General features: G+C 70.1%; 235 protein-coding genes, 4 tRNA genes and 4 pseudogenes (2 of these 243 running past the window's edge). 132 read left to right on the forward strand and 111 right to left on the reverse strand.

The window, feature by feature from the left end; all coding sequences use genetic code 11:
• From OG371_RS16975 to OG371_RS17020, 10 genes are all read left to right on the forward strand, one after another.
• A protein-coding gene (locus OG371_RS16975; protein WP_329070328.1) for a nucleotide kinase domain-containing protein crosses the window boundary here: on the forward strand, window positions 1-458 show its final stretch. 589 nt of this gene lie to the left of the window's left edge; 458 of the gene's 1,047 nt are visible here — the last part of the coding sequence; its start codon lies off the left edge, out of view; it ends in the stop codon at window positions 456-458.
• Between the two features lie 100 nt (window positions 459-558).
• Window positions 559-1,077, forward strand: a complete 519-nt coding sequence (locus OG371_RS16980) for a hypothetical protein (protein WP_329073119.1) — start codon at window positions 559-561, stop codon at window positions 1,075-1,077.
• A 43-nt stretch (window positions 1,078-1,120) separates the two neighbouring features.
• On the forward strand, window positions 1,121-1,531 hold the full coding sequence (locus OG371_RS16985) for an acyl carrier protein (protein WP_329070330.1): 411 nt from the start codon (window positions 1,121-1,123) through the stop codon (window positions 1,529-1,531).
• Window positions 1,528-2,406 (forward strand): hypothetical protein, encoded by an 879-nt coding sequence (locus OG371_RS16990; RefSeq protein WP_329070332.1) that lies wholly within the window; start codon window positions 1,528-1,530, stop codon window positions 2,404-2,406. Before OG371_RS16985 ends, OG371_RS16990 begins: the two co-directional genes overlap by 4 nt.
• The gene (gene acpS, locus OG371_RS16995; RefSeq protein WP_329070333.1) at window positions 2,406-2,804 is read left to right on the forward strand and encodes a holo-ACP synthase; all 399 of its coding nucleotides are present in this window, start codon (window positions 2,406-2,408) and stop codon (window positions 2,802-2,804) included. The genes OG371_RS16990 and acpS overlap by 1 nt, the downstream gene beginning before the upstream one ends.
• Window positions 2,788-3,237 (forward strand): helix-turn-helix transcriptional regulator, encoded by a 450-nt coding sequence (locus OG371_RS17000; protein ID WP_329070336.1) that lies wholly within the window; start codon window positions 2,788-2,790, stop codon window positions 3,235-3,237. Before acpS ends, OG371_RS17000 begins: the two co-directional genes overlap by 17 nt.
• Window positions 3,234-4,574, forward strand: coding sequence for an ImmA/IrrE family metallo-endopeptidase (locus OG371_RS17005; RefSeq protein ID WP_329070338.1), 1,341 nt, complete (start codon window positions 3,234-3,236; stop codon window positions 4,572-4,574). Before OG371_RS17000 ends, OG371_RS17005 begins: the two co-directional genes overlap by 4 nt.
• Window positions 4,571-5,314, forward strand: coding sequence for a C1 family peptidase (locus OG371_RS17010; RefSeq protein ID WP_329070340.1), 744 nt, complete (start codon window positions 4,571-4,573; stop codon window positions 5,312-5,314). The genes OG371_RS17005 and OG371_RS17010 overlap by 4 nt, the downstream gene beginning before the upstream one ends.
• Entirely contained in the window at window positions 5,311-6,192 is an 882-nt protein-coding gene (locus OG371_RS17015; protein ID WP_329070343.1) for a nucleoside triphosphate pyrophosphohydrolase family protein, read from the forward strand. The genes OG371_RS17010 and OG371_RS17015 overlap by 4 nt, the downstream gene beginning before the upstream one ends.
• Before the next feature lie 26 nt (window positions 6,193-6,218).
• Window positions 6,219-6,395 carry a hypothetical protein gene (locus tag OG371_RS17020; RefSeq protein WP_329070345.1) on the forward strand — a complete coding sequence of 59 codons (177 nt, stop codon included), beginning with the start codon at window positions 6,219-6,221 and terminating at the stop codon, window positions 6,393-6,395.
• Between the two features lie 442 nt (window positions 6,396-6,837).
• Here OG371_RS17020 and OG371_RS17025 read toward each other — a convergent pair whose 3' ends face one another.
• Window positions 6,838-8,157, reverse strand: a complete 1,320-nt coding sequence (locus tag OG371_RS17025; protein ID WP_329073122.1) for an MFS transporter — start codon at window positions 8,155-8,157, stop codon at window positions 6,838-6,840.
• A 237-nt stretch (window positions 8,158-8,394) separates the two neighbouring features.
• Window positions 8,395-9,252 carry an LLM class flavin-dependent oxidoreductase gene (locus OG371_RS17030; protein WP_329070347.1) on the reverse strand — a complete coding sequence of 286 codons (858 nt, stop codon included), beginning with the start codon at window positions 9,250-9,252 and terminating at the stop codon, window positions 8,395-8,397.
• Window positions 9,253-10,146: 894 nt separating this feature from the next.
• Between OG371_RS17030 and OG371_RS17035 the strand changes: the two genes are divergently transcribed.
• The 6 genes from OG371_RS17035 to OG371_RS17060 all read left to right on the forward strand — a co-directional run bounded on the left by OG371_RS17035 (window position 10,147) and on the right by OG371_RS17060 (window position 17,442).
• Window positions 10,147-10,302: a hypothetical protein gene (locus tag OG371_RS17035; protein ID WP_329070349.1), complete on the forward strand. Its 156-nt coding sequence runs from the start codon at window positions 10,147-10,149 to the stop codon at window positions 10,300-10,302.
• Window positions 10,303-10,395: 93 nt separating this feature from the next.
• Entirely contained in the window at window positions 10,396-12,558 is a 2,163-nt protein-coding gene (locus tag OG371_RS17040) for a YcaO-like family protein (protein WP_329070351.1), read from the forward strand.
• 10 nt (window positions 12,559-12,568) lie between these two features.
• Window positions 12,569-13,174, forward strand: coding sequence for an NADPH-dependent FMN reductase (locus tag OG371_RS17045; RefSeq protein ID WP_329070353.1), 606 nt, complete (start codon window positions 12,569-12,571; stop codon window positions 13,172-13,174).
• Window positions 13,171-13,992 (forward strand): class I SAM-dependent methyltransferase, encoded by an 822-nt coding sequence (locus tag OG371_RS17050; RefSeq protein ID WP_329070355.1) that lies wholly within the window; start codon window positions 13,171-13,173, stop codon window positions 13,990-13,992. The genes OG371_RS17045 and OG371_RS17050 overlap by 4 nt, the downstream gene beginning before the upstream one ends.
• A gap of 193 nt (window positions 13,993-14,185) precedes the next feature.
• The gene (locus OG371_RS17055) at window positions 14,186-16,270 is read left to right on the forward strand and encodes a S9 family peptidase (RefSeq protein WP_329070360.1); all 2,085 of its coding nucleotides are present in this window, start codon (window positions 14,186-14,188) and stop codon (window positions 16,268-16,270) included.
• The gene (locus OG371_RS17060; protein ID WP_329070361.1) at window positions 16,207-17,442 is read left to right on the forward strand and encodes an amidohydrolase family protein; all 1,236 of its coding nucleotides are present in this window, start codon (window positions 16,207-16,209) and stop codon (window positions 17,440-17,442) included. The genes OG371_RS17055 and OG371_RS17060 overlap by 64 nt, the downstream gene beginning before the upstream one ends.
• Here OG371_RS17060 and OG371_RS17065 read toward each other — a convergent pair.
• The 5 genes from OG371_RS17065 to OG371_RS17085 all read right to left on the reverse strand — a co-directional run bounded on the left by OG371_RS17065 (window position 17,412) and on the right by OG371_RS17085 (window position 20,803).
• Window positions 17,412-17,801, reverse strand: coding sequence for a hypothetical protein (locus OG371_RS17065; RefSeq protein ID WP_329070363.1), 390 nt, complete (start codon window positions 17,799-17,801; stop codon window positions 17,412-17,414). The two genes, OG371_RS17060 and OG371_RS17065, sit on opposite strands and share 31 nt — an antisense overlap.
• A gap of 166 nt (window positions 17,802-17,967) precedes the next feature.
• A complete protein-coding gene (locus OG371_RS17070; protein WP_329070367.1) occupies window positions 17,968-19,137 on the reverse strand; it encodes a hypothetical protein in 1,170 nt (389 codons plus the stop codon).
• Window positions 19,134-19,856 carry a helix-turn-helix domain-containing protein gene (locus tag OG371_RS17075; protein WP_329070369.1) on the reverse strand — a complete coding sequence of 241 codons (723 nt, stop codon included), beginning with the start codon at window positions 19,854-19,856 and terminating at the stop codon, window positions 19,134-19,136. The genes OG371_RS17070 and OG371_RS17075 overlap by 4 nt, the downstream gene beginning before the upstream one ends.
• A complete protein-coding gene (locus OG371_RS17080; protein ID WP_329070371.1) occupies window positions 19,853-20,140 on the reverse strand; it encodes a hypothetical protein in 288 nt (95 codons plus the stop codon). The genes OG371_RS17075 and OG371_RS17080 overlap by 4 nt, the downstream gene beginning before the upstream one ends.
• Window positions 20,141-20,425: 285 nt before the next feature.
• Window positions 20,426-20,803 (reverse strand): VOC family protein, encoded by a 378-nt coding sequence (locus OG371_RS17085; RefSeq protein WP_329070373.1) that lies wholly within the window; start codon window positions 20,801-20,803, stop codon window positions 20,426-20,428.
• Window positions 20,804-21,230: 427 nt separating this feature from the next.
• Between OG371_RS17085 and OG371_RS17090 the strand changes: the two genes are divergently transcribed.
• Window positions 21,231-22,055, forward strand: coding sequence for a MerR family transcriptional regulator (locus tag OG371_RS17090; protein WP_329070375.1), 825 nt, complete (start codon window positions 21,231-21,233; stop codon window positions 22,053-22,055).
• Between the two features lie 13 nt (window positions 22,056-22,068).
• Window positions 22,069-22,602 (forward strand): glycosyltransferase family 2 protein, encoded by a 534-nt coding sequence (locus OG371_RS17095; RefSeq protein WP_329070377.1) that lies wholly within the window; start codon window positions 22,069-22,071, stop codon window positions 22,600-22,602.
• Here OG371_RS17095 and OG371_RS17100 read toward each other — a convergent pair.
• A pseudogene (locus OG371_RS17100) lies at window positions 22,586-22,678 on the reverse strand (DUF1737 domain-containing protein); the annotation flags it as partial. The gene OG371_RS17095 and the pseudogene OG371_RS17100 overlap by 17 nt on opposite strands.
• 129 nt (window positions 22,679-22,807) lie before the next feature.
• Between OG371_RS17100 and OG371_RS17105 the strand changes: the two are divergent.
• Window positions 22,808-22,999, forward strand: a complete 192-nt coding sequence (locus OG371_RS17105; protein WP_329070378.1) for a hypothetical protein — start codon at window positions 22,808-22,810, stop codon at window positions 22,997-22,999.
• 81 nt (window positions 23,000-23,080) lie between these two features.
• Here OG371_RS17105 and OG371_RS17110 read toward each other — a convergent pair whose 3' ends face one another.
• Complete coding sequence (locus OG371_RS17110; protein ID WP_329070380.1) at window positions 23,081-23,302, reverse strand: type VII secretion protein EccB; 222 nt, start codon at window positions 23,300-23,302, stop codon at window positions 23,081-23,083.
• Between the two features lie 101 nt (window positions 23,303-23,403).
• On the opposite strand from OG371_RS17110, the gene OG371_RS17115 reads away from it, so the two are divergent.
• Window positions 23,404-23,580 (forward strand): hypothetical protein, encoded by a 177-nt coding sequence (locus tag OG371_RS17115; protein WP_329070382.1) that lies wholly within the window; start codon window positions 23,404-23,406, stop codon window positions 23,578-23,580.
• Between the two features lie 4 nt (window positions 23,581-23,584).
• Here OG371_RS17115 and OG371_RS17120 read toward each other — a convergent pair whose 3' ends face one another.
• Both OG371_RS17120 and OG371_RS17125 read right to left on the reverse strand, forming a co-directional pair.
• Window positions 23,585-24,358: a nitroreductase/quinone reductase family protein gene (locus tag OG371_RS17120; RefSeq protein WP_329070384.1), complete on the reverse strand. Its 774-nt coding sequence runs from the start codon at window positions 24,356-24,358 to the stop codon at window positions 23,585-23,587.
• Between the two features lie 246 nt (window positions 24,359-24,604).
• Entirely contained in the window at window positions 24,605-25,297 is a 693-nt protein-coding gene (locus OG371_RS17125) for a TetR/AcrR family transcriptional regulator (RefSeq protein WP_329070387.1), read from the reverse strand.
• 98 nt (window positions 25,298-25,395) lie between these two features.
• Here OG371_RS17125 and OG371_RS17130 point away from each other — a divergent pair, with 98 nt between their 5' ends.
• The 3 genes from OG371_RS17130 (at window position 25,396) to hypF (ending at window position 30,989) form a co-directional block, all read left to right on the forward strand.
• A complete protein-coding gene (locus OG371_RS17130; protein ID WP_329070389.1) occupies window positions 25,396-26,838 on the forward strand; it encodes an MFS transporter in 1,443 nt (480 codons plus the stop codon).
• Window positions 26,835-28,214, forward strand: coding sequence for a serine hydrolase domain-containing protein (locus OG371_RS17135; RefSeq protein WP_329070392.1), 1,380 nt, complete (start codon window positions 26,835-26,837; stop codon window positions 28,212-28,214). Before OG371_RS17130 ends, OG371_RS17135 begins: the two co-directional genes overlap by 4 nt.
• Before the next feature lie 279 nt (window positions 28,215-28,493).
• Window positions 28,494-30,989, forward strand: coding sequence for a carbamoyltransferase HypF (hypF, locus tag OG371_RS17140; RefSeq protein ID WP_329070394.1), 2,496 nt, complete (start codon window positions 28,494-28,496; stop codon window positions 30,987-30,989).
• On the opposite strand, the gene hypB is transcribed toward hypF, so the two are convergent.
• The 17 genes from hypB to OG371_RS17220 all read right to left on the reverse strand — a co-directional run bounded on the left by hypB (window position 30,913) and on the right by OG371_RS17220 (window position 44,023).
• Entirely contained in the window at window positions 30,913-31,632 is a 720-nt protein-coding gene (hypB, locus tag OG371_RS17145) for a hydrogenase nickel incorporation protein HypB (protein WP_329070397.1), read from the reverse strand. The genes hypF and hypB overlap by 77 nt on opposite strands.
• A 1-nt stretch (window position 31,633) precedes the next feature.
• A complete protein-coding gene (locus OG371_RS17150) occupies window positions 31,634-31,963 on the reverse strand; it encodes a hydrogenase maturation nickel metallochaperone HypA/HybF (protein WP_329070399.1) in 330 nt (109 codons plus the stop codon).
• Window positions 31,963-33,039 (reverse strand): hydrogenase expression/formation protein HypE, encoded by a 1,077-nt coding sequence (hypE, locus tag OG371_RS17155; protein ID WP_329070400.1) that lies wholly within the window; start codon window positions 33,037-33,039, stop codon window positions 31,963-31,965. Before hypE ends, OG371_RS17150 begins: the two co-directional genes overlap by 1 nt.
• Complete coding sequence (gene hypD / locus OG371_RS17160) at window positions 33,036-34,265, reverse strand: hydrogenase formation protein HypD (RefSeq protein WP_329070402.1); 1,230 nt, start codon at window positions 34,263-34,265, stop codon at window positions 33,036-33,038. Before hypD ends, hypE begins: the two co-directional genes overlap by 4 nt.
• 10 nt (window positions 34,266-34,275) lie before the next feature.
• The gene (locus tag OG371_RS17165; RefSeq protein WP_091621771.1) at window positions 34,276-34,548 is read right to left on the reverse strand and encodes a HypC/HybG/HupF family hydrogenase formation chaperone; all 273 of its coding nucleotides are present in this window, start codon (window positions 34,546-34,548) and stop codon (window positions 34,276-34,278) included.
• 2 nt (window positions 34,549-34,550) lie between these two features.
• Window positions 34,551-34,658: a DUF6893 family small protein gene (locus OG371_RS47420; protein ID WP_425425336.1), complete on the reverse strand. Its 108-nt coding sequence runs from the start codon at window positions 34,656-34,658 to the stop codon at window positions 34,551-34,553.
• A gap of 1 nt (window position 34,659) precedes the next feature.
• The gene (locus OG371_RS17170; RefSeq protein ID WP_329070405.1) at window positions 34,660-35,157 is read right to left on the reverse strand and encodes a hydrogenase maturation protease; all 498 of its coding nucleotides are present in this window, start codon (window positions 35,155-35,157) and stop codon (window positions 34,660-34,662) included.
• 14 nt (window positions 35,158-35,171) lie between these two features.
• The gene (locus OG371_RS17175; RefSeq protein ID WP_329070407.1) at window positions 35,172-36,476 is read right to left on the reverse strand and encodes a hypothetical protein; all 1,305 of its coding nucleotides are present in this window, start codon (window positions 36,474-36,476) and stop codon (window positions 35,172-35,174) included.
• Entirely contained in the window at window positions 36,473-37,111 is a 639-nt protein-coding gene (locus OG371_RS17180) for a DUF6084 family protein (protein ID WP_329070409.1), read from the reverse strand. Before OG371_RS17180 ends, OG371_RS17175 begins: the two co-directional genes overlap by 4 nt.
• Complete coding sequence (locus tag OG371_RS17185) at window positions 37,104-37,721, reverse strand: DUF5947 family protein (protein WP_329070410.1); 618 nt, start codon at window positions 37,719-37,721, stop codon at window positions 37,104-37,106. Before OG371_RS17185 ends, OG371_RS17180 begins: the two co-directional genes overlap by 8 nt.
• Complete coding sequence (locus OG371_RS17190; RefSeq protein WP_329070411.1) at window positions 37,718-38,299, reverse strand: NifU family protein; 582 nt, start codon at window positions 38,297-38,299, stop codon at window positions 37,718-37,720. The genes OG371_RS17185 and OG371_RS17190 overlap by 4 nt, the downstream gene beginning before the upstream one ends.
• A 2-nt stretch (window positions 38,300-38,301) precedes the next feature.
• Window positions 38,302-40,098: a nickel-dependent hydrogenase large subunit gene (locus OG371_RS17195; RefSeq protein ID WP_329070412.1), complete on the reverse strand. Its 1,797-nt coding sequence runs from the start codon at window positions 40,096-40,098 to the stop codon at window positions 38,302-38,304.
• 13 nt (window positions 40,099-40,111) lie between these two features.
• Entirely contained in the window at window positions 40,112-41,161 is a 1,050-nt protein-coding gene (locus OG371_RS17200; RefSeq protein WP_329070414.1) for a hydrogenase expression protein HypE, read from the reverse strand.
• Window positions 41,158-41,844 (reverse strand): D-sedoheptulose-7-phosphate isomerase, encoded by a 687-nt coding sequence (locus OG371_RS17205; RefSeq protein ID WP_329070416.1) that lies wholly within the window; start codon window positions 41,842-41,844, stop codon window positions 41,158-41,160. The genes OG371_RS17200 and OG371_RS17205 overlap by 4 nt, the downstream gene beginning before the upstream one ends.
• Window positions 41,845-41,849: 5 nt before the next feature.
• Window positions 41,850-42,050, reverse strand: coding sequence for a HypC/HybG/HupF family hydrogenase formation chaperone (locus OG371_RS17210; RefSeq protein ID WP_329073124.1), 201 nt, complete (start codon window positions 42,048-42,050; stop codon window positions 41,850-41,852).
• Between the two features lie 50 nt (window positions 42,051-42,100).
• On the reverse strand, window positions 42,101-42,721 hold the full coding sequence (locus OG371_RS17215) for a D-sedoheptulose-7-phosphate isomerase (protein ID WP_329070418.1): 621 nt from the start codon (window positions 42,719-42,721) through the stop codon (window positions 42,101-42,103).
• A gap of 234 nt (window positions 42,722-42,955) precedes the next feature.
• Window positions 42,956-44,023, reverse strand: a complete 1,068-nt coding sequence (locus tag OG371_RS17220) for an SEL1-like repeat protein (RefSeq protein ID WP_329070421.1) — start codon at window positions 44,021-44,023, stop codon at window positions 42,956-42,958.
• 275 nt (window positions 44,024-44,298) lie between these two features.
• On the opposite strand from OG371_RS17220, the gene OG371_RS17225 reads away from it, so the two are divergent.
• From OG371_RS17225 to OG371_RS17235, 3 genes are all read left to right on the forward strand, one after another.
• Entirely contained in the window at window positions 44,299-44,958 is a 660-nt protein-coding gene (locus OG371_RS17225; protein ID WP_329073126.1) for an HNH endonuclease family protein, read from the forward strand.
• Window positions 44,959-44,967: 9 nt separating this feature from the next.
• Window positions 44,968-45,621 carry an alpha/beta fold hydrolase gene (locus OG371_RS17230; protein WP_329070422.1) on the forward strand — a complete coding sequence of 218 codons (654 nt, stop codon included), beginning with the start codon at window positions 44,968-44,970 and terminating at the stop codon, window positions 45,619-45,621.
• A gap of 168 nt (window positions 45,622-45,789) precedes the next feature.
• Window positions 45,790-46,548 (forward strand): 3D domain-containing protein, encoded by a 759-nt coding sequence (locus OG371_RS17235; protein ID WP_329070424.1) that lies wholly within the window; start codon window positions 45,790-45,792, stop codon window positions 46,546-46,548.
• Window positions 46,549-46,609: 61 nt separating this feature from the next.
• Here OG371_RS17235 and OG371_RS17240 read toward each other — a convergent pair whose 3' ends face one another.
• The 5 genes from OG371_RS17240 to OG371_RS17260 all read right to left on the reverse strand — a co-directional run bounded on the left by OG371_RS17240 (window position 46,610) and on the right by OG371_RS17260 (window position 49,961).
• Window positions 46,610-47,245 carry a nitroreductase family protein gene (locus OG371_RS17240; protein WP_329070426.1) on the reverse strand — a complete coding sequence of 212 codons (636 nt, stop codon included), beginning with the start codon at window positions 47,243-47,245 and terminating at the stop codon, window positions 46,610-46,612.
• Window positions 47,246-47,249: 4 nt separating this feature from the next.
• On the reverse strand, window positions 47,250-48,230 hold the full coding sequence (locus tag OG371_RS17245; RefSeq protein ID WP_329070428.1) for an aldo/keto reductase: 981 nt from the start codon (window positions 48,228-48,230) through the stop codon (window positions 47,250-47,252).
• Between the two features lie 49 nt (window positions 48,231-48,279).
• Window positions 48,280-48,699, reverse strand: coding sequence for an ATP-binding protein (locus OG371_RS17250; protein ID WP_329070430.1), 420 nt, complete (start codon window positions 48,697-48,699; stop codon window positions 48,280-48,282).
• Window positions 48,700-48,771: 72 nt separating this feature from the next.
• Entirely contained in the window at window positions 48,772-49,548 is a 777-nt protein-coding gene (locus OG371_RS17255) for a SigB/SigF/SigG family RNA polymerase sigma factor (RefSeq protein ID WP_329070432.1), read from the reverse strand.
• On the reverse strand, window positions 49,545-49,961 hold the full coding sequence (locus tag OG371_RS17260) for an anti-sigma factor (protein WP_329070434.1): 417 nt from the start codon (window positions 49,959-49,961) through the stop codon (window positions 49,545-49,547). Before OG371_RS17260 ends, OG371_RS17255 begins: the two co-directional genes overlap by 4 nt.
• 155 nt (window positions 49,962-50,116) lie before the next feature.
• Between OG371_RS17260 and OG371_RS17265 the strand changes: the two genes are divergently transcribed.
• The 3 genes from OG371_RS17265 to OG371_RS17275 all read left to right on the forward strand — a co-directional run bounded on the left by OG371_RS17265 (window position 50,117) and on the right by OG371_RS17275 (window position 51,893).
• The gene (locus OG371_RS17265) at window positions 50,117-50,425 is read left to right on the forward strand and encodes a WhiB family transcriptional regulator (protein WP_091621823.1); all 309 of its coding nucleotides are present in this window, start codon (window positions 50,117-50,119) and stop codon (window positions 50,423-50,425) included.
• A gap of 269 nt (window positions 50,426-50,694) precedes the next feature.
• The gene (locus tag OG371_RS17270) at window positions 50,695-51,048 is read left to right on the forward strand and encodes an STAS domain-containing protein (RefSeq protein WP_329070437.1); all 354 of its coding nucleotides are present in this window, start codon (window positions 50,695-50,697) and stop codon (window positions 51,046-51,048) included.
• Between the two features lie 59 nt (window positions 51,049-51,107).
• Window positions 51,108-51,893 carry a metal-dependent hydrolase gene (locus OG371_RS17275; RefSeq protein WP_329073127.1) on the forward strand — a complete coding sequence of 262 codons (786 nt, stop codon included), beginning with the start codon at window positions 51,108-51,110 and terminating at the stop codon, window positions 51,891-51,893.
• Here OG371_RS17275 and OG371_RS17280 read toward each other — a convergent pair.
• Window positions 51,859-52,662 (reverse strand): nuclear transport factor 2 family protein, encoded by an 804-nt coding sequence (locus OG371_RS17280; protein WP_329070440.1) that lies wholly within the window; start codon window positions 52,660-52,662, stop codon window positions 51,859-51,861. The genes OG371_RS17275 and OG371_RS17280 overlap by 35 nt on opposite strands.
• Window positions 52,663-52,766: 104 nt before the next feature.
• Between OG371_RS17280 and OG371_RS17285 the strand changes: the two genes are divergently transcribed.
• Window positions 52,767-53,312 (forward strand): TetR/AcrR family transcriptional regulator, encoded by a 546-nt coding sequence (locus tag OG371_RS17285; RefSeq protein WP_329070442.1) that lies wholly within the window; start codon window positions 52,767-52,769, stop codon window positions 53,310-53,312.
• Here OG371_RS17285 and OG371_RS17290 read toward each other — a convergent pair.
• Complete coding sequence (locus tag OG371_RS17290; protein ID WP_329070443.1) at window positions 53,309-54,550, reverse strand: MFS transporter; 1,242 nt, start codon at window positions 54,548-54,550, stop codon at window positions 53,309-53,311. The two genes, OG371_RS17285 and OG371_RS17290, sit on opposite strands and share 4 nt — an antisense overlap.
• Before the next feature lie 141 nt (window positions 54,551-54,691).
• On the opposite strand from OG371_RS17290, the gene OG371_RS17295 reads away from it, so the two are divergent.
• Entirely contained in the window at window positions 54,692-55,069 is a 378-nt protein-coding gene (locus OG371_RS17295) for a hypothetical protein (RefSeq protein ID WP_329070445.1), read from the forward strand.
• A 141-nt stretch (window positions 55,070-55,210) separates the two neighbouring features.
• On the opposite strand, the gene OG371_RS17300 is transcribed toward OG371_RS17295, so the two are convergent.
• Complete coding sequence (locus OG371_RS17300; protein WP_329070446.1) at window positions 55,211-56,848, reverse strand: ABC transporter permease; 1,638 nt, start codon at window positions 56,846-56,848, stop codon at window positions 55,211-55,213.
• Window positions 56,845-57,747 carry an ABC transporter ATP-binding protein gene (locus tag OG371_RS17305; protein ID WP_329070447.1) on the reverse strand — a complete coding sequence of 301 codons (903 nt, stop codon included), beginning with the start codon at window positions 57,745-57,747 and terminating at the stop codon, window positions 56,845-56,847. The genes OG371_RS17300 and OG371_RS17305 overlap by 4 nt, the downstream gene beginning before the upstream one ends.
• 94 nt (window positions 57,748-57,841) lie before the next feature.
• On the opposite strand from OG371_RS17305, the gene OG371_RS17310 reads away from it, so the two are divergent.
• The 6 genes from OG371_RS17310 to OG371_RS17335 all read left to right on the forward strand — a co-directional run bounded on the left by OG371_RS17310 (window position 57,842) and on the right by OG371_RS17335 (window position 63,920).
• Window positions 57,842-58,327, forward strand: a complete 486-nt coding sequence (locus OG371_RS17310) for a GbsR/MarR family transcriptional regulator (RefSeq protein ID WP_329070449.1) — start codon at window positions 57,842-57,844, stop codon at window positions 58,325-58,327.
• A 605-nt stretch (window positions 58,328-58,932) separates the two neighbouring features.
• Window positions 58,933-59,601, forward strand: a complete 669-nt coding sequence (locus tag OG371_RS17315) for an SGNH/GDSL hydrolase family protein (protein WP_329070451.1) — start codon at window positions 58,933-58,935, stop codon at window positions 59,599-59,601.
• A 118-nt stretch (window positions 59,602-59,719) separates the two neighbouring features.
• A complete protein-coding gene (locus tag OG371_RS17320) occupies window positions 59,720-59,869 on the forward strand; it encodes a hypothetical protein (protein ID WP_329070453.1) in 150 nt (49 codons plus the stop codon).
• 295 nt (window positions 59,870-60,164) lie between these two features.
• The gene (locus OG371_RS17325; protein ID WP_091621845.1) at window positions 60,165-60,770 is read left to right on the forward strand and encodes an RNA polymerase sigma factor; all 606 of its coding nucleotides are present in this window, start codon (window positions 60,165-60,167) and stop codon (window positions 60,768-60,770) included.
• A complete protein-coding gene (locus OG371_RS17330) occupies window positions 60,767-61,249 on the forward strand; it encodes a carboxypeptidase regulatory-like domain-containing protein (RefSeq protein ID WP_329070455.1) in 483 nt (160 codons plus the stop codon). The genes OG371_RS17325 and OG371_RS17330 overlap by 4 nt, the downstream gene beginning before the upstream one ends.
• Window positions 61,250-61,355: 106 nt before the next feature.
• Complete coding sequence (locus OG371_RS17335; RefSeq protein WP_442876119.1) at window positions 61,356-63,920, forward strand: CHAT domain-containing protein; 2,565 nt, start codon at window positions 61,356-61,358, stop codon at window positions 63,918-63,920.
• Window positions 63,921-64,218: 298 nt separating this feature from the next.
• On the opposite strand, the gene OG371_RS17340 is transcribed toward OG371_RS17335, so the two are convergent.
• Both OG371_RS17340 and OG371_RS17345 read right to left on the reverse strand, forming a co-directional pair.
• Entirely contained in the window at window positions 64,219-64,971 is a 753-nt protein-coding gene (locus OG371_RS17340) for a polysaccharide deacetylase family protein (RefSeq protein WP_329070458.1), read from the reverse strand.
• A gap of 81 nt (window positions 64,972-65,052) precedes the next feature.
• The gene (locus tag OG371_RS17345; protein WP_329070460.1) at window positions 65,053-65,505 is read right to left on the reverse strand and encodes an SRPBCC family protein; all 453 of its coding nucleotides are present in this window, start codon (window positions 65,503-65,505) and stop codon (window positions 65,053-65,055) included.
• Between the two features lie 74 nt (window positions 65,506-65,579).
• Between OG371_RS17345 and OG371_RS17350 the strand changes: the two genes are divergently transcribed.
• Window positions 65,580-67,541: an FUSC family protein gene (locus OG371_RS17350; RefSeq protein ID WP_329070461.1), complete on the forward strand. Its 1,962-nt coding sequence runs from the start codon at window positions 65,580-65,582 to the stop codon at window positions 67,539-67,541.
• Between the two features lie 53 nt (window positions 67,542-67,594).
• On the opposite strand, the gene OG371_RS17355 is transcribed toward OG371_RS17350, so the two are convergent.
• The 4 genes from OG371_RS17355 to OG371_RS17370 form a co-directional block, all read right to left on the reverse strand.
• On the reverse strand, window positions 67,595-67,828 hold the full coding sequence (locus tag OG371_RS17355; RefSeq protein ID WP_329070462.1) for an antitoxin: 234 nt from the start codon (window positions 67,826-67,828) through the stop codon (window positions 67,595-67,597).
• Window positions 67,829-67,906: 78 nt separating this feature from the next.
• Window positions 67,907-68,884, reverse strand: a complete 978-nt coding sequence (locus tag OG371_RS17360) for a prephenate dehydrogenase (RefSeq protein ID WP_329070464.1) — start codon at window positions 68,882-68,884, stop codon at window positions 67,907-67,909.
• A gap of 22 nt (window positions 68,885-68,906) precedes the next feature.
• Window positions 68,907-70,928: an NADPH-dependent 2,4-dienoyl-CoA reductase gene (locus tag OG371_RS17365; RefSeq protein WP_329070466.1), complete on the reverse strand. Its 2,022-nt coding sequence runs from the start codon at window positions 70,926-70,928 to the stop codon at window positions 68,907-68,909.
• Window positions 70,925-71,488, reverse strand: coding sequence for a PadR family transcriptional regulator (locus OG371_RS17370; RefSeq protein ID WP_329070469.1), 564 nt, complete (start codon window positions 71,486-71,488; stop codon window positions 70,925-70,927). The genes OG371_RS17365 and OG371_RS17370 overlap by 4 nt, the downstream gene beginning before the upstream one ends.
• A 113-nt stretch (window positions 71,489-71,601) precedes the next feature.
• On the opposite strand from OG371_RS17370, the gene OG371_RS17375 reads away from it, so the two are divergent.
• A complete protein-coding gene (locus tag OG371_RS17375) occupies window positions 71,602-72,531 on the forward strand; it encodes a patatin-like phospholipase family protein (RefSeq protein ID WP_329070470.1) in 930 nt (309 codons plus the stop codon).
• A 4-nt stretch (window positions 72,532-72,535) separates the two neighbouring features.
• Here OG371_RS17375 and OG371_RS17380 read toward each other — a convergent pair whose 3' ends face one another.
• From OG371_RS17380 to OG371_RS17390, 3 genes are all read right to left on the reverse strand, one after another.
• The gene (locus tag OG371_RS17380; RefSeq protein ID WP_329070472.1) at window positions 72,536-73,009 is read right to left on the reverse strand and encodes a hypothetical protein; all 474 of its coding nucleotides are present in this window, start codon (window positions 73,007-73,009) and stop codon (window positions 72,536-72,538) included.
• Between the two features lie 91 nt (window positions 73,010-73,100).
• Complete coding sequence (locus OG371_RS17385; protein WP_329070474.1) at window positions 73,101-73,949, reverse strand: SAM-dependent methyltransferase; 849 nt, start codon at window positions 73,947-73,949, stop codon at window positions 73,101-73,103.
• A 58-nt stretch (window positions 73,950-74,007) separates the two neighbouring features.
• Entirely contained in the window at window positions 74,008-74,481 is a 474-nt protein-coding gene (locus OG371_RS17390) for a MarR family winged helix-turn-helix transcriptional regulator (protein ID WP_329070476.1), read from the reverse strand.
• A 155-nt stretch (window positions 74,482-74,636) separates the two neighbouring features.
• Between OG371_RS17390 and OG371_RS17395 the strand changes: the two genes are divergently transcribed.
• Both OG371_RS17395 and OG371_RS17400 read left to right on the forward strand, forming a co-directional pair.
• Window positions 74,637-75,599, forward strand: coding sequence for an alpha/beta hydrolase (locus tag OG371_RS17395; RefSeq protein WP_329070478.1), 963 nt, complete (start codon window positions 74,637-74,639; stop codon window positions 75,597-75,599).
• Between the two features lie 129 nt (window positions 75,600-75,728).
• Window positions 75,729-76,940 (forward strand): alpha/beta hydrolase, encoded by a 1,212-nt coding sequence (locus OG371_RS17400; RefSeq protein WP_329070480.1) that lies wholly within the window; start codon window positions 75,729-75,731, stop codon window positions 76,938-76,940.
• A 2-nt stretch (window positions 76,941-76,942) separates the two neighbouring features.
• Here the strand turns inward: OG371_RS17400 and OG371_RS17405 are convergent, their stop codons facing one another.
• A complete protein-coding gene (locus OG371_RS17405) occupies window positions 76,943-77,800 on the reverse strand; it encodes a hypothetical protein (RefSeq protein ID WP_329070482.1) in 858 nt (285 codons plus the stop codon).
• Between the two features lie 180 nt (window positions 77,801-77,980).
• Here OG371_RS17405 and OG371_RS17410 point away from each other — a divergent pair, with 180 nt between their 5' ends.
• Entirely contained in the window at window positions 77,981-78,577 is a 597-nt protein-coding gene (locus OG371_RS17410) for a DUF4383 domain-containing protein (RefSeq protein ID WP_329070484.1), read from the forward strand.
• 205 nt (window positions 78,578-78,782) lie between these two features.
• Window positions 78,783-79,706, forward strand: a complete 924-nt coding sequence (locus OG371_RS17415) for a hypothetical protein (protein WP_329070486.1) — start codon at window positions 78,783-78,785, stop codon at window positions 79,704-79,706.
• 427 nt (window positions 79,707-80,133) lie between these two features.
• Here the strand turns inward: OG371_RS17415 and OG371_RS17420 are convergent.
• Window positions 80,134-81,321 (reverse strand): annotated as a pseudogene (locus tag OG371_RS17420) (class-II fumarase/aspartase family protein); the annotation flags it as partial.
• A gap of 246 nt (window positions 81,322-81,567) precedes the next feature.
• Window positions 81,568-81,741: pseudogene (locus tag OG371_RS47425) on the reverse strand (3-carboxy-cis,cis-muconate cycloisomerase); the annotation flags it as partial.
• Between the two features lie 59 nt (window positions 81,742-81,800).
• Between OG371_RS47425 and OG371_RS17425 the strand changes: the two are divergent.
• A complete protein-coding gene (locus OG371_RS17425) occupies window positions 81,801-82,073 on the forward strand; it encodes a hypothetical protein (protein ID WP_329070490.1) in 273 nt (90 codons plus the stop codon).
• A 180-nt stretch (window positions 82,074-82,253) separates the two neighbouring features.
• Here OG371_RS17425 and OG371_RS17430 read toward each other — a convergent pair whose 3' ends face one another.
• Window positions 82,254-82,793, reverse strand: coding sequence for a DinB family protein (locus OG371_RS17430; protein ID WP_329070492.1), 540 nt, complete (start codon window positions 82,791-82,793; stop codon window positions 82,254-82,256).
• Between the two features lie 221 nt (window positions 82,794-83,014).
• Between OG371_RS17430 and OG371_RS17435 the strand changes: the two genes are divergently transcribed.
• The 3 genes from OG371_RS17435 to OG371_RS17445 all read left to right on the forward strand — a co-directional run bounded on the left by OG371_RS17435 (window position 83,015) and on the right by OG371_RS17445 (window position 84,892).
• Complete coding sequence (locus tag OG371_RS17435) at window positions 83,015-83,743, forward strand: hypothetical protein (RefSeq protein ID WP_329070494.1); 729 nt, start codon at window positions 83,015-83,017, stop codon at window positions 83,741-83,743.
• 17 nt (window positions 83,744-83,760) lie between these two features.
• On the forward strand, window positions 83,761-84,531 hold the full coding sequence (locus tag OG371_RS17440) for an alpha/beta hydrolase family protein (RefSeq protein ID WP_329070496.1): 771 nt from the start codon (window positions 83,761-83,763) through the stop codon (window positions 84,529-84,531).
• Between the two features lie 103 nt (window positions 84,532-84,634).
• Window positions 84,635-84,892 (forward strand): DUF2695 domain-containing protein, encoded by a 258-nt coding sequence (locus OG371_RS17445; RefSeq protein WP_329070498.1) that lies wholly within the window; start codon window positions 84,635-84,637, stop codon window positions 84,890-84,892.
• Window positions 84,893-84,894: 2 nt separating this feature from the next.
• Here the strand turns inward: OG371_RS17445 and OG371_RS17450 are convergent, their stop codons facing one another.
• A complete protein-coding gene (locus tag OG371_RS17450; protein WP_329070501.1) occupies window positions 84,895-86,610 on the reverse strand; it encodes an ABC transporter ATP-binding protein in 1,716 nt (571 codons plus the stop codon).
• An 88-nt stretch (window positions 86,611-86,698) separates the two neighbouring features.
• Window positions 86,699-88,333, reverse strand: coding sequence for an ABC transporter ATP-binding protein (locus tag OG371_RS17455; protein WP_329070503.1), 1,635 nt, complete (start codon window positions 88,331-88,333; stop codon window positions 86,699-86,701).
• A gap of 51 nt (window positions 88,334-88,384) precedes the next feature.
• On the opposite strand from OG371_RS17455, the gene OG371_RS17460 reads away from it, so the two are divergent.
• The gene (locus OG371_RS17460) at window positions 88,385-88,693 is read left to right on the forward strand and encodes a hypothetical protein (RefSeq protein ID WP_329070505.1); all 309 of its coding nucleotides are present in this window, start codon (window positions 88,385-88,387) and stop codon (window positions 88,691-88,693) included.
• 414 nt (window positions 88,694-89,107) lie between these two features.
• Here OG371_RS17460 and OG371_RS17465 read toward each other — a convergent pair whose 3' ends face one another.
• Both OG371_RS17465 and lanKC read right to left on the reverse strand, forming a co-directional pair.
• Window positions 89,108-89,251, reverse strand: a complete 144-nt coding sequence (locus tag OG371_RS17465; protein ID WP_091629618.1) for a SapB/AmfS family lanthipeptide — start codon at window positions 89,249-89,251, stop codon at window positions 89,108-89,110.
• A gap of 28 nt (window positions 89,252-89,279) precedes the next feature.
• Window positions 89,280-91,838 carry a class III lanthionine synthetase LanKC gene (gene lanKC, locus OG371_RS17470; protein WP_329070509.1) on the reverse strand — a complete coding sequence of 853 codons (2,559 nt, stop codon included), beginning with the start codon at window positions 91,836-91,838 and terminating at the stop codon, window positions 89,280-89,282.
• Between the two features lie 437 nt (window positions 91,839-92,275).
• Here lanKC and OG371_RS17475 point away from each other — a divergent pair, with 437 nt between their 5' ends.
• The 3 genes from OG371_RS17475 to OG371_RS17485 all read left to right on the forward strand — a co-directional run bounded on the left by OG371_RS17475 (window position 92,276) and on the right by OG371_RS17485 (window position 93,968).
• A complete protein-coding gene (locus OG371_RS17475) occupies window positions 92,276-92,641 on the forward strand; it encodes a hypothetical protein (RefSeq protein WP_329070511.1) in 366 nt (121 codons plus the stop codon).
• Window positions 92,625-93,038, forward strand: a complete 414-nt coding sequence (locus OG371_RS17480) for a hypothetical protein (protein WP_329070513.1) — start codon at window positions 92,625-92,627, stop codon at window positions 93,036-93,038. Before OG371_RS17475 ends, OG371_RS17480 begins: the two co-directional genes overlap by 17 nt.
• A gap of 546 nt (window positions 93,039-93,584) precedes the next feature.
• Entirely contained in the window at window positions 93,585-93,968 is a 384-nt protein-coding gene (locus OG371_RS17485; RefSeq protein ID WP_329070515.1) for a DUF427 domain-containing protein, read from the forward strand.
• Window positions 93,969-94,625: 657 nt separating this feature from the next.
• Here the strand turns inward: OG371_RS17485 and OG371_RS17490 are convergent.
• Entirely contained in the window at window positions 94,626-95,123 is a 498-nt protein-coding gene (locus OG371_RS17490; RefSeq protein WP_329070517.1) for a hypothetical protein, read from the reverse strand.
• 519 nt (window positions 95,124-95,642) lie between these two features.
• Between OG371_RS17490 and OG371_RS17495 the strand changes: the two genes are divergently transcribed.
• Entirely contained in the window at window positions 95,643-96,965 is a 1,323-nt protein-coding gene (locus tag OG371_RS17495) for an alpha/beta hydrolase (RefSeq protein WP_329070519.1), read from the forward strand.
• A gap of 194 nt (window positions 96,966-97,159) precedes the next feature.
• Window positions 97,160-98,050, forward strand: a complete 891-nt coding sequence (locus tag OG371_RS17500) for a hypothetical protein (protein ID WP_329070521.1) — start codon at window positions 97,160-97,162, stop codon at window positions 98,048-98,050.
• 81 nt (window positions 98,051-98,131) lie between these two features.
• On the opposite strand, the gene OG371_RS17505 is transcribed toward OG371_RS17500, so the two are convergent.
• From OG371_RS17505 to OG371_RS17540, 8 genes are all read right to left on the reverse strand, one after another.
• Window positions 98,132-98,470, reverse strand: coding sequence for a VOC family protein (locus OG371_RS17505; RefSeq protein WP_329070523.1), 339 nt, complete (start codon window positions 98,468-98,470; stop codon window positions 98,132-98,134).
• A gap of 78 nt (window positions 98,471-98,548) precedes the next feature.
• A complete protein-coding gene (locus tag OG371_RS17510; RefSeq protein WP_329070525.1) occupies window positions 98,549-99,421 on the reverse strand; it encodes a hypothetical protein in 873 nt (290 codons plus the stop codon).
• Window positions 99,418-100,653 carry an RNA polymerase sigma factor gene (locus OG371_RS17515; protein WP_329070527.1) on the reverse strand — a complete coding sequence of 412 codons (1,236 nt, stop codon included), beginning with the start codon at window positions 100,651-100,653 and terminating at the stop codon, window positions 99,418-99,420. The genes OG371_RS17510 and OG371_RS17515 overlap by 4 nt, the downstream gene beginning before the upstream one ends.
• Complete coding sequence (locus tag OG371_RS17520) at window positions 100,650-101,024, reverse strand: YciI family protein (RefSeq protein WP_329070529.1); 375 nt, start codon at window positions 101,022-101,024, stop codon at window positions 100,650-100,652. The genes OG371_RS17515 and OG371_RS17520 overlap by 4 nt, the downstream gene beginning before the upstream one ends.
• A 213-nt stretch (window positions 101,025-101,237) precedes the next feature.
• Window positions 101,238-102,089, reverse strand: coding sequence for an SAM-dependent methyltransferase (locus OG371_RS17525; RefSeq protein WP_329070531.1), 852 nt, complete (start codon window positions 102,087-102,089; stop codon window positions 101,238-101,240).
• 261 nt (window positions 102,090-102,350) lie between these two features.
• Window positions 102,351-102,426 (reverse strand) — tRNA-Lys (locus tag OG371_RS17530).
• 234 nt (window positions 102,427-102,660) lie between these two features.
• A complete protein-coding gene (locus OG371_RS17535) occupies window positions 102,661-102,948 on the reverse strand; it encodes a hypothetical protein (RefSeq protein WP_329070533.1) in 288 nt (95 codons plus the stop codon).
• Window positions 102,945-107,648: an RHS repeat-associated core domain-containing protein gene (locus tag OG371_RS17540; RefSeq protein ID WP_329070535.1), complete on the reverse strand. Its 4,704-nt coding sequence runs from the start codon at window positions 107,646-107,648 to the stop codon at window positions 102,945-102,947. Before OG371_RS17540 ends, OG371_RS17535 begins: the two co-directional genes overlap by 4 nt.
• A 216-nt stretch (window positions 107,649-107,864) precedes the next feature.
• On the opposite strand from OG371_RS17540, the gene OG371_RS17545 reads away from it, so the two are divergent.
• Complete coding sequence (locus OG371_RS17545) at window positions 107,865-108,302, forward strand: contact-dependent growth inhibition system immunity protein (RefSeq protein WP_329070537.1); 438 nt, start codon at window positions 107,865-107,867, stop codon at window positions 108,300-108,302.
• A gap of 183 nt (window positions 108,303-108,485) precedes the next feature.
• Here OG371_RS17545 and OG371_RS17550 read toward each other — a convergent pair whose 3' ends face one another.
• A complete protein-coding gene (locus OG371_RS17550; RefSeq protein ID WP_329070539.1) occupies window positions 108,486-109,127 on the reverse strand; it encodes an NAD(P)-dependent oxidoreductase in 642 nt (213 codons plus the stop codon).
• 38 nt (window positions 109,128-109,165) lie between these two features.
• Between OG371_RS17550 and OG371_RS17555 the strand changes: the two genes are divergently transcribed.
• The 3 genes from OG371_RS17555 (at window position 109,166) to OG371_RS17565 (ending at window position 111,221) form a co-directional block, all read left to right on the forward strand.
• Window positions 109,166-109,645: a MarR family winged helix-turn-helix transcriptional regulator gene (locus tag OG371_RS17555; protein ID WP_329070541.1), complete on the forward strand. Its 480-nt coding sequence runs from the start codon at window positions 109,166-109,168 to the stop codon at window positions 109,643-109,645.
• A gap of 53 nt (window positions 109,646-109,698) precedes the next feature.
• A complete protein-coding gene (locus tag OG371_RS17560) occupies window positions 109,699-110,187 on the forward strand; it encodes a MarR family winged helix-turn-helix transcriptional regulator (RefSeq protein WP_329070542.1) in 489 nt (162 codons plus the stop codon).
• A gap of 146 nt (window positions 110,188-110,333) precedes the next feature.
• Complete coding sequence (locus OG371_RS17565) at window positions 110,334-111,221, forward strand: alpha/beta fold hydrolase (protein WP_329070544.1); 888 nt, start codon at window positions 110,334-110,336, stop codon at window positions 111,219-111,221.
• Between the two features lie 21 nt (window positions 111,222-111,242).
• Here OG371_RS17565 and nshR read toward each other — a convergent pair whose 3' ends face one another.
• A complete protein-coding gene (nshR, locus tag OG371_RS17570; protein ID WP_329070546.1) occupies window positions 111,243-112,049 on the reverse strand; it encodes an NshR/TsnR family 23S rRNA methyltransferase in 807 nt (268 codons plus the stop codon).
• Window positions 112,050-112,232: 183 nt separating this feature from the next.
• Between nshR and OG371_RS17575 the strand changes: the two genes are divergently transcribed.
• Genes OG371_RS17575 through OG371_RS17600 form a run of 6 tightly spaced genes read left to right on the forward strand, consistent with a single transcriptional unit; the run spans window position 112,233 to window position 114,593 of the window.
• A complete protein-coding gene (locus OG371_RS17575; protein WP_329070548.1) occupies window positions 112,233-112,706 on the forward strand; it encodes an Asp23/Gls24 family envelope stress response protein in 474 nt (157 codons plus the stop codon).
• The gene (locus tag OG371_RS17580; RefSeq protein ID WP_329070550.1) at window positions 112,703-112,999 is read left to right on the forward strand and encodes a hypothetical protein; all 297 of its coding nucleotides are present in this window, start codon (window positions 112,703-112,705) and stop codon (window positions 112,997-112,999) included. Before OG371_RS17575 ends, OG371_RS17580 begins: the two co-directional genes overlap by 4 nt.
• Window positions 112,996-113,172 (forward strand): hypothetical protein, encoded by a 177-nt coding sequence (locus OG371_RS17585; protein WP_091629582.1) that lies wholly within the window; start codon window positions 112,996-112,998, stop codon window positions 113,170-113,172. The genes OG371_RS17580 and OG371_RS17585 overlap by 4 nt, the downstream gene beginning before the upstream one ends.
• A gap of 4 nt (window positions 113,173-113,176) precedes the next feature.
• Window positions 113,177-113,497 (forward strand): Asp23/Gls24 family envelope stress response protein, encoded by a 321-nt coding sequence (locus OG371_RS17590; RefSeq protein ID WP_329070552.1) that lies wholly within the window; start codon window positions 113,177-113,179, stop codon window positions 113,495-113,497.
• Entirely contained in the window at window positions 113,494-114,021 is a 528-nt protein-coding gene (locus tag OG371_RS17595) for a DUF6286 domain-containing protein (protein WP_329070554.1), read from the forward strand. Before OG371_RS17590 ends, OG371_RS17595 begins: the two co-directional genes overlap by 4 nt.
• On the forward strand, window positions 114,018-114,593 hold the full coding sequence (locus tag OG371_RS17600) for an alkaline shock response membrane anchor protein AmaP (RefSeq protein WP_329070558.1): 576 nt from the start codon (window positions 114,018-114,020) through the stop codon (window positions 114,591-114,593). Before OG371_RS17595 ends, OG371_RS17600 begins: the two co-directional genes overlap by 4 nt.
• Window positions 114,594-114,598: 5 nt before the next feature.
• Here the strand turns inward: OG371_RS17600 and OG371_RS17605 are convergent, their stop codons facing one another.
• Window positions 114,599-114,853, reverse strand: a complete 255-nt coding sequence (locus tag OG371_RS17605) for a hypothetical protein (RefSeq protein WP_329070560.1) — start codon at window positions 114,851-114,853, stop codon at window positions 114,599-114,601.
• 186 nt (window positions 114,854-115,039) lie between these two features.
• Here OG371_RS17605 and OG371_RS17610 point away from each other — a divergent pair, with 186 nt between their 5' ends.
• The 6 genes from OG371_RS17610 (at window position 115,040) to OG371_RS17635 (ending at window position 120,294) form a co-directional block, all read left to right on the forward strand.
• Window positions 115,040-115,711, forward strand: coding sequence for a fasciclin domain-containing protein (locus tag OG371_RS17610; protein WP_329070562.1), 672 nt, complete (start codon window positions 115,040-115,042; stop codon window positions 115,709-115,711).
• Window positions 115,712-116,114: 403 nt separating this feature from the next.
• On the forward strand, window positions 116,115-117,542 hold the full coding sequence (locus OG371_RS17615; RefSeq protein ID WP_329070564.1) for a sensor histidine kinase: 1,428 nt from the start codon (window positions 116,115-116,117) through the stop codon (window positions 117,540-117,542).
• A gap of 86 nt (window positions 117,543-117,628) precedes the next feature.
• Window positions 117,629-118,045, forward strand: coding sequence for a roadblock/LC7 domain-containing protein (locus OG371_RS17620; protein ID WP_329073131.1), 417 nt, complete (start codon window positions 117,629-117,631; stop codon window positions 118,043-118,045).
• On the forward strand, window positions 118,042-118,401 hold the full coding sequence (locus tag OG371_RS17625) for a DUF742 domain-containing protein (protein ID WP_329070566.1): 360 nt from the start codon (window positions 118,042-118,044) through the stop codon (window positions 118,399-118,401). Before OG371_RS17620 ends, OG371_RS17625 begins: the two co-directional genes overlap by 4 nt.
• Before the next feature lie 52 nt (window positions 118,402-118,453).
• Window positions 118,454-118,990: a GTP-binding protein gene (locus tag OG371_RS17630; RefSeq protein ID WP_329073134.1), complete on the forward strand. Its 537-nt coding sequence runs from the start codon at window positions 118,454-118,456 to the stop codon at window positions 118,988-118,990.
• 38 nt (window positions 118,991-119,028) lie between these two features.
• Window positions 119,029-120,294 (forward strand): cytochrome P450, encoded by a 1,266-nt coding sequence (locus OG371_RS17635; RefSeq protein ID WP_329073136.1) that lies wholly within the window; start codon window positions 119,029-119,031, stop codon window positions 120,292-120,294.
• On the opposite strand, the gene OG371_RS17640 is transcribed toward OG371_RS17635, so the two are convergent.
• Window positions 120,281-121,495 carry a cytochrome P450 gene (locus tag OG371_RS17640; protein ID WP_329070568.1) on the reverse strand — a complete coding sequence of 405 codons (1,215 nt, stop codon included), beginning with the start codon at window positions 121,493-121,495 and terminating at the stop codon, window positions 120,281-120,283. The two genes, OG371_RS17635 and OG371_RS17640, sit on opposite strands and share 14 nt — an antisense overlap.
• A gap of 284 nt (window positions 121,496-121,779) precedes the next feature.
• Between OG371_RS17640 and OG371_RS17645 the strand changes: the two genes are divergently transcribed.
• Entirely contained in the window at window positions 121,780-122,802 is a 1,023-nt protein-coding gene (locus tag OG371_RS17645; protein ID WP_329070571.1) for a hypothetical protein, read from the forward strand.
• Here OG371_RS17645 and OG371_RS17650 read toward each other — a convergent pair.
• A complete protein-coding gene (locus OG371_RS17650) occupies window positions 122,783-123,205 on the reverse strand; it encodes an acyl-CoA thioesterase (protein WP_329070573.1) in 423 nt (140 codons plus the stop codon). The genes OG371_RS17645 and OG371_RS17650 overlap by 20 nt on opposite strands.
• Window positions 123,202-124,482 (reverse strand): hydroxyacid-oxoacid transhydrogenase, encoded by a 1,281-nt coding sequence (locus OG371_RS17655; RefSeq protein WP_329070575.1) that lies wholly within the window; start codon window positions 124,480-124,482, stop codon window positions 123,202-123,204. The genes OG371_RS17650 and OG371_RS17655 overlap by 4 nt, the downstream gene beginning before the upstream one ends.
• 117 nt (window positions 124,483-124,599) lie before the next feature.
• Between OG371_RS17655 and OG371_RS17660 the strand changes: the two genes are divergently transcribed.
• From OG371_RS17660 to OG371_RS17700, 9 genes are all read left to right on the forward strand, one after another.
• Window positions 124,600-126,264: a thiamine pyrophosphate-dependent enzyme gene (locus OG371_RS17660; RefSeq protein ID WP_329073138.1), complete on the forward strand. Its 1,665-nt coding sequence runs from the start codon at window positions 124,600-124,602 to the stop codon at window positions 126,262-126,264.
• A 168-nt stretch (window positions 126,265-126,432) separates the two neighbouring features.
• Window positions 126,433-126,675 (forward strand): hypothetical protein, encoded by a 243-nt coding sequence (locus OG371_RS17665; RefSeq protein WP_329070577.1) that lies wholly within the window; start codon window positions 126,433-126,435, stop codon window positions 126,673-126,675.
• A 1,084-nt stretch (window positions 126,676-127,759) separates the two neighbouring features.
• Window positions 127,760-127,963 (forward strand): cold-shock protein, encoded by a 204-nt coding sequence (locus OG371_RS17670; RefSeq protein WP_091618246.1) that lies wholly within the window; start codon window positions 127,760-127,762, stop codon window positions 127,961-127,963.
• Between the two features lie 173 nt (window positions 127,964-128,136).
• On the forward strand, window positions 128,137-128,361 hold the full coding sequence (locus tag OG371_RS17675; protein WP_329070580.1) for a heavy-metal-associated domain-containing protein: 225 nt from the start codon (window positions 128,137-128,139) through the stop codon (window positions 128,359-128,361).
• A gap of 156 nt (window positions 128,362-128,517) precedes the next feature.
• Window positions 128,518-129,558: an ATP-NAD kinase family protein gene (locus OG371_RS17680; RefSeq protein WP_329070582.1), complete on the forward strand. Its 1,041-nt coding sequence runs from the start codon at window positions 128,518-128,520 to the stop codon at window positions 129,556-129,558.
• A 105-nt stretch (window positions 129,559-129,663) separates the two neighbouring features.
• Window positions 129,664-130,887 (forward strand): GAF domain-containing protein, encoded by a 1,224-nt coding sequence (locus OG371_RS17685; RefSeq protein WP_329070584.1) that lies wholly within the window; start codon window positions 129,664-129,666, stop codon window positions 130,885-130,887.
• Between the two features lie 105 nt (window positions 130,888-130,992).
• Entirely contained in the window at window positions 130,993-132,399 is a 1,407-nt protein-coding gene (locus OG371_RS17690; protein WP_329070586.1) for a hypothetical protein, read from the forward strand.
• Complete coding sequence (locus OG371_RS17695) at window positions 132,396-133,367, forward strand: glutamate ABC transporter substrate-binding protein (protein ID WP_329070587.1); 972 nt, start codon at window positions 132,396-132,398, stop codon at window positions 133,365-133,367. Before OG371_RS17690 ends, OG371_RS17695 begins: the two co-directional genes overlap by 4 nt.
• A gap of 1,412 nt (window positions 133,368-134,779) precedes the next feature.
• Window positions 134,780-137,119, forward strand: a complete 2,340-nt coding sequence (locus OG371_RS17700) for a serine/threonine-protein kinase (RefSeq protein ID WP_329073140.1) — start codon at window positions 134,780-134,782, stop codon at window positions 137,117-137,119.
• A 63-nt stretch (window positions 137,120-137,182) separates the two neighbouring features.
• Here the strand turns inward: OG371_RS17700 and OG371_RS17705 are convergent, their stop codons facing one another.
• Window positions 137,183-137,776 (reverse strand): PaaI family thioesterase, encoded by a 594-nt coding sequence (locus tag OG371_RS17705; protein ID WP_329070589.1) that lies wholly within the window; start codon window positions 137,774-137,776, stop codon window positions 137,183-137,185.
• Window positions 137,777-138,051: 275 nt separating this feature from the next.
• Between OG371_RS17705 and OG371_RS17710 the strand changes: the two genes are divergently transcribed.
• A complete protein-coding gene (locus tag OG371_RS17710; protein WP_329070592.1) occupies window positions 138,052-139,338 on the forward strand; it encodes an MFS transporter in 1,287 nt (428 codons plus the stop codon).
• Between the two features lie 393 nt (window positions 139,339-139,731).
• On the opposite strand, the gene OG371_RS17715 is transcribed toward OG371_RS17710, so the two are convergent.
• The 4 genes from OG371_RS17715 to OG371_RS17730 form a co-directional block, all read right to left on the reverse strand.
• On the reverse strand, window positions 139,732-140,211 hold the full coding sequence (locus OG371_RS17715; RefSeq protein WP_329070594.1) for a hypothetical protein: 480 nt from the start codon (window positions 140,209-140,211) through the stop codon (window positions 139,732-139,734).
• Between the two features lie 4 nt (window positions 140,212-140,215).
• Window positions 140,216-140,767 carry a SigE family RNA polymerase sigma factor gene (locus tag OG371_RS17720; protein ID WP_329070596.1) on the reverse strand — a complete coding sequence of 184 codons (552 nt, stop codon included), beginning with the start codon at window positions 140,765-140,767 and terminating at the stop codon, window positions 140,216-140,218.
• Window positions 140,768-140,774: 7 nt separating this feature from the next.
• Window positions 140,775-141,083 carry a hypothetical protein gene (locus OG371_RS17725; protein WP_329070598.1) on the reverse strand — a complete coding sequence of 103 codons (309 nt, stop codon included), beginning with the start codon at window positions 141,081-141,083 and terminating at the stop codon, window positions 140,775-140,777.
• Between the two features lie 168 nt (window positions 141,084-141,251).
• Window positions 141,252-142,457 carry a L,D-transpeptidase gene (locus tag OG371_RS17730; RefSeq protein WP_329070600.1) on the reverse strand — a complete coding sequence of 402 codons (1,206 nt, stop codon included), beginning with the start codon at window positions 142,455-142,457 and terminating at the stop codon, window positions 141,252-141,254.
• Window positions 142,458-142,915: 458 nt separating this feature from the next.
• Between OG371_RS17730 and OG371_RS17735 the strand changes: the two genes are divergently transcribed.
• Window positions 142,916-143,119, forward strand: a complete 204-nt coding sequence (locus OG371_RS17735; RefSeq protein ID WP_003097368.1) for a cold-shock protein — start codon at window positions 142,916-142,918, stop codon at window positions 143,117-143,119.
• A gap of 416 nt (window positions 143,120-143,535) precedes the next feature.
• On the opposite strand, the gene OG371_RS17740 is transcribed toward OG371_RS17735, so the two are convergent.
• The gene (locus OG371_RS17740) at window positions 143,536-143,964 is read right to left on the reverse strand and encodes a hypothetical protein (RefSeq protein ID WP_329070602.1); all 429 of its coding nucleotides are present in this window, start codon (window positions 143,962-143,964) and stop codon (window positions 143,536-143,538) included.
• A 488-nt stretch (window positions 143,965-144,452) separates the two neighbouring features.
• Between OG371_RS17740 and OG371_RS17745 the strand changes: the two genes are divergently transcribed.
• The 5 genes from OG371_RS17745 (at window position 144,453) to OG371_RS17765 (ending at window position 145,876) form a co-directional block, all read left to right on the forward strand.
• The gene (locus OG371_RS17745; RefSeq protein WP_329070604.1) at window positions 144,453-144,704 is read left to right on the forward strand and encodes a hypothetical protein; all 252 of its coding nucleotides are present in this window, start codon (window positions 144,453-144,455) and stop codon (window positions 144,702-144,704) included.
• Between the two features lie 307 nt (window positions 144,705-145,011).
• Window positions 145,012-145,084, forward strand: a tRNA-Glu gene (locus OG371_RS17750).
• 31 nt (window positions 145,085-145,115) lie between these two features.
• Window positions 145,116-145,189, forward strand: a tRNA-Asp gene (locus OG371_RS17755).
• 31 nt (window positions 145,190-145,220) lie between these two features.
• Window positions 145,221-145,294, forward strand: a tRNA-Phe gene (locus OG371_RS17760).
• A 144-nt stretch (window positions 145,295-145,438) separates the two neighbouring features.
• A complete protein-coding gene (locus OG371_RS17765; RefSeq protein WP_329070606.1) occupies window positions 145,439-145,876 on the forward strand; it encodes a hypothetical protein in 438 nt (145 codons plus the stop codon).
• A 1-nt stretch (window position 145,877) separates the two neighbouring features.
• On the opposite strand, the gene OG371_RS17770 is transcribed toward OG371_RS17765, so the two are convergent.
• Complete coding sequence (locus OG371_RS17770) at window positions 145,878-146,228, reverse strand: 4-fold beta flower protein (RefSeq protein ID WP_329070607.1); 351 nt, start codon at window positions 146,226-146,228, stop codon at window positions 145,878-145,880.
• Window positions 146,229-146,351: 123 nt separating this feature from the next.
• On the opposite strand from OG371_RS17770, the gene OG371_RS17775 reads away from it, so the two are divergent.
• The gene (locus OG371_RS17775; protein WP_329070609.1) at window positions 146,352-147,179 is read left to right on the forward strand and encodes an arylamine N-acetyltransferase family protein; all 828 of its coding nucleotides are present in this window, start codon (window positions 146,352-146,354) and stop codon (window positions 147,177-147,179) included.
• A gap of 8 nt (window positions 147,180-147,187) precedes the next feature.
• On the opposite strand, the gene OG371_RS17780 is transcribed toward OG371_RS17775, so the two are convergent.
• Both OG371_RS17780 and OG371_RS17785 read right to left on the reverse strand, forming a co-directional pair.
• Window positions 147,188-149,938, reverse strand: a complete 2,751-nt coding sequence (locus tag OG371_RS17780; protein WP_329070611.1) for a sensor domain-containing protein — start codon at window positions 149,936-149,938, stop codon at window positions 147,188-147,190.
• A gap of 120 nt (window positions 149,939-150,058) precedes the next feature.
• The gene (locus OG371_RS17785) at window positions 150,059-150,811 is read right to left on the reverse strand and encodes a rhomboid-like protein (protein ID WP_329070613.1); all 753 of its coding nucleotides are present in this window, start codon (window positions 150,809-150,811) and stop codon (window positions 150,059-150,061) included.
• 147 nt (window positions 150,812-150,958) lie between these two features.
• On the opposite strand from OG371_RS17785, the gene OG371_RS17790 reads away from it, so the two are divergent.
• On the forward strand, window positions 150,959-151,510 hold the full coding sequence (locus OG371_RS17790) for a hypothetical protein (RefSeq protein ID WP_329070615.1): 552 nt from the start codon (window positions 150,959-150,961) through the stop codon (window positions 151,508-151,510).
• A gap of 6 nt (window positions 151,511-151,516) precedes the next feature.
• Here the strand turns inward: OG371_RS17790 and OG371_RS17795 are convergent, their stop codons facing one another.
• Window positions 151,517-152,866 (reverse strand): nucleobase:cation symporter-2 family protein, encoded by a 1,350-nt coding sequence (locus OG371_RS17795; RefSeq protein ID WP_329070617.1) that lies wholly within the window; start codon window positions 152,864-152,866, stop codon window positions 151,517-151,519.
• A 145-nt stretch (window positions 152,867-153,011) separates the two neighbouring features.
• Between OG371_RS17795 and OG371_RS17800 the strand changes: the two genes are divergently transcribed.
• The 6 genes from OG371_RS17800 (at window position 153,012) to OG371_RS17825 (ending at window position 158,887) form a co-directional block, all read left to right on the forward strand.
• The gene (locus OG371_RS17800; protein ID WP_329070619.1) at window positions 153,012-154,133 is read left to right on the forward strand and encodes a 5-methyltetrahydropteroyltriglutamate--homocysteine S-methyltransferase; all 1,122 of its coding nucleotides are present in this window, start codon (window positions 153,012-153,014) and stop codon (window positions 154,131-154,133) included.
• Complete coding sequence (locus OG371_RS17805; protein ID WP_329070621.1) at window positions 154,130-154,483, forward strand: NIPSNAP family protein; 354 nt, start codon at window positions 154,130-154,132, stop codon at window positions 154,481-154,483. Before OG371_RS17800 ends, OG371_RS17805 begins: the two co-directional genes overlap by 4 nt.
• Before the next feature lie 48 nt (window positions 154,484-154,531).
• Complete coding sequence (locus OG371_RS17810) at window positions 154,532-155,329, forward strand: IclR family transcriptional regulator (protein WP_329070623.1); 798 nt, start codon at window positions 154,532-154,534, stop codon at window positions 155,327-155,329.
• A 276-nt stretch (window positions 155,330-155,605) separates the two neighbouring features.
• Window positions 155,606-156,847, forward strand: a complete 1,242-nt coding sequence (locus OG371_RS17815; protein ID WP_329070624.1) for an NAD(P)/FAD-dependent oxidoreductase — start codon at window positions 155,606-155,608, stop codon at window positions 156,845-156,847.
• Between the two features lie 23 nt (window positions 156,848-156,870).
• Window positions 156,871-158,043: a 4-hydroxybenzoate 3-monooxygenase gene (locus OG371_RS17820; protein ID WP_329070626.1), complete on the forward strand. Its 1,173-nt coding sequence runs from the start codon at window positions 156,871-156,873 to the stop codon at window positions 158,041-158,043.
• Window positions 158,044-158,155: 112 nt separating this feature from the next.
• Window positions 158,156-158,887: a Clp protease N-terminal domain-containing protein gene (locus tag OG371_RS17825; RefSeq protein WP_329070628.1), complete on the forward strand. Its 732-nt coding sequence runs from the start codon at window positions 158,156-158,158 to the stop codon at window positions 158,885-158,887.
• Between the two features lie 54 nt (window positions 158,888-158,941).
• Here OG371_RS17825 and gndA read toward each other — a convergent pair whose 3' ends face one another.
• Window positions 158,942-160,381: an NADP-dependent phosphogluconate dehydrogenase gene (gndA, locus tag OG371_RS17830; protein WP_329070630.1), complete on the reverse strand. Its 1,440-nt coding sequence runs from the start codon at window positions 160,379-160,381 to the stop codon at window positions 158,942-158,944.
• Window positions 160,382-160,487: 106 nt separating this feature from the next.
• On the reverse strand, window positions 160,488-161,405 hold the full coding sequence (locus OG371_RS17835; RefSeq protein WP_329070632.1) for an MBL fold metallo-hydrolase: 918 nt from the start codon (window positions 161,403-161,405) through the stop codon (window positions 160,488-160,490).
• Window positions 161,406-161,651: 246 nt separating this feature from the next.
• Between OG371_RS17835 and OG371_RS17840 the strand changes: the two genes are divergently transcribed.
• Window positions 161,652-162,506, forward strand: coding sequence for a helix-turn-helix domain-containing protein (locus tag OG371_RS17840; protein WP_091618280.1), 855 nt, complete (start codon window positions 161,652-161,654; stop codon window positions 162,504-162,506).
• A gap of 256 nt (window positions 162,507-162,762) precedes the next feature.
• Window positions 162,763-163,620, forward strand: coding sequence for an SAM-dependent methyltransferase (locus OG371_RS17845; RefSeq protein ID WP_329070634.1), 858 nt, complete (start codon window positions 162,763-162,765; stop codon window positions 163,618-163,620).
• Between the two features lie 61 nt (window positions 163,621-163,681).
• On the opposite strand, the gene OG371_RS17850 is transcribed toward OG371_RS17845, so the two are convergent.
• Both OG371_RS17850 and OG371_RS17855 read right to left on the reverse strand, forming a co-directional pair.
• Complete coding sequence (locus tag OG371_RS17850) at window positions 163,682-163,936, reverse strand: hypothetical protein (RefSeq protein ID WP_091618282.1); 255 nt, start codon at window positions 163,934-163,936, stop codon at window positions 163,682-163,684.
• A 4-nt stretch (window positions 163,937-163,940) separates the two neighbouring features.
• On the reverse strand, window positions 163,941-164,192 hold the full coding sequence (locus OG371_RS17855; RefSeq protein WP_329070636.1) for a hypothetical protein: 252 nt from the start codon (window positions 164,190-164,192) through the stop codon (window positions 163,941-163,943).
• A gap of 268 nt (window positions 164,193-164,460) precedes the next feature.
• On the opposite strand from OG371_RS17855, the gene OG371_RS17860 reads away from it, so the two are divergent.
• Window positions 164,461-164,721: a DUF397 domain-containing protein gene (locus OG371_RS17860; protein WP_329070638.1), complete on the forward strand. Its 261-nt coding sequence runs from the start codon at window positions 164,461-164,463 to the stop codon at window positions 164,719-164,721.
• Window positions 164,722-164,876: 155 nt separating this feature from the next.
• Here the strand turns inward: OG371_RS17860 and OG371_RS17865 are convergent, their stop codons facing one another.
• The 5 genes from OG371_RS17865 to OG371_RS17885 form a co-directional block, all read right to left on the reverse strand.
• Window positions 164,877-165,428 carry a hypothetical protein gene (locus OG371_RS17865; RefSeq protein WP_329070640.1) on the reverse strand — a complete coding sequence of 184 codons (552 nt, stop codon included), beginning with the start codon at window positions 165,426-165,428 and terminating at the stop codon, window positions 164,877-164,879.
• Entirely contained in the window at window positions 165,421-166,587 is a 1,167-nt protein-coding gene (locus tag OG371_RS17870) for a hypothetical protein (protein ID WP_329070642.1), read from the reverse strand. The genes OG371_RS17865 and OG371_RS17870 overlap by 8 nt, the downstream gene beginning before the upstream one ends.
• A 13-nt stretch (window positions 166,588-166,600) precedes the next feature.
• On the reverse strand, window positions 166,601-167,032 hold the full coding sequence (locus OG371_RS17875; protein ID WP_329070643.1) for a FixH family protein: 432 nt from the start codon (window positions 167,030-167,032) through the stop codon (window positions 166,601-166,603).
• The gene (locus OG371_RS17880; protein ID WP_329070645.1) at window positions 167,029-168,468 is read right to left on the reverse strand and encodes a hypothetical protein; all 1,440 of its coding nucleotides are present in this window, start codon (window positions 168,466-168,468) and stop codon (window positions 167,029-167,031) included. The genes OG371_RS17875 and OG371_RS17880 overlap by 4 nt, the downstream gene beginning before the upstream one ends.
• A 193-nt stretch (window positions 168,469-168,661) precedes the next feature.
• Window positions 168,662-169,519: an alpha/beta fold hydrolase gene (locus OG371_RS17885; protein ID WP_329070647.1), complete on the reverse strand. Its 858-nt coding sequence runs from the start codon at window positions 169,517-169,519 to the stop codon at window positions 168,662-168,664.
• A 55-nt stretch (window positions 169,520-169,574) separates the two neighbouring features.
• Here OG371_RS17885 and OG371_RS17890 point away from each other — a divergent pair, with 55 nt between their 5' ends.
• A complete protein-coding gene (locus tag OG371_RS17890; protein ID WP_329070649.1) occupies window positions 169,575-170,120 on the forward strand; it encodes a CGNR zinc finger domain-containing protein in 546 nt (181 codons plus the stop codon).
• On the opposite strand, the gene OG371_RS17895 is transcribed toward OG371_RS17890, so the two are convergent.
• The 4 genes from OG371_RS17895 to OG371_RS17910 form a co-directional block, all read right to left on the reverse strand.
• Window positions 170,102-170,947: an oxygenase MpaB family protein gene (locus OG371_RS17895; RefSeq protein WP_329070651.1), complete on the reverse strand. Its 846-nt coding sequence runs from the start codon at window positions 170,945-170,947 to the stop codon at window positions 170,102-170,104. The two genes, OG371_RS17890 and OG371_RS17895, sit on opposite strands and share 19 nt — an antisense overlap.
• A gap of 1 nt (window position 170,948) precedes the next feature.
• Entirely contained in the window at window positions 170,949-171,527 is a 579-nt protein-coding gene (locus OG371_RS17900) for a TetR/AcrR family transcriptional regulator (RefSeq protein ID WP_329070652.1), read from the reverse strand.
• Window positions 171,494-172,876, reverse strand: coding sequence for an amidase (locus tag OG371_RS17905; RefSeq protein ID WP_329070654.1), 1,383 nt, complete (start codon window positions 172,874-172,876; stop codon window positions 171,494-171,496). The genes OG371_RS17900 and OG371_RS17905 overlap by 34 nt, the downstream gene beginning before the upstream one ends.
• A gap of 62 nt (window positions 172,877-172,938) precedes the next feature.
• Window positions 172,939-174,051: an FAD-dependent oxidoreductase gene (locus OG371_RS17910; RefSeq protein WP_329070655.1), complete on the reverse strand. Its 1,113-nt coding sequence runs from the start codon at window positions 174,049-174,051 to the stop codon at window positions 172,939-172,941.
• A gap of 179 nt (window positions 174,052-174,230) precedes the next feature.
• Between OG371_RS17910 and OG371_RS17915 the strand changes: the two genes are divergently transcribed.
• Entirely contained in the window at window positions 174,231-175,259 is a 1,029-nt protein-coding gene (locus OG371_RS17915; protein WP_329070657.1) for a D-cysteine desulfhydrase family protein, read from the forward strand.
• 2 nt (window positions 175,260-175,261) lie between these two features.
• On the opposite strand, the gene OG371_RS17920 is transcribed toward OG371_RS17915, so the two are convergent.
• Window positions 175,262-175,954, reverse strand: coding sequence for a DUF998 domain-containing protein (locus OG371_RS17920; protein ID WP_329070659.1), 693 nt, complete (start codon window positions 175,952-175,954; stop codon window positions 175,262-175,264).
• Between the two features lie 52 nt (window positions 175,955-176,006).
• Window positions 176,007-176,786, reverse strand: coding sequence for a hypothetical protein (locus tag OG371_RS17925; RefSeq protein WP_329070661.1), 780 nt, complete (start codon window positions 176,784-176,786; stop codon window positions 176,007-176,009).
• A 139-nt stretch (window positions 176,787-176,925) separates the two neighbouring features.
• Between OG371_RS17925 and OG371_RS17930 the strand changes: the two genes are divergently transcribed.
• Window positions 176,926-177,135, forward strand: a complete 210-nt coding sequence (locus OG371_RS17930; RefSeq protein WP_329070663.1) for an ECF-type sigma factor — start codon at window positions 176,926-176,928, stop codon at window positions 177,133-177,135.
• Complete coding sequence (locus OG371_RS17935; protein ID WP_329070664.1) at window positions 177,135-177,677, forward strand: Clp protease N-terminal domain-containing protein; 543 nt, start codon at window positions 177,135-177,137, stop codon at window positions 177,675-177,677. Before OG371_RS17930 ends, OG371_RS17935 begins: the two co-directional genes overlap by 1 nt.
• On the opposite strand, the gene yczE is transcribed toward OG371_RS17935, so the two are convergent.
• Window positions 177,659-178,315: a membrane protein YczE gene (yczE, locus tag OG371_RS17940; RefSeq protein WP_329070666.1), complete on the reverse strand. Its 657-nt coding sequence runs from the start codon at window positions 178,313-178,315 to the stop codon at window positions 177,659-177,661. The genes OG371_RS17935 and yczE overlap by 19 nt on opposite strands.
• A 61-nt stretch (window positions 178,316-178,376) precedes the next feature.
• Here yczE and yczR point away from each other — a divergent pair, with 61 nt between their 5' ends.
• Entirely contained in the window at window positions 178,377-179,822 is a 1,446-nt protein-coding gene (gene yczR, locus OG371_RS17945; protein WP_329070668.1) for a MocR-like transcription factor YczR, read from the forward strand.
• A 463-nt stretch (window positions 179,823-180,285) separates the two neighbouring features.
• On the opposite strand, the gene OG371_RS17950 is transcribed toward yczR, so the two are convergent.
• A complete protein-coding gene (locus OG371_RS17950; protein ID WP_329070670.1) occupies window positions 180,286-181,086 on the reverse strand; it encodes a hypothetical protein in 801 nt (266 codons plus the stop codon).
• A 13-nt stretch (window positions 181,087-181,099) separates the two neighbouring features.
• Between OG371_RS17950 and OG371_RS17955 the strand changes: the two genes are divergently transcribed.
• On the forward strand, window positions 181,100-182,026 hold the full coding sequence (locus OG371_RS17955; protein ID WP_329070672.1) for a hypothetical protein: 927 nt from the start codon (window positions 181,100-181,102) through the stop codon (window positions 182,024-182,026).
• A 335-nt stretch (window positions 182,027-182,361) separates the two neighbouring features.
• On the opposite strand, the gene OG371_RS17960 is transcribed toward OG371_RS17955, so the two are convergent.
• Complete coding sequence (locus tag OG371_RS17960; RefSeq protein WP_329070674.1) at window positions 182,362-183,528, reverse strand: pyridoxal phosphate-dependent aminotransferase; 1,167 nt, start codon at window positions 183,526-183,528, stop codon at window positions 182,362-182,364.
• A gap of 29 nt (window positions 183,529-183,557) precedes the next feature.
• Here OG371_RS17960 and OG371_RS17965 point away from each other — a divergent pair, with 29 nt between their 5' ends.
• Entirely contained in the window at window positions 183,558-184,856 is a 1,299-nt protein-coding gene (locus tag OG371_RS17965) for a DUF445 domain-containing protein (RefSeq protein ID WP_329070676.1), read from the forward strand.
• A 276-nt stretch (window positions 184,857-185,132) separates the two neighbouring features.
• Here OG371_RS17965 and OG371_RS17970 read toward each other — a convergent pair whose 3' ends face one another.
• A complete protein-coding gene (locus tag OG371_RS17970) occupies window positions 185,133-185,747 on the reverse strand; it encodes a CGNR zinc finger domain-containing protein (protein WP_442876120.1) in 615 nt (204 codons plus the stop codon).
• 93 nt (window positions 185,748-185,840) lie between these two features.
• Here OG371_RS17970 and OG371_RS17975 point away from each other — a divergent pair, with 93 nt between their 5' ends.
• Genes OG371_RS17975 through OG371_RS17985 form a run of 3 tightly spaced genes read left to right on the forward strand, consistent with a single transcriptional unit; the run spans window position 185,841 to window position 187,288 of the window.
• Complete coding sequence (locus OG371_RS17975) at window positions 185,841-186,203, forward strand: VOC family protein (RefSeq protein ID WP_329070679.1); 363 nt, start codon at window positions 185,841-185,843, stop codon at window positions 186,201-186,203.
• A 33-nt stretch (window positions 186,204-186,236) separates the two neighbouring features.
• Complete coding sequence (locus OG371_RS17980) at window positions 186,237-186,611, forward strand: TFIIB-type zinc ribbon-containing protein (RefSeq protein ID WP_329070681.1); 375 nt, start codon at window positions 186,237-186,239, stop codon at window positions 186,609-186,611.
• 8 nt (window positions 186,612-186,619) lie between these two features.
• On the forward strand, window positions 186,620-187,288 hold the full coding sequence (locus tag OG371_RS17985) for an AAA family ATPase (RefSeq protein WP_329070683.1): 669 nt from the start codon (window positions 186,620-186,622) through the stop codon (window positions 187,286-187,288).
• Here the strand turns inward: OG371_RS17985 and OG371_RS17990 are convergent.
• The gene (locus tag OG371_RS17990) at window positions 187,215-188,387 is read right to left on the reverse strand and encodes a methyltransferase domain-containing protein (RefSeq protein WP_329070685.1); all 1,173 of its coding nucleotides are present in this window, start codon (window positions 188,385-188,387) and stop codon (window positions 187,215-187,217) included. The two genes, OG371_RS17985 and OG371_RS17990, sit on opposite strands and share 74 nt — an antisense overlap.
• A gap of 141 nt (window positions 188,388-188,528) precedes the next feature.
• Here OG371_RS17990 and OG371_RS17995 point away from each other — a divergent pair, with 141 nt between their 5' ends.
• The 6 genes from OG371_RS17995 to OG371_RS18020 all read left to right on the forward strand — a co-directional run bounded on the left by OG371_RS17995 (window position 188,529) and on the right by OG371_RS18020 (window position 193,018).
• The gene (locus OG371_RS17995; protein WP_329073144.1) at window positions 188,529-188,939 is read left to right on the forward strand and encodes a helix-turn-helix domain-containing protein; all 411 of its coding nucleotides are present in this window, start codon (window positions 188,529-188,531) and stop codon (window positions 188,937-188,939) included.
• Window positions 188,936-189,625 (forward strand): hypothetical protein, encoded by a 690-nt coding sequence (locus OG371_RS18000; protein WP_329070687.1) that lies wholly within the window; start codon window positions 188,936-188,938, stop codon window positions 189,623-189,625. The genes OG371_RS17995 and OG371_RS18000 overlap by 4 nt, the downstream gene beginning before the upstream one ends.
• Before the next feature lie 84 nt (window positions 189,626-189,709).
• Window positions 189,710-190,003 (forward strand): DUF2516 family protein, encoded by a 294-nt coding sequence (locus OG371_RS18005; RefSeq protein WP_329070689.1) that lies wholly within the window; start codon window positions 189,710-189,712, stop codon window positions 190,001-190,003.
• A 17-nt stretch (window positions 190,004-190,020) separates the two neighbouring features.
• Window positions 190,021-190,566, forward strand: coding sequence for a YbaK/EbsC family protein (locus tag OG371_RS18010; protein ID WP_329070691.1), 546 nt, complete (start codon window positions 190,021-190,023; stop codon window positions 190,564-190,566).
• Entirely contained in the window at window positions 190,563-191,570 is a 1,008-nt protein-coding gene (locus OG371_RS18015) for an ornithine cyclodeaminase family protein (RefSeq protein ID WP_329070694.1), read from the forward strand. The genes OG371_RS18010 and OG371_RS18015 overlap by 4 nt, the downstream gene beginning before the upstream one ends.
• A complete protein-coding gene (locus OG371_RS18020; RefSeq protein WP_329070696.1) occupies window positions 191,567-193,018 on the forward strand; it encodes an aromatic amino acid lyase in 1,452 nt (483 codons plus the stop codon). The genes OG371_RS18015 and OG371_RS18020 overlap by 4 nt, the downstream gene beginning before the upstream one ends.
• 59 nt (window positions 193,019-193,077) lie before the next feature.
• Here OG371_RS18020 and OG371_RS18025 read toward each other — a convergent pair whose 3' ends face one another.
• On the reverse strand, window positions 193,078-193,791 hold the full coding sequence (locus OG371_RS18025) for an ABC transporter permease (protein WP_329070698.1): 714 nt from the start codon (window positions 193,789-193,791) through the stop codon (window positions 193,078-193,080).
• Window positions 193,788-194,486: an ABC transporter permease gene (locus OG371_RS18030; protein WP_329070700.1), complete on the reverse strand. Its 699-nt coding sequence runs from the start codon at window positions 194,484-194,486 to the stop codon at window positions 193,788-193,790. Before OG371_RS18030 ends, OG371_RS18025 begins: the two co-directional genes overlap by 4 nt.
• A gap of 137 nt (window positions 194,487-194,623) precedes the next feature.
• Between OG371_RS18030 and OG371_RS18035 the strand changes: the two genes are divergently transcribed.
• The 3 genes from OG371_RS18035 (at window position 194,624) to OG371_RS18045 (ending at window position 197,216) form a co-directional block, all read left to right on the forward strand.
• Window positions 194,624-195,550 (forward strand): ABC transporter substrate-binding protein, encoded by a 927-nt coding sequence (locus OG371_RS18035; RefSeq protein WP_329070702.1) that lies wholly within the window; start codon window positions 194,624-194,626, stop codon window positions 195,548-195,550.
• A 107-nt stretch (window positions 195,551-195,657) separates the two neighbouring features.
• Window positions 195,658-196,092: an SRPBCC family protein gene (locus tag OG371_RS18040; protein WP_329070704.1), complete on the forward strand. Its 435-nt coding sequence runs from the start codon at window positions 195,658-195,660 to the stop codon at window positions 196,090-196,092.
• A gap of 113 nt (window positions 196,093-196,205) precedes the next feature.
• Window positions 196,206-197,216: an NADP-dependent oxidoreductase gene (locus OG371_RS18045; RefSeq protein ID WP_329070706.1), complete on the forward strand. Its 1,011-nt coding sequence runs from the start codon at window positions 196,206-196,208 to the stop codon at window positions 197,214-197,216.
• Between the two features lie 11 nt (window positions 197,217-197,227).
• Here the strand turns inward: OG371_RS18045 and OG371_RS18050 are convergent, their stop codons facing one another.
• Genes OG371_RS18050 through OG371_RS18060 form a run of 3 tightly spaced genes read right to left on the reverse strand, consistent with a single transcriptional unit; the run spans window position 197,228 to window position 199,170 of the window.
• Entirely contained in the window at window positions 197,228-197,875 is a 648-nt protein-coding gene (locus OG371_RS18050; protein ID WP_329070708.1) for a haloacid dehalogenase type II, read from the reverse strand.
• Between the two features lie 19 nt (window positions 197,876-197,894).
• Window positions 197,895-198,515 carry a pyridoxamine 5'-phosphate oxidase family protein gene (locus OG371_RS18055; RefSeq protein ID WP_329070710.1) on the reverse strand — a complete coding sequence of 207 codons (621 nt, stop codon included), beginning with the start codon at window positions 198,513-198,515 and terminating at the stop codon, window positions 197,895-197,897.
• Window positions 198,516-198,558: 43 nt separating this feature from the next.
• Complete coding sequence (locus OG371_RS18060) at window positions 198,559-199,170, reverse strand: TetR/AcrR family transcriptional regulator (protein WP_329070712.1); 612 nt, start codon at window positions 199,168-199,170, stop codon at window positions 198,559-198,561.
• A gap of 118 nt (window positions 199,171-199,288) precedes the next feature.
• Here OG371_RS18060 and OG371_RS18065 point away from each other — a divergent pair, with 118 nt between their 5' ends.
• Window positions 199,289-200,338 carry an NAD(P)-dependent alcohol dehydrogenase gene (locus OG371_RS18065; RefSeq protein WP_329070714.1) on the forward strand — a complete coding sequence of 350 codons (1,050 nt, stop codon included), beginning with the start codon at window positions 199,289-199,291 and terminating at the stop codon, window positions 200,336-200,338.
• 64 nt (window positions 200,339-200,402) lie between these two features.
• Here the strand turns inward: OG371_RS18065 and purU are convergent, their stop codons facing one another.
• The 3 genes and pseudogenes from purU to OG371_RS18080 form a co-directional block, all read right to left on the reverse strand.
• A complete protein-coding gene (gene purU, locus OG371_RS18070) occupies window positions 200,403-201,284 on the reverse strand; it encodes a formyltetrahydrofolate deformylase (protein ID WP_329070716.1) in 882 nt (293 codons plus the stop codon).
• Between the two features lie 15 nt (window positions 201,285-201,299).
• Window positions 201,300-201,899 (reverse strand): annotated as a pseudogene (locus OG371_RS18075) (maleylpyruvate isomerase family mycothiol-dependent enzyme); the annotation flags it as partial.
• Window positions 201,814-202,614: a DedA family protein gene (locus tag OG371_RS18080; RefSeq protein WP_329070719.1), complete on the reverse strand. Its 801-nt coding sequence runs from the start codon at window positions 202,612-202,614 to the stop codon at window positions 201,814-201,816. The gene OG371_RS18080 and the pseudogene OG371_RS18075, both read right to left, overlap by 86 nt.
• Window positions 202,615-203,054: 440 nt before the next feature.
• Between OG371_RS18080 and OG371_RS18085 the strand changes: the two genes are divergently transcribed.
• A complete protein-coding gene (locus OG371_RS18085; RefSeq protein WP_329070721.1) occupies window positions 203,055-203,894 on the forward strand; it encodes a trimeric intracellular cation channel family protein in 840 nt (279 codons plus the stop codon).
• Here the strand turns inward: OG371_RS18085 and OG371_RS18090 are convergent, their stop codons facing one another.
• Together OG371_RS18090 and OG371_RS18095 are read right to left on the reverse strand one after the other, a co-directional pair.
• Entirely contained in the window at window positions 203,895-204,695 is an 801-nt protein-coding gene (locus tag OG371_RS18090; protein ID WP_329070723.1) for a class I SAM-dependent methyltransferase, read from the reverse strand.
• Window positions 204,674-205,174, reverse strand: coding sequence for a DUF2505 domain-containing protein (locus OG371_RS18095; RefSeq protein WP_329070724.1), 501 nt, complete (start codon window positions 205,172-205,174; stop codon window positions 204,674-204,676). The genes OG371_RS18090 and OG371_RS18095 overlap by 22 nt, the downstream gene beginning before the upstream one ends.
• A gap of 89 nt (window positions 205,175-205,263) precedes the next feature.
• On the opposite strand from OG371_RS18095, the gene OG371_RS18100 reads away from it, so the two are divergent.
• The 7 genes from OG371_RS18100 (at window position 205,264) to OG371_RS18130 (ending at window position 212,512) form a co-directional block, all read left to right on the forward strand.
• Window positions 205,264-206,325 carry a UDP-N-acetylmuramate dehydrogenase gene (locus tag OG371_RS18100; RefSeq protein WP_329070727.1) on the forward strand — a complete coding sequence of 354 codons (1,062 nt, stop codon included), beginning with the start codon at window positions 205,264-205,266 and terminating at the stop codon, window positions 206,323-206,325.
• 188 nt (window positions 206,326-206,513) lie between these two features.
• A complete protein-coding gene (locus OG371_RS18105; RefSeq protein WP_329070729.1) occupies window positions 206,514-207,695 on the forward strand; it encodes a L,D-transpeptidase in 1,182 nt (393 codons plus the stop codon).
• 3 nt (window positions 207,696-207,698) lie between these two features.
• Window positions 207,699-208,520: an alpha/beta fold hydrolase gene (locus OG371_RS18110; RefSeq protein WP_329070731.1), complete on the forward strand. Its 822-nt coding sequence runs from the start codon at window positions 207,699-207,701 to the stop codon at window positions 208,518-208,520.
• 30 nt (window positions 208,521-208,550) lie between these two features.
• Window positions 208,551-209,855, forward strand: coding sequence for a D-inositol-3-phosphate glycosyltransferase (gene mshA / locus OG371_RS18115; RefSeq protein WP_329070733.1), 1,305 nt, complete (start codon window positions 208,551-208,553; stop codon window positions 209,853-209,855).
• Window positions 209,852-210,364: a YbjN domain-containing protein gene (locus OG371_RS18120; RefSeq protein ID WP_329070736.1), complete on the forward strand. Its 513-nt coding sequence runs from the start codon at window positions 209,852-209,854 to the stop codon at window positions 210,362-210,364. The genes mshA and OG371_RS18120 overlap by 4 nt, the downstream gene beginning before the upstream one ends.
• 66 nt (window positions 210,365-210,430) lie before the next feature.
• Window positions 210,431-211,333: a DUF4349 domain-containing protein gene (locus OG371_RS18125; protein WP_329070738.1), complete on the forward strand. Its 903-nt coding sequence runs from the start codon at window positions 210,431-210,433 to the stop codon at window positions 211,331-211,333.
• Window positions 211,334-211,762: 429 nt separating this feature from the next.
• Complete coding sequence (locus OG371_RS18130) at window positions 211,763-212,512, forward strand: phosphoglyceromutase (RefSeq protein WP_315654017.1); 750 nt, start codon at window positions 211,763-211,765, stop codon at window positions 212,510-212,512.
• Window positions 212,513-212,572: 60 nt separating this feature from the next.
• On the opposite strand, the gene OG371_RS18135 is transcribed toward OG371_RS18130, so the two are convergent.
• The gene (locus OG371_RS18135) at window positions 212,573-213,556 is read right to left on the reverse strand and encodes a hypothetical protein (RefSeq protein ID WP_329070741.1); all 984 of its coding nucleotides are present in this window, start codon (window positions 213,554-213,556) and stop codon (window positions 212,573-212,575) included.
• Window positions 213,557-213,657: 101 nt separating this feature from the next.
• Window positions 213,658-214,296 carry a DNA-binding response regulator gene (locus tag OG371_RS18140; protein WP_329070743.1) on the reverse strand — a complete coding sequence of 213 codons (639 nt, stop codon included), beginning with the start codon at window positions 214,294-214,296 and terminating at the stop codon, window positions 213,658-213,660.
• A 109-nt stretch (window positions 214,297-214,405) separates the two neighbouring features.
• Here OG371_RS18140 and OG371_RS18145 point away from each other — a divergent pair, with 109 nt between their 5' ends.
• From OG371_RS18145 to OG371_RS18175, 7 genes are all read left to right on the forward strand, one after another.
• Entirely contained in the window at window positions 214,406-215,281 is an 876-nt protein-coding gene (locus OG371_RS18145) for an oxidoreductase (protein ID WP_329070744.1), read from the forward strand.
• 137 nt (window positions 215,282-215,418) lie between these two features.
• The gene (locus OG371_RS18150) at window positions 215,419-216,684 is read left to right on the forward strand and encodes a sensor histidine kinase (protein ID WP_329070746.1); all 1,266 of its coding nucleotides are present in this window, start codon (window positions 215,419-215,421) and stop codon (window positions 216,682-216,684) included.
• Window positions 216,681-217,370 carry a response regulator transcription factor gene (locus tag OG371_RS18155; protein WP_091618351.1) on the forward strand — a complete coding sequence of 230 codons (690 nt, stop codon included), beginning with the start codon at window positions 216,681-216,683 and terminating at the stop codon, window positions 217,368-217,370. Before OG371_RS18150 ends, OG371_RS18155 begins: the two co-directional genes overlap by 4 nt.
• 160 nt (window positions 217,371-217,530) lie before the next feature.
• Window positions 217,531-218,514 (forward strand): Ppx/GppA phosphatase family protein, encoded by a 984-nt coding sequence (locus OG371_RS18160; protein ID WP_329070748.1) that lies wholly within the window; start codon window positions 217,531-217,533, stop codon window positions 218,512-218,514.
• Between the two features lie 151 nt (window positions 218,515-218,665).
• Complete coding sequence (locus tag OG371_RS18165) at window positions 218,666-220,516, forward strand: hypothetical protein (protein ID WP_329070750.1); 1,851 nt, start codon at window positions 218,666-218,668, stop codon at window positions 220,514-220,516.
• 104 nt (window positions 220,517-220,620) lie between these two features.
• A complete protein-coding gene (locus tag OG371_RS18170; RefSeq protein WP_329070753.1) occupies window positions 220,621-221,436 on the forward strand; it encodes a sugar phosphate isomerase/epimerase family protein in 816 nt (271 codons plus the stop codon).
• A 171-nt stretch (window positions 221,437-221,607) separates the two neighbouring features.
• Window positions 221,608-222,191: the 5' portion of a thioesterase family protein gene (locus OG371_RS18175; RefSeq protein ID WP_329070755.1), read on the forward strand. The gene runs 247 nt beyond the window's last position; only the first 584 of its 831 coding nucleotides appear in the window; it begins with the start codon at window positions 221,608-221,610; its stop codon lies off the right edge, out of view.

A 222,191-nucleotide genomic window follows, 5' to 3' on the forward strand; every position in this document is an offset into this window, starting at 1 on the left:
CCGACGGCGGGTCGCTACGGACCGCGTTCGAGCTCCTGCAGTCCTTCCCGGCGATGGGAAACTTCCTCGGCTACCAGTTCGCGATCGATCTGAACTACTCCGCGGTCTTCGACTTCGACGAGATGGAGTTCGTGGTTCCCGGGCCGGGCGCCCGCGATGGCATCCGCAAGTGCTTCGGTCCGGCCTCGGACGGCATCGAAGCCGACATCATCAGCTACATGGCCGATCACCAGCAGGAGCAGTTCGAGCGCTTGGGTCTCGCCTTCGCAGGCTTGTTCGGCCGCCCGCTGCAGCTGGTGGACTGTCAGAACCTCTTTTGCGAAGTGGACAAGTATGCCCGCGTGGCTCATCCTGAAATTGCGGGTCACAGCGGTCGCAGCCGGATCAAGCAGCTCTTCGAACCGGTACGCGAACCGGTCGGAGCGTGGTTCCCGCCGAAGTGGGGCCTGCGGACCTGACCCTGACGGTGGCAGCGGGGAGAACAAATGACACCGCGCTTGCGCCCCGGATGCCTCGTGGTCCTGGAAGGGCTGGATCGCAGCGGTAAAGTCCACGCAGATCCAGCGACTTCGCGCCCAGAACTGGGCTGATCCGCGCCCGACCTTCGCACATATGCCCTCTGGCTTCACGACGCTGACGGAGCGCATCTACCACGTCACCGAACAGGATCAGATCACATCACCGCTGGCGCGCCAGCTGTTGCACATGGCTTGCCACGCGGAGAACATCGCCACGTTGGTCGACGCGCGCCGGCAAAACGGCGTGGTGCTGGACCGTTGGTGGTGGTCGACCGTCGCCTACGGCTGGTACGGCGGGAGCCTCGCGGAGTCGGGTATCAGCGAGGCAGTCTTCTTCGAGATGATCGACGCGATCTGGTCCGGGCAACCTGCCGACATCGTCTTCCTCTTCGCCACGCCGTACGAGCGAGACGAACTCAACCGGGGCTCGGTTCGCGAGGGCTACGCGCGGCTTGTCGAGCGCCACGGCCCGATCACCGTGGAGGTCCCTCGCGGCACTCCGGAAGAAACGACGGACTTCCTGATGTCACGGCTCGGAGACTTCGGGCTCGTCGAGTGACGGAGACCTTGACTTCGATGTCAGGTTATCCGACACTCGTGTCATGGTAGAGAACGTGATGGACACCTCCGGTGCTCCGCTGTTCTTCCCGTCGCCAGGCGCGGTTTCCCCCGCGCCGGACGTCGTCGATCCTCAGCCGAGCACCATCGATCTGGACCCGATCGCCCTCCAATCGATGACCCGGGACGAACTCCGTGAGGAAATCCTTCGCATGCTGGCGTGCCTTCGGCGGCAATCGGTGCAGGAGATAGCCACGGGCACTCAGCACACCGACGGCACTTTGGCGCTCGACAGCATGACTGCGGTCTGGGTGATTTCAAGGGTCGGCACAGCCTTCGGCCGGCATCTCGTCCGGCTCTCGGAAGTCGAGGACGAGAGCCTGCGCAGTGTCGGCACTGTAGCCACCCTGATCCGGCAGGCCATCGCCCCGGTTGCAGCTGCGGGCGCGGCATGAGCGACTTCGTCGAACCCGCCGACAATATCGGCGAAGCATGGCTACGCACACTGGAGCTGGTCCACTTGGAGGGCGGACGGCGGACGAACGTGCTTACCACGGTGGCGGAGCCGCTGTCCGCCGAGCCTGCTGCCATCCGCGCGGCGATCGACAAGGCCCTGGTGCCTGGCAAACGCCGGGGAACCAGTGTGCAACGGGCTGAGACGGTCGCCAACACGATCTTCCCGCACGACCTCTACCGCGACACCGGTCTGGTCTGGTCACCGGACCTGGACGTGGGCCAGTCCGAGGTGCTGGACACTGCCGCTAACGACCTCTACGAGGCGTACAGCGAGATGCTGGGCCTGTTGCGCACCGCGAACGGCAATCCGAGAGGGACCTACTTCGGCCGCATGATCAGCTGGCCTGGCAAGGAAGCCGGAGGGGTCAATCAGCTGGCGGCCCGGGTGAAGTACTTGCGCAGCCAGCGACGGAAGGGGAACCGGAGCTACAACCTGTCCGATATCGCCATCGGCGGTGAGGCGGAGCTGTCGGCAATCAAGCGTCTCGAGCTAGACGACGTGGGGGTTCAGGTCTACGCCGCCGACGACACCCGGCAACGCGGCTTCCCGTGTCTCGTGCACATCGACTTGACGCTGCTCGATGGCAGGCTGAGCATGGTCGCTGTCTACCGCCACCAGTACCTGATCACCAAGGCCTACGGGAACATGCTCGGCTTGGCCAGGCTCCTGGCTTTTCTGGCCCAGCAAACCGGCTTCGAGGTCGGCGAGCTCGCGGTGCTGGCCACGCTGGCCGACAGCGAGGAGACGTTCGCCGGCGGCAAGCGCGGAGTTGCCGCCCTGATCGCTTCGGCCCGCTCCGAGGGCGCGGCGTGATGACTGCGATACTGCTCCGGACCGGGGTCGACATGGTCGACGTGGAACGGCTGAAGCGGATGATCGAGCTGTCCGGGACCGAGTTCCTGGAAAGTTCGTGGACCGCCGCGGAGCGTGAGTACTGCGCTGACCGCCCTGAACGGCTGGCGACGCGGTGGGCGGCGAAAGAGGCCACGATGAAGGCGCTCAACCGGGGCATCGGCCGAGTCGGTCTTCTGGACGTCGAGGTCGCCGCCGCCGAAGGGCAGATGCCCACGCTGCTGCTGCACGGTCCCGCCGAAGAACGAGCCCTCGAACTGCAGCTCGACACCTGGTCGGTTTCACTCACCCACGAGGACCGCTGGGCCCTCGCCTTCGTTGTCGGAGCAGGAAACGGACCCCATGGACAACACCAGTGATGCACGGGCCGGCAGCGGCGCCGGCCAAGAGCCGACCGAGCAGGAGGTCGTCGGAAAGCAGCTGCGGATCGGGAGGGAGACCTTGGGACTGACCCAGGACGACGTCGCCGGAGTCCTCGGCATCCCCCGCACGAGCGTCGTCGCGATGGAAGGTGGCCGCCGCAACGTGACGGCTCTGGAGCTGCGGCGGCTAGCGCGGCTGTACCGCCGGAGCGTGCAGTGGCTGCTCGGCGAGGAAGAAGCAGCTGCCGAGGTCGACTCGGCGCTGTACCGTGCCACCTCGGAACTTTCCGAAGGAGACAAGGAGCAGGTGCTGCGCTTCGCGCAGTTCCTTGCCACCACGGACGGTCCCCCGTCGGGCACCGGACGCCGGCAGCCGCCGCCCTCATTCGCGCAGGGATCGCGCCCAGGCTCAGGGACGCCAGCACCATGATGGCCCCGTCACCGGGAGTCGGCCGCCGGAGGCGGGCCCTGCAGGCAGCCGCGAGCCTGCTCAAAGAACTGGACGTCGACGAAGACCGCCCGGTGGACGTTTTCGCGGCGATTGGCCGGCTCGACTTGTGGCTGGTCTTCCAGCCGTTTGAGTCGTTGCTGGGGGTGATGCTGCCGGAGGGCGGGATCATGCTTACCACCGAACGGCCACCGACGATCCAGCGCTTCACTGCAGCCCACGAAATCGCCCATTGGGTACTCGACCACAACCCCACGGCGTTCGACACCGAGGTCGACGTGCTCGGATCCGGCAGCCTCGAAAGGGAACGGCTCGCACAACTGTTCGGGTCTTACTTCATGATGCCGCCGTCGCTGGTTTACGGCACTGCGAGCCGGTACGGGGTAAGTTCCGGCAGACCACCGAACCCAGTCGAGGCTTATCTGATGGCTCGTGACATGGGAGTGAGCTACGAAGCCGCCGTACGACAGTTCAGCAACCTTCGGCTCATCGGGGGCCATGTCCGGGAAGCTTTGCTGAATGTGGCCCCGCTGCAGATCAAGAGCCAGCTCGCCCACGGGCACCGGCCTCGTGACGGGCGAGCGGACGTCTGGCCGGTCGACGAACGGGCGATGCACCACAGCGTCGCCGTGACGGTTGACGACGAGATCATCATTGGGCTCCCAGAGAATCGCTCGACCGGTTTCCGCTGGCTGGACGAGGCCGCGAACTCACGCCGCGCGATCGTCCGAGCCCGTCCCGCACCACCGCCATTTGCGGGCCCGAGGACCCCACCCGTGATCGCGACGGGTGAGCTCCGCTCGCGACGAACGGCTGCCGACGTGAACGCCGCGCTGTCCTTGTTGCCGCCAGCGCCGCGGCCAGGCATGGACGAGCTGGCGGCCGACTCGGATACCGACGAACTGGTGGTCGTCTTCGACTACCACCAGGCGGATGGTGACGACCGCGACGCCCTCCAGGCCGCACGGGACCGCCGCGTCGTCGCCGGTCGCGTTCCCGCGCCGTCCGCTGCGAACGACCACCCGGCCGCCTTGGCGGCAGAAGACGAGGCGGCGCAGCCCCCGGAGGACCCAGCACCGCGGATTGGTGCCACCGGGCGACGCTGGCTTGCCCTGCAGGCGAAAACAGAAGGTCACTTCACGTACGTGCTGCGCTACGCGGCACCGTACGATCCCGCCGGCTCACCGGCCGCCACGTTCACGGTGGAGGCCACTGTCGAACCGCGACCGGCGGTCGTGAACCGCCGCCGCCTGCTACAGGTGGATCTTCCCGGCCTCGACGGCGACGATCCGGCTGCACGGAACGAGCCGGACCGGTGACGGCGACCTCGGCGGCCGGTCACGGCCCCGCCGCACGAGCCGCGCGCCTCGCCGCGTCACTGGCGCGTCCCGACGTCGATCTTCGCGGGTCGCTGGACCCTGTCGTCATCACTCAGGGCGCACGTCCCCTCTGCGTGGCTTTCGCCGTCTCCGGTGGCCACGAAGCCGCACGGTCGCGAGACGGCTCGGCTCTCGAGCCCCGTGCTCCGGAAGCGATCTGGTGGGCCTGCACCGAGCGACGCCAGACAGGCAATGCCGGCATGCTGTTGGCCGACGCGGGCGCCGTTGTGGCCGACCTCGGGCAACCCACTCTCGCGGACTGGCCCTACAACCCCTGCTTGGGTACCGGTACCGAGGCGCCGCCGTCGGCCGCGGGCGCGCCCCCCTGGCCCAAGGCCGTCGTCCGCGGACTGCCGCTCGCGCACGACGGGGTCGAGGATCCGCTCGAGAACGCACTCGCGACGGGTATCCCGGTCGTCCTCGTCGTCGAGGTGACCGAGCAGTTCGCGGTCCCCGACGAGGGCGGTCACGTCGAGACACCCGACCTCCGTGTTCCTGTGGGCGGCTACCACGCCGTCTTGTGCGTCGGCGCGGCGACCGATCCCTGGCGCGGACGGCGGCTGCTCATCAGAAACAGCTGGGGCGATCACTGGGGCCTCGGCGGCTACTGCTGGCTGCCGATGGCCTACCTGGTCGCCTTTGTGCCGCAAGCTGCGGTGGTCGAGATGGGAGTGCGATGAACCTGGCCGACTACGAGCGAGCCGTTGCCGAAACCGACATCCTCGCGCCCGACGACCTGGTGCTTCCCATGCTTGGCTTGGCAGGAGAGGTCGGCAGCCTGGTAGCCGAATACAAGAAGCGCCAGCGCGACCACACCGGCTATCGGGCGTTCCCCGAAGAAGTACGCGAAGAGTTGGGGGACTTATTCTGGTACGCCACGGCGTTAGCCCGACGCTGCGGCCTTTCCCTTGAAGAGATTCTCGAAGACAACGTCCGGAAATCTCAGGAAAGGTTCCTCCGCCCGGATACACCTCCTCCGCACTCACTATTTGACGAACTCCTCCCAGAACACGAGTGCTTGCCGCGCCTGCTCGATGTGACTTTCACCGAAACGCTCGCGCACGATCGTGGCACCAAGCCGGTCCCTGTTGTGCGGATTCACCGAGGCGCCAGTGGTATCGGTGACCCTCTCGACGATAACAGTGACGATGACGATGACTACCGGTATCACGACGTGTTTCACCTCGCCTATATGGCCGTGCTCGGCTGGTCACCGGTGATGCGCAGTCTCTTGCGAGTCAAGCGCAGTACGGATCGCGATATCGACAGGGTCCAGGACGGCGGCCGTGCGATCGCCGTTGAGGAGGGCGTAAGCGCGTACGTATTTTCTGCCGCCCGCGCGCACAGTTACTTCCACACCAGCGCAATGGTCCCTGCGCAGATCGTCAAGGCTTGCCGTGCGATGACATCGCATCTTGAAGTGTCGAGGAGATCTGCTCAAGACTGGGAGTATGCAATTCTTTCCGGTTACCGAGCATTTCATAGTTTGGTTGAGAACCACGGAGGTACGGTTCATATAGACCTAAATGATCGAAGCCTGTCTTACAGGCGGACTTGATCCGTCAAGGTGACAGCCGGGGTCCTGTGGCGACCGGCGCCATGCCGCTCGATAACGGTCGTCGTGTAGAGGAAGGTGAATCTTGTGGGGGAAGGCGCGAGGCCATCTGGCAGGGCGAGCGGTCGCGGGCCCTGGGCTCCATCCGCCAGGCGCTCGACGCCTTAAGCGGCGGCCGGGCGCCGCAGCGCTACGCCGCGCTGTGAAACTACCTTGTGTACTGCATCGCGCACCGGCTGGCCCAGCAGACTGGCGACCTCACCCTCGGCGCCGCAGCAACGAAGTTCTACGGCGCTGCCCGCGCGGCCGGACGTGGAACGACCTGGCTGTCGAACCTCGCTGCGCCCGCCGAGAGAGGCACCAAATCGGCCGAACCCGCACTCGATCCACTCGACGAGCAGGCGATGAGCGGCGTGCTAGCCAACGCTGCTCGCATGGCCCGACCCTCGGTGTCGAAACCGAGGTCCAGCAAGCGCGTGCCGCGCTGCTGGGCAAGCCGCACAAACCCTACGAGGCCGCCCTGGGCCTGAGCGGTCCTGTAGCGACAAACCTGGACGCGCCGCCGCGGGATCGACTCGATCATCGGTGATGGCTGTCTCCGTCGCGCTGGGCCGGCGGCTCCACAAACTCACCACATGACGCAAGTTCTCAGCAATGATCAACATCCGATTCGATCCGTACATGCCAGAGCCTCCTGTACAGGGCCATCGACAAGATGCCAAAGATGATGAGGAGTGCAAAGGACCAGCTCAGGGCGATGGTCGGCGATAACGCGAGCGACCGGGTGAGGGAGTAGGTCCCGCCGCCGACGAAGCTGGCGACTGCGGTGGCAGACGTCTCCGAGAACGCGACTGCAGTGGCCACTGGGAACACCCTGTCGGAGGGCAACTCGTCCATGGCGGAAGCCGAGTACCTGGGATATGCGATCCCCATCCCCACCCCCGCGACGAACCAGCCGCCGATCAGGGCGACCAGTGCCGTGGTGCCACCTATGGTTGTTTGCGTAAGCAACGCAATAACCAGGCCGAGAGTAACGAGTACTAGACCAACAACTTCGGGCTTCCAAAGCCATCGATCCGCGAGCTCGGGCTTGAACCCGGTAAGCGACCACGCGAGCAGACCAGCTCCGACGGCGATGGTTCCGGCCACTATGCCGTGACCGAGCCCAGTGATCGCGGCGAGTGAGATGATGCCGGCGCCTCCGAAATAGCACAGACAGAGAAGGTGTAGCAGTACGACTTTGCCGAAGCGCGCCCGTTCTCGTCCAATTTGGATGCGAAGGATCCGCATGCTCGCGACTATGGAAAGGAGGCAGCCGCTCGCCAACAAGGCGATACCAACACGGCCTTTAGGCACGGTAGCGAGAGTTGCCAGGACAAGTCCACCCAACAAGGCGGTAGCCCAGGTGAGCGATGGACGCGTCGCCGTGCTGCGCTTCCATGGAACCAGACCGATCTGCTTCCCAATGAGAACACGACCGATAAGAACCAATATCGCCGGCCAGACCAGGGCGGCTCGCCAGCCAAATGCGATAGTGAACGCCGCGTTGACAACCGGTCCGATCACTGAGGGCAAGAGCCACATTATCGCGAACAGGCCGTAGACGCGGGTGCGCTCTTTGTCCTCAAACAATCCACCAAGGATAGATAGTCCGAACCCGGCGAGCATACCTCCGGCGAGGCCGCGAACAACGGTTCCGACGAGAATCATCGGCATCACAACGGCTCCGACTGCCAAGGCAGAACCAAGAACGTAGAGCATGGTCGCCACACTCAAAAGAGTAATAGGTCGAAGTCTGGAAAACGGGGCTGGGCCGATCGCCAGTACAAGTATCTGAGCGAATGATCCCGCAGCGAGTGTGGCTCCATACAAGCTCGTGCCATGCAAGTCCGCTGCGGCGATCGGAAGCACCGATGAGTAAGCGATGCTCTGAACAGCCCCGCCGAACTCGGTAAAAAGGAGAGCCATCAGCAGCAAACCACGGCGACCTGAGAAAATGACACGCAATCTCGTAGAAGATTCGACGACGGTTCGCCTCCCTTCTGTATCCAATCCATCACTCCAGCGATCGAGTGGTCGCTGGGTCGGCGACCGCCGCTGTCAGCCCGGACAGATACAGCCCAACCCAGTAGAACCTAAGCCATAGGGCTCGACCGAGCCAGCATGGCCCGCAGTCGCACCATGACCACCAGATCATCCGGCATCCTATAATGCATCGGCGATCCTGTCTATTTGATCCACGTTGCGACCCCAGCAGTAGCACATGACCTCGTCGACACCAAGATCTGCGTATTGTCCGATAGCCGTCCGGAGGCCCTGTGGAGTTGTGATCATGTATTCGACAATTCGGTCAGCTTCGCCCGTGTAATCATAATAATTCGTCAAGGTAGCTCGTGCGTCCTCGACGACATCCTCGCAGCCTAGAGCGACATAGCAATGGGCCACGACTCGCGGAGCGTCAGGACGGCCGGCCTCGCGCCAGTATCCGAGAAGTTCCTTGAGTAAGAAGCCAACATACTTCGGCGGGCCGGCTGCCAGATAGCCAGCACCCCATCGGGCGATTCGTGCAAGTGCAGGCGGATGAAAGGCGCCGAAAAGGATCTCGGGACCATTTGGGCAAGTAGGTTGTGGCCCGATGGGGCCGGTGTGCCCATCATAAGCCTCCCCGTTCCAAATGCGACGCATCTCAGCCACTTGCTCGTCGAGGCGTCGGCCACGCGTATGGCGGTCGATACCGACGACACGGTAGTCGTCGTATCGTATACCTCGATAGTTGCCGACGCCCAAGCCGAGAACGAACCGGCCGCCGGACATGCGGTCGAGACTTGCCACTTGTTTTGCCAGCAGTACTGTATTTCGCAGAGGTGCCAGCAGAACCTCGGTCTGCAGCCGGATTCGCGTTGTGGCGCCAGCAAGTGTTGCGAGGGTGATGAGGGGGTCGGGGTTGTGGAAGACCACGCGATCGAGTGCGCCCAGAGTTGAGAATGGTCCAGCTTCGGCGCGCCGCGCCCAGTCGATGAGCGATAGCGGGTCGTGTGGTGGCAAGCCGAGTCCCACCTTCATGGAAGCCTCCAAGGAGCGTAGGTAAATCGATATTAGGGTTAAGGAACTTCCATATTTGCTTTCATGGTGCGATTCGACATCCCGTAAGGTGCAGCGATACTGCGCGCGGGAAAAACGCCGACTCCGATCAGTAGGACTTATTCGTCCCCCAACACGCCGCAAGTCATTCGAAATACTAGACCGAATTTCTTCGAGTTCAACGGTTTCGACGGTTCGGACCGACGCAAGGACATCTCGCTACGACACCCGCAGTTTCAAGGAAGCAGTCTTCCTGCTCGACGGGAGTATCTAGAATCTATGGATTCAAATAAAATGACTGCCCCCTCCCCGGACCAACCCGAGCCATGATCCTCACACGCAACGACGATCCACCATCCCCCAACCGGGTGGTTCCAAAGGAGGGTGCTGGCACGAAGCGCAACCGTGGTCCTCGTTTCACTGTGCGTGCGAACGTTGGGCGTACACGCAGGTAGTCACGCCGCGAACTGTGGAAGGCGCACTCGTTTTATCTGATTTCGCCCGAAATCGTGGTCACCCACATCACTTAACCGCCGGCAACCCCGAGCTGAGTTAGACCGGTCGATCGCAGTAGGTCCGACGTTGATCATCGGCCGCGGTCATGCAATCCGGATCCTCGCTTGTCGCATGGCGAGTTCCTTCGATCTGCTGGCTCCGATCACCCCGACTTCTGCGTTTTTCGTAGATTTATTCTCTGCTAGTCGACTTACGATGCTCCGTCTTCAGTGGACGGAAACCCGATTGGCTGTTGACACGCCGGAACTCTTCAGGTTCAACTAGACATTGCGCCATTCAGAGGCGAGTACCAACCAGCTGGCGCCACGGTCTGACGCGCTATCAATTGCGGTATTTCGCGACGAGTTGGAGGAGTACGCCATGTCAGGTGAGGCGTTACGTGATGTCGGAGAGCACCTGGACACCCTTCTTGAAAGCTGGGGTCCGGACCTGGAGCAGGATGACCTGGGTCGCGTGACGATCCCAGGCAACAACAACATGGTCGCCCCGGTGCAGTTCCAGTGGGCCACCGAGTAGTGCGCTGATGAGTGATCCGGTTGTGTGTGCGCCTTCAGTTCGTGCGCACACACAACCGGCTATTTTTGACGTCGATTTGGGGGTTCTTAAGCGATGCGAGCTGTGGATGTTGCGGTGTTCCGTCACCTGCGGGACCACTCTCTGATTTCTGTGAGGGGGAGGCAGATCAACCTGCCGATCCAGGCCGAATCGATTGCTGGCACACTTAGCGGTCGCCACGTGATCCCCACACCTACTTTAGATGGTGAAGCTGCGGCCGCCGACAATGTCGTGAACAGACTTGGCCAGCTATTATCGAGAGCGCAGACAGCAACCTGTTCCGCGTCGGACGTGTCCGTGCTGATAGACGGTAGCTTATCCGACCTACTTGGGCCGTCCGTGGTGCAGGAGCAGTTCGCCGCCATTGGCGCTAAAGAGTTCGCATCGACGACTCAGCCTCACAGCGAACTCTCGGCTGATCTGCTAGTCACGCTGACCGATTCGTTCGACTATGAACGGTTCTGCCAGTGGGAGGATCTCGCGTCCGCGCGGGGCATTCCTTGGGCGCCTTGGTACCTCACTGAGCGAGGAGCGGCGTTCGGTCCGTACTTCGAACCCGGTTCAAGTCCCGGAACACGAGATCTGGTCGGCCGCTGGATCACGGCAGCGAAGGAGGAGTCGCGTGCTCGTGCAATGGCACGGCGGCCGGTGTTCTCGACGTGGCTCGACAGGTCGCGCGGCTCATTAATGTGGCTGTTAGCGACGTTCATAGCAGACTTGTCCGCCTGGCTATACGGCGACGGCGGCGCGGGTAGATGGCACCATGTGACGGCGGACGCCGAGAGCTTGGCGGTTCAGCGGCATCCAGTGTTGCCGCTACCGCAGGCGGAGCGGGATCTGGATGTCAGCGGCAGTCCACTGAACGTGCGTGACGTGGTTTCCCGCAGCACAGGGATCGTGGTCGGCCTCCGGCCCATCACCCTCAGCCCGAGCATGCCAACCGGAATCACGTACGTCGAGAGCCAGACGGCCGACATGTCCCGCCTCGAACCATGGTCGTCGAACATCTACAACGCCGGCAGTTCATGGGACGACCCCGGCCACGCTGAGCAAGGCGCGATCGGCGAGGCGATTGAGAGATACTGCGGCAATTTCGTCGACGAGTCCCGGTTGGTTCGTGCCAGCTACCGTGAGCTGTGCCGTCGCGGCGTACGGGCGGTGGACCCTCGCTCGCTGGCGTTATTTTCTAACCGCCAATACCAGACACCCGGCTTCCCGTTCGTTGAGTTCGGCAGCGACGTCACCACCAGCTGGACGCTAGGCCGATCGCTGGTCACAGAAGAGGACGTGTTCGTACCGGCGTCGCTGGTGTATGTGAACTGGAACACCGGCCGGTCGATCTTCGACCCGCCGACCAATCCCGCGTACTACCCGGGCATCGCGGCCGGTACAAGTCTCGACGACGCATTGTCCAACGCTCTCGAAGAGGTCGTGGAGCGGGACGCCTCCACAGTGTGGTGGCTAAGTGGTGCACGGATGGCGACGACCGGCGGGCCGCTCATCGACTCCCTGACTTCCAGGGTCCCCGCGGGATCGAGCATATCGACTGAGGTGATCCCGATCCCGAATGCCGCAGGGTTCCCTGTCATGGCGGGCGTGGTTACCGATCCTGACAGCAGCCTGTGCACCTTGGGCCTAGCTTGTCGATCGACTCCAGAGGAAGCCGCGAAGAAGGCATTACTGGAGGCATTCGGACTGCTGGAGTCTGCTCTGGACATGCAGCGCCTGGACGGAGGTTTCTGGCAGGCGTACGAGTCGAGCGGTGCGGGGATTCAGGCCGTTAAGCCGATCAGGTCGGACCGCCGCTATCTGGACAGCTACCGGCAAGACTTTCGTGACGTCACCGACCTGTTCTGCCAGCTGCAGGTCCAACTCGACCCACGTGCGTGTGAGATCGTCTCGCAGCGCTGGGACACTGACTCGCAGGTTGACTGGGACAAACTGCCACGGATGCCTGATCGATCGACGGCCCGGTACGTGGACTCGCTTGCCGAGGTTGGTTTCGAACCGATCTGGGTCGACCTGACGACCATCGACGCACGTGCGGCTGGATGGCACGCGGTGCGTGTGCTGGCACCGGGGTTGGTCCCCAATTTTCCCACCGCGTTCGCGCCGCTGGGAGGTGGGCGTGTACTCGCGGAGCCTGCTCGCTTGGGTTGGGCCGACCAGGTCAACGACGAGGCCTCCGTGTGGCGTTTTCCGATGCCCTATGCGTGACATCGAGAGGATGAACAGAGAGAAGAACCAGATGACATCCCGTCTACTTGCGATTGGCGGTAGCCTCGCCGCCCGATCGCTAACTTCTGCCCTGCTACAGCAGGCATGTGCGATCGCGGAAGAGTTTGGCGCCAGTACTGAGTGCCTCGCGGTAACCCGGCTCCAACTCGACATGTTTGCACCCGACACCACGACGGCGTCTGATCCAAGGGTGGCTCGGCTATTGTCCGCGGTCTCAGCCGCCGACGTAGTTTTCCTCGCGAGCCCGCTTTACGGTGGCACACCGTCCGGAGCGGTTAAGAACATCCTCGACACGCTGCACCTCGGTAAGGACGGGTCCATCGGTCCGTTGAGCCGGAAACGGTGTGCGGTCGCGACCGTCGGAGGCGGTGCGCTCAACGGTTCGTACTCCTTCCAGCGGGGTGGCACGGGAACGTTGGATATTGCCTGCAAGAACCTCGGCGCGTGGGTCGATCCCCGCCACCTGGAGTTCAGTGAGTTGCACTTCGACACCGATAGCAATTTGCACGACGCGGTGTCCCGCGACCAGCTGCGTAGCGGCGTGCGAAGGCTGCTCGCAGTTACCCTGGCTCGCGCTGAGGTGGTATCACGATGACCGATTTTGTGGACGTCCATGCGGACAACGCGGCTGCGTGGAACCAGACGAGCGACTGGTACCGCGACAAGATTGCTGGAGCTCTACCAGGACTACGCTTCGGTGGTGTGACTCTGCACCCGGTCGAAACCCAGTTGTTGAAGTCGCTCGGCGACATGAGCACTTGGTGCGACCGTGCGATCCATCTGCAGTGCGCGGCCGGGCTCGACAGCGTCTCCCTCGCCAACTTCGGCGCTCAATCAGTCCTGGGCATCGACATCGCCGACGAACTCGTCGATCTCGCTACCTCTCTGGCAGCCCAACTTGGCAAACCAGTCACCTTCCGGTGTTCCGACGTGCTCGACCCGCCAGCCGGGCTGGCCGGGACCGCCGATCTCGTCTATACCGGGAAGGGCGCGGTCCACTGGATGTTCGACATCAAGCGGTGGGGGCAGGTCGTCGCCCGCCTGCTGCGACCCGGCGGATGGTTCATGCTCTTCGACTTCCACCCGATGATGTGGTTGTTCCGGGGCAGTGACACAGAGATGACCCCAAGCGGGGTCAGCTACTTCGCACCAGTGATCTCCTATCGCGAATGGCCGGAACAGCACGTCGGCGCCCTCGTTCTGCCACCGTCGGAAGTGAAGGTCAAGAAGCTCCGGCCATGGCCGCCGAGCGCGGTCATCCAGAGCCTCCTCGATGCCGGCCTGGACTTGAAGTCTTTCGGCGAATACCCGGACACGATCAACGCTGCCAGCACGGCCTATCCACAGTGGCAGCCCGAAAACCGGAGGAAGGTCGCCACAATGTATTCCGTCCTGGCCAGAAAGCCCGAGTGATGCCCGGAACCGCGGACGGGTGTGGCATAGCTACTCATTGCGTGCGACGGAGGCTGTCAGTGGCGTCGTGTCGACGGTGACTTCACCAACCTGCTGGCGCGCACAAGTCGGAGGTCCGGTCTTCTGTGGCCCGCAGTTGCCCAACTACCGCAGATACTGCGCATGTTCGTAGCAGACGAGACCAGGAGTATTGATGAGAAATACGCTCCCCCTCGCACTTGCCGCACCGACTATTCGAAGCCGCCACGGTGACCACGTCGTCGACGAATACGCATGGATGGCTGGCGGTGGTTCTGACCTAATAGCGCATCTGTCCGCCGAGAACGACTACGCCGACGGCGAGACATCTGACCAGGCTCCTTTGGTTCAGGACATTTACGACGAAATCGCAGCGCGAACAAAGCAGACGGACCTCACCGTTCCCAGCCTCAACGATAAATGGTGGTATTATACGCGGATCGTAGAAGGGTTACAGCACCCGATATATTGCCGTTTTCCTCGATACGGGGACGAACAGCTCCCCGACATCTCACTGCCCGGTGAACAGGTCCTGCTCGACGGCAACGACTTGGCTGGCAAGGACGATGTGTTCGCTGTCGGCGCGTTCCGCGTCAGTGCGGACGAGAAGCTCTTGGCGTACTCGTTAGATGGGACAGGCGATGAGCGCTTCGTCTTACGGGTAAAGGACCTTCGGTCAGGTGAGTTGCTCGACGACGTCATCACAGGCGCCTACTACACTTGTGCATGGTCGCTCGACGCGAAGTACCTTTTCTATGTGACCGTGGATGCCGCCAATCGCCCCCACCAGGTCATGCGACACGAGCTGGGCACACCAGTGTGCAACGACGCGCTGGTGTTCCAGGAAGATGACTCCCGATTCTGGGTGACTGTGGTGCTCACCCGCAGCAAGCGGTTCCTGTGTATCCGAACCTCGAGCGCGACGACCAGCGAAGTGTGGCTACTGGACGCGGGTGACCCGACGGCGGCACCACAGGTCTTCCGACGTCGGGAACCGGGCGTCTACTACACCGTTGAGCACCAGTTTGGGCCCTCTGGTGCCGACAGGCTATTGGTTCTGCACAATAAGGACGCGGCCAACTTCGAGCTCTCTGTGGGCACGGCTGATAACGGTCCGTGGACTCCCGTCATCCCACATGACTCGGATACGCGACTGTCGTGGGTCATTGCCTTCGCGGACAATTTGGTTGTCTACTACCGCCGTGGCCTTGTAACTGGCCTGCGCGTGATCGATGAAGCCGGGGCCCATGAGATCGCATTTCCCGACGACGTGTACACCCTCGCTCCGGCGTCGAATCCACGCTACGACACGCAGCAATTCCGGCTGACGTACTCGTCGCCCATCACACCCGACAGTGTCTACAGCTATGACATGGCCGAACGACGGTTGTCTTTGCTCCGTCGACGTCCGGTACAGAACGGACCTGATGGCTCTCCCTACCGCTCGGAGGACTACCGGGTGGTTCGAGAGTGGGCTGTGGCCGAAGACGGTACCAAAATCCCCATCACCATCGTGTCGCGTGCTGACCTTCCTATCGACGGCTCGGCTGGCTGCGTGCTTTACGGCTACGGAAGCTACGAACGCCCCGTGGACATGGGGTTCTCGATCTACCGTCTGTCGCTACTCGACAGGGGTATCTGCTATGCCGTCGCTCATGTGCGCGGTGGTGGCGACATGGGCAAGGCCTGGCACGAAGCTGCGCGCAGGCTGACGAAGAAGACGTCCTTTTCAGACTATGTCGCGTGCGCACAGCACCTGGTTGCCAGAAGGTGGACTTCCTCGTCAACGTTGATCGCCCGGGGCAGTTCGGCTGGAGGATTGCTGGTTGGCGCAGCAGTCACAATGGCGCCAGAAGCCTTCGGCGGTGTGATCGCACGTGTCCCCTTCGTCGACCCGCTGACCGCAATGCTCGACGACAGCGCACCGTTGACCGCGACCGAACGGGACGAATGGGGAGACCCAATACAATTGCCCGAAGTCTACGCGTACATGAAGTCCTACTCGCCCTACGAGAATGTCCGGGCAATGCGGTATCCACCGATCCTCGCAATCACAAGCCTGAACGACACCCGCGTGCGGTGCCACGAGGCCGCCAAGTGGATCGCCAGGCTGAGGGCTCGGGCATACGGCGGTCCGTTCCTGCTGAAGACAGAACTGAAGGCCGGCCACCGAGGTCGCAGCGGACGTTACGACGCTTGGCGTACGGAAGCGCTCGTCCTTGCCTGGGTGGTCACCACTACTCGCGCGGCAAGAAAGTGATCATCAGAGGTGCCGAAGTCTTCAACGGGGAGCGTTGGCTGGGAGCCGCAGAAATCGTTGTCGAGAACGGCATCGTGCAAGGCTCGTGCGCCGGTACTCAAGGCGACATCATCCGGATGGACGGCATGATCGTGATACCCGGTCTCATCGACGCGCACATCCATCTCTTCCCGGGGTTCTTGTCCCGGCTTCCGAGATTCGGTGTGACGAGTGTGGTGGACATGTTCGCCACACCGAATCTGATTGACTCCTTGTCCGCCGAGCGTTCAGAATTCACGGCCGACTATATCAGCGCGGGAATAGGCGCCACCGCGCCCGGAGGACATCCGGTCCAGTTGGTTGGCCAAGGGCTCTACAAAGACTTCCCAGTACTGGCACGAACTGACAACGTAACCGACTTCGTCGCCCAGCGCAAGGCAGAGGGAAGCGGGTTCATCAAGGTATTTCTAGAAAAGGGCGAACTCGCCGGCAAATGTCTTCCGAGTCTGGACGTCGCGACGGTTCGGGCGCTATGTCGGGCTGCGCACGACGTCGGCCTGCTCGTGGTAGCGCATGCCGTGACCGTGGACGCAGCTCTTGCCGCCATAGACGGCGGTATCGACGGACTCGCCCATGCGGTTGTTCCGGACCGTAATCCCGACCATTTGATCGATCGTATGCTAGCCGAAGACGTATTCATGGTATCAACCTTAGTGGCCCTCGGATCGACTCTAGGCTATGATCATACGAGCCTTTTTCGCGAGTCGCTTCCGATTAGTCGAGGGTGGCGATCTCACCTAGCCAAGCCGGCGGGGCGAAGGCTGGAATCAATTTTGTGGGAGAATACCAGAAAGTTCATGACTTCGGCCATCGCGCGAGGCGTCCGGGTCTTGCCAGGAACTGACGCTGCGTTTCCAGGTGTTGCACCCGGAGCGAGCATGCATGCAGAACTCGCTCTCCTTCAGGATTGCGGGCTTTCGCCGGTCGATGCCATTTGTGCGGCGACCGCGGAAGCCGCCGCAGTGTTCAAGCTCGACCGAGCCGGACTCATCGAACCGGGATATCCAGCAACAATGCTATTTCTCACCAGTGATCCACGGAACGACGTTCGGGCAACCCAGGACATCGGCGCAATCATGCTGAACGGTCATTTGAAATCATTTCAGAAGTCTATCTCCGACGGTGAAACGTAGCCCCGCGCAGTCGAGGAGAACAGTCGGCGGTCCTCGGTCATCGCCACCGCGGCAACCTCGTTGGACTCCGGCTCAGTGAACAGCGACTGGGCAGCGGCCTCCGTCCCAACGGGTTCGTCGAGCAGGCTCAGTGGCTCGGGAAGCCGGTCCGGATCTGCTCGCTCGGCCTCGCCAGGATCGGCGCGGCCACGTTGTAGCTCGGACAGATCCGCCAGGCCTCGGGAGGTGGTTACACCCGTCTTCGGTGTGTTCCCAGTTGGACAGCTCGGCGTATCGGTCAGCCAGTCGGTGGCAGCGCCCCAGCAGGTGTCGTCGGCCGCGAGGAAGTCTCCGGCGCGGAACGGGCCGACATTGATCATGTTGTACACGCGAATCGCGGCTCGGTGTCTGTATTGGCCAGCGCTGCGGCTTATGACACCCGACGCTGCCGGCCTTCCACAGTTAGTAGTCCGATGTTGGCCGTACAGGCGGGAGTTCGCGTCGACCACAGCCACGCTGGAGGTGCGGCCGTGGTCGACGGGTTCTCTATCTGCGCTGGTCGTTTGTACTGGGTTCGGCCAATGACCGGCAGGGTTTGCTGGTCGTTGTTGTTTGGCTGTTGGCGAGGAGTGCGAATCCGGAGATGGTCATGAGGCCGTCGAGGACGAGTGGGCCGACGGCGGCGCCGAGGGTGTCGTATCCCCAGGCGAGGAGGAGGCCGTGGAGGTGCATGTAGCTGATGAGGGCGGAGCCGAGGGTGACGGTGCCGGCGCCTCCGTAGCGGGCGAGGTTCCAGTGCCAGGTGTGTGGCCAGCGGACGCGGGAGAGGATTTCGACGGAGAGCAGGAGTCCGATGGGCCAGACTGCGGCGCCGATTTGGGGGGCGAGGCCGGGGGTCCAGTCGGGTGGTGTGTTGGTGGGTGGGAGCCAGGTGTGCAGGACGTTGGCGGCGATGGACATGACGGAGCCGAAGGCGAATCCGGCCCAGGCCACCACTCGGCCGCCGCCAGTCGTGACCGGTTCGCCAGCGCTGGCGCCATCGGCTGGTGAGCTGGCGGCGTTGGCGGTTGCGGTGGCGATGAGGGCTGGCGAGGCCGGCTGGCTGGTGCCAGCTGGCGGATTGGCGCTGGCGGGTGGGTGGTCGGCGCCGACGACGGACAACGGAGCAGGGGCAGGGCTGGTGATCGCTGGTGGCGTGCTGGCGCCAGTCCGGCTGGTGCTGCTGGCGTCGCCAGTGTCCGTGGAGCTGCCTGCTGATCCCTGGCGAGCGCCAGCTGGTGTGCGGCTGTGGCCTGGTTCGACAGCGTGATGATGAGGCGAAACGCCAGCGCTGGCGGTGCTGGTGGCTGGGCCTGGCGGTGGGCTGGCGAACTGGTGGCCTGGCGAGGGCTCTGCCGCCGGAGCACCAGCGGGATGGTTCAGGTCGCCAACGTTCTGGTGGGGGCTGGCGGCAGCCAGGGTCTGGTCGCCAGGGTGGATGTGGCGGCTGGTGGCTGTGGTGAGTCCCGCGGCTGGTGGCGCCTGGCGGTTCCTGTCGCTGGTGATGTGCTCGTCGTTGATCTTCTGCAATGCGGTTTTGATCGCGTGGTCGGTGGCCCCGGTGAGTTTCTGCAATGCCGGGCGTCCGGGTGGTCGGCGACCTTCGCGCTGGGCTTCGTCGAACTCTTGGCGGATCCGGGGGACCAGGTCGGCGTGGTTGGTGGCGGTGATGGTCATCGGCCCCTCGGCTCCAGGTCGAGTTGCGGGGTGTTCGCCGCGATCTCGGTGGGGTGGCACCGGGGGCAGCGCCGGACCTGGCCGGTCCCCGGGATGGCGACGAGGCGGGTGCTGATACCACGGTCGCCGGGACGGGCGTCGCACTGGCCGCAGGGTGGCGGCGGGGGAGCGCTGAGGGTGGTCGGGGTCGCGTGTGCGCGGGCGGCTGTGCGCGTGCGCGGGGGACGGTTCTTGGAAGGTTCAAGGATGGTTCGGGGGCACGCTCTGCCCCCCGCTGGGTCGTTCCCTGCCCCCCGTGGACCCGTTGGTTGCCCCCCGTCCTGCTCGGCGAGGGGCAGGCTCTGCCGGGCGCTGGGGTCGTTGCCACTCGAGTTATCCCCAGATGAAGCGGAGTTGTCCACAGCGAAGGGAAGGGTGGGCATGGCGAGGTCGTAGCCGTTGGGGCGGCGGTCGGCTCGGCGTACGTAGGCGGCGACGATGCCGGGGTCGGAAGCCCGGATGAGGCCGAGTTCCTCCAGCCCGCGCAGGGCGTAGCGGACGGAACGTTCCGAGAGGCGGGTGTAGCGGGCCAGCGTGCTCAGAGCGGGGAAGGCGTTGCGTCCGTCGGGATCGGCGTGGTTGGCCAGGCCTACGAGCACGACGGTCAGGCTGGAGGCGTCTCGCCGGTCGGCGGGGATCGGTGCGGTGTTGAGCACCCAGTGGATGGCTTCGATGCTCATGCCGGCCTCCGTGGGGACAGGTCGGCCATGAGGTCGGCGAGCGCGGTGTCGACCTGTGAGAGCGTCGCGATGGTCAACGTCGTGGCAGCGGACTCGGCCGGATCCTGGGCAGGCCTTTCGTTGCCGTGACTGACCGTAGCGTTCGGGAGGGCTGGGTCGACGCTTGAACGGGAGCGTCGGTCGCTGGCGTGAACGGTGTCGTATTCGCGGTTAATGGTGAGGCAATAGCGATGGTCGACGTCCGTCGTAACGGGGTAGTCGGACTGGCTTCGCACGGTGGTCATGGGGCTCCAACCTGTGCCCACGTCTCACACACGTCTCACGGACGGGGTGGACGGGGGCGGACAGGGGGTCCTGACCAGGGACTACGACCAGCCGAAACGCACTGCCCGGACGCTCCTGGACGATCCTCATTCGACTACGGATCAGAAGGTCAGGGGTTCGAATCCCTTCGGGCGCACGTCTGGTTGAGACAGCAGTACCAAGAAGCCCTCCTGCTTGCAGGAGGGCTTCTTGCTGTCCGGCCACAGAGTCAATGCCGTGCCCGGCAACCGTTGCCTGCCAACGGACTACGCGGCCTGGAAGGTGAGCAGGTCGAACTCGTTGCCCTCCGGGTCGGCGAAGGTGGTCCAGCGGGCGCCGGGGACCTTGACCTCGTTGAGGGACTTGGCGCCGAGGCCGTTGAGGCGCTCGACCTCCTCCTCGTAGTGCTCGGTGACCAGGTCGAGGTGGAGCCGGTTCTTCGCCGCCTTGGCCTCGGGGACGTTCTGGAAGAACAGCCGCGGGCCGCTCGCCGGGTCGGTGGGTTCCAGCTGCGCGTTCTCGGCGGTCGCGCCCGGGCTGACCGGGCGGCCGAGGGCCTGGCCCCAGAAGCCGGCCAGCGCGGCGGGATCGGCGCAGTCGATGGTCAGGGCCATGAGGGTTACCGCGGGGGCGATTGCGTTCATGATGGTTCCTTCGGCGAATTCATTGATGGGCGGTCATTGTTTTGGTTTGGCAGCTATTCGGATAACCAGGTGAGCAGATCGAAGGCGTTGCCCTCGGGATCGGCGAACGTGGTGTAGCGGGCTCCGGGAACCTTGATCTCCTCGAGCGGCTTGGCGACCACGAAGCCGCCGGGGCTTTGCCGGGACTGGCCGGGCGGCCGAGGACCTTGCCCCAGAAGTCCGCCAGCGCGGCGGGGTCGACGCAGTCGAAGTTCAGTGCCACGAAGCCCAGGCTGACGGAAGGGGCCGGTGCGTTCATGAGGGTTTCCTTCCGGTGGAGGCGGCCGTCTTGGCCGGCTGAGACCACCGTGGGCCGTGTCCTTGGGGGAGGGTCAACACCGGCGCTCGGCCTGGACCCTCCCCTGGGGGGAGAGTCCATACTGGCCACATGCCTGCCGCATTGACCATTGGTGATTTCTCGCGCGCCACGCAGTTGAGCGTGAAGACGCTGCGCCACTATCACCGCGTCGGGCTGCTGGAGCCGGCCGATGTCGACGCGGGCACGGGGTATCGGCGGTACACCACCGAACAGATCCCGACGGCCCAGGTCATCCGGCGGTTCCGGGATCTGGACATGCCGCTGGACCACATTCACGCCGTGCTGGAGGCCCCCGATCTGCGCAAGCGGAACGAGCTGATCTCCGCGCACCTGGTGAGCCTGGAGCAAACCCTGGCTCAGACGCAGTCCGCGGTGGCTTCGTTACGCGACCTGCTCGCCCACCCGTCGACCATCGCGCCGGTCAGTCACCGCCGGGTGGACGCGACGATGACGGCGGCGGTCACCGCGGTGATCACCATGGGCGACCTCGTGCCCTGGTACCTGGGCGCTCTCGGCGAACTGCACGCCACGCTCGAGGCCCGCGGCATCCGCCCGTCCGGCCCGACTGGCGGGATCTACGCCGGGGAGCTGTTCAGCGACGAGCGTGGGCAGGCCACCGTTTTCGTCCCGACGGCGACCGAGATCCCGCGGCTGGGCCGGGTCGAGCCGGTGGTCGTGCCGGCCGCCGAGCTCGCGGTCGTCGAGCATGCCGGGTCGCTTGCCGACGTCGATCGGGCGTACGGGACGCTGGCCGAGTACGTGGCCAGCCACGAGCTGCGGCTGGACGGACCCATCCGGGAGTATTACCTCGTCGGCCGTCAGGACACCGCCGACGAGAACGGGTGGCGGACCGAGGTCAGCTGGCCCATTTTCAGCACCGGGGCGGCCGCGTAAAGGGGGAAGGTCAATGGTTCTCGACAAGCCTCGGCGCCGTACGGTTGCCGCCGAGGGGCTCAAGACATTGTCCGTGGTCATTCCCGCATACAACGAAGAACGGACCATCGCCCAGGCCGTCCGGGCGGCGCGGCAGGGTTTGACCGGGCTCAACATCGACGGAGAAGTCCTTGTCAGCGCCAGTGGTTGCACCGACCGCACGGCGGAAGTCGCGCAGGAGGCGGGCGCGAGCGTTGTCGTCGCGGAGCGCGGTAAAGGGGCGGCGATCACTCAAGGGACAAAAGCCGCCGACGGCGATGTCATTTGCCTGATGGACGCCGATCTCGAGTACTACGGCGAAGTCCCGCTGGTCGAATTGCTCGCCGGGCCGATCTTCCAGGGAATCGCGGACGCGACCATCGCCAATCTCTACTGGCGGCCGATTTACCCCGACCATTGGCTGAACGGGTTTTTCGCGCCACTGGCCGGATTGCTGTTCCCCGCTCGCCGTCGAAGGTCAGCGCCGGGCCTTCGTGCAACCGGTAGCCCAGCGCGATCGCCTCGCTGACCCGGTGGCAGAACGTCGCGTCATCGGGGCCGGTCAGGGCTCGATAGACCGGCAGTCCGTCCGGGGGTGCGCTCATGCTGCCATCCTCTCAGCCGGGCCCTGACGCGGAAACTTTTGGGCAGCCTGGCGTTTCCGCGCTTTCCGCGCGGGACGAGGACTCGTTAACGTCGGGAAACAACCAGCTGATTTCTTGAAGGGATTTTCCATGCGTTTCCGCGTTGCCCGGTCCGCTGCCGTCCTCGCCGGGGCGGCTGCGCTGCTCACCGCCATGCCCGCCGCCGCGGCCGTCGGCACCGACGGCTGGAGCGGCGTCCAGGGGACGCAGCCTGTTGCCGCTCCAGCCGGCAATGACAGCTGGAGCGGCACCAGCTGTACTGACTGCGGATGGGGCTACTGAGCCGGTCTCACCATTGGCCCAGCCACCATTGGCGCAGCGTTGAAGCGTGGTCCAGACCTGGACCCTGCGGCACGCGGGCCATCAGCCCGGCCTGGATCCGCACCGGGGCAAGGCCGCTGTAACCGAGTGAACCGAGCACGTCCAGCCGTCACGCAGCACCTGGCCGGGCCCGGGCAGCGCGTCCGGTGCGTCCTGGATGCCGATCCGCGGCCCGCGGGGGACGCCGATCAGGGATTTCGCCGAGACCGGCGTCGTCGCCGCGTGGCTGCCGAGGGCGAGCAGCGCGGACGCGTAGTTCGTCACCGGGGCGCCCGCCGCGGTCACACTGGAGCTGGCCGAGCCCGCCCCACGGCAACCAGGTCACGCTCGGCTGGAGCAGCAGCTCCGACAGCGTCGATTACGCGGTGATCGTCGCTCCCGAGGGCGAGCCGAATCGCGCGATTCTCGCCCAGCGTCTGCACACGCTGACCGTCCCGGTCGATCCGCTGCGCCGGTACTGCTTCGAGGTGCAGGCCACCGACAGCCAGAGCGTGTACAAGAGCGCACCCCAGCCGATCCGCGGCGCGACCTGCCACCGTTAGGGCGTCAGCCAGGCGGGGCATCCGCGATCGCGTTGAGGGCGGTCACCACGGTGCGTTCCTCGTGGGCGAAGTGCGCGTCCAGTTCGGCGGCCAGGCGGTCCAGCTCGGCGACGTCGACGGCCGTCCGCAGCTCACGCTGGATGCGCGCGACGGTCGTGTGCTGCGCTGTGAGTTCGGCCAATTCCGTTGTGAGAGATGGGAAACGCTCGGCGAGCATCGGGAAGGTGGCGGCGTCCTCACCGCCGTGGTGACGCTCCAGTGCGGTGCAGAAACCGGCGCAATGGGCGCGCAGGTCCGGTGGCGAAAGCGTCACCTCACCGTCGATGGCTTGGGCGCGCAGGGAAATCAGCTCGTCGCGCAGCCAGCGGTGGACCTCGACGAGCCAGTCGCCCATGCCTTTCACCCGGTCGAGCCGGTGCAGGACGACCACGGGAATCACGCGAGTGGTCTTCGCTTGGTACTCGGCGTACCCGGGTGCGGCTTCGACGACACGCGCGAAGAGGCTGTCGCGTTCCGGGGCCGGTGGGATGCCCGCGTACGCGTCGTACGTGGTCCTGCCGGTTTCTACCGTGACACGCGGATTGCTGCGAATGTTGTGGTACCAATTCGGATTCCGCGACGCTCCGGCCGCCGACGCGACGACCACGCCGGTCCCGTCGAATTCGAGGTAGCCGAGCAGACTTTCCCTTCGTAGCCCCGTTTTCGCGCCGGTGGTGGTGAGTACCGCGAGGCGTGGCATCCGCTCGGGATTCTCGCGAAAAGTGGTGATGAGATCCATGTGGTCCTTTCCCTGCTGTTTCACAGGAGGTGGGAACCACGGAAGACGAACAGACGAAAGCCCCGCAGGCTGCCTACGTGGAGGAGGGCGCGCTGAAACCCGGGAAACCCTGGGGTGACAACGATTGCGGGAAATCCGGGAATCCGGACTCCGTGGTGGCCGAGTAGCCGGTACCTCCATGCGTAGGCCCATCCGGGGCGCACGGCGAAATTAGCACGGAATCCGGAAGGCAGGCAAGAAGCGCGGTCAGGGCCGGTGTGCGAGACCGTCGAGGATGCGGTTCAGGCCGTAGGTGAAGTTGTCCTCGCGGGTGCTGTCCGGAGTGTCATACGCCCGCTCCAGCAGGGCGCGCATGCGCGGGTACGGCTCGGCGGCGGCCAGCGCGGCCGGGCGGAGCTCGGCGATCCAGTCGGCCTCCGCCCGGCCGCTGCGGGCAAGCGTGGTCAGCCACGCGGCTTCGGCGGTGCTCACGCCGATCACGTACGCGACCACGGCGCTGACAGCCTGGTCCGCGTCCACCAGCGTGAAGCCGTCGTCCTCCAGGGCGGCCAGCAGGCTTTCGTTGAGCCGCATGACATTCGGGCCCAGGTACGACAGCCCGACCTGGCCCAGCACCGACGCCATCCAGGGGTGGCGCAGGATCATCGCCCGCACGCTGTGGGCAGCGGCCGTCAGCGAGCCGCGCCAGCTTTCGGCGGCCGGGTTCTCCAGCTCGCCGTACACCTCGTCGACGACCAGCTCGATGAGCTCGTCCTTGTTCGCCACGTGGCGGTACAGCGAGGTCGCGCCGGCGCCGAGGCGGGTGCCGAGATTGCGCATGCTCAGCGTGTCGAGCCCGTCGGCATCCAGCAGGCGGATGGCCTCCGTGACGATCTGCGCCCTGGTCAGCGCCGGTTGTTCCTTGCCTCGCCGCGGGCGGGTCCAGACGGATTCAGCCATGGCCCCACCATAGCGCACGGCGTACGCACTTGACGAACAGTCCACCCGCATGAGTACAGTGTTCGCAACAACGGAACACTGTGCGCAAGGAGACGAAGATGACGGCGACGTTGAGCGAGCCGGGAGCCGCGGTCCAGCGGAATCCCCGCCGCTGGCTGATCCTGGTGGTGCTCTGCCTCAGCACGCTGGTGCTGGTGATCGACAACATGGCGCTGACGGTCGCGGTGCCGAAGCTGACCGAGGACCTCGGCGCCACCGCGCAGGACACGCAGTGGATCCTCGACTCCTACCTGCTGGTTTTCGCGGGGCTGCTGCTCACCTCCGGCAGCCTCGCCGACCGGTTCGGGCGGCGTCGGGTGATGATCATCGGGCTCGCGCTGTTCGGCTGCGCGTCGCTGGTGGCGACGCTCGCGTCCAGCCCCGGTGAACTGGTCGCCGCGCGGGTGGTGATGGGCGTCGGCGGCGCGCTGATCATGCCGAGCACGCTGTCGATCCTGATCACGGTGTTCGACGAGGAAGAGCGTCGCAAGGCGATGGCCGCTTGGAGCGCGGTCGCGATGGTGGGCTTCGTCGGCGGGCCGGTGCTGGGCGGGGTGCTGATCGCGTGGTTCTGGTGGGGCGCGGTCTTTCTGATCAACGTGCCGATCGCGGTGCTCGCCATCGTCGCGGCCGTGGTGCTGATGCCGGAGTCGAAAGGCCCGTGGCGCAAGGCCGATCCGCTGGGCGCGGTGCTCTCGGCCGTCGGGATGACGGCGCTGGTGTGGATGATCATCGAGCTGCCGCACGGTTCGGCCGGTTCGACGCTCGGCGCGCTCGCGGTGGCCGTGCTGGCGCTGGGCGGGTTCGTGGTGTGGGAGCTGCGGACGCCGTCGCCGATGGTGCCGCTCGGCCTGTTCCGGGCCCGCAACTTCACCGGCGGCTCCCTGTCGCTCACGCTGGTCCAGGTCGGAAACGGTGGCCTGCTGCTGGTGTTCACGCAGTTCCTGCAGTTCGTCCTCGGCTACTCGCCGACGCAGGCCGGCCTGGCGTTCCTGCCGATGGCCGTCTCTTCGCTGCTGTTCAACACCCTCGGCGCGACGCTGGGGCAGAAGTTCGGCAACCGGGTGCTGACGGTCTTCGGGCTGCTGATCGCGGCGGGCGGGTTCGGCTTGCTGGCGACGGCGTCGTCGAGCTTCCTGGTGGTGGGCCTCGGTTTGTTCGTGCTCGGCGCCGGCGGCGGCCTGGCGATGCCAGCCGCGATCGCCGCACTGATGGGGACGGTGCCGGAGGAGCACGCGGGCGTCGGGTCCGCGCTCAACGACACCATCCAGCAGCTGGGCGCCGCCCTCGGCGTCGCGGCGCTCGGCAGCGTCCTGTCGAGCCGGTTCCGTTCCGCCATGCCGGACGCCACCCCGCTGGCCGACGCGGTCCGGGTGCCGGCGCTGGCGGACACCGCACGCTCCGCGTTCACCTCGGCGATGTCGACGACGTTCCTGGTGAGCGCGGTCGGCGTGGTCGTCGCTGCGGTGGTCGCCGCAGTGGTACTGAAGGACAAGCGATGAACTTCTCCGTTACGCAGTGGCAGAAGCGGCTCGACGACCTGCGCGTCGCGCACCACGTTCCCGGAGCCTCGTTGGCGGTGCTGGCCGACGGCGAGATCCACGAGCTGGCGAGCGGGCTGCTGCACCGTGGCACCGGCGTCGAGGCGACGACGGACTCGGTGTTCCAGGTCGGGTCCGTCACCAAGATCCACACGGCGACGCTGGTGATGCGGCTCGTCGACACCGGCGAGCTGGACCTCGACGCGCGGGTGGTCGACGTGCTGCCGGGCTTCGAGACCGCCGACCCCGCGGCCACCGGCCGGATCACCGTGCGGCAGCTGCTGTCCCACACGAGCGGCCTGACCTGCGACTTCACCCACGACACCGGCCGCGGTGACGACTGCCTGGCGCGTTACGTCGAAGCCGCCGCGGGCGTGGCCCTCGACTGTCCACCCGGGACGGCCATCTCCTACAGCAGCGTGGGCTACAACGTGCTCGGCCGGATCGTCGAGGTGCTCACCGGCAAGACCTGGGACGAAGCGGTGCGGGACCTGCTCTGCGCGCCGCTCGGCCTGACGCACACGGTCACGCTGCCGGAGGACGTGCTCGCCTTCCGTGCGTCGATGGGGCACCTGGGCGAGCCGGGCGAGTGGCCGGACCCGGCGCCGTCGTGGAACCCGCTGCCGCGCTCGTCCGCGCCCTACGGCGGACAGCTTTGCGCCACGGCCGCGGACCTCGTCCGCCTGGCGCGCCTGCACCTCGACGGTGGTGTGGCGCCGGACGGAACGCGGCTGCTCAGCGCATCCACCGTCGCGGCGATGCAGCAGCGTGAGACGCACACGCCGGACCATTGGACGGTCTCCTCCGACGGCTGGGGCCTGGGCTGGACGTTGTACGACTGGGGCGGAATCGGCGGTTTCGGTCACGACGGCGCGACGATCGGCCACTACGCCTACTTGCGCGTCGTGCCGGCGGCCGGTGTTGTGGTGGCGCTGCTGACAAACGGCGGCGACGCGCGCCACCTGTACGAGTCCCTGGTCGGCGAACTGCTGTCCACGCTGGCGGGCGTCGAGCTGCCGCCACCGTTCGCGCCGCCGACTGTTCCCTCCACTGTGGACATTGGTGCCATCGCGGGCCGGTACCGGCGAGAGGGCGTCGCGATCACGGTGGAGGGGCGAGCGGGGGTGCCGTGGCTGCGGTACGAGTTCGTTGACGGCATGGCCGGCCTGGCACCGGCGATCGAGGCCGAGCTGGTCCCGGTATCGGATACGGTCTTCGCGGCCCGCGTCGCCGGGCCCTTCAGCGGCGATTGGATGCCGGTGGTGTTCGCGACGCTGAGCACGGGGACTCCGTGTGTCTACATCGGACTGCGGGCCGCGCCGAGGGTCTCGGGGTGATTCGGGTGCGGCTGGGGTTTGGGCGTTGGTGTGGTTCGGGTGGTTTTTGGGGGCGTCTTGACCACCGTTCGGCACGGCGGTTGTCCTGGTTGGGGGCGGTCGGGGCGGCAGGAGCGAACGCGACAACTGGGCCTGGCCGGGTGGCAGCGGCGGCTGTCAGCGCAGGTAAGGCGGTGGCCCCGGGCCGGTCGCGACGGGTGGACCGGTCCGGGCAGTCAGCGGGTCAGCCGTTTGTGCTGGTCGCTTCCGCTCTGGTCGGCCGAGGCGCAGACTGGCCTGATGGACCGGCGGGTGCGGGTCGCGGTGCGGGTGGGCGGGGTGGTGCAGGGGGTGGGGTTCCGGCCCTTCGCCCACGGCCTCGCCCGGCGCCTGCGACTGTCCGGCTTCGTCGGCAACGACGCGGCCGGCGTGTTCGCCGAGGTGCAGGGGCCACCGGCCGACGTCGACGCGTTTGTCCTCGCACTTCGTGAAGAGGCGCCACCGCTGGCGGTGGTCGACTACGTGCGGGTAACCCCGATGACGCTGGCCGACGACGTGCAGGCGCCTTGGAGCGAGGCGGCCAGCGGTGCGTGGATAACCCCGAGCGAGGCGGCCAGCGGTGCGCGGACGACTCCGCCGACAGCGGTGCCCGGCGATGCAGAGGTGCCTCCGCGCAACGCAGTGACACCACACAACCCCGCCAATCACCCAGCCGTCGGCTACCCACCCGCCACGGTCGGCGAGCCGGTTTTCAGCATCGTTGCGAGCCCAGCGGGCGGGGAAGTCGCGACGCTCGTCTCGGCGGACAGCGCGACCTGCGCCGACTGCCTTGCCGAACTACGTGACCCCAGCGACCGCCGGTACCGGTACCCGTTCATCAACTGCACGAACTGCGGGCCGCGCTTCACGATTGTGCGCGGGGTGCCGTATGACCGGCCGTTCACGACCATGGCCGGGTTTCCGATGTGCGCCGACTGCCGACGGGAGTACGAAGACCCTGGCGACCGGCGGTTCCACGCACAGCCGGTGTGCTGCCCCGTGTGCGGGCCGAAGCTGTGGTTCCATGAAGCACGCCATGACGCACGCCACGAAGCACGACAAGAACCAAGCCGGGAAACAGCCAGGACAACCCCACTTAAGTCCACTGTGGACGCGCTGCGGGCGGGCGCGATAGTAGCAATCAAGGGCCTAGGCGGATACCACCTTGCGGTAGACGCGGAAAACGAAACTGCCGTCGCCGCCCTGCGGGGGCGGAAGCACCGGGAAGACAAACCGTTTGCAGTCATGGTCCCCGATCTCGCGGCCGCCCGGAAGACTGCGGAGCTGGGCGAAATCGGCGAACAGCTGCTGACCAGCCGCCGTAGCCCGATCGTGTTACTGCCGCGCGTCGCGAATGGTCCCCTCGCGACGTCGGTCGCACCGGGGAACCGGCGGATCGGCCTCCTGCTGCCCTACACGCCGCTGCATCACCTCCTGCTCGGCGACCTCGGCGGCCCGATCGTGCTGACCAGCGCGAACGTCTCCGACGAGCCCATCGTCTACCGCGACGAGGACGCGCTCAGCCGCCTCAAGAACATCGCCGACGCCTTCCTCGTCCACGACCGCGCCATCCACACCCGCACCGACGACTCCGTGGTCCGGCCCGTCCGCGGGCGCGTGCAGCTGCAGCGACGGTCGCGCGGGTACGCGCCCGAACCCGTCACGCTCCACCGAAAATTCCCAAGGCACGTGCTGGGCTGCGGCGCCGAGCTGAAAAACACCTTCTGCCTGGCGAAAGACGACCACGCGTTCGTCTCGCATCACATCGGCGACCTCGAGAACTACGAGACGCTCAAGTCCTACACCGAGGGCATCCGGCATTGGCGGGAGCTGTTCGACGTCACCCCGGCCGTCGTCGCGCACGATCTGCATCCCGAGTACCTGTCCACGAAGTACGCGCTCGAGCTCGAAGGCATCGAGCACGTCGGCGTCCAGCATCACCACGCGCACATCGCTTCGTGCCTGGCGGACAACGGCGAGGATGGCCCGGTCCTCGGCGTCGCCTTCGACGGCACGGGTTACGGCACCGACGGCACGATCTGGGGCGGCGAGTTCCTGCTCGCGGACCTGGCCGGGTTCCAGCGCGTCGGCCACCTTCAGACCGCGCCGATGCCGGGCGGCGCCGCGGCTGTCCGCGAGCCGTGGCGCATGGCGGCAGCCCACCTCGACGCCGCCGGCCTCACCGCGGAAGACCTCAGAACCAGGCACGAAGAACACTGGGACGACGTCGTAAAAATGGCCCGCAGCGGGCTGAACTCACCGCTGACCTCCAGCGCGGGCAGGCTCTTCGACGCCGTCGCCGCCCTGCTCGGCGTGCGCGACAGCGTGAACTACGAGGGCCAGGCCGCCGTGGAGCTGGAGCAGCTGGCCGACCCCGAAGAACGCGGCACCTACCCCGTCGGCATCGACCGGAACCAAGTGTCCACAGTAGACCTAATCGGCGCCGTGGCAGAAGACCAGAAAAACCACATCCCCAAACAGATCATCGCCGCGAGGTTCCACAACAGCATCGCCGACGTCGTCGCCCGCCTCTGCGAGCAGCTCCAGGTAGCCGAAACCGTAGCCCTCTCCGGTGGCGTCTTCCAAAACGCCCTGCTCCTCGACCGGACCACAGAATTCCTGCACGACAAGGGTTTCCGGGTACTCACCCACTCCCGGGTGCCGGCGAACGACGGCGGGATCAGCTTAGGGCAGGTCGCAGTGGCAGCCGCGCGCGAAGCCACGAGTACCACGAGTCCAGCCCGTCGCCCCGGGTAGCGCTCAGCTCCAGCACGCGCGCCGCGCGGTTGACGTGCCCCAGATCGTGCCTGAACTCCGCGACGTCGAAATCCACGTACGGCAGCAAATCGACCTTGTTCAGCAGCACCAGATCCGTTGACGCGAACATGTGCGGGTACTTCAGCGGTTTGCCCGGCCCTTCGGTGACGGACAGGATCACCACCCGCGCGGCCTCGCCGAGGTCGAACAGCGCCGGGCAGACCAGGTTGCCGACGTTCTCCACGAACAGCACCGACCCGGGCACGACGGCGAGCGTGTCCAACGCGCTGTCCAGCATCGTCGCGTCGAGGTGGCAGCCGGCGCCGGTGTTGATCTGCACCACGGGCGCGCCGGTCGCCTCGATCCGCGACGCGTCCAGCTGCGTCTCCTGGTCGCCCTCCACCACCGCGAACGGCAGTTCGTCGCCCAGCGCGCGCACGGTGCGTTCCAGCAGGGTGGTCTTGCCGGCGCCGGGTGAGCTCATCAGGTTGATCGCGAACACGTCCTGGTCACGCAGCCGTCGCCGGGTGTGCCCGGCGAGGTGGTCGTTTTTCGCCAGCACGTCCTGTTCCAGCACCACGGTGTGGCTGTGCCCCTCGTGGTGGACGACCGCGTCGTCCGAACAGCCGCAGGTCTCGCACATGTCAGGCCACCTCCACGGACTTGATGCGCAGCTGGCGCCCGGCCAGCACTTCGACATCCGCGCTGCCGCAGGGGCAGAGCAGGATCGGGTAGTCGATGCCGAACTCACGGCCGCAGTCCCGGCACGCGGCGCGGCCCGGCGGCTCGTCGATCTCCAGCGCCGCGCCCTCCAGCGCCGTGCCCAGGCAGAGCACGTCGAAGCAGAAGCGGACGCTGTCCGGCACCACGCCGGACAGCCGCCCGATTTCCAGCCGTACGCTCCGCACCTCGACGTCACCGAGCCGCGATACTACCGCGTCGACAACGCTCTGGGTGATCGACATCTCGTGCACTAGCAGATCCTCGGCAGCGGGTCGCCCACCAGCATGTCGACGATCCGCGTGCCGCCGAACGCCGTGTTCAGCAGCACCAGCCCGGGCGGGTCGTCGGCGACCCGCCCGATCACCGCGGCGTCCGCGCCCAAGGGGTGCGAACGCAGCGCCGCCAACGCGTCCGAAGCCTGGGCGCCGTCGACGATCACCACGATCCGGCCCTCGCAGGCGACGTACAGCGGGTCGATGCCGAGCAGCTCCGACGCGCCGCGGACCTCGGTGCGGACCGGGATCGCGTTCTCGTCGATCACCACCGCCACTTCGGCCGCGCGCGCCACCTCGTTGAGGATCGTCGCGACGCCGCCGCGGGTCGCGTCCCGCATCGCGCGCACCCCCGGCACCGACGCCAGCAGCCCGGCCACCAGCTCGTGCACCGGTGCGGTGTCCGACTCCAGGTCGGCGTCGATGTCCAGTTCGCCGCGCGCCAGCATGATGGTGACGCCGTGGTCGCCGATCGGGCCGGAGACCAGCACCGCGTCGCCCGGCTTCACCGTGGCGACGCCCAGCCCTGAGCGGATGGACACGCCGACGCCGGCAGTGTTGATGTACACGCCGTCGGCCTTCCCGCGCTGCACCACCTTCGTGTCGCCGGTGACGATCTGCACGTCCGCCGCCAGCGCCGCCGACCGCATCGATTCGACGATCTTCAGCAGGTCCTCGACGGGGAAGCCCTCCTCGAGGATGAAGCCCGCGGTCAGGTACAGCGGCCGCGCGCCGGAGACGGCGAGGTCGTTCACCGTGCCGTTCACGGCCAGGTCGCCGATGTCGCCGCCGGGGAAGAACAGCGGCGACACCACGTACGAGTCCGTGGTCAGGGCCAGCTTCGCCCCGCCGATGGTGAGCGCGGCGGCGTCCTCCATCGGCTCCAGCAGCGGATTGCGGAACGCGTCGAGGAACACCGCCTCGATCAACGTGTGCGTCGCCTTTCCGCCGGAGCCGTGCGACAGCGTGATGCGCTCCTCGCGGACCTTCGCGCGCCTTCGCCGGGCACGCTCGATCCGGTCGAGAACCTGCTGCTCGCGTTCCGTGGTAGTCATGCTGTGCCCTTCGCCACTGATCCGACGTCAGCTACGGCGGAAACGGGTTCCTGTGAGCGGTCCGGCTGCAGCCCGTGTCCGCCTACTTCCGGTCGGATCAGTGCCGAGCTCGCCTCCCGCACCCGCTTACGGCTGAACCGGCCGAAGTTGTAGTACGCGGCGCAGGCGCCCTCCGGCGAGACCATGCAGGTGCCGATCGGCGTCTCCGGGGTGCACGCGGTGCCGAAAACCTTGCACTCCCACGGTTTCAGCACGCCCTTGAGCACCTCGCCGCACTGGCACGCCTTCGGGTCGGCGACCCGGACGCCGGGCACCTCGAAGATCCGCTCGGCGTCGAAGGCCGCGTACTTCTCGCGCACCCGCATCGCCGAGTGCGTGATGAAGCCGAGCCCGCGCCATTCGAAGAACGGCCGCAGCTCCATCACCTCGTTGATCGCCTTGAGCGCCACCTGGTTCCCGTCCCACGGCACCACGCGCGAGTACTGGTTCTCGACTTCGGAGCGCCGCTCGGACAGCTGCACCATCAGCATGTAGATGGACTGCAGGATGTCCAGCGGCTCGAACCCGGCCACCACCACGGGCTTGCCGTAGTCGCGTGCGATGAACTCGTACGGCCGGCAGCCGATCACCGTGGACACGTGGCCCGGGCCGATGAAGCCGTCGAGCCGCAGGTCGGGCGAGTCGAGGATGGCCTTGATCGCCGGGATGATGGTCACGTGGTTGGCGAACACGGAGAAGTTCTCCAGGCCCTCGGCCGCCGCGCGCAGCAGCGTCATCGCGGTGGACGGGGTGGTCGTCTCGAACCCGATGGCCATGAACACCACCCGCAGGTCCGGGTTCTGCCGCGCGATCTTCAGCGAGTCCAGCGGCGAGTAGACCATCCGGATGTTGGTGCCCTCGGCGTTGGAGTCGAAGAAGTTCCCGCCGGAGCCGGGCACCCGCATCATGTCGCCGAACGAGGTCATCAGCACCCCGGGCTGACGCGCGATGTGGATGGCGTCGTCGATCCGGCCCATCGGGATCACGCACACCGGGCAGCCGGGGCCGTGCACCAGCTGCACGCTCTCGGGCAGGTAGTCCTCCAGGCCGTGTTTGTAGATGGTGTGCGTGTGCCCGCCGCACACCTCCATGAACTTGTACTCGCGCCCGGGCTCACACAGCGCGGTGATCTTCGCGGACAGCGCGCGCGCCTTGTCCGCGTCCCGGAACTCGTCGACGAAACGCATCAGCTGGCTCCTATTCGATCCGCGATTCGAGCAACGCGGCGATCTCGTCCTCGTAGGCCTTCCCGATGCTCTCCAGGAACTCCATGGCCGCGGCGGCCTCAGCCTCGTCTATTTTGGACAGTGCGAAGCCGACGTGGATCAGGATCCACTCGCCCGGCACCGGCGGGTCGTCGGTGAGCAGGCCGATGTTGATCGTCCGCTTCACCCCACTGACCGAGACTTTCGCGAGGTCCGGCCGCTCCTCGCTGATCTCGATGATCTCGCCCGGAATCCCGAGGCACACGGCTACATCCGGCTCATCTCGAGGTACCGCCGCACGTCCGGCTCGACCAGCCGGGCGAACCAGGCCGCCCCGCCCACCAGCACGAGCAACAGCAGGAAACGCTTGAACATCTCAGACCTCCGTCTTCTGTCCGTCCGGCAGCCGTGAGGCGGTGCCCCACGCCAGTTCCGCCACCGCGCGCACCGCCGCCGGCACGGCCGCCTGTACTTCCTCGGAAAGCCCGATCCCGGGCTCCACGCTTCCCGGCTCGCAGCCGACGATCAGCACCCGCCCGGCGTCGCCGCCGAGCAGCCGCAGCAGCCGGAACACGGCCTCGGGCTGCATCCCGTGCGCGTCGATCGACGGCGCCTTCGTCAGGTCGTCCACGTCCGCTTCGATCAGCGACAGCGTGCCGGGCGGCTGGCCGTGCGGCGTCGCGTCGAGCAGGATCGTGGTGTCGTAGCCGCCGAGCAGGTCGTACGCCAGGTGCATGCCGGCGATGCCGTAGTCGGCGATCTGCACCCAGTCCGGCAGCTCGGTGTGCTCCAGCCGCGTGATCACCTCGACGCCGAACCCGTCGTCGCCGAGGAAGATGTTGCCGATGCCGGCCACCAGTACACTGGGTCTCATAACGGATCCAGGTCTCATAACGGCTCCAGCTCGTCGGGGGAGAAGTAGCGGAACCGGCCGTGCGCGTTCTGCAGCTCCGCGGCGGGGTCGGCGTCCACGGTCACGGCCACGTGCGTTGATCCGTCCACATCGGACAGCACGGCGCGCACGGTGGCGACCAGGCCGGTGAGGAACATGTCCTGCGCGTCGCTGCCGCGCAGGTTCGGCCGCAGCCGCACGCGTGAACCGGCCGCGACGCGCGTTCCGGCGACGATCACGCTGTCGGTCTCCGGCGAGACGGACGCGTCCGCGCCGGGATCCCACCAGGGCACTTCAGGCTCCCCGGTCACCGAACGCAGGTAGCGGACGGTGCCGTGCAGCCGGTCGAGCAGCTCCTGCGGCATGTCGTCGACCCGGTCCACGATCGACGCCGCCCGCGGGTCGGTGGCCCTGACCTCGCGTTTTTCGTCGTCGGTGAGGGCCATCGTGCGCAGGGTGAGGATCTCGTCGATCTCGGTGCCGTCGAACAGCTCGCCCGCGCTCTCAGCGGCGATCGCCGGGTCGTCGTACAGGATGATCGGCGAGGCCAGCATCACCGGGCTCTGGGTGGTGCTCCCGATCAGCACCGGCCAGACGCGCTCGTTCACGCAGGCCTCGACGGCCGGCTTCGCCCACTCCGGCGGGTCGAGCATCGACAGGAAGTGCCCGGAGTCGACCGAAAGGATCAGGTGCGCGGCCAGCAACGCGTGCCGCAGCGCCGTCTCCCGGGTCGGGTCCGCGGCGGTCCACGGGCTGGTGTTGCGCAGGTCCAGCCGCAGCCGGACGCCGCCGAACGGGCCGTCGAGCGAGTCGAGCCGCGCGGTCAGCACCCCGGTCAGCTCCTGCGAACGCCGGACCAGCGAGCAGCCGTCGCCGACGTCCTCCGACTCCTCCCAGCCCGGCACGGCGAACGGCGTCTCGACGGGCTGGGCGAGCAATTCAGCGGCGGGCAGCACGAAGTCGACCTCACGCTCCACGGCCTCGTCCCAGGTCGTGTACTCGGTGCCGGCGGCGGTCATCGTCGCGACGAACTCCTCGCCGTCGTGCGCCAATCGTTGCTGCGCCTGAAGAAACCGCAGCTTGACGTGCAGCGCCGTGTGCGAGCGCGGTTCCAGCAGGCACTCGGTGCGCGAGGTCGCGTACTCGCCGCGCGCGTCGTCGGCGTAGGACGGCGGCATCAGCACACCCCACTGCCAGCGCACGCGGTTCTTGCCCGCCGACGCGCGGTACGGGTAGAGCAGGTAGCCCTCGTACAGCACCGCGTCGCCGACCGCGCGGGCCTGGTCCCCGACCGCGGTCACGGCGGATCACCGGCCGAGCCGAGCAGCTTCTCCATCGCCGCGTCCCAGGTCGGGATCGCGTGGCGCGCCTTGTACTTGAGCAGTTCGTCGAGGGTGTCCCGGTGCAGCTTGATCCACGCGACCTGCGGGAAGTACCGGTCCATCAGCTCGTCCCACGCGGTGATCGGCATCCGGACCTCGGCCTCGACGTGCCACGGCACCGGCTCGACCCAGAACCCGGGCCCGCCCTTGCCGAACACGGTGCCGCTGAACAGCAGCACGAGCGGGACCACGCCGTCGGCCAGCGCGTGGAAGTACTTGCCCGCGGCCACTTCCAGGTCGTAACTGCACGGCACCTCGAGCACGAACTCGGTGCTGCCGGTGAACCCCGGCACCACCGCGGAGACGGCGGCGAACTGGAACGGCTTGAGCGTCTCGCCCCAGCGCGACGGGTCGCCGAACAGGTCGGTCAGCAGCTCGGACTCCCCGTCGGAGTACCGCCGCCGCTGCGGCTCGATCCGCAGCTGTATCCGCAGCACCAGCGCGTACACCGGTTGCGCGGTCAGCTCGGTGACCCGCATGGTGAACGCCAGCGTCGGCGAGGCCGCGTACTTCAACGGCTGCACGTCCACGCAGTCGAAGGTGAGTTCAGCCATCGGCCACGACCTCGCTGCGCTCGCGCAGGTCCGCGAAGAACCCGTCGATCGCCTCGTGGGCCGCGCTGCCGCCGTCGAAGCCGCGCCAGTGCAGCCGGACCAGGCCGACCAGCTCGTAACAGGCGTCGATCGGCACCAGGAAGCACTCGTAGCCGAAGTCGTTTTTGCTGATCAGCAACGCCTCGACGTCGGGCGCGATCGAGGCGAACGCCGGTTGCGTATCGAGCAGCTCGGTCCAGGTGTCCAATGGCAGCAAGGATTCCGTCGCGCCGGCCGGGCTCGGGTAGAACGCGACGGTGCGCCCCTGCACCGAGTTGTGGAACAGGAACGCCATCCGCACCGGCACCCCCGCCGACTCCCACAGCGTCGAGCCCGCCGGGAAGCGCGGCGCGTGCAGGTACCGCGTCGGCACCGCGCGATGCCGCTTGCCGCCCGCGCCGGTGTGCGTGAACAGCAGGTAGCAGCCCCGGCAGGTGCACATGATCGCCCTCGACTCGAGGTCGATCACGTGCCCGTGGCCGGCCCCGACCGGTTCCGTGCACAGCTCGCACCGCTCGCCGGGCGCGGGCCGGACGGCGGGCTCGAGGAACCGGCGCAGGCCGCCCGTCATGCCTGCTCCACCGGGACCGGGCACTCCAGTGCTTCGAGCGGCAGCAGCGGCCGTCCGCCCGGGCCGGTCTGCACGGGTGCGGCGCCCTCGGGCACAACCCCCTCGACGACGACGTCGGAGATCTCCGGCGCCGCCTCGCGGACCACCCGCTCGATGGCGTACTTCGCGGTGACGGTCGAGGACGGGCAGCCGTCGCACGTCCCCATCAGTTGCAGCTGGAGCACTCCTTCGCCGGTGATGCCGACGATGTCGACGTCGCCGGCGTGCGAGCCGAGGTACGGCCGCACCTTGTCGAGCGCTTCGGTGACGCGCTCCAGCGTCGTTTTCGGGTGCAGGTCGTGCAGGACCAGCAGACCGCGCACGTGCTCGTCGTCGGCGAGGCGCCCGAGCAGCGCCTCACCGCCGTCGGACTCGCGCACCACGGCCAGCACCCGCTCCAGGCCGGCGCCGTAGAACTCGAGCAGCGTGTGGACGAGGTCCTCGGCCAGGTCGACGGTCGGCTGGTCCGCCCGCTCGGCCAGCTCGCCCAGCAGCGCCTCGATGCGTTCGCCGACCTGGCCGACGTCGGAGCCCGCCATGGTCAGAGCACCTCTCCGCCGAACGCGTGCGGGGTGTGGATGCGCTCCAGCGTCTTGCCCTTGCCGGTGTACATGTGCACGCCGCAGGGCAGGCACGGGTCGAAGCTGCGGACCGCGCGCATGATGTCGATGCCCTTGAAGTTCTCCTGCGTGTTCTCCTCGAAGATCGGCGTGTTCTGCACGGCGTCCTCGTACGGGCCGGGGGTGCCGAAGGAGTCGCGGACGCTGCCGTTCCAGGGCGTCGGCGGGTACGGGTGGTAGTTCGCGATCTTGCCGCCCTTGATCACCATGTGGTGCGACAGCACGCCGCGCACGGCCTCGGTGAACCCGCACGAGACGCCCTCGTCGGGCACCTTGAACGGCTCCCAGGTCTTGGTGTTGCCACCGCGGACCTCGGCCAGCGCGCGTTCGGCGAAGTGCAGGGCGATCGCGGCGGAGTAGGCCTGGAAGTACGTGCGCGCCCGGTTGCGCTCCAGCGCGTTGCTCCACTTCGGGATCTTCCACTCGAAGCTGACCTCGGGCTTCAACGCCGTGCGCGGCAGGTTGATCACCACGCTGTGCCCGGTGGACTTCACGTAATCGGTGTCGACCAGGCCGGCCAGCGCCGTGGTCCACAGCCGCGCGAGCGGGCCGCCGCCGGTGTCCAGCGCCAGGTGGTCCTTGCCGTCGAACCAGCGCGGCGACATCGTCCACGAGTACTTGTCGTCGAAGTCGCGCTTCTGCGGCCGCGGGATGGTGTGCTGGTTCCACGGGTGCCGCGAGTCGACCGGGTTGCCGAGCGGGTCGTGCGTGACGAACTTCTCCATGCCCTCCCAGTCCTCGTAGAAGGACGAGCCGAGCAGGATCCGGATGCCGAGGTTGATGTCGAGCAGGCTGGTGGTGACCAGCTTGCCGTCCACCACCACCCCGGGCGTGACGAACATCTTGCGGCCCCAGGCCTCCATGTTCTCGTAGGTGAAGTCGCAGTACTCCGGGTTGTTCAGGCTGCCCCAGCAGCCGAGCAGGATGCGGCGGCGGCCGACCTCCTCGTAGCCGGGCAGGGCCTCGTAGAAGAAGTCGAACAGGTCGTCGTGCATCGGCAGGCAGCGCTTCATGAACTCGACGTAGCGCATGAGCCGGGACAGGTAGTCGGTGAACAGCTGCACCGTCGCGATGGTCCCGACGCCGCCGGGGTACAAAGTGGACGGATGCACGTGCCTGCCCTCCATCAGGCAGAACATCTCCCGGGTGGAGCGGCTGACCTGCAGCGCCTCCCGGTAGAACTCGCCTTCCAGCGGGTTCAGCGAGCGCATGATGTCGCCGATGGTGCGGTAGCCGTGCTGCTCGGCGTGCGGCGATTCGGTGCGGTTGGCCAGTTCCAGCACGCCGGGGTTGGTCTCGCCGACCATCTTCTCGCAGTAGTCGACGCCGACCAGGTTCTCCTGGAAGATGTTGTGGTCGAACATGTACTCGGCGGACTCGCCGAGGTTGATGATCCACTCGCCGAGGTGCGGCGGGCGCACCCCGTAGGCCATGTTCTGGTTGTAGACCGAGCAGGTGGCGTGGTTGTCGCCGCAGATGCCGCAGATGCGGCTGGTGATGAAGTGCGCGTCGCGCGGGTCCTTGCCCTTCATGAAGATGCTGTAGCCGCGGAAGACCGAGGACGTGCTGTGGCACTCCACGACCTTCTTCTGCGCCCAGTCGATCTTCGTGTAGATGCCGAGGCTGCCGACGATGCGCGTGATCGGGTCCCAGGCCATCTCGACGAGCTCGGTCTTGCCCTTGGTGCTGACGCTCTTGCCGCTTTCCGTCTGTGTCATGTCCCCAGTCCCTTCAGCGCCAAGAGGAGCGGTAGCCGGTCTCGAGCTGCTTGCCCTTGTGCCGCCACTTCGGCTCCAGGTCGACCTTGCGCTCGGTGATCTTGCGCAGCCGCCGGATCACCGAGCCGTACGCGCCGCTGGCCAGCGAGGACACGTGCGCGCCCGGCGGCTCGTCCATGAACGGCATGAACTTGTCCGGGAAGCCCGGCATGGTGCAGCCGATGCAGATGCCGCCGACGTTCGGGCAGCCGCCCACGCCGTTGATCCAGCCGCGCTTGGGCACGTTGCACTTCACCACCGGGCCCCAGCAGCCCAGCTTGACCAGGCACTTCGGCGAGTCGTAGGTGTCGGCGAACTGGCCCTGCTCGTAGTACCCGGCTCGATCGCACCCCTCGTGCACGGTCGCGCCGAAGAGCCACTGTGGACGGAGGTGGTCGTCCAGCGGGATCATCGGGGCCTGGCCCGCCGCCTGGTAGAGCAGGTAGGTCAGGGTTTCGGAGAAGTTGTCCGGGTGCGTCGGGCAGCCCGGGATGCAGACGATCGGGATGCCGGCGCCGGACTTCCAGTCCCAGCCCAGGTAATCGGGCACGCCCATGGCGCCGGTCGGGTTGCCCTCCATGGCGTGGATGCCGCCGTACGCCGCGCAGGTGCCGGCCGCGACGACCGCGAGGGCCTTGGGCGTCAACCGGTCCAGCCACTCGCTGGTGGTCATCGGCTGGCCGGTCTCCGGGTTGTTGCCGAAGCCGCACCAGTAGCCCTCGGACTTGATCGCCTCGTTCGGGATCGAGCCCTCGATGACCAGCACAAACGGTTCCAGCTCACCACGATCGGCCTTGTAGAACCATTCGATGAAGGTGTCCGCGCCCTTGTCCGGCCCGCACTCGAAGTCGATCAGCGGCCAGTGGACCGCGATCTTCGGCAGGCCGGGCAGCGCGCCGAGGACGATCTCCTCGATGCTGGGCTGCGTGGCCGCGGTCAGCGCGACGGAATCGCCGTCGCACGACAGTCCGGCGTTGATCCACAGGATGTGGATGGGTTTCTCTTCTTCCTGGGTATGCGTCACGGCTGTTGCCCCTGGAGGTCGTCGAGCGCGCCGAGGGTCAGCTCCCACAGCGCGTGGTAAAGGGTGGTCTGGGCTTCCTGGATGCGGTGCACCGAAGGCGAAGGCACGACGAAGAGGTGGTCGATGCTGTCGAGCTCGGCCATCCGGCCGCCGTCGTAACCGGCGATGCCGACGGTGACCAGGCCGCGGCGGGCGGCCTCGTCGAACGCGGCCAGCAGGTTCGCGGAGTTCCCGCTGGTGGACAGGCCGATCGCGATGTCGCCGGCGCGGCCGAACGCGGCGACCTGCCGGGCGAACACGACGTCGAACCCGATGTCGTTGCTCAGCGCGGTCACCACGGCGATGTCGTTGGTCAGGCCGAACGCGGGCAGTGGCCGCGCGTCCCCGGCCGGGGAGAGGAACAGGCTGGCGAGGTCCTGCGCGTCGGTGGAGCTGCCGCCGTTGCCGAACGCCAGCAGCCGGCCGCCGCGGGCGAATGCCCGGGCCAGGTCGCGGGCACAGGCGTAGAGCCGCTCGCCGTCCGATTCGAGCACGCTCGCGCGCAGCTCGATGATCTCGCGAGTCTTGTCTACTGTGGACTGACGGACCTGGGTGAGCACGGCCTCGACGTCACTGGCACCCGAGTACAGGAACGGGTACAGCTCCTCGAGACCACTGGCGCCCACGGGATCGCCCCGTGTCATGGCGCTCATCTCCTAGCGGACTGGGGTTTCTCCAGACGTGCGATGGCTTCGCCGGCGTGTACCAGGATTCGATCGCCGACACCGGCCGAAACCAGTGCCACGCTCACCTCTTCCCGGCCCGAGCCGGTATCCACGACTGCGAACCCGAGGTCCAGGAGTTCGACTACGGTCACTTCGACCGCGGTGTCCGAACACGTGATGCACACCCCGTCGTGACAGGCGGGGGCGGCTGGTCCTCTGTCGGCGCCATCGGCGTTCACGACGCCACCTCCGGTGCGAGCACGCCGGGGTGTTCGAAGAAGACGTGCACCAGCTCCCACAGGATGTGGTAGGTCGTCACGTGCACTTCCTTGACCACCAGCGGATCGGCCGACCGCGCGACGAGCACGTGGTCCAGCCCGGGGGTGGCGGCGATGGCCCCGCCGTCGCCGCCGGTCAGCGCGATGGTCAGCAGGCCGAGGTCGCGGGCGGTTTCGAGGCCGCGGCGGACGTTCTCGCACCCGCCGTCGGCGGAGATGCCGAGCGCGATGTCCGCGGGCTCGGCCAGGAACCGGATCTGGTGCGCGAAGACCTCGGCCAGCCCGACGCGGTTGGCCACGCCGGTGAGCGTGGCGACGTCGGCGGTCAGCGAGATCGCGGGCAGCGCCCGCTTGCCGACGATCACCGGGTGCACGAACTCCACGGCCACGTGCTGCGCGTCGGTGCTGGGCCCGCCGTTGCCGAAGACCACCAGCTTCCCGCCGCGGTGGAAGCGCAGGGCCATCCCGTGGCACGCGTCCGCCACGGCGCCGGCCTGTTCGGCCAGATCGTGTACGGGGGCGACGCGGCGTTCGAACAACGCCGCGACGGCGTCCGCGCTCTTCGGAGACCACGACATCGCGGCTCTTCCCTGTGCGCTCAGTGGTGGGAGCAAGGCCTCTAGAGTAGATCTGTGAAGTGAGTCACACAATAGGATCACTTGATAGATCGGGACGGCCACCCTCGGTGTCGGGCGACGCGGCGGCGCGGATGATCTTTTCCTTGCCTGGTCAGGGGAATCCACAGCGTGGTTGCCGACCGGTGCGCCGGCCGTCCGGAACTTTGCACCGAGTGGGGGACAGCCGCGGCGGTCTCAGGCCCGGTCGCGTCCGTCCTGGCTCGCCTCGGCGCGGGCCTCCTGGGCGCGGGCGACCCAGGTCTCGGCCTCGTTGACGGAGCCGCGGCCGTGCAGCATCCGGGCCAGGCTGAGCATGCCCTGCACGTCACCGGTTTCCGCCGCGGCGCGGAAGAACTTCTCGGCCTGCGCGAGGTCGTCGCGCGCCTCGGCGAGGTGCCCGAGGTTCGTCATCGCCGGGACGCTGCCGTGCTGGGCCGCCTTGCGGTACCAGGCCGCGGCCTCACCCTCGTCGCCGCGGCTGCGGGCCAGCACGCCGAGGTTCGTCATCGCCGCGGTGTCACCGGCTTCCGCCGCGTCGAGGTACCAGGCTTCGGCTTCGTCGACGTCGCCGCGACGGTGCAGCAGCAGTCCCAGCCGGACGGTCGCCTCGACGTTGCCGCCCGTCGCGCCCTGGCGGTACCAGGCTTCCGCTTCCTTGACGCGGCTGAGGCGCTCCGCCTGACGGCCGAGCAGGCAGGTGCCCGCGAGGTCACCCGCCTCGACGGCTTCACGCCACCAGCGCGCGGCCTCGCTGTGGCGTCCTTGCCCGCGCAGCACGAGGCCGAGGTCGAGCATCGCGGCGGTGTTGCCCGTGCTCGCCGCGCGGCGGCACCAGTCCTCGGCTTCGTCGGGGCGGCCGCGTTCGGCGAGCAAATGGCCGAGCGCGGCCATCGCCTCGGCGTCCTCGGTCTCGGCGGCCTCGCGCAGCCAGTACTCGGCGTCCCTGAGCCGGCCGCGGCGTTCGTAGGAACGGCCCAGCCCGACCATTCCGTGCGGGTCACCGGCCAGCGCGGCTTCGTGGTACCAGCGTTCGGCCTCCTCGTGGGCGCCCCGGTCGGCGAGCAGGTGGGCCAGCGCGGTCATCGCGACGCGGTCGCCGCCGAGGGCCGCCCGGCGGTACCAGGACTCGGCTTCGGCCAGCTCGCCGCGCTCGCGCAGGGCGGCGGCGACGCGGCTCATGGCGACCACGTTCCCGCCCTCGGCGGCCTTCAGTTGCAGGTAGTCGTCGACCCGCGTGTTCCACTTCCGTAGCCGCCCGGACATCGGCGACGCTCCCTTCGCGCTGGGTCCCCACCCCGTAGTCGCTCGGCGCCCGGTTTGCGTGACACGTGGCCCCGGACACGTTCGCCCCGCGGCCGGGAGTTTCTGCGCGGATGCCGCCACGGAGCCCGGCATACTGTGCCATCCGTTACCAATCCGACTACAGCTACGGCGGAAACGGGTTCCTTCAAGCGGATCGGCTGTAGCCCGTGTCCGCCTACTTCCGGTCGGATTGGTACCGCCGCTTCCGCCCCAGTCGAGAGGACACCTCGCGCGCCATGGCCCGGAAAGTCCCCACCCAGCGGATCCTGTTGCTCGTCGTGGTTCTCGCCGTCGCGATCGCGGGTTTCTGGTACGCCGGAAGGGGTGTCGACGCGGAGCCTTCCTCGCCGCCGCCCGTGAGTGCCGGCGACGCGGCGAAACAGTTGGGGGAGCTGAAGATCGCCGACCGCGGCTCGATGACCGGCTACTCCCGTGAGAAATTCCCGCACTGGGACAACCAGGGGCACAACTGCAACACCCGCGAGCTGGTCCTCAAACGCGACGGCAAGGACATCAAGGCGGGCGCCGACTGCAACCCGACGGCCGGCACCTGGTTCAGCGTCTACGACGGACAGACCTGGACCAAGCCCGGCGACGTCGACATCGACCACATGGTCCCGCTCGGCCAGGCCTGGGCCAGCGGCGCCCGCGACTGGCCGCAGGACAAGCGCGAGCAGTTCGCGAACGACCTCACGCGCCCGCAGCTGTTCGCCGTCACGGACAACCTGAACCAGCAGAAGAGCGACAAGGCCCCGGACGAGTGGAAGCCGCCGCTGGTCTCGTTCTGGTGCACCTACGCGACGGACTGGATCACGGTGAAGCACTACTACGCGCTCACGGTGACCGCCGGGGAGAAAACCGCGCTGACGGACATGCTGCGGCGCTGTCCCGCCTAAGCTGGCCCGATGGCGACATTCGTGCTGATCCACGGAGGCGGCGGCAGTGGCTGGGACTGGCATCTGGTCGGTGCCGAGCTACGGCGGCGGGGGCACGACGTCGTCGCGCCGGATCTGCCGATCGAGGACCCCGCGGCGAAGCTGGCCGACTTCCGGGACGCCGTGGTGTCCGCGGTCGGGGAGCGCACGGATGTGGTGGTGGCCGGGCATTCCTACGGCGGCTTCACCGCGCCGCTGGTGGCCGACCGGCTGAACGCGCGGCTGCTCGTTTTCGTCGCCGGCATGGTGCCCGCGCCGGGGGAGACGCCCGGGCAGTGGTGGAAGAACTCCGGTTACACCTCGCCGGCCGAGAAGCTGAGCGTCGTCGAGCAGTACCTCGCCGACGTGCCGGCCGAGCTGGCGGAGGAGAACGTCGCCCGCGGGCGGGACCAGCGCAGCGCCGAGTGGGACGATCCCTGGCCGCTCGCCGCGTGGCCCGGCATCCCCACGAAGGTGCTGCTCTGCCGCGAAGACCGGCTCTTCCCGCCGGACCTGCAGCGGCACGTCGCGAAGGAGCGCCTGGGGATCACGGCGGACGAGATCAGCGGCTCCCACATGGTCCTGCTGAGCCGTCCGGTGGAACTGGCCGAACGGCTCGAGGGCTACCTCGACAGCCTGCAGTAACACCGAGCCGGGCCCCTCGCCGCCCTGCGGTGACACCGAGCTGGCCTGAGGTAACACCGCAGCCGCCAAATGGTCTAGACCGATTGACGGCCCGGGTCCGGCCTGCCTACCGTCGAGTCCCGCCGCGAGTTTCCTCCACCCCGGTGTCCCCCTGGAGGTTTCCCCGTCATGCCCGCGAAATCCCTTTTCCGAGTTTTCGGCGCCGTCGCGCTCACGCTCGGCGCGCTCGTCACCGTGCCCGTCGCCACGGCGCAGGCCGCCGATCTCCCGGCGTGCCAGCACTTCTACACCGGACCGATCCCCGTCCGCCCCATCACCGGCGGCCACGGGCCCGGCCCGCTCGTCGACCCGGTGGACGTGAGCGGACGGCTGCCCGCGCCCACCGGCGTGAGCGGCGGGCTGGGCGCGGACGGCAAGGTCACCTTCACCTTCGCCCGCGTGCCCGGAGCCGTCGCCTATCGCGCGTTCCGCAACGGCCAGGCGCTGCAATGGATCAGCGATTGGGGCCAGGCGAGCTTCCTGGTCACCGACGCCAGCCCGTGCCAGAACGCGAACTACCAGCTCTACGCGATGACCGCGGAGGACAACAGCCCCGGCTCGCTCGGCCAGATCTCCACGGCCTACCGCGTGAACGGCTCGAACCAGCTCGCGCCGTACGCCATGGCCAAGGGCACCACGCTGAACTACAAGGTCACCTCGTACAACGACGTCGCCCAGACCGCGCTCGGCTACAACGCCGGGCCCGGCTTCTGCGCCGTCGACGCGCGCAACATCCCTTGGGGGACAAGGTTTTTCGTCCCCGGTTACGGGCACTGCTACGCGGCCGACATCGGCAGCTGGATCAAGGACGACATCGTCGACGTGTGGCTGCCCGGCTCGCAGGCCAACGACTGGGGCGTGCAGGGCCTGACCCTGACCGTCGAGTGATGCCCTGAAGGCCACCTTCAGGGACCTGCATGCCCTCATGGTGGCCTTCAGAGCGGGTTGATCACCACCGGTCGACGTGCAGGACCTCCGAAAGGGGGCGGCGCGCGGCCGGGGAGAAGGTGTCGCCGGTGTAGTACGCCGTGGGGATCAGCGCGGCCTGGTGGACGTCGTCCGGCAGGCCGAGGATCTCCGCGGCCTCCCGCTCGTAGTTCAGGTGCAGCGTGGTCCACGCGGTGCCGAGCCCGAGCGAGCGCGCGGCCAGCATGTAGCTCCACGCCGCGGGCAGCAGCGACGCCCACATCCCGGCCTGGTTGCCCTCCGGCAGCTTCGCCGACCCGGTTTTCAGGCACGGGATCAGCAACGCCGGCACCTCGCCCATGTGGTCGGCGAGGTACTCGATGCTGCCGCCGGTGCGCTGCTGCACCGGGGCGCGCGTCGGGTCGTCGGCGAACAGCTTGCCCGCGAAGCCCGAAGACGCCATGTACGCGTACGTCGCGCGCCGGTACAGCTCGCCGATGGCCGCGCGCTGATCGGCGTCGGTGACCACGATCCACTGCCATTCCTGGCGGTTCGAGCCGCTCGGCGCCTGCAGCGCGATGGTCAGCGCCCGCTCGATCAGCTCCATCGGCACCGGCCGCTCGAGGTCGAGCCGCTTGCGGACGGTGCGGGTGGTGGTCAGCAGTTCTTCAGGGGTCACCGGTTCACCACTTGTCGTGCACGAGGGGGCGGATCAGTTCTTCGTAGGTCGCGCGCACGCCGGCGGCGGCCTCCTCCGGCAGCGGCGGCAGCCCGCCCGCGACGGTGTTGCCGCGCGCCTGCTCGGGATTGCGCGCGCCCGGGATGACCACGCTGACGCCCAGCTGGTCGAGGATCCAGCGCAGCGCGAACTGCGCGAACGTCTGCCCTTCCGGCACCAGCCCGCGCAGCCGTTCCACGGCCTCCAGCCCGACGTCGAACGGGACGCCCGAGAACGTCTCGCCGACGTCGAACGCCTCGCCGTGGCGGTTGAAGGTGCGGTGGTCGTCGTTGCCGAAAGTGGTGTTCGCGGTGTAGCGGCCGGACAGCAGGCCCGAGGCGAGCGGCACCCGCGCGATGATCCCGGCGCCGGCGGCCACGGCGGCGGGCAGCACGCGCTCCAGCGGCTTGAGCCGCAGGCAGTTCAGGATGATCTGGACCGACGCCACGTTCGGCCGGGCGAGCGCGGCCAGCGCCTCGTCACAGGTCTCGACGCTGACGCCGTACGCCTTGATCCGGCCCTCGTCGACCAGCTCGTCCAGCGCGTCGTAAACCGCGTTCGAGGAGTACACCGGCGTCGGCGGGCAGTGCAGCTGGACCAGGTCGAGGGTGTCCATGCCGAGGTTGCGGCGGGATCGGTCGTTCCACTCGCGGAAGTTCTTCGCGACGTAGTTCTCCGGCACCTGCTCGAGCCGCCGGCCCATCTTGGTGGCCACGAACACGCTGTCGCCGCGTTCCGCCCGGAACCGGCCGACCAGCGTCTCGCTGCGGCCGTCGCCGTAGACGTCGGCGGTGTCGAAGAACGTCACGCCCTCGTCGGCGGCCGCGTGCAGCACGGCCATCGCGTCGGCTTCGTCCACGGCGCCCCAGTCGGCGCCCAGCTGCCAGCAGCCCAGCCCCACGGCGGAAACCTCACGCCCGAGCCGGCCGATCTTGCGCGTCTCCATGGCGGCGATCCTAGGCCGACCGTCCCGCTCGCTCAGGCGGCGCTGCCACTCACAAGCTGGGGATGGCGAACGTCGCCCACACGTACTTGCCGCCGTCGCAGGCCTCGTAGCCCCACATCCGCGACAGCGCGTGCACCAGCTGCAGGCCACGGCTGCGCGCGGCCGCCGGTGACGGCTCCTTCAGGTGCGGCACCTCGGTGCCCGCGTCGAACACGGACACCACCAGCTCCCCGTCCGTGAAGCGCAGTTCGAGGCGCTCCGGCCGCTCGCCGTGCTCGAACGCGTTGGTCACCAGCTCGGACGTCGCCAGCAGCACATCGTCCCGCGAGATCTCGTCCACCCCGAGGTCTGTGAGCGCTTCGCGGACCATGCCGCGGGCGATGGCGGGCGCGGTGATGTCGTCCGGGAGCGCCAGGCGCACGGTGATGGGTGCCGCTGTGGCCCGCGTCCGCATCCTCGACATCGTCATGGGCGTCCACACCTCCCGACCTGTCCGTCAGTTTCTCGCACCGGCTAACTACCCAGCCGGGTGGCCGTCGAATCAAGTGCCTTCGGTGATGTCAGTCTCGACCAATCCCGTCCGCAGTTTTTTAAGTGTCGCCGCCAGCAAACGCGAGACCTGCATCTGCGAAACACCCACCCGGCGGGCGATGTCCGACTGGCTCATCCCCGAGCCGAAGCGCAGCGCGACGATCTTGCGCTCCCGCTCCGGCAGGCTCTCCAGCATCGGCCGCAGCGCCTCCCGCAGCTCCGCCTGCCCGAGGTTCGAGTCCGGCGCGCCGAAGCGCGTGTGGGCCGAGTTCTCCAGCAGGTTGTCCAGCGAGGCGCCGTACCGGCCCTGCCCGGCGCGCAGGCCCTCGTAGACGTCCTCCATCGGCACGCCGAGGTGGTGCGCGATCTCACTCGGGCGCGGCGCGCGCGAGAGCCGCACGGTCAGCTCCTCGCGGGCGGCCGAGATGTTCGCGTTCAGCTCCTTGAGCCGCCGCGGCACCCGCACCGACCAGCTGTTGTCGCGGAAGTGGTGGCGCAGCTCGCCGGAGATCGTCGGCACGGCGAACGCCAGGAAGTCGGTGCCCTGCGAGGGGTCGTACCGGTCGACGGCGTGGATCAGCCCGACGGTCGCGATCTGCACGAGGTCGTCCATCGCCTCGTCGCGGTTGCGGAACTTCCGGGCCAGGTTGCGCGCCAGCTCCAGGTGCTCGCGCACCAGCTGGTCCCTGATCTCCTCACGGCGCGGCGAGCCGTCCGGCAGCCCGGCCAGCTCGTCGAACAGCGACGCCACATCGGTGGACCCGTCGCCTTCGGCGGGGTTCGTCACGAGCGGGCCGCCTCGCTCTCCCGCACGAGCTGGACCCGGGAGAGGTAACCGCCGTCGACCGGTGTCACGGTGCGCCGGGCCGAGGTGGCCAGCGCGGTGAGCAGCTGCCAGGACAGACCGGTCTCGTCCGCGTGGTCCGCGGCGTCGGACAGCACCGAGACAGTGACCTCGATGCGCCCCTCGATCCACGAGAACACACAGGTCAGCTTCCCGTCGGCGGCCGACGGGAGCAGCATCGAGCACGCTTCGTCCACCGCCATCCGCAGGTCCTCGACCGCGTCCAGGTCGAAGTCCTGCCGCATCGCGATGTCGGCCACGATGGTGCGCAGGGTGGGCACCACGTGCGGAATCGCCGCCGTCCGGACCTCGATGAGCTGGGCGTCTTCCCGATCGAGCGGGGCGTTCTCCTCCACGTGCTTGTCCTCTCTCCGGCTCGTTATGGCCGTGTCCTCCTGCTGCCCGGCGACGAGATGCCCGGGGTGTGAGCAAACCAAACCCGCGTTTGATTCGCGCGACCGGCGGGCATGTAGCGGTCGGAGAAGCTGATCCCGGGGAAAGTGGGGACGAGATGGCTGACGTGAGCCGGCTGCCCAACGTGGTGTCGGAAGAGTGGGAGTGGCAGCTGCAAGGGTCCTGCCGCGGCGCGGACAGCAGCCTCTTCTTCCACACCGACAACGAGCGCGGGTCCGCCCGTGAGCGGCGCGAATCGCGGGCGAAGGCGATCTGCCAGACCTGCCCCGTGCTGGCGCAGTGCCGCCGGCACGCGATGACCGTCCAGGAGCCGTACGGCATCTGGGGCGGCCTCGGCGAGATCGAGCGCCGCGAGCTGTTCCTCCGGCAGCGCCGCGCGAAGCGCAAGACCGTCTCCACGCACTGAATCCCCCCAAGAAACGCCCGCTTCCCGCGTGCCGGTCCGGCACGCGGGAAGACGTGTGTCAGGGCCTTCCGGAGTCACGGATGCCGCCGTCCGGCGCTTGACGCCAGCCCCGCGCGTACCGGTCCACGGGACAGGTGGCGGCCGTCGCGGGCACGTCCGCAGGCTGGGTTAGGGTTGGGTTTCCAGATGCCTGGAACCGTGACACGGTTGCCGCTTGAGACAACAGGCGCGTACCGGCGCAGCAGCAGCGCCTGACTAGGAGAAACTGCATGCCCGCAGCCGACCAGAACGCCACCCCGCCCGGGTTCGGCATCACGCTGGACACCGGGGCCACCGAGCCGAGGGTGGTGGTGACCGGGGAGCTTGACCTGCTCACCAGCCCGCAGCTGCAGGAGGCCTTGGCCGGGCTGATCGCGGACAAGAGCTCGTTGCGCGTGGTGGCCGATCTGACCGGGGTCACCTTCTTCGACTCCTCGGCACTGAACGTGGTCCTGCACGCCCAGCGGCAGGCCCGTGAGCAGGACGTCGAGCTCGCGGTGGTGCCCAGTTCCGCGGTGAGCCGCGTCATCGAACTCACGGGCGTGGCCGAACACCTGAGCGTGTCGGAGGAGCCTCCGGCCTGATCCCCGATACGGTCGCCCGGACTTGAATTCCGGCGTCGACCTGGGGGATGAGCAGGATGATGGGGCGCACACACGCCCTGACCGGCTGGTGTGCGGGCCTGGCCCTCGCACCAGCCGTCGGAGCGGCCTCGGTGCACCAGGCGGTGGTCTTCGGGGCCACCACGGCCGGGTTCGCCCTGCTGCCGGACCTCGACCACCCCGGCGCCAGCGCGTCACGCATCTTCGGCTGGCTGACCGGCGCGCTCTCCTGGCTCCTGCGCCGCGTCTCGGCTTCGGTGTACGCGCTGACCAAGGGCCCGCGCGACGAGAAGGTCACCGGCAAGCACCGCCATCTTTCGCACACCGTGCTGTTCGCCGCGGGCCTCGGCGCCGCGACGGCGGCAGGCACGGCGGCCGGCGGTCCGTGGGCCGTGTTCGGGGTGGTGGTCTTCGGGCTCCTGCTGGCCGAGGGCGCGCTGGGCGACTGGCTGCTGCCGGTGAGCGGCGCGGCCGTGGCGTGGTGGTACTTCACCGCGCCGCCGGACCACGCCGCTCAGCTCCAGCAGATCTCCGGCTGGCTGGGCTTCGCCGTCGCCGCCGGGTGTTTTGTGCACTGCCTCGGCGACTCGCTCACCGAGGCAGGCTGCCCGTTCCTCTTCCCGCTCCCGATCGCCGGCGAGACCTGGTACGAGATCCGCCTCCCGAAGCCGATGCGCATCCGCACCGGCAAGAAGGTCGAGACCCGGCTGGTCTTCCCGGTGTTCGTGCTGGTGGGCGTCCTGCTGGTACCCGGCGTGTGGCAATGGACGACCGCCACGGCCGAGCGGCTGTTCAGCCCGCCGGCGTCCCAGTCCGCGACGCGGTGAACCGGGCGATCCGCTCGGCTGCCGCGGCGGTGTCCGAGTAGTCGCGGGAGTACACGATCTTGCCGTCGCGGACGGTCACCACCATGGCGTACGTCGAGGTGAACGGTTCGCCGTCGAACTCGCCGAGCAGGTCGAACTCGGCCACCAGCACCTCGGGGTCGGCGGTTTCGTGCACCACGACGTTCTCGGCCTTGGTCATCCGCCGCAGCTGCCCGGCCGCGCGGAAGCGCTCGCGCAGCTCCTCACGGCCGTGGGTCAGCCGAGGCACGCCCGCGGGGGTGAACGGCAGCTCGATCACCACGTCCTCGGCGTAGAGGTCGGCCAGGTCGTCCCAGCGGTTTTCGACTGAGGCGTCAAGAAAGCGCTGGAAAACGGTCTTCGCGCCGATCATGGTTTTCGCGGCGCCGGTGTTGGGGAAGTCGCGGTACACGGTGACTTCCCCGTCCCGGACGGTCAGCAGCCCGACCGAGGACGGGAAGCGGTAATCCTCGCCGGTGTGCGGGTTCCGGCCTTCGGCGACGAGTTCGACGATGAAGCCGTCGGCGCTGTCGCGGGTGGTGACCTGTACTTTCTCCAGGCCGAGGGCGCGGGCCCGCTCGCCCCCGGCGGCCAGCGCGGCGAGGATCGCGGCGCGGCCTTCGACGCGGTGGCCGAGGAAGGGGAGTTCGTAGACGGCGTCGGCGGCGAAGACGTCGGCCATCGGCGCGACGTCGAGGGCGGCCATGCCTTGGGCGACAAGCTGCGAGATTTCGGACACGGTCCGGGTCATCGGGAGTTCTCCAGGGAAGAATGAGGTTTAATCGGAACGGTGCACCCGCTTCCGACAATACGGAGTGAGCGTTCCGTTTGTCAATCAGATCGAGGAGGACACCCGTGACCAAGCCAGTGCTGCGCGCCGACGCGCGCCGGAACCGGGCCCGGGTGCTGGCCGCCGCCGAGGAGGCCTTCGCGGCCGACGGGCTGGCCGTCCCGCTCGACGACATCGCCCGCCTCGCCGGGGTCGGCGCGGGCACCGTCTACCGGCATTTCCCCAGCAAGGAAGCGCTGTTCCAGGCTGTGGTCGTGGAGCGGCTGGAGCAGTTCGCCGCCGAAGCGCGCGAGCTGGCGGACGCCGAAAACCCGGGTGAGGCGTTTTTCGACTACTTCACGCGGGTGATCAAGCAGGCCTCGCTCAACCGCGCGATCTGCGAGGCGCTCGGCGAGACCGGCGGCTCGGCGTACAAGGCCGAGGCGGGCACCGAGTTCCGCGCGAACCTGGCCGCGCTGCTGGAACGCGCGCAGGCCGTCGGCGCCGTCCGCAAGGACATCGACGGCGAGGACCTGCGGGCGCTGATCGTGGGCGCGCTGGCCGTCGAGCGCTACTCGCCGGACAGCCGGCACCTGGTGCGGGTGCTGGTGGACGGGCTGCGCTGCGTCTAGACCGGCAGGTCCCGGTGCCTCCGCAACGGTGAGGCCAGCAGGATCGCCGAAGCGGCCAGCGCCCCGACTCCCGCCACCAGCAACGTGGTCCGCATGCCCGCGGCCTCGGCGACCAGCCCGCCGATCAGGCTGCCGACCGGCGCGACGCCGAAGATCAGCGTCTGCGAAACCGAGCCGACCCGCCCGAGCAGCCGCCGCGGCGTGACGGCCTGGCGGAAGCTCAGGCAGAACACGTTCATCGTGATGATCCCGAAGCCGGAGCCGAAGCCTCCGGCGAAGTACCAAAGCAGCCCCCAGCCCGGCCCGGTCAGGCCGAAGAGCGGGAGCGAACCGCCGTAGAGCACCGTCGCCGCGAGCAGGACCCGCGCGCCGCCGAACCGCTCGCCGAGCCGGCGCGCGGTGAAGCCGGCCAGGATCGCGCCGGTGAGCGTGGTGCTGCTGAGCAGTCCGATCGCGCCTGGCGAAAGGCCGATCTCCCGGCTGAGGAACACCACCGAGATCGCCATCTGCATGGACTGGAACAGGCTGGACACGGCGCCGTGGACGGTGATCGCGAGCAGGATCCGGTTGCCCGCCACGGCTTTCAGGCCTTCGGCGATCTCACGGCGCAGGTGCCGTCCGGCCGGTTCCGGGCGCACGTCGGGAGTCCGGATCCGGCGCAGCCACAGCGCGGACCACAGGTAGGACAGGGCGTCCACGGCCATCGCGCCCGCGCTGCCGGCGAACTGCACCACCACGCCGCCGATGCCCGGCCCCGTGACGGCGGCGACCGACATGTTCGTCTGCAGGTACGCGTTGGCCTCCGGGAGCCGGCCGGGCTCGACCAGGTGGGGCACGTACGTCTGGTGCGCGACGTTGAAGAACACACCCAGCACTCCGGCCAGCAGGACCACGGCGAACAGCTGCCCGAGTGTCAGCACCCCGAACAGCGCAGCGACCGGGATCGAGCCGAACAGCGCGGCCCGGCCGAGGTCGGCGGCGATCAGCACCGGCCGGTGCCGCATCCGGTCGCACCACGCGCCGACCTGGAGCCCCAGCAGCAGGAACGGCAGCGTCGCGAACGTGCGCAGCAGCGACACCTCCAGCACGGACGCGGACAACGTCGTCGCCGCGAGCAGCGGGACCGCGAGGAAGTCGATCCGGCTGCCGACCTGGCTCAGCGCGTCGGCGAGCCAGAGCCTCCGGAAGTCGGGAACCCGCAACACGCCGCCCTTGGCGGCCACCCCATGTTCAGCCACTCCCGCACCTTGGCAGAGCTGCTAGCCGACTCGCAACAAACTTGCGTAGGTTGGACTCAACTTGCACGGTCCGTAACGGCGCATAAGATCAACGCGACTAGTCCTCGTACCTGCACTTCGCACGGCGAGGGAGGTGCCGCGTTGTCGAAAACGGTTCCGACCTGGGGTGCGGTCGTCGTGACCGGGCTGGCCGGGTTCGCGGCCGGCCTGCTGGTTTCCGCGCTCCTCGTCGCCGGCAACACCCCGCGTCCAGCCCAGTCTTCGGACAACACTCCGTCCGTTACGTCCACTTCGCCGCCCGCGCAACCGATCACGGTCACCGTCACCGGCCCCGCGCCGCCGCCGGTCACCGTCACCAGCCAGCTCCCGCCGGATCCGCCGAGCACCACCACGGCCACGGTCTCGGTCACCCAGCCGCCGCCGGCCCCGATCTCCGGCCCGCCCACCTCACTCGGCCCGTCCTCGGCGTTCATGCCGGGCTACATCTCGTCGCGGTCGTGCTGCGCAGTTCGTTACTAACCCGACTACAGCTACGGCGGAACGGGTCCCTTCAAGCGGATCGGCTGCAGCTCGTGTCCGCCTACTTCCGGTCGGATTAGTAACATGAACTCGGCCGGTCACCACGGTGTGTGGTGACCGGCCGAGTCGTTTGCCCGGGGGCTAGCCGACGTCGCGACGGCGCCAGCCGGCCAGGCCCGCGGCGAGCGCCGCGGCGGCGACCACCAGCAGCCAGACCAGCGGCGTCGCGGTGAACTCCTGGCCCGGCAGCTTCGGCGGGTGCTGGAACGGCGAGACGTCCAGCACCGCCTGCGGCGCGTTCACCACCGGCCCGAACAGGCTGATCAGCAGCGCCAGCGCGCCCACCGCCCAGGACGCGCCGGTGAACTTCGGGAGCAGCCCGAAGATCAGCGTCGACAGCCCGACCACCACCCACGCGGCGGGCACCTGCACGAGGACCGCCAGCAGCATGTGCCCGACCGAGCCGCCGACGTCGCCGCCGCGCAGGCCGTTCGCCAGGCCCAGCAGAAGACCGCCGACCAGCACCAGCAGCGCGGTGCCGAGGAAGGCGAACACCAGGTGGCTCGCGGCCCAGCGCAGCCGGCCGACCCGCGTCGCGAGCAGCGGCTCCAGCCGGATGGCCGTCTCCTCGGTGCGCATCCGCAGCGTCGCCTGGATGCCGTAGAGCGAGGCCAGCATGGCGAACAGGCCGACCATCGTGCTGAGGAAGGCGTCGACGATCGCGCTGGTGCCGCCGAGCCGCGCGAAGATCTCCTTCGTCTGCTCGGTCCCGCCGACCAGCCTGCCGATCCCGCTGGCGATCGAGCCGAAGACCGCGCCGCCGACGGCCAGGCCGATCACCCAGCCGAACAGCGGGCCGCGCTGCAGCCGCCAGGCCAGCGCGAACGGCGAGCGCAGCGACGGCGCGGCTTGCGCCGGGCCGGGCCGCGGCGGGATCAGGCCGACGCCGAAGTCGCGGCGCGGCAGCAGGGCGTAGCCCACGGCGCCGATCACCAGCGTCGCCGCGACCGGCAGCACGAGCACCCACCAGCGTTCGCCCGCGAACGGCCGCAGCTGCTGCGGCCAGCCGAGAGGCGAGAGCCAGGAAAGCCAGTGCGCGTCCGACGTCGAGTCGCCCGCCCCGCGTAGCAGGAAGGCGACGCCGACCACGGCCGTCCCGATGCCGTTCGCGGTGCGCGAGTACTCGGCCAGCTGCGCGGCGACGGCCGCGACGGCCGTGAACACCAGGCCCGCCAACGCGATTCCGGCGCCGAAGGCCAGCGCGCCCGCGGCCGGTTGCTTCGCGCCGATCAGCGTGACCACCTGGACCACGCCGATCAGCAGGCTCGCCCCGGCCGAGACGACGACCGCCGAGGTCAGCGCCGCGTACCGGCCGACCACAGTGGACGCGAGCAGCTCGGCGCGGCCGGAGTCCTCCTCCGCGCGGGTGTGCCGGGTGACGGTGAAGACCGCCATCAGCCCGATCAGCAGCGCGAGCAGCCCGCCCATCCGCCAGGCGATGAACCCGCCCGCGGTGCCGAGGTCGAACGCCGGGCCGTAGAGCAGCGCGAACGACGGGTTCGCGACGGCGCCGGCGGCGAGCGCGGCCCGGCTCGCGGCCGTCGGGTAGAACTGGGCGTAGGTGCCCACGGTGCTCGCCGGCACGATGCTGAGCAGGACGATCCAGATCGGCAGGATCACGCGGTCGCGCCGCAGCGCGAGGCGGGTGAGGTGCCAGGTGCCGACCAGCGAGTGGGCGCGGGTGACCGGCTTGTCTGTGCTGACGAGGGTGGCGGTCACTTTCCCGCCTCTTCGGTCTTTTCGGCGTAGTGGCGCAGGAAGAGCTCCTCGAGCGTCGGCGGCTGGCTCACCAGGCTGCGCACGCCGACGCTCGTGAGCTGGCGCAGCGCGTCGTCCAGCGAGCGCGTTTCGACGTCGAAGCGGACGCGGTTGCCCTCGACCTTGAGGTCGTGCACATCGGCCAGCTTCGCCAGCCCGTTCGGCGGCCCGGCCAGCTCCGCGATGATGGACGTGCGGGTGAGGTGGCGCAGCTCGGCGAGCGTGCCGGACTCGACGGTGCGGCCGTTGCGGATGATGCTCACCTTGTCGCACAAGGCTTCCACCTCGGCGAGGATGTGGCTCGACAGCAGCACGGTGCGGCCCTGCGCGCGCTCTTCCTGGATGGCCTCCTGGAAGATGGCCTCCATCAACGGGTCGAGGCCCGAGGTCGGCTCGTCGAGCAACAGAAGGTCCACATTGGACGCCAGCGCGGCGACGATGGCGACCTTCTGCCGGTTGCCCTTCGAGTAGGTGCGGCCCTTCTTGCGCGGGTCGAGGTCGAACCGTTCGATGAGGTCCTTGCGGCGGCGCTGGTCGAGCCCGCCGCGCAGGCGGCCGAGCAGGTCGATCACCTCGCCGCCGGAGAGGTTGGGCCAGAGGCTGACGTCGCCGGGTACGTAGGCCAGCCGGCGGTGCAGGCTCGCGGCGTCCTGCCACGGGTCGCCGTCGAGCAGCCGGACCTCGCCGGCGTCGGCGTGCAGCAGTCCGAGCAGAACGCGGACGGTGGTGGATTTCCCGGAGCCGTTCGGGCCGAGGAAACCGTGTACTTCCCCCACGGGAACCTGAAGATCGAGGCCGTCCAGGGCCTGCGTCCGGCCGAACGACTTGCGCAGGCCGACGATGGAGATGGCGTTTCCCATGCTCCGGAAGCTACACTCATTTCATGAAGTTGTGAAGTTAAGAAAATGTGTGGACAGAGTGATCTTGCCTGGGGCGATACGAGAGGATGGTCGGATGACGACGCCTGAGCCGAACCGTGACGAGGACGCCGTCCGGCGGTACGTCGAAAGCCTGGGCCTGGTCCTGTCTCAGATCGGCATGCAGCGCATGGCCGCCCGCGTCTTCGCGGCCCTGATGACCACCGACGAGGGCCAGCTGACCGCATCCGACCTGGCCGCCCAGCTGTCGGTGTCGCCGGCGGCGATCTCCGGCGCGGTCCGCTACCTGGAACAGGTCGGCCTGGTGACGAAGGTCCGCGAACCAGGCGAGCGCCGCGACCACTACCGCCTGTACGACGACCTCTGGTACGCGACTTTCCTCAAGCGCGACCGCTTCCTCCTGATGTGGCGCGACGCCGCGGAGGAAGGCATCGGCGCCCTCGGCGCGGACACTCCTGCGGGCAAGCGCCTGGCTGAGATGCAGGACTTCCTTTCGTTTGCCCTGAAGGAGATCACCGGGCTTTACGACCGGTGGCATGCTGAGCGCCAGAAGGAAAACTAGGCCCTTCCGCCTTCGCCTGGCGCCTCCTCCTTCATCTGGCGCCTTCGCCTTCGTCTCCGTGTGGCGCCTTCGCCTTCGTCTGCGTCTGGCGCTGACGGCACCTCGGCTCGGCGCCTGGGCTCGGCGCCTGGGCTGGACGACATTCAGCTCAGACCCTGCGGCATCCGACGCCTTCCTCCGGACGACGGCTGGGTTCGTCCGGCTTGTCCGCTGAACGTTGCCTGGCGCTTCGCGCAGGCCGGGTTCACTGAACCTTGCCCGGCGCTTCACGCTGGGCGGATTCGCTGGTCCTTGGTCGGGTTCCGCCCGACGCTGCCCCGGCCCCCCGGCCCCCGGCCTCGCCCGCCTTGCCTCCCCCGTCTTCTTCGGGCCCGCCCCGCCCCCGCCTGCCAACCTGACCAAGCTTCGGTCACCTCCAGAAGTCTCTCGCACCCACAGTCGGCGGCGGCGCGAAAACCGTCCGTGCGAGGCCGTTTATCCACAATCGACCACTCCTGTGGACAACTCCGCCTGACCACCCGGAACCGTCCGGCCCCGCGGCTAGGGTCGATCACATAGCACTCCTTCCGTTTCTCCTGGCCGCGCCGCTGCTGGTGGTGCAGGCGGTGCGGGTCCGGCGCAGCACGCCCCGGCTGCCCGGCGCCGCCGGTCCCGTCGAGGGCGTTGTCGGGGATGGCGCTGTCCTTCGGCTTGCCGTGCTTGGCGAGTCCACGGTGGACGGAGTCGGCGCGGCGACCCACGACGAGGCGCTCACCGGGCAGCTTGCGCGGCAGCTGGCCGCGCGGCTCGGTCGTCAGGTGCAGTGGCAGGCAATCGGGCGCACGGGCGCGAACGCGCGAGTCGTCAGCCAGGACCTCGTGCCCCGGCTGAAACCCGCCGACCTCCTCGTGGTCGTCCTCGGCGTCAACGACACCATCGAGCTGCACTCCGCCACCCGGTTCCGGCGCGACCTCCTCAACGTCGTCGTCGAGGCGCGCCGGCGGATCGGGCCGGTGCCCGTGCTCGTGGCCGGGGTGCCGCCGATGGCGCGGTTCCCCTCATTGCCGCGGCCGTTGCGAGACGTGCTCGCCGCGCGCTCGGAAGCACTGGATCGCGCGGCGGCCGAGCTGCCGGGGGTCGCCTACGCCGCGATGGACCCGGCGCTGCTGCACGAGGGGACCTTCGCCGCCGACCGGTTCCACCCCGGGCCGGTGGGCTACCGGGACTGGGCCGAATCGCTCCTAAAGGTCGCGGAGTGTTTACCGACGGTCACAGATCGTCGGCATCCGTACTAACGCGCCACCCATCTGACCAGCGATTTCGAAAAGTTTCAGGAAAAACGTTCCTCTCCGTGTATCTGGGTGCACCCTGAATGCGTCTTATGGAGTAGCCGAGGGACAAGGGGAAAGCACGATGCCTACCGAGACGAACGAAGAGATCAAGCCGATCACCACCGTTCCGCCGGTCACCACTGGCACGGCGCCGCACCTGGCCGGGGGGACCGGGGCCGACCCGGACGGCAACCACGAGCCCATGGACGAGCCCGCGAAGGCCGCGAAGTAGCTCTGGGGAAGGAAGACGGGCGGTGTCCGGGAGCCGAGGGGGCTGCCGGACGCCGTCTGCCGGGTGGACTCGGGGGAGGACCCATCCGGCCGGGCCCGCGGGGGGCGGGCTCGAAGCAGTGGGAGGGGACGTCGGCCGGCGCGGGATCACTCGCGCCGGCCGGTGGAAACAGCCGAAACTATCGATACAGGTAAGCGACCAGATGTATCTCAGCGCGACCTGCACGCTCTTTCCCCCTGAAGGAGCTGCGACACCACCGATGACGTCAAGAGACTTCCGCCGCGAGACAGATACGGTGACCGACGTGCAAACCACCGAGGTAGACCCGCCATGGGAAGGCCTGACCGGCGCCGAGCTGCACGCTGCCTGCATGGAGGCGGCCCGAGCCGGTGACCGGCAGGCGATGGCGAAACTCGTCGACGAGCTGACACCGCTCGTCTGGCACGTCGCACGCGCGAACGGCCTCGACCGCCAGGTCGCCGAAGACGTCGTGCAGACCGTGTGGCTCGCGCTGTTCAGCCAGCTGGACAAGCTGCGGGACCCGCGCGCGCTGGCCGCGTGGCTGATCACCACCACCCGCCGCGAGGCGACCCACCCGTTCGGCCGCCGGATCCAGCCGGTGCCGCTGAGCGACGAGGTCGCGGAGAACCTGCCGAGCACCCAACCCGCACCCGAGGAGGAAGCGATCCGCGCCGACCGCGACCGTCGTGTCTGGCGCGCCTTCCTCCGGTTGCCCACCCGCTGTCAGGAGTTGCTCCGGCTGACCGTGCTGGCCGGACGCGCCGAGTACCGCGCGGTCGCCGAAGCCATGCGCATGCCACGTGGCAGCGTCGGACCCACCAGGGGTCGTTGCCTCGACTCGATGCGCGATCTCCTCGCAGGTGAAGGGGGCGACCGATGAACGACATCGGTACGCCGGGAGGAGGCAGAGCGATGCCGGACGATGAAACCCTGCTCGCGGACATCGATCGTTTCCTCGACGAGCTGGACCCGCCACCGGAAGACCTGGTGCAGCGGGTCCAATTCGCGCTGGAACTCGAGAACCTGGACGTCGAGGTCGCGCGCTGGGAGCGGCTCGACGAGCTGGCCGGCGTTCGCAGCACGGCCACGGGCACGATCACCTTCACCGTCAGCGACCTGACGGTGATGATCAACCTGACCAAGATCGGCAAGACGCACCGGATCGACGGCTGGCTGGTGCCCGCCGGCGAGTACGAGGTGGAGGTGCGCGTGGCCGACCAGGGCACGTTCGCCACCGTCGCGGACGAGGGCGGCCGGTTCGTGCTGGAGGGCGTTCCGCAGGGTACGACGCAGATCCTGGTTCACCTGGGGGAGGGCCCGCGCCGCCGGACGGTGGTGACTCCGACGGTTGTGCTCTAGCACGGTTGTGCTCCGGAAGCCGGAGAACCCGGACGGGCGTTATGGTGCGCGACGGGGGTGTGCTCCCATAGAGCGCGTGCCCGCGCCGCTACCCGTTCTCGACCGTGTGACTGCTGCGGCGAGCGATCTTTACGCGCGAGGCCGTGCGGCCGCTTCCGATCAACGTCCGGCTGAAGCGGTGCGGCTGCTCAAGCAGTCGCTGCCGCTGATCGCACGGATCGCCGAGCCCGGGCCCGAGCTGCTGGAGCTGCACACCCGCGTGCTGATCAGCCTGGCCGCGGCCGAGGCCGAGGTGACCTCGACCGACGCCGGGCTGGCGCACCTGGACGCCGCCGAAACCGCCCGGCTGCGGCTGCCCGCGGGACGGCTCCGGGGTGAGCTGCGGCTGATCGTCATCATCCAGCAAGGCGTCATCCTCATGCGGGCCGGGCGATTCCGGGAGTCGCTCGCCGCTTACGACACCGTGCTGCCGGGCGTCGAGGCCGAATTCCAGGACAACGGGTTCATCCTGGTCTCGGTGCTCAACAACCGGGCGCTGGTGCACATGGCGATGAACAACCCGGACGCCGCGCAGGCCGACCTGAACCACGCGCTCGCGCTGGCCGTCGAGCGCGGCCACCCCCGGCTCGAGGGCAAGACCCGGCAGAACCTGGGGGACCACGCGCAGCTCGTCGGCGATGTCCCGCAAGCACTGTCCAGTTACGAGCAGGCGGCCCGCATCCTGACCACCGAGTCGCCCGGCTCGCTGCCCCTGATCCGGCTCGACCAGGCCCGCGCGCTGCTCACCGCCGGCCTCGGCGAGGAGGCGGCGCGCCACCTCGACGAAGCGCTGCCTGCGTTGCGGGACAACGGATCCGGCCAGCACATCGCCGAGGCCGAGGTCGCCCGCGCGGCCGCCGCGCTGCTCGAAGGCGACTTCGCGCTGGCCCGGAAGTTCGCCTCCGACGCGCGCCGCCGCTTCCTGCGCCGTGGCAACCGGACGTGGGCCGAGATCGCGGGCCTCGCCCGGCTGCGCGCCGACGTCCACAAGATCCTCTCCGCTGACGGCGGGAAGTCGTCGCCGCGGCTGCCCCGGGAACTGGTGTCGCTGGCGGAACGGCTGGCCGACCTCGGCCTGCGCGACGAGGCCGCGGTGGCGCGCTTGCTGGCCGTCCGATTGCTGCTGCGGCGCGACGAAGTCGACGAGGCGGTCGCCGTGCTCGCCCGCGTGCCGAAGCCGCGCGCGACGACGCCGATCGACCACCGGATGCTGCTCCGGCTGTGCCGCGCCGAGCTCGCCGTGGCCACGGACCGGCCGCGCTCGGCGTTGGCGCAGGCCCGCGCCGGACTGCGTGAGCTGGGCATGATCCGCGACCGGATGGGCGGGCTCGACCTGGTCTGCGGCACCGCCGTGCACGGCGAGGAGCTGGGCCGGCTCGCGATGCGGCTGGTGCTGCGGCGCGCGCGTCGCAACGCCGCGGGCGCCCGTCGCATGTTCGCCTGGCTGGAGCGAACGCGCGCGCAGGTGTACCGGTACGAGCCGCTTCCGGTGATCGAGGATCCGGCGCTGGCCCGGAACATCAACGAGATGCGGCACATCCAGCGCATGATCCAGCGCGCCCGGCTCGAGGGCGAGCCCGTGAAAGCGCTGGAGCAGCGCTATACCCACCTTCAGCAGGAGGCGAGCCGGCTCGGCTGGTACACGAGCCAGTGGGGCCGCCCGCGCCCGGTCGCGACGCCCGACGAGGTCGTGGCCCAGCTCGGCGAACGCGTGCTGGTCAGCCTCGTGCCCTACAACGGCCAGCTCTACTCGGTGGTCGTCGACCGCGGCACGTTCCGGCTGCTCAAGCTCGGCCCGCTGGCCGACATCGTCGAGACGGCGACCCAGCTGCACGCGGACCTCGACGCCCTCGCGCCCGACCTGCTGCCGCCGCCGCTGGCCGAGGCGGTGGGCGCGTCCGCGCGCGTCCGGGCGGACAAGCTGGACCGGCTGATCTCCGCGTCACTGGTCAAGACGCTGGACGACCGCGAGCTCGTGATCGTCCCCATTGGACAGTTGTACGCGCTGCCGTGGGGCGCGCTGCCTTCGCTGCGGGGACGCGCGGTGTCGATCGCGCCCTCGGCGACCGCGTGGATCACGGCCAAGCGCCGGACCACGGCGGGCCCGGTGCTGCTGGCCGGCGGGCCGGGGGTGCCGGGCTCCGTCGGCGAGGTGAGCAAGCTGCGCTCGGTTTACCCGGACGCGCGGCTGGTCGACGGCGCCGACGCCACCAGCGAAGCCGTGCTCGCCGCCCTCGACGGCACCCGCCTGGCCCACCTCGTCGCGCACGGCGCGCACGAGCCCGCGAACGCCCTGTTCTCCCGCCTGGAACTCGTCGACGGCCCGCTGTTCGCCCACGAGACCTCGCGGCTGACCCGGCCGCCGGAGAGCGTGGTGCTCGCCGCCTGCGAACTCGCGATGAGCCACATCCGCCCAGGTGAGGAGGCCCTCGGCTTCGCGGGCACGCTCCTGGCGGGCGGCTCGCGCACGGTGATCGGCGCCGTCGCGCGGGTCGGCGACCGCGCGGCCGCCGACACGATGGCCGACCTGCACCGCCGCCTCGCCGACGGCACGCCCCCCGCACTCGCCCTGGCCGAAGCCATCGCCATCGACCCGCTACGACGACCCTTCGTCTGCCTCGGCGCGGGTTGATCGGGCCCCACGATCCGGGCGACCGGCCGTGCTCGCGATCGGCCTGGACGGCGGGCCACCGCACCGGATCGCTCGTGCGTTGCGGCAGATCGCACCTGATCGCCGTGCGCCGCGGCGGACCGCACTACGCAGCGGCAGGCATCACCGCGCCTCAGCGGAGGCGAACTGCACATCGGTGGACCACAGCGCGGACCGCGCCGCATGGGATTGCGCCGCGCCGGACCGCGTCGCGCTGCCGCACTCCGGCGTGGATCGTGCCGAGGCAGGCCGCGTCGCGGCGCAGTGTGGCAGACCGAGTTCAGCCGAGGAAGTCGGCGAGCGGGACCGGGGTCAGGCCGTCCTTCTTGGCTCGGGCGAGGAAGGCCTCGTAGTCCTCTTTGAAGGTCTTGCGGAAGTGCATCAGGACGATGTCGCCGGGGCGGAGCTTGTCGCCGGTCTGGAATTGGACCTGGCCGTCGTTGACGGCGGCGGACCAGAGGACCACGACGCGCATGCCGCACAGGGCCGCGGCCTGCAGGGTGGTCTGGTCGTAGTTGCCGAACGGCGGGCGGAAGAGCGTGGGGCGGACGCCCAGCTCGGTCTTGAAGTCGTCGGCGTCCTCGCAGATTTCCTTCTGCTGGAAGGCGAGCGGCTTGCCCTTGAGGTTCGGGTGGTTGACCGTGTGGTCGCCGAGCACCGCGCCGGTGGTGTCCAAAATGGACTTGAAGTACGCCTCGTGCCCCTTGACGTACCGCTGGTTCAGGAACAGCACCGGGTGCCCGCCGGAGCGCTGGATCTCGTCGAGCGCGGACGGGTCCTTCACCGCGCCGTCGTCCATCGTGATGAAGACGTACGGCTTGTCCGTGGTGATGCGGCGGACCACGCCGACCTTGCCGTCCACGATGGCCGGCGCTTTCGCTTGCACGGTCCCGAACGGGTAGGGCCCGCCGGGGGCCGGCGTGGGGGCCGCGCCCGCCGCGGGGTTCGGCTGGGTCGGCGGCGCGGGCGGTGCCGAACAGCCGGACAGGGCCAAAAGGCCCACCGCCGCCACAATCAGACAACGCCGTACCATGCCGAATCCCCTCCCATAGAACACTTTCGGGGGACGTCCGGAACCCATTCGGGTTGTGCGGTGTGGCTCAGCGCACCCTGCTCAACGCCCGTTCTCGGCCGCTTTGACCAGTTGTGTCGCGAGCATCCCGATCAAGCCGTTCAGCGTGGCGCGCGCGATCGGGCCGGTGCCCGCCAGCGACTCGGTGAACGCGCCGGTCCAGCGCAGGTCGGTGCCGCCCGCGGCGTTCGGGGTCAGGAGCACCTCCGCGCGGTAGTCCTTGAACGGCGCCGGTCCGGCCAAGGTGTAGACGTGCCGGCGGTCCAGCTCGTACTCCAAGGTCTCCTCGCGCACCAGCAACGGCCACAGCCCGAGTTCGCGGATCGCGCCGACGCCGCCCGTGCCGTCGGCGCCGAGGCTGACCCAGCGGGACTGGACGATCAGCGGACGGGCCCAGGTCGACCAGAGTGAGCCATCGCTCTCCAGCCGGAACAGCGCGGCCGGCGGGGCCTTGCTCACCCGATTGACCTCGAACGAAAAGCGGCGACCCGGCATCAACGACCTCCAGTGACGGCTTGTTGACCGAAAGATAATTAAGCGCTCCGATCAGCGTAGGTCAAGATGGGTGCGTGACGCGCCCAGACTTCGCCGCACCCCACTGGCTGGTCCAGCTCCTGCGCCCGAAACCGGTGCCCGTCCCGTGGAACATGGTGGCCCGCGCGGTGATCGCACTGGCGACACCGCTGGCCGTCGCGTACGCGGCCGGGGACATCGCCGTCGGCGCGCTGATCTCGACGGGCGCCCTGCCGGCGGTGCTGTCCGAGGCCTCGGGCCCGTACCGCTACCGCGCCCGCCGGCTGGGCGGCGCGACGCTCGCGGCCGCCGCGGGATACCTGGTCGGGCTGCTGACCGGAGGCTCGCCGGCCTGGTCGATCCCGGCGGTCGTGCTGGTCGCGGCCGTCTCGGCGCTGATCAGCGCGGCCGGCAGCAACGCTTCGGTGGCGGCGCTGCAGATGTTCGTCTTCTGCGTGCTCGGCACCGCCCAGCACGCGACCGGCCTGCGCGTGGAGGTGCTGTTCGGCTACTTCTGCGCGGGCGCGGCCTGGAGCCTGCTGGTCGCGCTGGTGACGTGGACCGTGCGCGCCACCAGCTCCGAGCGCACGGCCGTCGCGCACGTCTACATCGAGCTGGCCGCCATGCTGTCGGCCACCGACGAACCGACCTCGCGCGCCGCCCGCAACCAGCTCACGACAGCCATGAACACCGCGTACGACCGCCTGCTGACGGCCCGTTCGTGGCTGTCCGGCCGCGACGCCGCGTATCGGCGGCTGCTGAACCAGCTGTCCGCCACCACTCCCGCCGTGGAGGCTTCGGTCGCGCTGGTGAACGCCGGTCGCCGGCCGCCCGGCGAGGCCATCGAGTACCTCACGGGCGTCGCCGCTTCGGTGCTGGCGACCCAGCCGTTGCCGCCTCCGCCGACGGCGCCCGAAGAAGACGCCGACCCGGTGCTGAAGGCGTTGTACGCGGGCCTCGCGCGTATCGAGAAGGGCGACGATCGGCAGCGTCGCGCGGTTGTTTCGCCGTACCGCCGGGTGCGGGAGTGGGCGAGTTCGCTCGTGTCCGGCCCGCTGACCTGGGTCGCCGCGCTGCGGCTGACGGTATGCGTGGCCGTGGCCGAGGTGGTGGGGCTACTGGTGCCGTTTGAGCGGACGTACTGGATCACGTTGACGGTCGGCGTCGTGCTGAAGCCGGACTTCGGCTCGGTCTTCGGCCGTGCGGTGCTGCGCGGGCTGGGCACAGTGGCGGGTGTCGGGCTGGGCGCGGCGGTGCTCGCGGTGGGCGCGCGCGGCTGGCTGCTGGTGGCGTTGATCGCGCTGTTCGCCGGCGGCGCCGCGGTGGGGAAGGTGCGCAATTACGGCATGCTCGGCACCTTCGTGACGCCGTTGATCATCCTGCAGATGGACCTCGCGCACACCGGCAGCTGGGCGGTGGTGCTCGCGCGGCTGCTCGACACGGTCGTGGGCTGCTTGATCGTGCTGGTGGTCGGCTACCTGCTCTGGCCGGGCTCACGCCGTCCGCAGGTCGGCGGCCGGCTCGCGGACAGCTTCGACACGGTGGCGTCGTACGTCCGCACCGCGCTGGTGGTTTCGCCTTCGGGAGAGGCGCGACTGGCCCGTTCGCGCGCCCGCCGCGCCGCCTACCGCGCGCTGTCGGACCTGCGGACGGCGTTCCAGCAGGTGATCGTGGAGCCCTCGCCGGCGGGACGGCAGGCCGTGGCGTGGTGGCCGGTGATCGCGGGGCTGGAACGCGTGACGGACGCCGTCACGGAAGTCGGGGTGACCCTCGGCCGGGACGTGCCGCCGCCGTCACCCGAGGATGTTTCCCTGCTGACGGCCGCCTTGGCCGAGCTGGGCGCGGCCGTGCGCGAACAACGCGATCCGGCGTCGGTCCCCCTGCCGGACGGCGACCAGCTCTCCGGCGTCGTCGACCAGCTGGGCACGACCTTCGACGCGGTCCGCGGCCCGGACCTGGTGGAACGCACCCCGTCCCGGCTGGTGCGGCGGTTCCTGCCGTACCACCGGCGCACCTGAACCGGCTCGTGAGTGTTCGGGACGGTTAGAACCGTCCCGAACACTCACGAGTCTTACGGCTGCTGCGGCGGGGCGGCCGGCGGCTGGTCGCCCTCGCCGGGCTTGCCGCTGAACTTGTCCAGGAAGTCCTTGGCCTTCTCGACCCCGCCGTCGATCTTGGAGTCCTGCCCGTCGAACTTGGACTTCGCGAAGCCGGCGGCCTTGTCGAGGCCTTCCTCGATCTTGTCGCCGTGCTCGCGCAGGGCGTCCTGGGCCTTGTTCTTGATCTCGTCGAAGTTGATGCCCATCGCTTCGCTCCCCAATCCGGATGCAGAGGAGCCTTATCGTCACACAGGCCGGGCGCCAGGCAAATCGGTCGCGACGGGTCAGTTGACTTCGCCGACGGCGACGTCCTCGTCCAGGGAAGTGATGTGCCCGCCGCGTTCGCCGAGGGCGATGAGGCCGTCGCGGGCGTCCGGGGCGGTCAGGTTGATGCGGACGCCGGAGCGGGCGGCGTCGCGGGCGGCCGAGAGGGCCAGCGCGCCTTCGTGGCCCGCGTTGATCGTCGCGGCCAGGCCGCCGGTCGAGGCGAGGGAGCCGCGCGCCGCGCCGAGCCGGCCGAGGGCCTCGTCGACGATCGGGAGCAGCGCGTCACGGTTGCCTTCGGTCATGGCGCGGACCAGCTCGGGTGACGTGCCGGCGACGCGGGTGCCGTCGCGGTACGAGCCCGCCGCCAGCGACATCGCCAGCGGGCCGCCCTGCGCGCCGACCGTCGCGAGGATCGCGGCGAACAGGTGCGGCAGGTGCGAGATCCGGGCGACCGCCTCGTCGTGCGAGTCCGCGGGCAGCGGCACGGCGAACGCGCCGACGTCCAGCACCAGCCGCGTCACCTCCGCCCACGCCTCGAGGTCCGTCTCCTCCTCGACGCCGACCACCCAGGCGGCGCCCTGGAACAGCGTCTCTTCGCCGGCCAGCCAGCCCGATTCGGCGGTCCCGGTCATCGGGTGCCCGCCCACGTAACGCGTGTACGGCGCCCGCCGCCGCACGGCGTCCAGCATCGGGCCCTTCACGCTGACGACGTCGGTCAGCAGGCAGTGCGCCGCGTGCTGCGCGACCAGCCGCAGCAGGTTCTCGACCGCGGGCAGCGGCACGGCCAGCACGACGACGGCGTCGGCCGCCGCGGCCCGGTGCAGCGCGGCCTCCACGTCGGTGGTCACGTCGTAGCCGGCGCGGCTCGCGGCGTCGGCGTCCACTTCGGACACCGCCGCGCCCCACGTCGTCCTGCCGCTCGCCGCCGAGGCCCGCAGCAGCGAACCGCCGATGAGCCCGAGCCCGATCACGCATACGTCTCGCACGGGGGCCATCCTGCCAGTGCGAGCCACCGGATCACAGCGTGGCGGCGAGCCGTGTCCCCTGGTCGATGGCGCGTTTCGCGTCCAGCTCGGCCGCCGCATCTTGAAACGACACTGTGGCCCCGCCGACCAGGTGCACGGGCACGCCGTCCAGCCCGGCCACCAGGTCCCGCACGGGCTCCTGACCGGCGCAGACCACCACGGTGTCGACCTCCAGCAGCCGCGGCACCCCGTTGACGGTGACGTGCAGCCCGGCGTCGTCGATCCGCTCGTACGTGACGCCCGAAATCCGCTCGACGCCCTTCGCCTTCAGCGCCGCCCGGTGCACCCAGCCGGACGTCTTGCCCAGCCCCGCGCCGATCGGTCCCTTTTTGCGTTGCAGCAGGTAGACCTGCCGTGGCGACGGCTCGGGCCTCGGCGCGCCGAGCCCGCCCGCGGCCAGCTCCGGGTCGGTGACGCCCCACTCCGCCATCCAGGCCTCGCGGTCGAGCGCCGGCGAGGACGCGTGCGTGAGGAACTCGCTCACGTCCACCCCGATCCCGCCCGCGCCGATCACCGCGACCCGCTCGCCGACCGGGCGGCCGTGCCGCACGACGTCCACGTAGGACAGCACTTTCGGGTGATCGATGCCGGGCAGCGACGGCACCCGCGGCGTGACGCCCGTGGCGAGCACGACCTCGTCGAACCCGGTCAGGTCCGCCGCGGTCACCCGCGTGCCGAGGTGCACCTTCACGCCGGTGACCTCCAGCCGCCGCTGGTAGTAGCGGATGGTCTCGGCGAACTCCTCCTTGCCCGGGATCAGCCGCGCGATGCCGAACTGGCCGCCGACCTCGGCGTCGGCCTCGAACAGCTCGACGCTGTGACCCCGTTCGCCCAGCGCCGTCGCGGCCGCGAGCCCGGCCGGGCCGGCGCCGACCACCGCGACGTGCTTGGCGCGGCGCGTCGGCGCGAGCGTCAGGGTGGTCTCGTGGCCCGCGCGCGGGTTGACCATGCAGGACACCGGTTTGCGGCCGAACGCGTGGTCCAGGCAGGCCTGGTTGCACGCGATGCACGTGTTGATCTCGTCCTCGCGCCCGGTCTCGGCCTTGCGGATCCACTCGGGGTCGGCGAGGAACGGCCGGGCCATCGAGACCAGGTCGGCGTCACCGCCCGCCAGCGCCTCCTCGGCCACCTGCGGCATGTTGATCCGGTTCGAGGTGACGACCGGGATCGTCACGTGCGGCTTGAGCTTCCCGGTCACCCAGGTGAACGCCGCGCGCGGCACGGACGTGACGATCGTCGGCACCCGCGCCTCGTGCCAGCCGATGCCGGTGTTGATGATCGTGGCACCCGCGGCCTCGACCTCCTTCGCCAGCGCGACCACGTCGTCCCAGCTCTGCCCGCCCGGCACCAGGTCGAGCATGGACAGCCGGTAGATGATGATGAAGTCGGGCCCCACCGCCGCGCGCGTGCGCCGCACGACCTCGACGGCGAACCGCCGCCGCTTCTGCGGCGTGCCGCCCCAGCCGTCGGAGCGCTTGTTGGTCCGCTCGGCCAGGAACTGGTTGATCAGGTAGCCCTCGCTGCCCATGATCTCGACGCCGTCGTACCCGGCTTCACGCGCGAGCGCGGCGCTGTCGGCGAAGGCGCGGATCTGCCGGCGCACGCCGTAACCGGTCAGAGCGCGCGGCCGGAACGGGTTGATCGGCGCCTTGATGCTCGACGCCGAGACGCTCAGCGGGTTGTAGGAGTACCGGCCCGCGTGCAGGATCTGCAGCGCGATCTTGCCGCCGGCTTCGTGGACGGGCGCGGTCAGCTGCCGGTGCGCCCGGGCTTCCGCCGGCGTCGACAGCTTCGAGGCGAACGGCAGCAGCCAGCCGGTCCGGTTGGGCGCGAACCCGCCGGTGACGATCAGCCCGACGCCGCCGCGCGCGCGTTCGGCGTAGTACTCGGCCAATTCCGGGAAATGCTTCGCGCGGTCCTCGAGCCCGGTGTGCATCGAGCCCATGAGCACGCGGTTGCGCAGCGTCGTGAAGCCCAGGTCGAGCGGGGCGAGCAGGTGCGGGTACGGCGTCATGAGCGGTCCTTGTCTTGGTGCAACGCCTTGTCTTGGTGCAACGCGGTCAGGATCTCCTCGAACCACTCCACCTGGCCCTCTTCCACGCGGATGCCGCCGCGCAGCACGAGGTACTGGTGCAGCGGCTGCCCGCGCAGTGCCGCGGGCGAGGGGAAGTCGCGCTTCTCGATCTGGCGGTAGGCGTCGAGGCGTTCGGCGTGCGCGTCGCGGTGGCGGGTGATCTCGGCGGCGACAGCGCGCGCGTTCCCGAAGGACGCGCCACGGATCTTCACGGCCAGCTCCTGCGGCCCCGACGACGGGTCGGGCTCGGCCAGCCAGCGGCGCAGCTCGGCCCGCCCGGGCGCGCCGACGGTGTAGACCTTCTTGTCCGGCCGGCCCTCCTGCGCGACGACGTCCACGGCCACCCACCCGGCTTCCTCCATCCGCTTCAGCACGCGGTAGATCTGCTGGTGGGTGGCGCTCCAGAACAGGCCGATGGACTTTTCGAAGCGGCGCGCCAGCTCGTAGCCCGAGCCCGAGCGTTCGGACAGCGAGACCAGGATCGCGTGCTCCAGTGCCATGCCGCCCAGGGTGCTATGCAACTAGTTGCAGTGCAACGGAGTGCAAGCCACGTCACCCGGCCGGGTGGGGCAAAACGGGTCGACGAATCGCGCGAAACGACCAGGATGGGATCGTGCACCCGGTACTCGAACTGATCACCGAACGACTGGCGACGGGCAGTGTTCCGGGACAGCGAACGGATTCCCGCCGCCTCGCGCTGGCGATCGAGGGCGGCAGCAGCCGCGGCACCTACTCCAGCGGCATGGTCCTGGCGCTCGACGAACTGGGCGCGACCCCCGCGTTCGACGCCGTCTACGGCTCCTCGGCCGGCGCGCTGAACGGCGCCTGGCTGCTCTGCGGCCGCTCCCAGACGGGCGTGCGGACCTGGTGGAACCCGACCGTCATGCGGCGGATCATCAACCCGCTGCACACCCTGCGCGGGCGCGCGGTGATCGACCTGGAGTACCTGGTGCACCAGGTCTACTCGGTGCTGGAGCCGATGGACTTCCCGGCGATCCTGGCCAATCCCGTCTCGTTCCACCCGCTGGCCACCGACGCGGACACCGGCGAATCCACCGATCTGTACCCGTTCATCGACGACGTCGACGGGATCAAGACCGCGCTCGCCGCCTCCTCCTGCATGCCCGTGCTGGCCGGCCCGCCGATCGCGATGGGCGGGCGCCGGTTCGTCGACGCGGGGGTCGCGGAGCCACTGCCGTTCCGCACCGCGCTGGCCCAGGGCGCGACCGACGTGCTCGTGCTGCGGACCCGCCGCGAGGACGAGATCCCGGTGCGGCCCCCGCGCGTGCAGGACGTGGTCGTGCCGCGGTTCCTGCGCCGCCAGGCGCCCGGCACGATCAAAGCGTGGCGCGAGCAGTACGAACGCGATCTCGAGGACGAGCGGATGCTCCGCGAGGACCCGCGCTTGGTGAGCGTCCGGCCCCCGGCGGGCTCCCCGGACGTCGGCGCGTTGGAACGCGATCCCGCCGTGCTGCGCCGCGCCGTCGAGCTGGGCCTGGAAGCCGTGTACGCCGCGCTTAAGTTGCTGCGTAAGGCTTCTTAGCGGGTCAGGCGGTTTGCGGCTGGCGGTTCGCGCGCTGCTGCACCACGAGCCGCTGCGCGCCCAGGGTGACGGCGAGGTAGAGCAGGATCGACGCGTTGCCCAGGCCCTTCACCGGGCTGTTGGCGTCGATCACGAAGTCGAGGCCGAGGTGCACGGCGATGGCGGCGATCCACAGCACCACGGTCAGCCACGTGCCCTGGCGCCAGAGCTGGCCGTCGGCGCGCCACAGCCGCACCGTGTAGGCCCGCACGACCCCGAAGAGCACGGCGACGAGGAGACTTCCGGCCAGCAGGGCGATCGCCGTCGGGGAGGGGCTGCCGCTCTTGAAGAACGCGGCCAGCGCGACCACCCCGAGCACTGCGAGGATCAGCACCACGGTCGGCTTGCGGTCCTCGCGCACCAGCCGCTGCTGCACCTGCCGCCACAGCAGCCAGGCCAGCACGACGAGCCCGATGACGATGTTGGTGACGCTGTTCATCCCCGGTGCCTCTCCCCGCGATCCCTTGCCGGACACCAAAGTGCCAGCTCGCGGGGCGACGCGCGTCAACCCTGGGATTGAACCTGCCAGGTCAGAGCGAGGGCTTGCGCGCCACGCCGCCGATCACGCGGGACTCCGAAGGGGTCTTCTTGAACACCGTCGCCTTGTCCGGGTGCCACGCCGGCGCGTAGACCAGCCCGGGCTTGAGCAGCGGCCAGCCGCCGAAGAAGCGTTCGAACTCGGCCATCGTGCGCAGCACACCGGGGTTGGTGGTGGACTCGTAGTACTCCAGCAGGTCGGCCAGGGCCTGGCGTTCGTCGTCGTCGACCGGGTTCTCGTTGGTCATCTGCGAAAGCACCAGCAGCGAGCCGGGGGCGAGGCGGTGCCGGTAGTACGCCAGCAGGCCGTCCGGGTCCTGGTCGTCCTTGATGAAGTGCAGCACGGCGTTGACGATCAGGGCGATCGGGCGGCGGACGTCGATCACGTCGGAGTCCATCACGCGGTCCCACAGCTCTTCGGGCTGCAGCAGGTCCGCGGCGATCGCCTCGTGCCGCTCCGGGTCGGCGGTGTCGGCGAGCAGGATCTGGGAGTGGGCCAGCGCGACGGGCTCGTTGTCGATGTAGAGCACGTGGGCGTCGTGCTCCGGGCGCTCCTCGTCGGCGACCTCGTGCACGTTGCCCGCCGTCGGCAGGCCGGAGCCGATGTCGACGAACTGGTGCACGCCGGCGCGCACGCACTGGCGCACGGCGCGGCCGAGGAACTGCCGGCTGGTCATGCAGTAGTCGCCCATCAGCGGCAGCCGCGCGCGCACTTTCTCGGCGAACTCGCGGTCGATGGCCCAGTTCGTCGAACCGCCGATGAAGTAGTCGTAGATCCGCGCCGCCGACGGTCGGTCGAGGCTGCTTTCCACGGCTCGCAGGGCTTCGTCTCGTTCGATCATGGCCGTCCTCACCGCTCGCTTCGCGAACCCATGCTAACCACGGGGCGCGGCGGCTGGATCAGGCCGGGCTCAACGATTCCCGGTACGCGTTGACGGACGCGGTCAACTGGTCCATCGCGGCGCGCATCCGGCCCAGCGTCTTGGCGTCGAAGCCCATCGCGGCACCGATGTGCGGCGGGATCTGCTCGGCCTTCGCGCGCAGGGCGTTGCCGTCCTCGGTGAGGGTGATGCGCACGGAACGCTCGTCGTCGGCCTGGCGGTCACGGCGTACGAGGCCGGCCTTCTCCAGCCGCTTGAGCAGTGGCGAGAGCGTGCCGGAGTCGAGGTTCAGCGCGGCGCCGAGTTCCTTGACCTGCTGCCGGTCGTGCTCCCACAGGGCCAGCATGACCAGGTACTGCGGATAGGTGAGGTCGAGCGGCTCGAGCAGGGTCCGGTAGAGCGACGTCACCGCCCGCGATGCCGAGTACAGCCCGAAGCAGAGCTGGTCGTCGAGCAGCAGCGAACCGGTTTCGCCGTGGTCCTGGTCGGTCATGGGGATCCTCCGTCCCTGCTGGAACGCTCCATCCTCCCCTCAGTGCGCCGATGAGGGCAACTCAAGTGCCTTATATCTCATCGAGAGCACTTTGATTGTGCACAACTTAGTTGTGAGCTAACTTCAACTCATCATCCGTTCCCGAGGAGGCAGAAATGACCGCCAATCCGAAGAACCTGATCCTGGAACCGGCCGCGCAGGCGTTCGCCGAGGCGACCAGCGAGCCCCCGTTCCTCTTCCAGCTCCCGCCGGCCGAGGGCCGCAAGGCCGTGGACGGGGTGCAGGACGGCGACGTCGTCATGGCGCCCGCCGACATCGAGGTGCTGACCGTCCGGGGCGGACCGAACGGCGAGGTCGAGGTCCGCATCGTGAAGCCCGAGGGCGTGACCGGCGACCTGCCCGTGCTCGTCTACCTCCACGGCGCCGGCTGGGTTTTCGGCGACTTCCACACCCACGAGCGGCTGGTCCGCGAACTCGCGGCCGGCACCGGCGCGGCCGTGGTTTTCCCGGAATACAGCCGTTCCCCCGAAGCGCGCTACCCGGTCGCCATCGAGGAGAACTACGCCGCGGTCCAGTGGGTCGTGCGGCACGGCGCGGAGAAGGGGCTCGACCCCACGCGCATCGCGATCGCGGGTGACTCGGTCGGCGGGAACATGACGGCGGCGCTGACCCTGATGGCCAAGGAGCGCGGTGACGTCAGCTTCTTGCAGCAGGTGCTCTTCTACCCGGTCACCGACGCGAGCTTCGACACCGAGTCGTACCACGAGTTCGCCGAGGGCTACTTCCTCGCGCGCGAGGGCATGAAGTGGTTCTGGGACCAGTACACGACCGACGAGGCGCAGCGCGCGGAGATCACCGCGTCGCCACTGCGGGCGTCCTTGGAGCAGCTCACCGGGCTGCCGCCGGCGCTCGTGATCACCGGTCAGGCGGACGTGCTCCGTGACGAGGGCGAGGCGTACGCGGCCAAGCTGCGCCAGGCCGGCGTCGCGGTGACGGCGGTCCGGTACCAGGCCGTGATCCACGACTTCGTGATGGTCAACGCGCTGCGCGAGACGCACGCCGCCGAGGCCGCGATCACGCAGGCGATCACCGTGCTGCGGCGCGCTTTCGGCAACTGAAGCCGGGCTTGGCGGATCGCCCTCGTTTTCGTGTGACGCGAGTCACCTGATCACAACGAGGGGGGTCCGCCAAACGTGTTATTAGTACAGCGGGTCCCGCCTTCCGGGCACGCGTCCTGGAGGTTTCCCGTGCACTTGAGCAGCATCCGGCTGGACTCGCCGGTCGAGCTGGGCGTCATCGCCGCGCTGGCGGTGCTGGCGGTCATCGCCGTGCCGTGGTTCTGGGACCGCTGGCGCAAGCGCAAGCAGCTCGGCCGCAGCGCGACGGTGCTGACCGCCGTGGTGCTCGTGGTGGTCAGCCTCGCGATGACGGGCAACCTGATCGGCGGCTTCTTCCCGACGGTCGGCGCGCTGGTCGGCACCGGCGCGTACTCCTCCGACGGCACCGACGCCGAGGGCGGCGACAACGGCGCGGACCTCGACCAGCTGCGCGACGCCGGCGCGATGCACGCGAAGGCCGGCAAGGGGACCGTCGTGCACATGAAGGTCACCGGCCGCCGGACCGGGCTCAGCCGCGACGCCGTGGTCTACCTGCCGCCGCAGTACTTCGACCCGGCGTACCGCACGCTGCGCTTCCCGGCGATCGAGTGGATCCCGAACTACCCGTCCGGGCCCGAGGTCGCCGCGATCTACAAGCTGCCGGACCATCTCGACGAGGCGATCAAGAAGCACGCCCTGCCGCCGACCGTCGTGGTCGTCCCGGACCCCACGGGTCAGCCGAAGATCGGGCACGACACCGAATGCGTCGACGAGGTCAACGGCACGCCCAACGACACCTACCTCTCCGCGGACGTGCGCGAGTGGGCCATCCAGCGGCTCGGCCTCAACCCGGACCGGCGCGCGTGGACCATCGCGGGCTGGTCGTCCGGCGGTTATTGCGCGATGAACATGGTCACGCGCCACCCGCAGTGGTTCGGCCAGGCCGTGAGCGTCGGCGGGTACGACAAGGCCCAGGCCAACGACGGCCAGACCGAGGACCTGTTCCACGGCCGTCGCGACATCGACGACGCGAACAACGTGCGCCTGAACGTCCGCCTGCACCCGTCGCCGGTGGAAATCCTCGCGGTCGCGGGGAGCCAGGAGAAGTACGAGAGCTTCGCGATCGGCCAGATCCACCAGGCCGCCCAGGCTCCGGTCCGGGTGTACTCGTGGGAGATCCCGGACGCGGGCCACAACATGAACACGTTCAAGTCGCAGCTGCCCGACCTGCTGGCGTGGATCGGCGAGCGCATCCCCGGGCCCGCGCTGGTCGGCCGGCACGTCGACGTCACCGGCGGGGTGCGGCCGTGGCCGCTGCCGGCCACGGGCGCGCGCGGCGGGCTGACGGCGATGGAGCAGTGAAGTCAGCTTTGCAGTAGTGGCACCAGGTTCTTGACCACGTTCGTGATCTGCTGCTTCGCGGTGTCGTAGCCGACGGACCGCGGCTGCTCGGTCAGCACGACGACCAGGTAGCGGTTTTTCCCGACCAGGCCGGTGGTGTGGAGCATGATCGCCGGGTTGCAACAGGACCAGCCCTGCTTGACGGCCCACGGCCGGCCGCCCACGGCGTCGGGGATGCCGAAGTACTGGCGGAAGCCGTCGGCGCCGTGCTCGGTGGCGTTCTGCAGCGCGCGCAGGATGACCTCGCGGGCGGACACGGGGGCCTCGTCGAGCAGGTAGTTGTAGATCCGCACGACGTCGGCGGCGGTGATTTTCGTGTCGCCCCAACGGCCCGGGTTCGACGGCGGCTGCGTTCCGGTGAGGCTCATGCGCCGGACCGCGCTGGTGACGATCGACGTTTCGCCGCCGTCGACCCAGAGCCGGCTGGCGATGGCGTCGTCGCTGCGGGAGAGCATTTTCTCAATGAGGACAGGCGATTGCCCGGCGTCCAGCGCGTTGAGGGCGATGAGGAGCTTGACGAGCGAGGCCGACGTGTAGGCACGGTCCGCGTTCACCGACAGCGCGAAGGTCCCTTTCGCACGGTCGAACACGATGGCGCTGACGTGCCCGTCCGGCAGCAGGGCCTCCAGCGCCGCGCTGCCGGGGCCCTTCGGGTCTTCCGGGGTTTCCGAAGTGGTAATCGGATTTTCCGAGGCGCGGCCGATCTCGGCGACGGCGACCGGCGACGGCGCGTGGCCCGGTGGCGTCAGCACCACCACGGTCAGCGCGGCCAGTGCCCCCAGGCACAGTCCCACGAGGAAGAGCAGGTTCACCTTGCGCATGACCGGACTTGTCCGATCACCCCGGCCGGGTTCGCCGGATCGGGTGAGTTTGTGGGATTGATCTCGGATCGGGCCGAATCCGGTGACGTTCCGAAGGGCTGCGGGCAAGCACCGGCGTTTCGCACCGGGCGGACTGGGTATTCCTTCGGAGTCACTTCACCATCGGGAAGGACTCGAGTCATGGTTCATGCGCATGGAGCCCGGATCCGGGTGGAGGGCCTGCAGCCCGCGCAGGTCCTGGCCGCCCTCGTCGCTGTGGTGTTCCTGGTCTTCGGCATCGTGGGGTTCACCAGGACCGGGTTCGGCGACTTCACCGGCCATCACAACGCCGGTTTCTGGCGGTTCTCCGCCAATCCGATGAACAACCTCGTGCACGTGGTGACCGGCCTGCTCGGCCTGGCGCTCGCGTTCGGCTCCGGTCGCGCGCGGGTTTTCGGCTGGCTGCTGTTCCTCGGCTACGGCTTGCTGTTCGTCTGGGGCTTGATGATCGCCGGGACGATCACAGCCAACCCGTTCGCCAACGCGGGCAACCCGCTCGACCTGACGTCTTCGGACAACTGGCTGCACCTCGGCATCGCCGCGCTCGGCTTGGTGATCGCGGTGTTGCCGGCGCGTCGTCGCGTCCGGATTCCGGAGGAGGACGCTGAGATTGTGGAGCCGTCCTCGGCTGCCACGGTTCCCGAGGACCGGGCTGCGACTGCCCGTGACGGCGACACGGTTGTCGGTGGCTCTCCTGCCCCGTCCTCAGAGAAGCACGGGCCGGGTTTGGCGCATTAGGAGGATTTTCCTTTCGCAAGAGGACGGCCGCCGGTTCCGCACGGCTGGCCGTCCTCTTGCGTATTGACCGGCCGGGTTGCCGTGTTGGTTGGCTCCGTGCGGTCTGGAAGGACCTTCGGGCAACATCACACTCCGCCGCAACTCCGCCCGGCATCAGGCGTCTCTCTCAGTAAAGCTTCAACAATTTGCTGCAGAGGGGCGCGAAATGGGATTCACCGCGAAGAAGGCGATCCGGCTGGCCATGATCGGCGGGGCGATCGCCGCCACGGCAACCCTTTCCGCGTGCAGTGGAAACAGTTCTCCGGTGACGAACGCGGCGGCCATTCAGCATTCGCCGCAGGGCGCGGCGACCGGGGGATCCGGCGGCTCCGGCAAAGCGAATGGCGACTTCACCGACGCGAACGGCAACGTCAACTGCAGCAAGCTGAACGGCAAGCACGTCAGCCCTCCGGGTGGCCCGCAGATGGACGTGTATGCAGACACGGCGACCACCGGCAGCAACCCGGGCTGCGACACCGCGTTCACCGTGATCAACGAGTACTACAAGGAAATCCCGACCAAGGCCGAAGGCCCCGGCAAACGCGTCCTGGACATCCTCGGCGACTGGACCTGTGCCGGACAGGCGGATGCCGCTAATCCCCATGGCACCGTGTGTGGCAAGGGCGCTACTGACTACATGATCGAGACCCGCCCGGCTGGTCAGGCCAAGACGTCGGCACCGGCGCCCCTGGGGCAGCCCCAGCCGCCGCAGTCCCAGCCTCAGCAGCGCCGTTTCCCGGGCACCACGCAGAAGGTGCAGTTCACCGGCTTCGACACCAGCGTCAACATGGCCACTTTCCAGCTGGTCAGCTTCCAGCCCGGCGGCCCCGACGGCGGCCACTACGACCGAGTCGACGAGAAGGTCTACCGTCTCCCGCTGGCCAACCGCGCCATCGTGTGGAGCGCAGCCACCCTCTGCCAAAACGACAACCAGCTAACCGTCGACGCCCAAGGCCTCGGCAACTTCCGCTGCGACGACGCCCAGCTCCGCCAAACTCTCCTCGGCGGCGCGGCCAACCCGGCCCTCGCCCAAATCCTGGTAAGCGACGACGACCAGATCGCCGAGGTCAAGGAGATCTACCACCCCTGACCAGTGTGGAATCTGGTTTGAAAGGGCGTCCGGGAATCTCCCGGCCGCCCTTTTCTCGTAAATAGACTCCCTCACCCGATCGCCCTTCGCGCATTTCATTAACATTCCTGGCGCTGCTCACGCAATTTCGGGCTTTCTCGCAATCGCCGCGGTCTGGCGAGGTCAGAGCCCGCCCGGCAGGACCGAATCCGAGTCAGCAACCCTGGTCTCGCCGACCACATCCGGGACAGAGCCTGACTGAGGCGGGAAGCTCGCCATCGCACCCGTCGTCACCGCCGGGCCGGATCCAGAGTCGGCAGACTCCACATAGGAGCGGCGCATCGGAGCGCTCGTCCACCGTGCGCCCGCAGCCGTCATCGCGCGGCGGATCCCAGCCATAGCCACGGCGAAGGCGGGAAGCGCGGTTCAGCGGAACCGGCGGCTACCTTCAGTCATCATCGAGGGCGCGATCGACCAGTCGCCCGGCGGCGCCCATGTAGTGCGCAGGGTCAAGCAGATCAGCGAGCTTCGAGGCGTCCAGTACGTCGGTGACCTCCGGTGATTCGGCGAGGATGGCTTCCAGCGGGCGGTTTTCCTCGATTGCCCGCGCGGATGCGTCGCCGAGTACCACCTTCGCGCGTGCCTTGCCGAGCAGTGGTGCGAGCGTGGCGGAGAGCCGTTCGGACACGATGAGTCCGTGCGTGAGCGCGAGGTTTGCTGCCATCCGGTCCGGGTGCACGACGAGTCCGCGCGCCAGCTCGACGGCCGTGTGCGCCGCGCCGCCGGTCAGCCGCAGGCATTCGCGCAGTAGTTGCCACTCGGCCTGCCAGACGCCGGCGGACCGTTCGTCCTCGGCCAGCCCCGCTTGCGTCACGCCCGCCGCCAGCACCGGCACCTGCAACGCGGCGGAGCGAATCAGCGCGGACAGCACAGGATTCCGCTTGTGCGGCATAGCGGACGAGCCGCCCCCGGCCGGTTCGGTGACCTCGCCCAGTTCCGTGCGAGTGAGCGTGAGCACGTCAACGGCAAACTTCCCCAGCGCGACGGCCGCCATCGCCAGAACACTGGCAACATCACCCACCGGCGTCCGATTTGAGTGCCACGGCAGCGTCGGTGCGGCGAGCCCGGTCTCCTCGGCGAAGGCTCTGACCAGACGTTCGGCGTAGTCATCGGTCCCGTCGCCGTACTCGACGTACGCGGCGAGCGTCCCGGCCGCGCCACCGAGCGAGACGGGCAACCCACCGTCGAGCACGCGCCGCACCCGACGGGCGGCGCCGAGCACAACCTGTCGCCACGTCACGGCCTTGAGCCCGAACGTGGTGGGCACGGCGTGCGCAGTCAGCGTGCGCCCGGGCATGGCCGTGTCCCGGTGCGCGCGCGCCAACTCGCCAAGCGCGTTCGCCGCAGCTTCGAGGTCCTCGACGATCAACCGCAACGTCCCCTGCGCGACCAGCATCATGGCCGTATCGACGATGTCCTGACTGGTCGACCCGCGGTGCACGTAATCCGCCGCTCCCGCATCCACCTGCCTGACTGCGGCGGTCAGCGCCTTGACCAACCCGACCACGGGATTCGCGGTCACCCGAGCCTCTCGCGCCAACGCAGTGACATCAATTCCCGGCGCCGCGGCCGCACGACTCGCCTCCTGACTGCTGCGCCCAACGCTGGCGGGAGTTGGGTCGCCGACTCGGGCGGGTGAAGCTGGTTCTGGGTGGCCTGCTCCGCTGCGGGAGGTCGGGGCTGGGTCGCCGAGGCCGGTGGGAGTGGTTGGTGTTGAGCTGCCGAGTCCGGAGCGGCCCAGTTCCTGTCCTCCGACCCCAGCCGCGGCTCCACCGACCCCCGCCGCAGCTGGTGGCTGGCCGCCGAGTTGCGTGGCGACCGCGGTGATCACCTCCGCCGCTTCGGCCGGGACCGTGCCGAGCCGTGCCTGGGCGCGGGCCAGTGCAGCCTCTGCGTCCAGCATGGCGCGCAGCCAAGCGCTGTCCCCGGTACTCGCTTCAGCCGGCGTCCCGGCCCGCACCGGCGACAACAACCCGGAATCAGGATCGGCGGTCATACGCCCAGCATCGCACGCAGCCAACGGTCCGGCCTGGACACGCGCGAGTGCCTCTGGTCATGCTCGCCATCGCCATCGCCATCGCCATCGCCATCGCCATCGCCATCGCCATCGCCATCGCCATCGCCATCGCCATCGCCATCGCCATCGCCATCGCCATCGCCATCGCCACAGCCATCGCCACAGCCATCGCCACAGCCATCGCCACGCGACGGCGCCTGCAGCGCACCGGCACCTGCACTCCAGCGGCGGCCGGGATGGCACCACCGCTACTGCCACCACGGCGTTGCCGCAGGCGCCGCACCCGCTGCTGCGAGGTGGCGACCGTCTGAGCAAAGCGCCCTCCGAACGGCGCCCACCAAGCAAGATGCCTTCAGCGCCGCCCACAGCCGCAAGAAAACCGAGCGAGTCCTCCCTCGCACCACCGACACCCGGTGCGCAGGATGCAAGGCCGCACCTCACCCACGGCAACGCTCCACACGAGGGATCCCGCGACCGCGCATCTCACCAGTTCAATGGCCCACCGTCCCATCGATAGCCTCGCGCAGGAGATCAGCATGGCCGTTGTGGCGGGCGTACTCCGCGATGAGCGACAGCAGCATCCAGCGCAGCGTGAACGGCTCGCCGGTGCGCAGCGACGTGCCGCGCTGTTCCAGTGACTCCGCCGCCGCCACGATCTCGCGTGAGCGGGCGCATTCCGAGCGCCATACGGCCAGCGCCTCTTGGGCGTCGCCGTCGAGGGAGTCCATGTCTTGGTTCGGGTCTTCGTCGGAGTAGTACAGGATCGGGACGTCCTCGCCGGCGAACTGCTGGCGGAACCACCATCGTTCGCAGCCGGCGAGGTGGCGGGCCAGCCCGTGCAGCGACAGGGTGGACGGCGGCACGGTGCGCGAGGACAGCTCCTCTTGCCCGAGCTCCTCGCACTTCAGCTCGAACGTTCGGCGGTGCCACTCCAGAAAAGCCTCCATCGACTCACGTTCCCCGGCCAGCCGGGGGATCGGCGCCCGATCGCCGGGGACGGCGGGCGGTAAATGAGCGGGTGTGTTCGTCATGCCCAAGAGCCTCTCACCCGGCACCGACAATTTCGGCACCCCGACCCCGAACTGTCCACAAGGGAGTGTCATAAGGCCAAGGCCGCAGCACCGAGTTGCGGGCACCCTGTCGACAACCCGCCGAGGCGGACCACCCCCAGGTCCAGCAGGCTGTAACAAGATCGGCCAGCCGCCCGAAAGACAGGTGGATCCGGTAGCTGCCGGAAGTTTGAGGGGGAACCGTGAAGTATTTCGTGGTGGGTGCAGTGCTGGTCGCCAGCCTGGCGGCGTGCAGCAGCGCACCCGCGGCCGAGGCGCCCAAGGGACCCGAAGCCCTGGGACCCGACGGTTTGCGGGGGCTGACGCCCGGGATGGCGTTGAGCGCCGCCGCCGCGGGTGGGGCGCTGGCGGCCAAGCCGATGTCCGTCCTGGACGGTTGCGCCGCCTACACGTTCGCGGGCGGGACCGCGCCGGACGCGGCCACCATGGCCGCCGAGTCCGCCGCGGCGACGAAGGCCGCCGACCTGAACCAGCAGGCCACCGCCGCCGACGCGAAGGTTTCGCATCCCGGCGTGCACGCCTCGGCCGCCGATTACGCCCGTTCGGCGAAGGAGTCCGCGGACGCGGCCCAGCTGAGCGCGTCCGCCGCGACAGCGATCGCCGACCTGGCCACGCTGCGGGAAGCCCGCGACGCCCGCCTTGCCGTGGGCGGCGGCGCCTCGTTCGGCAAGGATTCGCTGCGTGCGCTGGTCGCGCCGCCCGCCGTGAAGACGCCGGAGGGCGCCGGCGCCGGTACGCCCTTGGCCGAACTGCACCAGAAGTACGACGCCGAGGGCCTCAAGCCGACTCCGGCCGGGCACTTCGCGGTGCCGGTTCCCGGCAAGCCGGGCTGGACGTACGACTTCGCGGTCTCCGACGGCGCGAAGGTGGGCGCCGTCTCCCTGGTCGCCGAGGCGGTGTCCTGCGGCTGAGCCCGTAAATTGAGGGCATGAAGATCGAGTTCCCCGGTTCGCAGGGGGTGACGCTGGCGGCGCGCCTGGAGCTGCCGGACGGTGAGCCCGGCGCGTACGCCGTCCTTGCGCATTGCTTCACGTGCAGCAAGGACGGCCTCGCCGCTGCACGGGTGGCGCGGGCGCTCACCACGTTCGGGATCGCGGTGCTGCGCTTCGATTTCACGGGCCTCGGCGGGTCCGGCGGCGACTTCGGGAACACCGACTCCAGCTCGAACGTCGCGGATCTCGTGCTCGCCGCGGACCACCTCCGGGAGCGGTTCGCGGCGCCGACACTCCTCATTGGACATTCGCTGGGCGGCGCCGCCGTCCTCGCGGCGAAACACCGGATCCCGGAGGTGCGCGCGGTCGCGACGATCGGGGCGCCCGCCGATCCCGAGCACGTCGTGAAACTGCTCGGCGAGTACCGGGACACGATCGAACGGCGCGGCGAGGCCGAAGTCGTACTGGGCGGCCGGACCTTCTGCATCCGCAAGCAATTCCTCGACGACATCGCCCAGCGGCCGCAGGCCGAACGCGTCGAACGGCTCGGCGCCGCGCTGCTGGTGATGCACTCGCCCGTCGACGAACTCGTCGGCGTGGACAACGCGCGGCGCATCTTCGACACGGCCCGGCACCCGAAGTCCTTCATCGCCCTCGACGGCGCCGATCACCTGCTCACCGACCGCCGGGACGCGGAGTTCGTCGCCGCAATCCTCGCCGCCCGGGCCGGGCGCTACCTGCTGAAACGTGGGGCCGCCGAAAAATAGTTGTCGCGAGGGGACCTTTCGCGACACCGGAAACTGGCGCCTTGGGCCCGGGTTCGGTCAGAATCGGAGATCGTTGTCGTCCGTCTCCGAAAGGGGCAGTGAAATGCCGGAAGCCACCTCTGACCACAATGGACTGTTGACCGTGCTCGGCATCGGTCGGCGCGAACTGGAGTCGTTGCTGAAGTTCGTCGACGTGCGGATCTGTGCGGAAGGGTGTGACAACACGCTGAGACACGCGGAGCACTGGGCCGAGGCCAACGACGTCGGCTGGCCACAGCTTGCGGCGGGCCTGGCGGAGAGCGGGGCCTACTGCGACTGCGAGATCGTGGCGAACACGGCCGCGTTCTTCGGCGCGGCATGAGGTCAGCCCGCGTGGGCCTCGGGAACCGGCTCCGTCCAGGCCTGCATGAGTTCCGCGTACCGTCGGGAGCGCCGGAGCAGTTCCGCGTGGTGCCCGAGCGCCGTCTCGCGGCCGTCCAGGACCAGGACGCGGCCGGCGCGCAGCGCGGAGGAGAGGCGGTGCGCGATCACGATGAGCGTGCCCCCACGGGTGGCGAAGGCGCGTTCCGCGTGGGCCTCGGCGATGGGGTCCAGGTGCGACGTCGCCTCGTCGAGGATGATGATGCGCGCGACGGACGCGTACACGCGGGTGAGTGCGATGAGCTGCGCTTCGCCGGCGGAGAGCCCTTCCTTGTCGTGGCCAAGCTCGCCGTCCAGGCCGCCGAGGCGGGCGATGAGGGCGCCCGCGCCGACGATCTCCGCGGCGGCGCGGAGCTGGGCGTCGGTCGCGGTGGGCGCGAAGAGGCCGAGGTTGTCGCGGATGGTCCCGGCGAACACGTAGGCCTCCTGCGGGATCAAGGCGACCAGATCGTGTCTCTTGTGGACGGACCGGACGGGCCGGCCGCCCAGCAGCACCTGGCCGGCCTGTGGTTCGAGCAGGCCCGTGAGCAGACCGGCGAGGGTCGACTTGCCGATCCCGCTCGGGCCGACCACCGCGAGGTGCTCGCCGGGCCGCAGGTCCAGGTCGAGGCCGCGGACCACGGGCTCCGGAGCGGCTCCCCAGCGGAACGTGAGGCCCCGAACGGCGAGGTCGGTGCCGCGGGGCTCGGCGGTGCCGACTGGTTCGCCGGGCACTTCGGCGGTCTCGGCCAGCCGGCGCAACGCGACGAGCAGGCGCAGCACCACGGTGCCGGCGGTGGCCGCGAGTCCGCGCAGCGCGGGCTGCATCGTGGTGGCCAGGTAGACGAGCGCGCCGAGCGCCCCGCCCGCCGTCAGCTCGCCGCGGGCGACCATGGCCGGGGCGAGGGAGAGCGCGAGCAGGAGGGGGACGAAACCGCCGAGCGAGATCACCAGCGAACGCGCGGCGCCGGACCAGGCGACGCGCACGGCGGCGCTCGCCTGCCGGTCGACGGCGTCGTAAATGCCAAGTGCGGCAACGGGTTCCGCGCCGCACGCGACGACGTCTCGCATGCCGGAGAGCGCGGTGCCGACCGTCTCGGCGGTGTGCTCGTCGGCCAGCGCCAGCGCGCGCTGACGCCGTGCGAGGGAAGGCAGGAGGCAGGCGAAAACGGCGACGGACAGCATCACGGGCACCGCGACGGGCAACACGAGCTGCCCGGCCACCGTCACGAGTCCCGCGATGGCGGCGATGGTGGTCACGACCATCGCGCGGGCCTGCACCAGCAGCCCGGCCGTGGCGTCCCGGACCACCTCGACGTGCTGGGTGATCCGCGCGACGCCGCTCGCGTCCGGCCGGTTCCGCGGCGGCGCGGGATCGTGCAGCACGCCCCGGACCACGGCCGTCACCAACGCGTCGCGCAACGGCTCCACCACCTTGCCGAGCTGGTGCCACACCAGCCGCGAACCGAAGGCGCCCAACAGCGCGGCCGCGCCGAACAACGCCAGCCAGGCAACGCCGACGCCCGGCCGTCCCGCGGCGAAGCCCTGGTCCACGGCCAGCTCCACCAGCCGTCCGGAGAAGAACGCGGGCGCGCCCTCGAGCACGGAGCAGCCCAGCAGCACGAGCCCACCGCGCCACTGCCGGCCGAGCGCCGCCCAATAGAGCTGCCGGACGCTCATGCCGGCTCCTCAGCGGGGACGGCCTGTCGTGGCGTCGCAGGCCGGGGGGAGGTGTGGCCTATTGGCACCACGGTGAGCTGACGGGCGGTCACGCGGGTTCCTCGGATTCTTCGGTGAACACGGCGCGGTAGTCGGGCAGCCGCCACAGCCGGGCGTGCGGTGCGACGGCGCGGACGCGTCCGTTGTCGAGCCACACCACGGCGTCGGCGCGGGAGGCCGTGGTCGTGCGGTGGGTGACGACCACGCGGGTCCGGCCGGGCAGCACGGCGGAGATCGCGTGTTCCACGGCGGCTTCGGTGACCGTGTCGAGGCTTGCGGTGGCGTCGTCGAGCAGGAGCACGCGCGGGTTGTGCACGATCGCGCGCGCCAGACCGAGGCGCTGGGCTTCGCCGCCGGAGAGCGGGGTTTCGGCGAGCGGGGTCTGGTAGCCGTGCGGGAGGCGCGCGACAACGTCGTGGATCTGTGCGGTCCGGCAGGCGCCGCGGACTGCGGTGTCGCCGGCCCACGAGCCGTAGCCCACGGCGTCGGCGACGGTGGTTCCCAGCAAGGCCGGGCGCTCGAAGCCGTAACCGATGACGGCGCGCAGCTCTTCGGGGCGGAGTCGGTGCAGGCCGCGGCCGTCCAGGAGGGCCTCGCCGGCGTTGGGCACGCGCAGTCCGCCGAGCACACCGACCAAAGTGGACTTCCCCGAGCCGGAGCGGCCGACGACGGCGGTGAACGTGCCGGCCGGGAGCACGAGGTCGATGTCGGTGAGCGCGGTGCCGACGGTGACCCGGCGCAATTCCAGCGTGCCGTGGCCGGGCAGCAGGCCGAGGCGGCCGCGGTCCGGGGCGTCGGCGTCGAGCACCTCGGCGAGCCGCTGCGCGCACGAACGCGCGCGGGAAAGCGTGGTGAGCAAGGGAATCTGCGTGACGAGGCCCATGCCGAGGGCCACGTAGCCGAGCGCGGCGAGCACGTCGCCGATGGTCAGGCGGCCGTCCAGCACGCCGAAGCCCGCGGCGGTCAGCGCGACCAGCTCGACGGCCGGCAGCAGCAGCGCGGCGCGCCAGACCATCCGGGCCTGGGTGCGCCACATCCCGCGGCCGGCGAGGGTGAGGCGCGGCAACGGTCGGAGCACGCGCTCGGCCTCGCGGTCGGCGGTCCCGGACGCGGCGATCGTGCGCAGCCCGGCGACGGCGTCGAGCAGCCGGGCCGCGAGCTCGCCGGACACCCGCTGGTAGGCGAGGACGTCGTCGGCGGTGTTGCGCAGGTGCGTGCGCGCGAGCAGCAGCGCGAACGGGATGCTGCCGAGGAACACGAGCGCGAGGCGCCAGTCGAGCAATGCCAGCAGCACGACGGCGCCGGTGGAGATCACCGTCGCCGACCCGAGCTGGACGACGATCGGGACGATCCCGCCGGCGCCCACGCAGTCCCCGGTCAGCCGGCTGATCGCGTCGCCCTCCGCGAACGGCGACCGCGTGCCGAGCGCGAACAGCCGATCCGCCACCCGTCGCCGCAGCCAGGCGCTCGCGGAGCTCGTGAGCCGCGCGATGAGGATTCCGCCCACGACGTCGGCGCCGATCTCCACCCCGCCGACCAGCAGCAGCCAGAGCACGGGCCGCCAGCCGGAATGCCCGCCGATCACGGCGTCGGCGGCCGCGGCGAGCGCACTGGGCAGCAGCAGGCTGGCGGCCGTCGCGGCCAGCGCGGTGACGATCACGGCCACCAGCCGCGGCCGGTCCAACCGGGCGACCCGGCGAAGCAGCCGATCCGCGGATTGGTGGCGGGGCGCGGATTGATCGGCGAGCTGGCCATCGGGCGGCTGGTCGACGCGAGGCTGCGCGGCTTTGTGGTGGGCGGGCTCGTCGGCGTGAGGCCGAGCGACGGGTCGGTCCACAGCTTGGCGGTCAGCGGCCGGCTGGTCGGTGCGAGGTCGAGTGGTGGGCTGGTGGTGGGCGGCCTCGGCGGTGTGAGGCTGGTCGGCCGCCTGATGGTGGGCGGGTGGCTCGTTGGTGTGAGGCTGGGTGGGGGGCTGGTTGGCGGGTGGCTGGCTGGTGCGGGATCGAGCGACTGGTCGGACCGCAGCCTGTTGATCGGCGGATAGCCGGTCGGGGTGACGGCGGTCAGCGGTGGGCAGGCCGTGGTCAGCGGCGGACAGGCCGTGGTCGGTCGTGGGTGGCGGTGGGTCGGTGGCCGAGCGCGCCATCTCACTCCCTCGATCACGTCGAAACGCTTCGTATCTCGGAACTCCGTCGGGCAGGCCCGACCAGAGCCGACAGCCCTGAGCCGGATGGGACCCGAGCCAGGCGGCGCTGAGCCAATGAACCCAGGCCGACAAGTCCAGGCCGAGGACCTGGGCCGGGTGAACCCGAGCCGGTGAACTCAGTCCCCCGACCCCAACCCAGCCGGCTCAACCCGGTGACCAGCAGCCCGCGGCGGGGCAGAATGAAAGGTGCGGGAGCGGCGCACTTGGCCTGTGCCGCTCCCGCACCTCCTCACGGGGTCAAACGCCGGTGGTTCAGTGGCAGGTCAGCAAGCTGAGCGTGCTGTTGGTGCAGGAGGCCAGCAGGCTCAGGTTGCTCGGCGCGCCGCCCCCGCCGCCGCCGTGGCCGTCGAGGGCCTCGGGGGCTTCAAGGGCCTGCAGCTCCAGAACCAGTTCCATGATGTTCCCTTCTCTTGTTCCGCCGGTCTCAGTGGCCGGAGGTGTGGGGGGACGGCGTGCGGCCGAGGAACGGCAGCACCTCCTTGCCGTCCATGAGGGCCGACAGGGCGAGCAGGATGCCCGCGCCGCCGGTGGTGACGTCCATCGAGAGCCGCAGCAGCTGGTTGCCGGGGAAGGCGAGGCCGCCGCGGAACGGAACCGCGTGCCAGGCGAGGCGGGCCAGGTGCAGGTCGATGGCTTCGCGGATTTGCGGGGCCGGGTCGGCGCCGAAGGACAGCGCGGTCGCGAGCCCGCATCGGCCGTAGAGCAGGCCGGGGTGGATCACGAACTCGCCGCGGCAGGATTCGCGCAGGCCGGGCAGGCTTTCGCCGGCGGTGGCGCCCGGTTCGTGGCGCACGAGCTGCTCCGCGACCATCAGGATGCCCGCGCTGCCGATGCCGGCGTACGGGAGCGTGCGCCGTTCGCCGTCGCGGACCTGCAGCGAAGCGTCGTCGGCCAGCACACATTCCTCGAGGTCACGCTGCAGGGCCTGGTCGGCGAACGAAAGCCAGGCGCGTTCACCCGTGCGCTCGAACAGCCGGATGAACAGCAGCGCCGGGCCCGTCCAGCCGCTGAGCAGGCCGGCCCGCGCGAATTTGCCGGGCGGTGCCGCCGTCTCCAGCGCCTCGCCGAGGCGGACGGCGGTGGTCAGGGCTTGCCGGCCGAACTCGTTGTCGCCGCGGCTGACGGCGAAGTGCAGCTGCGTCAGGCCGATCCCGGCCAGCCCGCCCTCGAGCGCGTGGTCCGTGGTCTGCTCGACCAGCTGGCGTGACGCCGTGAGCAGCTCCGTCGCCGCCTTGTGGTGGCCGAAGTTCTCCAGCACGTAGGCGATTCCGTGGCTGCCGTCGTAGAACCCGGGCCGTGTGGGCGGCTCGCGGCGCACGGCGTCGAGCAGCCACTGCTCGTGCTCGGGATGACGGCCGGCGCCGGCGACCTCGAGCGCGTGCAGCACCCCCGCCGCCCCGACGCCGAAGCAGGCGCCGCCCACGCGGAACTGCTCGATGTCGCCGGGGAACAGCCGGTCGGTGCGCTCCGGCGTCGCCGTCGCCAGCACGGCCTCGGCGACCTGCTTGCGGACCAGCGACCAGTCGGGCCGGTCTTCGTCGAGTTCGGTGTGCGTCGACGCCGGCGGCATCGGCGCCTCCCGCGGGCCGAGGACGTCGACCAGCTCGTCGGCATAGCCGGTCGGCAACGCGAAGCGGCGTTCGACGAACTCCGCGGCGCCACGCAGCTTCGCCGGAGCCAGCTCCAGCAGCGTCGACAGCGGCAGGAAGATCCACAGCTTCAGCGCGGCCATCGCGTGCCGGTCGATGTCGAAGCCGTGCCGGTCGGCCGGGGCGCGGAAACCGGGGGCGCCGAGCGCGGGCCGCTCGCCGGACTCGACGTCGGCGGCCATCTCGAAGTCGATCAGCGAGACCTGGTCGTCTTCGTCCACCAGGATGTTCAGCGCGTGCAGGTCGCCGAACACGATGCCGCGCCCGTGCAGGTCGCCGACGATCCGCTCGACCTCGGCGAGCACGGCCAGCGCGCGGTCGCGGTAGGCGTGCAGGTCGGCCTCGGTGCTGTCGCGGCGCGTGAGCGGGTAGTTCAGCGCGAGCCAGTTGCCGAGCGAGGTGCCCGGCATCTGCGCCATGGCCAGGTAGTGGTGCTCCCAGACGGTGAACCGCTCGTGCACGTCCGGAACGCCGGGAATGCCGGCCAGCCGCGCCAGCACCTCGTGCTCCCGCTGCAGCCGGGCGACGGCGTCGACCAGCGCGCGGTCCAGGCCGGCGTGCGGCCGGGCCTCCTTCAGCACGACGGTCTCGCCGTCCGCCTCGCGTTCGGCCAGGTAGACGCCGCCGCCGTTGGAGAAGTGCAAGGAGCTGGTCACGCGGTACGGGAACTCGGCCGGGTCGCCCGCCTTGCGGGCCGCGAGGCTTTTGTCCAGGCAGATTGGAATATTCACCCAATCCGGTACGGAGAAAGTGGGCTCACGGCGGTCCGGAACCAGCGTGCCATCGGGTTTGCGGATCGCCAGCACCCGGTTGCCCTCGTGTTCGACCCAGCGCTCGGTGAAGCCGCCGTAACGCGTGTAAAGTGGACCTTCGCCGTATCGGAGATCACTCAGAATGTAAGCCCCGTGTTCGCCGCGCAGCTGCTCGGAGAGATCTTCGAGCACCCGGGCCAGCTCGTTGTTGTCGGTCGGATAAATAGTGACGAGCTTGCCGCTGCCGTCGCGCGGTGCGTATTTCGAGTTCCGGGCGAGCAGGATCGCGCGGGATCGTAGGTGCTTGTACGAGATCCGGTGGCCGACGCAGTACTCGTGCACTGCGGCCAGCACCCGGCCGGCGTTGCCCATCCCGGCCGAGACGTGGATTTTCCAGCCCTGATCAGGAAGTTCGACGTCCCGGGGGTGCAGCACGCGCCAGATCCCGCGGGTCCCGGTGGTCCATCCGGCGCCGGCGTGGGGCAGCTCGGCGGCGAAATCGTCGGCGGGCTCTCCGGTTTCCCGCTGCTCGTCGAAGAACAGCGGATCGGCGAAGCAGAACGCTTCATACCGGATGTCCATGGACTGGCCCCCTATGCGCACTTTTCCGGATACGCAGCTCGTTGTTGTGACAAGAAATATTCCCGCATGCCGGAGGTGTCACGGCCAATCCGCCAACCCGGGGGTTCAACTGGGCTGATCAGGGGGGATAAAAGTGCCGACAGGCACGGTCGAGGAGGACGCTGGGTGATTCCCCCGTGCAAGAAAACCACCCAGAAGAGGTGTAACACAATGCATTTCTGTCGTCAGTGCTGGTAGCCCGCCCGGTCCCCCAAATGTACCCCGAAATTGGCGGATTGCCATCAGGTGGATTCGGTGATCTATTCACCGGCTCCGGGGAGCTTCGAGTCCACACGGGACACCCGGTCCGTGGTCCGGACCACGTCGGCTGGGCTCCGGGGGACCGGGGTGATCGGACCGGCGGTAGTTTGGGCCGGGCGTGGCTTGAGGAGGAACGGGTGATTTTCGGTTTCGCGATGGTGGTGGCGGGTTCCGCGCTGCTGGTCGCGCTGTGGAGCTTCGTGCAGTCGATGCGCAACAAGCTCCCGGACACCGTCCTGCTCGTCGCGCTCGGCGTGGTGGAGCTGCTGCTCGTCGCCCAGCTGGTGGTCGGCATCGTGCTGCTCGCGAGCGGCGAGAAGCCGGGCAGCATCGCCACGTACCTGGCCTACCTGATCGGCTGCCTGGTGGTGCTGCCGGTCGGGGCGATGTGGGCGCTGGCCGAGCGGAGCCGGTCGAGCACGGTGGTGCTCGGCATCGCCTGCCTGGCCATCCCGGTGATGGTGCTGCGACTGAACGAGGTGTGGAGTGGAGCAAGCGCGTAGGACGGCCACGGGGCCCGGACGGGTCCTGGTCGCGGTGTACGCCATCTTCGCGTTGGCCGCGACGTCGCGCGCCGGCGTCCAGATCGGGACGAAGTTCCACGAAGCGCCCCTCGCCTACTCCCTGTCGGCGTTCGCGGCGGTGGTCTACCTGCTCGCGACGTTCGCCCTCGCCCGCGGCGGCGAGCGGTGGTGGCGGGTCGCGCTGGTCTCGTGCTCGGTCGAACTGCTTGGCGTGCTGACCATCGGGACGCTCAGCATCTTCGACAAGGCGGCCTTCCCGGACGCCACGGTGTGGTCGGTGTACGGCGAGGGCTACCTGTTCATCCCGGTGGTGCTGCCGGTGATCGGCCTGTACTGGCTCCGGCGGACGGCGCCGCGGCGGGTTGCGGCGGGCTGAGCTGGGGCTGGGCCTGGTCGGGTGCTCTGGTCCTGGTCCTGGGTTGGGCCGGGGCCCTCGTCGGTGGGCCCGGGCTGGGCCTGACTTGGGCCTGGTTTGATGCTTCGTCGGTGGGCCTGCACTAAGTGCCGGGGCCTGCGGTCTTGCGGGTCGACTGCCCGCCGCAGGGTTCTTGGCCGGAGAGAAGCGCTGATCAATCGGGCTCCACCGAACGCCCCAATGTGGCGTTCGGTGCGCTCAACGCACCCAATGTGGCGTTCGGTGCGTGGAATCGGGGCTGGGCGCGGAGCGCCTCCGTTGAGGGTGGTGGTGGGGCAGGGCTGGAGCAACCAACGCCACATTGGGGCGCAAGCGCACCTCGCCACCCCCGGTCTTCCGGAGCGCGAGGAGTGCCGTCGCCGGGTCATCGTGCCGGCCTTGCTGCGTCGTGCGGACGCCGTTTTTGTCGGTGGTCGCTCCTATGGTGGGAAGAGTCGGCGGTGGTGGCGGGTTGCTACCTGTGTCGGCGGCATACCACCGGCCTTGGCGTTCGCGGAAGAGGAGACCATGACCCAGGCTAAGCAGCAGAAGATTCCCGGCCCGGACCACCCGATCACGGTGGAGCCGAACCCGGCGCGTGTGGTGGTGAAGATCGGCGGCAAGGTCGTCGCGGACACCACCCGGGCCCAGGCCCTGTACGAGGCCGGCTACCCGGCGGTGCAGTACATCCCGCGCGAGGACGTCGACCTGTCGGGCCTCGCCCGCACCGAGCACGAGACGTACTGCCCGTACAAGGGCGAGGCGTCGTATTACAGCATCACGTCCCTCGGCGCGGACGGCGACAACGCGGTGTGGACGTACGAGGCGCCGTACGACGCAGTCGCGGACATCAAGGACCACCTTGCGTTCTACCCGAACAAGGTGACCGTCGAGGAGGTGCTCGCGAGCTGACGGCAGACGGCCGAGTCGGCCGGTGGTCGGATCGGCTGAGTGGGAGGGGGCTGAGCGGGCGGTCAGCGCTGGTAGGTGACCGCCCGCCACCGCCTGGTTGACGGGCGGTGGTGGAGCCACCTTGCTCCAGTCGCTCCGCCTCGAGAAGGCGCGAGCCTGAGGTCTGGCGGGACGCTGCCTGACGCCTGACTCGGCGGCGCATTGCTGTACGCCCAACGTGGTGGGCGGGGCCTTGTTTGTCCGGCTTGGTGGGCGGCGTTGGTGCGTGCCCGGTCTGGCGGGGCGTTGCTGTACGGCCAACGTGGTGGGCGGGGCCTTGTTTGTCCGGCTTGGTGAGCGGCGTTGTTGCGTGCCCGGCCTGGCAGGGCATTGCTGTACCCCCAACTCGGTGGGCGGGGCCTTGTTTGTCCGGCTTGGTGGGCGGCGTTGTTGCGTGCCCGGCTCGGCGGCGCATTGCTGTACGCCCACCGCGGTGGGCGGGGCCTTGCTTGTCCGGCTTGGTGAGCGGCGGCGTTGCGTGCCCGGTCTGGCGGGGCATTGCTGCACGGCCAACGCAGTGGGCAGGCCCTTGGTTGTCCGGCTGGTGAGCGGCGTTGTTGCGTATCCGGGCCGGCGGGGACGGTGCCGTCTACCCCACCTGACTGGGAAGAGTGCGGCTCATCCGGCCCACGAGCCGATCCCGTTCCAGGTGACCTCCAGTTCGCGGACAGCCTCGCGGCCGAGCTGGGCGGTGATGGCTCGGTGGGCGCTGAGCATCTTTCGCTGGCCGCCCCGGCGGTTGAGCTGGGCGCCGATCTCTTGGGTGCGCTGCCTGCCGGAGGAGGACAGGAAGCCTGAGTTCTCGCCGAGCGCGGCAAGCTCGGTCAGGAGCTGGTCGGCGCGGTTGGTCTTGCCGCGACCGCTGACCGTGCTGCCGGAGATGGTGCGACCGCCGCCTGTGCGACCGCCGCCTGTGCGACCGCCGATGGTGCCGGTGCGGCCGAACTTGCCGTCGCCGATCGCGCCGCTGCCGACGGTGCAGCTGTTGATCGTGCTGCCGCCGACTGGGTTGGTGCCGCTCGGCGTGACTCGCGCGTTCGACTGCGCTGAAACGGCCGAGCCGGAATCAAGGCAGAGGCTCGGTTTCCGGCGCCTGAACCACTTGAACACGACCACCTCCGCTGGTCTGCCGACCGCAACCCGGCTATGCGGGACCGAGCCAAGAGCGCGTTCGAATCGTGGCATACGGGCAACCGGAGTCGCCACCACTGGCCGGGCGGGGCGGCCGACGCCGACCGCATCTTGGTGAGCAGCCGGCCCACCAGCAAAGGGACAGCCAAGGCGAAGCGCAGTCGCTCATATTTTCACTTTTCCCGATTTCGCGTGAGCCGCGTTTTACGTCGAACTATTCTTTCGTTTTCCGGAATCAGATGAGGGGCCTTTCGGCCTGGTTTGCTGCCCGTTCCGGTGCTGGGGGTGGCTCGTCGTGGTGGGGCGTGTTACTGATGGGCTGATGATCGTTTCGGGAGGGGAAGCATGACTGTCCGAGGGGTATGCCTGGCCGTAACGGCTGGTGTGGGTGCCGCATTGCTGGCTGCGGCACCGGTGTCGGCGGCGCCGGCAGCCGGGGTCAAGTGGGCGGAATGCCCGCCGGGTCTGGGCGCACCAAGGGGAACCGGCTGCGCGAACATCAGCGTGCCGCTCGACTACGTCCAGCCGGCCGGTAAACAGATCAGTCTCACGATGGCCGCGGCCGGATCGCTTGATGCGCCGAACATTCTGATGGTCAACCCCGGCGGTCCCGGGGAATCCGGGATCGGCACGGCTCAGCTCGTCTGGGCTTCGCTGCCGCCCGAACTCAGCGACAAGTACATGGTCGTCAGCTTCGATCCGCGTGGGGTCGGCGCCAGTTCGCCGGTGGACTGCGGTGACACGTCGGGCCTGTTCCCGACGCCCATGCCAGTCAACCGGCCCACGACCGCGGACCAGGAGCAAAAGCGCCTCGACATCGCCCGGAAGGTCGCCGACGCGTGCGCGCAGCACGCGGGCGACCTGCTGCCGTACATCACCACGCAGAACGCGGCGCGCGACATGGACCGGATGCGGATCGCGCTCGGCAAGGACAAGCTCGACTACCTGGGCTACTCATACGGCACGAAGCTCGGCGCGACCTACGCGACGATGTTCCCCGCCACCAGTGGCCGGATCGTGCTGGACAGCGTCGTCGACCCGTCGGTCAGCACCTACCAGACGGCGTACCAGCAGGACCCGGCCTTGCAGCGGCGCGCCGGGCAGTTCTTCGCGTGGACCGGGGCGAACGACGCGAAATACCACCTCGGCACCACCGGCAACGCGGTCGGCGGGACGTGGAACACCATCCGCGACACGCTCGCCGCCCACCCCGCCGGGGACAAGGTCGGCAGCGAGGAGCTGGACGAAATGCTGGCCTCGTCCATGTACACCGACGCGAGCTGGCCGACCCTCGCCGACGCTGTCTCGCACTTCCACGCCGGCGATCCCGCCGCGCTCATCGGGGCCGCGGGCCAGCTCGCCCTGCAACGGGTGGACGGGCCCCAGCTCGCGTACAACTGCGCCGACGACAAATGGCCGTCGGATTGGCGGACTTGGCACTCCGACACCGTGCGGGCCGACCGGAAAGCACCGCTGTTCGCCTGGCTGAACACCTGGTACTCGGCTTCGTGCGCGTTCTGGAAGGCGCCGACCGCGCCGCCGGTCAAAATCGGGTCCGGGAAAGCGCCCGCGGTGCTGTTGGTGCAGGCGAAAGACGATTCGGCCACCCCTGTCGAAGGAGCGCTGCACATGCAGCAGGCCATGCGCGGTTCCCGGCTGGTCCTTTCCGCGGGCGGCAACCACGGGCAATTCCTGTTCGACCAGAACTCCTGCGTCGACAAACCCGTCGTCGATTACCTCCTCACCGGCCAGCTCCCCAAGGCCGACGTGAAGTGCGCGGCCTCGCCTTCGCCGTCCCCGTCTTCGTCCCCCCGGCCGACGCCTTGAACATCCTGCAGGTCAGGCCGACCTTCGGGAGCCGTCCGGGTTGCCGGGACGGCCGCGATCGTGCCCTCGCGGACAGTCCCGGGCAGGCCTGAGGGGCAACCTTCCGCCCGGCCGGACTCCCGGTGCAACGTCTTCTGGCGCCTCACGTCTCCCTTTGCATAGAGGATTTCAGCAGACGCGAAAGGGGCACAAAAATGCGAGTCACCGCGATCAAGCCGATGAAGCTGGTAATGGTGGGCGGGGCGGTTGCGATGGCCGCATTCCTTTCCGCCTGCAGTGGGAACGGCGCGGCCGGAAATGCCACTCAGGTCAAAAACGCCGCGGACGCCTCGGCGATTCACGCGCCGTCGCAGGCCAAGGCCGGCTCGGCGGCCGGGAGTTCCGACGGCGGTTCGTCCGGTGACGTCAACTGCAGCACGTTGGGCGGGCAAGTCGGCCCGCCCGGCGGCCCGATGGTCGACCTGATCGCGGACTCGACCGCGGAAGGCACCCCGGGCTGCACCGAGGCGTTCAACGTCATCACCGACTACTACGCGAAGCAGCCGAACGGCGAGGGGCCGGGCCGCCGCGTGCTCGACATCGAGGGACACTGGGACTGTGCCAAGGCCGCGGACCCGGACGGCGCCCAGGGCGTCGTGTACTGCGGGAAGGACGGCGGCACCGCCTTCCGCATCGAGACCGCGCCGAGCAAGGGCACCGGGACCGCGCCGTCGAACCAGCCGGCCCAGCGGTTCCCGAACACCACGCAGACGGTGCAGTTCACCGGTTACGACACCGCCGCGAACATGGCCCGGTTCCAGCTGGTGACCTGGCAGGCGGGCGGCCCCGACAACGGCCACTTCGTGCCGGTTCCCGGTGACACCAAGGTTTACCGCCTGCCGCTGCACGAGAACGAGCAGGTGTTCAGCGCGAGCACCCTGTGCTCGAACGACTCGGTCACTGTGGACGGTCAGGGCCGCGGCACCCAGCCGTGCAGCCCGGAGCAGCTGATGCAGGCCCTCACCGGCGCCACGCCGCCGCTCGCCGAAATCCAGGTCGACGGCAGCGACAGCATTGCCGTGGTCAAGGAGATCTACCAGCCGTAAGGGGAGTCGCGGGAAAGCAGGGGGAGGGGCCGGTGGCCGGGAGGATCATCCCGGCCACCGGCCCGTTTCGTCTCGGGGGCCTCAGCCCTGCGCGGGTTCGTGGAGGCTGAACGGCGTGCCCTGGTTGTCCTGGCAGTGGGCGATCCGGCCGATTCCCGGGATGGGCTGGACGTCGCCGCTCGTCCCGCCGAGTTCGTGCAGGCGCTTGACCGAGGCGTCGATGTCGTCGGTGGCGAAGTAGATCCGCGGGTGACTGAAGCCGTCCCCGCGCGGGGCGATCGCGCCCACGGGACCGTTGTCGATCACGTGGTAGTCGCCGTCGAATTCGCTGGTGTCCCAGCCGAACAGGCTGTGGTAGAAGGCGCGGGCCGTGGCGGTGTCGGCGGTTGGCAGTTCGATCCAGGTGATCTGTCCAGGCATGACCGGTCCTTTTCCGTGGTCGTCAATTGACGCAGCGGAGGACGAACGGGGGCCGCCGTTCTCGACAGGCCGCTCGATTCAGCTCGGAGTCTTGTCGCGGACTGCTTCCTGACCAGCGTCGAAGACCCGCAGGGCGGCACCGACCGCGGTGGCGACGGTCACCTCGAAAATCTGGTCCTCGGTCTGCCCGGCCGCCTTCAACCGGGCGATGTCCTCGTCCGTCACCTTGTACGACGCGTCCCGCACGGTTTCGACGAAGGTCCGCCACAGCTCCGGGACCGCGGTGCCGTTCGCGGCGGCTCGGCGCAGCGCAGGATCGGTGGTCGCGGGCGCTTCCAGGACGGCGTGACGGAGGTCCGCCACCGCGTCACCGTGCTTCGTGCGATCGCCGCCGGCGAGCAGGAAACCCGGGAACCGGTAGCCGAACCGGTGCAGCGCGCGGGTTCCGCTGTGCAGCTGGCCGTCACGCAGCACGAACCCGAACGCGTTGGCCAGGCGGTTGACCACGTTCCACACGAGCTGCACCCGCAGGGCCTCCCGCACCGCCTGGCCAGGCAGATTGACGGCCTCGGCGTGCCCGGGGTCGCGGTTGAGCGCGTCGAGGAACTCGCGGATCCGGCGGACTTCCGGACGGGCGGAGCCTGCGTCGTCCGGGTCGATCTCGCCGTGCGCGGCGATCCGGACGATCTCGGCGTGGGTGTCGAAGCAGAACGGGCATTCGTGCCACTGCGCGGTCGACATCGCCAGGAACTCCCGTTCCGCGGCCGTCCAGTACGAGGGGCCGCGCATCGCGTCGGCGGTCAGCTCCAGCAGTGGCCGGGCGAAGAAATCGGGACGGTACAACAGGGTCTTCACGATGTCAGGACTGTCCACATGCGACCGCAATGATGTGAGCGTGAAAAACGCCTTCGCGCGGCGGCGGTGGCCGTGATCGAGGATGGCGAGCCTCATGATGCCTCCGGAGTGTCGAGAGTGAGCAGGCGACCGGCCAGGAAGCGCCGGTCGGCGGGGTTGGCGGCGAGTTCGTACGCGCGCCGGTACGCCGCGGCTGCCTCGCCGGTGCGGCCGAGGCGGCGCAGCAGGTCGGCGCGGGCGGCGTGCAGCAGGTGGTAGTTGCCGAGCCCGTCGATCCGGTCGAGCAGGACGAGGCCCTCGGCCGGGCCGGTCGCCTCGGCGACGGCGACCGCGTGGTTCAGCGCCACGACCGGCGACGGCGCGACCGCGAGCAGCTCGGCGTACAGCGCGGCGATGCGCGGCCAGTCCGTCCGGTCCGCGGAGGGGGCCTGGACGTGCAGGGCGGCGATCGCGGCCTGCAGCTGATACGGCCCGGGCGCCTCCAGCCGTAGCGCCCGGTTCAGGAGGCCCAGGGCTTCGGCGATTTCCGCGCCGTCCCAGCGGGAACGGTCCTGCTCCGCCAGCAGGACCACCTCGCCGGCGTCGTCGTAACGGGCGGCGGCGCGGGAATCGTGCAACAGCAGCAACGCGACCAGCCCGAGTGCCTCCGGCTCGTCCGGCATCAGGGTGGCGATGAGCTTGGCCAGGCGGATCGCCTCGTGGCGCAGGGTGTGGTGCTCGGGCTGGTCGTGCGCCGCGGTGTAGCCCTGCGTGAAGATCAGGTAGACCACGGCGAGGACGCCGGAAAGCCGTTCGGGCAGCAGGTGGTCGGCGGGCACGTCCAGGGAGATCGCGGCGTCGCGGATCTTGCGTTTCGCCCGCACCAGGCGCTGGGCCAGGGTGGATTCGGCGACCAGGAACGTGCGGGCGATCTGCCCGGCGGTCAGCCCGGCCACCGCCTGCAGGGTCAACGCGGCCCGCGCGTCCTCGGTCAGCGCCGGGTGGCAGCAGGTGAAGATCAGGCTCAGCCGCTCGTCGCCGACGCTGTGCAGGCTGCCCTCGTCGCTTGGCATGATCGCCTCCGGCCGCCCGGCCAACGCGAGCTTCTCCCGCCCGAGCCGGGCGCGCCGGAGCCGGTCGATCGCGCAATTGCGGCCCGCGGTCAGCAGCCAGGCGACCGGGTCGTCCGGCAGGGCGTCGCCCCACTTGCGCAGGGCCAGCGCGCAGGCGTCCTGCAACGCGTCCTCGGCCAGCTCGAAGTCTCCGAGGGCGCGGATCAGCGCGGCCAGCATCCGCGCGCGGTGCTCCCGGTAGACCCGCTCCACCACCGAGCCGGGCGACGCCGTCATTCGCCCGCGGCTGCCGGCTGCTCCAGTCCCGGAACGCCGGCGATCGGCCGGACCTCGATCGAGCCGACCGCGGCCATCGGGCACATCGCGGCCAGCTCCAGCGCCTCGTCCAGATTGGCGCAGTCGAGGATGTACGCGCCGCCGAGGTGCTCGTGGGTCTCGAGGTACGGCCCGTCGGTGATCATCGTCTTCCCGTCGCGGACGCTGACGGTGGTCGCAGTGTGCTCACCCTGCAACGGATGCCCACCTACGAACGCCCCGCGGCGCCGGCACTCGTCGGCGAACGCGTTCACGCTGGCCAGCGCGTCTTCGAAGCCGGGATCACCGGGCTCGGGCCGCTCGCAGTTGTAGATCAGCAGCATGTACTGCACATGTCCTCCGTCTCGCCGGGAACCAAGTCGGTCGAAGAGGATGACGAACAGGACGACCGTATCTCGACAGGCTGAGCTCAGCCTGTTTCACGAGGCGAGAGGGCAGCGCGAACAGACCGGTGCCGGCGCAGTGTGCGGCCCGCTGTCCGGCGGGCCGCACCTGGATCACTTAGCGCACGGCGTGGCTGCTGATGCTTGGCGTCCGGCCAGTGATCAGGGTTTGCGGGCGATGCCGCCGACGAAGAGCCGCTGTGCCACGTTGAGCGGTTTGAGCCGCGGTCCGTCCGGCCACCAGCTGACCAGCGGGACGAGCCCGGGTTCGCCGGTCGGGCCGGAGGGGACGAATTCCAAGCCGTGGAAGAGCTCGCCGATTTCGGCGTAGGTGCGTGCGGTGGCGCCCGCGAGCGAGCCGTTTCGGACCGCGTCCATCAGTTCCGCCATCGCGGTCGCGTCTTCGGAGGCGTCGGCGGGGTCGAGGATGTGCGAGATCACCACGTAGGAGCCCGACGGCAGCGCGTCGATGTAGCGGCGCATGACCTCGGCCGGCTCGTGCCGTTCACCCTTGTGGTGGTGCAGCGTCGCGACGAAGAACAGCGCGATCGGCTGTTTCCAGTCCAGGTGGGCCTGGACGACCTGGTTCTCCAGGATGCTGTCGGGGTTGAAGATGTCGCCTTCGACGTAGCGGACCTGGTTGAGGTCGTCCAGCAGGGCGCGGCCGTGCGCCGTGACGAGGGGGTCGTGGTCGGAGTAGACGACTTTCGCCTCGCGCCGGATGCGGTGCACGACCTGGTGGACGTTCTCCGCCGTGGGCAGGCCCGAGCCGCAGTCGAGGTACTGGTCGATGTCCGCGCTGGTCGCGAGGAACCGGCATGCCCGGATCAGGAACGCCCGGTTCTCGAGCGCGAGGTCCCGCACCTCCGGCATCGAGTGCGCCAGCTGGTCGGCGGTCGTGCGGTCGATCTCGTAGTTGTCCTTGCCGCCCAGCAGGTAATCGTAAACGCGGGCCACACTCGCGCGGGTCGGATCGACCCCTGGCGGGCTGTTCAGATCGACCTGCGACGACATGATCGGAGCCTCCTCGACTCAGTGGCGACGGTCGTACTGAGAGTAGTCTCCCGGGCTGGTGCCGCATAGTCGGGGAGCCCGCGATCTGCGCCTTGTGACGGCTGGAAACGCGTCGAGTACCAGGGATACGGGGCTGAATCTGGGGACCCGGTCCGGGGGGGGGGTCGTGCCTGACCAGCTACCGGTGTCGCCCCGGCAATGTGCCGGGGCTGGTCGTCATCTGCGCCGAGTCCGGAGAAAGACACTGTGACCTGCGAAAACTGGTGGGCCGCCAGGGGCTCGAACCCTGGACCCAGGGATTAAAAGTCCCTTGCTCTACCAACTGAGCTAGCGGCCCGCGAGGAGAGTTTAGCGGGCGGTCGTCGGGGGCTGTGCGCCCTGGTGCGCAGTTGATGTCCGGGGCCCGGAACCGTCACGGTTCGTGACGTGCCGGATGTCGCCTGCCGGCCCTGGGAACCCCTGGTCACCGGGTCGTGTCGGCAGCTCGCTCGGGTGGCCGGATCGTCGGGTCTGCTTCAACCCGAGACCCCGCTCGGCCGGCGACCGCACCCGGCTGCGGTCAGTTTCGGAATCAATCGGTTCCAGGCCACGGTTTGGCCTTCTCGAGTTCTTCGAGCATCAGCCCCAGGAACTCGCGCACCTGAGCCTCGGTATAAGGCGGCTCCAACGCCGCCGTCACCGGATCCGATTGTGCCAGCGCCTGCGAGATGGCCGTCGAATAAGCCGCCATGGTGTGCGGGAAATACGTTCCGCGGGACATGGCGCGCACCAAAGCCGCGGCCTCGTCGCGGTCTATGGATGGGGCGCTGAACAGGGGGTAGATCAGGGCGTCCATTTCGCCGCGGTGGTCGATGGTCATGTGATCGGGCCCCCTGGGAAGTTCAGGTGCATGCCGCCGAAGCCTTCGACGCGTGGATTGACGCCGTTGGCCTTGAGTTCGTCGGTGATGTTCTGCAATTGGCTGAGGCCGGGCTGGTAGTGGCCGCTGGTGTTGTTGACGAGGGTCACCTTACCGTTTTTCACCGTCAGCTCGCCTGCGCCCGCGACGGGTTCGCCGTTCGCCAAGGTCGAGTGGTGGAAGTCGCCGGCGCCCTGGTAGTTCGAGGCGTAGATGTTGCCGTGCTGATCCATCGTGTAGATCGCCCGGCCGTCTCCGGTGCCGTGGTGGATGTCAGTCGCGGTGCTGGTGTCGAAAAGGGTGCCGTCCTTCGCGTTTCGCATATTTCCGCTGCTGTCGATGTATACGCGGTGCTCTTCCCGTTGCTGGTCGTCCAGGCGTTTCACCGACTGGCCCGGGAAAGGCTCCTTCGCCGGATCCGTTTCGTTCTCGTACTTGTCCAGCATCGGCTTTTGCCCGTTGCTGTACTTGCCATCGGACTTCGGCGGCGGCGGCGGGTTCGGGTCCGTGTGCGGAGGCGGTGCCGCCGGCGTTTCCTTCGGCTTCTTCTTGAACGGCTTGCGGAACCAGTTGAGGATCTTGCGGGGGATGTTGCCCGCGTTGTTGCCGCCGCCCGGACGGTCGTTCGTCTTGTTGGCGCCGCCTCCGTCCTTCTTCCCGCAGGCGAGGCCGAGCAGGTCGCGGTCCGCCAGCGGATTGGCGACGTAGGCGAGCGGGTTCGGGTTCGGGCCGAGGCCGAGCGGGTCCTGGCTCAGGTACCGGCCGGTCGACGGGTCGTAGTAGCGGTAGAGGTTGTAGTGCAGGCCCGATTCGGCGTCGGCGTACTGACCTGGGAAACGGAGCGGAGTGGCCGCCGCACCGGACTCGCGGCCCCACAGGCCCGCAGTTCCGTGCCACACCGGCGATCCCGCCGCGTCGACGAGGTCGGTCGGCCGGCCGATCAGGTCGGTGACGATCGCGAAGAACCGTTCGTCCAGTGTTGCCGAGCGCTCGACCTGGACGATCGGGCGGTTGTCTTCGGGGTGGTGCGCCCAGACGGTGACGTGCCGGGTCTGCGCCTCGTCCACGTAGACCTGCTCCACCAGCAGCGCGCCGCTCCAGGTGAACTCGTACGACTCGGCGGGCACGGGCGCGCCGGCGGCCGAGGTGACGACGCGCTGCTTGCCGATCCGGCGGCCGATCGGGTCGTACCGGTACTGCCACCGCTCGCCCTCGGGGGTGGCGACCGCGAGCAGCCGGTCCTGGCTGTCCCACAGGTACTTCCAGATCCGCCCGCCCTCGTTCCGGGTGATCACCCGGCCCTGGGCGTCGTGCTCGAAGGAGACCGCGCCCGCGGACACCAGCCGGTTGCCCACGTACCGGCGCGTGCCCGCGCTCGGCAGTCGGCCGGGCTCACGGGTCTCCACCACGTTTCCGGCGGGGTCGTACCGGAAGGTTTCGCTGCCGGCCGCGCTGTGCGTCTCGGTCACCCGGCCGGTGGCGTCGAGCACGAGCCGGGTCCGCCCGGCCGCGTCGTCGTCGATCCCGGTGAGCAGCCCGTCCTGCCGGTAGCTGAACCGGCGGTGCCGCGGCGGCGCCCCCGCGGCCTGCACCGACTGGCCGACCAGGTTGTCGTCGACGTCGAAGGACTGCGTGAACGAGACGCCGCCATCGACGATGCGCGAGATCTCCCGACCGCCCTCGTCGTGTTCGAAGCGCACGGTGTGGCCGGCGATCACGAGCGACGTGGGCCGCCCGTTCTGGTCGAAGCTCCAGACGCCGTCGATCCCGGACGGAGTCCGCCACCGCACGGTGCCGTCGTCTTCGTAGACGTACGTCAGCGTCCGGCCGTCGATCGACTCGCTCAGGACGTTGCCCTCGCCGTCATAAGCGACGCGGAGTTCGACGTCGGCCATGGTCGCGGCGGTCATCTGGCCGACCGCGTCGTAGCCGAACCGGGTCGTGCCGGCGGGGTTCCGGCGTTCGACGAGATTGCCGAGCACGTCGTAGTCGTACTCGGTCCGCTCGCCCGCCCCGTTCGTCGACCAGACGAGCCGGCCCGCGCCGTCGTAGCCGAAGCGGAGCGTGCGGCCGTCGTAGTCCGTCTCCTCGACCAGCCGCCCGGCCGCGTCGTAGCCGTAGGTCCAGCTCTGCCCGAGCGGGTTGGTGATCGTGATCGGGCGCAGCTCGGTGTCGTACGTGTGGCTGGTCCGGGCGCCCGACGGGTCGATCGTCGCGGTGACCAGGTCGAACGGGCCGTACTCGGTCCGCTCGGCCAGCCCCGCGCCGTTGACGCGCTCGACCTCGTTGCCTTCCGCGTCGTAACCGCGGGTTTCGCGCACACCGGAAGGCAGCACGCGCAGCCGGGCGCTCCCGTCGACGGTCCAGCCGAGCGCGACACTCTGCTGAGACCGGTTGAGCACCGACCGCGGCCGGCCGAACATGTCCCGGTCCACCGGCGCGGGATCCGCGTCGCCGCGCGTCCAGGCGGCCTGCGCGGAGGTCAGCGGCTTTGCGATGCCGAGCGTCTCGGTGAACGGGTCCGGCGTCTCGTTCCGAGGATAGAAACGGGACAGCGAGCCGGTTTCGATCGTCAGCCCGTCGGGTTCCTCGGTGAGGCGCAGGATCGAGCCGTCGGGCCGCGTCACGGATTCGAGCGCGCCCCGTTCGTCGTAGGAGAACGACGTGGTGTGCCCGAGCGGGTCGGTGCGGGAGAGCAGTTTGCCGTAGCGCTCCCACTTCGACAGTGTGACGTTGCCCAGCGGGTCGGTCTCGCGGATGACCTTGCCTTCGGGGTTGTACTCGTATTCCGAGACGTGGCCCAGGGAATCGGTGAAGCAGGTGATCCGCGCCCGGCTGTTGTACTCGAACGCGCCGTCGAAGAAACCGCGGTCGCCCACCGTGCGCACACAGCGGCCCTGGGCGTCGTAGACGTAGCGGTACCAAACCCCGTTGCGGTCCTGCCAGCCGGTCATCCGGCCGTTCGGGCCGTAGTCGAAGCGCAGTGGCCGACCGGAGGAGTTGACGACCTCGGCGAGGTGTCCTTCGTCGTTGTAGTGGTAGCTGCGCACGACGACGTCCGGCATCTCGTCGGTACCGGTCATCCGCATCTCGGTGACCCGGCGGCCGTCGGTGCGGAAACCGACCTGAAGCCCGCTGGAGTGCGTGATCAGCGTCGGCGCGCCGGTTTCGGCGTACGACAGCTGGGTTCGCGAGCCGTCGGCGTTGTCGATCGCGCGCAGCAGCAGCGAGCCGCGGGGGCCGGAGAACTTCAGCTTCCGGCCCGGCAGCACCTGGCTGATCGTGAAGCTGCCGTCCTCGTGCTCGGCCAGCGGCCACCGGGCGCCCTCGACCGGCAGGACCGGCTTGCCCGGGGCGGGCAGCGGGTAAACCAGGATCACGCCGTTGGGGCCGAAGTAGCGGATGTGGTCCGCGTCGGCTTCCAGCCGCTGGTCCAGGGTCGAGGACCAGGACGGGCCGAACCAGCGTCCGGACTGGTAGGACGAGATGTGGACCCGCTCCACCACCAGCTCCGGCAGGTCGAGGTCGACTGCTTCGAAGATCACCTCGCCGCTGGAGAGGTCCACCGGGTCGGTGAGGCAGGGGCGGTTGTCCGGGTCCTCCGCCGTCTTCTTCGGATCACCCTTGGGGGTGCCGTTTCCGGTGCTGCTGGTGGAGGTGTGGTCGTCCGGGCCGTTGTTGCCGGCGGGGGGTTCCTTGCCCGGGTCGTTCGTGGCGTCGTTGCCGTTGCCGTGGTCGTTCTTGCCGCCGGTGTCGCCGGGGGGATCGTTGTGGGCGCCGGAGGTGTTGGTGCTGTTGTCCCCACCGCCCTTGTCACCCGCGGTCTCGGTGCCGCCGTTGTCCTTGGTGTTCGGCTTGGGGTCGGGGGACTTGATGTCCTTGGGCTTTTCGGGCGCCTTGACCTTGCCGCCTTTGAGGCCCTTCAACGCTTTCCCGGCGTCTTCGAACAGGGTGCCGGCCTTCTTCAGCAGCGGCACCAAGGCCTTGAGCGCCTTGACCAGTTTTGTGGTCACCTGGGTGATTTTCGAGGCGGTCTTGGCGACCGCGGCGACGACCTGCGGGACCACCCAGGTCATGCCGATGCCCAGCGTGAACACCACCTGAAGCGCCCAGGAGATCAGGTGCCCCACCAGTTCCGCGATCGTGTCGCGCACCAGCTGCCGGACCGCGGCGACGACCTCGCCGGCGGTCTTGACGCCGCTGGCCGCGCCCTCGCAGCCCTTCTGCGCGCTGCTGATCAACGCCGAGGTGTCGTCCGTCTGCTTGCGGTACGCGTCGGCGGCGTCGCCGGTCCAGCTCTGCAGGTCTTTCTTGACCAGGGCGGTCAATTCACCGGCGACGCTCTCGAGTTCCTTGGCGACGTTCGTCCAGGTCTCCGACTGCGCCGCGATCTGGTCCGCGTCGCCGGTCAGCGCGTTGAGCGCTTCCTTGAGCGGTCCGACGTGCTCGATCAGCCACCCGACACCGGCGGCGAAGATTGCGCCGAACGGGTCCATCACGGCGGTCAGCGCGTCCAGCGCGGTGCCCACCGCGCCCATCGCCACGCCGGCCCAGTCCTTGCTCTCGATCGCGGACTTCAGCCCGGTCGCGTCCTCCAGCAACGGAACGCCCGACACCGCCGTCGTCGAATCCTTCGGCGGCGCAACCAACGGATTACTCATACGGCGAACGTCCCCCCTGCGAACTCGAACGCGGTCTCGAGTGCTTCTGGCGAAGATAACGAGCCTTGAAGAGGGCACAGTACGGCTTGGCGGGTCTCTGCCCGAACGATTTCCAGGGTTGCCCGAAAGCCGGACGGCAGCGGTGATCGGGGCAGGTTGGGATGCTGGGATCTCCCCCGAATGGCGGAGTCTCGTACGGAGAGGGAAGTCTGATCAATGGACGACAATGTGGATGGCGACCTGGGCCTGACACTCGAAGCGATCGAGAAGCGGCCCTGGGGTGACGCGCCTTCCGACGCCTCGTATCTGGTGCGGACAGTTCACCGACTGCGCCGGAAGCCGATCGGCCAACTGGGGGTCGAGGACCTTCGCATCCTGCTGGGGCAGGACGTCGGCACCGAAGCTGTGCTGCCGCGAGCGTTGACCGTGCTGGAGCGCGAGCCACTGGCGGAAGGCGACTACTACCCCGGCGATCTCCTTGCCGCTGTGCTGTCACTGCCGGTGGCGTACTGGCAGAAGTATCCGGCTTACGCGGACCGGATCGAGCGCATCCTGACCACGGTCGAGTCGATGGATCCTGAAACCGGCGAGGATCCGGACGACGCCACGCAGTCGAAGATCCAGGCGTATCGCGAGCGTCGTTCGCGGCAGTGAGTGGCCGAGGCCGGGTCAGCGGAAGCTCACCCCGAGCACCACATCGGCCAGGCACAGCAGGAAAACCCGCAAGCGAGCCCGAACGCGGCGATCGTCCCCAACTGCGTCAACGCGAAAGTGCCGATCAGGAAGGGGCTCGTGAGTGGCTATGACGGTTAGAACCGGCATGAACACTCACAAGGGCTAGCAGGCGATAGCGAGGCAGCGGCGGAAAGTGGCGGGCTCGGGGATTGTCGTCAGGAGGCAAGTGGCGGCGTCGGCTCGGCTGATTCGCCAGCCGTGGGGGACGGGGTGGTCGTAGGCGAGGCGGTGGGTGCCGGTGGCGGGGCGGTCGGTGAGCAGGGGGCAGCCGACGGTGGTCCAGTCGAGATCGGTGTGGCGCAACAGATCGTGGGTGGCGGCGATGTCGGCGTAGTGCGCGCCGAGACGGGCTTGCGCGAGCCGGCTCAGCACGTTCCGGGTGAACCAGCCGGCGCCGGGGTCGCGGTCCTCGCCCTCACGCATCGCGATGCCGGCGACGCTCACCGCGACCAGGCGGCGGACGCCCGCGGTCGCCATCGCCGCGGTCAACGCCCGGGTTCCGGCCGAGACGATGCCGTCTTCCGCCCGGGTGCGCGGGCCGAGCGCGGACACCACGGCGTCGGCGCCGGCCAGTGCGGCGGCGAGTGCGTCGAGGTCCGGGCGGGTGAAGTCCACGGCCACCGCGGGCCCCGGCAGCCCCTCGGGCCGCCGCGCAACAGCAGTCACGTCGTGGCCTGCGGCGACGGCCTGGTCGAGCACGAGACGGCCGACGCGGCCGGTCGCGGCGACGAGCACGAATTTCACGATAGACTCCCTCGCATAACTTATCGGGAGAATATCATATGAGTTCCGTATCGTCTCGCGAGCAGCGGCGAGCCATCACTGCCGTCAAGGAGTCGCTGCGCGACCTGCGCAACCAGCTGTCGCTGCTGAACCACCAGGTCAGCTCGGCCGTGCGGATCAAGGACGTCGACCTCGACTGCCTCGAGCTGATCCAGCGCACCGGCCCGCTCAGCCCGAGCGTGCTGGCGCGCACGGCCGGGCTGCACCCGGCGACGCTCACCGGGATCCTCGACCGGCTGCAACGCGGCGGCTGGATCGTCCGCGAACGCGATCCGGAGGCGGCCGACCGGCGGGCGATCACCGTGCGCGCGCTGCGCGACCGCAACGGCGAGCTGATCCGCCACTACGCGGGCATGAACACGGCGATGGACGCCATCTGCGCCGGCTACACCGAAGCCGAACTCGAGCTGCTGGCCGGCTTCCTCCGCCGCGTCACCGCGGCCGGCCACGACGCCACCGCCGAGCTGGCGACGGAATGACGCCGTATACGTGTGGTTATATAAGGGACGGGAGATAGTCTTACACTGTGGAAATGACAGCGGATCAGGACAGGCCCAGCGGCGTTGACGTCGCGGTGCTGTTGCGACGGGCTCAGCTGCGCAAGCAGATGGCCTGCGAGGCCGCCCTCGCCCAGGTGGGGATGACGTTGCCGCAGTGGGGTGTGCTGCACGCCGTCGCGGCCGAGCCGGATTCCTCGACCCACGCGCTGGCGCTGGTCACCGGCCAGTCCGATCAGTCCGCGGGCGCGGTGGTCGCCCGCCTCGAACAGCGCGGGCTGCTCGAACGCCGGCCCGGTGTCGGCAAAGCGATTCTGCACCGGATCACGCCCGACGGCGACGAGCTGGAACGACGCTGCAACACCATCGTCGAGGAAGTGATGACCCGGCTGATCGCGGGCCTCGGCGATCAGGCCCTCCGGACGCTGCGGACCTCCCTGGAGGCGATCGCGGAAGCGGCCCACCCGACGGCGGTCAAATCGGCTGTCAACGACCACAGCGGGCTGTCCGGCACCCGTTCCTGAGGGGTTTGCCCGGATCTCCCAAGCAGGCCGACGGACCCGAACCGTCTATTTGGGACGGTCCTCGGCGGACCTGCCCGCCGACGTAACCATTCGCTGACCAGGGGTTCTAGACTCGGCTGCTCCGGGCACGGATCAGGGAGCGGCGCATGAGCAGGATCGACCAGACCATCGAGATCCCCCACCTCGGCGGGTCAACCGTCGGGTACACCTTCGGCAAGCCGTACGATCCCTCGTTGCCGACGCTGGTCCTGATCAACTCGTTCACCACCTCCGCCGAGCTGTACCGGCCGCAGTTCGCCGACCCGGTGCTCGGGTCCGTGGCCAACCTGCTCGCGCTGGAGCCGTACGGGCACGGCCGCACGCGGGCGACCTACCGCCAGTTCACCTACTGGGACAGCGCGATCGCGAACCTGCAGGTCCTCGCGGCCCTCGGCATCCGCGAGGCGTTTGTGCTCGGGACCTCGCAGGGCGGCTGGATGGCGGCGCGCATGGCGCTGCTCGCCCCGGACGTCGTGCGGGGCCTGCTGCTCCTTGGCACCTCGATGGACTTCGAGAGCCCGCGCAGCCGTGACCTGGGCTGCTGGGACGCGTTCGCCTCCAACTCGGCGGTGATCGACGCGCTGGCCGAGCCGGTCGGCGACGACTGGGTGGTGCCGGACTTCTTCGTGGACGCGGTGCTCGGGTCCGGCCTGGGCGGAGTTTCGGACGAGGAGCGCGAGTTCTGGCTCGCCGCCTACCGCGCCAATTACACCGGTGACGACGGCCGCCACCGGCTGCGCGTCAGCACGGTCAACCTGCGCGACCGCGACGGGCTCCACGGCCGGCTGGACGAGGTCCGCTGCCCGGTCCGATGGCTGCACGGCACCGCGGACCAGGTCTACTCGGTGGCGAACGCCGAGGAGGAGATCCGCCTGTTCACCGGCTCGCCCGAAGCCCGCCTGGAAGTCGTCGAGGGTGGCCAGCACTTCCTGAGCGCTTCGCACCCGGAGGAGGCTGGCGCCGCGGCAGCCGGGTTCGTGAAGCACTGGGCTTGATCGGTCCACATAGGACCGCGTTCAGTCGGCTGTGACGTTTCGGCGGGTGCGTTCGTGCAGGGCGATGCCCGCCGAAACCGAGACGTTCAGCGATTCCGCCGAGCTGATCATCGGGATGGACACCGAGGTGGACGGGATGCCGCGGAAGCCGTCGGACGTACCGGTCTTCTCGCTGCCGAAGAGCAGGGCCAGGCGTTCGTCCTGCTTGCCCAGGTCGTCGACGGTCAGTTCGCCGTCCGCGTCGAAGATCATCAGGGACAGGCCGCTCGCGCGGATGTGCTCGATCGCCTCTTCGCGGGTGGCAAGCACGATCGGCAGGGAGAACACGTAACCGCGGCTGGCGCGGATCAGCCGACGGTCGGCGATACTGCCCAGGTCGCTGTCGACCAGGACGATACCGGCGGCGCCGAGGGCGAAGGAAGTCCGCACGATGGCGCCGATGTTGCCGACGATCTTCACTCCGTCGAGGACCACGAGGTCACCCGTCCGCTGCTGGACGTCACTGAAAGCGCTCGGCCGAGGGACGCGCGCGATGCCGAAGATCTTCGGCTTCCGCTCGCCCTTGAACAGGTGGTTGACGACCGTGGTGTCCATCAGCCGGACCGGCACGTTCCGCTCCGCGCAGGCGGCCAGCAGATCAGCTGGTACGGGCGTGTTTTCACTCCCGTACACCTCGATGAACCCCAGCCCCGCGCCGAGGCACTGCAGGAGCGGCTCGGCGTCCTCGATCAGCGTCGTCTTGATGCTGGACCGCGACGGCTTGGTGACGTCGAGGATCCGCTGCACCGCGGGGTCGGATTTCTCCGTGATGATTTCCAGCTCGGCCATGGCCGGGAGTCTATCCGGCACGGTCCCGGCGGCCCTCGTGCACGGCGGCGCGATCGTCCACTGTGGATTCCCCGGGCCGGGCGAGACGTGGACCACACGATCGGGTCGTGACGATTTCGCGTGCCGGGGGTCTATCTCGGTGTGGGGGAGGGCAAGGCCTCCGCACCGACCTGAGGAGAGATCATGACCGACACGGCCACGAAGAACACGGTTTCCGCTGGTGAGATGGAGAAGCCGGGCACCAGCGCGCTCAGCTCCTCGCACGGGGCGACCACCATCGCGGACACCGTGGTGCAGAAGGTCGCCGGGCTGGCCGCACGCGAGGTCTCCGGCGTGTACGACCTGGGTGGCGGCGCCGCCCGCGCGTTCAGCGCCATCCGCGAGCGCATCCCGGGCGCGTCCGCCTCGGCCGGCCAGGGCGTCTCCGTCGAGGTGGGGGAGAAGCAAGCCGCCGTCGACCTGCAGATCCTGGTGGAGTACGGCGTCTCGATCGCCGATCTCTCCCGCTCGGTCCGCCGCAACGTGATCGGCGCGGTCGAGCAGATGACCGGGCTCGAGGTCGTCGAGGTCAACATCAACGTCTCCGACGTGCACATCCCCGGCGAGGGTGACGACTCCGACGACTCCGGCTCCGCGCCCACCGGCCGCGTGCAGTGAGCACCGACGCCGGCCGCCTCGCCGCCGTCGTGACGGCCCTGCCGGGAGTCGCCGGCCTGCACGGCGGCCGGTTCGGGGAGATCTCGACGTTCGCACCCGGCCGCCGGGTGCGTGGCGTCCGGGTCCGCGACGACCTGGTCACGATCGGCGTCGTCGCCCGGGACGCCGCCGCCGTGCCCGGGCTCGGGGACGAGGTCCGCGCGGCGCTCGGCCCGCTCGGGCGACCCGTCGACGTGTGGGTCGGCGACGTCGCCGACCCAGCCGCTACCACTCGTGAGGAGAACAAGTCGTGAACTCGACCCAACTGGGGCTGCTGACCGGCCTCGCCCTCGGCCTCGCCGCCGCGTTCGGCGGTTTCGGCGCCTTCCTGCTCGTGCTGGTCCTCGGCGCGCTCGGCCTGCTGGCCGGCCGGTTCCTCGACGGCAAGCTCGACCTGTCCCACCTGACCGGCCGCGACCGGGGCTGACCCCGTGACCACCATTGCGCCGGCCGACGACCGCGGCGCGCTCACTATCGCCGACCGCACGGTGCAGCGCATCGCCACGCAGGCGGTGACCGAGGTCGACGGCGCGGACCCGGCCAAGGTGACCGCGCAGGTCGGCGCCGACACCGTGACGCTCGACGTCCGGCTCTCCATCGGCTACCCGCTGCCGGTCGCCAAGACCACGGAGGCCGCGCGCGAGCACCTGCGACGCCGGACGGCCGAGCTGACCGGGCTCGCGGTCTCCCGCGTGGACATCACCGTCACCGCGCTCCCCACCAGCGCGGCCGAACCGAGGAGGGTCCTGTGAAACGCCGACCGCGACGCAGTGCGCCGGCCACGTTGAGCGCGTTGGTGATCCTCGCCGTGTGCGTGCTCGCCGCGGCCGTCTCGGTCCAGCTGCTGCTCGGCGAACGGCCGTGGATCAGCTGCGCGGCGGTGACCGGCTGGCTCCACGGCCAGCACTGGACCGACGTGATCCCGGCCGTCGCGGGCGGGGTGGCGGCGTTGCTCGGCCTGGTCCTGCTGCTCGCCGCCGTCCTGCCGGGACGGGCGAGGGTGCTGCCGCTGCGCGGTGACCTCGACTCCGGGGCCTCGCGGCGCAGCTACCGGTCCACCCTGCGCGCCGCTGCGTCCACTGTGGACGGTGTCAGTGGCGCCAAGCTGAAGCTCGGGCGACGCCGGGTGAAGGCCGTCGTGACCACGGCCCGCACCAGCACCGAGGGGCTCGCCGACGCCGTGCGCACCGCCGTCGAGCAGCGCATCGGCCAGATCGACCCCGTCACCCCGCCGGCCGTGAAGGTCCGGCTCAAGACCTCCGGGAGCGCGTCGTGACCGACCTCAACCGCCCGGCCCGGCTCAACCGCGGCCTGCTCGTGGTGCTGGGACTGGTGCTGCTCGCGGCCGGCGGGTTCGCCGTCGCGACGCACTTCCGGAAGCTCACGCTGCTGCGGCCGGACGCGCCGCTGGTCCCCGGCACCGGCCTGCCGCCGTCGTGGGTGCTGTACGTCGTCGCCGGGGCCGCGATCGTGCTCGGGCTGCTGACGCTGCGGTGGCTCGCCGCCCAGCTCACCCACAAGCCGCGCACGCAGGTCTGGCGCTTCGATACTGACCCGACCGAAGGGACGACGTCGCTCGCCGCGAGCGTGGCCGTCGAGCCGTTCGTCGCGGAACTCGCCGCCTGCCCGGGCGTGCACGACGCCCACGCGACCCTCGCCGGGCCGCCCACCGCGCCGCGCCTGGCGGCGGTGCTGAGCGTCGATCAGGACGGCGACCTGCCGGAGATCCGCCGCGAGCTCGAGTCGACGGTGCTGCCGCGCCTGCGTCAGGCCCTCGACCTGGACGAGCTGCCGGTGACGCTGGAATTCCGGTTCTCCACGAAGACTCGCAGCGCCCGGATTTCCTGAAGGAATCAGCTGACCCGAGGCGGGCGGCGGCGCTTACGACGGCGCTCCGCCACCGCGTCCACGATCCGGCCGAGGCCCCGGCGCTTGGTGACGAACACGATGTCGTCCGGCGGGGCCTCGCGGCGCGCGTGGAACCGCGCCAGCTCGGCCGCGAACGTGTCCGGGTCGCCGCCGAAGTCCGGGTGGTGGGCGCGCACGAGCCGGCGGTAGGCCGACTTCTCGGCCGCCGACCAGTCCCGGCCGGGCCCGTCCTCGCTCATCAGGTCCCCCCGCTGCGTTCCCTCGATGGTAAGCGGCGGTCCGCCGAAATCCGGCCAAGACCCGACCAATCCGTTCCGCCGGCAGGGCCGAATCCCTGGCGAGAGCACACCGCGGCGTCGGAAGACCTGCGGTGTCCCCCCAGATCTTCCGCCCTCGATTCTGTCCACAGTGAACGGAGAATTCCCGTGAAGTCCCTGCGCATCGCCGGTCTCGGCGTCACCGCTGTCGCCGCCCTCGCCCTGTCCGCCTGCGGCAGCAGCACCGGCAGCGGCTCGTCGGCCGGCAGCAACACCCCGGCCCCGGCCGCCCCGATGTCGTCCTCGATGGCCAGCGGCGCCAGTGACGGCGTGACCACCAACGCCGACGTGTTCGGCCCGGCCTGCTCGCAGCTGCCCCAGGGCAGCGCGGCCGGCTCGCTGGACTCGATGGGCCCGCAGCCGGTCGCGTCCGCCGCCTCGACCAACCCGCTGCTGACCAAGCTGGTCGCCGCGGTCAAGGCCACCAACCTGGTCGACACGCTCAACAGCCAGTCCGCGATCACCGTCTTCGCCCCGGCCGACCCCGCGTTCGCCGCACTGGGCGACGCGAAGTTCACCGAGCTGGCGAACAACCCGAGCCAGCTGGCGCCGATCCTGCAGTACCACGTGCTGCCCAAGCGCTACGACGCCAAGGGCCTGGCCGCCGCCGGCGGCTCGGTCACCTCGCTCGACACCGCGGGCGGCCCGCTGAAGATCGAAGGCACCGGCGACAACATGACCGTCAACGGCGCCAAGATCCTCTGCGGCAACATCCCCACCAAGAACGCCACCGTCTTCGTCATCGACAAGGTGCTCACCCCGGGAACCAACAAGAGCTGACCACCAGCGTCCAGCCCGTCGCCCGCCCTCACCGGCCGCGCGACGGGCTTTTCCCTTTCCGGTGGTGAATTCGACGATTCGGTCACGCCTTGTCGTGCTGCGTGCGACCAAGCCGGTGAGTGTGTTGCTCTGATCGGGGGGAAATGGCGGGCGAATAACCGCCGGAATTGGCGACTGCGAGTCGAACCCGTTGTCGCACAACGTAATTATCAGTGGTGAAGTGCTATGCGACCGCTTTGGTGATAGGCCGTGCTCCTCAACAGGGGCGTTGTCGGTGGGGCTAATATCCTGGTCCCGTCATCGAGACTTTGGAGCGGCGAGTACGACCAGTGCCGGACCGAGAACCGAAAACGCGGTTTTTCCGTACTGTCTCCCCATCTATCGGACGCGAGGACTTCAAGCCATGTCGGAACTACTGCCCGCACACCGAGCGCAGCCGCGCCGGACCGCCGTACCGGCCGCGCTCGCGGTGCCGGCGACGGCGGTGGTCATCGGTGCGCTGTGGGTGCTGGTGACGCTCGCGGTGCCCGGGGGCGTGCGGGTGCTCGTCGCGGTTGCGGGCGCCATGACCTGGCTGCTGCTCTGCGGCGCCGTTTTCCTCGCGACGCGTGGCACGGACCGGATCGAGCAGGCCGAGGAACGCGCCCGCCGGGCCGAGGAGGAGGCACAGGCGGCGCAGGCCCGGGCCGGTCTGGCCGACGCCGACCTGGCCCACCTGGTGGACCAGACCATGCCCGCGGTGATCACCCGGCTGCGCGAAGGCACGACGGCCGCCACCGTGTTCAGCTCGATGCCCCGGCCCGGGAACGACGCGCACGAGCGGATCGTCCGGATGCTGGTCGAGGAGATCGCGATCGGCGAGCGGCGCCGGGCGGCGGCCACCGCGGCCTGCGCGAACGCCGCCGGCCGGGTGCAGGCGCTGACCACCAGCATCCTCGGCGACCTGCGCGAGATCGAGAACCGCATCGCCGAGGACATGCTCGGCGACGTGCTGAACGTCGACCACAGCACGGCGCAGGCCGGACGGCTCGCCGACTCGATCGCGGTGCTCACCGGCGCCCGCTCCGGCCGGCGCTGGGCCAAGCCGATCCGGATGGAGAGCATCCTGCGCGGCGCGATGGGCCGGATCGGCGCGTACCAGCGGGTCCGCGTCCACTCCACCAGCGGCGCGGCCGTCGCCGGCTACGCGGCCGAGGACGTGATGCACGCGCTGGCCGAGCTGATGGACAACGCGACCAAGTTCTCCGCGCCGTCCGAGGAGGTCCACGTGTACGTCGAGGACCTGCACAACGGCGCCGTGATCACCATCGAAGACGGCGGGCTGGGCATGAAGCCGCAGGCGCTGGTCCGTGCCGAGAAGGCCGTGGCGTTGCACGAACCGCTTGACCTGACGGCCTTGTCGGGCACCCGGCTCGGCCTCGCCGTGGTCGGCCAGCTCGGCCGCAAGCACCAGCTGCACGTGTTCTTCCGCCCGTCCTCGCGCGGCGGAATCGGTGTGGTCATGCGGATCCCGAACCACCTGATCACGCAGCCGCGGCCGGAGCCGCTGCCCGAGCTCGCGCCCCGGCGCGCGGAGCTGGTGGCCGCCGGAGCGAGCCGCGCGTGGCCGGAGGAATCGCCCTCGGAGCCGCGCGAGCCCGGCTCGCTGCCGAAGCGCCCGCGTGGCCAGACACTGGCCGCGTCGAACCGACAGCTGCTCGCGCCATCCCCCGGCCCGCGGCAGTCCCGTCCGAGCGGTGACAGCGGCGCGCGGTTCGGCGCCTTCCAGCAGAGCCGTACCCGCAAAGCCGCTGCCGATTCGCCGGAGCAGCCGGGCGCGGACGAAGACTGATGCCTGATGCTTTCCCGCTGCCGAACCGGATCCCCCAGATTGGAGCAAGGGGGCTGGAGCCGTCCGGCGCCGCCCCCGGATTCTCGATGAACGCCCAGAACCCGAGCCTGGAATGGCTGCTGGAGAATCTCGTCGGCAACACCCACGGCGCGGTGCACGCGCTGGTGCTGTCCAAGGACGGCCTGAAGCTCTGCCACACCGCCGGGCTCACCGTCGACAAGGCCGACCAGCTGGCCGCGATCGCCGCCGGCGTGCAGGCCCTGTCCCACGGCGCGTCCGCGGAGTTCGGCGACGGCAGCGGCGGCGTGCGCAACTCGATGACCGAGTTCCACGGCGGGATCCTGTTCATCGTCGAGGCCGGCATCGGCGCGCACCTCGCGGTGATCGCCGCCGAGGACGCCGACGTCGGCCTGATCGGGCACAACATGGACGAGCTGGTCGAGCAGATCGGCGCGTTCCTCACCTCGGCGCCCCGGTACGCCCCGGCCGGTCCGACGCCGTGATCAGCCGCGCCGTCGAGGGTGAGGACCCGGACCGGCTCTACACCGTCACCGGCGGGCGCAGCCGCGCCGACGACGTCGAGCTGGACCTGGTCACGCTCATCGTGACCGAGTCCGCGCCGTCGGGCGGGATGCAGTCCGAGCACGTGCGGATCCTGCGGATCGCCGAGCGCCCGACGTCGGTGGTGGAGATCTCCGCCGAGCTGGCACTGCCGGTGAGCGTGGTCAAGATCCTGCTCACGGACCTGCTCGACAGCGGCCGGGTCTCCGCCCGGCACCCCTCCTCGGCCACGGCGAGCGTTTCCATTCCCGACTCCGAATTCCTCAAGAAGGTGCTCGTTGGACTCCGCAACCTCTGAACGCACGACCCGCGCTCCGCTGGCCGCCACGGCGGCGGACGGCCTCAAGATCGTGATCGTGGGCGGGTTCGGCGTCGGCAAGACGACCATGGTCCGCTCGGTCAGCGAGATCCGGCCGCTGAGCACCGAGGAGACGATGACGCAGGCGGGGGTCGGGATCGACCATCCCCACGACCGCCAGGCGAAGACCACCACCACCGTCGCGTTCGACTTCGGCCGGATCAGCCTCGACGAGCGGATGGTGCTGTACCTGTTCGGCGCGCCGGGGCAGGAGCGGTTCTGGTTCCTCTGGGACCGGCTGTTCTCCGGCACGCTCGGCGCCGTGGTGCTGGTGGACACCCGCCGGCTCGAGGACTCCTGGTACGCGATCGACCGCCTCGAGCACCACGGCACGCCGTTCATCGTGGCGCGCAACAACTTCGAGCGCCCGACCCACGATCTCGACGACGTGCGCGGCGCGCTGGACCTGTCCGCCGACGTGCCGCTGATCGACTGCGACGCCCGCCGCCGCGACTCCTCGAAGAACGTGCTGATCGCGCTCGTCGACCACCTCTACTCGCTGTCCACCGCCCGGGAGCACCAGCCGTGACCGATTTCCAGCACAGCACCGGTTTTCCGCAGAACCCGGTGGCCGACCTGGCCTCCGCCGCCGCCGACGAGTTCGTGAAGCTGTACGGGACGCAGTTCCAGGAAGACCCCGCGGCGCTGTACGCGCAGATCCGGCAACAGCACGGCGGCGTCGCCCCGGTGCTGCTCGACGGCGACGTGCCCGCGTGGCTGGTCATCGGCTACCGCGAGATCCACCAGGTGACCAGCGACAACCTGCTGTACCAACGCGATACCCGGCGCTGGAACCAGTGGGACAACGTGCCTTCGGACTGGCCGCTGCTGCCGTACGTCGCGTACAACCCGTCGGTCATGTTCACCGAGGCGCTGGAGCACCGGCGCCGCGCGGGCGCGATCGGCGACGCCCTGTCGGCGGTGGACCAGTTCGACCTGCGCTCGCACTGCGAGCGGATCGCGGACCAGCTGATCGACGCCTTCGCCGGCAGCGGCGAGGCGGACCTGATCGCGCAGTTCGCGATGCAGATCCCGCTGCTCGCGGTCGCCAAGATGTACGGCATGCCGGAGGCGGAAACCCCGGCGCTGGTACGGGATGTGGCGATCTCGCTCGACGTCGGCCCGGACGCGATCCCGGCGTACGGCCGCGTGCAGGAGGCGATGGGACGGCTGCTGGCCGGCAAGCACCAGCGGCCCGGCGCGGACGTGCCGTCGCACATGGTGCAGCACCCGGCGCAGCTCACCGACGCGGAGATCATCCAGGACCTGCTGGTGGTCACGGCCGCGGCGCAGCAGCCGACGGCGAACTGGATCGGCAACACGATCCGGTTGATGCTGACCGACGACCGGTTCGCGATGACGCTCACGGGCGGGCGCGGGAGCGTCGGCGAGGCGTTGAACGAGGTGCTCTGGCACGACACCCCGACGCAGAACTTCATCGGCCGCTTCGCGACGCGCGACACCCAGCTCGGCGGCCGCCGCGTCCGTGCGGGCGACCTGCTGGTGCTCGGCCTGGCCGCCGCGAACGCCGACCCGCACGTGCGCCCGGACCTGGCCGGCGGCGCGCTGGGCAACCACGCGCACATGTCGTTCGGGCACGGCGAGCACGGCTGCCCGCACCCGGCGCCGGAGGTCGCGGAGGTGATCGCCCGGACCACCGTCGAGGTGCTGCTGGACCGGCTGCCGGACCTCTCGCTGTCCGTGCCGGTGGAGAGCCTGGTGTGGCGGCCGTCGATGTGGATGCGCGGGCTGGAATCCCTGCCCGTGACGTTCACACCGACTTACGTGGCCAGCCCGGCGGACTCGTTTTCCGGCGCCTTCAGCTGGGCGTGAACCGGACCGGCAGCGAGGCCGGGCCACGGGTGAACACGCCCTTCTCAACCGGCGCCGCGCCCTCGTCCAGGCGCAGGTCCGGCATCGCGTCGAGCAGTTGCGCGACCCCGACCTCGATCTCCGACTTGGCCAGCAGCGCGCCGACGCAGAAATGCCGTCCCAGCGCGAAGGACAGGTGGCTCGCCGCCGCGGAGAACGCCGTCTCGGTCGGCAGGTCTTCGCGGAAAATGTCGAACGCGTCCGGGTTCGAGAACCGCCGCGGGTCGCGGTTGGCCGCGCCGATCAGGCAGGTCACGGTGCTGCCCGCGGGGATCGGCTGCCCGGCGATCTCGATGTCCTCGGCCGGCTGGCGCATGATCATGTGCACCGGCGGCGTGTGGCGCAGCGTTTCGGCGAACGCCTTGGGGATCAGCCCGTGGTCGTTGCGGACCGCGTCCAGCTGCTCGGGATGGGCGAGCAGATTCCGGAACAGGCTGGAGATGGCCTTGTCCGTCGTCTCGCCGCCGGCGGCGAGCAGCAGGCTGCAGAACGCCTTGATGTCCTCGTCGCTCATCGAGGTGCCGTCGACCTCGGCCGCGCAGAGGGTGGACAGCAGGTCGTCGCCGAGGTTTTCCCGCCGCTGCCGGATGATCGGGATCAGGTAGGCGGCCAGCTCCTCGCGCGTGCGCATCCCGGCCGCGGCGATTTCGGGGTCCTGGCTGAGGTTTCCGAGGAAGGCGATGATCGAGGTGTACCAGATCTGGAAACGCTCGTGGTCGCTTTGGTCCAGTCCCAGCATGTCCACGATCACGTTGATCGGGAAGTGCCGCGCGTAGTCCTCGACCAGGTCGGCGTGCCCGCGGTGGCGGAACCCGTCGATCAGCCGGGCCGAGTTGCGTTTGATCACCGGCAGGAACTTCTGCTCCAGCTCGCTGCCGCGGAACGCGGGCACGACCAGCGCCCGGCGGATCGAGTGCTCGCGCCCGCTCATCTGCAGGATCGTGCGCCCGTGCGCGGGCTCGAGCTGCCAGCCGTAGTTGTCGGTGGTGAAAACGGGTTCGCGGAACGCCCTGGCCACGTCGTCGTACCGGGAAACGATGTAGCTCTGCATGCCTTCGTGCCAGATCAGCGGCTCGTCCTCGAGCATGATGTCGTACGCGGCATACGGGTCGGCGGCGAATTCCGGGGAAAGCAGGTCCGGCGCGTGACGTGCCGTGGTCATGAAGCTCCCTCGCTCGGGCGGTGGAGCAGCCAGGTTATCGATCGGGGTTGCCGCCGGGGGAGAAGTTCAGGCCATCGGACGAGCGCACTGGGCCAGGTGGATTACGGATTCCGTGGCCGTTGTCTGCTGTCGGTGGTCGTGGCGGCTCTGAGGCTCACTCACGCGGGCCAGGTCACGTACCGGCGTCGAGCGAGTGACAGTCCGACGCCAAGACGGCCGGAGGCATAACAGCGGGCCCGGCCCCGGCGATTTGTCGACATCGGCGAACGAGAGCGAGGACGCTGATGTCGATCTACCGGCGGACCAGCGTGCGGCTGGGGCCGTTGCAAGTACGAGTCTCCGCTTCGGGAATCGGTGCCACCGCAAGGATTCCGGGCCTTCGGGTGGGCGCGGGGCCGCGCGGCGGTTTCATGCGGGTGGACACCGCGGGCGTGCGTTATCGGGCCACCACCACCGGGCACCAGTCACCGGTGCTGGTGGGGCCGCGGGTCGAAGTGCCGGTGGTGACGACGGACCTGACCGGGGCGCGCGCGGAGGCGTTGTCCGACGCCGATCCGGCCACGCTCGTCGGCCAGCTCAACACGGCTTCGCACGCCCATCGCCTGTGGCCCTGGGCCTTGCTGGGCTCGCTGCTGCTCATGGCCGCGACGCCGTGGCTGCTGATTCCCGGCGCGCTGCTGACGGTCTGGCTCTTCTGGCGGGACCAGGTGCGTCGCGCCGTGGTGGTGTTCTACGAGGTCGACGGCCCGGCTCAGGACCGGTTTCAGTTGCTGCTCAAGGAATTCGGCCCGGTGTGCCAGGCGTCGGGGGCCTGGCACGTGCTCGCGCGGGGCGCGCTGCACTCCACCCACCAGCGCAAGGTCAACGCCGGGGCGGGGCACCTGATCCACCGCCGTCCGCTGCGGCGCGACCTGCGGGGACCGGTGCACCTGCGGACCAACGTCGCCGTCCCGTCACTGCAATCGGCCGAGCGCTCGGTGTACTTCCTGCCGGACCGCGTCCTCCTGCGGGACGGCAGCACCTACGCCGAGATGCCGTACAGCGGCATCACCGCGACGTGGTCCGAGCAGTGGTTCATCGAGGACGGCGCGATTCCGCCCGACGCGCAGCGGGTCGGCACCACCTGGAAGTTCGCGAACCTGAGCGGCGGGCCCGACCGGCGGTTCAAGAACAACCGCCGGCTGCCGATCCTGCGTTACGCCGACGTCCGGCTGACCGGCGCCGGCGGGTTCACCGTGCTGTGGTCGTTCTCCACCCTCGCCTCAGCCCAGGCGCTGGCCGACGCGGTCAGCCGCCTGAAGTGGTGAGTTCCGCCAGCGAATCCCGCAGCTTCCCGGCCACCTCGACCGGGCGCCGGGTCTCCCGGTCGACGAACACGTGCACGAAGTGGCCCTCCGCGACCAGCAGGTCTTCGGCCGAGTCCGCGTACATGCCGATCTCGTAGCGCACGCTGGAGCGGCCGAGGTGGGCGACGCGCAGCCCGATCCGCAGCGACTCCGGGAAGGAAACCGAAGCGTGGTACGCGCAATGCGATTCCACGCAGAGCCCGATCACCTCGCCGCCGGTGATGTCCAGGCCGCCGCGGCTGATCAGCCAGGTGTTGATCACCGTGTCCATCAGGGAGTAGTGGACGACGTTGTTCACGTGCCCGTAGACGTCGTTGTCCTTCCAGCGCAACGGAACCGTCTGCCAGTGCGGGTAGCCGCTCACCACAGCTCCACCGAGGCGCGCAGGATCGCGGCGAGGTCTTCTTCGGTGGCTTCGCGCGGGGCGGTCGCCAGCAGTCGTTGCTGCTTCAGGGTTCCCGGCACCAGGGAGTCCACATCGGACTCAGAATAGCCGACGGCGCCGAGGCCCGGCGGGATGCCGATCTCGCGCATCAGATTGATCAGCACCGCGGGCAGGTGGCCGGCGTCGTCGCCGTTCCACTGGAAGTCCGGGGCGAGCAGGCGGGCGACGCGCAGGTGCCGTTCGGGCGCCGCTTCGAAGGTGAAGCGGAACGCTGCCGGCGCCGTCAGCGAAACCGCCATGCCGTGCGGGACCATGGCTTCGTCACCGGGGTAACCCTCGGGGTGGAAGTCACGGACCTGGCCCGCGATGGGGTACGCGTTGGCGTGCGGGATGTGCACGCCGGCGTTGCCGAAGCCGAGGCCCGCGAACGTCGCGGCCAGCGCCATCGCCTCGCGCGCCTTGAGGTCCGACCCGTCGCGGACGGCCGCGGGCAGCGCCCAGGAAAGCAGTTCCAGCGACTTCTCCGCGAACATGTCCGCCAGCGGGTTCGCGCCGCAGTACGGCACCCGCTCCTCGGGGCGCTTGCGCGCGAAGTCCGTGTACGCCTTGGCGGTGTAGCTCTCCGCCGCGTGGCACAGGATGTCCATGCCGCTCGCGGCCGTCACGCCGGCGGGCTGCGAAACCGTCAGCAGCGGGTCGACGACCGCCAGCGTCGGGCGGAGCCGCAGGTGGCTGATGCCGCTCTTCACCCGCATCGACAGCACGTCCAGCACGCACACGGTGGTGCTCTCGGAGCCGGTGCCGGTGGTGGTCGGCACCGCGACCAGCGGCTTCAGCGGACGGGCGGGCGCGCGGCCGCCGCCGACCGGCGCGTTCACGTAGTCCATCAGCTCGCCGTCGTTGCTGGTCAACAGGTTCGCGGCCTTCGCCGTGTCGATGCTGGAGCCACCGCCGACCGCGACGAACGCGTCGTACGGCCCGGAGCCGCGCGCGAAGTCGACCGCCTTCTGCATGCTGACGTCCGTGGGCTCGACGTGGACGCCGTCGAAGACCTCGGCCTCGATGCCGTAGCCGGCGATCCCCGTCGCGATCCGCTCCGGCCAGCCGGTGGCCGCGACCACCGGGTCGGTCACGATGAGCACGCGACGGGCGCCGTACTGCGTGAGGTCGTAACCGATCTCTTCGCTGGCGCCAGTGCCGTACTTGAGCGCAGGGGCGCCATACGTGAAAACAGTTTCGTGTTCCGGTGACGTCAAGACAGCGGTCCTCGCTTCCGTGCACGGGGCGGCCAAAGCGGACATTCGGCCGATTCTCGTGGTCATTACCGGAAGATCACTTGACTCCGGTCAACAGTGCCGCCCTAAGCTCTCCTCATTAGATACCAAGTAGGGGCGACCGTCGCCCAGACGGCCGTGCGCATCCTGATCGAGGCACACGTGCGTCGGGTGTACGCAGTGGCCGGCGAGTCGTTCCTGCCGTTGCTCGACGCGCTGCAACGCGAGCGCGAAATCACGCTGGTCGCGGCGCGGCACGACTCTGGTGCCGCGTTCATGGCCGAAGCCGAGGGCAAGCTCACCGAGCGCCCCGCCGTGCTGCTCGCGAGCCGCGGCCCGGGTGCGGCGAACCTGGTCATCGGCGTCCAGACGGCCTACCAGGACGAGACCCCGATGGTCGTGCTGCTGGAGACGCCGGCGCTGGACCGCGTGACCGCCGGCGAGCTGCCGACTTCCGATCTCACGGCGATGTTCGAGTCCATCTCGAAGTGGTGCGTGCGCGCCGAGGACCCGGACGGCGTGCCCGGGCTGGTGGCCGAGGGCCTGACCCGCTCCCGCGAGGGACGGCCGGGCCCAGTCGTGATCGGGGTGCCCAGCGACGCGTGGGGAGTGCCGTACGACTCGGCCAAACCGGTCGCGACCGTGCGCCCGCCCGCCACCGGGACGCTGGGCCGTTCGGCCGAAGCCGTGGCCGGGCTGGTCGACGAGGCGCGCTATCCGGTGGTGATCGTCGGCGGCCGGGCGCGTTCGGCGCGGGACGAGCTGATCGCCGTCGCGGACGAGCTCTCCCTGCCGGTTTACAACGCTTTCCGCAGGCAGGACGCCTTCCCGGAGACGCATGAGCGGTACGCCGGGCACCTCGGGCTCGGCATCCCGGCGCGGCAGCTGGACGCCCTGGAACGCGCGGACGTCGTGCTCGCGCTGGGCACCCAGCTCGACGAGGTGACCACCCAGGGCTACCGCTACCCGACGTCGCAGCAGACACTGGTCCTGGTCGGCACCGGCATCGACGCGCAGCGCCGCCGCGGCCTGACCTTCCGCGTCGACGCCGAGGTGGAGCCGTTCCTGCGGGAGCTGCGCGCGGTCGCCACCCCGCGCACGCGCCGGGCCTCGGCGGCCAACGCGGCCGTGCACACGTTCATGACGCCCCCCGACACCAGCGGAAACAGCCGCGTCCATCCCGTGGACGTGGTCCGCGCGCTGCGTAAGCTGGCTCCTGAAGACACCATCGTGACCAGCGACGCGGGCAACTTCGCGCAGTTCATGCACCGTTACTGGTGCTTCACGGCGCCGCGCAGCCAGCTCGGCCCCAGCAACGCGGCGATGGGCTACGCCGTGCCCGCGGCGGTGGCGGCCAAGCTGGCGGAACCGCGCCGGTCCGTCGTCGCCATGGTCGGCGACGCCGGCACCCTGATGACCGGGCAGGAGATCGAGACCGCCGTCCGCTACCGCGCGCCGGTGATGGTGGTGGTGTTCCAGAACGGGCTCCACGGCGCGCTCGCGATGCACCAGGCCCGCACCCACGGGCGGCTTTCGGGCGTGACGATCCCGTTGACGGACTTCGCCTCCTGGGCGCGCGGCCTCGGCGCGGCCGGGTACACGGTGGACGATCGGGAGGAGCTGGAGCCCATCATCGCCAGCGCACTGGTCCGGCAACGGCCGTGTGTGATCGACGTGCGAACGGATCCCGACGTGGTGACGCCGGACGTCCGGCTCAGCGGCCTGCTCGGCGCCGTCCGCCCACCGGATGGCCGAGGGCAGTGATTCTTCTTTCGTGGCACCTGAAGAAACGCCGGAGGAGTTCAGTAGCCGTCGCCGGGCGGCTCAGGTAACCTGGCGGTGTTCCGGGAGTTCGCGGGAACTCGACTGGAGCATCACTTTTTGGCCGTTGCAAGCGCTGGCCGATCCAGGCGGAAACGCCGGTTTCTGTCGGTGCCCGATGGCATCATCGCGGTCATCGGCCCGCCCGAAGCGCGGGCCGGGAACGAGGGGAGTTTCGATATGGCCGACAAGAACCACGCACGCGAGGCGAGTCAGGTCTCCGGTGTCGTGCCGGTGCTGTTCAGCGCCAGCGCGGAGGCCCACGACGTCGCCGTCGTGTCCGCCGACGAGAGCCCGAGCTGGCGCTCCCCGTTCGGCGCCGACGGCGAGCTGCGGCCGGCCAGCGGGGAGTAGTCGACACGGGCCTGACCTGGGGCTTCGCGCCTTGGGGGTCCGGCCTGGGGTTTGTGATCCGGGGTTTGCCGGCGATCCGCCTGAGTTTGGGCTGTGGTTGGCAGGCGGACTTGGGATTGGCGCGGACGAGTATTCCGGTTCCGGGGCTTGTGGTTAACAGCCTGTTTCCGGAGTTCGTGGTCTGGTCCAGTCTGGGATCAGTGGCGGGTGGAAGTGACTCGTTTCGCCGGGTAGGTGCGCGTGCATAAGTGCGCGCTGCGGCTGGTGTGGCGAAAGATCCTTCCGGCGCGGCCATCGCACGTGGCGGCATGGCGCAAGCCTCTGATCTACGTGACCTGATCTACGTGACCGACGATCGCGCCGTGATTGGCGATCGATTGCGGCCACTGATCGATTGCAAGCGGCAATTCGCAGTGAGCGGCGACCACTCCGCGGCGAGGACTCGCGTCCGCATGGCCCGAGATCGCGCTGCTGGCCTGGACTTGCGTCCGCGTTGCCGGTGATCGTGCTGCCCGGCTGGGACTTGCGGCCGGCGAGCCGTGCTGGAAGACCCGTGCGGTGTGGCGAATGTGTTGGCCTGCGCCAGAAAAGTGCAACCGAGTCGCTCGGGCGCGTCGGAAAGCGGTCCAGGGCAGGTCGAGCGCGTCGGACCGGGGCAGCCATACCCAGCCAGCCCGAGTCGGAGGATCCCGCCCGGGCGTGTCGTGGTGCGGTGAAAGGCATCGGCTGGGCGGGAGCGCCGAGCAGCAGTGGCGGGCAGGAGCGGCGAGTAGGGGTGCCGAGCGGGAGTGCCGAGTAGGGGCCGCCGCCGCGAAAACCCTGTCCCAGCGGCATCTTCGCAGCTCGGCCGTCCAGAGTGGCCGGTGTGGCGCATGGCACCACTCCTGGTTCCGGAGAGCCGGGTTGTCCGCCCCGCGGCGGCTGTGCTTTACTTCAATCGGTCTCGATTTTGTGTTCGTGATGAGTCACGCTCGCAGAACTCAGCGGGCGTAGTGTCTCCTCGCCGAGGAAGCAAACCGTTCCGGCTGTGACCCGGGATGCTGATGTGGCTTCCTGTTTTTGGTGTTATGTATGGAGATTTTTGATGACTCAGGGCACTGTGAAGTGGTTCAACTCCGAGAAGGGGTTCGGCTTCATCACCCCCGACAACGGTGGCGGCGACGTCTTCGTGCACTACAGCGAGATCCAGGGCAACGGCTTCCGTTCCCTCGATGAGAACGCGCGCGTCGAGTTCGAGATCGGCCAGGGCGCGAAGGGTCCGCAGGCCACGTCGGTCAGCGTTATCTGACCCACGTACTTCGAGAAGGGGCCGTCACCCGTCATGGGTGGCGGCCCCTTTCGCGTCCCGCCCCACCCGCGTCTCACGATGCGGATCCCCTTGCGGCACAACGGTCTTCGTGCCTCGCGGCTGAGGGCCTATCGCCCGATCGTGGGACCCGGGGGTTTCGTAGGCTGCGCCCCATGATCGAGCACGGATACACCGTTTCCGGAATGTCTTGTGGCCACTGTGCACAGTCGGTCACCGAAGAGCTGAGCGCGGTGCCTGGCGTCACGGAGGTCTCCGTCGACGTCGAGACGGGGCGCGTCACCGTGAAGAGCACCGAGGCCCTCGCCGAGGACGCCGTGCGCGCGGCCGTCGAGGAGGCCGGTTACACCTACGAAGGCACCGCTGCCCTCGTTTCCTGAAACCCGCCGCGCCAAGCCCTCCGTGCGACCTCGCGTCCGCGCCCGATGCTGGGCCGTCTGGGTGAGAGCCCGGCGTGCAACCCGTTGCAACCCTTCCCTCACGGTGCAGCACAGGGTCTGCTGAACCGGCACAGGCCGGACGAGGAGGAGCAACTGGTGGGCGAAGCCGTGGCGGGCATTGTCGCGAACCCGGCGTCGGGGCGGGACATTCGGCGGCTGGTGGCGCACGCTTCGGTGTTCCCGACGGCGGAGAAGGCCAACATGGTCCAGCGGCTGCTGGCCGCGTTCGCCGTGACCGGGGTCGGGCGCGCGCTGGTGTCCACGGACCTCGGCGGCATCTCCGCCGCCGTGCTGCTCGCGCTCGGGCGCGGCGGGCAGTGGCCGGACGTCGAGTTCTGCACCAGCGACCCGCTCACCGGCACCGCCCAGGACACCGCGAACGCCGTGCGCCGCATGGTCGACGCGGGGGCGAGCGTGATCGTCTGCCTCGGCGGCGACGGGACCGCCCGCGTCGCCGCGCAGGCCTGCGGAGACGTGCCGCTGCTGGCGCTTTCCACCGGCACCAACAACGCGTTCCCGCAGACGCGCGAGGCCACCGTCGCCGGGCTCGCGGCCGGGCTGCTGGCGACCGGGCAGGTGGACGCCGACCTCGTCACGACCCGGGTCAGCAAGCTCGAGGTGGTCACGAAGGCGCGGCGCGAGATCGCGCTCGTCGACGTCGCCGTGACGATGAGCCAGCACGTCGGCGCGCGGGCGCTCTGGGACCCGGCCGCGCTGACCGAGCTGTACTGCGTTTTCGCCGAGCCGGACGGCATCGGCCTTTCCAGCATCGCGGGCCAGCTCTGCCCGAGCCCCCGCTCCAGCCCCGACGGCGTGGCCCTCAAGCTCGGCCCGGTCGGCGTCACCCCGCACGTCGTGCACGCGCCGATCGCGCCCGGCCTGGTCAAGCCGGTCGGCGTCCGCGGCTGGGGCGTGCTGCAGCCGGGCGTGCGGGTGGACCTCGCGGCGGCCGGCGGGGTGATCGCCGTGGACGGCGAACGCGAGATGGAGCTCAAACACGGGGAGAGCGCGTACGTCGAGCTGCGGTCCGACGGGCCGTGGTGCGTCGACGTGCGCTCGGTGATGGCCGAAGCGGCGCGCCGGGGCTTGCTGCGCACCACTTCCGAGCGCGAGCCCGGCCCGGAGCGCCGAGGCTGAAGCCCGCCAAAGCAGTCACCGAAGTCACGGATGCTTCCGATCACGCGGCGCACACAGGCACACTGACCGCGGGGCGGGGAGCGGCCGGTGGACTAGGAGCGGTGGTTGGACCAGGTGCACCTCGAGGCAGCGCTGCCGATCGGGGCGGACCCCCGTCAGCATGCGCGGACCCTCGCCCAGCTGCACGAAGCCGCGGTGACCGGCGAGGCGCTGCCCACCCGTCCGCGGTCCGTGATCGGCGCTTCCTGGCAACGGGTGCGGCGGCACGGCGTCGACCCGGACCGGGGAAGGCCGATCGCCGTGCTCGGCCCCGAGCGGCTTGAGGAACGGCGGCGCGAGAGCGGGCTGGCGCCGTTGCTGCCGTTGCTGCGCGGCGGCCTGATCAGCCTCGCCGAGCAGGCCGCGCACATCATGGTCGTGGTCGACGCCGGCGGGCACATGCTCTGGCGTGACGGCAGCGTCGCGGTCCGGCGGCGCGCCGACGGCATCGGGTTCGTGGAGGGCGTCGACCTGCAGGAGCAGTCCGTGGGCACCAACGCGCCCGGCACGGCGCTGATCGCGCGGCGGCCGATCCAGGTCTACTCCGCCGAGCACTACGTCCGCGCCCAGCACGACTGGACCTGTGCCGCCGCGCCGTTGCGGGACCCTCGCGACGGCCGCCTGCTCGGCGCCGTCGACCTTTCCGGCCCCGCGTCCACGGTGCACCCGAACACCCTCTCGCTCGTCGACGCCGTCACCCGGCTGGCGGAATCGCAGCTGCGGACCGAGCACCTCGGTGAGCTGCAACGGTTGCGCGGCTTCGCCGTGCCGGCGCTGGCAAAAGTCCCCGGCCGTGCGCTCGTGACCGACGCGCACGGCTGGATCGCCGCCGCGTCGGGCCTCGCGCCGGCGGACCGCGTCGCGCTGCCCTCGTCCACCGCGCCGGGCCGGACCTGGTTGCCCGCCTACGGTTCTTGCCTGCTGGAGCCGTTGCCCGGCGGCTGGCTGATCCGGTTGACGGACGACGAAGAGCCGCTGCCCGCGCGAGTCGAGCTGGACGTGCGCGTTGCCGGTGAACCGGTGCTGACGGTGTCCGGCGCGTCCGGCCAGTGGACGTGCCGAGTGTCGCCGCGGCACGCGGAACTGTTGTACGTCTTGGCTTCCCACCGAAACGGCCGCAGCGCTTCGCAGCTTTCGCTGGCCCTGTTCGGCGACCCGGGCCGTGCGGGCACTGTTCGTGCGGAGATTTCGCGGCTGCGCCGGATCGTCGGCGGAATCGTGGCCGGCCGCCCGTATCGCTTCGCGGACAACCTGGAAGTCCTGGTACTGCGCCCGTCGGCGGTGGGCTGATCCGCCGCCGGCGGAGATCACGTGCTGATGACACCTGACGGGTGTGGTGGCTGCTGTCCGGGTGACCGGCTACCTTCACCGGGTGGCGTACGGGGAGGAACGGGGATGACCAGCACTGTGGCGCGGCCGGACACGGCAGCGGGTTCGCCAGGGCCGGGGGCGCCCCCGCCGGACGAGCCGGGGGGCCGCAGCGGGGTCGCCGGGCTGCTGGAGCTGCCGGGCCAGGCGGTGCGCGCGGTGGTCAAGTCCGCGGCGACCACCCCGGGCCGGCTCTCGGTGATCGCGGTCGGGCTGGTGCTGCTGTCGCTGGTGGCCGGGCTCGTGGCGACGTTGTCCGCGCAGAACAAGGACGACACCATCAGCGGCCTGATCGACCACCGCGAACCGCTGGCCGTGGCCGCGCAGCAGGTGTTCCGCTCGCTGTCGGACGCGGACGCGACGGCGGCCAGCGCCTTCCTCTCGGTCGGCACCGAACCGCCCGCGCTGCGCCAGAAGTACGAGCAGGACATCGCGGAAGCCGGCTCGGCGCTGGCGAAGTCGGCGTCGGACACCGCGGGGGTCGGCGACGCGGCCCAGCAGGTCGACATCCTGAACCAGAAGATCCCCGTCTACACCGGGATCGTGGAGACCGCACGGGCGAACAACCGGCAGGGCTTCCCTTCGGGCGCTTCGTACCTGCGCGAGGCTTCGCAGCTGATGCGCACGACGATCCTCCCGGCGGCGCAGGCGCTCTACACTGCGGACACCACGAAGCTCTCCGACGAGCAGGACGCCAGCACCAGCTTCCCGTGGGCGGCCGTGGCGCTCCTGCTGGCGCTCGTGGCGGCGTTGGTGCTCACGCAGATCTACCTCACGCGCCGGACCAACCGGGTGCTCAACATCGGCCTGCTGGTCGCGACCGGCGCCGTGGTCCTTTCGCTCCTCTGGGGTGGGGTCGCGCTGGTCATCCAGGGCACCCTCGTCGCGGCCGGGAAGACGGACGGCACCTCCCAGGTCGACGTGCTCGTGCGCGCGCGCATCGCCGCGCTGCAGGCCCGCGCCGACGAGACCCTCACGCTCGTCGCGCGCGGCGACGGCGCCACGTACGAGCAGCAGTTCATCAAGCTCGCCGTCCAGCTCGTCGGCCCGGACGGCACGAGCGGGCTGCTCGGCAAGGCGCGCGACCTCGCCATCGGCACGCCGGGGCAGCAGAAGATCGAGGCGGCCGAGCAGGCCGCGCGCGACTGGTCGCTGGCCCACATCCAGGTGCGCAAACTCGACGACAGCGGCCAATACCAGGAAGCCGTCGACTTCGCCACCAGCGTGAGCAAAGACAGCGCGGCCGCGGCTTTCCAGCGCCTCGACGCCAACCTGCAGGACGCCATCGACGTCTGCAGGCAGGAGTTCCTCGATGACACCCGCAGTGGCGAGAACGCGCTGACCGCGCTCGCCCCCGGGGTCGGCGTCCTCGCGGTGCTCGCCGCCGCCGGGGTGACCGTCGGCGTCAGAGAGAGATTGAGGGAGTACCGGTGAGCAGGTCGCGTCACTTCGTCCGGGCGGCCGTGCTGGCCGTGGTCGCGGTTCTGGCCACAGCCTGCGGGGCGGCGCAAACGCCGGTGGACCCGGCCCGGGTGACTGACGCGGCCTGGCCCCAGCCCGCGGACGTCGGCGGCCCCGACAAAACCGCCGGCGGCGACATCGACACCAGCTGCGACCCGCTCAAGAGCCTCGCACCGTCGGGCACGAACGTCGGCACGGGCACGACGATGGCGAAGATCCTGGCCCGCGGGAAGCTGATCGCCGGGGTGGACCAGACCACGTACCTGTTCGGCTTCCGGAACACCAAGACGGGCAACCTCGAGGGCTTCGACATCGACATGGTCAACCAGATCGCGGCCGCGATCTTCGGTGCGGCCGAGGGGCACGTGCAGTTCCGCGCGATCCCTTCGTCGCAGCGCGAGCAGGTGCTCAAGAGCCACCAGGTGGACGTCGTGGTCCGGACCTACAGCATCACCTGCGAGCGCAAGAAGGACGTGCAGTTCTCGTCGGTGTACTACGTGGCGGGGCAGAAGATCCTGGTGCCGAAGTCCTCGAAGGTCACCTCGCTGGCCGACCTCTCGGGCAAGCGGGTCTGCGCGGCCAAGCAGTCGACGTCACTGGCGAAGATCGCGACCGACCCGGCCAAGCCGGTGGCCGTTTCGGTGGACAACTGGTCGGACTGCCTGGTGATGCTCCAGCAGGGCCAGGTCGACGCGGTGTCCACGGACGACACCATCCTCGCCGGCATGGCCGCCCAGGACCCGACGGTGAAGGTCGTCGGCGACCCGATGACGCAGGAGAACTACGGCATCGGCATCCCCAAGGACCAGGACGACATGGTGCGCTTCGTCAACGGCGTGCTCGACCAGGTCCGCACCAGCGGGGCCTGGCAGACGAGCTACCAGAACTGGGTCGGCAACCGGCTCGGCCCGGCCCAGCCCCCGCAGCCGCAGTACCAGTAATGGCGGTGTGACGGCCCCGCACGGCGCACCAGACTAGGATCAATGGCGGACTTTGCCGCGGGGGATCTCGGGAGGTAGTTGTGTCGGAGGAGCCGCGCCGTCCTCGGCACGCAGCGCCGGACGAGAACGGAGGCGCCGAGCCGCCGTCCCCCTCGTCGCCGCAGCCGCCGTCGACGCCGCCGTCCTGGACGCCGCCGCCCCCGGTCCACTGGGCCACCCCCGAGGCGTCTTCGTCTGGGCGCCTGACACCGCCGGAACCGGACCCCTCCTTTCCCGACTCGCCGACGCTGTTCCACGGCGTGGTCCAGCGGCAGGGGGGTGGGGCTTCGCAGCAGCCTGGACAGGGTGGACAGCCTGGGCAGCCCGGACAGGGTGGGCAGGTTCCGCCGGGAGCTTCCGGTCAGGCCGGAGCCGGCCAAGCTGGTTCCGGCCAGGGCGGTCAGGGTGGTCCAGGCCAGACTGGTTCCGGCCAGCCGCCGCTTGGCGGCCCGGGGCAGGGACAGCCGTCGCAGGGCGGCCAGGGCTACCCGCAGCAGCCGGGCCAGGCGCCGCAGGGTGGTCAGGGCCAGCCGCAGAGCGGGCCGGGTCAACAGCAGGGCGGCCAGGGGCAGCCGCAGAGCGGGCCCGGACAGCGGCAGCCGGGACAGTCACCCTGGACGCGGTCCCAGCAGCAGGGGCAGCCGTTCGCGCAGCAGCCGCCCTCGCAGGGGCAGCCGTATCCGCCGCACCTCCAGTCGCCGCAGTCCCAGTCGCAGGGGTATCCGCCGCAGAGCCGGACCGGTCAGCAGCGGCACCCGGGCCAAGGCGCACCCGGCCAGGGCTCAGCCGGTCAAGGCGCGCCCGGTCAAGGTGGTCCGAACCAGGGCCAGTCCGCTCACCCGAACCAGGCGCCCGCCGCGGGGCAGTCGCCCGGCACCAGTCGTGGCCAGGCGCCGAATCAGGGCGCCGGGCAGTCACAAAGCGCCGGGCAGTCGCAAGGCGGCGGGCAATCGGCGGCTTCCGGCCAGCCGGGTACCCAGGGCCAGTCCTCGTCGGCTGAGCCGGGGAAGTCCGCGAGCGCGGGGCAGGGCGCCTCGCCCAGCCGGCCGTCGGCGGGGAGCCAGCCGAGCCAGTCCGGTCAGCAAAATCAGCCCGGCCAGCCCGGGCAAGCCGGTCAGAACCACCCCGGCCAATCCGGTCAGCAAAACCAGTCCGGCCAGCAAAGCCAGGCTGGGCAGCAAAACCAGTCCGGCCAGCAAAGCCAGGCTGGGCAGCAAAACCCGTCCGGCCAGCAGAGCCAGCAAAACCGGCCGAACCAGCGCCCCCAAGCCGTAGCCGGAGCGGAAGACCCCACCCGCCCGCCAGGTGACCTCGCCCCGGTGATCCTGCCGCAGTCGCAGCAGCCGGTGGCGCCCGTGGATCCGGCGGCGCCGATGCCGACCAGCGTGCTGGCCAGTCCGGCGCCCGCGACGCAGAGCATCATGCCGCCGGCGCCGCGCGTTTCGCCCGGGAACGGGGAGCTGCCGAATCCCGGCACGGACAGCGTTCTGCCGCAGCAGGACAGTGAGGGGCACGGCACCGGGTCGCGCAGCGTCGGCACCGGGACGGGTACCGGGACCGGCAGCGGCAGCACCGGGGGCACCGGCTCGTTCCCCGGCACGTCGCGGCGCACGGGCACGCGCGGGTCCCGCCGGTCGCGGCGCGGGCGGCTCGGCGCGGGGCTCATCGACGTTCCGCCCGTGCCCTATCGCGACCCGTCGACGGCCGTGCTCGCGAATCCCGTCGTCTCCGAGGAGAAGCGGTACTGCAGCAATTGCAGCGCGAAAGTGGGCCGGGCCAAGGGTTCCACGCCCGCTTCGCCCGAGGGCACCTGCGAGAAGTGCGGCACCGCGTTCTCGTTCCTGCCGAAGCTCCAGCCCCACGAGCTGGTCGGCGGCCAGTACGAGGTGCTCGGCGCGCTCGCGTACGGCGGGCTCGGCTGGATCTACCTGGCGCAGGACCACAACGTCAGCGACCGCTGGGTCGTCCTCAAAGGCCTGATCGACACCGGTGACGCCACGGCCATGGCCGCCGCCGCCAACGAGATGCGGTTCCTGGCCGAGGTCGAGCACCCGAACATCGTCAAGATCCACAACTTCGTGCAGCACCCGGACGCGCAGACCGGCACCTCCGTCGGCTACATCGTGATGGAGTACGTCGGCGGCCAGTCGCTGCGGCAGCTCGCCCTGCAGCACCACCGCGAGAGCAAGCGGCCGGAGCCGCTGCCGATCGGCCAGGTCATCGCGTACGGGCTGGAGATCCTGCCCGCGCTCGGCTACCTGCACGGCCAGGGCCTGCTCTACTGCGACCTCAAGCCCGACAACGTGATCCAGACCCACGAGCAGCTCAAGCTGATCGACCTCGGCGCCGTCCGCCGGGTCGACGACTACGAGAGCCCGCTGTTCTTCACCACCGGTTACAGCGCGCCGGAGCTGGCGAAGCAGGGCGCGTCGATCTCCTCGGACCTCTACACGGTCGGGCGCACGCTCGCGGTGCTGAGCTTCGAATTCTCCGGCTACACCACCAAGTACAAGTCCACGATCCCCGGCCCCGACGTGGTGCCGCTGTTCGCGTTGTTCGGCTCGTACTACCGGTTCCTCAAGCGCGCGACGCACGCGGACCCGGACCGCCGGTTCATCGCGGCCGAGGACATGGCCGACCAGCTGACCGGCGTGCTGCGCGAGATCATGGCGCTCGGCACGAACAAGCCGCGGCCGGCGGCGTCGACGGTGTTCGGGCCGGAGAGCCGGACGTTCGGCGTGCACCTGGTGGTGCCGGAGCAGGGCGCGAGCGTGCCGCTGCCGGACGCCGCCGAGGTGGTCGCCGGCCTGCCGATCCCGCAGGTCGACACCGACGACCCGGCCGCGGGCGTGCTCGCCACGACCACGGCGCTCGACCCGCGTGAGGCCATCGAGGCGCTCGCGACGGCGCCGCGCGAGTCCATCGAGGTGCGGCTGCGGATCGTGCGCGCACGGATCGAGCTGGGCGAATTCGTTGAGGCGCAACGGCAGCTGCAGGCCGCGCAGTACCTGGCCATCCGCCACGGCTTCCCGCACGACTGGCGCATCGACTGGTACCGCGGCCTGATCGAGCTGGCCGGCGGACGCCCGCGGGTCGCGCACGTGGCGTTCGACTCCGTCTACGACGACCTGCCCGGCGAGATCGCGCCGAAGCTGGCGCTCGCCGTCAGCGCGGAGGGCGTGGGCGACTACTTCGGCGCCGCGCGGTTCTACGAGCTGGTGTGGCGCACCGACCGGACGTACGTGAGCGCCGCGTTCGGCCTCGCCCGCGTCTACCTGGCGCAGGGCGCGCGGGCGAGCGCGGTCGAGGTGCTGGAAGCGGTGCCGTCGACGTCCACGCACTACGTCGACGCGCAGGTCGCCGCCATCAAGATCAAGTCCCGCGCCCAGGGCAACGGGGCCGACCAGGGCCGGGTGTCCGAGAGCGACCTGGTCGACGCGTCGGGCCGGCTCGAGCGGCTGAACCTCGACGCGGAACGGCGCACGCGCCTGACCGCGGAGGTGCTCGAAGCCGCGTACGAGTGGCTTCGCGCGCCGGGCCAGCCGACGCCGTCGGGATCGTCGAAGGTGCTGGGCTACGAGCTGGAGGAGCGTGACGTGCGCTTCGGCCTGGAGCGCTGCTACCGCACGCTCGCCCGTCTGGCCGGGACGACGGCGGACCGCGTCGAGCTGGTGGACCGCGCGAACGCGATCCGCCCGCGCACCCTCACCTGACCCCACTGACCAGCTCGTGAGTGTTTATGACGGTTCTAACCGGCATGAACACTCACGAGCGGTTCAGGGGTTGATCTCCCAGTCCCGGCCTTCACGGACGCGCTTGGCTTTTTCCTGCGCGTCCGCGAGCTTCTTCAACGCCGCGGGGTCGCCGTGCGTGGTGAAGTGGTCGAAGCCCACGGCGACGAACAGGGCGCGCGCGGAGACGGCGATGGGCCCGTCCGGCGCGTCGAGGTGGCCGTCGGCGCTGGCGTAGATCTTCCGGCCCGCCGTGCCGTCCAGCCGCGCCTCGATGTACAGCGTGGAGCCGACCGGCACCGGGCGGCGGAAGTCCGTCTCCAGCTTGCCGGTGACGGCCGGGCGGCGCAGCAGATTGCCCACCGTGGAGCCGAGCGCCTCGTCGAACGCGCAGGCCAGCAGCCCGCCGTGGGCGAGCCCGGGGGCGCCCTGGTGGGCGGCCGTGACGGTGAACTCCGAGTACACCGTCTGCGCCTCGCCGATCCGGGACCGCAGGTGGAGGCCCGCTTCGAACTCGTCGCCGCAGCCGAAGCACTCCTCGAAGTGGATGCCGAGCTCGGTGCCGGGCGTCGGCGCCTTCGGGTGGACGGCGGGCGGCTCGACGTCCACCGGCGGCCACGGTCCTGAAACACGACTCATGAGCCTGACGTTAACCCGCGGCGGGCCGGCCCGGACACGCGGCCTGACCTGCGATGCCGCTTTTCCGCACCCCACAGTAGTCGGAAAATTCCGGACGGTAGATAGTTCCCGGCTCGCTCTGCCGATTAATCCCACCCGGGCAAGACTGGGTGGATGAGCTCCACCGGAACTAATGGGACGTGTACGAGGAGGTCGTCGCGGGCATGAGTGAGGCAAGGGCGGAGAAACCACCCGTAGACGAAAGAACTGTCCGGCGAGCAGTGCTTGCGTCCGCGATGGGTAACGCGACCGAGTGGTACGACTACGGCGTCTTCACCTCCGGCGCCATCGCCACCGCGATCGGCACGGTGTTCTTCCCCGGCGAGGGCAACGCGGTGCTCAAATCGCTCGCGCTGGTCGCGGTCGGGTTCATCGTCCGGCCGTTCGGCGGGGCGTTCTTCGGCCCGCTGGGCGACAAGCTGGGCCGGCAGAAGGTCCTGGCGATCACCATCCTGCTGATGTCGGGCTGCACCTTCCTGGTCGGCTGCCTGCCGACGTACGCGGGCGGGTACAGCATCGGCATCGGCGCGCCGATCGCCATCCTGCTGCTGCGGCTGATCCAGGGCTTCTCCACCGGTGGTGAGTACGGCGGCGCGGCCACGTTCATCGCCGAGTACGCGCCGACCAAGCGCCGGGGCTTCTTCGGCAGCTTCCTGGAGCTGGGCACGCTGGCCGGCTACGTGCTGGGCAACGTCGTGGTGCTCGCGGTGACGCTGTCGCTGTCCTCGGGCCAGGTCGAGTCCTGGGGCTGGCGGATCCCGTTCTTCGTCGCGCTGCCGCTGGGCATGATCGGGCTCTACCTGCGGTCGAAGCTGGAGGACACACCGGAGTTCCGTCGTCTGGAGGCGTCCGGGAACAAGCCGGCGAAGGCCCCGCTGAAGGAGATCTTCACCCGCAACTGGCGCATGGTGATGAACCTGATCGGCATCGTGCTGCTGCTGAACATCGCGGACTACATGCTGCTGACCACCATGCCGACGTACTTCACGGACACGTTGAAGATCAACGACAACACCTCGACGTTGATCATCATCGGCGTGGAGATCGTGCAGATGGCGATCATCCTGCCGCTGGGCGCGCTGTCCGACCGGATCGGGCGAAAACCGCTGCTGCTCACGGCCGCCATCGGGTTCATCGTGCTGAGCTGGCCGTCGATCAAGCTCATGCAGTCGGGCAGCATCCTGTGGCTGGTGATCGGCTTCCTGATCGTCGCGGTGCTGCTGGTGCTGATGCTCGCGGTGATCGGCTCGACGTTCCCGGCGATGTTCCCGACGCGGGTGCGGTACGGCTCGTTCGCCATCGGCTACAACATCTCGACGTCGCTGTTCGGCGGCACCTGCGGTGTGGTGGTGACGGCGTTGATCCAGAGCACGGGCAACAAGGACTGGCCGGCGTACTACCTGATAGCCGCCGCGCTGATCGCGATCATCCCGATCATCAAGATCCCGGAGACCTCCCAGGTCCCGATCGAGGACATCGACACCGCGGACACCGGCGGCAAGCTGGCCGGCGCCTCTCGTTGAGCCCCTTTCGCCATACGGAAACTGCCCCCGTCCACAGTGGACGGGGGCAGTTTCCGTATGAAGCTTGTGCCGCGGCGGTCAGCGGGCCTCGGCGACCTCGGCCCGAGGAGTGAAGCGCTTACGGGACCAAGCGGCCAGTCCACCAGCGATCACAAGGGCGACTACGGTCTCGAGCATCAGTGCGGCGAACACCATTGGTGCTTCCTCCTCAGGTTCTCGGGCCGGCGGCGACCGCCGGCTGAGCTAGGGGTCTCGGGAGTCTGACTGACTCCTCACCCGGTACATCGCCACCAAGCGCCCGGATATTTCGGGGGAAAGCCACCCGATTCGGGTGACGTCGGACACGTCGTTTCCGGCAGGTAACGCGACGCGGAACGCGAAGGTCTTCGCCCGTCAGCGGCTGAGCGCGGTGGGGGCCGTGACGGGCCCCACGGTGGTGGCGCCCGGCTTGCGGACGGCGGACGGCGGCGCCGGCGCGCCGGGGGTCGGCTGCGTGCGCGGCTGGTTGGCCGTGGTGGCCGGCTCGGGCCGGTTCTGCCCGGGGACGACCTGGCTCTGGGGTGGCTGAGCCGGGACGGACGAGGAGTCGACCGGAGCCTGGACGGCCGGCGGCGGGGAAGACGGGGCGGGGGCGACGGTGGACAGCCCCGGCCGGGCGGGCTCCACCGGGGTCGGCCCGGCGCGGTGGCCGACCGCGAGACCGGCCACCACGAGGACTGCCGCCGTTGCCACGGAGCTGCCTGCGACGGCCCAACGCTTGCGCCGCCGCCGGACGCGGCCGCCGCGGGCGATCACGTCCGAGGCGTCCAGCTCCATCGGCGGGCCGTTCGTGACCTGCGAAAACATCACACGAACGTCGTCGTCGGGATCCATCTCGTCACCTCCCTTCCGCGCGGTCGAGCGCCGAGGCGCTGAAGTGCGGGCCGAGCCGTTGCCGCAGGGTCGCGAGGCCCCGCGACGCCTGGCTCTTCACCGTTCCGGTGCTGCAGCCGAGCGTCGAGGCCGTCTCCTCGACGGACAGGTCCTCGAAGTACCGCAGCACCAGCACGGCGCGTTGCCTCGGTGCCAGCACGGCAAGGGCCTGCCGTACCAGCATGTCGTGTTCGGTCTCGGCGTCGGCGGCCGGGACTTCGGGGGGTTCGTCGGTGAGCCGCTCCCGCTTCCACCGGCTCCGCCGGTTCTCGGCGAGGAAGGTGCGCAGCACGACCTTGCGGGCATAGGCGTCCAGGGCGTCGTGCCGGGACAGCCGTGGCCACGCGAGGTAGAGCTTGAGCAGCGCGGCCTGCGTGATGTCCTCGGCCCGGTGCCAGTCCCCGCAGAGCAGGTACGCCGTGGCCCGCAGGCTGTGCGCGCGCTCGCCGAAGTACCGGGCGAACTCGCCGTCCCACGGCGAGCCCGGCCCGGACGTCGGACGGGAGCGGGAATTCACCTGGTTGTTAGCCCCAGATCGCCGGGAGGTGCAGGTCGCCGGTCGGGCCGGCCGGGATGGCGGTGGGCACGCGCGCGGCCCGCGGCTTCCCGGGCGTGGCAACGGCCGGTGCCGGGCGAGGCGCGGCCCCCGGCTTCTGCATCTCCGTCGGTGCCTCCGGGGCGGGCTGCGCGGAGGGCTTGCCGGAGGCCGGGGCGGGCGCCGTGGTGGCCTGCTGCGGGGCGGTCGGCGCGGGCGCGGCGGACGCGATGCCGCCGGCGATCGCACCCCCGGCGAGCAGCAGGGCACCCAGGCTCAGAGCGAAGCGAATACGCAAGACATCTCCTCGATCACGGGCGCCGCGTCCGTTCCGCGGCGCCTCTCTGCGTTAGTCATGCGCTCGCCCGGCCACGGGGTTGCACCGAATTTTTCGTTGCCCGGGAGCCGGAACGCGAACGGCCGGGAAGCACGTGGCTTCCCGGCCGCCCGGTCTCCCGCATGACGTTCAGCTCGCGAGGGCCGAGAGCTTGCTCCACGACGCCCAGTCGTACGTCCAGTCGTTGTAGTCGCCGTCCTTCGAAGACAGCTGCTGGGTGCTGCCGGTGATCTCCACCGGGTCGCCCGGCAGAACGCTGTCGTAGTAGATCTTCGCGTTGGCCGGTGACAGGTTCAGGCAGCCGTGCGAGATGTTCTTCTTGCCCTGCGCCCAGATCGAGCCGGCCAGGCCGTGGATGAACTCGCCGTTGTTGGAGATGCGCACGGCCCACGGCACGTTGACGTCGGTGTAGCCGTAGCGCGGGTTGCTCATCGAGTACGTCGCGTGCTTCGACATGACCACGTGCGTGCCGCTGTGCGTGACCCGGCCCGGGTCGGAGTCGAGGCCGTAGCTCACCGGGAAGTCCTGCACCTGCTGGCCGTCGCGGATCACCTGCATGCGGTGCTCCTGGGTGTTGCCCTTGACGATCTGCGAGCGGCCGATGGTGAAGCTGGACGAGACGTCCTGGCGGCCGTACGTGCCGCCGCCCATGTCGACGCCGTAGATCTTGGCGTTGACCTTCACCGTGGTGTTCGGCGCGAAGTACTCCTTCGGGCGCCAGTGCACGGAGGTGTCGCCGTCCAGCCAGGCCCAGGAGCCCTCGGTCTTCGGCGTGGTCTCGACCGACAGCGCCTTCTCCACCGAGGCCTTATCGGTGACCTTGCTGGGGAAGGTCAGCGCGATCGGCATCGCGATGCCGTACGTCTGCCCGTCGCCGACGTTCAGGCTGCCCGCCATCTGGCGCCGCGGCTTGACGGTGGTGAAGGAGCCGCTGATCTGCACCGGCTTGCCGTCACTGCCCGCCGCCTGCCCGGACCAGGTGTACGTCTTGTCGTAGCCGAGTTCCTCGGTGGTGCTCCAGCTCTTCTTGTCCGCCGACGTCTGGCCCTGCACCTGCTTGCCGTCGGGGTTCGTCAGCGTGACCGACGAGATCGTGCCGTCCGCGACCGTCGCCGTGATCGGGCCGCCCGGCGCCACGTCCTTCGCGCCCGCCGCGGGAGAAGTCGTGACGGACGCCGGTTTCGCCGCCGGCGGCGGTGCCTGCGTGGGCCCGCCCCCCGAAGTCCCGCTCGCACTCACCGTCGGCTCGCTGCTGCACGCCCCGAGCGTCAGCGCCGCCACCAGCCCCAGAACCGCGACGCCGGCCCGGCGCCGCGTGATGTTTCCGAAAGTCACACTTGTCCCCGTTCACCCCTTGTTGCCCCACTAACCCAGACGTACCGCGAGGTCCGAACGTTGACCGAAAGTGTGGTGACTAGGGTCACATCGATTCCCTCGAAGTTGACACTGGGAGCGCGACCGACTGCGCGCAGTGATCGTGATTCACGGTGTCGGCCCGCTGAGCCCAGGGTAGTCGGGGGCACCGACAGCGCTGCGTAGGCGGCGATACGACGTTCCGGTGACGTGCGAGTCTGTGAACCGATCGCGTCGATCACGGGGTTCAGATTTGGCCAGATCCCGGTACTCTGCTCGCAGGCCGTCGTTTTGCGTGTTCGTGGCTTCACACTCGCGGAACTTCTGACGCGAGCCGTGGGGCCCACCAGCCTTCAGCTCGACTCGTTGGAACCGCCCGGGACGGCCTGGGGTGCCGTCTCGGCGGCATTCGAAGCGGATCTGTTACGAGGAGTACAGCGGTGGCGCAAGGCACTGTGAAGTGGTTCAACGCGGAGAAGGGCTTCGGCTTCATCGCGCAGGATGGCGGCGAAGGCGACGTGTTCGTCCACTACTCGGAGATCGAGGGGCGCGGTTTCCGCACCCTTGAAGAGAACCAGCGAGTGGAGTTCGAGGTCGGCCAGGGACAGAAGGGCCCGCAGGCCCAGAAGGTCCGCGCTATCTGAGTCAGGCCCGCGCGTTTTCTCAGGCCTGAAGTGAAGGGCCCCGGCGATGGGAATCGCCGGGGCCCTTTCTCGTGCCCGGGCCCGTTTTGGGGCTGGGCCTGGGATGGGCGCCGTTGCTCGGCCGCTGGCTGTCGCTGTGGCCGCGGGTAACTGTTGTGGCTCTTGAGTTCCCGGTGGGTGACAACCGGGACCGGACCAGTGGGCGAGCTGGTTCGTTGCGGGGCGCGCAAACCGTGTGGGCCGACGTGAACCGGTGGCGTTGCGCCGAGTTCCGTGCGGGGGCGTGCGGTGCTGAAGTTCCGCCGTTCGGGCGCACTCTGACGTTGCGGCTGGCGCAACGGATTTCCCTTGCGGGCAAAGAGAAAGCCCCCGGCGGACTTCGCCGGGGGCTCGGAAGGATCGCGGGGCGCTGAGGTTCAGCGCCGGCCGGCGAGGGGCTCGTCGAACGAGTCGGAGGGGAACTGGAACTCGTCGGTCATCGTGTCGGAGTGGCGGCGGTCCTGCGCGGACGCGGCCTGGCCCTCCCAGGAGAGGCGCTCCAGGATCCACTCCTGGGCCAGCGCCTGCGGGGAGATGTCCCGCTCGTTGGCGATGTCCTTGAGCTGCTGGCTCGCGATGAGGTTCATCCGCAGCTGGTAGACCTGCGCCTCACCGAAGCGCTTGCCGGTCCCGGTGCTGCCGGGGTCCGCGTCGGCGTCGGGGGCCAGTGCGGCGAGGTAGCTGGTGAGCTCCTTGTCCTCAGCGACTTGGTCTTCAGCCGTCTTGACGGCATTGCGGTGCCGCCCGGGGGAGACGGCCTTCAGGTTCGTACGGCTGCCGAGGCGGCCGAGGGAGGGAAGAGGCACTCCCACACGATAACGGTTGGGTCTCGGCAATCAAACCACTGTGAGCCACGACACACGCATTTCATCGCTCGTTAAGCCTATTCGATCACCTGAACAGCCCAGAAGGTAAACGCCATTCCGTGACTGGGGGTTGACCTGCTGTGCCGTCAGTAGATCACCGGGTAGATCGGCGGACTGTCGGCGAAAAGCCGCAGAAATGGAGAGACCCCCGCGCCAGGGGGAGGAACGCGGGGGTCGGAGGGGATCTCCACAGGCGCTGACCGGGGGTGTGTCAGCACCATCGATTGTTGCACGAGTTCCGGGGTTCGGCGAGTGGAACAGCGGAGAAAACCGTTGCCCGGTTCACATTCACGATCTCGTGAAACTGTTCGGCGATTGCGCTGAGTTGTGCGGAGAGTGGCGCCAGGTTCACTCTCCGGGGGGCTGTGTGTTCCGCCCGGCGCTGGTTAGCCTCGCGGCCAGTTGGTTGTGAACCGGGCGGAGGAGCCATGAGCGGGTCTGTGGAAGTTCGACAGTTCCTCCTTCGGTACGAAGGTGCCGATGGGGGAAGCACGACATTGCCCGGCGGAGTGCCGGCGCAACGCGGGTCGTCCGACACCCAGCGGGTGTCCAACGATCAAGTGCGCCGGGCTCGGCTCGCGGTCGCCAACGGGGCGCTCGGGGTCGAGGACTGCGCACAGCTGCTGGAGATGCTCGGCCTGTCCCTTGACGACGACGGGCAAGCTCCGGTTCAACGCTGACCCGGCTCTGTCCGCGGGCTCTGGCCCTGGGCCGATCTGGCCTGTCCGCGGCTCTCGCGCGGTTGCCGGGTTCTGGTCTGGCGACGACCGGGGCTGTCCCGTGAGGTCGGTTCGGCGTCGCGGTGATCGGCCTCCGGTGACCGGGCGATCTCTGCGGAGTGGGCGTAGGCTGGCGTCGCCGCAGGTCGCAGGCCTGCTGAGAGTTAAGGAACCCCCCGGTGCACGGCCGGTTCCGGGTGTCCTATGCTGGTAATCGCTCCCGGGGGAACCTGAGAGCGCGGTCGGTCGGTCAGCCGAAACCGACCGGGCTCCCATCGTTCAGTGGCCTAGGACTCCGCCCTTTCAAGGCGGCAACGCGGGTTCGAATCCCGTTGGGAGTACGCTTCACCAAGCAAGACAAGCAGTATGCAAGGCCCTGTGGCGCAGTTGGTTAGCGCGTCGCCCTGTCACGGCGAAGGTCGCGGGTTCGAGTCCCGTCAGGGTCGCAAGATCGTTCGGCTCTTGGCCGGCGTTCGCGGCCAGGTAGCTCAGTTGGTACGAGCGTCCGCCTGAAAAGCGGAAGGTCGCCGGTTCGACCCCGGCCCTGGCCACTTTCTGCAGAGAACCGCCTCGACTCAGTCGGGGCGGTTTTTTCATGCCCGGACACGCCAAGCGCGCCGACGCCGGTATCTACGCCGACTGCGGCGGATCCGGCGGTCGGGCTGGGTGGTTCGACGCTGGGGTCGGGGACGGGAGTGGTTCGCACGTCGGCGGGTCTTCGGCAGCTGCGGTGCGGCAGTGTCAGCATCGGGGCCATGGAAACCGTTGCCGTTCCGCGGCCCGTGGTCAGTGCGTTGAGGCAAGCCAGCGTCACCGGGACCGCCACCGAGTTGATCGATCGGTTCCGCACCAGTGGCAGGGACGGGGTCGCGCGGCCGCCGGAAGCGTTCGGGGAAGTGGTGGCCTGGTTGTGGCAGAGCGACGTCAGCGCGGCCGTGATCCACATCGCCGAGTTGATGAAACAGCTGCGCGAACGCCATCCGCTCGCGCACACCGTGGCGCCGCCGGTCGGGTTCGGTGAGTTGCTCGACGGGGTTCGCGGCTGTCTGCCCAGCGGCTTCGAGCAGGCTGACCTGCTGATCTCCTACACCCGGACGTCGCTCGGCCACTTCTACGGTGGCCAAGCCGACTGACTTACTTCACGTACGCGGCCCAGGTCAGGGCGGACCAGGTTGACGCGTCGACCGGCTTCAGGGGGCCGCGGGGCATGGCCGGCTTCGTGGGGCGCACGGCCTTCACCGGGTTGATCGGCATCGGCTCGTGGGGTGGCTTCGGGGGCGCGCTGTGCGAAGCCTCGGTCCACGCCACGACCGCGCCGACGTGATCGCGGAAGGTGCCCGCGCGGTACCAGCCCTTGTGCACCGAACCCGGGCTCACGACACTGCCCGAGTGCAGCCAGGCCGTGACCCGGCCGCCCAGGTCGCGCAGGGCGTCGTCGTCGAGCCAGGCGCAGATCTGGCCACGGCGGTCGTAAATCGGTTCCATCTTCGGATGTTAGGGCGGTTCGCGGCGGAAGCGGGAAAAAAGTTCGTAAAGTCCGGCCGGGATAACCGTCCACATGGGACAGGGGCTTGACCTCCAGCGGGCTGGAGGTTCCAGACTGGAGCCATGACAACGGGACTGGCCAAGCTGCGGCACAGCGGCGACTGGGGCATCGAAACAGTGGACGTCGACGCCTACCTGGCGCGGATCGGGCAGCCGCGGCAAGCACCCTCGGCGGCGGCGCTCATCGCGCTGACCAGGGCACACGTCGAGGCGATCGCGTTCGAGAACGTCGACGTGGTGCTCGGCCGGCATCAGGGGATCGGCCTGGACGTCGTCGCCGCGAAGCTCGTCGGACGGCGGCGCGGGGGTTACTGCTACGAGCAGGCCGGGCTGTTCGCGGCCGTCGCCGAGCGGCTGGGCTACCAGCTCCAGCGCACGGTCGCGCGGGTGCAGCCGGGCAAGGACGGGCCGTACACGCACATGGCGCTGCTGGTCACCGTCGAGGACACGCGGTACCTGGTCGACGTCGGGTTCGGGGCCGGGATCCTGGTGCCGATGCCGCTGGTGGACGGCGCCGTCGTCGACCAGGCCGGGTGGCCGCACCGGCTGGTCGAGCGCGACGGCTGGTGGGTGCTGCAGAAGCAGGACGGCGACGGCTGGGAAGACCTGCACGAGCTGGACGACCGCGTCCACAGCCGCCCGATCGACTACGAGGTCTACCACCACTACACCTCGACGCACCCGCGCTCGCCGTTCACCGGGCGGCTGGTGGTGATGCGGCTGGCCGAGGGCCGGTTCCGCCGCCTGCTCGGCCGCGAGCTGACCGAAACCCACCCGGACGGCACCGCGGACACCCGCACCGTCGCGCCGGAGCAACTCTGCGAAGTGCTGGAAAGCCTGGACGTCGTGCTCACCTCCGACGAGCTGGAAGCGCTGCTCCGCGTCTACTGAAACAAGGCCTACCGAAACAGGTCGGCGGCCGCGGCGGGACGGCCCAGGTGGTAACCCTGGGCCTGGTCGCAGTCCAGCTCACGCAGCAGCGCCAGCTCTTCGGCGGTCTCGACGCCCTCGGCGACCACGGTCAGGTCGACCGCGTGCGCCATCGCGATGATGCTCGTGACGATCGCCGCCGCGTCCCGGGATTCGGCGATGCCGGTGATGAACGAGCGGTCGATCTTGAGCGTGTCCAGGGTCAGCCGGCGCAGCTGCGCGAGCGACGAGTAACCGGTGCCGAAGTCGTCGATCGCCAGCAGGACACCGAGTTCACGCAGGGACGCGAGCACGGCGGCGGCCGCGGCCTCGTCCCGCATCAGCGCGCTTTCGGTGATCTCCAGGCACAACGAGCCCGGCGGCAGGCCCGTGGTCGCCAGCACGTCCCGGACCGCGGGCACCAGCCCGGGATCGTCGAGCTGGCGGACGGACAGGTTCACTTTCAGGTTCAGGTCGAGCCCGCGTTCGGCGCGCAGCCGCGCCAGCTCCCGCGCGGCGCTGCGCAGCACGAACTTGCCGATCACGTTGATCAGCTCGCTCTCCTCGGCGAGCGGGATGAACTCCACCGGCGAGATCTCGCCGTGTTTCGGGTGGGTCCAGCGCAGCAGCGCCTCGACCGCCACCATCTCGCCCGTGCGCAGGTCCACCACCGGCTGGTACGCGGGCCACAGCTGTCCATTGTGGACGGCTTCGCGCAGGTCCTGCTCCAGTCGCAGCCGCCGCTGCATGCGTTCGCGCAGCGTGACGTCGAACAGCTCGAACCGGCCGCCGCCGAGCGCTTTCGCTTGGTACATCGCGACATCCGCGTCGCGCAGCAGGTCTTCGGCGCTGCGCTGGTCGTCCGGGCCGACCAGCACGACGCCGATGCTCGCGTCGAGGTGCAGCTGGCGGCCGTGCACGACGATCGGCTCGGCCAGCACCGCGCGGACGTGCCCGGCGAGCGCCCGCACCTCGCCGTCTTCGGTCGCGGCCTGCGTGACGACCACGAACTCGTCGCCGCCGAGGCGGCCCACCACGTCCTCGGCGCCCGCGGCGTGCCGCAGCCGCTCACCGACGATGCGCAGCACCTGGTCGCCGACGGAGTGGCCGAGGGAGTCGTTGATGAGCTTGAACTTGTCCAGGTCGAGGAACAGCACCGTGGACGCCTGGCAGTGGGTGCGCCGGTCCAGCCGGTCGAGCACCAGCGTCCGGTTCGCCAAGCGGGTCAACGGATCGTGGGTCGCGTCGTGCGCGAGGCGTGCGCTGATCGAGCGGCGCTCGGTGATGTCGGTGAACGAGACCACCGCGGTCGCGCCCGCCGCATCCTCCGGGTCGAGCAGGCGGGAGGTCACCGAGATCCAGACGTCGCGGCCGTCGGGGCGGCGCCAGCGCGCGATGCGGCCGTTCTGCGTGAGGCCGGTGCGCCGGGTGCGCACGGACGGCAGCTCCTCGTCCGGGATCTGCGCGCCCGCCTCGTCGAACAGCGCGAGCATGGTGCTGGGGACGCCGATCAGGTCGGCCGGGGTCAGGCCGAGGATGCGGCCGGCCGCCGGGTTGGCCGACTCGAGCCGCCCGGTCGGGCCCATCACCATCACGCCTTCGTCGAGCGCGCCGACGACCGTGCGGTAGCGCTGCTCCGCACGGCGGCGGGCCGTCTCGTCGGCGCAGACGAGAACGTAGCCGTCATACATCTCAGCTGCGGAAACGCGGACCGAGAGGGCCGTGCCGGTCCGGTTCCGGTGCGCCTGCTCGACCACGCCGCCCGCGCGCAGCACGGCCTCGGGGTCGAGTTCGGCGCCGACCAGCTCAGCCGCGGGCCGCCCGACGGCCTCGGTCGCGGACCAGCCGTACACGGCCGCGGCGGCCGGGTTCCAGCTGGTCACGATGCCCGCGCCGGTGGTGGCGATGATGGCGTCGCTGACGTGCGTCACCAGCGCGGCCTGCGTGCGCAGCGCGTCGGCCACGGCCCGGCGGCCGGTCACGTCGCGGATCACGACCTGGAACGACGGCGTGTTCTCACCGCTGGTCCGCACGGTGATCGTTTCCACGGCGAGCTTGCTGCCGTCGACGCGCTTGAGCACGGCCTCGACCGTCCCGGTCCCGGCGCCCGGCTCGGTGAGCGCTCGCACGCCGCCGGCCAGCCGCTCGGCCGAGCCGTCGGTGAGGAAGTCGGTGAACGGGCGGCCGACGACCTCCGCCGCCGAACCGGCGCCGAGCAGGTCGAGCGCCGCGCGGTTCACGTAGCTGACGAAGCCGCCCTCGTGCACGCAGATCGCGTCCGGGCTCAGCTCCACCAGCACGCGGTAGCGGTCGGCCAGCTCAGCCAGCTCCGACTTGCCCGGCTGCTCGTCCGGCACCGCGTACACGACGCCCAGCAGTCCGGTGGTGCGGGAGCGCTCGCCGACCGTGCGTGCCCGCAGCCGGATCCGGCGCGGCTGCCCGGTCGCGGTCTCCAGCGATTGCTCCAGCTCGAAGTCCCGGGCGGGGAGCACGGCGCGCAGGTTCGCGGTGAGCGGGCGGAGCAGGGCGAGCAGCTGTTCGCACAGGTCTTCCCCGGGGGCGCCGGGCAGGCCGAGCACGGCGTCGAGGCCGGGCAGCCAGGTGAGGGTGGTGTCGGTGGCGTCGAAGGAGAAGATCACGCCGGTGCCGCCTTCCGGGGCCAGACCGGCCAGCCGCGCACGCAACGCCGTCGCCGCGGCGTCACCCGCCGGTTCGCCCGCGGTGGCGGCGTCGGCCTCCATGATGCGTCCCGGTCCCCCCGTATCGGCGTATGGCCCGTCGATTACACCACCCGGGGATCTCGCTGTATACGCACAGATACGAGCGGACTTTCCATGGTCAGCCGCACTGGTGAACTGACCTCAGGTTTCGGCGCCGGCCCCGACCAGCTCGGGCCGGACGAGCGGCGGTTCGACGGGCGGGGCGGGCGGCTGGGCCCGGCGCAACCGGGCACCCCAGAAGAAGAGGCCGAACTGGGCCGCGCACAGGTGGCCGAGCACCGTCACGATCGACTCCAGGCTGCTCGGGTCGTCGGTGACGTAGATGAGCGCGATGAACAGCTCCAGCGCCGCCACCGCCGCGAGCCGCAGCCGGCCGCGCAGCTGGAAGACGAGCGCGCCCGCGGTGGTGAAGAAGCCGTAGCTGACGCCGATGTCGAGCCAGCGGCCCGCGGACGTCGGCAGCACCCCGTTGCTGATCAGGGCCATCACCGGCAGCTCGGTGGCGAGCGTGGCCAGCACGTGGCCGCTGAAGAACACCAGCGCGGTCCGGCCCGCGCCGAAGCGGCGTTCGAGCGGGGCGACGAGGACGGCGAAGATGGCGGCGTAGGTGAGCCAACCGCCGTCGGCCAGCCACAACGCGCTGGTCAGCAGCGAGGTCAGCGGACGGCGCCACAGGTTGTGCGCGTCGGTGCTGGAGAGCAGCAGGAGCTTGTTCGTCAGCGTCGCGCTGGCGAAGCGCAGCAGCAGCGTGGTGCCGAGCAGGACCACCAGGTAGCCGAACGTGAACGGGGTCCGGCGCGGAGTGGGCACCCACTGGAACCAGAACGACCAGCGCGATCGCAGGGGAACCGGCTGGGGGGCGCGCAGCAGCATGGTTCCAGGCTGGCTGGTCATGCTGGGATTTTTACTAAGGGCAGCTGTGAAAGCGCTGTGACTCTCACCCGCTAGGGTGACATACACAGTGTAGGAATTTCTGTCAGTCTTCACCCGTTCGGTGGCCTTCTGCGGTAAGAATGGCTCACTCTGGTGAAAGGTCCGCTGGTGAACGAAGAGGTTTCGGTCGCCGATCTGCTGGTGCGCGAGGGCTGGGGCGAGCGCGTCCCACCGCCGTCGAGGTCGCGCTGGCGCATGGTCGCCGTGATGCTCGCCGTCGTGGTCGGCTGTGGTGCCGCGGCGGTCCTCGTCGGCTTCGGGACCACGGCGAACGACACGGCCTCGCACGTCACCGAGATGAAGGTGATCGAGATGCCGGACCGCACCGGGGGTGCGGGAGGCGTCAGCGAGACCAACCCGCCCACCGTCGGCGGCACCAGCGGCGGCGAGGGACAGCAGTCGTCCTCGACCGGGGAGACCGGTGACCGGCCTCGCTCGTCGGACGTCACCTCGGTCCTGGACCCGCTGAACCCGCGCGGCGGCTCGCCGCACGACTCGCCGTCGCCGCACGACTCCGCCCCGCCGCAGCACAGCGACTCCTCGACGCCGACCGGCGATCCGTCCTCCCCGGACCCGTCCACCTCCGCGCAGCCGCCGACGCACTCGTCGACCCCGAAGCCGCCGCCTCCGCCGTGCCTGCTGGGCATCCTGTTCTGCTGAGCCGCTTCACGGCGCCGACAGCAGGTCCGGTTCCGCGCGCCGGCCGAGGTGGTTGAACAGCAGGTTCAGCACGAAGGCCAGCAACGCGGCGACCGTGATCGGGCTGCCGCAGATCGTCTGCAGCCACGCCGGGAAGTGCTGGAAGAACACCGAGTTGCCGAAGCGGTCGAGCCCGAACGCCGGCAACAGCCCGACGCCCAGCGCCACGGCGACGACAAAAGTGTTGTGGTTGCCGGAAAACTCGACCTTCTTCAGGTTCTGCACACCGACCGCGGCGACCATCGCGAACATCACCACCGCCACGCCGCCGACCACCGGCTCCGGGATCGCCGCGATGAACGCGCCGACCTTCGGCACCAGCCCCATCACCACGAGCAGGCCGCCGGTCACCGCGACCACCCAGCGGCTGCGCACGCCGGTCATCTGCACCAGGCCGACGTTCTGCGCGAAAGCCGTGTCGGGGAACGAGTTCATGAAGCCGCCGAGGATTGCGGACAGGCCGTCGGTGGCCAGTCCGCGCGCCAGGTCGGAGTCGGTCGCCGGCCGCCCGGTGATCTCGCCGACGGCGATCAGGTCCGCGGTGGACTCGGTGAACGTCACCAGCATCACCACGCACATCGACAGCACCGCGGCGATCGGGAAGGTCGGCGCGCCGAAGTGGAACGGCGACCCGAGCCCGAACCAGCTCGCCTGCGCGACCCCGCCGAAATGGGTCAGCCCCAACGGAATCGCGGCCAGCAGCCCGATCACGAGCGCGATCAGCGGGCCGAGCTGGTTGGCGAACCCGCGCAGCACGCGCGTGCACAGCACCACCAGCGCCACCACACCGAACGCCAGCCCGATGTGCGACGGCGAGCCGTAGTCCGGCGCCTCGGTGTCGTGCCCCGCGATCATCGCCGCGCCCGGGCCGAGTAGCGAGATGCCGATGACCAGCAGCAGCGTGCCGGACACCAGCGGCGGGAAGAACCGGATCATCTTCGCGAACGGCTTCGCGATCACCAGCCCGAACACCCCGGAGACGAGCATGGCGCCGTAGACCGCGGTCAGCCCGTACTGCGAGGCGATCAGGATCATCGGGTTCACCACGGTGAAGGTCGCGCCCGCCACCACCGGCAGCCGGATGCCGAGCAGCCGGCCGATCCCGATGGCCTGGACCAGCGTGGCGAGACCGGCTACGAACAGGTCGGCGTTCACCAGCAGGGCGACGGTCGCGCCGTCGAGCTTCAGCGCGCTGCCGACGATCAACGGCACGGCGACGGAGCCCGCGTACATGATCGCCATGTGCTGCAGGCCGAGCAGGAGCAGCCGGCCGGCGGGCAGCCGCTGGTCCACCGGGTGCGGGACGGGTTCGGTCATGTGGGGCCCTTTCACGCGATTTCCGGGCAACAGCCAACGCGTCGCGGATGACAGTGGCAAGTCCCCGGCATGATCTTCGTGTTTCCCGGCGGCCGGGCCGGATCGGCGGTCGGCACGGGGCACCAGGCTGTGTGACGATGCCGGTATGACCCCACGTCCCCCGTTCCGCGCCGACCATGTCGGGAGCCTGCTGCGACCAGCCGTCCTGCGCGAGGCGCGGCGACGGCACGCCGAGGGTGAGATCACCGCCGAACAGCTCGGCGCCGTCGAGGACGACACGATCCGCGACGTGGTGAAGATGCAGCGGGCCGCGGGCCTGGCCTCGGCCACGGACGGGGAGTTCCGCCGGTCCTCGTGGCACATGGACTTCATCTACGCGCTCGGCGGCGTCTCGCGCAGTGACGAGCGGCTGCACGTGAAGTTCCACAACCTCGCCGGGGACCTCGAGTTCAGCCCGCCGGGACTCCAGGTGGACGGGAAGGTCCGGCTCGAGGAGCCGATTTTCGCGCGGCACTTCGAGTTCCTGAAGGCGCACGTCGACGCGGGCGTGACACCGAAGCTCACCATCCCGTCGCCCAGCATGGTTTATTACCGCGGCGGGCGGGCGGCGGTGAGCGAGACCGTCTACCCGGACCTGGACGAGTTCTTCACCGACCTCAGCGCGGCGTACGCGGCGCAGCTGGCGGCGATGGGCGAGCTGGGCTGCACCTACCTGCAACTCGACGACACCAGCCTGGCGTACCTGAACGACCCGGCCCAGCGCGAGCTCGTCGCCCGCATGGGCGGCGACCCGGACACCCAGCACCTGCGCAACATCAAGCAGATCAACGCCGCGCTCGCCGGGAAGCCCGAAGGCATGACCGTCACGACCCACCTGTGCCGCGGCAACTTCCGCTCCTCGTGGGCGGCCGAGGGCAGTTACGAGTTCGTCGCCGAGGCGTTGTTCGGCGAGCTGGGCGTGGACGGCTTCTTCCTGGAGTTCGACGACGAGCGCTCCGGCGGCTTCGAGCCGTTGCGCTTCGTGCCGCGGGACAAGCGCGTGGTGCTCGGCCTGGTCACCACGAAACGGCCCGAGCTGGAGGACCCGGACGCGCTGGTGCGGCGGATCGAGGAGGCCTCGCGGTTCGTCGACGTCGACCAGCTCTGCCTTTCCCCGCAGTGCGGTTTCTCCTCGACCGAGGAGGGCAACGAGCTGACTGTGGACGACCAGGTGCGGAAGCTGGAGCTGATCGTCTCGACCGCCGAGCGGGTGTGGGGCCGCGAATGATCACCTGCGTCGTCGACTACGTGATCGACCCGGCGAAGATCGCCGACTTCGAACGCTTCGCCGCCGAGTGGATGCGGCTGGTGGACCGCGAGGGCGGCGTTCACCACGGCTACTTCCTGCCCGCTGAGGGCGCCAGCGACGAGGCCCGCGCCCTGTTCAGCTTCGAGAGCCTCGCGGCCTACGAGCGCTACCGCACGCTGTTCGGCGTCGACCCGGAGTTCGTTGCGGCGGACCGGATCCGCGAGGAGTCCGGCTGTGTGCTGCGGTACCGGCGGACGTTCATGCGGCCGTTCCTGCCGGACTGGCCCGAGGCCGAGGCCGAGACCGAGACCGAGACCGAAACCGGCTGACGGCCGCGCGTCGAGCCGGATCCGGCGCGATGCGCTTGACTGGCCCCCATGCGGCACAACGCGCGGCGGCCGCCGTCGGTGGCAGGGCGGGTGCTGGACGTGCTGGGCGCGTTCACCTCCGACCGGCCTGTGCTCACGCTGTCCGAGCTGAGCCGGCGCGCCGGGCTGCCGCTGTCGACCACGCACCGGCTCGCGGCGGAGCTGGTGAGCCGCGGGGCACTGCAGCGGGACGGCGACGGGAAGTTCCGCGTCGGGCTCTGGCTGTGGGAAGTGGCCTCGCTCGCGCCGCACGGGGCGCAGCTGCGGGAGAGCGCGATGCCGTTCCTGGAAGACCTCTACGAGGCCACGCACCAGAACGTGCAGCTGGCCGTGCTCGACGGCGCCGAGGTCGTGTACATCGAACGCCTCTCCGGCCGGGACGCGGTGAACGTGATCTCCCGCGTCGGCGGCCGGCTGCCGGTCCACGCGACGGCGGTGGGGCTGGTGCTGCTGGCCCACGCGCCCGCCGACGTCCAGGAGCAGATCCTCGCGCGCCCGCTCAAGCGGTACACGGACCGGACCATCGCGTCGCCCGAGCAGCTGCGGCGCGTGCTGGCCGACGTGCGGCATCAGGGTTACGCGGTCAGTGACGGCCAGATCGAGCTGGTCGCGTTGTCCGTCGGCGCGGCCGTGCACGGACCGGATGACACCGTCGTCGCGGCAATTTCCGTGGTCGTGCCCGCGCAGGGAACGGATCCGCTCACGCTGGTGCCCGCCGTACGGGCCTCGGCGCGTGGGATCTCGCGTGCGCTGGGTGCCCCTCGCGCGCTGCGGCTCCCCGAAGACGTCCGCCGCGAGACGCGGTAAAGCTTCCACTGAGTGGAAGTCGGCACGCGCCGGGCCGCCCGGATCCGCAGGCTGACGGACGTCCGGAAGCGCGGCCGCCGTGACCGTTTGTGTGCGGCCCGTCACGTCCGCGTCGATCCCGCGCGCCTCGACGATCACCGGGTGTTGTGCTCAGATGAAGGGGAGAAATTTGGACTGCATGGCCAGCCCGCGGGAGGCCACCAGCAGGCTGTCGTGTCAGCTACCGGTGACCGAGGTGAACGACGGTCTGGTCCTGCGCTGGCCGGAGGAGCAGGAATGAGCAGTGCCGTGGAGTCCTCGTCGGAAACCGTGCTGGTGGTCGGAGGCGGGCAGAGCGGCTTCCAGGCCGTGGCGTCGTTGCGGGACAAGGGATTCCCCGGCCGCGTGGTCCTGGTCGGCGATGAGCCGGGGGTGCCGTACCAGCGACCGCCGCTGTCGAAGGCGTACCTGAAGGGCACGGCGGGCGACGAGGCGCTGCGGCTGCGGCCGGAGGACTTCTTCGCCGAGAAGGACATCCAGCTCGTGGCCGGACGGGTGCGCTCGCTCGACCGCGCCGAGGGCCAGGCCGTGCTGGAGGACGGTTCGAAGCTCGGTTACGACCACCTGGTGCTGGCCACCGGCGCGCGCAACCGGACGCTGCCCGTGCCCGGCGCGGACCTCGAGGGCGTGCTCATGCTCCGCACCCGGGACGACGCCGACCGGCTGCGCGCCGAGCTGGAGGCCGCCCGCGACGTCGTGGTCATCGGGGGCGGGTTCATCGGGCTGGAGTTCGCGTCGCACGCCGGGCGGCCGGTGACGGTCGTCGAGGCGCAGGACCGGCTGCTGGCCCGCGTCGCCTCGCCCGAGGTGTCGGAGTTCTTCGCCCGGCTGCACCGCGACGCCGGGCACACCGTGCTGCTCGGCACCGGCGTCACCGCGCTGCACGGCGAGGGCCGGGTCGAGTCGGTGGAGCTGTCCGACGGCCGCCGGCTGCCCGCCGACCTGGTCGTGGTCGCCGTGGGCGTGGTGCCGGAGACCGGGCTGGCCGAGGCGGCCGGGCTGCCGGTGACCAACGGCGTGGTGGTCGACGAGCACCTGCGCACCGAGGACCCGAAGATCTTCGCGATCGGCGACTGCGCCAACTTCCCGTGTGTGCAGGCCGGCGCCCCGACCCGGCTGGAGTCCGTGCAGAACGCCGTGGACCAGGCCCGTTCCGTCGCCGCCTCGATCACCGGCGGCTCCGCGCCGTACGACAGCCTGCCGTGGTTCTGGACCGACCAGACCGCCGCGAAGCTGCAGATTGTCGGCATCCTCGCGAACGCCGACCAGACCGTGGTCACCGGCGACCTCGCCGAGGGCAAGTTCTCCGTGCTGTCGTTCCGCGACGGCGTGCTCATCGCAGTCGAGTCGGTGAACCGGCCGGCCGACCACATCGCCGCCCGGCGCCTGTTCACCGCCGAGCAGCGTCCGTCCTATGCGGACCTCAAGGCCAGCGCGTTCGACCTGAAAGCCCATGTGAAGTCGCGTTCCGCGGCTTAGACCCGACCTCGGAGGTACCCCCGTTGCGCACTCAGGTCGCCGTGATCGGCGCCGGTCCCGCCGGCCTGCTGCTGTCCTACCTCCTGCACCAGGCCGGGGTGGACGCCGTGGTGCTGGAGGCCCGCGACCGCGAGTACGTGCGGCAGCGGGTGCGCGCGGGGGTGTGCGAGCAGCCGACGGTGGAGCTGCTCACCGAGATCGGGCTCGGCGACCGGCTGGCACGGGAAGGCCTGCCGCATGAAGGGTTTTCCCTGCGCTTCGACGGCGCCGACCACCGCATCGCGCTGACCGAGCTGACCGGCCGGGCGATCACGGTGTACGGCCAGCAGGAGATCGTCAAGGACCTCGTGGACGCGCACGAGGAGCGCGGGCTGCCGCTGCACTTCGAGGTTTCCGGCATCGAAATGTCCGATGTGGACACCGAGCGGCCGGTGGTGCGCTACCGGGACGCGTCGGGCACGCTGCAAACCCTGGAATGCGACGCGATCGCGGGCTGCGACGGGTTCCACGGCGTCTCGCGTCCGTCCATTCCGGACGGTGTGCTGGGCGTTTTCGAGCGCGAGTACCCTTTCGCCTGGCTCGGCGTGCTGGCGCAGACGCCGCCCTCGCACGAGGAGCTGATCTACACCCACCACGAGCGCGGGTTCGCGCTGCACAGCATGCGCTCGCCGGAGATCACCCGGCTGTACCTCCAGGTGGACCCGGCTGAAGACCTGGCCGCGTGGTCCGACGACCGGATCTGGTCCGAGCTGGCCCAGCGCCTGGCCGTCGACGGCGAGTTCACCCTGCGCGAGGGCCCGATCCTGGACAAGGGCATCACGCCGATGCGCAGCTTCGTCGCCGAGCCGATGCGCCACGGCCGCCTGTTCCTCGCGGGTGACGCCGCGCATATCGTGCCGCCGACCGGCGCCAAGGGTATGAACCTCGCGGTGGCCGACGTCCGCGTGCTCTCTCGCGCGCTTATTGCATTGTCCAAAGGAGACGCCTCGCTCGCGGAGTCCTATTCGGACACTTGCCTGCGCCGCGTGTGGCGGGCCGAGCACTTCTCCTGGTTCATGACCACGATGCTGCACACCGATCCGCACGCGGACCCGTTCGCCCGCCGGCTCCAGCTTTCGCAGCTGCGCTATACCGCCGCGTCGAGGGCGGCGGCGACCAGCCTGGCCGAGAACTACGTCGGGCTGCCGTTCGCCTGATGCAGCGGATGACGCTTTCGCCTCGCTGAGTGCAGCGCGAGCGTCATCCGCTGCGTCGATTAGCGTCAACCCGAGGTTGACGACGTCGGATCGTCAACCTACAGTTGACGGCATGACCTACCCAGTGAAGCTCGACGACCTGATCTCCGCCATCAAGTCCAACCAGGACCACGACGCGCTCGGCCAGCTGTCCGACGCGGTTTACCTCGGCGAGCACCTCGGTGAGCTCGCCGATCACCTGATCGGCCACTTCGTCGACCAGGCCCGCCGGTCCGGCGCCTCCTGGACCGAAATCGGCGCCAGCATGGGCGTTTCCAAACAGGCGGTGCAGAAACGGTTCGTGCCGAAGATCGACCCCGGCGGCGATTCCGGGGGAGTGATCCAACGGCTCTACGGCCGCTACACCGTCCGCGCCCGGCACGTGGTCGTCGAAGCGAAGGACGCGGCGATCAAGGCCAAGAGCCCCGGCATCGACACCACGCACCTGGTGCTCGGCCTGCTTTCCGAGCCGGCCGCGCTGGCGGCGGGGGTGATCGTGTTCCAGGGCGTCTCGCTCGACGCCGTTCGCGAGGCGGCCGAGGCCCGGCTGCCCGAGCCGGTGGACGACGTGCCGGACCCGATGCCGTTCACCGCGGCGGCGAAGAAGACGCTGGAGCTGACCCTGCGGGAAGGCCTTCGCCTCGGCCACAACTACATCGGCACCGAGCACCTTTTGCTGGCCCTGCTGGAACAAGGCGAGGGCGCGGGGTACGAGGTGCTCACCGGGCTGGGCATCACGAAGGAGCCGGCGGAGACGAAGATCAAGGAGGCGCTGGCGGAGATCCTGGCCGCCCGGGCGCAGTAAACCTCGTGAGTGGCTATGCCGGTTAGAACCGGCATAGCCACTCACGAGTCTTGGTCAGGACGGGGATTCGGTCCGGTCCTCGGTGGCCCAGGCCGTGTGGAACGAGCCTTCGCGGTCCACCCGGCGGTAGGTGTGCGCGCCGAAGTAGTCGCGCTGCCCCTGGACGAGCGCGGCCGGCAGGCGGTCCGCACGCAGGCCGTCGTAGTAGGCCAGCGCGGTGGAGAAGCCCGGCGTCGGGATGCCGAGCTGGACGGCGGTGGAGATGACCGAGCGCCAGGAGTCCTGGGCGTCCTCGACGGCCTTGCGGAAGCCGCCGGAGGTGAGCAGGGTCGGCAGGCCCGGCTCGTCGGCGTAGGCCGCGGTGATGTCGTTGAGGAACTTGGCCCGGATGATGCAGCCGCCGCGCCAGATGGAGGCGACGCGGCCGAGGTCGATGTCCCAGCCGTACTCGCTCGCGCCGGCCTGGATCTGGTTGAAGCCCTGGGCGTACGCGACCACCTTGGACGCGTACAGCGCCTGCTCGACGTCGTCCGCGAAGGTCTCCAGCGCGGCACCGGTGAGCGGCGCGCGCGAAGGCCCGCCGAGACCGTGCGCCGCCGAGCGCAGCGGCTTCGAGCCCGAGAGCGAGCGGGCGAACACGGCTTCGGCGATCCCGCTGATCGGCACGCCGAGGTCGAGTCCGATCTGGACGGTCCAGCGGCCGGTGCCCTTCTGCTCGGCGGCGTCCTCGACGATGTCGACGAACGGCTTGCCGGTGGCCGCGTCCACGTGCTTGAGCACGTCGGCGGTGATCTCGATCAGATACGAGTCGAGGCGGCCGGTGTTCCAGGTCTGGAACACGTCGGCGATCTCGGCCGGCGCGTAGCCCGCGGCGCCGCGCAGCAGGTCGAACGACTCGGCGATCAGCTGCATGTCGGCGTACTCGATGCCGTTGTGCACCATCTTCACGAAGTGGCCCGCGCCGTCCGCGCCGATGTGCGTGCAGCAGGGCTCGCCGTCGACCTTCGCCGAGATGTCCTCGAACAGCGGGCCGAGCGACTCGTACGACTCCTTGGAGCCGCCGGGCATGATGCTCGGGCCGTTGAGCGCGCCCTCCTCGCCGCCGGAGACGCCGGTGCCGACGAAGTGCAGCCCGCGCTCACGAAGCGCCTTCTCACGACGGCGGGTGTCCGCGAAGTGCGCGTTGCCGGCGTCGACGATCACGTCGCCCCGCTCCAGCAGCGGCGCGAACTCCTCGATGACGGCGTCGGTCGGCCCGCCCGCCTTGACCATGATCACGATCTGCCGCGGCCGTTCGAGCGCGTCGACGAACTCCTGCGCGGAGTACGCCGGGATGAAGTCGCCCTCGTCGCCGAACTGCTCGACGAGGGAGCGGGTGCGCTCCTCGGAGCGGTTGTGCAGGGCGACGGTGTGCCCGTGCCGGGCGAGGTTCCTGGCCAGGTTGCGGCCCATGACCGCCAGGCCGGTGACCCCGATGCTCGCCTTCTTGCTCATCCGAACCCTTTCCGAAGTCTCTGCCGGAGTCCGACACTAGTCCGCGCGCCCGCCCGTGACGTCCGAGAGAACACTCACGGGGCAGGCGGGAATGAACCGGGCCGCTTCAGGAGAAGCAGCGGATCGGCGCCCCGTTGTAGGCGATCATGTCGGTGATGGCCGCGACCAGGTCGATCGGCGCGCCCCACTCGGCGCCGTCCAGCTCGGCGTACGCGCGGTGGAGGTTGCCGGCCAGCCGCTCCTGCTCGGACATCTCCGCGAACGCGCCGAGGTCCGTCTCCTTCGCCAGCTCCAGCGGCGACCGCCCGGCCGCCTTGCCCCGCGATGCCGTGTCCTGCACGAAAGCCAGGTACGCGTCGACGGTGTCGATCACCTCCGGCCCGCACGCCGGCCCGTGCCCGGGCAGGATCACGGCCGGCTCCAGCTCGCGGATCACGTCCAGCGCGGCGCGCCAGCCCGCGACCGAGCCCATCAGCGCGAACGGGCTGCCGCCGTTGAAGATCAGGTCGCCGGTGTAGAGCACGCGCTGCTCGGGCAGCCAGGCGAGCACGTCGTTGGTGGTGTGCGCGGCGTGGCCGGGGTGGATCAGGTCAACGCGGGTCTCGCCCGCGTACACGGTCAGCCGGTCTTCGAAGACGACATCCGGCACGCGCAGCTCGAGGTGGCCCCAGTCGTTGCCGGGGAAGATGCCTTCGTACAGCTGGATGCCCTCGGCGAGCATCACCTCGCGCGTCTTGCGCTGGCCGACGATGGTGGCGCCCTCGACGAGGTAGTTGCCGTTGGTGTGGTCGCCGTGGTGGTGGGTGTTGACCAGGGTCGTGACCGGGCCGGTCGCGGCCGCGACGGTCTCCAGCATCGCGCGCGTGCGCCGTTCGGTGGAGCAGGTGTCGATGAGGACGGTGTGGCCGCCCGCGTCGAGGAAGCCGCAGTTGTTGATGAACCACGAGCCGTCGGGCTGCACGTACCCGAAGGCGCCATCGGCCAGGCGTTCGACGCCGGCCGCGGCGGGGGAGCGATCGATCATGCGGTCGACTATGCCCTATTCGGAGCAACGGCCGGGCCCGGAATGCCGCTTATCGGCTGGTCCGGCCGAGTGACAACAAGTGACAACCGGGGTGACTGGCGTTTCGCGTCATTTCCTGGAACGCTGCGCAGTGTCATCATCGAACCCCGTTGGGTCAAGCACTAGCCTGGGTGGTTCGAACGTTCGCGCGCCGGTGGGGCTTCAGGGCAGCTGCCGGCGATTTAGTGGTCCGGGAGAGCAAGGCTGATGGCGAGCACCGTCACCTCGCGCCGGAAGCAGCTCGGCAACGAGCTCCGGCATGCCCGCAACGCCGCGCGGATGACACAACAGCAAGTCGCCGAGGTTCTCGGCTGCACCCAGGGCAAGGTCAACAAGATCGAGTCCGGTGCCGTCGGAGTCAAGCTCGGGGATGTGCGCTCCATGCTGAACGCGTTCGGGATCAACGGCGAAGAGGCCGACACCCTGATGAACCTGGCGCGGGCCGCCGCCGGGCAGCGCGGCCACTGGTCGGGCTACCGGTCCGTGGTGCCGCACTGGTTCCGCACCTTCACGGACCTGGAGCCCGCGGCCGCGGAGATCCTCACCTGGCACGGCGAGCGCGTCCCGGGGCCGTTGCAGTCCGAGCACTACATGCTCAAGCAGTTCACCGAGGCGGGCGCCACGGACGTCACGGCGCTGGTGCGCAACCGGCTCGACCGCAAGGCCGTTTTCGAGCAGCAGCAACCGCCGTACTACCGGTTCATCATCAGCGAGGGCGCCCTGCGGCGAGCCCCCGGCGGGTTCGCCCCGGCGGTGATGCTGGACCAGGTGGAGCACCTGCTCGCCCTCGACCGGCACCCGCGCGTGTACGTGCACGTGCTCCCCTTCGGCGCCCGGCTCGCCGCCGTGCCCAACGACTTCACGATCATGCGCTTCCCGGACCGCACCAGGGATTTCGTCTACATCGAACACTCGGCCGGCGGCCTGTACCTCGACGACGTCAAGGACTTCAACATCTTCGTCGACTCCTGGGACCGGTTGCGCGGGGCCGCGCTGGAACGACAGGAGACTCGGCAGTTTCTCAAGGAGCTGGCTGAGGGGTATAGGGCACAGATGCAGTGACTCGCTGTGCCCGGTCTTGGTGCGGCTGCTTTCGGGGGCGATTTTCCTTGGGGTACAAAGCATTCCACGCACAGGTGGTCCGACTGCGGGCCGAAGCCGGCCGCCGGTGAAGGTGAAGAGGAAGCGCATTCACGGCAAGGTAGTGGGTGGCGGAGTGACGTCCGGCACGGTTTTGCGCGCCCCGGATGTCACCCATACGGGGGGCGGTCGGCAGACTGGACCCCACACGCGCCCCGGGTGAAAGGGAGAACAGCTGATGACGCAGGTACCGGACCCCGCCGATCCACAGGCCCCGGAAGGCGTTGACCTCGAACGGCCCAACGCGGCGCGGATCTACGACTGGTTCCTCGGCGGCACGGCGAACTGGGCGATCGACCGCGAGTTCGGCGAGCGGGCCGTCAAGACGTTCCCGACGATCAAGAGCATCGCGCAGCTCGGCCGGCAGTTCCTCGGGCGCGGCGTGGAGTACATGGCGCGCCAGGGCATCGACCAGTTCCTCGACCTCGGCTCGGGCGTGCCGACGGTCGGCAACGTGCACGAGATCGCCGTGTCGGTGAACCCCGACGCGCGCTGCGTGTACGTCGACAACGAGCCCGTCGCGGTCGCGCACTCGCAGATCCTGCTGGAGCGTGAGGGCGTCGCCGACCGGCACGCGGTGCTGCACGGCGACCTGCGTCAGCCTGGCGACATCTGGCCGCGGGCGCTCGACACCGGCGTGCTCGACCCGAAACGGCCGATCGGGCTGATCATGTGCGGCGTGCTGTACTTCGTCGGGCCGGACGAGGACGCGCCCGGCATCGTGCGCAAGTACCTGTCACTGCTGCCGTCCGGGTCGTACTTCCTGGCTTCGCACCTGACGAACGACGGCGTCAAGGCGCCCGACGGGGAGAGCCGCGACGAGATCCAGGAGCAGTACAAGCAGTCCAGCACGCCGTTCTACCACCGCACCCGCGAGGAGTTCGCGGAGTTCTTCGAAGGGCTGGAGCTGGTCAAGCCCGGCATCACCTGGATTCCGGAGTGGCACCCGGACGAAGCCGCGGAGAGGCTGGTCAACCGGATCGCTGAGGACCCGTCGTTCAGCGGCGGCCTCGGCGCGATGGGCCGCAAGCCCTAGACAGCAACGCGCCCCGGGTCACTGGCCCGGGGCGCGTTGTGTGGTGGGAGCGGTGGATCAGTCAGACCCTGGACGAGCCAAGGCCGTGCAGCAGCGGGGTCAGGTCGACCCTCGCTTCGAGCGGTCGCGTCGCGCGGACCAGGTCCGGCTGGCGCGGCGTGGGGAGGTCGACGTCGGTGTCCCATCGCATGGGCGTGCGCAGCGGCGCCTGGATCAGGCTGCGACCGAAGCGGCTGCGCAGTTCGTGACCGATCCCACGCCGGACGCGAGTGTGTTCGTCCTCACGGCGAAAGAGCGTGGTGAGCCGGACGGCCATGGGATCACACCCCCAGTTCGGGTAGCAGCGGGTACCGGGGCTGGTCAGCTCCGGTCAGACCGAGGCAGCGCTCGCACGGCATACCCGTGCCCGGCACCACCCACTCCACGTCGGCGAGGGGAAGCTTCTCCCCGCACCGGGCGAGCACCCGGTCGCCGGACCTGCCGGCGTCCACCTCGAAGACATGCGCGACGCGGCGGGCCTCGCCCGTGGTCCCGGGCGCGAGCCGGCCGGTCACCAGCAGTTTCGCTGTCATGTCGTCTTGGATGAGCACGCTTTCCCTCTCCCGAGGTCCGCGAGTGGCCGGGGCGGCTGAGCGGGTTGGGCCGAATGCAGCAAGCCATTCACCCACCATCAGCGCCCCGATCGGTACGATTAATCCTACTCCTGGAATAATCTTCATGTCGAGATCGGGCCGAGTTGATCACCCGCTTGGCCCTGCGGTTTGCTCCGTAGTGACAGAAAGAAGCCGGGGACGTGCGCCGCGACCGCACGCCGTGGCCGAAGACTCGGAGGTACGACCCATGGCGGATTATCCGTCGTCCCCGGATTACGACCCGAACGCCGTCAAATCGCTGTTCGAGGACGCCGCCTGGGGGAAGTCGTTCGCCAGCGAGCCCAACGGCGGCAACTGCGTGGAGGTCAACCTGGGCCGGGAAGGCCTGGTGGGCGTCCGTGACACCAAGCTCGCGCAGAGCCCGGTGCTGGTCTTCGACGCCGGCGAGTGGGCGGCGTTCCTGGTGGCGGTCAAGGCGGGGCAGTTCGACCTGCCGCCCAGCACCTGAATTCGGCCACGCCGTGGGAAGTTCACCAAATGTCACCCGATGGGGTGAGTCTGAGTGACCCACCGTGGCGAGTCTGGAGCTGACGCCGTTAAGGCCTCCTTACCCGCGTCGGACGCGGGTAAGGAGGCCTTAACGGCTTGGCAGGTGGGGGCGGGTCAGGCGGCGGCAGCCGGAATCCCGCCACCGCGCAGCCGCGACCGGGTGCGCCGCCAGGCGAGCACCACCAGCACCGCCAGCACGATCAGCGGCAGGGTGCTGATCGCCCAGCTCAGCCCCATCGGCGGCCCCGGCTGGGGCAGCACGGTCAGGTTCTTCAGGTCCCCGGTGCCCGGGCCCTGGGGTCCGTTGACCGCGAACCGGAACGTCCACGCGCCCTCGGCCGGCAGCGACCGGATGTCCAGCCCCCACACGTCGCGTTTACGGGGGTGCCGGGCCAGCGGCTGGGGCCGGGTGAAGTGGTTGGATTCCGGGTTGTACATGGACAGCGTGCCGGTTTTGGTGCCGATGCCGCCGTCCGGGATGAAGGTGAAGTCCAGCGACTGCATCGCACGCACCGGCCAGGTCGAGAAGCCGATGGTCAGCCCGTACGGCCCGGCCTGCACCCGCTCGGTGTGGACGATGTTGACGGGTTCGTAGGCGTTCGCGGGCGCGGCGGAGAGGAACAGCAGTCCCACCACGGCGCACAACGCCAGCAAGGTCTTACGCATCGGTGTTCCCCTTCGCCGTGGCACCCAAGTCACTCGATTGGCCCGTGGCGGGGGCCAGCAGCCGCAGCATCCCGCCGAACCGCCACCCGGCGAACCCACCGAGCAGCCCCAGCACGCCCGCCACCGCCCCGGTGGCCAGCACGGTCGGCAGGTCGACGACCCGGAGCGGGTAGATCCAGACGTCCTGCAACGGCATGCTCACCCCGATCAGCAACCCGCCGATCCCGCCGGCCACCACCGACACCCGGCCCGGCTGCCAGCTCCGCCGCCGGGACAGCACGAACAACACCTCCAGCACCGCGGCGATCGGCAGCAGCAGCATCGGCATCAGCGCGGGCATGTCCGGCACGCCGTTCACGTAGTCGCGCACCGGCAGCCCGACGAGGTCCGCGTACGCCCGCGCCGCCCAGGGCGAGAACCACCAGAACAGCGCCTGGATCACGGCCAGGATCGCGGCCGTCAGCACCGCGCCGCCCGGACGGCGCAGGAAGCCCGCGCCCGCGGTGATCATCAGCACCGCGAGGAACGCCGTGCCCACCGAGGTCGCCGAAACCGGCTCGATGTTGACCTGTTGCAGCCCCAGCACCGTGACCGCGCTGAACGCGATCAGCACCGCCAGCGAGCCGAACACCCCGACCCGGCCCCAGCGGTGCTCGCGCGCCGCGGCGAAGACCATGGTGGTGCCGATGATCGACAGCGTGATCGAGAGCAGCAGCCCGATGTGCGGCGGCGAGTCGATCACCGCGTCGAAGCCGTACAGCCCGTGCCACCACTGGTCCCACAGCCCGTAGAGCAGGAAGGCCGCGGCGCCGACGCCGGACACGAGATACCCCGCCGGCGCGGCGAAAGTCCGGCCGAACACGTTGATCGCGCGCCCGCCGATCCGCGCGTCCACCGGCCGCCCGGCGCGCTGCGCGGCCGTGGTCAGCAGCACCACGGCGAGGCTCGCCAGCCCGACGATCGCGCTGCCCGCGTACAGGAACAGGTGCGGCAGCGTGAAAAACGTGTCCGGGCCGACGTCGCTGTGCCACTGCACGTCCCAGGTGAGCCCGATCATCGAGATCACCGAGCCCCCGAGCACGGTGCTCGCGGGCACGAGCCCCGGGCGTGCCCTTTTTGTCGTGACGGCCACGCGGGCCCCCGACGCGGTGAGATCCATTCCCGTCCCCTCCTTATTGGTTGACCAACACGGGAAAAACGACTTGGGCGGCGCCGGCGGGCCCGCGCAGGGAGACCGTGATCTCCCACTGCCCGGACATCGGCAGGCCGACGTCGGCGGCGCGGAAGCGGCCCGGCCCGTCGGCCGTCGCGGGCACCGGCGTGATCGCGTGGCCCATCTGCGGCATCACCGGCTCCACGGTGACGCCTTCGGGCGCCGGGCCGGTGACGTCGAAGGCGAACGTGTTGCCGCCGACGCGCGGCGAGTCCGTGGACAGCTGCACGGTGTACGGCCCGGACGTCGAGCGCTGCACCGTGGGCCCGGTCGTGCCGCCCCCGCCCCAGAGCAGCCAGCCGAGCAGCACGGCCGCCACCACGACGACCACGGCGATCAGCAGCACCGGACGGCGTCTTTGCCTTGGCGCGGCTGGGATTTCGGCGGTCACTGTCCCCCTCCTTCCGCGGCCGGCACGTCGAGCACCACCGGGACGGTGACGACGGACCAGTCGCGCTCGGCCTGCAGCCACAGCCGGTATCGGCCGGGCGTGGTGAACGTGTAGGTGAACGGCACGTCGGGCCCGTAGGCGGCGACGGTCTCGTCCGGGATCCCGGTCAGCCCTGGGACGTACGGCGGCATCGCGTGCGCGTGGGCCCAGGTCGGCGCCGTCGCCGCGGCCGCGCCCACGCCGTCGGCCGAGGGCAGCGGGCCGATGACGATCAGGTGGCCCAGCATTCCGAGCCACGGTTGGAGGTCGCCTTCCGGGAAGTGCGCGGTGACCGTGACCGGGACGCCGGTGGAGAGTGGTGTGGTGGTGACGTCGACCGGAACCCCGTCGACCACTCGTTTTCCCGGCCCGGCGGGGACCGCGGCGGCCGCGCCCGACCCACCGGTCAGGTCCACAGTGGACCGGGCCAGCTGCACCCCGCCACCCCGGCGTTCAAGCTCCGCGGACACCGCGTACGTGCCGGATTCCGGCGGGGCGAGCGGCACGCGGTACTCGCCGGGCGCGACGCGCACCGGGTGCAGGTGCCACAGCCGTCCCGACGGTGAGACGACGATCAGGTGCACCAGCGCGTCGTCGTGGATCACCAGGTCGTCGGCCGGGCGGCCGGTGGAGCCGTCGGTGAAGCGCAGGTCCAGCTCGGCCGGAGTTCCTTTGGTGGCAAGGTTTTTCGCGGTGAAGTTGACCGGCGGGCGCGAGTAGTCCGTGACCGGCAGCCGGGACAGCGCGTACGGGTCGGTGACGTTGTCGACGGTCGGGTCCAGCTGGCTGCCGGGCGCGGGCGGCGGGGGCGTGCCGGCTGACAGCAGCGCGCCGGTGACCGCGACGGCCAGCGCCGCGACCATCCCGCCCGCCGGAACCAGCGCGTACGCGGTCCTTCGCGAGCGAAGCGCGACGCCGAGTGCGAGAAGCAGGAAGACGCCGGCCGCGACGAAGCCGCCGTACGTCGCCTTCTCCCACGGCGGCACGACGCGCGCCGGGATGACAAACGGGATCGTCGCGGTGGGCCCGCCGGCGGCGTCGGTCAGCCCCAGCTCCCACGGCCCGGGCTGGTCGGCCTGCAGCGTCCCGGAGTAGATGCCGGGCGTCGCGCCGAGCGTGACGTCGCCGCGCGAGACGACCACGCCGGCGGCCGCGGCCTGCAGGTGGATCGTGCCCGGGGTGGTCCCGGCGTGCGTGACGACGTCGACGTGCAGCGGCCCCGGCGTCACGTCGATCCGCCGGATGATCACGGTCAGCTCGCGTGCGCCGAGCGTCTGCGCCACCTGGATGTCGTTCCCGACCGGCGCGCCGTCGGCGTGCGCGGTGCCGCCGCCGAGCGCGATCCCCAATGCGCACAGCAGCCCCAGCAGCGCCGCGCGCCGCCCCCTCGGTACCAATCCGACCGGAAGTAGGCGGACACGGGCTGCAGCCGATCCGCTTGCCGGAACCCGTTTCCGCCGTGGCTGTAGTCGGATTGGTACCGAACTGCGCAGTGTGGTCCCCATCACGATCGAAAGTAGCGGCCCGGCGGGGCCCGAATCGTCACGGCGGCGGGGGAAGATCCGTCCCCAACACGGGGGAGGGGGACCCTTAGGTGCCCAGGAACTCGCGAAGGTGGGCGAGCACGGCGTCCGGCTGTTCCTCGGGCAGGAAATGGCCGCATTCGGCCAGCGCGGCGCCGGTCACCTGCTCGCCGTACTCGCGCCAGATGTCGAGCGTCGGGAGCTTGCCGAGCAGGCCGTTCCGGCCCCAGAGGGCGAGCAGCGGCTGGGTGACGCGGCGGCCCGCGGCGAAGTCGGCGTTGTCGAGGTCCGCGTCGTGCGGGAAGGACGCGCGGTAGTCGTCGAAGCCGGCGCGCAGGGCGCCCGGGGCGGAGAAGGCGCGGACGTACTCGGCGACGTCCTCGGCGGCCAGGCCCTGGCGTTGAAAGGTCCAGCGTTCGAAGAAGTAGCCCAGGTACGCGGCGATGTTCTGGCCCGCGAGCAGCTCCGGCAGATCGGGCTGGAGGTGGAACAGCCAGTGCCAGTAGCCGTTCGCGATGTCGCTGTCGAGGCGGCGCCACATCTCGCGGGTCGGCGCGATGTCCAGCACGGCCAGCCGTTCGACCTGGTCGGGACGGTCCAGCGCCCACCGGTGGCCGACGCGCCCGCCGCGGTCATGCCCGACGACCGCCACGCGTTCGAAGCCGAGCTGCTCCGCGAGCCCCGCGACGTCGGCGGCCATGGTGCGTTTGTCATAGCCGCCAACGGGTTTGTCGGTGCGGCCGTAACCACGCAGATCGGGCGCGATCACCGTGTGCGTCTCGGCCAGCGGCCCGGCGACGCGGTGCCAGCAGTGCGACGTCTGCGGCCAGCCGTGCAGCAGGAAAACCGGCGGGCCGTCGCCGCCACGGAGGTAGTGCATCCGGAGGCCGCCGACCTGGGTGGTGCTTGGTTCTAACTGGCTCATAGGGTTAGACGGTAGCCGTCGAGCCTAACCGGTGGCAACGGTTAGAATCAGCCGCATGGACTGGGTCTTCGACGGCGGGCGCCCGTGCCTCGACCTCGTCAACACGCTCCGCTCGCGGCACCTCGCCGAGCCGGTGGAGCTGCTGACGTCGCCGGCGGCGCTGGCCGAATGGCTGGGGCTGGCGGGCTTCGCCATCGGCCGCAGGTCTGTGACCAGCGCAAACGTGACCGCGGCGAAGACGCTGCGCGAGGCCGTCAACCGGCTGCTCACGGCGCCACCACGCGCGGCCGACGTACTGATCGTCAACAGGACTGCGGCGTCCCCGCCTCCCGCCCGCCTGCGCCTCGACGACGGCGTCCTGCACCGCGAGGTCCCCGCCCCACCGGACTGGGTGGCGACGGCGTTGGGTGCCATCGCCTCGGACGCCGTTGACTTGGCGGCCTCGGACGCCCTGGTCCGAATCTGCGCGGCGGACGACTGCGGGCTGCGTTTCCACGACGTTTCGCCGCGTCGGACGCGGCAGTGGTGCTCGATGTCCCGTTGCGGGAACCGGGCGAAGGCGCGGGCGCACTATGCGCGGGTTCAGGGGAGGAGCCGGTAGGCCCAGGGGTGTGCGCGTAGCCAGACGTTCAGCTTCCCGACCCAGCGCATGTGCGCGGTGCGCAGCGGCGGCGGGACCAGTGCGCCGAGGATCCTGACCACCCGGCGGAAACGGGTGAACCGCCGTTGATCGGCCAAAGTCCACTGTAGACCAAGGCGGGAACGGAACTCCGGTGGCAACGTCGCTCGCAGCAGGAAGAGCTGGGCCTGCGCCTGACGCCGCCGCAACGGCCACCACCAGCGGTCCGGCAGCCACCGCACGGGTTTGCGGACGGTGCGGATCGTGTGCAGGAGCGTGGTGATCGTGTCGTTCGGCTCGAAGCTCGCGACCATGTCGGCGTAGTACTGCTCGAACGCGGCCCAGTCCGGCGGCAGGTCCCGCTGGCGGACGCCGAGCGTTCGGCCGATGTCGCACATCTGCGCGTAGTACTCGTCGAGCTCCAAAGCAGACAGTGGACGGCCGAAAAAACGTTGTACGTCAACGGGAACCTTGACCAGCGTCGCGTGCACCCAGGCGTAGGCGGCCGGGTCGAGGGCGCTGTAGCGGTGGCCGTGGTCGATGCCGGTGAACGTCCGGTGCAGCTTCCGCAGCCGCGCAGCCTCGACGCGGGCACCATCAGCGCCGCCGTAGACGTAGATCGAGAGCGAGGCGGCGGTGCGCATCAGGCGGGTCCACGGGTCCTCGGTGTAGTCCGAGTGGTCGCGCACGCCGGCCGCGACCACGGGGTGCGCGACCTGCAGCACCAGCACCTGGCCGGCGAGCAGCACGTCGCGGAAGTCGCCGAAGTACCGCCACACGGCGGTCCCCCTCACGACCGGCGGCGCCACCTCACACCTGCGCGCCGCGCAGCAGCATCATCAGCGGCTCGGCGGCCGGGACGTCGACGCCGGTCGAGAACCGGCGTAGCTGCAAGCCGGCGATCAGCGCGACTACGTGGCCGGCCAGCCGCTCCGGCTCTGCGACGCCGAGCGCGCGCAGGATCGCGATGGCCAGGTCGTCGTACGCGGCGAAGCAGCGCGAGGACGCTTCGCGCAGCGCGGGATCACGCGCGGCCTGGAGGTACAACTCGTGCGGCGCCAGCTCGTCGGTGCCGAAGGGCAGCTGCTTGATGACCTGCTCGACGACGGCGGCGCCCTGCTCGAGGTTCAGGCCGTCGGCGCGGTGCGCGTCGACGATCGCCGTGAGCTTCGCCGTCTCGTCCTCGGCGAACAGCAGCATGGCCTCGCGCAGTAGCTCGGTCTGGCTGGGGAAGTGGTAGGTCAGCGTGCCGAGCGAGACGCCCGCCGCGGCCACGATCCGCCGGTTGGTCAGGCCGCCGACGCCGACCTCGCCGACCACTTTCAGCGTCGCGCGCAGGATCGAGTCGCGGGTGCTCACCACACCGTCGCGGGCCGGCGCTCCTGCCATCGTTCGACCTCTTCCAGTTGCGCGGCAACGGAGATCAGCCGCTCTTCCGCGTGCGACGGGCCGAGCAGCTGCGCGCCGAGCGGCAGCCCGCCGGCGGTCCGCCCGGCCGGGACGTTGACGCCCGGCCAGCCCAGCACGTTCCACGGCCAAGCGTAGGGGCAAGCGGCGATCATCGTCTGGTCGGTGCGCCAGCCGGTGAGGCCGTCGAACGTGCCGACGGCGGGCGGCGGGGTCGCGGTGGTCGGGGTGAGCAGCACGTCGACGCGGCCGAAGACCGAGCCGATCCGGCGTTGCAGCGCGGGTTCGAAGGCGCGCGCGAGCTTCAGCGCCGGCCCGGCGAGCAGGCGGCCCTGTTGCGCGTTGCTGCGGGTGCGCGGGTCGAGCGCGGCCACGGCGGGGACGCGACGGGTCCAGTCGCGCACCCCGGTGAGCGAGCGCGGCAGGAAGGTCAGGCCGACCAGTCCGTAGTCCGGCTCCAGCTCGACGATCTCGTGGCCGAGCGCGGCCAGCTTCTCGGCGGTGTCCCGCACGGCGGCCTCGACCACCGGGTCGAGCCGGGTTTTCGTTGCCGTGAAAGGAATCCTGGTGGACAGGCCGATGCGCAGCCGTCCCGGTTCCCGCTTCGCGGCGGTCTGGAACGCGGTGCCGGTGCCCGCGGTGACGTCGAGCAGCAGCGCGGCGTCGCCGACCGTGCGGGCCAGCGGGCCGAGCACCGTCAGGCCGTGGAACAGCTCGCCGCCGGTGGGGATGCGGCCGCGCTGGGGCTTGATGCCGACCAGGCCGGTCCACGCGGCGGGGATGCGCACCGAGCCCGCGCCGTCGGAGCCGAGCGCGCCCGCCACGATGCCCGCGGCGACGGCGGCGGCCGACCCGCCGGAGGAGCCGCCGGGCGTGTGGCCGGGGTCCCACGGGTTGCGTGTCGCGCCGAACGCGGCACCCTCGGTGAACGGCCATTGGCCCAGCTCAGGCGTGTTCGTCTTGCCGACGATCACCGCGCCGGCCTGCTTGAGCCGGGCGACCGCGGGCGCGTCGGCGATGGCCACGGGGAAGTCCCCGGGGCAGCCGAACGCGGTGGGCTGGCCGGCCAGGTCCACGTCGTCCTTGATCGCGACGGGCACGCCGAGCAGCGGGGCGCGCTCGCCGTTCGCGAGGCGGCGGTCGGCCTCGGCTGCTTCGGCGAGCGCGTCCTCGTCACGGATCCGGCGGAACGCGTTGAGCACCGGCTGGCTCGCGTTCGCCTGGTCCAGCGCGGTGGCGGTGAGCTGGGCGGACGTGACCGAACCGGCGGCGAGCGCGGTGGACTGCGCGGCCAGGCCGGCGAAGGCGGTCGTCTCGGGGCTGACGGTCATCAGCGGCTCCCGTCTCTCGTTCGTTCGAACGAACGTTACCACGCCGACCTGAGAGAACCGGCTCAGAAGAACAGGTCGACCAGCTCCTGGGGCGGGTTGTCGCCGAAGAGCTGCACCAGGAACTCCCTGCCGTCGGTGGGCGTGGCATTGCGGCGGAACATGGCCTGCTCGAACTCGCGGAGCGCGGCGTCGACGTCGCCGGGGTGCGCGGCGATGGCCTGGGCGAGTTCGGCGCCGTCGAGCATCGCGTTGTTGGCGCCCTCGCCGTCCGGCGGCGCGAGGTGGGCGGCGTCGCCGATGAGGGTCACGCCGGGACGCGGGTCCCATCGGTGCCCGGCCGGCAGCCCGAAGAGGGGCCGCAGGATCGGCGGGGTGTCGGCGTCGGTGATCAGCGAGGTGAGCACCGGGTCCCAGCCGTCGAACTCGGCCGCGATCCGCGCGGTGGCCGCGGCCGGGTCGGTGAAGTCGATGCCGGCGAACCACTCCTGGGACCGGGTGAGGATCACGTAGGTGTGCAGGGTCGCGTCGCGCTCCCGGTGCGCGTTGATCGAACCGGCCTTCCCGGTCGTGCTCAGGGTTCCGCCGCCGACGGCCTTCGCGGCAGCTGGGTGGCGCGCATCGGCGTCGTACAGCCAGGTTTCGACAAACGAGTCGCCGGTGTACTCGGGCACCGCGTCGGACACCAGCGGCCGGACGCGGGACCAGGCTCCGTCGGCGCCGACCAGCAGGCCGGTGCTGATGGTGGTGCCGTCGGTGAAAGCCACCTCGTGACGGCCTTCGCCCAGGCTGCGGACGTCGCTGACCTTGCGTCCCCAGTGGACGGTGCCCGGCGGGAGCGAGTCGAGCAGCAGCTGGCGCAGTTCGCCCCGCTGCACCTCGGGACGGCCGCCGGTGCCGTCGTCGGCCTTCTCGAACAGCACCTTGCCGTGCTGGTCGACGATCCGCATCGCCTGGCGGCCCTCCAGCACCAGCTCGCGGAACTCGGCCATGAGGCCGGCGGCCTCGACGGCGAGCTGGCCGTTGTAGTCGTGGATGTCGAGCATCCCGCCCTGGGCGCGTGCGGCAACCGAGGGCTCGGCCTCGTAAACGGCGGCCGGGATGCCTTGGCGGTGCAGGACCCGCGCCAGGGTGAGGCCGGCGAGGCCCGCGCCGATGATGGTGACCGGAGTGGACATGTTCGCTCTTCTCGTGCTCGGTGATGGTGACCTGCTCAGGCTGCCGGCGGGCGCTGTCGGGCCGCGCACACGCGGCTGGCACGGGCCTGGCAGCCCGGCGCGGGCGGTGTCAGCCATCCGGCGTTTTGCCGGGCAACGGTTACGGTGAACCGAGAACCGCCTCAGCCCACGGAGGATCGATGACGTTCGACTTCGACCGGTTTCCCGCTCTCGAAGTTTTCCCGCGGGCCGGGCTGGGCGGGTGGCCGACGCCGCTGGTCCCGGCGCCGCGGCTCGGCGAAGCACTGGGGCTGCCGAACCTGCTGCTCAAGCGCGACGACGTGCACCCGCTCGGCCTCGGCGGCAACAAGCTGCGCAAGCTCGACTTCCACCTCGGCGCGGCGCTGGCTTCCGGCGCCGACACCGTGATCACGTTCGGCGCGCTGCAGACCAATCACGGCCGTCAGACGGCCGCCGCGTGCGCGCGCCTCGGCCTGCGCTGCGAGCTGGTGCTCACCGCGAAAGTCCCGCGCTCGGGCGAGGCGTACGAGCGCTCCGGCAACATCCCGCTGGACCTGCTGTTCGGCGCGCGGGTGCACGTCTGCGCCGACGACGAGGAGACCGGGCGGACGTACGACGAGCTGGTGGCCGAGGCCGCGGCGGAGGGCCGGAAGGTGGCGACCATCCCCGTCGGCGGCTCGGATGCCTTGGGCGCCTTGGGTTATCTGGACGCGACGCGCGAGCTGGCTCACCAGCTTTCGGCCGCGGGCATCAGCCGGGCCCGCGTCGTCGGCCCGCACGCGAGCGGCGGCACGGCGGCGGGCATCGCGCTCGGGACGGCGCTGCTCGGCTCGCTGGGCGCGGACTTCGCGTGCGTCAGCCATCCGATCGGCGAGGCCACGGAGAACCTGACGCACCTGGTCACCTCGACCGCGCAGCTCCTCGGCATCGACACCCCGGTGCTGGACCACGTGTGGATGAGCGACTCCACCCTCGGCGAGGGCTACGGCATCCCGGCGCCCGAGACCTGGGGCGCGCTACGGCTGTTCGGCCGCACCGAGGGCGTGGTCCTGGACCCGGTCTACACCGGCAAAGTCGCGGCCGCGCTGGTGGAATGGTCGGCGGCCGGCCGGTTCGACCCGGACGAGACGGTGGTCTTCGTCCACACCGGAGGCCTGCCCGGGCTGTACGGCTACGCCCCGGAATTCGCGGCCGCCATGGAGGAGTGAAGTCAGCTTCGCTCGGGCTCGAGCTGCGAAACTGCCGGAACCAGGGCCTTGGCCGCGTCGGTCCGGACCGCGATGCGGACCAGGCCCAGCAGCAGGAGGACGTCGGCGATCAGCATCAGGCGCTGCGTCACCCCGATCGGCACGGCGTCGGCGAGCACGTGGAACGGCGCGATGCCCGCCTCGTCCAGCCGGACGAACAGGAAGCTCAGCCCGAACAGCCCCAGCACCACCACGCCGAGCCGCAGCCAGCGCACCACGATCGCGCGGTACGGGCTGTCGCGCAGCGGGTCGAGCAGGGTGATGGCCGCGCCGGGCAAGCTGGTGAACGCCACCAGGCACGAGTACATGTGGATGTCGCCGCTCAGCGGGTTCGGGTTCGGCGGGTAGCTGGCCGGGAAGACCGCCGCCGTCGCCAGCCCCAGTGACCAGAGCGTGAGCAGCACCCGGGTGGTCCGCGGCAGCGGCACGCCCGCCGCCACCAGCGTGCCGAGCACCGCGAGCGAGCCGATGGCCAGCGAGAGCACGCTCGCGCCGAGCATGCCCTGGCCGCGGTCGGTGATGATGTAGCTCGACAACGTGTCGTACACCGGGTTCCGCGAGCTGATGATGTGCAGCACGGTGATGGTGAACATGCCCCACGCGATCGCCGCGAGCGCGGCCAGCCGCCAGATCCGGACCCCCCGTGAATTCCCCATGATCACAGGGTTCCGGTTCCGGGCCCTCCCGTGATCCGGGAAAACCCTGAATTCACCCCTGGTCGCGACAGGGGTTGAACTCCGCGACGACCAGTGCTTGGTCGTCGTGCCGCTTCGCGCGCGGCCAGCGTTCGCCCTGCGGGTCCTGCTTCTCCGCGGTGCGGACGGCGTCCAGCACCGCGTCCGGCCCGCTCGCCCGGGCCAGCCGCAGCACGTCCGGCCAGCCGAAGAGGCGGTACTCGTCGACGCCGATGGAGACGCCGTCGGTGGCCAGCAGCACCGCGTCGACCTCCGCGCGCGGCCACCGGCGTCGCACGGCCTTCTCCGCCGCGACCGGGTCGGCCTCCGCGACCCAGAAGCCGCCCTCGGCGTTGCGCCGCCGTCGGACGTCAGCGCCGGTCTGCAGCAGGCCGCCGTCGCGCAGGGAAAGCAGCCGGTCGTCGGAGACCACATCGGTGCCGAACTGTCCGAACGCGACAATCGGACTGTCCGCCAGGACAAGGGCTTCCACCTGCTCGGCGTCCCAGCGCACGATCGAGACGGTGCTCGACGGCGAGTTGCGCGGAGTCAGCTGCTGCGCCTCCGCGACGCCGGCGATGGCCGATGCCAGCGCGTCACCCAGGTCGGCAGTGGGCTGCGCGCTCAGCTCGGTGGCCAGCTCCCGCACCAGCAGCCCCGCGTACCAGCCGCCGGGCGGCAGGTCCGGGCTCGGCGACGTCGCGCCGTCCAGCACCAGCACGGCGTTGTCCAGCACGACGACGTGGTCTTCGGTCGGCCGGGGCAGGCCGTCCGCACCGACCCCGGCCCGCTCGGCGATCGCGATCTCGGGCATCAGCCGACTCTAACCCGGGACCCACGGCCGTCCTCAACCCTCGTGAGTGCCTATGCCGGTTCTAACCGTCGTGAACACTCACGAGTCCTCCCGTCAACCAAGGTTGACACGGCCGGCTTGTCAACCTAGATTGACAGGCATGACGGAAGCAACAGACCTGGCCGCACGGGCCGGCGACCGCGATCCCCGCGTGGGGCTTCGCGCGGTCGCGGCGCTCCGTCGGCTGGTGGAGCAACTCGAGGCCGTCCAGGTGCGCAGCGCGCGGATGCACGGCTGGTCCTGGCAGGAGATCGCCGCCGAGCTGGGGGTCAGCCGGCAGGCAGTGCACAAGAAGCACGGGAGGAACTGATGTTCGAACGGTTCACCATCGACGCGCGGATGGCCGTGGTCGAGGCGCAGATCGTGGCCCGGGAGCTGGGTTCGCGGGAGGTCTCGCCGCAGGAGGTGTTCGCCGGCCTCGCCAGAGCGGAAAACGGCGACGCGCGGCGGCTGCTGGAACAGCTGGGCGTTTCGCAGGCCGAGTTGCTCGCCGAGCTGGAGCGAATCCGGCGCCGCGGCGGGATCAGCGACGCCGACGTCGAGGCGCTCACGGAGTTCGGCATCGACGTCGACCAGATCGTCGAGCGCATCGAGCAGACGCACGGCGAGGGCGCGCTGGCGGGCGGCGGGAAACGCGGCCGCCGCGGCCACATCCCGTTCACCGGCGAGGCCAAGAAAACGCTGGAGCTGAGCCTGCGCGAAGCCGTCAAGCTCGGCGACAAGCACCTGGGCCAGGAGCACATGCTGCTCGCGCTGGTGCAGCAGAAGGGCGCGGTCGCCGACCTGCTGGCCGCGCGCGGCGTCGACTACCTGAGCGTGCGCCGGGCAGTCGGTCAGCGCGCGGCGGGCTGATGCTGTTCCTGCTGGCGGTGCCCGGACCGCCACGTGACGAGCGGCAGGAGCGCGTGGGTCAGGGGGCCGATCGACGCCGCGTAGAGCACGGTCCCGACGCCGACACTGCCGCCGAGCAGCCAGCCGGCGGCCAGCACCGTCACCTCGATCCCGGTGCGGACCAGCCGCACCGATCGGCCGGTGCGCGCGGTGAGCCCGGTCATCAGCCCGTCGCGCGGGCCGGGGCCCAGGCGGGTGCCGACGTAGACGGCGGTCGCGATGGCGTTCAGGAGCACGCCGCCGGCCAGCAGCACGATCTGCCAGGTGAGCACGTGCTGGTCGGGCAGCACGGCGCGGACGGCGTCGACGGTCACGGAGATCACCGCGATGTTCGCGACCGTCCCGATGCCGGGGCGCTGGCGTAGCGGGATCCAGAGCAGCAGCACGAACACCGACACGATCCCGCTGACCGTGCCGAAGCTCAGCCCGGTGATCTTCGTGACGCCGTCGTTGAGCACGTCCCACGGGTCGAGGCCGAGGCCCGCGCGGGTGAGCATCGCCATGCTGGCGCCGTAGAGCGAGAGCCCGCCGAGGAGCTGGAGGCCGCGGAGCGCGGGGGCCCGGCGGAGGCTGAGCGGACTGAGATCGATTGTTGCCACTTCTGCACTATCCGGCACAACTGGTCTGGTAAACCATGGCCAATTCTGGATAATTGGACTCATGGAATCGCAGGTACCGCTGGGGAGTCGAGTCTCCGGTCAGAGATTGGCCGTGTTGCTGGGGGAGTGGCGGCGCCGGGGCTCCCGCCAGGGCGCGGCCGACCTCGCCGCGGCCGTCGAGCTGCAGGTGCTCGACGGCCAGCTCCCCATCGGCACCCGGCTGCCCGCGGAGCGGGAGCTGGCCGAAGCGCTGGCCGTCAGCCGGACGCTCATCGGCGCGGCCCTCGACCGGCTGCGTGAAGACGGCCTGGTAGCCAGCCGTCGCGGCGCCGGTTCCTGGATCGCCGGCAACGGACGGCGGGGACACGAGCCCGCGCTGCCGTCCGGCGAAGGCCTGCTCGACCTGGCGCGCGCCGCGCCGGCCGCGTTGCCTGGGCTGATGTCCGCGATCGACGACGCGCGGCGCGACATGGCCGAGTACGTCACCGGCAACGGCTACCTCACCGGCGGACTGCCATTGCTGCGTGAGCGGATCGCCGAGCGCTACACCGCGCGTGGCTTGCCGACGTCGCCGGAGCAGGTGGTGGTGACCGGCGGCGCGTACTCGGCTTTTGTGCTCTGCCTGCGGATGCTCGCCGGCCCGGGCGACCGGGTGCTGGTCGAGCAGCCGACCTATCCCAACGCGCTCGACGCCATCCGCGCCGCCCACGCCCTGCCCGTCCCGGTGGCGCTCGACCCGGTGCGCGGCTGGGACCTGGCCGGGATCGAGGCCGCGCTGCGCCAGGCGTCGCCGCGGTTCGGCTACCTGGTGGTCGACTTCCAGAACCCCACCGGCCTGCGGCTGGACGCGGCGGCCCGCGAGCGGCTCGGCGGGCTGCTGGCCCGTTCGCGGACCCCGGTGGTCGTCGACGAATCGTTGGTGGAGCTGGATTACGAGGGCGATCCGGTGGACGGGCCGCCGCCGCTGGCCGCGTTCGCCGGCGACCTGTCGCTGACCGTCGGCTCCGCCGCGAAGTCCCACTGGGGCGGGCTGCGGCTGGGCTGGATCCGGGCGTCCGCGGACCTGGTGGACCGGCTGACTTCGTCGCGGTTCGCGGTGGACCTGGGCGCGCCGGTCTTCGAGCAGCTGGTGCTGGCGTCGCTGCTGGAGCCGGCGGGCTACGAGGCGCTGGCGCGTCGCCGGGAGGAGCTCAAGGGACAGCGGGACGCGCTGGTCGGGGCGCTGAAGTGGTACTGCCCGGAATGGACGTTCGAGGTGCCGTCCGGCGGGCTCTCACTGTGGTGCCGGCTGCCGGAGCCGATGAGCACCCGGCTGGCGGTCTCGGCGGCGAACCACGGCGTGCAGCTGGCGCCGGGCTCGCGATTCGGCGTGCAGGGTGGTTTGGAGCGGTGGCTGCGGGTGCCGTTCGGGTTGCCGCCGGACCAGCTGTTCGAGGCCGTCCGCCGGCTGAGCGCGGCGGCGGGCTCGGTGCGGGGACTGCCGGCCGTGAATGTGCCGGTGACGTAAGGCTTTTGACGATAAACAGCCGGTGCACCGGATGGTCCTGGCCACTCCAGGGAGGGTGGCGGTCACATCCGGCGCACCGGCTGTTCGTCACCCGCTCCGCAGAACGGAGCGGGCACCGTGGCGGCTTTCTGGCACAGCCCCTCGACGTGCCGGGAAGCGCCGACGGCTCAGGCGGGCTTCGGTTGGCGCAGGTTCTCGCTCGGCGCGGTGAGCGAGGACCTCCGGAGCACGCCCGTTGTGGGTCCCGGCGCCGCAGGGGCAGCGCGGCGCCGGGACCGGGACCCGATCCGGCCGGGCGCGGTCGGCCGGTCGGGAAGCAGGAAGGTGTGCATGGATCTGCCCCTGTGTTTCGTCAGCGGGTAACAGCGCTTTCAGGGGAGGGCGCGGCGCAGCCGCACAGGGCGCGCGAACAAGAAGTTGATCTTGATTTGGACGCGGCTCTCCCCGGAGGACCAGGTGCCGGTCAGTCCGGGGAGGTGGTGGGCAGGGCCGCTTCCCGGCCCGCGCCGTCGACCTCGTGGTCGCGGCTGACCCCGATCAGCTTGAGCTGAGTGGTGGTGGCGCAGTCGCCGGAAACGGCGAACGCCTGCCGCGCGCCGCCGGAGCCGTCGTGCCCCGGGGTGGCGGTGGTGGTCGGTGCCATCGGCGCGCTGGGCGCGGCCGGGAGCCCGCCGCCACCCCCGCCGCCGCTGCCGCCGCCGTTGATCGCGTGGGTGTCGGAGTCGCGCTGCTGATGCCGCTGCGCGCTGTTGCCGGACAGCCCGTTCGTCGTCGTCCCCGTCGGCTCGGCGAGGCTGTTGCGGTTCGAGATGACGGTGGTCGTCGTGGCCGGTGCCCCCGGCGTGGTCACGGCGGGGGCAGTAGCACTGGCCGGCGCGACGGTCGTCCCGATCAGCGTCGGCACGGTCGCGGTGACGCCCCCGCTGACGGAGCCGCCGGACAACACCGGCCCGAGCACCCCGTCGATCGGCAACAACGGCGGCAGGTCGGTGCCGTTCCCCGGCGTCGACGGCGGCAACACGGTCTGCCCGACGGTGTTGACGGTCCCGAGGACCCCGCCGACGGTGGTGAGCGCGGTGTTCAGCGTTGTGTCGACTACATCGACCAGGCCGCCGACCAGGCCGCCCACTAGACCACCGAGGAGGCCGCCGCTCTGCTTGGGCGCGGTCGGTTGGGTTTGCTGGGTCGTTTGGTCCGGCTGGGCCGCGGGCTTCTCGACGGGCTGCTGGACCAGGGGCTGCTGGACGACCATCAACGGCCGCACGACGGCAGTGCTGGTGCTGCCCGTGCTGCCGCTGCCTGTGCTGGCGCTGCTGCTGGTGCCGGTGCTGGCGTTGCTGCTGGTGCCCGTGCTGTTGTTGCTGCCGTCGGTGATGCCATCGCCCGCGCTGCCGCCGGCGGTGTTGCTGCTGCTCGCGCTGCCGCCCGTGCCGGTCTCGGCGTTGCCGCAGGTGCCCGTGCTGCCGTCAGCGGTGTTGCCGGCGCTGCTGTTGCCGTTGTTGGCGGTGCTGGCACTGCCGTCGGCGCTGGACCCGTTGGCCGAGTCGCTGCTGGACGAGGCGGCATCGCTGCTCGGCGAAGTGGTTCCGGTAGCCGAGTTGTCGGTGGCCGAGCTGTCCGGGGCGGTGGTCGCCGGTGCCGTCGAGCCGGTGTGGCTGGGCCTGCTCGAGCTGGAGGTGCCCGTGGCTCTCGATCCGCGGCTGGTCGCGGCTGTGCCGGGGTGGGTTGCTTCGCGGTCGCCGGGGGTGGTTGAGCCGCGGGGGCCGTCGGCGGCCTGGTGGTGCCGGGCGGGTGAAGAGTCGGTGGCGTGTTTTCCGGCGTGGGCGGAGGCCGTGGCGACAGCGTCACCGGAAGAAGAATCAGCGGCATTCCGCTCATCGGCCGACGCGCTCGTATTCGCGAGTACCGCCCCGAGTAGCCATCCGGCCAGCGCCAGCCCACCCGCCAACGCGATCCGCGCGGTCGGCCGCGCGATCGGACCAGCCCAAGCCCTCGGACGGTGCGCCCTCGCCCCACCCGCCGACGTCGCCGGAACCGAGGCAACCTTCAGCTCAGCAGCCGCAGCCTGGGCAGCCGCAGCGCGAGAATCCGGAGCTTCCCCAGTCATGGTTTGCGCAGGCACAGTGGGGTGCACGGGAATCGTGTCGATCACGCCACCACCACCGTCCGCGCCTGAAGCTCATGCGGTCACCGCACGAAGCTGATCTTGCTGGGGTTCTCTTCCGGCCAGGTCGCAGTTACCCCGGGGCTGCACTCTTTCTAGCACCGCTCGCGAGTGTTTCATCTCTCCCGCGTTCGATCCACCCCGTACGGCGGAACAGCCTCACCGGCTCTGGTGTCCGAACGGCCGAAGTTGATCACCGTGTGTGCTCCCGGACGGTCGCGCCAGGGCCATCCGGGCCCCTCCTTCGACCGTCCCCGCAGGCGTTTGACCTGATGTCTCGAGCCGGACAACCACTCAGGGTATCGCGTGATCAACGCTGGGTACCGGCCCGCGACTGTACTGAAAGGACAGCCCGCCGGCCGCGACGTGAAGTGGTCAGACGAGTGACCGCAATCGCTGGACGGCGTCGTCGATGACCTCGTTGCGCTTGCAGAACGCGAAGCGCAGCAGGTGTTTCCACTCTTCCGGGTGATCGGTGAACACCTTTACGGGGACGGCCGCGACACCCACACGCTCCGGCAGCTCCCACGCCAGCTCGGCGGCGTCGGTGAAGCCGAGCGGCCGGACGTCGACGCAGACGAAGTACGTGCCCTCGCTCGGGCGCACCTCGAAACCGGCGTCCGCGAGGCCCGCGGAGAGCCGGTCGCGCTTGTCCTGCAAGCTCGTGCGCAGGCCTTCGACCCACTCCAGCTCGTTGTCCAGCGCGTACGCGACCGCCGGTTGCAGCGGCCCGCCCGAGACGAACGTGATGAACTGCTTCGCCGCCTTCACGGCCGCGACCAGCTCCGGCGTCGAGCAGACCCAGCCGATCTTCCAGCCGGTGCAGTTGAACGTCTTGCCGGCGCTCGAGATCGACACCGTCCGCTCGCGCATGCCCGGCAGCGTCGCCAGCGGGATGTGCTCGGCGCGGTCGAAGACGAGGTGCTCGTAGACCTCGTCGGTGATCGCGATCAGGTCGTGCTCCACGCACAACGCGGCGACGGCCTCCAGCTGCCCGCGCGTGAACACCGTCCCGGTCGGGTTGTGCGGCGAGTTCAGCAGCACCGCGCGCGTCCGCGGGGTGATCGCGGCGCGCAGGGCGCCGAGGTCCAGCTCCAGGCGCCCGTCGGGATTCTCGACGAGGCCGATCACCCGCCGCTCGGCCCCGGCCATGGCGACCGCCGCGGCGTACGAGTCGTAGTACGGCTCCACGACGATGACCTCGTCGCCGCGCTCGGTCAGCGCGATGAGCGCGGCGGTGATGGCCTCGGTGGCGCCCGCGGTGACCAGGATCTCCGTGTCCGGGTCGTACTCGGTGCCGTACCGCAGCCGGTGCCGGGCGATCGCCGCGCGCAGCTCGGGCCGTCCGGGGCCGGGCGGGTACTGGTTGGAGCCGCCGAACAGCGCGTTCTTCGCGGCTTCGAGCATCCCGGCGGGCCCGTCGGTGTCGGGAAAGCCCTGGCCGAGGTTCACGGCGTTGTGCTTCACGGCGAGTGCCGTCATCTCCGCGAAGATCGTCGCGGTGAACGGGCGGAGGCGGGGGACAAGAGCTGGTTCGCGCACGAAAACGCATCCTCACGGACAATGGCGTTGTGGAGCAACTCACGCCAGCCAACCTCACCCCGGCAGACCCGCCCGGCGGCGCCGCCGGGGAAGCGGAAAAACAACGCGGCTTGCGCAAGATGAAGCTGGTCGCGCTTGCTTTCCTGCTCGGCGCGACGGTCATCTTCCTGCTCACGGCCTGGGCGGAATCCTCGGGCTGGCCCGGCTGGGTCGGCTACGTCCGCGCGGCCGCCGAAGCGGGCATGGTCGGCGCGCTCGCCGACTGGTTCGCCGTCACGGCGCTGTTCCGGCATCCGCTGGGCCTGCGGATCCCGCACACGGCGATCATCCCGAACAAGAAGGACCAGCTGGGCAACAGCCTCGGCGAGTTCGTCGGGTCCAACTTCCTGTCCGAGGGCGTCATCCGCGACAAGCTGCGGCGCGTCGAAATCGCTCGGCGCCTCGGCGGCTGGCTCCGGCAGCCGGCGAACGCGGAGCGCGTGACGTCCGAGCTGGCCACGGTCGTGCGCGGCGCCATCACGGTCCTGCGGGACGAGGACGTGCAGGCGATCATGGAGCAGGCCGTGGTCAAGCGCATCGTCGACCGGCCGTGGGGCCCGCCGCTGGGCAAGATCCTGGCCGGCGTCTTCGAGGACGGCGCGCACCACAAGCTCGTGGACCTCATGTGCGACCGCGGTTACGAATGGGTCCGCGACAACCACAACACGATGCTGCGCGTGGTCTCGGACCGCGCGCCGAGCTGGTCGCCGAAGTTCGTCGACGAGATGCTGGCGGACAAGGTGTACGGCGAGGTCCTGGCCTTCACCTGGGCGGTGAAGACGGACGTCAACCACCCGATGCGGCTCGCGCTGGACAAGTTCCTCGGCGAATTCGCGCAGGACCTGCAGCACGACCCGCAGACGATGGAGCGCGCCGAGCAGGTCAAGGGCCAGATCGTCAGCCACGCCGAGGTGCAGAAGCTGATCGGCTCGGCCTGGGCGACGGCGAAGGAGATGCTGCTCAACGCCGCGGAGGACCCGTCGAGCGAGCTGCGCCGCCGCGTCCGCGCGAGTCTGGAGGCCCTCGGCGAGCGCCTCATCACGGAGGACACCCTGGCGGGCAAGGTCGACGGCTGGGTCGAGAGCGCCGCGGTGTACCTGGTCTCCAACTACTCCAAGGAGATCACCACGATCATCACCGACACCGTGGAACGCTGGGACGCGGAGGAGACCTCGCGGAAGATCGAACTGCAGGTCGGCCGGGACCTCCAGTTCATCCGGATCAACGGCACTGTGGTGGGGGCGCTGGCCGGGCTGGTGATTTACACGGTGGCACAGCTGCTGTTCTGAGCGGTGGCTGCTGTTTCGCGGCAGCTGTGGTTCTGCGTTTTCCGGCGGCGGTCCACAGCCGCCGCGGCCTGTCCACAGGGCGCATCCCCAGGTGGAGGGCGGGGCGAAACATGAACGAACCGCTATACCACACCCGAGGGAGCCTCAAACCAGTTGTCCACAGGAAGCTGAGTTATCCCCGGGGTTATCCACAGCTTTTCACGGTGATGGCCTAACGGGCGTCCACAAGTTGTGGGGATCCGGTGCGTCTGCACGTGCACATGTGGTGGCTGTGCACTAGTTGTCCACAGGGCTTGAGTTGTGCACACCGGCCGTGCGGGCCCGCCAGGAGCGGGCCTTTTCGCGGTTGCCGCAGACGCGCATGGAGCACCAGGTGCGGGAGCGGTTGCGGGACTCGTCGTAGAAGGCCCAGAGGCAGTCGTCCGCAGGGCAGATCTTGAGGCGGACCCAGTCGCCGCGGATGGCGAGGCGGGTGGCGGCGGCCAGTACGGCGGTGATGACGTCGGGGGCCAGCAGTGCCGGGCCGTCGGCGGTCAGGGCGAGGTGGAGCGGGACGTCCAGTGGCCGGGGCGGCAGGCGAGGATCGCCGATCGCGGCACGGAGTGCGTCACGGACGGCGCGGGCTGCCTCAGGCGTGGCGCGGGCATCGGCGGGCACGGTGCGGGCAGGCGTGACGGGGGCGGGGTCGCGCATGGCGCGGGCGTCGGCAGGTGCGGCGCGGAGGGTGGCAGGCGTGGTGCGGGCGTCGGCGGGCTTGTCGGGGGCGATCGCGTGCCCGGCGTGCTCGGCGGACCAGCGGTGCCAGAGCTCCGGGTCGTCCAGTAGGTCCTCGTTCCGTTCGACGTCGACGGTGTTGAGGAAGGCGACCACCAGGGAAGCGTCGGTGTGCACACAACCAGTGTACGGGGAATGGCGGTTGCGGACCGCCTTGCTAACTTCCATACTCCCTACGACGGTTATCCGACTGGAGGGACGTGGATGAAAATGGGTGCGATACCGACGTTCGGCAGCGTGTGCCTCGACTGTCCGGACCCGGCGGCGCTCGCCGGCTTCTACCGGGTGCTGCTTGATTGGGACGAACCCAAGATCGAGGACGGATGGGTCACGCTCGTCAATCCACAGGGTGGTCCGCGCATCGAATTCCAGCGGGTGGACGACTATCGGGCGCCCGAGTGGCCGTCGCCGGACAAGCCGCAGCAGGCGCACCTCGACCTCGACGTCACCGACCTCGAAGCGGCGCACGAGCGCGCGCTGGGCCTCGGCGCGCGGCTCCTCGACGCCTCGCCCAAGACCTTCCGGGTGTACGCCGATCCGGCGGGTCACCCGTTCTGCCTGTGCGCCTGCTGACGCGGTGCGCGAAAAATGCGTAGGCTCTGATACGTGATTTGTCCGAAGTGTCAGAATCAGATGCGGACCGTCGACAAGAACGGGATCCACATCGACCAGTGCGACGGCTGCCGCGGCATCTTCCTGGACCGCGGTGAGCTGGAGCAGATCGTCGGCGCCGAAAGCTCTTACTACGGACGGCAGCAGCAGCCACCGCCGTACGGAGCGGCCGGGCCCCACGGGCGGCCGGACTCGCCGCAGCCCTACCGCGGCGGCGGTTACGCCGATTCGCCACGGCCTCACCGCGGCTACTCGGATTCGCCCCGCCCCTACGGCGGCCACGGCTACTCCGACTCCCCGCGCCCGTACGGCGGCGGCAACCACGGCGGACGCCGCAAGCGCAGCTTCCTCGAGAACCTCTTCGACTGAACCAGTCGGTGCTTGATCTCAGGATCTGCCCAGCCTGTGGCGACCGTGCCGAACAGCCGATCGCCGACGGGGAAACGTTGGTGTGCGGGCGATGCGGGCATCGGTGGCCGTTCCGGCGGCTGCCGCTGTTCGCGCTCACCGGGCCCAGCGGGGCGGGCAAGTCGACCGTCGGGCCCGCGCTCGCGGCGAGGATGGCCGGTGACGTTGTGGTCCTGGAACAGGACGTGCTCTGGACCGGTGCCCTGCGCGACGACGTCCCCGGCCACCCTGCGTTCCGCGCGGCCTGGTTGCGGATGGCGGCCATGCTCCACCAGAACGGCCGCCCGGTCGTGTTGTGCGGGACCGTCGCGCCGCCCGAGCTGGAACCCTTACCGGAGCGGGTTTTCTTCGACGACGTGCACTACCTCGCGTTGGTCGCCGAGCCCGAGACGCTACGGCGTCGGCTGCGGGCCAGGCCCGCTTGGCGGGAGTGGGACGAGGCGCGGATCGACGAGATGCTCGGCTTCAACGACTGGATTCGCGGCCAAGTCGACCACTTCGACACCACCGACGTGCCGTTGGACAGCACCGTCGCGTACGTCGAGGAGTGGGTTCGCGCCGGGCTCAAGCCACCAGGGGCCACCGCAGGCCGTCCGGTTCGTCGAGCCAGAACTCCTGGTGCGGCCCGTCCACGGTGAGCCCGAAGCGGTCGCGCTCGGGTTTGCCCAGTGACTCCCACAGCACGTACGCGCGTTCGGCCAAGTCCCACAACGCGCGCGGGCCGCCCTGGGCGACCTCGAACGTCCCGCCCGCTTTGCGGCAGCGGACCCACGAGCCGTCGGGATGGGTCAGCGCCACCGGGCCCGGATCGGCGCGGGTGAGGATCACCGACGTGCCGCTGGACGGCTTCTCTCGGACCGGGTGGACGTCCGGCAGTTCCAGCGAAGCGAAGAACTCGAACTGGTGCTTCGGCTTCACCAGCAACGACATCGGCAGCCGGGTGGGGCGCCAGTCCGAGTCGTCCGGGATCGGCAGGGGCGCGGGTTCGGGGCGGCGGTGGGCGCGCAGCGGCATGAACCGGCCGTCGCGGGCCAGGACGCGGCCGGTGCCCTTCGCGCCTTCGCCCGCGACCAGGCGCACCAGGCCCGCGCCCAGCGGCCGGTTCAACGTCGTCACCACGAGCCCGCCCGGCACGGTCTGCTCCAGCCAGGCCGGCGGGATCACCGAGACCGAAGCCGTGCACAGCACCCGGTCGAACAGCACGCCCGCCGGGAAGCCGAGCGCGCCGTCGCCCACCGCGCAGGACGGGGCGTAGCCGCAGGCTTGCAGGTGCTCGCGCGCCGCGGCCACCAGATCCGCATCGATGTCCACAGTGGACACCTGGCCGGATCCGCAGCGGTGGCTCAGCAGCCCCGCGTTGTACCCGGTGCCGGTGCCGACCTCCAGCACCCGCTGCCCGTCGCGCACGCGCAGCTCCTCCAGCATGATCGCCATGATCGCGGGCATGCTCGACGAGCTGGTGGGTATCCCGGGAACGGGGCCGCGGCGGGCCTCGGCCCAGCGCGACGGGTCGTCGTCCAGCTGGGTGACCAGCACTTCCGGTGAGTAGACGTGCTCCAGCCAGCCCGGGTCGCCGGAGTCCACCGCGGTCCAGCCCTCGCCGGACGGCAGGAAGAACCGCGGCAGGAACACGTGCCGCGGCACCGAGCGGAAGGCCTCGGCCCAGCGGTCGTCGTGCAGCGCGTCCTGTTCGACGAGGTGCTTGACCAGCCGGCGGCGCAGCCGTTGCGTGCCCATGGACTCCACCGTAGCCGGGTGAGGGGCAACACACCCGATAGTTGCAAGCAGAGTGCTTGCAACTGCTAGCACTCCCGCGTAACGTCGAAGGTGTCGCGAGGAGGTGACCGGATGACAGAACCCGGCGGAGCCCAGAACCCGATGGAGAAGGTCGCGGACATCGCTTCCGACATCGGCGAGTACATCCGGCAGCAGCGCAGCAGCGCGAAGATCTCGTTGCGGCAGCTGTCGAAACTCGCCGGAGTGTCCAATCCGTACCTGAGCCAGATCGAGCGCGGGGTCCGCAAGCCCAGCGCGGAGATCCTGCAGCAGATCGCCAAGGGCCTGCGCATCTCGGCCGAGGCGCTCTACGTGCAGGCGGGAATCCTCGACCTGCCCACGGGCGGCCCGGTGGGCGACTCGATCCGAGCCGACACCGAGCTGACCGAGCGGCAGAAGCAGGTCCTGCTCGACGTCTACGAGTCCTTCCGACGCGAGAACGCCGCGGCCCGTCCAGCCGCGGAGGCACCCCCAACACAGACCACTGAAGACATCACTGAGGAGTCGGCATGACCACACCCACCACCAAGGACGTCCGCAAGGCCGTCGACACCGCCCTCGAGCAGGTCCGCACCCCGCTGCTCGCCGCGCTCGGCGCCGGCAACCTGGCCAGCCAGGCCGTGGTGGACGCCGTCGCCAAGGCCCGCGAGAACGTGACCAAGAGCGGCGAGGCGGCCCGCAAGAACCTCGAGGAGATCCCGACCGACGTCGAGGGCCTGCGCGAGAAGCTGGACCCGGCCGAGCTGCGCAAGGTCATCGACGAGTACACCGAGGCCGCGCTCAAGCTGTACAACAAGCTGGCCGAGTCCGGCGAGCAGGCCTGGGACAAGATCGCCGCGCAGCCGCAGGTCAAGAAGGCCATCGAGCAGCTGGAGGACGCGCTGTCCACCGCGCAGGAGCGCGTGGACGGGCTGACCGGCGAGACCCGTGAGCGCGTGGACGGCGTGCTGGCCAAGGTGACCAAGCGCACCCGCTCGGCCGGCGAGAAGGCCGCCCGCAAGGTGACCGAGGTCGCCGGCGAGACCGCGGACGCCGTCGAGGAGCTGGGTGGCGAGCTCGCCCACGAGACCCGCTCGGCCACCCGCAAGGTCGCCAACCGCACGGCGCCGAAGACCACCAGCCCGGCGGCGCGTCGCACCACCACGACCGCCAGCACCACCGCGGCCAAGAAGCCGGCCGCGCCGAAGACCGACAAGTAAACGGCACCGCCCTGCTGGCCCCGGCACCCCGCGAGGAGTGCCGGGGCCAGAGTCGTCCCGGCGGCCTGCCGTAAGCTGGAAAACGTGCTGGTTGCCACTTGGATCCTCGGGGTCATCCACTGGGGCAGCGCCTTGGTCGGGCTCTTCGCCTTCGTACACGCGCTGTTCCAGCGGTCGGACGCCTTCTCGGCCGCTGATCGCCGGACCAAGCCGATCTGGTCGCTGATCACCTTCGGCGCCACCCTCGCGCTGGCGCTGTTCTGGCTCCAGGACGCGGGGTTCATCTTCTGGGTGCCCGCGATGGCCGCGGTGCTGGTCTACCTGGTCGACGTGCGGCCGCGGCTGAACGAGGTCCAGCGCGGCAAGCGCAACTGGTAAAGCAGTAGCGTGGCGAAGTGACCACCTGGAGCATTGCCGGGACCCTCACCGTCGTTCCCGCGCCCACCCGCACCGACCTGCTCGCCGAACCCGTCGCGAAGGCGCTGGCGGCGCTCGCTTCGCCGGATGCCGTCGGCGTCACGGAGATCGATCCCGAGCTGGCCGACACCGCCGCGTTCTGTGAGGCGTACGGCTCGCCGCTCGACGCGTCCGCGAACTGCGTGGTCGTCGCCGGCAAGCGCGCCGGCGAGGTCCGGTTCGCCGCAGCGATGGTGCTCGCCACCACCCGCGCCGACGTCAACGGGGTGATCAAGCGCCGCCTCGACGTGCGCAAGGCGTCGTTCGCGCCGATGGACGAGGCCGTTTCGCTCACCGGCATGGAGTACGGCGGCATCACGCCCGTCGGCCTGCCCGCGGAGTGGCCGATCCTGATCGACGCCGCGGTCGCCGCCGCGCCGGAACTGGTGATCGGCAGCGGGATCCGCGGCAGCAAGCTGCTGATCTCCGGTGCCGCGCTCGCGTCGCTGCCCAACGCGGAGGTCATCGAGGGCCTCGCCCGGTGACGTCCGTCTGGATGCGGTACCTGAGCGGCGCGGACATCGACTCACTCGGCGTCACGCACGCGGACATCGTCGGCGCGGTCGAGGACGTGCTGGTCGACCACGGGCACGGCGACGTCGTGTTCGAGCCGCGCACGCACCTCGTGCCGGACAACGGCGGCAAGGGGCACTTCAACATCCTGCGCGGGCACCTGTCGGCGAAGCAGGTCAGCGGCGTGAAGGTGGTCGGCGACTTCGTCTCGAACTTCGAGCGCGGGCTGCCCAGCGAGATGGCGCTGATCCTGCTGCTCGACCCGGAGACGGGCATGCCGCGCGCGATCGTCGACGGCACCATGATCACCGAGGCCCGCACCGGCGCGATGACCGCCGTGGGCGCGAAATACCTGGCGCGGCCCGGTTCGAAGGTGCTCGGGCACGTCGGCGCGCGCGGCACGGCCTGGTGGAACGTGGTGCTGCTGGACTCGATCTTCGACTTCGACGAGATCCGCGTGACCAGCAAACGGCCCGAGTCGCGCGAGGACTTCGGGCGGCGGCTCTCGGCGGAGCTCGGCAAGGAGGTCCGCGTCTGCGCCGACGCCGCCTCGACCCTCGACGGCGCCGACGTGCTCGTGGAGGCCTCGCGGCTGAACGAGCCGGAAGCGTTGGTGCGCAAGGATTTCCTGCGTCCGGGCACGTTCCTCGTCCCGTACGGCACGATCAGCGCGCTGGAGCTGACGCTGCTCGACGCCGTGGACAAGCTCGTGGTCGACAACTGGCGCGAGTCGCAGTCCGGCAACCCCCGGTTCGGCGCGCTGCGGCCGCAGCTGAACGCGGGCCTGCTCACCGAGGACGGCGTGTACGCGGAGATCGGCGATATCGTGGCCGGCAGCAAACCCGGCCGGGAGAACGACGACGAGCGCATCCTGTTCTGGCACCGCGGACTGTCCACAACGGACGTCGCCGTGGCGAACATGATCCTGCAGCGGGCCGAAGCGGCGGACGTCGGCACGATGCTGCCGTACCGATGATCGCCCGCGAGCCGGGCGACGTGGTGCGCGCCGAGGTCGAGCGGATCGAGCTGGACCCGGCGCTGCTGGCGTCGGTGCGCGCGAACCGTTCGGCGATGCTGGCCGCGCTGGACTCCGCCGAGGGCCCGATCTACGGCGTCAACACCGGCATGGGGCGGCTCGCGGGCGTGCGGCTTTCCGCCGCGCAGCAGGCCGAACACCAGCGGAACCTGCTGGTGGGCCGGGCCGTCGGAGGCCCGCCGTGGCTCTCGCCGGAGCTGACGCGCGCGCTGATGATCATGCGGCTGCGGAGTTTCCTGCGGCCGGAGGCTGCGGTGAGCGCCGAACTGGTCTCGTTCCTCGTCGACCGGCTGAACGACGGGTTCACCCCCGCCGTGCCGCGCGGTGGGCTGGGCAGCTCCGGCGAGATCATCCCGCTGGCGCACGCGTTCCAGACCTTCATCGGCCTCGGTTCGGTGCTGGAGGACGGGGCCGTGGTGTCCGCGGCGGAAGCGTTGCGACAGCGCGGGGTGCAGCCGTTCGAACTGGGGCCGAAGGAGGGCGCGAGCCTGATCCAGGGCTCGCCGCTGGCGCAGGCGTACGCGTGGCAGCTGAGCGGGAGCGTGCACCAGCTCGTCGACCTGCAGACGCTGTGCGCCGCGATCGCGGTCGACGTCATGGGCGCGCCCCGCGCGGTGTACCAGTACTCGATCCCGAACCCGCACGTCACGGCGGTGCTCGCGGACGTGACCAGGCTGACCTGGGGTGCGGCCGCGCGGCCGGGTGTGGTGCAGGCGCCGGTGTCCGTGCGGGTCGGCCCGCGGGTGATCGGCTTCCTGGACCAGGTGTCCGCCGATCTCGTGGCCACGCTGCGCGAGTCCTGGGACACGCCGGGCGACTCACCGTCGTTTGTGGACGGTGCCTTCGTGCCGACCACCGGGTACCACGCGGCCGACCTCGGGCTGCGGATGGACGCGGTGAAGGCCGCGGTGGTGCACGTCGGCGAGGTCGCGGTGCAGCGGCTGCACCGGCTGCTGGACCCGCAGTTCAGCGGGCTGCCGGCGCAGCTGGCCGTGGACCCTGGGCCGCAGGCCGGGCTGACGCCGTTGCACAAACGCGCGGTGGGGGAGCTGCATGCGTTGCGGCGCTTGGCCGCGCCGGCGACGATCGGCTCGCTCGACACGTCGGCGGGGCAGGAGGACGTGCAGGCGTTCGCGTGGGCGGCCGGGGCCGAGCTGGAAACGGCGATCGAGCACCTGTTCGCCATCACGGCGTGTGAGCTGATCGCCGGTGCGCAGGCGCGGCATCTCGCCGAAGGTGACGGCGCCCAGGGCTTAGCCGGGGCGTACCGCTGGATCGCCGCGACCGTCCCGCCGGTGCTGGTGGACCGTCCGCTGGGGCCGGACGTCGAGCGGCTGGTGGCGGTCTGCCGGGAGACCTACCTCGACGACTTGTCGGACCTGGCCTGAAAAGTCCGTCAAGGCCTCCTTACCCGCGTCGGACGCTGGTAAGGAGGCCTTGACGGGCTTCAGGACTCGCGGCGCGCGTTCTGCAGGGCGAGGCCCTTCGGCGTGGCCCAGCGCGTCAGTAGCGAGAAAATGCCCTCGCACACCAAAGCCAGGATGATCACGGCGATGCCGCCGCCGAAGATCTCGCCGTAGCCCTGCGCGCCTTCGGCGAAACCGTCGACGATGTACCGGCCGAGGCCGCCGCCGTCGTTCACGATGGCGCCGATCGCGACGGTGGCCACGAGCTGCAGGAAGGCCACGCGCGCGCCCGCCACGATCACCGGCGACGCCAGCGGCAGCTCCAGTTTCAGCATGATCTGCCACTCGCGGTAGCCGGTGCCGCGCGCGGCGTCCACCGTTTCCTGCTCCAGCTGGACGACGCCCGCGTACGTGTTCGTGAACAGCGGCGGCAGCGCCAGGCCGACCAGCGCCAGCAGCAGCGGCCAGAAGTTCGTGTCCGCGCCCCACCGGCTGGCCAGGAACCAGAACAGGATGATCAGCCCGAAGCTCGGGATCGCGCGCCCGATGTTCACCGCGCTGCTGGCCAGGAACGCGCCGCGCCGGTAGTGCGCGAGCCAGACGGCCGCCGGGATCGTCAGCACGGCCGCGACGAGCAGGGACAGCACGGAGAACCAGAGGTGCTCGACCGTCCGGTACGGGATGCCGGCCGGGTCCGTCCAGCTCCACCGGTTCGGATCGGACAGCCACTGGCCCAGCTGTGTGAAGACGTTCATCGGGCCCGCACCTTCCGCGCCCACGGGGCGAGCGCGCGTTCGCTCAGCCACAGGAGCAGGTCGACGACCACGGCGAGCACCACCGAAAGCACGATGCCGACGATGATCGGGCTCGGGTTGGGCGTGGTGGTCTGGATGCCGGCGCGGATGAAGTAGCCGAGGCCGCCCATGCCGAGCAGCGAGGTCACCGTCACCAGGCCGATGGTCGTCACCGCGGCCACGCGCAGGCCCGCGATCACCACCGGCAGCGCCAGCGGCAGCTCGACCTGCCAGAGCAGCCGCCGCCGGGTGAAGCCCATGCCGATCGCGGCCTCGCGGACCTCGGTGGGCACCTGCTGGACGCCGGTGACGATGTTGCGGATCAGGATCAGCAGCGTGTACGTCGCCAGCGGGATCACCGCCGTGGTGAAGGAAAGCCCGAAGAACGGCACCAGCAGCGCGAACGCCCCGAGGCTCGGGATCACGTACAGCGCGCCGGTCGCGCCGAGCACCAGCGGGTAGAACCAGCGGTAGCGCAGGCACAGGGTGGACAGGACCAGCGAGACGACCAGCCCGATGCCGAGCGCCGCGGCGGTCAGGGCGATGTGCTCGCCGAGCCGCTGGACGATGGCGTCGGAATTGCGCTCGACCCACCGCCACTCGAAGATCGGCCGGCTGCTCTCGGCGAGCAGCGGGGTCACCGAAGGCGCATGCACTGGCCGACCTTACCCCGTTCGGGGCGCCGGATTCCGGTTGTTGAGATCAGGTAGCGGTTGAATCCCAATGCGTGGTTTCTGTCGTGGCTCACGGTTAAGGTCCAATCCTCTGTTCGAGGAAAGAGGAGTGTGGGGACGTGCGCTGGACCCGGAACATCCGAGCGGCGGCACTGGTGACGGTCGCCGCTTTGAGCCTGACCGCCTGCGGGGGTGGCAGCGGGGGCTCCGGCCAGCCCGCCGCCCCGAGCAAGGGCGGTGCGCCGATCGTCGTCGCCTCGTTCAACTTCACCGACAGCCAGATCCTGGCCGAGATCTACGCGGCCGCGCTGGAGGCCAAGGGCTACCCGGTCACCCGCAAGCTCAACCTGGGCTCGCGGGAGCTGATCTACCCGTCGCTGAAGTCGGGCGAGCTGCAGTTCCTGCCCGAGTACCAGGGGTCGGCGATCACCACCGGCTTCGGCAAGGACCCGGTCAAGGACGCCGCCGGCGAGCACGACCAGCTGGCCAAGCTGTTCGAGCCGTCCGGCATCTCGCTGCTGAACTACGCGGCGGCCGAGGACAAGAACACCTACATCGTGAAGGCCGACCTGGCCAAGTCCAAGGGCCTGACCAGCATCAGCGACCTGAAGAAGCTCGACAAGGTCGTGATGGCCGGCCCGCCGGAGTGCGAGAAGCGGCTGCCCTGCTTCCAGGGCTTCAAGGACGTGTACAAGCTCACCAACGCGACCTTCCAGACCGTGCAGGAGGCCGGGCCGCGGGTGCAGCAGCTCAATTCTGGCGCCGTCACGGTGATCCCGGTCGACTCGGTGAGCCCGCTGGTCGGCGACTCGCAGTACGTGGCGCTGAAGGACGACCTCACCATCGTGCCCACCGAGAACGTGGTGCCCGCGGTGAACAAGAAGGTGCTCGACGCGCGCGGCGCCGACTTCGCGGCAGTGGTCAACGCGGTCAGCGCGAAGCTGACCACCGAGGGCATGCGCGAGCTGAACAAGCGCGTGGATTCCGACGGCGAAGTGGCGGCGGACGTGGCGAAGGACTGGCTGAAGCAGCAGGGCCTCGCCTGAGGCGTTTCGACAGGTCGAACGGGCCGCCCGGGGTTCTCCCGGGCGGCCCGTTCGTTGTGTGTGCGAAGGTAGCGACGGCGGAACACGAGGAGAAGCTGAGGAGCGAGATGGGAAAGGTCACGGCCACCGCGGAGCGCACGATCGACGCGCCGGTGGACAAGGTTCGCGAACTGGTCGCCGACTACGCCGAGACCCGGCCGAAGCTGCTCACCGAGCACTACCGCGACTACGAGGTGACCGCGGGCGGGCACGGCGCCGGCACCGAGGCGAGCTGGAAGCTGCAGGCGACGTCGAAGCGCGTCCGCGACGTGGCGGCCACTGTGAGCGAGCCGTCGCCGGGCACCCTGGTCGAGACCGACGCGAACTCCAGCATGGTCACCACCTGGACGGTGGCGTCCGCCGGCGAGCGCTCCGTGGTGCGCATCGAGACCAGCTGGGACGGCGCCGGCGGCATCGGCGGCTTCTTCGAGAAGACGTTCGCCCCGGGCGGGTTGAAGAAGATCTACGACGGCGTGCTCGGCAAGCTCGAAGAGATCGTGTAGCGCTCACCACAGGTCCCCGCGAAATCGGAATGATCGCCCCGGTTGGCTCGTTGGCCGGGTATATGCGGGGCGAACGCCCCGGTTGACTCAGTCCCACGAAACGGAGTTCAGCGGTGAACGCACCGACCCAGGCCACGGAGATCCGGCTCGCCTCCCGTCCGCACGGCGTCCCGACGCAGGACAACTTCGACATCGTCGACACCGAGGTCCCCACGCCCGGCGCGGGGCAGATCCTGGTGCGCAACCTGTTCATGAGCGTCGACCCGGCCATGCGCGGCCGGATGAGCGACGCGAAGTCGTACGCGCCGCCGTTCGGGGTGGGCGAGGTCATGTCCGGCGGCGCGGTGGGCGAGGTCATCGAGTCCACTGTGGACGACTTCAAGCCGGGTGACCACGTGCTGCACCAGGCCGGCTGGCGCACCCACGTCGTGCTCGACGCGGCGAAGAGCGTGAAGGTGGACGCCTCGGCGGCGCCGCTTTCGACCTACCTTGGCGTGCTCGGCATGCCGGGCCTCACCGCGTACGCCGGGCTGCTGGTGAGCGCGGAGTTCAAGCCGGGCGACACCGTGTTCGTGTCCGGCGCCGCGGGCGCGGTCGGCTCCCTGGTCGGGCAGCTGGCCAAGCTGAAGGGCGCCAAGCGCGTGATCGGCAGCGCCGGCTCGGCCGAGAAGGTGCGGCACCTGATCGACGACCTCGGCTTCGACGCGGCGTTCAACTACAAGGACGGTCCCGTCGCCGAGCAGCTGGCGGCGGCCGCGCCCGAGGGCATCGACGTCTACTTCGACAACGTCGGCGGCGAGCACCTCGAGGCCGCCATCGCGTCGATGAACCTGCACGGCCGCATCGCCGTCTGCGGGATGATCTCGGTGTACAACGCCACCGAGCCGACCCCGGCGCCGCGCAACCTCCCGCAGATCATCGCCAAGCGCCTCACCATCCGCGGCCTGCTGGTGATCGACCACTGGAGCCTGCGCGAGCAGTTCGTCACCGAGATCGCGCCGCTGGTGGCCTCGGGCGAGATCAAGTACTCCGAGACGTTCGTCGACGGCATCCGCAACGCGCCCGAGGCGTTCATCGGCCTGCTCGGCGGGGCCAACACCGGCAAGATGCTGGTCCGGCTCTGAGCTTCTGAGTTTCAGTCGAAGGACAGTTCGGGCAGGCTCGCCGCCGTGTGATCGGGGGCGGGCGTGCCCGGCAACGGCCGGACGCCGGGCCGCGTGAGCAGCGCGGTCCGCAGTCCGGCCGCCTCCGCGCCCGCGATGTCCCAGCCGTGCGCCGCGACCATCACGGCCTGGCAGGGCTCGATCCCGTAGGCGTCGAGCACCTGCCGGTACGGCTCGGGCGCGGGCTTGAGCCGGCTGACCTGCTGCGCGGAGAAGATCCGGTCGAGCACCGTGGCGACCCCCGCGTGCTGCAGCTGGGCCTCGACGGTGGCCAGCGGCGAGTTCGTCAGCGCGACGACGGTGTGCCCGTCCTGCTTGAGTTTCTTCAGTCCTGGCACCACATCGGCGTGCGCGGAAAGTGACAGCAGGGCGTCGCGGAACCGGGCCAGCTCGGCTTCGGTGAGATCGTGCCCGTAGCGCGCCACGGTGTCGACGGCCGCCGCGCCGGCGATCTCCGCGAAGTCCCGGTAGCCCCCGGTCGCCGTGGTGGCCAGCGCGGTGTGGATGGCGAGGTCGAACCACTCCCGCCGCGCCCGCGCCGTCCCGGTCAGCTCGGCGAACCACGGGTCGAGGCCCGCGAGGTCGAGCAGGGTTTCGTTGACGTCGAAGACACAGAGCACGGTTTCTCCCTACAGCGGGTCAGTACTGCTGGGTGGCGGAGCGGTGGTCGAGGTCGGCGTCGAGCTGGTCCGCGGGCTCGGCGAGGTTCAGCTGGTCACGCAGGATGCAGCCGAGCGTCGGCAGCTCCGAGCGCTCCGGCCAGGTCTCCGGCCGCCACAGCGACGAGCGCAGGAAAGCCTTGGCGCAGTGCATGTACAGCTCCCGCACCTCGATCACGATCGCGAGCTGCGGGCGCTTTCCCTTGACCAGGAGGTCGTCGAAGAAGGGCGCGTCGGAGACGATCGTGGCGCGGCCGTTGACCCGCAGGGTTTCGTTCATGCCGGGGATGAGGAACAGCAGGCCGGCGTGCGGGTTGTCGACGATGTTGCGGAAGCTGTCCGCGAGCTTGTTGCCCGGCCGGTCCGCGAGCACGAGGGTCTTGTCGTCCAGCACCAGCACGGAGCCGGCGGGGTCGCCGCGCGGGGAGACGTCGCAGCTGCCGTCGGGCGCGGACGTCGCCAGCAGGCAGAACGGCGAGTGCGCGATCAGCGTCCGCGCGTGCTCGTCGATGGAGCCGAGGATCTTCCTGGCCGTCGTCGCGCGCGGTTCGCCGATCACGTCGCGCAGGGCCTCGTGGGTGGAGATCACCGTTGTCGCCATGAGTCCAGTGAACCGCGCCGGGACGGGCCGGCGACAGGGCTTTTCAGGCCTGGGCCGGCCCGTGCCCGTCGCGGTGGGCTTCGATCACGATGCGGGCCGCGGTGGTGGACTTGGCGGTCACCTGGGCGGCGGTGTAGTCCAGGCGGCGGTAGTGGCCGTTGAGGAACAGTTCGCCGTAGCCGTGGCCCTGCGCGTGGACCTGCTCCATCAGCTCCAGCGCGGCCGGCGGGTACGGGCAGACGGCCAGGCACAGCGTCAGGTACGTGTCGATCAGGGCGCGGCGGGTGTCGTGCAGCTCGGTGTACTTCGGGTCTTCGAGGCCGTCGGCGAAGATCGCCTGGAAGCCGATGCGGCGGTCGATCAGGAAGCCGGTGTAGGCGCCGGACGCGGCGGCCAGCTGGGCGACGGCGTCGGGCCCGGCGCCGGCCACAGCGGCCTCCACCTGTTCGCGCAGCTGGCAGGCGGTGTTCGTCGCGACGGCCGCCAGCAGGCTGCTGCGGTCCGGGAAGTGCCGGTACGGCGCGGCGGGCGAGACCTTCGCGCGTTTCGCCACCTGCGCCACCGAGAAGCCGTCCATGCCCAGCTCCGCGATCAGGTCCACCGACACCCGGACGAGCTCGTCGCGCAGATCGCCGTGGTGGTACTTGCCGCCCATGCGCTGAATCACATCCGATCACACTCGCGCATATGTAAGAGGCCTCTTACTATAGTCATGTGAGAGAGGTCTTACATCCAAAACCCGGGCAGTCGCCCGGACTTGTCGGGAGGGTTTCATGACCACGACCACGCACGCCATCGCCGCACCGGCGCCGGGCGCCCCGCTCGAGCCGACGACGATCGAGCGCCGGGACCTGCGCCCGGACGACGTGCTGATCGACATCGCGTTCGCGGGCATCTGCCACAGCGACCTGCACCAGGCCAAGGAGGACTGGGGCTCGGCCACGTTCCCCATGGTCCCCGGCCACGAGATCGCCGGCGTGGTCGCCGCGGTCGGCTCCGGCGTGACGAAGTACCAGGTCGGCGACCGGGTCGGCGTCGGCTGCATGGTCGACTCGTGCGGTGAGTGCGAGTACTGCCTGGCCGGCACCGAGCAGTTCTGCCTGAAGGGCAATGTCCAGACGTACAACGGCGTCGGCTTCGACGGCGAGGTCACGTACGGCGGTTACAGCCGCCAGGTCGTGGTGAAGGACGCGTTCGTCTGCCGGATCCCGGAGGGCATCGAGCTCGACGTCGCCGCGCCGCTGCTCTGCGCGGGCATCACCACCTACTCGCCGCTGCGCCACTGGGGCGCCGGGCCGGGCAAGAAGGTCGCCGTGGTCGGCCTCGGCGGGCTCGGGCACATGGCGGTCAAGCTCGCGGTGGCCATGGGCGCCGAGGTCACGGTGCTCAGCCAGAGCCTGAAGAAGCAGGAAGACGGTCTGAAACTCGGCGCGAAAGACTACTTCGCGACCGGCGACGAGGCCACCTTCGACGTGCTCCGCGGCCGCTTCGACGTCATCATCAACACCGTCTCGGCGAAGCTCCCGATCGACGCGTACCTCGGCATGCTGCGCGTCGGCGGTGCGATGGTGAACGTCGGCGCGCCGCCGGAGTCCTTGTCCTACAACGCTTTCTCGCTGCTCGGCGGCAACAAGGTGCTGGCCGGCTCGATGATCGGCGGCATCGCCGAGACGCAGGAGATGCTCGATTTCTGCGCCGAGCACGGCCTCGGCGCCGAGATCGAGACGATCTCCGCGGACCAGGTCAACGCGGCGTACGAGCGGGTCGAGAACAGCGACGTGCGGTACCGCTTCGTGATCGACGCCTCGACCATCGGCGCCTGAGAAAAGCCGTCAAGGCCTCCTTACCCGCGTGGGACGCGGGTAAGGAGGCCTTGACGGTGTCCGCCTAGAACACGACGGTTCGGTTGCCGTGCACCAGAACGCGGCCTTCGAGGTGCCACCGCAGGCCGCGTGCCAGCGTCACCTTCTCGATGTCGCGGCCCTTGCGCACCATGTCCTCCACCGAGTCCCCGTGGTCCACGCGGATCACGTCCTGCTCGATGATCGGCCCGGCGTCGAGGTCGGCGGTCACGTAGTGGCAGGTGGCGCCGACCAGCTTGACGCCGCGCGTGTAGGCCTGGTGGTACGGCTTCGCGCCGGCGAAGGACGGCAGGAAGCTGTGGTGGATGTTGATCGCTCGCCCGGCCCATTCTGCGCACAGGTCGGCGGGCAGCACCTGCATGAACCGGGCCAGCACCACGGCGTCCGGAGTGTGCTCGTCGACGAGTTTCCGCACCTGAGCAAACGCTTGCGCCTTGCCCTCGGGGTCCCCGGCCGGGAACGGCACGTGGTGGAACGGGATGCCGTGCGCGCGGGTGATGTCCGCGAGTGAGGCGTGGTTGCCGATCACCGCGGCGATGTCGACGTCCAGCTCGCCGGACGCGACGCGGCCCAGCAGGTCGTACAGGCAGTGCCCGGCCTTCGAAACCAGCACGACCGCGCGCGGCCGCTCGCCGGTGTCGCGCACTGCCCAGCTGGACTCCGCGGACAATTCCGCCGCCACCGCGCCGAACCGCTCGCGCAGGCCCGCGGCGTCGAACGGCAGGGAGTCGGCGCGGACCACCTGGCGCGTGAAGAACCAGCCCGTGTCCGGGTCGGTGTGGTACGCGGCTTCGCCGATCATGCCGCCGTGCTCGGCCAGGAATCCCGAGATGCGGGCGATGATGCCGGTGCGGTCGGGGCAGCCGAAGGTCAGGACGTAACGCTGGGGATCAGGCACGCCGTCCATTCTCGCCGGTGCTGGTCAGGGTGCCGCGAGGGGCTCCAGCAGGGTGGTGTCGCCGGTGGTGGCGGCGTGGTTCGGGCGGCCCCAGAGGGCGCGGTAGACGTCGTCGGCCGGGCCGCTGAGCGTAACGTCCGGGCGGCCGTCGTCGACGAGCGCGGGTGGCTCGCTTTCCCGCAGCACGACGGTCCACAAACGACCTTCGGCCTCGACGCGGACGGTCCCGCCCCGGTTCGACGGCCGGGAGCGCCGGGGCATCAGGAAGGTGAGGAACTCGTCGACGCCGTCGGCGGCGAACGCGGCGGCGTACCGGGTCGGCGGCGGCTCGGGCAGCGCGCTTTCGGCGTCCAGCCGGTGGATCGCCATCTCGTGCGCCAGTCGCCGAGTCAGCTCGCCGCTGGTGATGGTGGCGCCGCCGCGCGGGAACGGCGAGCGGACGGGGCTGTCGGCGGGCCGGCGCAGCGCCTCGCGCAGGGCGAGCCGCTCGCCGTCCCAGCAGCCGAGCAGGTCTGTCCAGTCCGCCGGTGCGGACGGTTCAGCAGCCCGGCCCGTGATCACCGCGACGCTGGAGGAGAGCACCCTCGCCAGGTGGGTCACCAGGTCGTGCACCGTCCATTTCGGACAGTTCCGGACCCGCGCCGCCGGGCCCGCCGTCAGCACGGCCGTCTTCAGCCGGTCGCTGTGGATGTCGATCGTCTCCAGCAGGGGGTGCACTCGGTCCATGCGCCGAACGTAGCGCGCGCAGCCGGAGCCGCCGGACCGATTCGATGAAGCTGACCAGCAGCAGCCCCAGCAGGAACGACAGCAGCAGGCCCTTGACCGGCTCGTCCGCGAAGGCCGCGCCGCCGGCCAGCCCGATCAGCACGCTGTAACACGCCCAGAGCGCGGCGCCCAGTGCGTCGAGCGGCACGAACCGGCGCGGCGGGTACCCGAGGCTGCCGCACGCCAGCGCGCTCGCCACCCGCCCGCCGGGCAGATACCGCGCGGCGACGATCAGCAACGGCGCCTGCCGCTGCACTTGCGCGCGGGCCCACTCGTACCGCTGCCGCCCCGACGGCCCCCGCTGCAATCGGGCCAGCGCCCGCGGACCCGCCGCCCGGCCGACCGAGTAGGCCAGGCAGTCCCCGGCCCACGCCCCGGCCGCCGCGACCAGTGCCAGCGTCGCCAGCCACCGCGGATCCGGCCCGAGCAGCACCGCGACCGTGACCACAGTCGTCTCACTCGGCATGAAAGGCAGCAGCGCATCGAGCCCCGCCACAGCGAAGACGAGCACCCACAGCCACGGCGAGCCCAGCGCGCCGCGCAGCAGCTCGGTGACGTGCTCCAGCAGTTCCACCCGCTCATGGTGATCACCGCAGGTCGACGGCGGGTGACGCACCGGCATTCGCCCGGTGAACAGGTGGGTTTCGTACCCGGATGCAGGGCTTCGGGGCGCGCTCCGGCCCTGGCGGTCACCCTCGGTAATGTGGCGACGTTTCGCGCCTTATTGTCCAGATAATGACGGTCGCTATTTCTTGCCGGAGAAGGTGAACCGATGGCCAAGCGGAAATTATCAAAAGGATGGATTGAGATGAACTTCGCGGCCAGGTTCTCCGAATGGCCAGCTAATCCCGCCCGTACAACGAACCTGAGTCTTTAGGGCAGAAGAATTCGGCTGGGTGGCACCGCGGGTCCAGCACCGATAATTTGACGTCGGAGGCCATTTCCCGGTCATTCCTCGTGTCGCCGATCACCATGAACCATCGGCATCTCTGTTGGTAAAGGTTGGTCTTCGCCGTGCTCATCCTGGAAGCGATCGGCATCGTCGGATGCGCGTTCGCCGGGGCCGTCGACGCCGTCCGGGCACGGCTGGACCTGTTCGGGGCGGTGCTGGTGGCGATCGTCACCGCGCTCGGCGGCGGCACCCTCCGTGACGTGCTGCTGGGCGTGTTCCCGCCGGTTCCGCTGGTCACGCCCTGGTACTTCGTGGTCTGTGCCACGACCGCGCTGCTGGTGTGCGCCTTCCGTTCGAAGCTCGCGCGGCTGCGGCTGCCGATGGAGGCCGCGGACGCGGTCGCGCTCGCGTTGTTCACCGTCACCGGTGCGACCAAAGCGATGCAACACGGGACGCCGTACTACACCGCCGCGGTGATCGGGCTGGTCAACGGGATCGGCGGCGGCCTCGTGCGTGATGCGATCCTGGGGCGGGTGCCGGCGGTGGTGCGCGGGGAGATCTACGCGATCCCCGCGTTCGGCGGGGCGCTGCTCTTGGCGCTGAGTGATCTGAACCACCTGCCGCACGCGGTGCTGGCGCCCGTCACGCTGGTCGTCATCTTCGGCACGCGGATGGCGGCGGTGCTGTTCGGCTGGCACCTGCCCACGATCCGGGCCAAAGCCGCCCCGGCGGAGCCGGCCAAGTTCATTCCGGAGGAGAGCGCCGCCGAGCGCACTGTGCGGATCCCCGTGTATCCGGGCAAACACGCGGCGCGTCCCCACCCGGCGCCGTCACGACCCGGTCCGGCTCCGGCCGGGGTACGGCCGCCGCACATGCGCGACCATCGGTTCCCCGCAGTCGATCCCGATGCTGCCACGCGAAGCGGGACTCTTCGGGCGCGCCTCAACGGATCGACGACGTGATCACTTCGGCGCGACGGCGGCCCACGGGACGGTCAGCTCGCCGAGCCGCGGCGGGTCCGGGCGGCCCAGTGGGGGCCAGCCGCGGGCGGTGAGGCGGCGCACCGTTTCCGTCCAACGAGCGCGGACGCCGAACGAGCGCTGCGGCGCCGCAGCTGCCCAACAGGAGTCCATAGTGGACAACAGTTCGTGGATGCGCTCACCGGGAACATTGCGATGGATCAGCACTTTCGGCAACCGTTCAGCCACAGTGGACGGACGATCCAGGTCGGCCAGTCGCATCGAGAGGGTCAGTGACACCGGGCCGTCTGCCGCGACGGTGACCCAAGTGGACAGCCGGCCGATCTCGTCGCAGGTGCCCTCCACAAGTAGTCCATCGGCGGGCATGTTCGCCAGCATCAGCGCCCACGCACCGGGCACCTCGTGCTCGGCGTACTGCCGCAGGACGTTGAACGCGCGCACCAGGATCGGGCGCGTGCCGGCGAGTTCGAAGCCGCCGCGGCGGAAGTCCAGGCGTGGTGGGTCGGCGGCCGGGCGGGCGTAGGCGACGCGGTCCGGGTCGAGTTCCAGCCCGAGCACGCGGACGTCCGTCCGCACCCGGCGCAGCCAGCGGGCCAGCTCGACGGTGGTGACCGGCGAGGCGCCGTAGCCGAGGTCGACCACCAGCGGGTCCGCGGCCCGGCGCAGCAGCCGGGTGACGGCTGCGTCACCGGCCAGCCAGCGGTCGACGCGCCGGAGCCGGTTCGGGTTGGTGGTGCCCCGCGTCGGGGCGCCCACCGGGTTCAGGCGTGCTCGGCCAGCCATCGCGCGGTGAACTCGGCCTCGCGCCGCAGGAGGGTGGTCACCTGCTCCGCCACCACGCTCTCGATCTTGCCGCCGAACAACGGGATCCGGACCGTGACCTCGCCGTCGGTGCGGTACCGCACGCGCTCGCCCTCGGGCTTGAGCGAGGTCCGCGCGGTGATCTCGCCGGGCACCCCGCTGACGTTCACGTCGATGCGGCCCGCGTAGCCGTCGCCGTCGGGCCGCCATTCCTCGGTCCGCCGGACGATCAGGTCGCCCTTGTGCAGCGCGCGCACGGCTTGCGGCAGCCGCGACGCGTTGATGCCGTGCTGCAGTTCGAAGCGCGCGCCGCTGTCGTCGGCGGTGTACGAGAGGAGCTTGGCGTTGTCGCCGCCCAGCTCCTCGAGGCGCGCCAGCAGGGCCTCCTCACCCGACACCGCGGCCACGACGGCCGCGAGTCCGGCGGAGAACTCTGCACGGTGCTCGATCCGGGATCCCATTCGCCGGACAGTACCGTCAGGCCTGAAAGACTCGTGAGTGTTCCGGACGGTTAGAACCGGCATAAACACTCACAAGTATCTTGGCCAGCGTGAACCCCGCCGATCCCGCCGCCCAGCCCCGCCTCGCCGAGCACACGACGCTGCGGCTCGGCGGGCCCGCCCGCCGGTTCGTGCGGGCCGGGACCAGCGAAGACCTCGTCGCCGCCGTGCGGGCGGCCGACGAGGCCGGCGAACCGGTGCTGCTGCTCGGCGGCGGGTCGAACCTGGTGGTGGCCGACGAGGGCTTCGCGGGCACGCTCGTCCAGGTCGCGAACACCGGCTGGACCCGCGACGGCGACGTGGTCGAGGTGGCCGCCGGGCAGGGCTGGGACGAGTTCGTCGCGGGCCTGGCCGAGGCGGGCCTCGGCGGGCTCGAGTGCCTGTCCGGCATCCCCGGCTCGGTCGGTGCGACGCCGATCCAGAACGTCGGCGCGTACGGCTGCGAGGTGGCCGAATCCCTCGTCTCGCTGGAGCTTTACGACCGAGCTGCGCGCGAGGTACGCACGGTCAAGGCCGACGAACTCGGCTTCGCCTACCGCACCAGCGTGCTCAAGGGCACCGACGCCGGCGTGGTGCTGAGCGTGCGGTTCCGGGTGGACCCCAGCGGCGAGTCCGCGCCCGTCCGGTACGCCGAGCTGGCGCGCACGCTGGGCGTCGAGATCGGCGCGAGGGTCCCCGCCGCGGCCGCGCGCGACGCCGTCCTCGGCCTGCGCCGCGGCAAGGGCATGGTGCTCGACCCGGCCGACCACGACACGTGGAGCGCGGGCTCGTTCTTCACCAATCCGATCGTGCCGTCCGGGGACGTCGAGGCGGTGCTGGCGCGCATCGGCGAAGCGGTCGGAGCGGACGTCGCGATCCCGCAGTACCCGGCCGAAGGCGGCGCGAAGCTGTCCGCGGCCTGGCTGATCGAGCGCGCGGGCTTCGCGAAGGGCCACCCCGGCCCAGGCGGCCGCGTTTCGCTGTCGACGAAGCACACGCTCGCCCTCACGAACCGCGGCGGCGCCACGACGGCGGACCTGCTCGCGCTCGCCCGCGAAGTCCGCGACGGCGTCGAGGCGCGCTTCGGCGTCACGCTGCACCCCGAGCCGCTGCTGATCGGCTGCACGCTCTAAGCCCCGAGAACCAGCCGTGAAATCCGCCTGAAATCCGGCATCACCGGCAACCCGGGCAGCCGCCAAGACGTCTTGTCGACAAGGGCGGGAGCGGGTGATCTCCCACCCGGCAGGTAACGTCGAGTCGCTCACCGGCGCTGATCAGCGTGGAAGCTTCGGCCGGTGCGGGGGTTATGGGAGGTTTTTCGGTGATCGAACGGCGCTCGGTGTTCAAAGCCGCGCTCGCCGCGGGGGCGGCCGCGCTGGTGGCGGCGTGTTCCGGGAGCAACGACGGCAACGCGGTGCCGCAGGGCGGCAGCGGGGACGACGGGGGCAAGCCGGTCGCACCGGTGGCGAAGATCACCGCGACCCCGGCCGTCGACGCCCAGGACGCGAGCGTGCGCGAGCCGGTGGTGGTCAAGGTGGCCGAAGGCAAGCTCACCGAGGTGAAGGTCACCAACTCCGACGGCGAGGACGTCAAGGGCGATCTGACGGCTGACGGCCTGACCTGGACCAGCTCCGAGCAGCTCGGCTACGGCAAGACCTACACGTACGCGGCGAAGGCGACCGGCACCGACAACCGCCCGGCCGAGTTCACGGGCTCGTTCAAGACCGTCGCGCCGGCCAAGCAGCTGCGCGCCACGCTGAACCCCGCCGACAACGCGCACGTGGGCGTCGCGATGCCGATCAGCGTCAAGTTCGCTTCGGCGCCGAAGGACCGCGCGGCCGTCGAGAAGGCGCTGAAGGTGACCACCGACTCCAACGTCGAGGGCTCGTGGGGCTGGCTGTCGGCGACGCAGGTCGACTGGCGCCCCAAGGAGTACTGGCCGGAGAACATCACCGTGAGCGTGGAGGCGAACCTCTACGGCGTCGACCTGGGCGGCGGCTCGTACGGCAAGGCCGACGTCACCACGAAGTTCAAGATCGGCCGCAACCAGGTGGTCAAGGTGAACACCCCGGACCACACGATGAAGGTCTACCGCGGCGGCGCCGAGCACAAGAGCTACCCGTGCAGCAACGGCCTGGACAGCGACGTGGACCGCAACACCCCCAACGGCACGTTCATCGTGATGTCCAAGGAGCCGACCGCTCGGTTCGACAACGCGCGCTACGGCTACACGAACGTCAACAAGAAGTGGGCCTGCCGGATCTCCAACCACGGCGAGTACATCCACGAAAACCAGGACAACGCCGCGGCCATCGGCAAGACCAACAACTCCCACGGCTGCGTCAACCTGCTCGACGCGGACGCCAAGGACTTCTTCGACTCGGCGCTGATCGGCGACCCGGTGGAGGTCACCGGCTCGCGGCTGTCCAGCCCGACCGGCTCCGACGTCAAAGACTGGTTCTACGACTGGTCCGCCTGGCGGGGTCTGTCTGCTAACAAGTAAGGCGTGAACACCGAAGTCGTCGGCACCAGCGGAGTGCGCATCGCGCTGCGCGTCGAAGGTGCCCAGAACTCGCGTCCCCTGGTCTTCGTGCACGGCTGGGCGCAGTCGTCCCGGGCGTGGGCCGCGCAGTTCGCGGATCCCGCGCTCACCGAGCGGTTCCGCCTGGTCGCGATGGACCTGCGCGGTCACGGCGCGTCCGACGTGCCGGCCGCGGGCTACGACGATCCGCGCCAGTGGGCTGACGACCTGGCCGCGGTCCTCGACTTCGCGGGCCCCGGCGCGATCGTCGTCGGCTGGTCCTACGGCGGCCTGGTGCTCACCGACTACCTGCGGGTGCACGGGTCCGCCGGGCTGGCCGGGATCGTGCTGGTCGGCGCGATCACCGAGATCGGCCGCGGCCGGGCGGGCGGCAAGACCGGCGCCGTTATGCGGGCCGCGCTGCCTGCCGCGCTGTCCGACGACCCCGAGGTCGCGGTACCCGCGCTGGTCGAGTTCACCCGGTCCATGGCGACCGGCCCGGTGCCCGGCACCTATGCGCAGGACCTGCTCGGCGCGTCGCTGGCCGTGCCGCCGGCCGTCCGGGCCGCGCTGTTCAAGCGGGACGTCGAGAGCGCCGGGGTGCTCCAGGCGGTGGACAAGCCGGCGCTGGTCGTCCACGGCACGGCGGACGCGGTGGTCGACCCGGCGGCGGCGGAATATTCGGCCGGGAAGATTCCGGGGGCGGTTCAGCGTTGGTTCGTTGAGGCCGGGCATCTGCCGTTCGTGGAGGCCGCGGGGGAGTTCAACTCCGCGCTGCGGCAGTTCGCCGGCCAGACAGGCCAGTAGCCGCCAGCCGCACAGGAAAGTAGTGACCAGGTGACCATCTCCCTTCAGGGATTTCGCCGTGCGCCGCGCCGGATCGCGGTGCTGTCGGTGCACACCTCGCCGTTGGAGCAGCCCGGCACGGGCGACGCCGGCGGGATGAACGTGTACGTCAGCCAGACCGCGCAGGAAATGGCGCGCCGCGGCGTCGAGGTCGAGGTGTTCACCCGGGCGACGTCCTCGGACCAGCCGCCGCTCGCGGAGCTGGCGCCGGGGGTCACCGTGCGGCACGTGCAGGCCGGGCCGTTCGAGCCGCTGGGCCGTGACGAGCTGCCGGCGCAGCTGTGCGCGTTCACCTCCGGCGTGCTGCGGGCGGAGGCGTTCCACGAGCCGGGTTACTACGACCTGATCCACTCGCACTACTGGCTCTCGGGCCAGGTCGGCTGGCTCGCGCGCGACCGCTGGGGCGTGCCGCTGGTGCACACCGCACACACCCTGGCGAAGGTCAAGAACGCCGCGCTCGCCGACGGCGACAAGCCGGAGCCGCGTACCCGCGTGATGGGCGAGGAGCAGGTGGTCGCCGAGGCCGACTGCCTGGTGGCGAACACCCCGGTGGAGGCCCGCCAGCTGGTCGAGCTGTACGGCGCCGAGCCGCACGCCGTGCACGCCGTGCCGCCGGGAGTGGACCTCGAACGGTTCACCCCGGGTTCGCAGGCGCTCGCGCGGCAGGCGCTCGGGCTGCCGCAGGACGCGGTGGTGCTCGCGTTCGCCGGCCGGATCCAGCCGTTGAAGGCGCCGGACGTGCTGCTCCACGCGGCCGCCGAGCTGCTGCGCAAACGGCCGGAGCTGGCCCCGCGGCTGGTGGTGCTGGTGGTCGGCGGGCCGTCCGGCACCGGGCTGGAGCAGCCGCAGGCGCTGCGCGAGCTGGCCGTCTCGCTCGGCATCCGGGACCAGGTGCGGTTCCTGCCGCCGCAGCCGGGGGCGGCGCTGGTGGACGTCTACCGCGCGGCCGACCTGGTCGCGGTGCCGAGTTACAACGAGTCGTTCGGCCTGGTCGCGCTGGAGGCCCAGGCGTGCGGGACGCCGGTGGTCGCCGCCGAGGTCGGCGGGCTGCCGGTCGCGGTGGTGCACGGCGTCTCCGGGCTGCTGGTGCCCTCGCACGGCGCGGCCGAGTGGGCGGACGCGCTGGCCGCGCTCGCGCTGCGCCCGGACCGGCGCCGTGAGCTGGCCGCGAACGCCGTCGAGCACGCGCGCCGGTTCTCCTGGCGCCGGACCACGGACTCGCTGCTGGACATCTATGCTCAGGCCACCCTGGCGTTCCGCAACGCCCTCGACCTGCGCACGGAGGTGGCGGTGTGAGCCTGGACGCGACGATCAAGTCTACTTTGGACGATTCGGGGCTGAAGTACGACCGCCGCGGCGAGGGCAAGTACTTCGTCACCCTGCCCGGGACCAAGAAGCTGCAGACCAACTGCTGGCTGGTGGACGGCGACCACGCCTTCTCCGTGGAGGCGTTCGTCTGCCGCCGCCCGGACGAGGAGCACGAGGCCGTCTACCGATTCCTGTTGCAGCGCAACGCCAGGCTCTACGGCGTGCACTACACAGTGGACGGTATGGGGGACATCTACCTGGTCGGCCGCTTCGGCAAGGAGACCGTCACCGAGGCCGAGCTGGACAAGATCCTCGGCCAGGTGCTGGAGGCCGCCGACGGCGACTTCAACACGATCCTGGAGATCGGCTTCGCCACCTCGATCAAGCGCGAGTGGGACTGGCGGGTCTCGCGCGGCGAGTCGCTGGCGAACCTCCAGGCGTTCAAGCACCTGATGGCGCCCGCGACCCCGCACGAGCCCGGCTTGACCGAGTCGTGACCCCCGGCGTGCAACGGCGCTGAACCGCGCCGCCGTCCCACCCCCGCCTACTGGAGGGAGAGACGGATGAGCAGCCGATGGAGACGCTCGCTGGTGGTCGCCGGCGCCGGGCTGGCGCTGGTGCTCGCCGGGTGCACCAGCACCAGCGCGCCGCAGAGCGCGAGCAGCGGGATGCCGGCCACGGGCGGCGGGGTCTCCGCGAACGAGGGCGCGGCGCCCGCCGTGCCGAAGCCGGGTGCGTCGAAAGCCCCGGCGCCGACGGCCGGCCAGCCGGGGACCACCGACCGCAAGCTCGCCCGCAGCGCGCGGCTCGACGTCAAGACCCCGAAGCTGGACGACCTCGTCAGCCAGGCGCGCGCGATCGCGGCGGGCGCCGGGGGTTACACCGGGCAGGAGAGCACGGTCGCGTCTTCGGCGACGCTGAGCCTCGCCGTGCCGGCCGAGAAGCTCGACGGGGTGCTCGACCAGCTCGCCGCGCTCGGGACGGTGACCCGGCGTGAGCTGAGCGCGCAGGACGTCACCGCTCAGGTCGTGGACACCGATGCGCGGCTGGCGACGCAGCGCGCGAGCGTCGAGCGGATCCGGGCGCTGCTGGCGAAGGCGACTTCGGTCTCGGAGATCGCCTCCGTGGAGAGCGAGCTGACCGACCGCGAGGCGACGCTGGAATCACTCGAGCAGCAGCAGAAGTCCCTGTCCGGCAGCGTCGCGATGGCCACGGTCGCGCTGTCCGTGACGGCCGAGACCGCCGGGGTGCCTTCGACCTCAACCGACGATTCGAGCGGGTTCCTGGGCGGGCTGGCCGGCGGCTGGGACGCGTTCCTCGGCTTCGGCGGCGGGCTGCTGACCGTGCTCGGTGCGGTGGCGCCGTTCGCCGTGCTGATCGGCCTGCCACTCGGGCTGCTGGGCTGGTGGCTGCGGAAGCGGCGGCGGGCGGGAGCCGGGGAGTACCCGCCGGAACCCGTTGAGTGAACGGGAAAGGCGGAGCGGCTCGAGGGAGGGGGGAGTCGCGATCTCGAGCCGCTCCGCTGAAGTTCCCGCCGATGGACCCGGTGACGAGGGGGATGCCAACGGGGCCGGCGGGCCGCGGCTCGGCAGGGGGGGAGACGAGCCGCGGTCGTAGCCCGCCGTCAGCCGGGGAGTGCGTGGAATCCAGCTGAGCGGGACATGTCAAACCTGTCAGATGTCCACCTGTAATCACAAGACTACTGGTTACGCCGTTCGAGTGAACTTTGTATCTGGCGATAACGGTGCGCATCGCGTTGCACCCGTTTGCGCCCTTGTTGGCAGACCGAATTCTGGTCGGGTGAGGTGTTACCCTCGGGTAACACACTCTGCGTAGAACATCGTTCAATCGACGTGCCAGTCGGGGTCCTGGTCCGCTCTGGCAGGCTGTGGGCTATGGCCGAACTTGGGACGTTGGTGCTGCTGCGTCACGGGCAGAGCACGTGGAACGCGGAAAACCTGTTCACCGGCTGGGTGGACGTGCCGCTTTCGGAGACGGGTGAACGCGAAGCCCGCCAGGGCGGGCAGCTGCTCGCCGAGGCGGGGCTGCTGCCGGACGTCGTCCACACCTCGCTGCTGCGCCGCGCGATCAGCACCTCGAACATCGCGCTGGACGCCGCCGACCGCCACTGGATCCCGGTGAAGCGGGACTGGCGGCTCAACGAGCGCCACTACGGCGCGTTGCAGGGCAAGAACAAGAAGCAGACGCTGGACGAGTTCGGCGAGGAGCAGTTCATGCTCTGGCGCCGCTCGTACGACACGCCGCCGCCGGCGATCGACCCGGCCGACGAGTTCAGCCAGGCCGGCGACCCGCGGTACGCCGATCTCGGCGACACCGCCCCGCTGACCGAGTGCCTGAAGGACGTCGTCGCGCGCCTGCTGCCGTACTGGGAGTCCGCGATCGTGCCGGACCTGCGCGCGGGCAAGAACGTGCTGGTCGCCGCGCACGGCAACTCGCTGCGCGCCCTGGTCAAGCACCTCGACGGCATCTCCGACGCGGACATCGCGGCGCTGAACATCCCGACCGGGATCCCACTGCGCTACGACCTGACCGACGAGCTGAAGCCGGTCAAGCCGGGCGGGCTGTACCTCGACCCGGAAGCCGCCGAAGAGGCCGCCGCCGCGGTCGCCAACCAGGGCCGCTGATACCCGCTCGTGAGTGTTCATGACGGTTCTAACCGTCATGAACACTCACGAGCTTTTCAGTCAGGAGCCCTGGGCCACGGTGTTGAGCCCGGACACCTTCCAGGTCGCGCCCTGTTTGACCATGGTCAGCCGCGCCGGGATCTGACGCTGCTGCGCGCCGCCCTGCTGCTGGCTGTTGACGATGCCGCCGAGCAGCACCTCCGCCTGGGTGCCGTCGGCGTTCAGCGACGAGACGGCGGCGATGGACAGCGGGTCGAGGGAAGCCTTGGCGCCGCTCTGTTTCATGCTGTCGACGGTGTGCGCGCGGGTCTGGCGGAACTGCGTCAGCAGCGGGTCGGCGGCGACGGATTCGTAGCTGTCGAACAGGGCGTCGGCGTTCTTCGCGTCGACCGTGAGCAGGACCGTGGCGGCCTTGTGCGCCGCCGCGAGCACCTGGTCGCGGGTGCCGGCCGGGGTGCCGGGCCGGCCGCTCGCCGGCTCGGCGGCCGCCTTGGGCGAGACCTCGATCTGCGACAGCTGCCAGTGCCCGCCCGCCGGCGTCGCGGTGAGCAGCATGATCGCGGTGGCGGAGTTCTTCTGCCCGTTCTGCCCGCTGCTCTGCTGCCCGGCGATGACCAGCACCTTCGCGCTGGTGCGGGTCAGGTCGAGCACGCCGGAGTCGAGCACCTTCGTCTGCGTCTGCACCGGAGTGGTCTTGACCTGCGCGAACGTCTCGTCGAACTGCGCGCGGGCCGGGCCGGCGAGGTACTCCTGCTCGTTCTTCACCACGGCGGCGGCCTGGGTGGAGTCGTAGCTGAAGACCGTCTCGACGGCCTTCTTCACCCCGTCCGCGGCGTCGGTGGTCGCCTTGGCGTCGACGTACGCGAGGTTCGCCGGGGCCGGCGGGCTCGCCGGCGCGGCCGGGGGGTTCGCGGACCCGGTCGCGGGGCCGCCGCAGGCCGCGAGGGCGAGCACCGCGGCGCCGGCGGCCAGCGCCGTGACGGCCTTGGCCGGTCGGGGGTTCGGGTGCGGCCGGGGGCAACGGCCGTCGGTCGGCTGGGTCATGACTGGTGGGGCTCCGGTCGTCGGTGTCAGGTCGGGGCGGGCTCGGCCGTTGCCAGTCGACAGCAAGCCGGTCGAACGCAAGCCGGTCCACAGCGGGCCGGTTACAGCAGGCCGGCCTCCCGGGCGCGGGCGCCCGCCTGGAAACGCGACGTCGCGCCGAGCGCGGCCATCAGCTCCGCCACCCGACGACGGTACGTGCGAAGCCCGACGCCCATCGTCCGGGCCGCCGTCTCGTCCGTGCAGCCCGAAGACAGCAGGTCGAGGATCTGCGGGGTGAACTGCCGCAGCTCGTCGAAGCGCACCTCGTACGTGGCGAGGTCGGTCGCCGAGCGCCACGCCACCTCGAACAGCGACCGGATGCCGTTGACCAGGTCCGGCCGGCTCAGCACGGTGTAGCTCCGCCCGTCCGGCGTCACCTCCGCCGCGAGGATGGCGATGCGCCGGTCGAGCATGATCGTTTCGTTGATCTCGCTCTCGGTGATGCGCACCTGCGCGCCCAGGCTGGTGATCTCGCGCAGGTGGGCCGCGCTGGCGGGGTCGAGCAGCACGCGGGGCAGGTAGACCTTGCGCACCTTGCGACCGCGCACGCTCTCGACCCTGGTCGGCGGCCGGGTGGCCGACCAGGTGTGCATGTCGTTCGCGGCGCACGCGATCTCGGTGGCGGCGGCGAACAGGTGCCCGGTGCGCTCGAACAGCTCCCGGTCCCCGCGCACCGTCACGACGTCCTCGACCTTGGTCACGCCCTCCAGTGTCCGCCCCGAGGCCGCTCCGGTGCCACTGCCGGGTCATCAAGCTGGCAGCTTGCTGCCAAAACGGGCGGCGCCGGGGGCGGCTCGCGAGGCTGGAGGCATGACACAGACCGCACTTCCCGCCGCCGCGGCGGGCACTTGGCAGCTCGGCTCGGTGACCGTGAACCGGATCGGTTTCGGCGCGATGCGCCTGCCGATGTCCGGCGACGGCGAGCCACGGGACCGCGCCGGCTTGATCGCCGTGCTCCGCCGGGCCATCGAGCTCGGGGTGAACCACATCGACACCGCCGCGTTCTACTTCAGCCCGCTCCGCTCGGCCAACGAGCTGATCACCAGCGCCCTCGCCCCGTACGGCGACGACCTCGTGCTCACCACCAAGGTCGGCCCCGGCCGCGACGCGTCGGGCGAGTGGCTGCCCTACGCCCGGCCGGACCAGCTGCGCGGGCAGGTCGAGGAGAACCTGCGCCAGCTCGGCCGCGACTACATCGACGTCGTCAACCTGCGGATCGGCGGCGGGCTGGACCGCGGCACCGGCCCGATCGCCGAGCACTTCGGCGCGCTCGCCGAGCTGCGGGAGGCCGGGATGATCCGTGAGCTGGGCATCTCCAACGTCGGCCCCGAGCACCTGGCCGAGGCGCGGGCGATCGCGCCGGTCGTCTGCGTGCAGAACCAGTACGGCCTCACCGCGCGCCGCGAGGACGACGAGCTGCTGCAGCTCTGCGGCGCCCACGGCGTGGCGTTCGTGCCGTTCTTCGCCGTGGCCAGCGGGCAGAACGGCGTCGACGAGCAGGTGACGAAGGTCGCCGAGCGGCACGGCGTGACGTCGGCGCAGGTCCGGCTCGCGTGGACGCTCGCGCAGGGCGACCACGTGCTCGCCATCCCGGGCACGGGTGATGTCGGGCATCTGGAACAGAACGTCGCCGCGGGCGCGCTGCGGCTGACCGACGAGGATCTGGCCGATCTCGATGCCGGCTGAAGATCGCCAACGAATGTCTCGATCGGGTGAACAGGGCCTGACACCAGGGCGAACATGTCGCCCGCAGGTGTCATGAGCCTCACGACGGGGCTTCCAGGACTAGGCCAGAAGGCTACCGGGATGCTTACGATTCCCCTGTGACCACGCCTGTTGCCCTCCTGTTGGCCGTCGGCGCACTCGTCGTCGGCGCGGTCGCCGGTTTCCTGGCGGCCCGGGCGCGCGCCCGGCGGGAGGCGGCCCAGCCGACCGGGCCGACCGTCGCCGAGCTGATCGAGCGCCTCATCCGCTCCTCCAACAGCGGCATCCTGGTGCTGAACCGCTTCGGCGACATGGTGCTGCACAACCCGCGGGCCTACGAGCTGGGCCTGGTGCGCGTGAACCAGCCCGACCCGCGGGCGCGCAAGGCCGCCGAGCAGGTGGTGGAGACCGACGAGCCGATGGAGGTCGACCTCTCGCCGCTGGAGAGCCGCGGCCGCCGCCAGCCGGAGGCCGTGCTCGGCGAGGTCCGCCCGCTGGGCGACGGGTTCACCGTGGTCGAGGCCGTCGACCACTCCGAGGCCATCCGGCTCGAGGCCGTGCGGCGCGACTTCGTCGCCAACGTCAGCCACGAGCTCAAGACCCCGGTCGGCGCGATCGCGCTGCTCACCGAGGCCGTGCTCGACGCCGCCGAGGACGTCGAGGAGGTCCGCCGCTTCGGCAGCAAGATCCTGCGCGAGTCGACCCGGCTCGGCCAGCTCGTCACCGAGCTGATCGCCCTTTCGCGGCTCCAGGGCGCGGAGCGGCTCCCGGACCTCAACGTCGTCGAGGTGGACGCGGTGGTCCGGGAGGCGCTCGGCCGGACCACGCTGTCGGCCGAGTCCGCCGAAATCACCATCACCACCGACCCGAACAGCGGCCTGCTCTTCGAGGGCGACCGCACGCTGCTGGTCACCGCGCTGTCGAACCTGCTGGAGAACGCCGTCGCGTACTCGCCGGCGGGCAGCCCGGTGTCCATCTCGCGGCGGCTGGCCGACGGGATGGTCGAGATCGCCGTGACCGACCGCGGCATCGGCATCGCCGAGGACGAGCAGCAGCGCGTCTTCGAGCGGTTCTACCGCGCGGACAAGGCGCGCTCGCGCGCCACCGGAGGCACCGGCCTCGGCCTCGCGATCGTGAAGCACGTCGCGGCCAACCACGGCGGCTCCGTCGGGTTGTGGAGCCGGCAGGGCACCGGGTCGACGTTCACCCTGCGCATCCCCGCGCACGTGCGCCCCGAGCCCGACGGCGAGCCGCAGCGCAGCGCCACGGGCAAGCAGATCCCGCCGGCCGCCCCCGCGCGGCCGGACAAGACCCCCGAGCGGACACCCCGGCTCGTGGTAACCGGGCAGGAAATCTCCGGCCCAAACCCAGGAGGAAACCTGTGACGAGGGTTCTCATTGTCGAGGACGAAGAGTCCTTCGCCGACCCGCTCGCCTTCCTGTTGCGGAAAGAGGGCTTCACCGCCGCCGTCGCGGGTACCGGTCAGCAGGCGCTCGAGGAGTTCGACCGCAACGGCGCCGACATCGTGCTGCTCGACCTGATGCTCCCCGGGATGAGCGGCACCGACGTCTGCAAGCAGCTGCGCCAGCGCTCCGCGGTCCCGGTGATCATGGTGACCGCGCGCGACAGCGAGATCGACAAGGTCGTGGGCCTGGAGCTGGGCGCCGACGACTACGTGACCAAGCCGTACTCTGCCCGCGAGCTGATCGCCCGCGTCCGCGCCGTCCTGCGCCGCGGTGGCGAGCCGGGCGCCGAGGGCGAACTGGCCCCGCTGGTCCTCTCGGCCGGCCCGGTCCGGATGGACGTCGAGCGGCACGTGGTGACCGTGGACGGCGGCGAGGTTTCCTTGCCGCTCAAGGAGTTCGACCTGCTGGAGTACCTGCTGCGCAACGTCGGCCGCGTGCTCACCCGCGGCCAGCTGATCGACCGGGTGTGGGGCGCGGACTACGTCGGCGACACCAAGACCCTGGACGTGCACGTCAAGCGGCTGCGCTCGAAGATCGAGCCGGACCCGGGCTCGCCCCGGCACCTGGTCACCGTCCGCGGCCTCGGGTACAAGTTCGAGACCTGATCGACCCGCTCGTGAGTGCCTATGACGGTTAGAACCGGCATGAGCACTCACGAGCTTTTTCACGCACCGCGTCAGTTCAGGCACGCAGAGTCGAGCCCTGAACGAGTGGTGTTGGTTACAGTTTCGAGACCTGGCTGTGGGACCGGTACGCTGGATCCTCGTGCGCCTAGGGGTACTCGACGTCGGTTCCAATACCGTCCACCTGCTCGTGGTCGACGCCCATCGTGGCGCCCACCCGACCCCGATGCATTCCGAAAAGGCCGTGCTGCGGCTGGCCGAGCAGATCACGCGGTCCGGGGACCTCGGCAAGACCGGGTCCGACGAGCTGGTCCGGGCCGTCGAATCGGCCAAGGGCGCGGCCCGGCGGCTGGGCTGCGAAGAGGTCATGGCCTTCGCGACCTCGGCGGTCCGCGAGGCCCGGAACTCGGCGAAAGTGCTGGCCAGGGTCGCGGACGAGACCGGGGTCGAGCTCAAAGTGCTCTCCGGCGTCGACGAGGCGCGGCTGACCTTCCTCGCGGTACGGCGGTGGTTCGGCTGGTCGGCCGGGCAGCTGCTGGTGCTCGACATCGGCGGCGGCTCGCTGGAGGTCGCGATGGGCCGGGACGAGGAGCCGGTGCTGGCCGAGTCCCTGCCGCTCGGCGCCGGCCGCACCACGCGCACGCGCTTCCACCACGACCCGCCCACCCGGTCCGAGGTGGTGGCGACCTCGGCGTGGCTGGAAGAGCAGCTCGCCGCCCTGGCCAGGAAGCTCGCCAAATGGGGTGAACCCGATCGGGTCGTGGCGACGTCGAAGACGTTCCGCTCGCTGGCCCGGCTGACCGGCGCCGCCCCCTCGGCGGCCGGGCCCCGGGTGCGCCGTACCCTCACGGACACCGCATTGCGCCAGCTCATCGCCTTCATCTCCCGGATGCCCTCGGCGGAGCTGGCGCACCTCGAGGGCGTGAGCTCGAGCCGTTCGCACCAGCTCGTGGCCGGCGCGCTCGTGGCGCAGGCCGCCATGCGGGCACTTTCGCTCCAGGAACTCGAGATTTGCCCATGGGCGCTGCGAGAGGGTGTCATCCTGCGGCGGCTGGACCATTCCAACGGTGCGGACGACACTGGGCCCGCCCTCACCGGCGTTTCGGCGAACGGGGAGGACCGGTGACAGCAGCGGACTGGACTTCGTTGACGGACAACAGGCACGGTGAAGAGGTGACGGACATGCACAGCACGGTGGTCAGCGCGCGCGGCGCCGTCTGCGTCCAGTCGCAGGCACGTGTCACAGCCAACCCCGAGCGCGCTTTGGACAGCACGGTATGACGGACCAGACCGGCGGCGACCAGCCCCAGAAGACCGTGGCCGAACTGCTCGCCCAGCACGGGCAGCAGGTCGACGGCGGGCGACGGCGCAGGCGCCGGGCCGCGGACGACGACGAGGCCCCCGAGACGACGAACACGACCGGCTCCCGCCGCGCCGCGAACGTCACCGACACCGCACCCCAGGCGATCATCGACCGGGTGACCTCGGACGGGGGCACGCCGCCCCCGCCGTCGCGCACCGGCAGCCGCCGCCGTCCGGACGGCCCGCCGCCCTCGCCGCGAGCGGTCCCGCAGGAGTCGCAGCCGCTGCCCCGGCCGCCGGCGCCGCCGTCCGGCCGTCCGGTGAACGGCCAGCAGGACTCCGGTTACGTGCGTCCTCCGGCGCCGCCGCAGGAGTCCGGCCAGTTCGCGCGCCCGCCCGCTCCGCCGCAGGAGTCGGGTCAGTTCGCGCGCCCGCCGGCGCCCCCGCAGGACTCCGGTTACGTGCGCCCCCCGGCGCCGCCGCAGGAATCCGGGCAGTTCGCCCGCCCGCCCGCTCCGCCGCAGGAGTCGGGTCAGTTCGCGCGCCCGCCGGCGCCCCCGCAGGAGTCGGGCCAGTTCGCCCGGCCCCCGCAGGATTCCGCGCAGCTGCCGGTGCCGCCGCGTGGCCGGGCGCCGCGCCAGCAGCCGCCGGGCCCGCCGCCCGCCGCGCCGCCGCAGGCCCCGCCGCCGCTGCCGGCCGACGAGACCCGCGACGCGGTACAGCCGGTCCGGCGTCGCCCCGGCCCGCCGCCGGCACCGCCCGCGCCGCCGAACACCTCGCTGACCGCCCGCCTCGACGGGCTCGACGGCACCCCCGACGCCGACGTCCCCGAGCCGCCCGCCGGCCCGGGCGCGATGGCCAGCGGCGCCTTCCCGGCCGGCGCTCCCCAGCGTCCGCGCCGGGCGCCGGCCCGCCGTCCGGCCCCGAAGCAGGAGCCGCACACCGAGCAGTTCGACGCGGTGGCCGACCGGCTCGAGCCCGAGCCGCCCGCCGCCGCGCCGCCCCAGCCCCCGGGCCCCGGCCCGGCGCCGCAGCAGCCCGCCGGACTGGCCGGCTGGCGCAAGCGCCGTCAGCAGGAGCAGCTGGAGGACACCGAGATCGGCGTCATGCCGGTGGTCCCCGGGCAGGACGGCACGGCCGACGACTACGCGGATGACGACTACGCCGACGACGACTACGCCGACGACGATTACGCCGACGACGGCTACCAGGACGAGAACGACGGCTACCCGGCCCCCGACAACGGCTATCCCGCTGCCGACAACGGATATCCGGCCGCCGACAAGGGTTACGCGCCCGAAGAGGACTACGACGCGGGCCCGCCGACCTCGGGCTACCCGCCGCCGATGCCGTTCGCGCCCGGCCGCAAGGACGACCGTCACCCGCTCGACGACGACCTGTCCGAGTACGAGCGCGAGTTCGAGCAGCCGGCCTACGCCGACGGCCCGGACTTCGAGCGGGACGACTACGGCTACGAGCAGCAGTCCGTCGAGTACGAGGACGACTACGACGACGAGGAAGAAGCCGCCGAAGCCCCCGCCGGGGAGCCGGCGCCGGAAGGCTCGCCGGGCAAGCAGTGGCTGACGCTGGCCGGCCAGCTCGCGCTGGGCGTGGTCGGCGGGGCCGGGGTCTGGCTCGGCTTCAACTGGCTGTGGGTCAACCTCGCGCCGGCCGCCCTCGTCGGGGCGCTGCTGGTGATCGTGGCGCTGGTCTGGATCGTGCGGAAGATCCGCCGCGCGGAGGACCTGCAGACCACGGTGCTGGCGTTGCTGGTCGGGCTGGTGGTGACGGTGTCGCCGGCTGCGCTGCTGCTCGTCGCCCGGTAAGTCCCCGGGCGGCCTGGCCGCCGTTCCGGAGAAGGCCCGGGAGAAGGTCCCGGAGAACGGGAACGGTGCCGCCGGGGGAGTGCCGCCCCGGCGCACACGGCAGGATGGGCGGCGTGAGCGCAGCCGAGAAACCCGTGCCGGTGGGGTTGAGCACCGCCTCGGTGTGGCCGTTGCGGGCCGGCGCGGGCTTCGAGCTCGCGGCCGACCTCGGGTACGACGGCGTCGAGGTGATGGTGTGGGCCGACCCGATCAGCCAGGACGTCGCCGCGGTGCGGCGGTGGTCGCGCCGGACCGGCGTGCCCGTGCTGTCCGTGCACTCCCCGTCGCTGCTGATCACGCAACGGGTCTGGTCGCCGGACCCGGTGGTGCGGCTGCGGCGGTCCGTGGACGCCGCCGTGGAGCTCGGGGCGCGCACGGTGGTCGTGCACCCGCCGTTCCGGTGGCAGCGGCGTTACGGCGACGCGTTCGGCGACCTGGTGGACGAGCTGGAGGAGTCCAGCGGCATCGAGGTCGCGGTCGAGAACATGTTCAAGGTGCGCCCGCCCGGCGGCTCGAAGAACTCGCGCGTCTCGGCGTTCCGGCCCTCGATCGACCCTACCGACGTAGGGTTTCGGCACTACACACTTGATCTTTCCCACACCGCCGCCGCGGGCATGGACGCGCTCGAGCTCGCCGAGCGGATGGGCGAGGGGCTCAGCCACGTCCACCTCGCCGACGGCACCGGGCTGCCCAAGGACGAGCACCTGATCCCCGGCCACGGCGGCCAGCCGTGCGCCGAGCTGGTGGAGCGGCTGGTCAGCAACGGTTTCCGCGGCCAGATCGTGCTCGAGGTCAACACCCGGCACGCCACCAGCTCGGCCGAACGGGCCCGCGCGCTGGCCGAGGCGCTGCTGTTTGCCCGTCTGCACCTTGGACAGTGACCTGGCCGTCACCAAGATCGGCTGTCCGGGCGGACAACGGCCGATGGCCTGCTCCACCAGGGCTCGGACACGTAAAGTGCCGACCGTGAACTCGTTGCGATCGTTGAACTTCGCCGCCGTCGGAACGCGCGGGCCGGGCCCCGCGCGCTGCCCCGCAGTGGCCGGTCGTCCGTGAGCGCGGCCGACGACACCACGACCGCGTTCGAGGCCGCCACGGCGGTCCGCTCGCTCGGCGACGGCACGTTCACCGCGACGCTGCGCGCGGAATGGTCGATCGCGAGCCACCCCCACGGCGGTTTCCTCGTGGCCCTGCTGGCGAGAACCGCCACGGCCGTCCTGCACGAGCGGGACGAGGCCACCGCCGAACCGCTGGTGGTGAGCGCCGAGTTCCTGCACGCGCCCGCGCTGGGGCCGGTGCTGCTGCGCACCGAGGTCCGCAAGGTCGGCCGTCGCGCGACGGTGGTCGCCGTCCGCCTGGAGCAGCGCGGCCGCAGCTGCGTGGAGGCGCGTGTGACCACCGGGCGGCTGCCGATGCGGCGCGCGGAGTGGTCCGACCTGCCGCAGATGCCCGCGGAGCCGCCGTCCGGCGCGCTGCAGCTGACGGCCGAGACGTCCGAGGGCCGGTTCAACCTGTCCAAGAGCTGCGAGGTCCGGATCGACCCGGCGACGGCGGGCTACCTGGCCGGGCGCGCGGGCGACCCGCCGCGGATGCGCCTGTGGGCCCGTCCGCGCCACGGCGTGGTGGACGTCTACTT

Source organism: Amycolatopsis sp. NBC_01480 (assembly GCF_036227205.1).
Taxonomy (GTDB): domain Bacteria; phylum Actinomycetota; class Actinomycetes; order Mycobacteriales; family Pseudonocardiaceae; genus Amycolatopsis.

Bases quoted from the DNA above. Each gene is read 5' to 3' on its own strand.
- OG371_RS16985 (WP_329070330.1), top strand. From the start codon at position 1,121: ATGGTAGAGAACGTGATGGACACCTCCGGTGCTCCGCTGTTCTTCCCG.
- OG371_RS16990 (WP_329070332.1), top strand. From the start codon at position 1,528: ATGAGCGACTTCGTCGAACCCGCCGACAATATCGGCGAAGCATGGCTA.
- acpS (WP_329070333.1), top strand. From the start codon at position 2,406: ATGACTGCGATACTGCTCCGGACCGGGGTCGACATGGTCGACGTGGAA.
- OG371_RS17000 (WP_329070336.1), top strand. From the start codon at position 2,788: ATGGACAACACCAGTGATGCACGGGCCGGCAGCGGCGCCGGCCAAGAG.
- OG371_RS17005 (WP_329070338.1), top strand. From the start codon at position 3,234: ATGATGGCCCCGTCACCGGGAGTCGGCCGCCGGAGGCGGGCCCTGCAG.
- OG371_RS17015 (WP_329070343.1), top strand. From the start codon at position 5,311: ATGAACCTGGCCGACTACGAGCGAGCCGTTGCCGAAACCGACATCCTC.
- OG371_RS17025 (WP_329073122.1), bottom strand. From the start codon at position 8,157: ATGGCTCTCCTTTTTACCGAGTTCGGCGGGGCTGTTCAGAGCATCGCT.
- OG371_RS17030 (WP_329070347.1), bottom strand. From the start codon at position 9,252: ATGAAGGTGGGACTCGGCTTGCCACCACACGACCCGCTATCGCTCATC.
- OG371_RS17035 (WP_329070349.1), top strand. From the start codon at position 10,147: ATGTCAGGTGAGGCGTTACGTGATGTCGGAGAGCACCTGGACACCCTT.
- OG371_RS17040 (WP_329070351.1), top strand. From the start codon at position 10,396: ATGCGAGCTGTGGATGTTGCGGTGTTCCGTCACCTGCGGGACCACTCT.
- OG371_RS17045 (WP_329070353.1), top strand. From the start codon at position 12,569: ATGAACAGAGAGAAGAACCAGATGACATCCCGTCTACTTGCGATTGGC.
- OG371_RS17050 (WP_329070355.1), top strand. From the start codon at position 13,171: ATGACCGATTTTGTGGACGTCCATGCGGACAACGCGGCTGCGTGGAAC.
- OG371_RS17055 (WP_329070360.1), top strand. From the start codon at position 14,186: ATGAGAAATACGCTCCCCCTCGCACTTGCCGCACCGACTATTCGAAGC.
- OG371_RS17065 (WP_329070363.1), bottom strand. From the start codon at position 17,801: ATGATCAATGTCGGCCCGTTCCGCGCCGGAGACTTCCTCGCGGCCGAC.
- OG371_RS17070 (WP_329070367.1), bottom strand. From the start codon at position 19,137: ATGACCATCACCGCCACCAACCACGCCGACCTGGTCCCCCGGATCCGC.
- OG371_RS17075 (WP_329070369.1), bottom strand. From the start codon at position 19,856: ATGAGCATCGAAGCCATCCACTGGGTGCTCAACACCGCACCGATCCCC.
- OG371_RS17080 (WP_329070371.1), bottom strand. From the start codon at position 20,140: ATGACCACCGTGCGAAGCCAGTCCGACTACCCCGTTACGACGGACGTC.
- OG371_RS17085 (WP_329070373.1), bottom strand. From the start codon at position 20,803: ATGAACGCAATCGCCCCCGCGGTAACCCTCATGGCCCTGACCATCGAC.
- OG371_RS17090 (WP_329070375.1), top strand. From the start codon at position 21,231: ATGCCTGCCGCATTGACCATTGGTGATTTCTCGCGCGCCACGCAGTTG.
- OG371_RS17095 (WP_329070377.1), top strand. From the start codon at position 22,069: ATGGTTCTCGACAAGCCTCGGCGCCGTACGGTTGCCGCCGAGGGGCTC.
- OG371_RS17105 (WP_329070378.1), top strand. From the start codon at position 22,808: ATGCGTTTCCGCGTTGCCCGGTCCGCTGCCGTCCTCGCCGGGGCGGCT.
- OG371_RS17120 (WP_329070384.1), bottom strand. From the start codon at position 24,358: ATGGATCTCATCACCACTTTTCGCGAGAATCCCGAGCGGATGCCACGC.
- OG371_RS17125 (WP_329070387.1), bottom strand. From the start codon at position 25,297: ATGGCTGAATCCGTCTGGACCCGCCCGCGGCGAGGCAAGGAACAACCG.
- OG371_RS17130 (WP_329070389.1), top strand. From the start codon at position 25,396: ATGACGGCGACGTTGAGCGAGCCGGGAGCCGCGGTCCAGCGGAATCCC.
- OG371_RS17135 (WP_329070392.1), top strand. From the start codon at position 26,835: ATGAACTTCTCCGTTACGCAGTGGCAGAAGCGGCTCGACGACCTGCGC.
- hypF (WP_329070394.1), top strand. From the start codon at position 28,494: ATGGACCGGCGGGTGCGGGTCGCGGTGCGGGTGGGCGGGGTGGTGCAG.
- hypB (WP_329070397.1), bottom strand. From the start codon at position 31,632: ATGTGCGAGACCTGCGGCTGTTCGGACGACGCGGTCGTCCACCACGAG.
- hypE (WP_329070400.1), bottom strand. From the start codon at position 33,039: ATGACTACCACGGAACGCGAGCAGCAGGTTCTCGACCGGATCGAGCGT.
- hypD (WP_329070402.1), bottom strand. From the start codon at position 34,265: ATGCGTTTCGTCGACGAGTTCCGGGACGCGGACAAGGCGCGCGCGCTG.
- OG371_RS47420 (WP_425425336.1), bottom strand. From the start codon at position 34,658: ATGTTCAAGCGTTTCCTGCTGTTGCTCGTGCTGGTGGGCGGGGCGGCC.
- OG371_RS17170 (WP_329070405.1), bottom strand. From the start codon at position 35,157: ATGAGACCCAGTGTACTGGTGGCCGGCATCGGCAACATCTTCCTCGGC.
- OG371_RS17180 (WP_329070409.1), bottom strand. From the start codon at position 37,111: ATGGCTGAACTCACCTTCGACTGCGTGGACGTGCAGCCGTTGAAGTAC.
- OG371_RS17185 (WP_329070410.1), bottom strand. From the start codon at position 37,721: ATGACGGGCGGCCTGCGCCGGTTCCTCGAGCCCGCCGTCCGGCCCGCG.
- OG371_RS17190 (WP_329070411.1), bottom strand. From the start codon at position 38,299: ATGGCGGGCTCCGACGTCGGCCAGGTCGGCGAACGCATCGAGGCGCTG.
- OG371_RS17195 (WP_329070412.1), bottom strand. From the start codon at position 40,098: ATGACACAGACGGAAAGCGGCAAGAGCGTCAGCACCAAGGGCAAGACC.
- OG371_RS17205 (WP_329070416.1), bottom strand. From the start codon at position 41,844: ATGACACGGGGCGATCCCGTGGGCGCCAGTGGTCTCGAGGAGCTGTAC.
- OG371_RS17215 (WP_329070418.1), bottom strand. From the start codon at position 42,721: ATGTCGTGGTCTCCGAAGAGCGCGGACGCCGTCGCGGCGTTGTTCGAA.
- OG371_RS17220 (WP_329070421.1), bottom strand. From the start codon at position 44,023: ATGTCCGGGCGGCTACGGAAGTGGAACACGCGGGTCGACGACTACCTG.
- OG371_RS17225 (WP_329073126.1), top strand. From the start codon at position 44,299: ATGGCCCGGAAAGTCCCCACCCAGCGGATCCTGTTGCTCGTCGTGGTT.
- OG371_RS17230 (WP_329070422.1), top strand. From the start codon at position 44,968: ATGGCGACATTCGTGCTGATCCACGGAGGCGGCGGCAGTGGCTGGGAC.
- OG371_RS17235 (WP_329070424.1), top strand. From the start codon at position 45,790: ATGCCCGCGAAATCCCTTTTCCGAGTTTTCGGCGCCGTCGCGCTCACG.
- OG371_RS17245 (WP_329070428.1), bottom strand. From the start codon at position 48,230: ATGGAGACGCGCAAGATCGGCCGGCTCGGGCGTGAGGTTTCCGCCGTG.
- OG371_RS17250 (WP_329070430.1), bottom strand. From the start codon at position 48,699: ATGACGATGTCGAGGATGCGGACGCGGGCCACAGCGGCACCCATCACC.
- OG371_RS17265 (WP_091621823.1), top strand. From the start codon at position 50,117: ATGGCTGACGTGAGCCGGCTGCCCAACGTGGTGTCGGAAGAGTGGGAG.
- OG371_RS17270 (WP_329070437.1), top strand. From the start codon at position 50,695: ATGCCCGCAGCCGACCAGAACGCCACCCCGCCCGGGTTCGGCATCACG.
- OG371_RS17275 (WP_329073127.1), top strand. From the start codon at position 51,108: ATGGGGCGCACACACGCCCTGACCGGCTGGTGTGCGGGCCTGGCCCTC.
- OG371_RS17280 (WP_329070440.1), bottom strand. From the start codon at position 52,662: ATGACCCGGACCGTGTCCGAAATCTCGCAGCTTGTCGCCCAAGGCATG.
- OG371_RS17305 (WP_329070447.1), bottom strand. From the start codon at position 57,747: ATGGGAAACGCCATCTCCATCGTCGGCCTGCGCAAGTCGTTCGGCCGG.
- OG371_RS17310 (WP_329070449.1), top strand. From the start codon at position 57,842: ATGACGACGCCTGAGCCGAACCGTGACGAGGACGCCGTCCGGCGGTAC.
- OG371_RS17320 (WP_329070453.1), top strand. From the start codon at position 59,720: ATGCCTACCGAGACGAACGAAGAGATCAAGCCGATCACCACCGTTCCG.
- OG371_RS17330 (WP_329070455.1), top strand. From the start codon at position 60,767: ATGAACGACATCGGTACGCCGGGAGGAGGCAGAGCGATGCCGGACGAT.
- OG371_RS17340 (WP_329070458.1), bottom strand. From the start codon at position 64,971: ATGGTACGGCGTTGTCTGATTGTGGCGGCGGTGGGCCTTTTGGCCCTG.
- OG371_RS17345 (WP_329070460.1), bottom strand. From the start codon at position 65,505: ATGCCGGGTCGCCGCTTTTCGTTCGAGGTCAATCGGGTGAGCAAGGCC.
- OG371_RS17355 (WP_329070462.1), bottom strand. From the start codon at position 67,828: ATGGGCATCAACTTCGACGAGATCAAGAACAAGGCCCAGGACGCCCTG.
- OG371_RS17360 (WP_329070464.1), bottom strand. From the start codon at position 68,884: ATGGCCCCCGTGCGAGACGTATGCGTGATCGGGCTCGGGCTCATCGGC.
- OG371_RS17365 (WP_329070466.1), bottom strand. From the start codon at position 70,928: ATGACGCCGTACCCGCACCTGCTCGCCCCGCTCGACCTGGGCTTCACG.
- OG371_RS17370 (WP_329070469.1), bottom strand. From the start codon at position 71,488: ATGGCACTGGAGCACGCGATCCTGGTCTCGCTGTCCGAACGCTCGGGC.
- OG371_RS17380 (WP_329070472.1), bottom strand. From the start codon at position 73,009: ATGAACAGCGTCACCAACATCGTCATCGGGCTCGTCGTGCTGGCCTGG.
- OG371_RS17385 (WP_329070474.1), bottom strand. From the start codon at position 73,949: ATGATCGAACGAGACGAAGCCCTGCGAGCCGTGGAAAGCAGCCTCGAC.
- OG371_RS17390 (WP_329070476.1), bottom strand. From the start codon at position 74,481: ATGACCGACCAGGACCACGGCGAAACCGGTTCGCTGCTGCTCGACGAC.
- OG371_RS17395 (WP_329070478.1), top strand. From the start codon at position 74,637: ATGACCGCCAATCCGAAGAACCTGATCCTGGAACCGGCCGCGCAGGCG.
- OG371_RS17405 (WP_329070482.1), bottom strand. From the start codon at position 77,800: ATGCGCAAGGTGAACCTGCTCTTCCTCGTGGGACTGTGCCTGGGGGCA.
- OG371_RS17410 (WP_329070484.1), top strand. From the start codon at position 77,981: ATGGTTCATGCGCATGGAGCCCGGATCCGGGTGGAGGGCCTGCAGCCC.
- OG371_RS17415 (WP_329070486.1), top strand. From the start codon at position 78,783: ATGGGATTCACCGCGAAGAAGGCGATCCGGCTGGCCATGATCGGCGGG.
- OG371_RS17425 (WP_329070490.1), top strand. From the start codon at position 81,801: ATGCTCGCCATCGCCATCGCCATCGCCATCGCCATCGCCATCGCCATC.
- OG371_RS17430 (WP_329070492.1), bottom strand. From the start codon at position 82,793: ATGACGAACACACCCGCTCATTTACCGCCCGCCGTCCCCGGCGATCGG.
- OG371_RS17440 (WP_329070496.1), top strand. From the start codon at position 83,761: ATGAAGATCGAGTTCCCCGGTTCGCAGGGGGTGACGCTGGCGGCGCGC.
- OG371_RS17445 (WP_329070498.1), top strand. From the start codon at position 84,635: ATGCCGGAAGCCACCTCTGACCACAATGGACTGTTGACCGTGCTCGGC.
- OG371_RS17450 (WP_329070501.1), bottom strand. From the start codon at position 86,610: ATGAGCGTCCGGCAGCTCTATTGGGCGGCGCTCGGCCGGCAGTGGCGC.
- OG371_RS17465 (WP_091629618.1), bottom strand. From the start codon at position 89,251: ATGGAACTGGTTCTGGAGCTGCAGGCCCTTGAAGCCCCCGAGGCCCTC.
- lanKC (WP_329070509.1), bottom strand. From the start codon at position 91,838: ATGGACATCCGGTATGAAGCGTTCTGCTTCGCCGATCCGCTGTTCTTC.
- OG371_RS17485 (WP_329070515.1), top strand. From the start codon at position 93,585: ATGACCCAGGCTAAGCAGCAGAAGATTCCCGGCCCGGACCACCCGATC.
- OG371_RS17500 (WP_329070521.1), top strand. From the start codon at position 97,160: ATGCGAGTCACCGCGATCAAGCCGATGAAGCTGGTAATGGTGGGCGGG.
- OG371_RS17505 (WP_329070523.1), bottom strand. From the start codon at position 98,470: ATGCCTGGACAGATCACCTGGATCGAACTGCCAACCGCCGACACCGCC.
- OG371_RS17510 (WP_329070525.1), bottom strand. From the start codon at position 99,421: ATGAGGCTCGCCATCCTCGATCACGGCCACCGCCGCCGCGCGAAGGCG.
- OG371_RS17515 (WP_329070527.1), bottom strand. From the start codon at position 100,653: ATGACGGCGTCGCCCGGCTCGGTGGTGGAGCGGGTCTACCGGGAGCAC.
- OG371_RS17525 (WP_329070531.1), bottom strand. From the start codon at position 102,089: ATGTCGTCGCAGGTCGATCTGAACAGCCCGCCAGGGGTCGATCCGACC.
- OG371_RS17535 (WP_329070533.1), bottom strand. From the start codon at position 102,948: ATGACCATCGACCACCGCGGCGAAATGGACGCCCTGATCTACCCCCTG.
- OG371_RS17540 (WP_329070535.1), bottom strand. From the start codon at position 107,648: ATGAGTAATCCGTTGGTTGCGCCGCCGAAGGATTCGACGACGGCGGTG.
- OG371_RS17545 (WP_329070537.1), top strand. From the start codon at position 107,865: ATGGACGACAATGTGGATGGCGACCTGGGCCTGACACTCGAAGCGATC.
- OG371_RS17555 (WP_329070541.1), top strand. From the start codon at position 109,166: ATGAGTTCCGTATCGTCTCGCGAGCAGCGGCGAGCCATCACTGCCGTC.
- OG371_RS17560 (WP_329070542.1), top strand. From the start codon at position 109,699: ATGACAGCGGATCAGGACAGGCCCAGCGGCGTTGACGTCGCGGTGCTG.
- OG371_RS17565 (WP_329070544.1), top strand. From the start codon at position 110,334: ATGAGCAGGATCGACCAGACCATCGAGATCCCCCACCTCGGCGGGTCA.
- nshR (WP_329070546.1), bottom strand. From the start codon at position 112,049: ATGGCCGAGCTGGAAATCATCACGGAGAAATCCGACCCCGCGGTGCAG.
- OG371_RS17575 (WP_329070548.1), top strand. From the start codon at position 112,233: ATGACCGACACGGCCACGAAGAACACGGTTTCCGCTGGTGAGATGGAG.
- OG371_RS17605 (WP_329070560.1), bottom strand. From the start codon at position 114,853: ATGAGCGAGGACGGGCCCGGCCGGGACTGGTCGGCGGCCGAGAAGTCG.
- OG371_RS17615 (WP_329070564.1), top strand. From the start codon at position 116,115: ATGTCGGAACTACTGCCCGCACACCGAGCGCAGCCGCGCCGGACCGCC.
- OG371_RS17620 (WP_329073131.1), top strand. From the start codon at position 117,629: ATGAACGCCCAGAACCCGAGCCTGGAATGGCTGCTGGAGAATCTCGTC.
- OG371_RS17640 (WP_329070568.1), bottom strand. From the start codon at position 121,495: ATGACCACGGCACGTCACGCGCCGGACCTGCTTTCCCCGGAATTCGCC.
- OG371_RS17645 (WP_329070571.1), top strand. From the start codon at position 121,780: ATGTCGATCTACCGGCGGACCAGCGTGCGGCTGGGGCCGTTGCAAGTA.
- OG371_RS17670 (WP_091618246.1), top strand. From the start codon at position 127,760: ATGACTCAGGGCACTGTGAAGTGGTTCAACTCCGAGAAGGGGTTCGGC.
- OG371_RS17675 (WP_329070580.1), top strand. From the start codon at position 128,137: ATGATCGAGCACGGATACACCGTTTCCGGAATGTCTTGTGGCCACTGT.
- OG371_RS17690 (WP_329070586.1), top strand. From the start codon at position 130,993: ATGACCAGCACTGTGGCGCGGCCGGACACGGCAGCGGGTTCGCCAGGG.
- OG371_RS17700 (WP_329073140.1), top strand. From the start codon at position 134,780: ATGCCGACCAGCGTGCTGGCCAGTCCGGCGCCCGCGACGCAGAGCATC.
- OG371_RS17705 (WP_329070589.1), bottom strand. From the start codon at position 137,776: ATGAGTCGTGTTTCAGGACCGTGGCCGCCGGTGGACGTCGAGCCGCCC.
- OG371_RS17710 (WP_329070592.1), top strand. From the start codon at position 138,052: ATGGGTAACGCGACCGAGTGGTACGACTACGGCGTCTTCACCTCCGGC.
- OG371_RS17715 (WP_329070594.1), bottom strand. From the start codon at position 140,211: ATGGATCCCGACGACGACGTTCGTGTGATGTTTTCGCAGGTCACGAAC.
- OG371_RS17745 (WP_329070604.1), top strand. From the start codon at position 144,453: ATGAGCGGGTCTGTGGAAGTTCGACAGTTCCTCCTTCGGTACGAAGGT.
- OG371_RS17770 (WP_329070607.1), bottom strand. From the start codon at position 146,228: ATGGAACCGATTTACGACCGCCGTGGCCAGATCTGCGCCTGGCTCGAC.
- OG371_RS17775 (WP_329070609.1), top strand. From the start codon at position 146,352: ATGACAACGGGACTGGCCAAGCTGCGGCACAGCGGCGACTGGGGCATC.
- OG371_RS17780 (WP_329070611.1), bottom strand. From the start codon at position 149,938: ATGGAGGCCGACGCCGCCACCGCGGGCGAACCGGCGGGTGACGCCGCG.
- OG371_RS17785 (WP_329070613.1), bottom strand. From the start codon at position 150,811: ATGACCAGCCAGCCTGGAACCATGCTGCTGCGCGCCCCCCAGCCGGTT.
- OG371_RS17795 (WP_329070617.1), bottom strand. From the start codon at position 152,866: ATGACCGAACCCGTCCCGCACCCGGTGGACCAGCGGCTGCCCGCCGGC.
- OG371_RS17800 (WP_329070619.1), top strand. From the start codon at position 153,012: ATGACCCCACGTCCCCCGTTCCGCGCCGACCATGTCGGGAGCCTGCTG.
- OG371_RS17805 (WP_329070621.1), top strand. From the start codon at position 154,130: ATGATCACCTGCGTCGTCGACTACGTGATCGACCCGGCGAAGATCGCC.
- OG371_RS17810 (WP_329070623.1), top strand. From the start codon at position 154,532: ATGCGGCACAACGCGCGGCGGCCGCCGTCGGTGGCAGGGCGGGTGCTG.
- OG371_RS17815 (WP_329070624.1), top strand. From the start codon at position 155,606: ATGAGCAGTGCCGTGGAGTCCTCGTCGGAAACCGTGCTGGTGGTCGGA.
- OG371_RS17825 (WP_329070628.1), top strand. From the start codon at position 158,156: ATGACCTACCCAGTGAAGCTCGACGACCTGATCTCCGCCATCAAGTCC.
- gndA (WP_329070630.1), bottom strand. From the start codon at position 160,381: ATGAGCAAGAAGGCGAGCATCGGGGTCACCGGCCTGGCGGTCATGGGC.
- OG371_RS17835 (WP_329070632.1), bottom strand. From the start codon at position 161,405: ATGATCGATCGCTCCCCCGCCGCGGCCGGCGTCGAACGCCTGGCCGAT.
- OG371_RS17840 (WP_091618280.1), top strand. From the start codon at position 161,652: ATGGCGAGCACCGTCACCTCGCGCCGGAAGCAGCTCGGCAACGAGCTC.
- OG371_RS17845 (WP_329070634.1), top strand. From the start codon at position 162,763: ATGACGCAGGTACCGGACCCCGCCGATCCACAGGCCCCGGAAGGCGTT.
- OG371_RS17850 (WP_091618282.1), bottom strand. From the start codon at position 163,936: ATGGCCGTCCGGCTCACCACGCTCTTTCGCCGTGAGGACGAACACACT.
- OG371_RS17855 (WP_329070636.1), bottom strand. From the start codon at position 164,192: ATGACAGCGAAACTGCTGGTGACCGGCCGGCTCGCGCCCGGGACCACG.
- OG371_RS17860 (WP_329070638.1), top strand. From the start codon at position 164,461: ATGGCGGATTATCCGTCGTCCCCGGATTACGACCCGAACGCCGTCAAA.
- OG371_RS17865 (WP_329070640.1), bottom strand. From the start codon at position 165,428: ATGCGTAAGACCTTGCTGGCGTTGTGCGCCGTGGTGGGACTGCTGTTC.
- OG371_RS17870 (WP_329070642.1), bottom strand. From the start codon at position 166,587: ATGGATCTCACCGCGTCGGGGGCCCGCGTGGCCGTCACGACAAAAAGG.
- OG371_RS17885 (WP_329070647.1), bottom strand. From the start codon at position 169,519: ATGAGCCAGTTAGAACCAAGCACCACCCAGGTCGGCGGCCTCCGGATG.
- OG371_RS17890 (WP_329070649.1), top strand. From the start codon at position 169,575: ATGGACTGGGTCTTCGACGGCGGGCGCCCGTGCCTCGACCTCGTCAAC.
- OG371_RS17900 (WP_329070652.1), bottom strand. From the start codon at position 171,527: ATGGCAGGAGCGCCGGCCCGCGACGGTGTGGTGAGCACCCGCGACTCG.
- OG371_RS17905 (WP_329070654.1), bottom strand. From the start codon at position 172,876: ATGACCGTCAGCCCCGAGACGACCGCCTTCGCCGGCCTGGCCGCGCAG.
- OG371_RS17910 (WP_329070655.1), bottom strand. From the start codon at position 174,051: ATGTCCACTCCGGTCACCATCATCGGCGCGGGCCTCGCCGGCCTCACC.
- OG371_RS17915 (WP_329070657.1), top strand. From the start codon at position 174,231: ATGACGTTCGACTTCGACCGGTTTCCCGCTCTCGAAGTTTTCCCGCGG.
- OG371_RS17920 (WP_329070659.1), bottom strand. From the start codon at position 175,954: ATGGGGAATTCACGGGGGGTCCGGATCTGGCGGCTGGCCGCGCTCGCG.
- OG371_RS17925 (WP_329070661.1), bottom strand. From the start codon at position 176,786: ATGCCCGAGATCGCGATCGCCGAGCGGGCCGGGGTCGGTGCGGACGGC.
- OG371_RS17930 (WP_329070663.1), top strand. From the start codon at position 176,926: ATGACGGAAGCAACAGACCTGGCCGCACGGGCCGGCGACCGCGATCCC.
- OG371_RS17935 (WP_329070664.1), top strand. From the start codon at position 177,135: ATGTTCGAACGGTTCACCATCGACGCGCGGATGGCCGTGGTCGAGGCG.
- yczR (WP_329070668.1), top strand. From the start codon at position 178,377: ATGGAATCGCAGGTACCGCTGGGGAGTCGAGTCTCCGGTCAGAGATTG.
- OG371_RS17975 (WP_329070679.1), top strand. From the start codon at position 185,841: ATGGGTGCGATACCGACGTTCGGCAGCGTGTGCCTCGACTGTCCGGAC.
- OG371_RS17990 (WP_329070685.1), bottom strand. From the start codon at position 188,387: ATGGGCACGCAACGGCTGCGCCGCCGGCTGGTCAAGCACCTCGTCGAA.
- OG371_RS17995 (WP_329073144.1), top strand. From the start codon at position 188,529: ATGGAGAAGGTCGCGGACATCGCTTCCGACATCGGCGAGTACATCCGG.
- OG371_RS18000 (WP_329070687.1), top strand. From the start codon at position 188,936: ATGACCACACCCACCACCAAGGACGTCCGCAAGGCCGTCGACACCGCC.
- OG371_RS18020 (WP_329070696.1), top strand. From the start codon at position 191,567: ATGATCGCCCGCGAGCCGGGCGACGTGGTGCGCGCCGAGGTCGAGCGG.
- OG371_RS18025 (WP_329070698.1), bottom strand. From the start codon at position 193,791: ATGAACGTCTTCACACAGCTGGGCCAGTGGCTGTCCGATCCGAACCGG.
- OG371_RS18040 (WP_329070704.1), top strand. From the start codon at position 195,658: ATGGGAAAGGTCACGGCCACCGCGGAGCGCACGATCGACGCGCCGGTG.
- OG371_RS18055 (WP_329070710.1), bottom strand. From the start codon at position 198,515: ATGGCGACAACGGTGATCTCCACCCACGAGGCCCTGCGCGACGTGATC.
- OG371_RS18060 (WP_329070712.1), bottom strand. From the start codon at position 199,170: ATGGGCGGCAAGTACCACCACGGCGATCTGCGCGACGAGCTCGTCCGG.
- OG371_RS18065 (WP_329070714.1), top strand. From the start codon at position 199,289: ATGACCACGACCACGCACGCCATCGCCGCACCGGCGCCGGGCGCCCCG.
- purU (WP_329070716.1), bottom strand. From the start codon at position 201,284: ATGGACGGCGTGCCTGATCCCCAGCGTTACGTCCTGACCTTCGGCTGC.
- OG371_RS18090 (WP_329070723.1), bottom strand. From the start codon at position 204,695: ATGGCTGGCCGAGCACGCCTGAACCCGGTGGGCGCCCCGACGCGGGGC.
- OG371_RS18095 (WP_329070724.1), bottom strand. From the start codon at position 205,174: ATGGGATCCCGGATCGAGCACCGTGCAGAGTTCTCCGCCGGACTCGCG.
- OG371_RS18125 (WP_329070738.1), top strand. From the start codon at position 210,431: ATGAGCAGCCGATGGAGACGCTCGCTGGTGGTCGCCGGCGCCGGGCTG.
- OG371_RS18130 (WP_315654017.1), top strand. From the start codon at position 211,763: ATGGCCGAACTTGGGACGTTGGTGCTGCTGCGTCACGGGCAGAGCACG.
- OG371_RS18135 (WP_329070741.1), bottom strand. From the start codon at position 213,556: ATGACCCAGCCGACCGACGGCCGTTGCCCCCGGCCGCACCCGAACCCC.
- OG371_RS18145 (WP_329070744.1), top strand. From the start codon at position 214,406: ATGACACAGACCGCACTTCCCGCCGCCGCGGCGGGCACTTGGCAGCTC.
- OG371_RS18165 (WP_329070750.1), top strand. From the start codon at position 218,666: ATGACGGACCAGACCGGCGGCGACCAGCCCCAGAAGACCGTGGCCGAA.
- OG371_RS18170 (WP_329070753.1), top strand. From the start codon at position 220,621: ATGGGCGGCGTGAGCGCAGCCGAGAAACCCGTGCCGGTGGGGTTGAGC.